The sequence below is a fragment of the Achromobacter veterisilvae genome, from assembly GCF_037619525.1.
Lineage (GTDB): Bacteria > Pseudomonadota > Gammaproteobacteria > Burkholderiales > Burkholderiaceae_B > Achromobacter > Achromobacter veterisilvae.
In genome coordinates, this window is sequence record NZ_CP148753.1 from 5,987,268 (window position 1) to 6,209,642 (window position 222,375).

Here is a 222,375-nt window from a genome sequence, read left to right on the forward strand (position 1 = left end):
CACGCGCTGATCGGACAGGGCGCGCGCGACCTTACCGTGGTCAGCAACAACGCGGGCAACCGGGAAACCGGCCTGGCCGCGCTGATCAAGGCCGGGCGCGTGCGCAAGGTGATCTGCTCGTTTCCCAAGGCCTCGCATTCCTGGGTCTTCGACGATCTCTACCGCCAGGGCCGCATCGAACTCGAATGCGTACCGCAAGGCACCATCGCCGAACGCCTGCGGGCGGCCGGCGCCGGGCTGGGCGGCTTCTTCACGCCCACCGCCTACGGCACCGAACTCGCGCGCGGCAAGGAAACGCGCATGATCGACGGCCGCGGCCATGTCTTCGAACAGCCCCTGCACGGCGACTTCGCGCTGGTGAAGGCCGAGCTGGGCGACCGCTGGGGCAACCTCACCTACAACAAGAGCGCCCGCAATTTCGGACCCGTCATGTGCATGGCGGCCAAGACCGCCATCGCGCAGGTGCGCGCCAAGGCCGCGCTGGGCGAACTCTCGCCCGAGGCCGTGGTCACGCCCGGCATTTTCGTGCAACGCGTCACCCAGGTGGCCGACGCCGCCTTCTCCAGTTGAAGGAGTCCGCATGTTCCAGCCCCTGACCCGCGAGGCCATGGCGCGCCGCCTGGCCCGGGACATCCCCGACGGCAGCTACGTGAACCTGGGCATCGGCATGCCCGTGCTGGTGGCCGCGCACCTGCCGCCGGACCGCGAGATCGTGCTGCACAGCGAAAACGGCATCCTGGGCATGGGTCCGCCCCCGGCGGAGGCCGACGCCGACCTCGACCTGATCAACGCCGGCAAGCAGCCGGTGACCCTGCTGGAAGGCGGCGCGTACTTCCACCACGCGGATTCGTTCGCCATGATGCGCGGCGGCCACCTGGACATCTGCGTCATGGGCGGCATGCAGGTGGCCGCCAACGGCGACCTGGCCAACTGGTCGCTCGGCCGGCCGGGCGAGGCGCCCGCCGTGGGCGGCGCGATGGACCTGGCGGTGGGCGCGCGCAGCGTCTATATCATGATGGAGCACAACGCCAGGAACGGCGATCCCAAGATCGTCGAGCGCTGCGCCTATCCGCTGACCGGCGCGGGCGTGGTGGACCGCATCTATACCGACCTGGCCGTCATCGACGTGACGCCGGACGGGCTGCGGGTTCGGGATATGATCGACGGCATGACCCTGAAAGAACTGCAAGGCCGCACCGGCGCGCCCCTGCGCGCGGACTGATGCGGCCCAGCCTTCCCCCTCCCGGCTACGCCGCGCCGCCGGCGGCGGAAGACCATCCCGACCAGTTGCGGGGCGACCCGGACTACATGCTGACGCTCGCCCGCGGCCTGCACGTGATCCGCGCCTTCGGCACCCGCCGCCAGCCGCAGACCGCCGCCGAACTCAGCCGCCGCGCCGGCCTGCCCCGCGCCGTCGTGCAGCGCTGCCTGCACACGCTGATCCTGCTGGGCATGGCCGAACAGCATGGCAGGCTCTACGTGCTGACGCCCCGCATCCTGGGCCTGGGCTATGCGTACTTCTCATCGACGCCCTTCGTGTCGCTGGCCCAGCCCGTGCTGGAGGAACTGAGCGCCACGGTGAACGAAACCTGCGCGCTGGCCATCATGGAAGGCCACGAAATGCTGTACCTGGCGCGCTCGGAAGTGAACCGCCTGCTGGCCACCTCGATGGGACTGGGCAGCCGGCTGCCGGCCTATTGCACGTCCATCGGGCGCGTGCTGCTGGCGCAATTGCCGGAGCCCGCCCTCGCCCGCTACTTCGCCGCGACCGAGCTGCAGCCCTATACCGAATTCACCCTGACCACCGAGGACAGGCTGCGCGCCGAACTCGCGCGCATCCGCGAGCAGGATTACGCGGTCGCCGACCAGGAACTGGAACTGAACGTGCGCGCCATCTCGGTCGCGGTGCGCTCAGCCAGCGGCAAGGCCTGCGGCGCGGTCAACGTCAGCGTGAAGGCCGCCAGGGTGCCCTTGAACCGGCTGACGGACGAGTTCCTGCCGCCCTTGCGGCAAGCAGTGGAACGGATAGGGGAATTCCTGGCAGCGTGACCGGTAGGATGGGTGGAGCGCGAGATCCTCTCCACAAGAACGCTGCCCTTCAGCGCGCGAAACCCATGCTGTTGTGAGCAGACTGTTTTCAGGCCGCTGCCAGCCACCGTCTGCCCACAACAGCATGGGTTTCGCGCGTTGGAGGACGGAGTTCTAGCTTAAGAACTCTCGCGCTCCACCCATCCTACAAATCCGTCGTGTCCAGCGTGAAGGCCGCGGCGGCGCGGCCGATGCGGTCGTTGACCGCGTGCCACGCATCGGTGGCGGGAGGCGCCTGCACGATGATGCGCGCATAGCCCTGCTTGTCCAGATCGCGCAGCAGGCCATACAGCGCCTGCGCGTAGCGCGCCGGATCGGCGGGCACGGGTTGCCATTGCACCCGGGGATCGAGCACGGCCGGCGCCGGGCCGTAGGCCACGGCCACCACCCGGCCTTCGGGCAGGCCGCCGCCACGCGCCACGTCGCTCATGCGCGCGTCGGACGCCAGTTCCAGCGCGGTGCGCGGGGCGTAGTGCGCCTTCAGCGTGCCCGAGGCGCGCGGCGCGGCGGCGTCCGGCGCGAACACCTGCACGCCCAGCACGGCTTCGATCTGCGCGGCGCTGATGTGGCCGGGACGCAGCAGCACCGGGCCGGCGCCGCGGTCCAGGCGCGACAGGTCGAGGATGGTGGATTCGATGCCCACTTCCGACGCTCCGCCTTCCAGCACCGGCATGCCGGCGGCGACCTCTTCGGGGAATTCGCCGCGGACGTGTTCGGCCCGCGTGGGCGACACCTGGCCGAATTTGTTGGCCGACGGCGCGGCCACGCCGCCCTGCCCGTTCGGCTTGCCCGCGGCGAAGGCCGCCAGCAGCGCCTGCGCTACGGGATGCGACGGGCAGCGGATGCCGATGCTGTCCTGCCCGCCGCTCACCGTATCGGCGATGCGCGGGGCGCGCTTGAGGATCAGGGTCAAGGGGCCGGGCCAGAACGCGTCGATCAGCAGGCGCGCCTCCGGCGGCACTTCCGCCGCCCAGTATGACACGTCGCCTTGCGGCGCGATGTGCACGATGACGGGATGATTCGAAGGCCGGCCCTTGGCCGCGTAGATCCTGGCCACCGCCTGCGGGTTTTCGGCGTCCGCGCCCAGGCCGTAGACGGTCTCGGTGGGAAACGCGGCCAATTCGCCGTCCAGCAGGCGCTGGGCGGCCTGGGCGATCTCCGCGGCGCTGGCGGAACCTGGGGTGGACAAGGCGTTCATCCGGCGCGCTTACTCGGGAGCCTGCATGCCCAGCGCCGCCGCCACGCGGGCGGCGTCGTCGCGGGCCTGCTGCACGGTGGGCGCCACGATGGTGATGTGGCCCATCTTGCGGCCGCGGCGCGCTTCGCGCTTGCCGTACAGATGGAGCTTGGCCGTGGGCACCGCCAGCGCGGCCGGCCAGTCGGGCTCGCGCTGCGCCGTCGCGGTGGCCGACGGATACCAGATGTCGCCCAGGAGGTTCAGCATGACCGCGGGGGCCAGCAGGTCGGTGCCGCCCAGCGGCAGGCCGGCCATGGCGCGCGCCTGCTGCTCGAACTGGCTGGTGAGGCACGCGTCCATCGTGTAGTGGCCGCTATTGTGCGGACGCGGCGCGATTTCGTTGACGATCAGGCTGCCGTCCTTGAGCACGAAGAATTCCACGCACAGCACGCCGTGGTAGCCCAGGCCCTGCGCAATGGATTGCGCCGCCCGCGTCGCGCGGGCCTGGCGTTCGGCATGGGCCGCGTCCTGCTGGACCGGCTCGGCGGTGGAGACCGCCAGGATGCCGTCGCGGTGCACGTTGCGCGCCACGGGGAACACCACGCTGGCGCCGTCGAAGCCGCGCGCGAGCACCACCGAGATCTCGTAGTCCAGGGGCATCAGCGCTTCCAGCACGCAGGCCACGCCGCCGAATTCGGCGAAGGCGGCCAGCGCTTCCTCGCGCGTGCCGATGCGGGCCTGGCCCTTGCCGTCGTAGCCCAGGCGGGCCACTTTCAGGATGCCGGGGAACAGGCTGTCCGGCGCGGCGCGCAGGTCGGCTTCGCTGCGGATGGCCGCATGCGGCGCCACGGGAATGCCCTGCGATGCGATGAAGGTCTTTTCGGCGATGCGGTCCTGCACGATGGCCACGGCGTCCCCGGCGGGGCTCACGCGGCAGCGGGTGGCAAGGGTGCGCAGGCTGTCGGCGGGCACGTTCTCGAATTCGGTCGTCACGGCCTGACAGGTCTGGGCGAGGCGGGCCAGGCCGTCCTCGTCGTCGTAGGTGGCCTGGATGTGCAGGTCGGCCACCATGCCGGCCGGGCATTCCGCCGCCGGATCCAGCACGGCGACCTTGTAGCCCAGGCTTTGCGCCGCATGGCAGAACATGCGGCCCAACTGGCCGCCCCCCAGCAAGCCCAGCCAGCCGCCGGGCGCGATCGTGAAAGCAGTGGATTGAGTCATTCTGGTCAGGCCTCGGGCGGAACCTTCATGTCGCGCGCGGCCTGCGTCTGGCGGGCGCGGAACGCCACCAGCTTCTTGTGCAGGCCGGCGTCGGTGCCCGCCAGCGTGGCGATCACGTGCAGCGCCGCGTTGGCGGCCCCGGCCTCGCCGATGGCGAAGGTGGCCACCGGCACGCCCTTGGGCATCTGCACGATCGACAGCAGCGAGTCCTCGCCGCGCAGGTACTTGGACGGCACCGGCACGCCGAACACCGGCACTTCGGTCAGTGCCGCCATCATGCCCGGCAGATGCGCCGCGCCGCCGGCGCCGGCGATGATGCCGCGCAGGCCGCGCCCATGCGCGGCGGCGCCGTAGTCGGCCATGTCCTGCGGCATGCGGTGCGCGGAAATCACGCGCGCCTCGCAAGGCACGCCGAAGTCCTCCAGCATGGTGACCGCGTGCTTCATGACCTCCCAATCGCTGGAAGAACCCATAATCACGCCCACCACTGGGGTGGCCTCTGCCGCTGCGGAAGTCTTGGCTGTCATAACCGGTGTCTGAATGTTGAGCCCGCGGCGCCGGGCCGCGGAAAGTCGGAGGACCGCGGAACCAGGCCGCGAAACCGGGTATTTTAACCGGGAGGGCGAACGGCTATCGCGATGCGCCGGAATCCAGCCACAGATAGGTGGTGGGATCGTCCGGGCAAGGCCCGAAGCCGCACTCCAGCGTCGTGCTGCCGACGTTGCCCAGCGTCACGATGAGAAAAAGGACCATGACCAGGACGCCCAGGGCCGACACCGGCTTTTTCAGCATGCTGTCGCCCCACTTGCGGTCGGCCGACAGCATCACGGCGCAGAACGCGATGATGGCCGCGAAAGCGATGAATGCCCAGGTGTAGAAGTGCAGCCCCAACAGCGGCGCGCCGTAGCCGGGATCGCCCGGCGCGATGTGCAGGAGCACCTGCCGGCCCGAGACCAGCATGCCGCCCAGCGCGGCCGCGATGCTCATCGCGTAGTGCATCGGAGACGGGCCCAGCCGCAGGTTCAGCAGGAACCCCACGCCGGCCAGGATCAGGGCGACGCGCTGCAGCAGGCACAACGGGCACGGCAGTTCGTCGTAGACGAACTGCCAGAAGAACGCCATGCCCAGGACGGCGGTGACGCCCAGCAGCGCCAGGCCGTTCAGAATGCGGGAGCCGCGCGCGGGATTGCGGGAAAAGATCATCGTCCGACCCTTAGAACGACAGCGCCAGCGGGCTGGTCATGTGGTATTGGCACCAGGCGGCGAAGATCGCCAGGGTGAGCAGCCAGAAGGTCACGCAGGGGCGGCGCTTTCCAAGCATCCCGAACCACACGGCGACCAGGCCGGTCAGGAAAGGCAACATCATTACCATGCGTAGCGCTCCTTTCTGGGACGTCCCGATACAAGCAGCGGAAAAGTATACCGTAACAATCAGCAATAAATCCTATCGAATACCCGGGGCGTGTCCGCGCGCCCGCCGCGGACGAAAAAAAACCGCTCGGCGGCGAGCGGCTTTCTTCTGCCTGGAAAGGCGGCCCGGTCAGGCGACCAGGCGGTCCAGGGCTTCGCGGTACTTGGCGGCCGTCTTTTCCAGCACGTCCTTGGGCAGGCGCGGCGCGGGCGGCGTCTTGTCCCAGGGCTGGGTTTCCAGCCAGTCGCGCACGAACTGCTTGTCGAACGACGGGGGGCTGATGCCCACGCGGTAGCCGTCGGCCGGCCAGAAGCGCGAGGAATCGGGCGTCAGCACTTCGTCCATCAGGTACAGCGTGCCGTCGTCGTCCAGGCCGAATTCGAACTTGGTGTCGGCGATGATGATGCCCTTGGTGGCCGCGAACTTCGCCGCCTCGGCGTACAGCTTGAGCGTCACGTCGCGGATGCGTTCCGCCATTTCCTGGCCGACTTCCTTGACCACGTGGGCGAAGTCCACGTTTTCGTCGTGCATGCCGAATTCGGCCTTGGCCGCCGGCGTGAAAATGGGTTCGGGCAACTGGCTGGCCTGCTGCAGGCCGGCCGGCAGTTGGATGCCGCAGACCGATCCCGTGGCCTGGTAGTCCTTCCAGCCCGAGCCGATCAGGTAGCCGCGGGCGACCGCTTCCACCAGGATGGGCTTCAGGCGCTTGACCACGACGGCCCGGCCGCGCACCTGCTCCACTTCGTCCGGCGCCACCACGTCTTCGGGCTTCACGCCGGTGGAGTGGTTCGGCAGGATGTGGGCCAGCTTCTGCAGCCAGAATTCGGTCAGCTCGGTCAGCACCTGCCCCTTGCCGGGGATGGGGTCGTCGAGGATCACGTCGAAGGCGGAGATGCGATCCGACGCGACGATCAGCAACTTGTCGTCGCCCACCGCGTACATATCGCGCACCTTACCGCGGCCCAGCAGCGGCAAGGACTTGATGCTGGATTGATGCAAAGCAGAAGTCACGGGAAATGGCCTATGGCAATAATGAAGATTCCCGCCTCGGGCAGACGCCAGGGCGGGAAGTAGAACGGGATCCGGGAACCGCGGGGCAAGGCCGGCGCGGGGCGCGGGTCCTGCAAAGCGCATAGGTTACTGCAAATGGGCCCGCTTTGCCGGACGCCCGGAAGGGTCTGGCAGCCCGGCGGCCCCTCGACGCCGCCGGGCGCGCGGGTTAGGCTGTGGTCTCCCACTATGCGCGCCGACCGCCGCTGGCGTTACGGCGCTGACCCTAGGGCCCGTTCACCCCAAGCCCGGAGACAAAGCCGTATGCAGGACGCTATCCTCAAACGCACCGCCCGCGCCGACGCGCAGGTGCATCTCACCGGCGGCTGTCAGTGCGGAGCCATCCGCTACGCCGTCACCGACGAGCCGATCTCGGCCGCCACCTGTCATTGCCGGGACTGCCAGTATTCCAGCGGCGGCGCCCCGGCCCATGCGCTGATCTTCCCCGCCGGCTCCGTCACACTCCTGCGCGGCCGCGCCAAGGAACACCGCTACCGGGGCGATTCGGGCCACACCGTCATGCGCAGCTTCTGCGCGGACTGCGGCACGCCGCTGTTCGGCGGGTCCGAGGGCATGGGATACGAAGTCGTGCGGGCCGGCTCGCTGGACGACCCCGAGGCCTTCCACGCCCAGGTCAGCCTTTGGACCGACTCCGCCCCGTCCTGGCACCACGTGGACCGCGGCGTGCCGCACTTCCCCCGCAACTCCCCGCCGGCCTAGCAAGAACGGTTGCAAAAAAAAGGGGCGGGTCCGCAAGGACCCACCCCTTTTTACCCTGGACGGGTGCTTACTGGACGACCTGGGCCAGCTTGCCCGAGGCGTACTGCGCGGCGATGTCGGTCAGCGGCAGCGCCTTGATCTTGCTGGCGTTGCCAGCGGTGCCGAATTCCGTGTAGCGGGCGACACAGATGGCCTTGGCGGCGGCGCGGGCCGGCTTCAGGTATTCGCGCGGGTCGAACTTTTCCGGGTTTTCGGCGAAGAAGCGGCGGATCGCGCCGGTCATGGCCAGGCGGATATCGGTGTCGATATTGATCTTGCGCACGCCGTACTTGATGGCTTCCTGGATTTCCTCGACGGGAACGCCGTAGGTTTCCTTCATGTTGCCGCCGAATTCGCGGATCTCGGCCAGCAGTTCCTGCGGCACGCTGGAGCTGCCGTGCATCACCAGGTGGGTGTTGGGCAGGCGGGCGTGGATTTCCTTGATGCGGGAGATCGACAGGATGTCGCCGGTGGGCTTGCGCGTGAACTTGTAGGCGCCGTGGCTGGTGCCGATGGCGATGGCCAGCGCGTCCAGTTGGGTCTTGCGCACGAAATCGGCCGCCTGTTCGGGATCGGTCAGCAACTGGTCCATGGTCAGCTTGCCGTCGGCGCCGTGGCCGTCTTCCTTGTCGCCCTGCATGGTTTCCAGCGAACCCAGGCAGCCCAGTTCGCCTTCGACCGTCACGCCCAGCTTGTGCGCGATGTCCACGACCTTCTTGGTCACGTCCACGTTGTAGTCGTAGTCGGCGATGGTCTTGCCGTCTTCCTTGAGCGAGCCGTCCATCATGACGCTGGAGAAGCCCAGGTCGATGGCGCCCTGGCAGACCTTGGGCGACTGGCCGTGGTCCTGGTGCATGACCACGGGGATGTGCGGATAGGATTCCACGGCGGCCTGGATCAGGTACTTCAGGAAGCCTTCGCCCGCGTACTTGCGCGCGCCGGCCGAGGCCTGCATGATCACCGGGCTGTCGGTCTCCGCAGCGGCTTCCATGATGGCCTGGACCTGCTCCAGGTTGTTGACGTTGAAAGCAGGGATGCCGTAGCCGTGCTCGGCGGCGTGGTCGAGCAACTGGCGCATGGAGACTAGGGCCATGAGTGGTCCTCCTTAGGTACTGTCTATTGAAAGATGGTTGAAGTCCTGCTGAATGGTGTGATTTTACGGGGGATTCGACGAAAGGTCTTGCAACCGCCGGTATCCAGGCCATTCGGCTTGCGCCGAAGGATGCAAACCGCCCCGGCGCCTCCGTCCGGACGGGGGATGGCGCGGCGGGGCGGGCGAATTCCGGCTACGGCCTGCCGGCGTGCGGCACGTCCACCCGCGTCATCAGGATCCGCGCCTCGGGCCTGGCCCTGCGGTTGGCCTCGATGAAGTCCGGGGCCGCCGCCATGAACAGGCTGCGGCCGTCCGGGCCGCCCAGGGCGGCCGCGAAGATGCCGAATTCGCCGGTGTCGATCTGCTCAAGTATCCTGCCGCCGCGCGCCACGCGCACGATGCGCTTGCCGATGGCGTCGGCCACCCACAGCGCCCCTTCCGCGTCCAGCGCGCCGCCGTCGGGTCCGATGGCCGACGCGGCGATCAGGACGCCCAGGTCGTCGCTGTCCGGCAGCGCGCCGAAGTCCGCCCAGTCGCGGCGCGGCCCCAGTCCCCCGTCGGGCAGGATGTCGAATTCGGAAATGCGGTTGCCGAAGGTTTCGTTGACGATCATGGTCTTGCCGTCCGGCGTGATGAAGGAGCCGTTGGGGAAACACAGCCCGTCGGCCACCACCCGCGCGGCGCCGTCGGGATCCACCCGCACGATCGTCGTATTGCGCACGGGCGCGCCGCCCATCAGGTCGAAGCCGAAATTGCCCACATAGGCCCGGCCCTGCGCGTCCACCACCATGTCGTTGATATGTCCCCCCGTCAGCGCGGACAGGTCGGCGTGCACGGCGAGCGAGCCGTCCGGTTCCCGGCGCAGGAGCTTGCGGTCCTTCATGGAGGCGATGAGCAGGCGGCCGTCCGGCAGCCAGCCCAGCCCGGACGGCTGCTGCGGCACCTGGCAGATCCGTTCGACCTTGCCGTCCAGGTCCACGGCGATGACCTGCTCGGTATAGAAGTCCGACGCCCACAGGCGGTCCTCGTGCCAGCGCAGCCCCTCCAGGTAGGTGTAACCGGACGCCAGCACGGACAGTTCGCGTTTCAGCATTGCCTAGTCTCCTTTTTTTGTCACCGGACGGCCCATTCTGGCATGGCGGCGGACGATCGCGCCGCGGTTCCAAATTGATACAAATCCGGGGCCGGCGCGCCTGCCGGGCGTCCGCGGGGCGCGCCGGCGCCGGCCCTGGCATTGCTGACAACTGGCTGTCAGGTTTGCGGCGTTAACATCGCGCCCCAAGGGTAAACCCGTAGCCGCGGGGGACGCCCCGGCATGTCTGTCATTGGACCCGCAAGCCCGCCCCATGCCGGCGGACCCGGCCCCCCCGCGGGGCCAGGCATGGGGCCGCCGTTTTCCGTTTTGATCATGAACACTAAGAAGCTGACGCGTTACATCGGCATCGCCATGGTGCTGGGCATCGTGGTGGGCTACTTCTGCAACAACCACGCGCAGAACCCGCAAGAGGCCGCGCAGATCGCCTCGTATTTCAGCCTCGTCACCGACATTTTCCTGCGCATGATCAAGATGATCATCGCCCCGCTGGTGTTCGCCACCCTGGTGACCGGCCTGGCCAGCATGAGCGACGCCAGCGCCGTGGGCCGCATCGGCATGCGCGCGATGATCTGGTTCATCGCCGCCTCGGCCATTTCGCTGCTGCTGGGGCTGGCGCTGGTCAACCTGTTCCAGCCGGGCGCGCACCTGAACATGGCGCTGCCGGACGCCGGCGCCACCTCCGGCCTGAAGACGGGCGATTTCACGCTCAAGGCCTTCATCGCCCACGTGTTCCCCCGCAGCATCGCCGAGGCGATGGCCACCAACGAAATCCTGCAGATCCTGGTGTTCTCGCTGTTCTTCGGCGCGGCGCTGTCGTTCATCCGCGGCAAGGGCCACGACACCCTCTACAACATGATCGACGAGCTTGCGAAGATCATGTTCCGGGTCACCGACTACGTCATGCGCTTCGCGCCGCTGGGCGTGTTCGCGGCCATGGCCGCCGCCATCACGACCGAAGGGCTGGGCGTGCTGGTCAGCTACGGCAAGCTGATAGGCGAGTTCTACCTGGGCCTGGCGCTGCTGTGGGCGGTTCTTTTCTCGGTCGGCTACCTGTTCCTGGGCAAGTCCGCCATCCGGCTGGGCGGCCTGATCAAGGAACCCACGCTGCTGGCCTTCTCGACGGCCAGCAGCGAATCGGCCTATCCCAAGACCATCGAGGCGCTCACGCGCTTCGGCGTGCCCAAGCGCATTTCGGGCTTCGTCCTGCCGCTGGGCTATTCCTTCAACCTGGACGGCTCGATGATGTACCAGTCCTTCGCGGTGCTGTTCATCGCGCAGGCCTACAACATCGAGATGAGCTTCACGCAGCAACTGACGCTGCTGCTGGTGCTGATGGTGACCAGCAAGGGCATGGCCGGCGTGGCGCGCGCGTCGCTGGTCGTCGTCGCCGCGACGCTGCCGATGTTCCATCTTCCGGAAGCCGGCCTGCTGCTGATCATGGGCATCGACCAGTTCTTCGACATGGGCCGCACGGCCACCAACGTGGTGGGCAACAGCCTGGCCACCGCCGTCATCTCCAAGCTGGAAGGCAAGCAGGAAGCGCCCGGCGCGCAAGCCGCGTCCATCGCGCCCGACGAGCCCCCCGCCGTCCAGCCCGCGAGCCAGCGGGCGTAGGCAGGAAGCGGGCCGCAAGGCCCGATTTCCTGGGGCCGGCCCGGCTTGACCGGCACCACCGCCGGGAGCAACATATAAGCCCTTTGCCCGACATACCGGCGCGGCGCGCGATCGCCCCGCGCCCTTCGCAAGCCATGATCTCCACACGCCTGCGCTGCACCCTGGCGGCCCTCGCGCTGATGGCCGCCGCACCCGCCTCGCATGCCTGGACGCGCATATCCTGCGACCTGGGCGGCACCGTGGCCAACCTGCCGGAACAAATGCGCCAGTACCGCGTCGACGGCACGGAGATCACGCAACTGATGTTCAGGCTGAAGGTCAGCAGCGCGGACATTCCCGAAGGCGCCCGCGCCGATACCGATTGCACCGAATTCCTCGACCGGGAGATCGACGTGGTGCTGGAGAACGCCGGCGCCCGCGCCGTGCGCAAGGGCAAGCCCCTGAAGCTGCGGTACCGCTACGACGATTCGCTGGGCCAGGCCCAGGCGACGCGGTTCGAGCTGGTCCGCTAGGGCCTGCCGGACGGCGTCAGTCGTTCACCGAGCAGGAGACCGGCGCGCCGTCCTCGAATTCGACGTCGTACGTGTGCACTGGATCCCAAGGCAGCGTGAACCACAGTTCGTAGCCGTCGCCGTCCTCGTCGAACAGCCACAAGGCCCGCAGCACGGCCTTTTCCGCCATGGCCTCGGCGGTTTCCTCCGGCAGCAACTGGCTGTCTTCCAGCCCGAGCTTCTTGTAGTGTTCGTAGGAATAGTTGTCGAGCAGGAAATCGGCGGCGGCGACGATTTGCTCGTCGAGGTTGTCGATGATGGCCTTGACCACCTTGGAAGCGCCGCTCGAGGGTTCCTCGCCATCGGTCTGGATCATGACGTGGATAGGCGGACGCCCCTCGCCCACGGCGACGTTTTCGGCCGCCCACAGATCGGGTTCTTCGGGATCCTGGGTGAAATTGAATCGTGCCATCGAGCGCTCCGGAAAATGGGGTCGCCGTCCGCGGGAAATGCGGCAGCGTTCTTGCCGCCATTTAACCAGATGCGCGGCGCCGCGTCCGTCTCCGTCCGAGATGTTTCAGACACGCTCCAGCGGCAGATGCGGCAAGGCGGGCAGCGCGACACGGATGGAATCGCCCGCGCGCACCTCGCCGCCCTCGATCACAATGCCCATCACGCCCGCCCGGCGCATCAGGCTGCCGTCGGGATGGCGGCCCAGCACGGCGGCGGTCAGGCCCTTCTGGTAGTTGTCCAATTGCGCGCAGGGATTGCGCAGACCGGTGATCTCCACGACCGCGCCCTCGCCGATATGCAGCCTGGCGCCCCGCGGCAGGCCCAGCAGGTCGATGCCGCGGGTGGTGATGTTCTCGCCCATCGTGCCTTCCGCCACGTTGAAGCCGGCAAGCTGAAGCTCGTCGTGCAGCTCGCCGTGGATCAGGTGCACCTGCCGCAGATTGGGCTGCGTCGGATCGGCCTTGACGCGGGAGCGGTGCCTGACGGTAACGCCGAGATGGGCGTCGCCCTCCACGCCCAGCCCCTTCAGCAGCACGATGGCCGGCACGACCGGCTTGCTGAACGAATGCGCCGCGCTGCGCGCCACGGCGGTCACGATGGAACTCATCGCATCTCTCCAGGAGCGGCCTCAGGCCGCCAGGCCTTGCGGCTCGGCCAGCCGGGGCTCGCTCGCGCGCATGGGCGGATAGTGCGTCGAGAATACCAGCCGGCCGGCCGACCAGGTATGGCTGACCAGGGGCTGCCCGCCCACTTGCGCCACCGCCACCAGGTCGGCGCGCAGGCCGGGCGCGATGCGGCCGCGGTCCGACAGGCCGCAGGCCTGCGCCGGATTCAGGGTGACCAGCGCGGCCGCCTGCGGCAGCGTCAGGTCGGTCTGCGCCGCCACCGCGAAGGCCGCGGCGATCAGCGCGGAAGGCTGGTAGTCCGAGCACAGGCAGCTCGCCACGCCCGCGCGGACGGCGTCGATGGCGCGCATGGAGCCGCTCTGGCTCTGCCCGCGCAGCACGTTGGGCGCGCCCAGGATGGTGGGCAGCCCGCAAGACACTGCGGCGCGCGCGGTATCCAGCGTGATGGGGAACTCGCTCATCGCCACGCCCAGGTTGCGCATGGTGGCGATCCGGTGGATCGAGTCGTCGTCATGGCTGGCGGTGGGGATGCCCAGCGCCCGGGCGTGAGACAGCAGCGCCTCCACCCGCGCCACCGCGCCGTCCCGGGCGTGGGTCTTGGCCTGCGCGGCCTCTTCGGCCTGCTCGCGGCTCATGGCGTGGTTGCCCATCATGTACTGCAAGTAGGACTCCAGGGTCTTGAACTGCCCCTGGCCCGGCGAATGGTCCATCACCGACAGCAGGTCCACCGCGCCCTCGTCCATCAGGGCGCGCAGCACGTCCACCGAGGTGGCGTCGGTGACTTCGTAGCGGCAATGCACGCGGTTGTCGACCAGGCTGTGCCGGCGGAAGGCGCGCACCGTGCGCACCACTTCCGCCGCCGTCTGGTTGTTGCGCACGCCCCATTCGCTATTGGCGAACGACAGTGCGTGATACGGCGTGGTGATGCCCGCGGCGGCATTGCGGCGGTCCACCTGGGCCACCGCGAAGTCCAGCGGGAAGAGCACGCGCGAACGCGGCTCGGCCTCTTTTTCGATCGCGTCGCAATGCAGGTCGACCAGCCCCGGCAGCAGGGTCTGGCCGCCCAGGTCGATCTCGCGGCCGGCGCGCGCGCCGGCCGGCTCGATGGCGACGATGCGGCCGTCGTCGATCAGCACGGCGCTGTCCTCCAGGACGCGGTCGGGCATCACTACGCGGGCATGGGTGAGGTAGGTGCTTTGCATGCTCATTGCTCCAGTTCGGCCGCGGCCGCCAGCGCGGGGCGCAGTTCCAGGGTCTGGGTGGCGACGGCGTCGCGGACCTCGGCGTCGTGGAAGATGCCCAGCAAGCAGCGGCCCTCGGCGCGGGCCTCGCGGATCAGCTCGATCACCACCTGGCGGTTGTCGGCGTCCAGCGACGCGGTGGGTTCGTCCAGCAGCAGGATGGGATGGCGGGCGATGAAGCCGCGCGCGATGTTCACCCGCTGCTGTTCGCCGCCGGAAAAAGTGGCCGGGGCCAGCCCCCACAGCCGGGCGGGCACGTTCAGGCGCTGCAGCAGCGCGGCGGCCCGGCCGCGGGCCGCTTCCGGGTCCACGCCGGCCGCGCGCAGCGGCTCGGCCACCACGTCCAGCGCGGCCACCCGCGGAATCACCCGCAGGAACTGGCTGACGTAGCCGATCGTGTCCCGGCGCAAGGCCAGGATGCGCTGCTCGGGAGCGCCCACCAGTTCGACCCACTGGTCCCCGGACCGCACGCGGATGCTGCCTTCGGTGGCGAGGTAGTTGCCGTAGAGGCAGCGCAGCAGCGTGCTCTTGCCGGTGCCCGACGGCCCGGCGAGCACGAGGCAGTCGCCGGCCGAGGCGTCGAAGTCGACCGCGTCGAGCACCGGCAGGCGCATGCCGCCCTGGTTATGCAGGGTGAACATCTTTCCGAGGCTCCGCACCTCGATCATGGGTATCGTTGCGCTCATCGTCAGCTCTGCAAAATGGAGGACACCAGCAATTGGGTGTAGGGATGCTGCGGGTCGTCGAGGATCTGGTCGGTCAGCCCGCTTTCCACGACCTCGCCGCCGCGCATGACCAGGGTGCGGTGCGCCAGCAGGCGCGCGACGGCCAGGTCATGCGTCACGACGATGGCGGCCAGGCCCAGGTCGGTCACCAGTTGGCGCAGCAGGTCCAGCAGGCGCGCCTGCACCGACACGTCGAGCGACGCGGTGGGCTCGTCCATGAACACCAGGCGGGGATGCGTCACCAGGTTGCGGGCGATCTGCAGGCGCTGCTGCATGCCGCCGGAAAACGACACGGGCGTGTCGTCCAGCCGGCCCGCGTCGATCTCCATCTTGTGCAGCCAGTTGCCCGCCACCCGGCGCAGTTCGCCGTAGTGCCGGTCGCCGACGGCCATCAGGCGTTCCGCGATGTTGGCGCCCGCGCTGACCTGCATGCGCAGGCCGTCGCGGGCGTTCTGCCGCACGAAGCCCCAATCAGTGCGCGACAGCAGGCGCAGGCGCGCGCCCGGCAGCGCGGCCAGGTCGGTGAAGCCCTGGTCGCGGGTGTCGTACCAGACGCTGCCCGCGTCCGGCCGGGTCTGGTACGAGACCGCCGACAGCAGCGTGCTCTTGCCCGAGCCGGACTCGCCGACCACGCACAGCACTTCGCCGGGATAAAGGTCGAAACTGACGTCGCGGCAGCCGTGCACGCCGTCCCAGGTGCGCGTCATGTTCCGCACGGAAAGCAAAGGTTGGGCGTTCATGCGGCGGCCTCGTCCAGGGAGCGGTCCGGGCGCCGCGGCGCCTGGCGGTTGTTGCAGTATTCGGTGTCCGAGCAGACGTAGCGGCGCGTGCCCGCGTCGTCCAGGATGATCTCGTCCAGGTAGCTGTCGCGCGAACCGCAAAGGTCGCAGCACTGGGTCCAGGTCTCCACCCGGAAGGGGTGGTCTTCGAAGTCCAGGCTCTTCACGCGGGTGTATGGCGGCACCGCGTAGACCCGCTTTTCGCGGCCCGCGCCGAACAGCATCAGCGCGGGGCTGCCGTCCAGCTTGGGGTTGTCGAACTTGGGGATCGGCGAGGGCCGCATCATGTAGCGGTCGTTCACGATGACGGGGTAGTCGTAGGTGGTGGCGATGTGGCCGTGCTGCGCGATGTCTTCGTACAGCTTGACGTGCATGCCGCCGTATTCGGCCAGCGCGTGCATGGTGCGCGTCTCGGTCTCGCTGGGTTCGAGCCAGCGCAGCGGCTCGGGGATCGGCACCTGGAACACCATGATCTGTCCCGCCGCCAGGGGCGTCTCGGGGATGCGGTGGCGCGTCTGCACGATGGTGGCCGCCCGCGTGGATTCCGTCGTGGCCACGCCCGTGACGCGGCCGAAGAAGCGCCGGATGTTGATGGCGTTGGTGGTGTCGTCCGAGCCCTGGTCGATCACCTTGAGCACGTCGCCGCCGCCGATGATGGCGGCGGTGACCTGGATGCCGCCCGTGCCCCAGCCGTAGGGCAGCGGCATTTCGCGGCTGCCGAACGGCACCTGGTAGCCGGGAATGGCGACGGCCTTGAGCAAGGCGCGGCGCAGCATGCGCTTGGTGGATTCGTCCAGGTAGGCGAAGTTGTAGTGGTCGTCGCGTTCGACCGTTGCGTGTTGCGTCGTCATGGGGAAACCGCCTCGTCCATCAGTTCGTTGTGCGCGGCCTCGGGCGCGGCCCGCTCGGCGCGCATCCGGCGCAGCAATTCCAGGTTGGCCTGGAAGTCCACGTAGTGCGGCAGCTTCAAGTGCTGCACGAAGCCCGACGCCTCGACGTTGTCGCTGTGGTACAGCACGAATTCATGGTCGTTGGCCGGGGAATCGGCGCGTTCGCCCAGTTCGCCCGCCTTCAGGGCGCGGTCCACCAGCGCCATCGACATGGACTTGCGCTCGCCGTAGCCGAACGTCAGCCCGTAGCCCCGGGTGAACTTCGGGCCTTCCTCGGCGTTGCCCGCGAACTGGCTGACCATCTGGCATTCGGTGACCTCGATCTCGCCCACGGTGACGGCGAAGCCGAGTTCCTCGATGTGCATTTCCACTTCCAGCGCGCCGTAGCGGATCTCGGCCGCGAAGGGGTGGGTGTTGCCGTAGCCGCGCTGCGTGGAATAGCCCATCAACAGCAGGAAGCCTTCGTCGGCGCGCGCCAGGTTCTGCAGGCGCGCGGCGCGCGACGCCGGAAAGTCCAGCGGCTGCCGCGTGAGGTCGAAGGGTTCGGGATCGCCTTCCGGCACCGGCTCGGCGTCGATCAGGTCGTCTTGCGCCAGCAGGTCGGTCACGCGCGGCATGGCGCTGTCCAGGGCCTCCTCGCCCGGAGGCAGGGCGTCGGCCTCGCGCTGCGCCAGCAGCGAAAAGTCCAGCAGGCGCTGGGTGTAGTCGTAGGTCGGGCCCAGGATCTGGCCGCCGGGCACGTCCTTGAAGGTGGACGAGATCCGGCGCCGCAGGCGCATGCGGCCCGTGTCGATCGGCTGCGTGTACCCATAGCGCGACAGGGTCGTGCGATAGGCGCGCAGCAGGAACACGGCCTCGATCACGTCGCCGGCCGCCTGCTTGAGCGCCAGCGCCGCCAGTTGCGGATCGTAGAGCGAGCCTTCGGCCATGACGCGGGACACGGCCAGCGGCATTTGTTCGCGGATCTGGTCCAGCTCCAGCTCGGGCACCTCGCGGTCGCCTCGGCGGTAGTCGTCCAGCATGCGGTAGGAATTGAGGATGGCGCGTTCGCCCCCTTTCACGGCTACGTACATGTCAGTTCTCCAGGCGCGTGCTGCGCGGCAGCCCGCAAATCCGCCGGCCCTGCGTCAGGAACACGTCGACGCCCAGCGGAAACCGTTGATGGTTGATGCGCCATTCGCGCCAGAACCCCTCCGGCAGGCCGGCGGCGGCCAAGGTCTGCCGCGTCTGGATGCCCGGACCGCTCAGGACGGCTTGCGGCCCCGCGTCCAGCGATTCGACCTCGATCAGCAAGGTGGTCGATTGATCGGGATAGGCGGGGTCGCCCTGATGGCAGGACGACAGCGCGGGCGCGGCGAAGCCGGCCGGCACCGCGGCGAAGCGGGCCAGGGACGGCGACGGCACAATGGGGCAGGCGCAATGGAAGCGCAGGAAGGCGAGCGTTTCGGCGCTGGCGGATTCGGGCAGCCACAGCGGCGTGTCCACGTCCACCAGCGTCAGCAGCAAGGCGGCCATGGCGGGCGACAGGCCCTCCGGCACGCCGCTGCCGGCCAGGATTTCGCAGATGCGGCCCGGATGGGCCAGCGCGTCCAGCGCGGCGCGGAATGTGGCCTGCGCATCGCCGACCGGATCCTCGAAGCCGGGAAGCAGCGTCCGGCCCGAGGCCGCGGCGGCCAGTGTCTGTCGTTCCATGTCAGTCCTCGCCTCGCACCATCGTGAAGAATTCCACCTTGGTCTGCGCCGCCACGCGGGCCTGGCGCTCGACCTTTTCGGCATGCAGGCGCGCCAGCGGCGCGATGAGCCGCTCCTGCACCGTCTCGCGCCACTCGGGCATCTGCAGCAGGGCGTCGGCCACCGCGGCCTGTTCCGCGTGGCGCAGCGAACGGCCTTGCACGTAGGCCACGCCGACCACGCCCTCGCCCATCGTCACCGCGCAACGTGTCACGGTCATTTCGCCCAGGTTGAAGCGGGCGCCCGTGCCGCCGCTGCGGGCGCGCACCATGGCCATGCCGGTCTGGGCCGGCCGCAGCGTCCGGTGCCCGGGCACGCCGGACAATGCGCCGAAGGCGCCGTCCAGCGCGCCGGGGTCCGCCAGCGCCAACACGCGCATCCAGGCCGCGCGCCGGGCGCTGGCCGCATCCTGTCCTGCCTGTGGGTGATCCATTTTTTCCTCTAAACGTCTAGACGACCGGATGGAGTATGATCGCTTCGAAAGGCAAGTTCAACAGCCTGGCGTGAATTTTTGATGACAGCGGCGGCATGCGCGCGACGCCTTTGCGGCGCCCGCGGCATCGGGCACAATCGGGGCCATTCTTGACGAGCGGATATGACAGCACGAGCGCACCCTATGGTTGAAAGAGGTTCCGGCATCGCCGTCTGGCGGCAAATCGGCGAATCGCTTGCGGACGACATCCGCAACAAACTCTATGCGGCGGGGGAACAGCTTCCCTCCGAACCCGAGCTGGCCGCCAGGTTCTCGGTCAACCGCCACACCATCCGGCGCGCCATGGGCGAGCTTGAGCAAAGCGGGCTGGTCAGGATCGAACAGGGCCGCGGCACCTTCGTCCAGGAACATGCCATCGACTACGCCATCGGCAAGCGCACGCGCTTTTCCGAGAACCTGCGCAGCCAGGGCATGCTGGGCCACCAGGAGGTGCTGGGCAGCCAGTCGCTGCGCGCGGCCGATATCGCCAAGCACCTGGGGCTTGCCCGCAGCGCGCCGCTATTGCGCGTGCAGATCGTGGGCAAGGCCGAGAACCGCCCCATCAGCACCTCGGAACACTACTTCGACGAAAAGCGTTTCCCCGATTTCGCGCAGCGGCTGGCGGCGCTGCGCTCCATCTCCAAGGTCTATGCCCACTACGGCATCGGCGACTACACCCGGAAGTGGTCGCGCATCACCGCCGTCCTGCCCTCGCCCGAAACCGCCCGGCTGCTGGGCCAGCCCAAGACCCGCCCCATCCTCCAGATCGAAGCCTTGAACGTGGACCAGGAGGGCGCTCCGCTGCAATACAGCATCGCCCGTTTCGTGGGCGACCTGGTGCAACTGATGGTGGCGGACGACGGCTGAGGCCGGCGCAGGAGCCCGGCCGCCCGCCGCCATGGCGCGGCGGCCTTTCGCAATCGCCGCAATCCGTCGAACTCATCTAGACATCTGGTTGTAATGCAACCCCGCTAAGGTCGCATCATGAATACACGCACACACGCCCCCTCGCCCCTGGCCGGTGTCACAGGCCAGCGCATTCTGACGCCGCGCGGCGTCCAACACGCCAGCCTGCGCTTCCATGGCGGCCTGATCGACGACTCGGCCGCTCCCGCCGCGCGGGGCGCCTCCTGGTTCGACGCCGGAGACCTGCTGGTGCTTCCGGGCATCGTGGACCTGCATGGCGACGCCTTCGAGCGGGCCATCATGCCGCGGCCCAGCGTGACCTTCCCCTACGAAGGCGCGCTGTCCGACGTGGACCGCCAGTTGCTGGCCAACGGCATCACCACCGAATTCCACGGCGTCACGCTGTCCTGGGAAGGCGGATTGCGCGGCGAGAGCTACGCCCAGCGCATGTTCGACGCCCTGGAAAGCATGCGCCCCCTCATGGGCGCGCGGCACTACGTGCACCTGCGTTTCGAGACGCATCACGTGGGCGGGCTGGACGTCGCGCGGCAATGGATACGCGACGGCCGCGTGCGCTTCCTGGCGCTGAACGACCACCTGCCCAGCATGGCGCGGCGCCTGGGCGACGAGCGCAAGCTCATGCAGTACGCCAACCGCGCGGAATGCGACCTCGACGTCTTCCAGGACCGCATCCGGGCCGCGATGGCGGCGGCGGACTGCGTGGCCGACGCCATGCGCGAACTGACCGCCTGCGCGCGGGAAGCCGGCCTGAGGGTGGCGTCGCACGACGACCCCGACGCCGCCACGCGCCGCTACTACCATCAACTGGGTTGCGGCGTGGCGGAATTTCCGCTGACCCGCGATGCCGCCGGCGTCGCGCGCGACCTGGGGAATTCCGTGGTCTTCGGCGCGCCCAACGTGGTGCGCGGCGGCAGCCACACCGGCGCGCCCAGCGCCGCCGAAATGGTCCGCGCGGGCCTGTGCGACGTGCTGACCTCCGACTACTACTACCCCGCCCCGCTCGCCGCCGCCCTGAAGCTGGCCGCCGACGGCGTGCTGCCGCTGGCGCGGGCCTGGGACCTGGTGTCGCTGAATCCGGCGCGCGCCGCCGGCCTCCAGGACCGCGGCGCGCTGGCGCCGGGCCTGATCGCCGACGCGATCGTGGTGGACGACCAGGTGCCGGGGCTGCCCCGCGTCTGCGCGGCGATCGTCGGCGGTGAACTGCGCTACGCCAGCCGCGCCTTCGGCGACGGCCGCGACCAGCGCATGGCGGCCTGAGGGGTGACCATGGCCCTTGCCCACCGCTACGCCCTGTACCTCGCCCCCACCGGCCCCTGGCGCGAACACGGCAGCCGCTGGCTGGGCCGCTGCGCCGACACCGGCGAGGCGCTGCCGCCGCTGCCGGGGCAGGCCGAATGCTCGCACGAATGGACGCGGGCCCCGCGCCACTACGGCCTGCATGCGACCCTGAAGCCGCCCTTCCGCCTGCGCGAGGGCGCGAGCCCCCTGGAAGTGGACGCGGCCGCGCGCCGGCTGGCCGAAGGCGGCAGCCCGTTCGCGCTGGAACTGGAATGCGAACCGCTGCGCGGCTTCCTGGCTTGGCGCATCGCCGACGCGGACGAACCGGGCCGGGCCCGCATCCAGGCCCTGGCCGACGCGGCCGTGCGCGACCTGGATCCCTTGCGCGCCCCGCCCACGCCCGAGGAAACCGCGCGCCGCCGGCCGCAGTCGCTCACGCCCGCGCAGCAGGCCATGCTGGCGCGCTGGGGCTATCCCTATGTGTTCGACACCTACACCTTCCACATCACGCTGACGGGCAAGCTGGAAGGCGACGCGCTGGCGCAAGCGCGGGCAGGCATCGCGGCCTTCGCCGACCCGCTGCGCGGGCAGGCCATGGCCGTGCCCGGCGTCAGCGTCTACGTGCAGGCCGCGCCGGGCGCGGATTTCGTCGCGGCGCGGCACTACCATTTCGACGGCGCCTGCGTGGACGCCGCGGGCGCCGCCTACCTGCAAGGGCCGGCGGCGGCATGAACGCCCCCGCCCCCGCCGACGGCGCGCGCCTGATCTACCTGATGGGCGCCTCGGGCAGCGGCAAGGACACGCTCCTGCGCCTGTTGCGCGCCTGCCTGCGCGGCGGCGAACCCGTGCTGGTGGCGCACCGCTACATCACGCGCGACAGCGGCGACAGCGAAGACGCGCTGCGCCTGACGGACGAAGAGTTCCTCCGCCGCGCCGCGCTGGGCTGCTTCGCGCTGCGCTGGCGCAGCCATGGCCTGCACTACGGCATCGGCATCGAAATCGACGCCTGGCTTTCCCGCGGCGCGGCCGTCATCGTCAACGGCTCGCGCGCGCACCTGGAACAGGCCCATGCGCGCTATCCGGCGTTGACGGCGGTGGAGGTCGCGGTCGATCCCGCGGTGCTCGCCCGCCGGCTGGCTGGCCGCGGACGCGAAAGCGCGGAACAGATCGCGCAGCGGCTGTCGCGCGCCACGCAGGCGTTCCCGGTGCCGCCGGGGTGCCGGCCGTTGCGGATCGACAACGACGGCGCCCCGGAAACCGCGGCCGCCGCGCTGCTGGACATCGCGCGCGCGAAGCTCAGGCCGGTCGTCGCCTGGCGCGAACAGGCTTGAGCGGCGCGGTTCAGCCCGGACCGGCCGCGTCGCCGCACAAGCCCAGCAGGATGTCGGAAAAATGCGCCTCGGCCGCCAGCGGCTGCTCGCGCCTGCGCCGGATCAGGTTGATGGGCGGCAGCTCCCAGCCGAAGTCCCAGGGCACCATCCCCAGCTTGCCGCGCTGGCACAGTTCGCGCGCGATCTCTTCGGGCACCACGGAAACGAAGGTTTCGTTCATGGTCAGCATGCCTTCGATCACGTCCGTCGAGTAGGCCTCCAGCACGGGAGACGGCGGACTCAGTTCCTCGCGGATGAAGTGCTCCACGATCAGTTGCCGCGTGGGCGTGTTGGCCGCGGGCAGCACCCAGTCCATCGCCGCCACGGCCGCCCAGTCCGGCCGACGCCGCGCCAGCCGCTGGGCCAGCCGGCCATGCGCGATCAACCGCGGCCGCTGGCGGTACAGCGCGCGGTGGATCAGGTCGTCGTGCGCCACCGTCGACGTGGCGCGGCTGATGATGCAATCCAGTTCGTGCTGGCGCAGCATGGGAACGAGGTGGTCGGTCGTGGCGCGGTGCAGGCTCAGCGTCACCCCGTGGCGCTGGTGCAGGCGGCTGATCGCCGCCGTCAGCAGGGCGCTGGACACGTAGGGCACCACGCCCACGTGCAGATGCGCCGAACGGCCGGCATGCAGGGCCTCGACTTCGCGCCCCCACAGATCGAGGTCGCTGAGCATGTGGCGCGCGCGCACCAGGGCCAGGCTGCCCAGGGAAGTGGGCTGCAGGCCGCGCCCGGTGCGCACGAATAGCGGCGCCCCGAAGATGTCCTCGAGTTCCGCCAGCGCCTTGGTGACCGCCGGCTGGCTGATGCCGGCCGCCGCCGCCACGCGCGTGAGCGACCCGTGCCTGGCGATGTCGATCAGCAACGCCAGATGGCGGTGCTTCAGGCGGTTGGCGAGACGGGCCGCATCCCAGTTCACGATCTTTCCCTATAACCAGTTGGTTATTCAATTATGCCAACAAACATGAATCCAGTTATTTCACGATCCTATACTGCAAGCATCCCGTTGCCTGGAACTCTCCCATGAGCGCCTCGTTCACCACCCGCCCCGAAATATGCGGCACCTTCGGCGTGGTTTCGTCCACCCACTGGCTCGCCACGCAAGTGGCCATGGGCGTGCTGGAGCGCGGCGGCAACGCCTACGACGCCGCCGTGGCGGGCGGTTTCACCCTGCAGATCGTGGAACCGCACCTGAACGGGCCCGGCGGCGAGGTGCCCATCCTGTTCTGGAGCGAACGTGAACAGCGCATGCGCGCCCTGTGCGGCCAGGGCCCCGCGCCGGCGCTCGCCACGCCGGCCTATTTCCGGAACCTGGGCCTGGACCTGGTGCCCGGCATCGGCCTGCTGCCGGCCACGGTGCCCGGCGCATTCGGCGCCTGGCTGACCTTGCTGCGCGACTACGGCACCTGGGAACTGGCCGACGTGCTGCGCCCGGCCATCGACTATGCGCGCAACGGCTTTCCGCTGGTGCCGCGCATCTCCCAGGCCATCCTGGCGGTGCAGGCGCTGTTCCGCCAGGAATGGACCAGCTCGCGCGACGTCTGGCTGCCCGGCGGCCAGGTGCCGGCCCCGGGCGCGCTGTTCCGCACGCCCGCCATCGCGGCCACCTATACCCGTATCCTGGACGAGGCGCATGCCGCCGGCGCCGACCGCCGCGGCCGCATCGACGCGGCGCTGGACGTCTGGTACCGGGGCTTCGTGGCCGACGGCATCGACGCCTTCTACAGCCGGGAAGCGGTGCGCGACACGACCGGCCAGCGCAACCGCGGCCTGCTGCGCAAGTCCGACCTGGCCGACTGGCGCGCCACCTACGACGATCCCCTCACCGTGGATTACGGGCGCTACACCGTGGCCAAATGCGGCGTGTGGTCGCAGGGCCCGGTCCACCTGCAGCAACTGGCCATGCTGCGCCACCTCGGCATGGACGGCCTGGACCCGCAGTCGCCCGCCTTCGTGCACCGCATCGCCGAAGCGGCCAAGCTGGCGTTCGCCGACCGCTGCGCCTGGTACGGGGATCCGGACTTCGTGCAGGTGCCGCTGGCGGACCTGCTGAGCGACGCCTACGCGCGCTCGCGCGCGGCCGGCATCGGCGAACTCGCGTCCCGCGTGCTGCAGCCCGGCAGCCCCGGCGGCCTCGCGCCCCGGCTGCCGGACCTGGACGCCGCCGTCCGCACCCTGGCCGCTTCCGACACCCGCTTCGGCGTGGGCGAACCCACCTTCGCGGCGCTGCCGCCGGTCTCGGAGTGGGCCGCGCGCGAACTGTTCGTGGGGGACACCTGCCAGATCGACGTCATCGACCGCGACGGCAACATGGTGGCGGCCACGCCGTCGGGCGGCTGGCTGTCGTCCAGCCCCGTCGTGCCCGGTCTCGGTTTCCCGCTGACCACCCGCCTGCAGATGACCTGGCTGGACGACGGCGTGCCCGGGCAGTTGCAGCCCGGCAAGCGTCCCTGCACCACCCTGTCGCCGGGCCTGGCATTGCGCGACGGCCAGCCCTACATGGCCTTCGGCACGCCCGGCGGCGACCAGCAGGACCAGTGGACGGTGGCGTTCTTCCTGCGCCATGCCATGGGCATGAACCTGCAGGAGGCCATCGACGCGCCCTCCTGGCACATCGACCATTTCCCGGGATCGTTCTGGCCCCGCTCGCAGACGCTGAACCGGCTGACGGTGGAGTCCCGCATGCCCGCCGCCACGCGGGACGCGCTGCGCGCCGCCGGCCACGACGTCAAGGCGGGCCCGGACTGGTCGGAAGGCCGCATCAGCGCCTGCACCCGGGAGCCCGCCGCCGGCGGCGGCCTGCTGCTGCGCGCGGGCGCCAATCCGCGCGGCATGCAAGGGTATGCCGCCGGGCGATGATGAATCCATTTCGTTCCAGCCGGCGCACAGACCGGCACTTGCACAAGGGGTACCAACCATGACTTTGCGATTCAAACGACTGCTGCGTGCCTGCGCGCTGGGCCTGGCGCTGGCCGCGCCCGCCGCTTCCCAGGCCGCCTGGCCCGAAAAGCCCATCACCCTGATCGTGCCCTGGGCGGCGGGCGGCTCCACCGACATCCTGGCGCGCGTGCTGTCCGAAGGGCTGACCCAGTCCCTCGGGCAGTCCGTCATCGTGGAAAACCGGTCGGGCGCGTCCGGCAATATCGGCACGACCTTCGTCGCCCGCGCCAAGCCCGACGGCTACACGCTGCTCGTGGGCTCCATGAGCACGCACACGATGAACCAGGCGCTCTATTCCAGCATGCCGTTCGATGGCGTGAAGGACTTCACGCCCATCGCGGAACTCGCGCTGGTCACCAACACCATGGTGGTGCACCCGTCCGTGCCGGCCGCCAACCTGAAGGAATTCATCGCCTACCTGAAGGCGCATCCGGACACCGTGACCTACGCTTCGGCGGGCCAGGGCTCCACCAACCATCTCAGCGCCGCGCTGTTCGAAAAAGCCGCCGGCGTGAAGATGACGCACATTCCCTACCGCGGCGGCGCGCCGGCGGTGATGGACACGGTGGCCGGCCGCACGCAGGTGCTGTTCAGCGCCGGCACACAGACGCTGCCGCACGTGCAGAGCGGCAAGCTCAAGTTGCTGGCCGTCACCGAGGAAGCGCGCTCGCCCTTGCTGCCGGACGTGCCCACGGTCGCGGAAACGCTGCCCGGCTATGAATTGTCAGTCTGGTACGGCGCCTTCGGCCCGGCCGGCATGCCGCCCGAACTGACCGCCAGGCTGAACCGCGAGATCAACCTGATCCTCAAGCGCCCCGACGTCATCAAGAAGATGGCCGACATGGGCGTGCTGCTGACCGAGACCACGCCCGAACAGTTCGGCCAGATCCTGGCGCGCGACGCCGACAAATACGGCAAGCTGATCAAAGAACTGGGAATCACGGCCGAATGACCGCAGCATCGTCCCCGACCCCGGCGCTGGCCGGGGTGCAGGCCATCGCCCAGGCCTACGCCGCCGCCGACGCGGCGGCGGCCTTCCTGGCCATCGACGCCTACGCGCACGCCACCTTGGCGCACGCCCTGTGCACCATCAACCGGTACGACGCCGGCGCCATGCGCGTCCTGCGGCTGTACAGCTCGAATCCCGTCGCCTACCCGCCCGGCGGCAGCAAGGACAAGGCCGGCACCGCCTGGGGCCGCCACGTCCTGCAGGAGCGGCGCGTCTTCGTGGGCGAAGGCGAGGACGCCATCCGCGAATTCTTCGACGACCACGGCGCCATCCGCGAACTGGGGCTGCGGTCCGTCATCAACGTGCCGGTGGTGTACGGCGGGGCCTGTCTGGGCACCGTGAATTTCCTGATGCCCCGCCCCGCGGTGTCGGACGCCGACGTGCATGCCGCGCGCCTGGCCGGCCTGCTGGCGCTGCCGGCGTTCCAGGCGCTGGACAGGCCCTAGATCAGCGCGCTGCGGATCCGCGAGGACACCATGTCGATCGCCACGACGAAGGCGACGATGATGATCATGACCGCGCAGGTTTCCGCGTAGCGGAAGCTGCGGATGATCTCCCACAGCACGGTCCCGATGCCGCCGGCGCCCACGATCCCCACCACGGACGCCGAGCGCACGTTCGACTCGAAGCGGTACAGCGAATACGAGATCCACAGGGGAAGCACCTGCGGGATCACGCCGTAGACGATTTCTTCCAGCGCGTTGGCGCCGGTGGCGCGCACCCCTTCGACCGGGCGCGGATCGATCGCCTCGACGGCTTCCGAGAACAGCTTGGCGAGCACGCCGGTGGTGTGCACCCACAGCGCCAGCACGCCGGCGAACGGGCCCAGGCCCACCGCCACGATGAACAGCATGGCGAACACCATCTCGTTGATGGCGCGGCAGGCGTCCATCAGCCGCCGCATGGGCTGGTAGACCCAGGCCGGCACCATGTTCGACGAACACAGCAACCCCAGGGGCACCGCCACCACGATGGCCAGGAACGTGCCCCAGACCGCGATCTGCACGGTCACGATCATTTCATCGAGGTACATGCGCCAGTCGCGGAAGTTCGGCGGGAAGAAGTCCGCCGCGAACTGGGCCATGTTGCCCGAATCGCGCAGCAGGTCCAGGGGCCGCATGTCCGCCCCTGTCCACGACATGACGAGCAACGCCAGCACGACGGCCCAGACGAGTAGGACCGGCAGCGACGAGCGCGGTGCGGAAGGAAGACGGGAGGTCTGCATGGCTGGGTTCATGGGAACTGGCGATCGGCGTAGGGATTTTCGGTTGCGCGGACGCCGGCGCGCCAGACGGCGCGCCGGCGTCCGGGCGGCGTTTACTGCTTGGCGGCCGGCTGGCCCAGGCTGGCCAGCTTGCCGTCCAGCTCGGCCAACTGCTTCTGCTTTTCGGCCTGGCCCAGGGTCGAATCGGCTTCGACCTTGGCCTTCTCGCGCGCCAGCTCGATCTGGCGGATGGGAACCAGTTGCTGGTTGTCCGAGGCGCGGAAGCCCTGGTAGGTCAGCGCTTTCAGGTTGGCCAGTTCGCGTTCGGCGTCCTTGCCCTTGCCGTAGTTGATGAAGAAGTCGCGGATTCGGACCTTCAGGTCGGCCGGCAGGTCGGTGCGCATGACCAGCGGGTCCGCCGGGATCAGCGGCGACTTCCACAGCACGCGCACGCTGTCGTTGGCGTCCTTGCCCGTGTTCAGGCGGTAGCGCTCCAGCGCCTCGGTGTTGTTGACGGCCACGTCCACCTGCTTGTTGATGACCGACAGCAGGTTGGCTTCGTGGTTGCTGGCGCGCACCGTCTTGAAGAAGGTCTTGGGCTCGATCTTGTTGGCGGCCCACAGGTAGTAGCCCGGCACGGCGGTGCCCGACGTGGAGTTGGGATCGCCGGCGCCGTAGCTCAGCTTGCCGCCGTTCTTCAGAACGTCGTCCAGCGTCTTCAGGTTGCTGTCCTTGTTGACGATCAGCAGCGACCAGTAGCCGGGGTTGCCGTCCTTGTCGATGACGGAGGCGAACACTTCGCCCTGGGCGCGGTCCACGGCTTCGATGGCCGACTTGTTGCCGAACCAGCCCAGTTGCACCTTGTTGAAGCGCATGCCTTCGATGATGCCGGCGTAGTCCGACGCGAAGAAGGGCTTGACCGGCGCGCCGATGGCGCGGCTCAGGTCGTCGATGACGGGTTGCCAGACCGACTTCAGGTTGCTCGACGATTCCGTCGAGATGATGCCGAAGTTCAGCGTCTTGGCGTCCTGGGCGTGAACCTGCGAGGACAGGGCGGCGGCGGCGATCAGGGTGAAAAAGGTTCTGCGTAGCATGGACGGCTCCGGGAAGGAAAGGGGCAAGGAATCAGGCGGCGCGCGCCAGCCGGGACAGCGGCGCGACGGCCGGCGCCTGCGGCGCGTATTCGGGAAGGAGTTCGCCCAGGTCGGCGCCATACAGCTCGCGCAGCATGGACGGGGTCAGGGCCGCCGAGGGGCCGTCATAGACCACTTTTCCCTGGCGCAGGGCTACCACGCGGGGGCAGTAGCGCAGGGCGACGTCGACCTGGTGCAAGGACACCACCACCGCCACCTTGCGGCTGCGGTTGATCTGGGCCAGCGTGTCCATCACGCGGCGCGACGACTCGGGGTCCAGCGACGCGATCGGCTCGTCGGCCAGGATGACGCGGGCGTTCTGCACCAGGGTGCGGGCGATGGCCGCGCGCTGCTGCTGGCCGCCGGACAATGTGGAGGCGCGCTGAAATGCGTAGTCGTCTATACCAACCTGGGCAAGCGCGTCCAGGCCCTGGCGCACTTCGGCGCGCAGGAACCAGCGGGCCAGGCTGCGCCACAGCGGCACGCGCGGGAGCAGGCCGGTGAGGACGTTGGTGATGACGGGCAGGCGGCCCACCAGGTTGAACTGCTGGAACACGAAGCCGATGCCGGCCCGCGCGCCGCGCACGTTGCGGCTCAGGCGGCCGTTGCGCTGGATCGCCTGGCCGTTGACGGCCACGCTGCCCGCGTCGCCGGCGACGAAGCCCGCCAGATGGCGCAGCAGCGTGGACTTGCCCGAGCCGGAGGCGCCCAGCAGGGCGACCATCTCGCCGTCGGCCACCAGCAGGTCCACGCCGTCCAGCGCCTTGGCGCCCGGGTGGAAGCTTTTGCTCAGCCCTTGTACTTCGATGGCGTACGTCATCGTGGGATCCCCTTGGGTTTGGTCATTGCCGCATTCTGTTTTGGCGGCATGACAGCACGATGACCTGGGGATCGAATGATTTGACGGAAATTAGGGACGCCGCAATGCGCTGAAAGACCTTCGTCATAAATGCGGGCGCCTCGCCGGCTCGCCGGCGGGTATATTGAGGCTATTCCCCACCAGACAGGCGTTCATCATGATCAAAGGTTCCTGCCTGTGCGGCCGCATTGCGTACGAAATCGCCGGCCCGCTCACCAACGCCCTCAACTGCCATTGCACGATGTGCCGAAAGTCGCATGGCGCCGCGTTCCGCAGCCGGGCCACTGTCCAGTCCAAGGACTTCGCCTGGACGCGGGGAGAAAACCACGTCACCTGGTACAGCTCGTCGCCGGGCAGCTACCGCGGCTTCTGCGAAGCCTGCGGCACGCCCCTGCTGAGCCGCTTCGACCAGACCCCCGACGTCTACGGCCTGCCGCTGGGCGCGCTGGACGACGACCCGGGCGTGAAGCCGGCCGCGCATTGCCACGTGGCCAACAAGGCGCCCTGGTTCGACATCACCGACACGCTGCCGCAGCACGCCGGGGCGTTCGAGGAAACGCCCGAGCACAGTTCGCGGGCCATAGCCTGAATTCCCGCCCCCCGATACCGGGGCCGGATTCCGCGGCCCCGGAGTCGTTCCGTAGCAACTATCACGGCGCAACGGCAGATAAATACTGGCTAATCATTGCGCTTTGCAGTAACATAAGTCCGTGATTTCTCCGCGAAAACCGGGCTTCGGTCACTCTGAGTCGCCAACCTGTACCGCCTCTGGGCAATACCGCGAGGCCCGCACAGGACGCGTCCGGCATTTCAGGACGGAACCCTTCGCCGCCAGAGGCGCCGCCGCATCAAGTGCGGCGCCATCCGGCACTGCAACAACCGCTCCACCCCGCTTCTTCCGGCGACGCGCGCATAGCAATGGCACGCCGCCGCGACCGAGCCGCGCATCGCGCGCACATTGCCCTCGCGGCGCGAGTATCCGTCATTTCAGACATCCGCTTGGGATGCCGTGGCCCTCACCCGCGCCTGCCCGGACGTTTTACGTTCAAACCGCTGGACCTGGTTATTTGAGTCCAACGCGCTTGCCGCCCGCGCGGCGAGCCATGCCGCCGGCATGGCTGCGCGTATTGATAGGAGTAGAAAATGGCTAAAGAAGAACTCATCGAATTGGATGGCATCGTTGACGAAGTGCTGCCCGATAGCCGCTACCGCGTAAAGCTGGACAACGGCATCGAAGTCGGCGCCTACGCCTCCGGCCGCATCCGCAAGCACCGCATCCGCATCCTGGCGGGCGATCGCGTCACCCTGGAAATGTCGCCGTACGACCTGACCAAGGGCCGCATCAACTTCCGCCACAAGGACGAACGCGCCCCCGCCGCGCATCGCCCCCAGCAGTACCGCCGCTGAGCCTGGGCTTCAGGGCCGGCGCGCGCCGGCTCCCCAGCCCTGCTCGCGAGCCTTAAGCCCGCGCGGCGGCGTGCCGTAATGCGTGGAACGCCTGTTCATGGACGAATGGCGATCCCCGCCAGGCGCGACACCCGGCGGGACGCGCAAGATGCAAGATGGATCTGACAGAAGAGTTGCAAGCGGCCGCTGACGAGCTTGCCCTGGCGCGAAGGCGATTCGTGAAGGGCGAGGAAGGCCTGCGCCTGCTCCACCAGTCGCGCGAGGCGTTCATCAACAGCCTGCGCAATACCGGCCTGACGTACGCCGAGGCCAAGACCAAGTACGACAACTGCCTGGACGACCAGGAAGCCCAGCACCTCCGCGTGCGCCAGCAGATGGACTATGCCGAGCGCATGCACCAGCACGTGCTGCGCCGGATCGCGCTGCAGGCCGCGCCCGCGTAGGGCGCGATCCCGCGCCGGATTCAGGGCTTGAATGCCCCGATGAAGATGGCCGGGTCGACGCGGGCGTCGTTCAGGCTGACGTTCCAGTGCAGATGCGGGCCGGTCGCCCGCCCCGTGGCGCCCACCTTCCCCACCACGCCGCCGCGCGGCACCTCGTCGCCGACCTTCACGTCGATGGCCGACATGTGGCAGAACATGCTGACGAAACCCTGGCCATGGTCCAGGAACACCGTCTTGCCATTGAAGAAATAATCCCCCACCAGCACGACCGTGCCGGCCGCCGGCGCCTTGATGGGCGTGCCCGCCGGCACGGCGAAGTCCAGCCCCGAATGCGGATTGCGTTCCTGTCCGTTGAAAAAGCGCCGCAGCCCGAATGGGCTGGACAGGCGGCCGCCGTCGACCGGGCGGTCCAGCAGCAGGTTGCTGGGGATGACCCCGGCGCGGTAGCCGCGGTTGGCCGCGCTTTGCTCGGCCATTTCGCGTTCGATGCGCTTCATGTCGTCCGGATTCGGCTCGACCTGGCGCTGGTTCTTCAGCGTGATGCGCTGGGCCGCGTATTCCTTGGCCCCGACCCTGAAGGACAGCTTGCGCCGGCCCTGCCCATCGCCGACCGATACCTGCTGTTCGCCCGGCTTCGCGCTCAGCGGAATGCCGACCACGGCGATCCACTGCCTGCCCTCTTCGCGCACGACCAGCACGCGCCGCCCCTGGAACGTCACTTCCGGGGCGCGTTCCGCGTCGCCCAGGCCCAGGACCGCGACGCCGCCGGGAACGGGAAAATTGAGCTTGCGGGTGAGGTAGCCTTCCTGCTGGGCTCGGACGGGCAGCCCCAGGCCGGCGGCGGCCGCGGCCAGGCCCAGCCGCAGTACGTCGCGGCGGCGGAACATGGCGCTTACAGGCACAGGTTCGCGGGCTCGATGATGCTTTGGTCGCGGCGGGCGATGCGCGTGGACAGGCGCGTTTCCGTCTTGCCCTTCCAGTGGGTGGTCGTCAGCACGGCCTCCACGCCCAGGCTGTCCGACTGGATGAGTTCAAAGCCGTTGCGCACGGCCTTCCGCTCGAACCGGACGCCCATGTTCTTCCAGGATTCCGCCACGCAATTCGTGTAGTCCTCGGCCGAGCGCTGGGTCGACCCGTAGAAGACGGGGTCGCGGTCGCGCACGTCTTTGACGCTGGCGCAGGCCGTCAGGGCGGCCAAAACGGTGAGGGACAGGGCGGTACGGACCTTCATGGCGATGGAACTCTCGAACGGGTGGAAATTGAGGAAAGCGCGGCCAACTATAGCGCAGCGCCGGGGCGTGCCGGCGCTACTGCCGGCGGGCCGACTTCGGGCGGAAAGCCGCGATGACTTCCGGGCGGGTCTCGGCGTAGGGGCCGCCGATCAGGTCGATGCAGTAGGGAATGGCGGCGAAAATGCCCGGCACCAGGACGGCTCCGTCCTCTCCTTTCAGCCCTTCCAACGTTTCGCGGATGGATTTCGGCTGGCCGGGCAGGTTCACGATGAGCGCGGCGTGGTCCGCGGTTTCGCGGATGACGGCCACCTGGCGGGACAGAATGGCCGTGGGCACGAAGCGCAGGCTGATCTGGCGCATCTGTTCGCCGAAGCCGGGCATTTCCTTGGTGCCGACGGCCAGGGTCGCCTCCGGCGTGACGTCGCGCCGCGCGGGGCCGGTGCCGCCGGTGGTCAGGACCAGGTCGCAGCCGCAGCCGTCCACCAGTTCGATCAGCGTCTCGGAGATGCGGGCGGGCTCGTCGGGAATCAGGCGGTCGACCGCCAGCCACGGCGATGCCAGCGCGCCGCCCAGCCATTCCCGCAGCGCGGGCAGGCCCTGGTCCTGGTAGGCGCCGGCCGAGGCGCGGTCGGAAACGGACACCAGGCCCACGATCAATTCATCGGGGTGGCTGCGGGCGATACGGGTAACGGCGGTCATGGGCGGCAATCGTTGAATGGGACGGGCTGGCGCCGCGAAGGCGGCTCGTGGCGCGGTCAATCATGGAAATCCAGAAGAACCCCGCGGCAACCATGCTATCGCATTCTTCCCCCGGGGGAAGGACGGCGGCTTCCGCCATCCGGGCGATCCCGCCCTGTGGCGAAAAAGCGAATCGGCCATGGCCCCGCTTTCCCGTGCTTGTTCCGGCAAAGGCCGCTCGTTAACATCCGCTAACAATCCAATTCCGTATTCGAGACGCCGCGCTTTCGGTTTCCCTCCATGATCACACGCACTCTCCGGCAGCACGCGCTGGCGGCGGCGCTGGCCCTGGCCGCCGCCGCGGCCGCCGGATGGGGCGCCCTGCACGCGCTGGCCCTGAAGACGGAACCCGTCCCGGCCGCGGCGCCCGGCATCTACCTCCCCAACCTGGGCAATACGCTGCAGGAGCAGACCCGCAACCTGTCGCGCCTGAGCCAGGCCTTGCGCACGGGGGACCGCCTGGTCATCCTGGGCTCGTCGGAACTGACCAGCAACGATCTGCGCTTCGTGCCCTACCGCTACCTGGCCGACGAACTCCAGATGCCGGTGCTGGCCTACGGCCATTCCGGTTTCCAGTCGCTGGGGATGCAACTGGTGCTGGCGGCGCTGGCCGACGACCTCTCCGCGGCCTCCCGCGTGGTCGTCATGCTGTCGCCCGGCTGGTTCGATGGCGAGGGCGGACTGGGCCCGGACGAATTCAAGGAGCACGCCAATCCGCTGCTGTCCCGGCTGCTGGGGCAGCCCGAGGGCCGGGCCGAGGTGCTGCGCTGGCTGGAGGCCAAGGGCGACGTGGGCGTCGCCTGGTCGATGATGGCCGAGCAGGCCTATGTTTTCCGCCAGCGCCTGGTCGACCTGTGGACCCCGGCCCATGCCGCTCCCGCCCCGGAGCCGGAACGCGAAGGGCCGCCCGCCGCCGCCCGCGTGGTCGACTGGGATGCCCTGGCCAGCCAGGCCCAGGGCGCCGAACAGGCCTTGATGGCGGGCAACCGGTACGCGGTGCGCGACGATTTCTTCGACAAATACCTGCGGGCCGTTCCCGAGGGCGGCAAGACGGCCTACCTGCCGCAGCCGCTGACCGGCCGCGACGAACTGCGCGAACTGGACGCCCTGATGGCGCTGCTGCGCCGGCACGGCGTGGACGCGCTGTTCGTCATGCAGCCGCTGCATCCCATGGTGTTCCGGGACCTGGACCGCTTCGAGCCGGTGCAGCGGGAAGTCGCGGCGCAGTGCCGGCGCTACGCCATGCGCTGCATGGACATGTACGGAGCGCCCTTCGAAGTGGGCACGCTGCGCGACGTCCAGCATCTTGGGGAATTGGGCTGGCTGCGCGTCAACCAGAAAATCGCCGAGGTATTTCGGCCATGAGGCACCGGATCCCATGAAAAGAACCTTGTGGCTTTGCCTGCTATACCTCGGCCTGCTGGGCGTCGCGCTGATCCAGGCCGATACCTCGGCCAATCTGGGCAAACCGATGGAGATCGAGTTCCAGTATTCGAAGTTCTAGGGGGTGCGGGGGGGTGTCAGACACCCACGGGCGCCCAGGGCAGGCGGCCGCTGTCTCCTCGGGTGTCTGACACCTGGGCGAACGGTTTGTGTCCGACATCAACGAATCCCCCTTTTGGTAGCCGTACGCAACCAGGGACAGGTCACAAATCTGCAATAATCGGGCCTCCCGCCGGAACCTCCCCCGCCTCCATGTTCGACCTCTTCCACGGCCTAGACCCTTGGGTAGGCCTCAGTCTTGTCTTGGCCCTGACATTCGTCCTGGCCTTTGAATTCATCAACGGATTCCACGACACGGCAAACGCCGTGGCAACGGTCATTTACACCAAGGCCATGCCGCCGCACCTGGCGGTCATGCTTTCCGGCATTTTCAATTTCCTGGGCGTGCTGCTCGGCGGCGTGGGCGTGGCCTATGCCATCGTCCACCTGCTGCCGGTCGAACTGCTGATCAACGTGGACACCGGCCGCGGGCTGGCCATGGTGTTCGCCATGCTGGCGGCGGCCATCGCCTGGAACCTGGGCACCTGGTACTTCGGCATTCCGGCCTCCAGCTCGCATACGCTGATCGGCTCGATCCTGGGCGTGGGCCTGGCCAACGCGCTGATCACCGAACTGCCGCTGGCCGATGGCGTCAACTGGGGCAAGGCCATCGACATCGGCCTGTCCCTGGTGGTGTCGCCGGTAGCCGGCTTCGTGGTGGCGGGCGGCCTGCTCCTCGCGCTCAAGCGCTGGCTGCCGCTGTCGAAGATGCACAAGACGCCGGAGCAGCGGCGCGCCATCGACAACAAGAAGCATCCGCCGTTCTGGAACCGCCTGGTCCTGGTGCTGTCCGCGATGGGCGTGAGCTTCGTCCACGGCTCCAACGACGGCCAGAAAGGCATCGGCCTGATCATGCTCGTGCTGATCGGCATCGTGCCCGCCAACTTCGTGCTGGACACCAACAGCACCACCTACCAGATCGAACGCACGCGCGACGCCGCCAATCACCTGAACGTGTTCTACCAGCGCAACGAAGCGATGCTGGGCGACTACCTGGCGCTCAAGCGCTACGACGCGACCACCGAGCTGCCGCGCAATTTCCGCTGCGATCCCGAACTGACGATGCCGACCATCGCCGCCTTGCAGGCCGATCTGCACGGCGTGTCCAACTACGCCGACCTGCCGCCCGAGAAACGCGTTGCCGTGCGCCGCTATCTGCTGTGCCTGGACGACACCGCCAAGAAGGTGGCGCGCATCGAAGGGCTGCCCGCCCGCGAACGCGCGGACCTGCAACGGCTGCGCGCCGACCTGACGGCCACCACCGAATACGCGCCCTTCTGGGTGATCGTGGCGGTCGCCCTGGCGCTGGGCGCGGGCACCATGGTCGGCTGGCGCCGCGTGGTCCTCACGGTGGGCGAAAAAATCGGCAAGCAGGGCATGACGTATGCGCAGGGCATGTCCGCGCAGTTGACCGCGATGGGCGCCATCGGGCTGGCCAACGTGTTCAGCCTGCCGGTGTCCACCACCCACGTCCTGTCCTCGGGCGTGGCGGGGACGATGGTCGCCAACAAGACCGGCCTGCACAGCAGCACGGTGCGCAACATCCTGATGGCCTGGGTGCTGACCCTGCCCGCCTCGATGCTGCTGGCCGCCGGCCTGTTCTGGATCGGCGTGCAGATCGCCGGCTGACGTTCCGCGGTCCCGCGGCGATCCGCGGGACCGGCGCAACACACTGGTTACCGCAATGGGCTTACCCCGGAAGCGGCCCGCGTCTACCATGGCGCCATGACTGCTTCCAATCCCACCCTGCATTACATTTTCGATCCGCTTTGCGGCTGGTGCTACGCCGCCGCGCCGCTGGTGGAGGCCGCCCGCGCCCTCCCCGGCCTGGGCATCGCGCTCCATGGCGGCGGCATGATGACCGGCGGCAACCGCCAGCCCGTGACCGACGCGCTGCGCCGCTATGTGATGCCGCACGACGAGCGCATCGCCAGCCTGACGGGCCAGCCCTTCGGCGAGGACTATTTCAACGGACTGCTGCGCGACAACGGCGCGGTGTTCGATTCCGAGCCGCCCACCACGGCCATCCTGGCCGCGCAGGCGCTGGGCGGCCGCGGGCTGGACCTGCTCCAGCGCATCCAGCGCGCTCACTACGTGCAAGGGCTGCGCGTCGCGGACCCCGCCGTGCTGGCGGCCCTGGCGGCCGATATCGGGCTGGACCCGGCGGCTTTCGGCGCCGCCTTCGCGGCGGCCCAGGGCGCCGAAACCGCCTCGCACATCGCCGCCAGCCGGCAATTGCTGGCCCGGCTGGGCGGCTCGGGCTTCCCCACCCTGGCGCTGGAACGCGGCGGCGCCTGCACCCTGCTGGAGCCTTCCCGCTACCTGGGCCGCCCGGCGCAGTGGCAGGCCGACCTGCGCGCGCGCATCGGCTAGCCGGCCAGGGCCAGCAGCACCCCGTATCCGGCCATGCCCAACAGCACGGCGACGCCCGTATTGCTGACCAGCCGCGCCGCCACCGCGGTCACGACCAGGCCGCCCACGTAGGGCCCGATGCGGGCCGCCTGGTCGCCGGCCTCGATCAGGTCGGGCACGATGACCGCCGCGGCGATCCCCGCCAGCAGGGACGGCCCCAGCGCGGCCAGCGCCGAGCCTTCGCGCGACAGGTGGCGCAGCAGGCGGCTGCGTTCGGACAGCATGAAAGGCAGGGCGCGGGTCAGATAGGTGATCGCCGCCATCGCGGCCACCGCGCCCCAGAATCCCAATCCATCGGTATTCATGCGGGCCTCCGCAGGCGGTACGCGACGCAGCCGATGACGGCGCCGGCCAGAATGGCCGCGCTGGTGTGCCCCAGGGCGGCCACGGCGCCGGCGCCCGCCACCGCCGCCACGATGGGCAGCCCCAGGCCGCGCCTGGCGCTTTGGCATACCAGCGCCATGAACAGCGCCGGCAGCGCGAAACGCATCACCTGCGACAGCATGGGGTAATGGCGTTCCAGCCCGTCGCCGGCATAGACGCCGACGGCGGTGCCGGCAATCCAGGTCAGCCAGGCGCCCAGTCCCAGCGCGGTCATCCAGCCCTGGCGGCTGGCGGGATCCACGGCCTGCAGGCGGTTGAAGGCCGTGGCGAACACCTCGTCGGTCAGCAGGAAGGCGACCTTCAGCCGGCCGCGCAGCGCGGCGGGCAGAAAGCGGGACAGCAGCGGGCCGTACAGCAGGTGGCGGGCGTTGAGCAGCGAGCACAGCGCCACCACCCACAGCCACGGCGTGCCCGCCTTGATGGAGGCGAGCAGCAGGAACTGGCTGGCGCCGGCATAGATCAGCACGGAAATCAGGATGACTTGCGCGGGCGTCAGGCCCGCCGCCATGCCGGCGATGCCGAAGGTCACGGCCACCGGAAAGTAGCCGATCATGACGGGCAGGCAGGATTTCAGGCCGTCGATGCGGGCGCTGCCCGCGAGGCCGGGCGCCGGGGCGGATGAGGTCTGCAAGGTTTCTTCGCTTGTTCGGTGTTGCGGCAAGCGCCTAGTTTACCCATCCGCCGGGTATCGCCCGCGGCGACGCTAGGTGTCGTCGGCGCCCAGCACGCGCAGTTGCGCCTTCAGGCGGCGGACCTCCTGGCTCAGGTCCAGGATTAGCGCCACCGCGTCCAGGCTGGCGTCGAAATCCCGCTCCAGGCGCCGGGCGTCCAGCGCGCGCTGCAGGTCCATGCTGTAGAAGCGCCATTCCGCGGGCCGGCGCCCGCTGGCGTTGACGATGCCGACTTCGACGAGCCGGGCGATCCATTCCACTTCCTGGCCGCAGGCGCGGGCCAGGTCGTCGGCGCTCAAGGGTTGTGTTTTGCCCACGACGGTGGCGCTGGTGATGACGAGCTTCTTCATGGTCAGACCCCCATGTGGCGCCGCGGGTTGAAAGGCAGGTCCTGCTGCAGCTTGCGGTAGGCCGCCTTGGCCGCCTCGCTGTCGGCCGGCGGCAGCACCAGGTCCAGCACCAAGTACAGGTCTCCGGGCGGGTCGCCCGGAATGCCGCGCCCGCGCAGCCGCAGCTTGCGGCCGTTGCCCGATCCCGGCGGGACCGAGACTTCGACGGTGCCGCCCGGAGTGGGCGTCTTCACACTGGCGCCCAGCGCAGCCTCCCAGGGCGCCACGGGCAGCGCCATGTAGAGATCGCGGCCGTCGGCGCGGTACTGCGGGTGCGGCTTGAACCGGATTTCCAGGTAGAGGTCGCCGTTCTCGCCGCCGCCGTACCCGGGCATGCCCTGGCCCGCCAGCCGGATGAACTGGCCTTCCCGCACGCCGGCGGGAATCTTCACGCTGAGCGTGCGGGTCTGCATCTGGGGGCGCCCTTCGTCGTCGATCTTCATCGAGCGCAGGCTGATGTCGCGCGTGGCGCCCTTGAGCGCGTCTTCGAGATCCACCTCGATCGCGGCGTGATGGTCTTCGCCGCGCGCGCGGAATTCCTGTTGCTGCGCCCCGCCCCGGTGGCCGCGCCCGCGGCCGCCGAACAGCGACGAGAAGAATTCGCTGAACTGCGCTTCTTCGCCGGGCGCCGCGCCGCGATGGAACTCGAATCCTTCGTCCCAGCCCGGCGGCGGCTGGAAGCCGCCATCGGGCGACACGCCCGCGGCCAGGTTGTCGTAGGCCAGGCGCTTTTCCTGGTCGCGCAGCACGTCGTAGGCTTCGTTGACGTCGCGCATGCGCGTCTCCGCGTCCTTTTCCTTGCTGACGTCGGGATGATATTTGCGGGCGAGCTTGCGGTAGGCGCGCCGGATCTCGTCTTCGGAAGCGCCCCGCTCTACCCCTAGAATGCCGTAGTAGTCCTTGAACTCCATGTTCCGCCCTTTGCAAGGGGTTGCGGCCGCTCCCGGATCGCGCCGCGATCGGCCTTGAATATCAAGAAGATAGGGGCTGTAGCCCGTTTTTTCAATGCGCCTTGCCAAGCCGGGCGCATCGCGCATAATGTCCGGTTCCGCGGCGCCCGCGCGCGCCGGAACCGACAGGCCCGTCCGCGCCCTTCCCGGGAACGGGCGGAAGCAGACAGGAACGATCATGCTGGAAATCATCGACGTCGACTTCGACAACCCCGAACACGGCCGCCAGGTGCTGGCCATGCTGGACGAATACGCCAGCGGCCCCATGGGCGGCAATGCCCCGCTGTCCGACCACGCGCGCCGGCACCTCATCGCCGAACTGGCCCGCCGCCCCGCCGCGCACGCCCTGCTGGCCCGCGTCGACGGCGAGGCCGCCGGCGTGGCGATCTATCTCGAAGGCTTCTCCACCTTCGCCTGCCGTCCGCTGGTCAACCTGCACGACCTGGGCGTGTCGCCCCGGTTCCAGGGCCTGGGCGTGGGCAAGGCCCTGCTGTCCGCGCTGGAAGACCGGGCGCGCCGGCTGGGCTGCTGCAAGATCACGCTGGAAGTGCTGGAAGGCAACGCGGTGGCCCAGGGGCTGTACCGCAAGCTCGGCTTCGAGGGCTATGCGCTGGACGAAACCACGGGCCGCGCCCTGTTCTGGCAGAAAAAGCTGGCCGCCTGAGTAGCGTAGTATTTGTATTTTGCCGGGCGAAGCCGCCCGGGCCACGATGCAGGATCGACCATGAAAATGAGCAACATCCCCTTCGGCACCACCGACTGGTCCGAAGTGGAACGCACCGAACACGCCGGCGAGACCGGCATGGCCTATTGGCGGACCCGGCAGTTCGGCGAGCTGCGGGTGCGCATGGTGGAATACACCGCGGGCTACCTGGCCGACCACTGGTGCAGCAAGGGCCACATCCTCTTCTGCCTGGAAGGCGAACTCCACACCGAACTCGAGGACGGCCGGACGTTCGTGCTGACGCCCGGCATGAGCTACCAGGTCGCCGACCAGGCCGAGCCTCACCGTTCCTCCACGGCCACGGGCGCCAGGCTTTTCATCGTGGATTGACGCGTCCGCGCGACACGCGGGCGGCAGTTGCGTTACGCTTTTTCGATACAACCGGAGACCCCACTTGAGCGCCCCGCTTACGCTATTCGTCGACTCCCTGTTCCTCAGTCCCTATGCCATGTCGGCCTATGTGGCGCTGACCGAAAAGCAGTTGCCGTTCGAGGTGCGCCCGATCGATCTGGAAGCGGGCGAACAGCGCATGCAGCCCTACCAGGCCCGCGCGCTGACCTCCCGGGTGCCCGCGCTGACGCACGAGGACTTCCACCTGACCGAATCCAGCGCCATCGCCGAATACCTGGACGAGGCCTTCCCCGCGCCCGCGCATGCCGCCCTCTATCCCCGCGACGTCCGCGCGCGCGCCCGCGCCCGCCAGTTGCAGGCCTGGCTGCGCAGCGACCTGGCCGCCCTGCGCCAGGAACGCCCCACCGAAACCGTGTTCCACGGCGCCGCCGGCCAGCCGCTGTCCGACGCCGCGCACGCCGCCGCGGCCAAGCTCATCCACGTGGCCGGCAGCCTGCTGGGCGCGGGCCAGGCCTGTCTGTTCGACGGCTGGTGCATCGCCGACACCGACCTGGCGGTGATGCTCAAGCGGCTGTCCCAGGACGACCTGCCGGCCCCGCTTGCCGCCTATGCCGACGGCCAATGGCAGCGGCCCTCCGTCCAGAAATGGCTGGCGCACAACGCCGCCGCGCGGCCCTGATTCCGGTTCGCGTCCGCGGAGAGCCCCGATGCAACTGCTGGACCACGTTTCCATCACCGTCCCCGGCCTGGACGCCGCCCGGCCCTTCTACGATGCCGTCATGCGGGCGCTGGGTGCGGACAAGGTCTACGACCGCCCCGACGCGCTCGGCTACGGCGAACGCTGCCGGCCGGGCAGCGGCCAGCACAGCTATCTGTCCGTATTCGCCGCCGGCGCGGCCGTGGATGCCGCCGCCGGCGCCCGGCGCCACTGGTGCTTCAAGGCGCCCAGCCGCGCCGCCGTCGACGCGTTCCATGCCGCCGGGCTGGCGCATGGCGGGCGCGACGAGGGCGCGCCGGGCCTGCGCGAACACTACCACCCGCATTACTACGCCGCCTTCCTGCTGGACCCCGCCGGCAACCGCATCGAGGCCGTCTGCCACGATCCGGCCTGATCCCGGGGGCTCGGGCGGAGCCGGAACGCAAAAAGGGACAGTTAAATCCGGCCGGTTTGACGGCGGTCAGCCCCACTGATGTTGCAGCGCAACATCAGTTGCGGTGTAATGGAGAGGTCAACCCGGCCGGTTCCACTGGACCGGCCTGGCGGCTACCGCCGCCGGAAGCTACTACAAGGAGATCGCCATGGCCGGATCCGGCAACGATCGCGCCCCCACCCCGTCCTTCAACCCCTGGACGGCCGCCTACGAGTACGCAGTGGACGCCTGGCAGCGCGGCGTGCTTTACGCAGACGTGATGCGCCAGCGCGGCAATCAATATCACGAACACATGGCCAAGCGCGCCCCGAACGTGCTGAGCATGGAATTCGAACTGGTGCTGGACGGCCGCGGCCTGCCGCGCCCCGTCAACTACGGCCTGCTGCGCATCAAGCCGCCGGCCGGCGTGGAAACGGATCCGATCAAGCGCCCCTTCCTGGTCGTGGACCCGCGCGCCGGGCACGGCCCGGGCATCGGCGGATTCAAGCCCGAAAGCGAGATCGGCGTGGCCGTGCGCGCGGGGCATCCCTGCTATTTCGCGACCTTCCTGCCGCAGCCCATGCCCGCCCAGACCGTCGAAGACGTGATGATGGCCGAGGCGCGGTTCCTGGAAGAGATCATCGCGCTGCACCCCAACGCCGAAGGCAAGCCGGTCGTGGTCGCCAATTGCCAGGCGGGCTGGCAGATCATGATGACCGCCGCGGTCCGGCCGGAACTGTTCGGCCCCATCATCGTCGCCGGCGCCCCGCTGTCGTACTGGTCCGGCTGGCGCGGCATGAACCCCATGCGCTATGCCGGCGGCCTGCTGGGCGGCAGTTGGCTCACCGCGCTGACCAGCGACCTGGGCGACGGCAAGTTCGACGGCGCCTGGCTGGTGCAGAACTTCGAGAACCTGAATCCGGCGAACACGCTGTGGTCCAAGCAGTACAACCTGTACTCCAATGTGGACACCGAGGCGTCGCGCTACCTGAGCTTCGAGAAATGGTGGGGCGGCCACGTCTTCCTGAACGGCCCCGAAATCCAGTACATCGTCGACAACCTGTTCGTGGGCAACCGCCTGGCCACGGCGGGCCTGGTGACCTCCGACGGCATCCGCATCGACCTGCGCAACATCCGGTCGCCCATCGTAGTGTTCTGCTCCAAGGGCGACAACATCACGCCCCCGCCGCAGGCGCTGGGCTGGATTCCCGACCTGTACCAGAACGAGGCCGAGGTGCTGGCCCACGGCCAGACCATCGTCTACGCCGTGCATGAAAGCATCGGCCACCTCGGCATCTTCGTGTCCGGCAGCGTGGCCCGCAAGGAACACCAGGAATTCACGTCCAACATCGACATGATCGACGTGCTGCCGCCGGGCATCTACCAGGCCGAAATCGCCGACAAGACGCCCGACACGCCGAACGCGGACCTGGCCTATGGCAACTACGTGCTGTCGTTCGAACAGCGCAGCCTGGACGACGTGCGCGCCATCGTGGACCGCAAGGAAGACGACGACCGGCGATTCGCCGCCGTCGCCCGGATCTCCGACATCAACCTGGGCATGTACCGCAGCTTCATGCAGCCCTGGGTGCGCGCCATGGTGACGCCGCAATCCGCGGAATGGGGGCAGCGCCTGCATCCGCTGCGCCTGCCCTACGAGCTGATTTCTGACCGCAACCCGGCGATCGCGCCGATCGCCCAGATCGCGGAACAGGTGCGCGAGCACCGCCGGCCGGCCTCGCCCTCCAACCCCTTCCTGGTGGCGCAGGAGATGTTCTCGAACCTGGTCGAGACCAGCCTGGACATCTGGCAGGAACTGCGCGATTCGGCCGATGAGCGCACCTTCATGAGCGTGTACGGATCGCCCCTGGTGCAGGACCTGGCCGGCCTGGGCGCGCGTTCCGGCCCGCCGCGCAAGCACCCGGGCGTGTCGCCCGAACACCGCCGCTTCATGGAAGAACGCGCGGGCGAACTGCGTTCGCTGCTGCAGGAAGGCGGCCTGCGCGTCGCCGCCATCCGGATGCTGCTGTACGTAGCGGGCTCCGAGGGCGGCCTGGACGAGCGCAGCTTCGCGCTGATCCGCAAGATGCGCGCGGAATCCGACACCGCGCTGACCCTGCCGGAATTCAAGGGCGTCATCCGCGACCAGGCCCTGATGATGACGCTGGATTCGGCCGCCGCCGTCCAGGCCATGCCGCGCCTGCTCGAAAATTCGCCGGCCGCCGCGATCCGCGAAGCGCTCAACACCATGAAGCACGTGCTGGAGGCCGCCGAACCGCTGAGCGAGGCGGCGCGCGCGAGCCTGGGCGAGATGGAACGGATCTTCGAGTCCGCCGAGCGCCGCGCGCAGAAGCGCGAACAGGCCCTGGCGCCCGCTCCGGCCAAAGCGGCTGCGCGCCCGGCGCGCGCGGCCGCCGCCAGGAGCGAGCCGCCGGCCACGGCCGCCAAGCCGGTGAAGGCGGCTCCGGCCGCCCGCGCCGGGCGCGTCGCCGCCAAGACTCCCGCGCGCGCCGCGCGCAAATCCACCAAGGCGACTTCCGAATGACCCTGCCCGCGTCCACGCACTACGACAAGCTCATCGCCCGCGCGCAGACGCTGGCGCCCGCCGTATGCGCCATCGCTCATCCCTGCGACGAGCCTTCGCTGTCCGCCGCGCTGCAGGCGCGGGACCTCGGCCTGCTGCAACCGATCCTGGTGGGCCCCGAACTCAAGATCCGCGCGACGGCCGCGCAGTACGGGCTGGACCTGGGCAACGCCCGCATCGTCGACGCGCCGCACAGCCACGCCGCGGCCGAGGCCGCGGTCGCGCTGGTGCGCAGCGGCGAGGCGACGCTCCTGATGAAGGGCAGCCTGCACACCGACGAACTGATGCACGAAGTGGTGGCGCGCAACACCGGGCTGCGCAGCGGCCGGCGCATCAGCCACGTGTTCATCATGGAGGTTCCCACCTACGCGGAGCCGCTCTTCATCACCGATGCCGCCATCAACATCTTTCCGGACCTGGAAACCAAGGCCGACATCATCCGCAACGTGATCGACCTGCACCGCGGCCTGGGCCTGGGCGAACCGCGCGTGGCCATCCTGTCGGCCGTGGAACAGGTCACGCCCAGCATACCCAGCACCATCGAAGCCGCGGCGCTGTGCAAGATGGCCGACCGCGGCCAGATCGCCGGCGGCCTGCTGGACGGCCCGCTGGCGCTGGACAACGCCATCAACCCCGACGCCGCCCGCATCAAGGGCATCCGTTCCCCGGTCGCCGGGGTCGCCCAGGTGCTGGTGGTGCCGGACCTGGAAGCGGGCAATATGCTGGCCAAGAACCTGACCTTCCTGGCCAATGCGGAAGCGGCCGGCATCGTGCTGGGCGCGCGCGTGCCCATCATCCTGACCAGCCGCGCCGACAGCCCGCGCTCGCGCCTGGCCTCGTGCGCGGTGGCGGCGATCTACGCGCACCACCTGAGCGAGCAACAGGCCCGTCCGCTCGCCTGATGTAGGGGACCCACCCCTACCCACTTACGCGACTTGTCCCAACCCGGAATCACAGCGCCATGAGCGACACCATTCTCGTCATCAACGCCGGCAGTTCCAGCATCAAGTTCTACCTGTACGACATCGACGGCGAACAAGAGCTGGCTCCCCGCCTGGGCGGCCAGCTCGAAGGCATCGGCACCCTGCACCCCAGGCTGCGGGTGCGCGACGCGGCGGGCCAGACGCTGGTGGAGCGCGAGGTCGCGCCCAGCCACGCGCCCGACGTGCCCAATGCGCAGGAAGTGGTCGGCACCTGGCTGAGCGGCCACCTGGGCGGCGCGCCGCTGGCGGTGGGGCACCGGGTGGTGCACGGCGGCCCCACCCTGTCGGAGCCGGTTCTCATCGACGACGACATCCTTGCGAGGCTGGATGCCTTCACGCCGCTGGCGCCGCTGCATCAGCCGAACAACCTGGCGCCCATCCGCGTGATCCGCGAGCGCCGCCCCTGGATCCCGCAGGTGGCGTGCTTCGACACCGCCTTCCACCGCAGCCACTCCGACGTGGCCGACCGCTACGCGCTGCCCGAGCGCCTGTACCAGGAAGGCGTGCGCCGCTACGGTTTCCACGGCCTGTCCTACGAATACATCGCGCAGCGCCTGCGCCAGGCGCTGCCGGACGTCGCCATGGGCAAGATCATCGCCGCGCACCTGGGCTCGGGGGTTTCCGCCTGCGCCATGCACCACGGCAAGAGCGTGGACAGCACGATGGGCTTCACGGCGCTGGAAGGCCTGCCCATGGGCACGCGCCCCGGCCGCCTGGATCCGGGCATCGTGCTGTGGATGATGGAACGCGGCATGACCCACGACGAAATCGAGCACATGCTGTACTACGACTGCGGCATGAAGGGCCTGTCGGGCATCAGCAACGACATGCGCGAGCTGCTGGCCAGCGACGCGCCGTCCGCGAAGCTGGCGCTGCAATACTTCGCGTGGCGCGTGGCCGAGGGCATGATCGGGCTGGCCTGCGCCATGAATGGCGTGGACGCCATCGTCTTCACCGCCGGCGTCGGCGAGAACTCGGCCGAGATCCGCCAGGCGATCAGCGACCATTGGGGCTGGCTGGGCATCAGGCTCGACCACGAACGCAACATCCGCCACGGGCCGCGCATCTCCAGCGACGACAGCCGCATCGGCGTCTACGTCGTGCGCACCAATGAAGAACTGATCATCGCCCAGCACACGCTGGCGCTGGTGCGGCAGCGATAAGCGCGGCTGCCGCAACGTCGGTTAGCCCAGCGTGGGGGGCGCCGCCTGGCGCCAGCGTTCGATGGCGTCGACGGCCTGTTCGGGACTGCCGAAGATCTTGTCGCGCCCGATTTTCTTCACCAGGCCGGAACGCTCCAGCGCCATGCGGAACTGGCCATGGCCGCCCGCGACCAGCAGGGTCATGCCGCGCTCGTCCAGTTCGCGCTTGAGTTCGTACAGCGCCTCGACCGCGTCGGCGTCGGCCTGCGTCATGGCCTCGGCATCCAGCACGAACCACTGCGCGCCGCCCGCCTGGTCCATCACTTCGCGCGCGCGGCGGCGGAACGCGTCGGCGTTGAAGAACCACACGGAGGACTCGAACAGCCAGACCACCGTGCCCGGCACCGGCTGCGCGTCGGGGTTCAGGTGCAGCTTGCCCAGCACCGATTCGCCGGGCAGCCGGCCCAGCAGGGCGTCGCGGGGATTGCCCGACACGTACATGGCGTACAGCAGCGTCGCGCCCACGGAAACCGCCACGCCCTGCAGCACGCCGAAGCCGATCACGCCCACGGCCGCCAGGACGCCGAACGCCAGTTCGATGCGCGAAATACGGGCCAGGCGCAGGAAGGCGTGGCCGTCGAACAGGCTGGCCGCGGCCAGCAGCAGGATGGCCGACAGCACGGCCTGCGGCAGCCAGTACAGCGGCGCGCTCAGCAGGCCCACCACGATCGCCAGCGCGGCGGCCGCGCTGACGCTGACCAGCGGCGAGGAGCCGCCGGCCACCAGCCCCACCGCGGTGCGCGAGTCGGCGCCGGTCACGACGAAACCCTGGAACAGCCCGGCCGCCACGTTGGCCGCGCCGAAGCCCACCAGTTCGCGGTTGGGATCGACGTGTTCGCCCGTGCGCGCGGCGAAGCTGCGCGCGGTGACGATGCCGCTGGAAAAGCTCACGACCAGCACCCCGGCCGCGCCCATCAGGATGCCGTCCAGCCCCTCCAGCCGCACCGGCAGGCTCAGCGACGGCAGGCCCGCGGGCACTTCGCCCACGACCGCGATGCCCAGGCCGGGAAAGTCGAAGATCCACGACAGCAGGCAGGATCCCGCCACCAGCAGGATGGGGCCGGGCCAATTCGGCCGCCAGCGCTTGAACGCCATCAGCAGCAGGCAGGACGCCACGCCGAGCAAGAGCGTGGGGATCCGGATTTCGGGCAGCCGGCGCGACAGTTCCAGGAAGGGGTGCACCAGGCCGCTGTTGCGCAACCCAACCCCCGTCAGGCCGCTCAACTGCGAGATCGCCAGCGTGATGGCCACGCCCGCCATATAGCCGATCAGGACGGGCCGGGACAGCAGGTTGGCCAGCACGCCCAGGCGCAGGACGCGCGCGATCAGGCAGCCCACGCCCACGGTCAGGGCGATGCCCGTCGCGGCCAGCAGACGGTCTTCCGGCGTGCTGAGCGCCATTCCGGTCAGCGTGGCCGCGATCAGGGTGCAGGTTGCCGTGTCGGGCCCGACGATCAGCGTGCGCGAGGAGCCGAACACGGCATAACCCAGCATCCCGGCGATGGCCGCCCACAGGCCCGCGACGGGCGGGACGCCCATCATGGCCGCGTAGGCCAGGCCCACGGGCAGCGCCACCGCCGCCACGCTCAGCCCGGCCATGACGTCGCGCCGCGCCGATTCCCGCGTGATGCCGCGGAAGTTATTCAGGCCAGGGAACAGGCGTAGGTTCATGATGCGGCGAGCAAATCGGACGGGGAGATTCCGCGGCGCGCGCGGAGCGTGCGCCAAGCCTACACCAAGCCCGAGGTTTGCAGATGCGCCGGATCAAGCCGCGGCGACTTATATTCCTTGAGTGAATGAATACCTGAGGTATTTATCCCTTTTCGGAACTGGCGATCGTGCAGCGTGCGTTGCGTGGGGAAGGGGAAGGGGAAGGTGTCTGACACCCGTACGAGACGCCGGCACGGATTGCCCGGATGCCGCCGGGTGTCAGACACCCGCGGCTCACGGCGGGTGTCTGACACCCAAGCCGGGTGGCTTCAAGCCTGAAGCGCCTTGCCTTGGGGTGTCAGACACCTGCGGAAGCGCCCTGCCTTGAGGGAAGGTGTCTGACACCCGTACGAGACGCCGGCACGGATTGCCCGGATGCCGCCGGGTGTCAGACACCTGCGGACCCGCGAAGCACCCTACCCTGCCTAGCTCGCGCGGGCTTCCAGCACGGCCACGGCGGGCAGGGTCTTGCCTTCCAGGAATTCCAGGAATGCGCCGCCGCCGGTCGAGATGTAGCCGACCTTGTCGCCGATGCCGTACTTGGCGATGGCGGCCAGCGTGTCGCCGCCGCCGGCGATCGAGAAGCCTTCCGATTCCGCGACGGCGCGGGCCACGACTTCGGTGCCGTTGGCGAACTGGTCGAACTCGAACACGCCCACGGGGCCGTTCCAGACGATGGTGCCCGCCTGCTTCAGGATCTCGGCCAGTTGCGCCGCGGTCCGCGGACCGATGTCGAGGATCATGTCGTCGTCGGCCACGTCCGCCGCCGCCTTCACCGTCGCTTCGGCGTCCGCGCCGAAGGACTTGGCGCACACCACGTCCACCGGAATCGGCACGGCCGCGCCGCGCCGCTTCATGATGTCGATCACGGCGCGCGCCTGGTCGACCTGGTCGGGTTCGGCCAGCGACTTGCCGATGGACAGGCCGGCGGCCAGCATGAAGGTGTTGGCGATGCCGCCGCCCACGACCAGTTGGTCGACCTTGTCGGCCAGCGATTGCAGGATGGACAGCTTGGTCGACACCTTGGAGCCGCCGACGATGGCGACCAGCGGGCGCTTGGGTTCGTGCAGCGCGCGGCCCAGGGCCTCCAGCTCGGCCGCCAGCAGCGGGCCCGCGCAGGCGACGGGCGCGAAGCGCGCCATGCCGTGGGTGGTGGCTTCGGCGCGGTGCGCCGTGCCGAAGGCGTCGTTGACGTAGACGTCGCACAGCGCGGCCATCTTCTTGGCGAGCGCCTCGTCGTCCTTCTTTTCGCCCACGTTCACGCGGCAGTTTTCCAGCAGCACGACCTGGCCGTGGTCGACCTGGACGCCGTCCACCCAGTCGCGCACCAGTTGCACGGGCATGCCCAGCAGTTCGGACAGGCGCTGGCCGACCTTGGCCAGCGAATCGGCGTCGGTCAGCACGCCTTCCTTGGGACGGCCCAGGTGGGACGTGACCATGACGGCCGCGCCGGCGTCCAGCGCCAGGCGGATCCCGGGCACGGAGGCGCGGATGCGGGTGTCTTCGCTGATGCGGCCGGCGTCGTCGAACGGCACGTTCAGATCGGCGCGGATGAACACGCGCTTGCCGGACAGGGCGCCGGACTTGGCCAGCGCGGACAGGGTATTGACCTTGGGCATGAGTATGGATTCCTACGGTTGGCGAACAAAGGGGACGAACCCATTTTCCGCGACAGCGGAAAACAAATCCGTCCCCTTTGGCCTGACAGCGTTGCTTACTTGGCGGACATCAGCGCGACGGTGGTGTCGAGCATGCGGTTCGAGAAGCCCCACTCGTTGTCGTACCAGGACGAGACCTTGACCAGGCGGCCCGAAACCTTGGTCAGCGACGCGTCGACGGTGCTGGAGGCCGGGTTGTGGTTGTAGTCCACCGAGACCAGGGGTTCGGTGTTGTAGTCCAGGATGCCCTTGAGTTCGCCTTCGGAGGCGGCCTTCAGGATGCCGTTCACTTCCTCGACGGTCGTGTCGCGCTTGGCGATGAACGACAGGTCGACGATCGACACGTTGATGGTCGGGACGCGGATGGCGTAGCCGTCCAGCTTGCCGTTCAGTTCCGGCAGGACCAGGCCCACGGCGGCGGCGGCGCCGGTCTTCGTGGGGATCATGCTCATGGTGGCCGAACGCGCGCGGCGCAGGTCTTCGTGGTAGACGTCGGTCAGGACCTGGTCGTTGGTGTAGGCGTGGACGGTGGTCATCAGGCCGTTTTCCAGGCCCAGCTTGTCGTTCAGCGGCTTGACCAGCGGGGCCAGGCAGTTGGTGGTGCACGACGCGTTCGAGATGACGGTGTCGGTGGCCTTGAGCACGCCGTGGTTCACGCCGTACACGATGGTGGCGTCGACGTCCTTGCCGCCGGGCGCCGAGATGATGACCTTCTTGGCGCCGCCCTTGATGTGCGCGCCGGCCTTTTCCTTGGTCGTGAAAAAGCCCGTGCATTCCAGCACCACGTCGACCTTCAGGTCGCCCCAGGGCAGTTCGGCCGGGTTGCGGTTGGCCAGCACGCGGATCTTGTCGCCGTTGACGACCATGAAGTCGCCGTCGACTTCGACGGTGCCCGGGAACTTGCCGTGGGCGGTGTCGTAGCGCGTCAGGTGCGCGTTCGTCTTGGGATCGCCCAGGTCATTGATGGCGACGATTTCGATGTCGTGCTTCTTGCCACCTTCGTAGTGGGCACGAAGGATGTTGCGGCCGATGCGGCCGTAACCGTTGATGGCGACGCGAATGGTCATGACTAAGCTCCTTTTTACAAAACTTGGCGGACGGTCTCGGCCACCTTGTCGGCGGTCAGCCCGAAGAACTTGAACAGTGCGCCGGCCGGCGCGGATTCGCCGTAGCGGTCGATGCCGACGACGGCGCCTTCCAGGCCCACGTACTTGTGCCAGAAGGCGGTCACGCCGGCCTCGACGGCCACGCGCGGCAGACCCTTGGGCAGCACGGATTGCTTCCAGGCGGCGTCCTGGCGGTCGAACACGTCGGTGCTGGGCATGGAGACCACGCGCACGGCGACGCCTTCCTTGGCCAACTGGGCCTGCGCGTCCAGCGCGATGGCGACTTCCGAGCCGGTGGCGATGATGACGGCGCGGGCGCCTTCGGCGTCGCGCAGCACATAGCCGCCGCGGGCGATGGCGTCGACGGTGGCGGCGTCGCGCTGCACGAACGGCAGGTTCTGGCGCGACAGCAACAGGGCCGTCGGGCCGCCGTCGTGCACGTCCATGCCGATGCTGGCCGGGCGCGTCACGGCGGCGTTCCAGGCCACGGCGGTTTCGGCCGTATCGCAAGGACGCCACAGCGACAGGTTGGGGATCAGGCGCAGGCTGGAGGCGTGCTCGATGGACTGGTGGGTCGGGCCGTCTTCGCCCAGGCCGATCGAGTCGTGGGTGAACACGTGCACCACGCGCTGCTTCATCAGCGCGGCCATGCGGATGGCGTTGCGCGAGTAGTCGGAGAACGTCAGGAACGTGCCGCCGAACGGCAGGTAGCCGCCGTGCAGGGCCACGCCGTTCATGATGGCGGCCATGCCGAATTCGCGCACGCCGTAGTTGATGTGGCGGCCGAACTGGATGCCCTGTTCGCCCGCGCGGACGGCGGCGACGCCCTTCCAGTCGGTGAAGTTGGAGCCGGTCAGGTCGGCCGAGCCGCCCAGCATTTCCGGCAGGGCCGCGGCCAGCGCCGCGATCGCGAACTGCGAAGCCTTGCGGGTGGCGACGGTCTCGGCCTTTTCCAGCGTGGCGTCCAGGAACGCCTGGAACTGCTCGGCGTAGCCGGCGGGCAGCTCGCCCTTCATGCGGCGCGTGAATTCGGCGGCCTCGGCGGGGAATTCGGCGGCGTAGGCGTCGAAGGCGGATTGCCATTCGGCCTGGGCCGAGGCGCCCTTCTGGCGGCCGTCCCAGCCGTCGTAGACGGCCTGCGGGATCTGGAACGGTTCCGAGGACCAGCCCAGCGCGGCGCGGGTGGCGGCGATCTCGTCCTTGCCCAGCGGCGCGCCGTGCACGTTGTGCGTGCCGGCCATGTTGGGCGAACCCTTGCCGATGACGGTGCGGCAGACGATCAGCGTGGGCTTTTCCGATTGCGAGCGCGCGGCCTTGATGGCGGCGTCCACCGCGGCCACGTCGTGGCCGTCCACGCCGCGGATCACGTTCCAGCCGTAGCCTTCGAAGCGCTTGGCGGTGTCGTCGGCGAACCAGTGCTCGACGTGGCCGTCGATGGAGATGCCGTTGTCGTCGTACAGCACGACCAGCTTGCCCAGCTTCAGCGTGCCGGCCAGCGAGCACACTTCGTGCGAGACGCCTTCCATCAGGCAGCCGTCGCCGGTGAAGGCGTAGGTGTGGTGATCGACGAGGGTATGGCCGGGCTTGTTGAATTCAGCGGCCAGCAGCGCTTCGGCCAGCGCCATGCCCACGGCGTTGCCCAGGCCCTGGCCCAGGGGGCCGGTGGTCGTTTCCACGCCCGGGGTGATGCCCACTTCGGGGTGGCCCGGCGTCTTGGAATGCAGTTGGCGGAAGTTCTTCAGTTCCTCGATCGGCAGATCGTAGCCCGTCAGGTGCAGCAAGGCATAGATCAGCATCGAGCCGTGGCCGTTGGACAGCACGAAGCGGTCGCGGTTGGCCCAGGCGGGATCCTTGGGGTTGTGACGCAGGTTGCCGGCCCACAGGGCCTGGGCGATTTCCGCCATGCCCATGGGAGCACCCGGATGCCCGGAGTTCGCTTGTTGCACGGCGTCCATCGCGAGGGCGCGGATGGCATCCGCCAAGGCAAGTTTAGGGGCGGTCGGATTGCTCATTCGGAAGGCTCTTTGAAGCTGGCATGCCTAGAAAAAATAGGGCCAGTTAAGTAGGTTGCGAAGCATGGGATTTTAGCATCCAGGGGTTTCCCCCACGCCATCGGCCATAAGCGGGGCCTGGCGGGCATAATGGAGCCCCCGCGGCGCGCCCGCCGCGCGCGCTTGCCATCCCATTTTTGCGTGTCCGCAACACCATGTCCGCCCCCCGCTTCTTCTGCGACATCCCCCTCGCCTCCGGCGTCCGCGCCGCCCTGCCGGACGCCCTGGCGCATCACGCGCTGCGGGTGCTGCGCCTGCGCGACGGCGAGCCCGTCACGCTGTTCAACGGCCAGGGCGGCGAGTATCCCGCCGTGCTCGAAGTGGAAGGCAAGGCCGGTTTTGCCCGGCTGGGCGAGTTCTCCGCGCGCGAGGCCGAGCTGGCCGGACGCGTCACCCTGGTCCAGGGCCTGCCGTCCGGGGACAAGATGGACTGGGTGGTGGAAAAAGCCGTGGAACTGGGCGCCGCGCGGGTCTGCCCCATCGCGGCGCAGCGCAGCGTGCTGCAGTTGTCGGGGCCGCGCCTGGAAAAGCGCGTGGCGCATTGGCAGCGCATCGCCCAATCCGCGAGCGAGCAATGCGGGCGCAACCGGCTGATGGCCGTGGACGCGCCCCGGACGCTGGCCGAGTGGCTCGCGCAGCCCGCCGAGGGCCTGCGCCTGATGTGCCATCCGGAAGCGTCGGACGACCTTGCCGCCCGGCTGCGGTCCGCGCCCGGCCTGCGGGCGCTGACCCTGCTGGTCGGCCCCGAAGGCGGATGGTCGGACAAGGAATTGGCGCAGGCCCGCGAAGCCGGCGTCGAGGCCGTGCGCTTCGGCCCCCGGGTGCTGCGCACCGAGACGGCCGGGCTGGCGCTGCTATCGGCCGCCGGCGCGCTGCTGGGCTGGTAGGCCGGTCAGTGGGCCTCGCCGTAGGGCGCGGCCGCCACCCCGGGTTCGGGGTCGGGATGCTTGCCGGCGTGTTCGATGACGTAGGCGAAGACGCGGCCGTTCTCGCGGGCGAAATCCGAGGCGTCGGAGCAGACGGTTTCGATGAGGGCGGAGTCTTCCTCGAGCGCCGGATCGCCCGAATGCAGCTTGTACAGCCAGAGCACCACGCCGGTCTTGTGGTCCAGCACCGTGTCGCACAGGCAGTCGTACAGCGCGTCGAGATTGCCGCCGAAGTACTCGGGGAAGTCCACCGCCTTGACGATGGCGCGCAACACCGCCGAACGGCTGCGGGCGGGATCGCAATTGGCGACGAACAAGGCCAGGCCGAGCTCATGAGCGGCGTCCACCACGGCCTTCTTGTCCAGCCCTTCATGGGCCAGCGCACCGCCGCGCAGGAGCTGCCGCTGCAAAGTAGATTGGCCATTGCGCGTCATGCCTGAGCCTCCTTGAAAAAGGCGATCACTTCGTCGTTACGCTGCATCGTATCGGCATAACCCAGTTCAATCAATCGCTTGGTGTAGCTGGATTCGAACAGGAGGTAGGACATCAGCGACCCGCCTCCCGGACGGCCTGGATCGGACGATACACCGAGTACGCGAAAAAGGGCACGGGCCTGGGCCGGCATGTCCTGCAAGTGCTCCAGCGCCATCAGGTCCAGCGACTGGCTGGGCGTGATCGTCAGGACCTCGATCCGGCGCGCGGCGCCCTTGGAACCGTCCTCGCCGGCCAGTTCCATCAGGGCATTCATCCGCTGCAGGCGCTCGACGTCGACCGACAGGCCGTCCAGGAAGATGCTGGCCAGCGCGTGCCCGCCCACCTGCGCCAGGGACGGATACGGCGGCGAGTCCTCGCGGTTCTCCGGGTGCGTGTCGTCCCGGAAGCCGGTGCCGATCACCAGCACGCGATGCGCCCCCAGGTGGATGGCCGGGCTGATCGGCGCCAACTGGCGCATCGAGCCGTCGCCGCACCATTCGCCCTTGCCGTGCACCTGCACCTGCCGGGCCGGAAAGACGAAGGGGATGGCCGACGACGCCATCAGGTGGTCGATGCCGATCGGGGTGGGGATCGCCAGTCGCAGGTAGCGGTGCCAGGGCTCGATGGGCGTGTGCGCCTGGTAGAAAGTCAGGTGTTCGCCGCTGGTGTAGCCCGAGGCCGTGATCGCCAGCGCCGACAAGGCCCCGCTCTCCAGGTTGGACCGCAGGTGCTGGAAATCCAGCACCCGGCTCAGCAGGGCCTGCATGGGGCTGTTGTCCAGCAGGGACGTGGGCCGCTTGCGCGTCAGGCCCGAATACATCCATCCCAGCGACAGCAGGCCCAGCCAGCGGACCCCGGTGCGGATCAGGCCGGGCGCGTCGGCCCGGTAGATCATGTCGGTATTCAGCGACGACCACAGGCGCCGGATGCGCCGCACGCCCAGGTGCGGCCGGTCGGCCCGGCACGCCAGCGCCGCGGCGTTGATGGCGCCGGCCGACGTGCCGCAGATGATGTGAAAGGGATTCCGGAAACGGGAATGCCAGTCCGGATCCAGCAATTCCATGATGGCGCTGAGCACGCCCACCTGATAGGCGGCGCGGGCGCCGCCTCCGGTCAGGACCAGGCCGGTCGGCGTGCGCGGGCACGCCGGGCCGGGAGGCCTGACTTCAACGCGGTGTATTGACATCGACGACCGTCATCGCGGTCATGTTGACGATGCGGCGCACGGTGGAGCTGGACGTCAGGATGTGCACCGGCGCGTTCGCGCCCAGCAGGAACGGACCCACCGCCACGTTGCCGCCCGCGGCCGTCTTCAGCAGGTTGTAGGCGATGTTGCCGGAGTCCACGTTCGGGCACACCAGCAGGTTGGCCACGCCCTTGAGCGACGACGACGGCAGGATGCGCATGCGCAGCGCCTCGTCCAGCGCGCAGTCGCCGTGCATCTCGCCGTCGATCTCCAGATCCGGCGCGATCTCTCGCACCAGCTCCAGCGCGCGGCGCATCTTCGCCCCCGACGCCGAACTGCCCGAACCGAAGTTCGACCGCGACAGCAGCGCGATCTTGGGCGCCAGGTACATGCGGCGCATCTCGTTGGCGGCGGCGATGGTGAACTCGGCGATCTGCTCGGCCGAGGGCTCGTCGTTGACGTGCGTATCGACCAGCACCACCGTGCGCTCGTTGAGCAACAGGATGTTCATCGCCGCGTACACGTTGTGCCCGGGACGGCGGCCGATGACCTCGTCCACGAAGCGCAGGTGGTCGTGGTAGGCGCCCACCGAACCGCAGACCATGCCGTCGGCGTCGCCCAGGCGCACCATCATGGCGCCGATCAAGGTCATGCGGCGGCGCATTTCCACGCGCGCCATTTCCTTGGTGATGCCGCGGCGGCACATCAGCTCCCAGTACGTGGTCCAGTACTGGTGGAAGCGCTCGTCGTATTCCGGGTTGGTGACCTCGACGTCCTCGCCCAGGCGCAGACGCAGGCCGAGTTTTTCGATGCGGGCCAGCAGCACGGACGGACGGCCCACCAGGATGGGGCGGGCCAGGCCTTCGTCCACCACCACCTGCACGGCGCGCAGCACGCGTTCGTCCTCGCCTTCCGCGAACACGATGCGCGACTTGCCGCCTTCGCGCACCAGGCGCTTGGCCGCCGAGAACAGCGGCTTCATGAACGCGCCCGAGTGGTACACGAACTGCTGCAACTGCTCTTCGTAGGCTTCCAGGTCCGCCAGCGGACGCGTCGCCACGCCGCCGTCCATCGCCGCCTTGGCCACCGCCGGCGCGATGCGCACGATCAGGCGCGGATCGAACGGCTTGGGAATCAGGTAGTCGGGGCCGAACGAGATGTCGTAGGTGCCATAGGCCGCCGCCACCACTTCGTTCTGCTCTTCCTCGGCCAGTTGCGCAATCGCGTAGACCGCCGCCTTCTCCATCTCGCGGGTGATCGTCGTGGCCCCCACGTCCAGCGCCCCGCGGAAAATGTACGGAAAGCACAGCACGTTATTCACCTGGTTCGGATAGTCCGAACGGCCCGTGGCCATCACCACGTCGTCGCGCACCCCGTGCGCCACTTCCGGCAGGATCTCCGGCGTCGGATTGGCCAGCGCCAGGATCAGCGGGCGCGGACCCATCGCCGCCACCATCTCCGGCTTGAGCACGCCGCCGGCCGACAGCCCCAGGAACACGTCCGCGCCCTGGATCACCTCGGCCAGCTTGCGGGCGCCGGTCTTCTGCGCGAAGCGCGCCTTGTCCGGATCCATCAGCGCCGTGCGCCCTTCGTAGACCACGCCCTCGATGTCCGTGACCCAGATGTTTTCCAGCGGCAGGCCCAGGTCCACCATCAGGTCCAGGCAGGCCAGCGCCGCCGCCCCCGCCCCGGACGTCACCACCTTGACCTGCTTGATGTCCTTGCCCACCACCTTCAGCCCGTTGATGAAGGCCGCCGACACGCAGATCGCGGTGCCGTGCTGGTCGTCGTGGAAAACCGGGATCTTCATGCGCTCGCGCAGCTTGCGCTCGACGATGAAGCACTCCGGCGCCTTGATGTCCTCGAGGTTGATGCCCCCGAAGGTGGCCTCCAGCCCCGCGATGATCTCGACCAGCTTGTCCGGGTCGGTCTCGTTGATTTCGATGTCGAACACGTCCAGCCCGGCGAACTTCTTGAACAGCACCGCCTTGCCTTCCATCACCGGCTTGGAGGCCAGCGCGCCGATGTTGCCCAGCCCCAGCACCGCCGTGCCGTTGGTGATCACCCCCACCAGGTTGCCGCGCGCCGTGTAACGGTACACATTGGACGGGTCGGCCACGATCTCTTCACAGGCCGCCGCCACGCCGGGGGAATACGCCAGCGCCAGGTCGCGCTGGGTGGTGAGCTGTTTGGTCGGCATGACCGAGATTTTGCCGGGGCGGCCGTGCTCGTGGTATTCAAGGGCGGCTTTGCGAAGGTTGGCATCCATATGGGCGGCTACTTGCTAGAGAGTGGGACACGGAAAGGGGGGAATTCTATTCCGATGGCGGACGCCGCGATACCTCCGCGATGCGCCCCGCCCCCCTGGCCGGCATGTACTCGCCATCTTAGCGCTTGCTTACAAATTGTCGCTATTGTGCGGCGCGCAATGACGGAAACCGGCCGTCCGGATCGAACAGCGCCTTCACGCGCGAATCCAGCCTTGTCGTGGCCAGCCCCGGCGGCTCGGCCGCGGGCGCCGGCTGCGCCGCGGGGGGAACGTCGGCCAGGGTGACGCCCTGCACCCAGGCCAGCGTGCCGCCATGGCCCAGCAGCAGGTGCGCCAGGTTCACCGTGGCGGGCGCTTCGGGTTTCAGGGCGTCCAGCCGGTAGCGCCCCAGCCAGCGCTCCCCGTCCCGGGTGGCGAAGGCGTCGCCGCCCGACGCCAACTGGAACAGCGCCGGCACCAGGCGCTGCACGGTGACGGAACGCAAGGGCTGGACGTCCGCTTCGCCGAACGGGCCCAGCGTTTCCTCCACGCCGTCCGCCAGCATCGCGTCCACCGTCAGCACGCCCGAGTCCGCGCACCGCCCGGCCGCCCAGCGGGCGGGAGCGGCCAGCCATTCGGCCAGCGTCATGGCGCCGGGCAGGCCTGCGAACTGCCGCAGGCCGGCCTGGGCCAGCGCCGCCAGCGGCACCCCCGGCTGGGCGCGCCAGCGCGGCATGCCGCCGGACAGGCGGGCCAGGCCCGCCATCGCGGACGGATCCACCCGCAGGACGGGTCCGTGGGAGGTATCGAACGGCCCCTCGGCCCCGTCCAGCGCCAACACCACGCGATGCTCGGCGCACAGGGCCCGCGCGTGCGCCACGTCCGCGTCGCGCGCCGGGACCAGCAGGGCCCGGGGCCCCGCCCCGGCGTCCTCGCCCAGGTCGCGGACGGCCCCCTGGCAGAGCAGGCCCAGGCGCTGCAGGAACGCCGCCCAGGGACTCTGGGCCGGCCGACGGCCGAGGAGGAAAGCGCGCCGGGATGGCTGCATGACTACAATTCCTTTTTCGCTACAAGACGCCTTCGAGAATCCAATGCCCCGCCTTGCCACTCGCACCAACGATTTCCTGACTTTCCAGGTAATGGAGCTTTTCAAGCAGGCGCAAGCGCTGCAGGCGGCGGGCAAGGACATTATCAGCCTGGGCATCGGCGAACCGGACTTTACCGCGCCGCCCCAGGTCGTGGAAGCGCTCGAGCGCGCCGCCCGCGCCGGATTGAGCGGCTACAGCCCGTCGGCCGGCCTGACGGCGCTGCGCGAGGCCATCGCCCGCTTCTACCACGAACAGTTCGGCGCCGACATCGATCCGTCCCGCGTCATCGTCACCGCGGGCGCCTCCGGCGCCCTGACGCTGGCCTGCGCGGCGCTGGTCAACAGCGGCGGCGAGGTGCTGATGCCCGACCCATCCTACCCCGCCAACAGCAACTTCGTGCTGGCGGCGGGCGGCGTGCCCCGGCTGATCCCGAGCACGGCGGAAAAGCGCTTCCAATTGTCGGCCCAGGACGTGGCCCGGCACTGGAGGCCCGCCACCCAGGGCGTGCTGGTCGCCTCGCCCAGCAATCCCACCGGCACCTCCATCGCCCATGGCGAACTGGCCGAACTGCTGGCGCAGGTCCGCGCCCGCGACGGCTTCGCCATCGTCGACGAAATCTACCTGGGCCTCTCCTACGAAGGCCAGCCGCGCTCGGCGCTGACCCTGGACGACGACGTCATCGTCATCAACAGCTTCTCTAAGTACTTCCACATGACGGGCTGGCGCCTGGGGTGGATGATCGTGCCCCAGGACATGGTGGCCCCGGTGGAGAAGATCGCCGCCAGCTTGGCGATCTGCGCGCCGACGCTGGCCCAGCATGCCGCGCTGGCCTGCTTCACGCCCGCCGCGATGAAAACCTTCGAGCACCGCCGCGAAGCGTTCAAGCAGCGCCGCGACTACCTGCTGCCGGAATTCGAACGCCTGGGGATCCAGGTGCCGGTCAAGCCGGACGGCGCGTTCTATATCTATGCCGACATCGCCAGCCTGGGCATGGACAGCGCCGCGTTCTCGCAGCGCCTGCTGCTGGAGGCCGGCGTGGCCGCCGTGCCGGGCCTGGACTTCGGCCCGGCCCACGGCCGGCACACCATGCGCTTTTCCTACGCGACGGGGCTGGACCGGCTGGAAGAAGCCGTGGCCCGCATGGGGCGGCTGCTGCAAGGCTGAAGCCCGGGAAAGCAAAAGGCGCGCCCCGGGGCGCGCCTTTCGTCGGGGCCGCGGGGGATCAGTCGCGGGCCAGCGCGATCCCCGAGGCCAGCGCCAGGCGGCGGCGTTCCGCCTGCACCTTGGCGCCGTAGCCATTGTCGTCCGGCCCGGTGGAACCGACGTAACAGGCCAGGCCGCCCTCCACGGAACCGCGGCGGTTGATGCAATCGCGCAGGATCGTGGTGCCGACCCCGATATTGGTGGCGGGATCCAGCGCGGTCTTGCCGACCGCGTCGAACTTGTCCTGGTGCACGCTGGTCATCACCTGCATCAGGCCCTGCGCGCCCACGTGGCTTTCCGCCAGGGGGTTGTAGCGGGATTCGATGGCGATCACGGCCAGGACCAGCAGCGGATCCAGTTGCTTGTCGCGACTGACCTTGTATACCGTGTTCAAGAGCGGGCCGGTCGCGTCATAGGCGACCTTGTACTTGCGCGAGATATAGTTGCGCAAGGCTTCCGCCTGGGGGCCGGTCGCCAAGGCGGCAACGGGTTTCCTGGGCGGCGGCGCGACGCGGGCGGGCCCCAGCATGCCGGTGGCGTTGCTGGCTGGAGCTTCGGGAATGGCCATGGCAATGGCCGACGACATGTCGGCACCCAGATCGGAACCCGTATCGAAATCGGTACCGGCTTGCATGGACGAAGGCGCGAGGGCGGTCAACAAGGCTTTGTGCACTTGCAATGCCTGGTCGCGCAAACCAGGCAGGGCGAATCCCATGCTTACCGTCACAATGACCGCAATGCCCAGATAGACGGAGCAGATGCGCAGGGACTCGGCAAGATATTGGTGCACTCCTTGGGCCATGCTTCTGAATAGGCTGGCCACTGACGCATCGGGCATAAAACCTCCTGCGTAAAAAAGAGGGAGTCAATGTTAACCTCTCTTTCTCCCCAAAATGTAACCAAATCGCCGGGATCTGTAGTGAAATACCGCGACCTTAGAGACTTCCTCGCCCAACTCGAACGCATGGGCGACCTCAAACGCATCGCCGTGCCGGTGTCCACCCGGCTGGAAATGACCGAGATCTCCGACCGCGTGCTGCGGGCGGAAGGCCCCGCGCTGCTGTTCGAAAACGCCCGGCACGACGGCCAGCCGGCGCAGATGCCGGTGCTGACCAACCTGTTCGGCACCCCCGCCCGCGTGGCCCGCGGCATGGGCGCCGACAACGTCAGCGCGCTGCGCGACATCGGCGAATTGCTCGCATCGCTGCGCGAACCCGAGGCCCCCCGCGGCCTGCGCGACGCGCTGGCCAAGGTGTCGATGCTGAAGGCGGCGCTGTGGGACATGAGCCCGAAGAACGTCAAGAGCCCCGCCTGCCAGGAGATCGTCTGGGAGGGCAAGGACGTGGACCTGACGCGCCTGCCGATCCAGACCTGCTGGCCGGGCGACGTGGCGCCGCTCCTGACCTGGGGCCTGGTGATCACGCGCGGCCCCAACGCCCGCCGCCAGAACCTGGGCATCTACCGCCAGCAACTGCTGGGCCCCAACAAGCTGATCATGCGCTGGCTGTCGCACCGCGGCGGCGCGCTGGATTTCCGCGACCACGCGCTGGCCCATCCCGGCACGCCCTTCCCCGTCGCCGTCGCCCTGGGCGCGGACCCGGCCACCACGCTGGGCGCGGTCACGCCCGTGCCCGACAGCCTGTCCGAATACCAGTTCGCCGGCCTGCTGCGCGGTTCGCGCACCGAGGTCGCGCAGGCGCTGGGCAGCAACCTGTCCGTGCCCGCCTGGGCCGAAATCGTGCTGGAAGGCCACCTGCTGCCGTCCTCGGACCCGCGCGCCGTCGCGCCCGTCGTGCCCGAGGGCGTCAACCCGCCGCCCGACTCCGGCTACGAGATGGCGCTGGAAGGCCCCTACGGCGACCATACCGGCTACTACAACGAACAGGACTGGTTCCCCGTCTTTACGGTGGAGCGGATCACGATGCGGCGCAATCCCATCTACCACTCCACGTACACGGGCAAGCCGCCCGACGAACCGGCCGTGCTCGGCGTGGCGTTGAACGAGGTCTTCGTTCCCCTGCTGCGCCGCCAGTTGCCCGAGATCGTGGACTTCTACCTGCCGCCCGAAGGCTGCAGCTACCGCCTGGCCGTCGTGTCCATCCGCAAGCAGTACGCCGGACACGCCAAGCGCGTCATGTTCGGCCTGTGGAGCATCCTGCGGCAGTTCATGTACACCAAGTTCATCGTGGTGGTGGACGAGGACATCGACCCGCGCGACTGGAAGGAAGTGGTGTGGGCGATGACCACCCGCATGGACCCGGTGCGCGACACCCTGCTGGTGGAGAACACCCCCATCGACTACCTGGATTTCGCCTCGCCGGTGTCCGGCCTGGGCGGCAAGATGGGCATGGACGCCACCAACAAATGGCCGGGCGAAACGAACCGCGAATGGGGCACCCCCATCGCGATGGACGCCGACGTCAAGCAGCGCGTGGACGCGCTGTGGGGGCAACTGGGCCTGTAGCGGCACGGGCGAACAGCCGGTGCCGGCACCCGGGAAAGCCTGCCGCGGGCAGGGCCGGCACCCCGAGGGTGCCGGACACCTCGGCTTTTCAGCGGTCGCCGGCGTCCGGGGCGCTGTCCTGGCGGGCGCCCTGCCAGGCCTTGAACAACTGCCAGCCGACGAACGCGCCGCCGGCGATCTTCAAGAGCTTGGACCGCTTGCCGCCGCGCATGAGCATGGCGGACAGGGACGAGCTGACGATGGGGTAGCGCCGCGCCAGGCTGATCGCCTGCAAGGCCCAGCGGGATGCGTTGCCCGACGCGAAGCCGGGCAGCAGGCCCTTGATGAGCGATGCCGGCTCCAGCCGGCGTCCCGCGGACGCGATGCCTTGCGCCAGCGATTCGCGCTCGATGGCGGCGCGGGCGCGCAGCAGTTCGATGCGCACGGCCCGGTCGACGGTGGGAGACCTTTTCGCCATGCTTCAGCCCTCCTCGCGCCGGCGCGCCGGCGCCTCGTCTTCGCTTTGCGCGTCGCGGACCCGGTCCAGCAGTTCCGCGTCGCGCGCCAGTTCCTCGAGGGTGGCGGAAAACGGCGGCGCGCCGTAGACCAGGCCATGCCGGACCACCAGCAGCAATACCACGCCGACGATGCCGTAGAAGGCCGCCAGCAGGCTCAGCGCCAGATAGCGGTCTTCGGTGGGCCAGAAGGCCACCGCCACGGTGATGGTGAAGACCAGCACGGCCAGCGTCAGGAAGAGCAAGGCGGCAAACGCCATGCCCAGGAGTTTGAGCAAGCGCGCCTTTTCATCCGCGGCTTCGAGGGCCAGGAGTTCCAGGCGCGTGCGCAGCAGCCCGACCAGGCTGGACGCGACGCCGAATACAGATTTGCGTAGACCCATGGCGCAATGGACGCCGGGCGGAAGACGGCTTGCGTCGTCCGCCCGCCCGTCCTGCCCAGTCAGCGGCGGCTGATCAGCAAGCCGAGCAGCAGGCCGGTCACGCCTGCGATACCGATGGCTTGCCAGGGATTGTCATGCACGTAGTCGTCGGTCGCGCGGGCGGCCTTGCGGCCGCGCTCCAGCACGGCGTCCTGCGCTTCGTACAGGGCCTCGCGTGTGCGCTTCAGGGAAGTCAGGGCGCGGTCGCGCAGTTCGTTGGCCTTGTCGCCGGTGCTGCTGGCGGCTTCGCGCAGCAGGCTTTCGGCGTCGTTCAGGCTGGTCTTGACACTGTCGATGAGTTTTTCTTTTGCGACGTCTTCGGATTTTCTCGTGGCCATTTCTTGAGCTCCTGTTGTGTGTCCATGACGGAATCATCATACCAGCCGCCATTCTCGCGGCGCGGCGCGCTTGCTACCGGGTGCTACTTGATTTGCGTAATCTCAACGGCGGACTTGACGCCGCCCTGGTCGATGTCCTGCTTCATCACCAGATTGACCCCCGGACAGTACCAGTCGGTCACGGTAGTGTTCATGCCGGGAATGGGAAGGGTCAGGCCCTGGAACGTGGCCATGGTGGGATCGGAATTGCGCGTGTAGGTGATCGGATGGCAGGACTGCTTGCCCAGGGCGGTGTCCAGCGAGGCCTTCTGCCCCACCGTCTTTTCGCCGATGCGCACCGTCGTGCTCGGCTGCCCGCCCACCGGCGCCTCTTTGCCGATCTTCAGGCGGAACGACGAACCGGGCAGTTTCTGCCCGCTATTGAGTTTGCCGTCGTAGGCGAAGAGGCCCAGCATGCGCAGGTCGAACTGGCCCTCGGACGGCCGCGGCGCCTCGCCCGCGCTGGCGTAGCGCAGGAAAGAGGCCTGGCCGCTCTTGACGGTCATCAGGTAATCGAGTTTGGACTTGCCCGGCGGAAGGCCCGCGTAGCTGAACTTGGCGACGCCCTGGACGCGCGCGCGGCAATTGTCACCATTCGTCTTGGTCACCTCGGCGAAGGTCAGGTCCGCGCCCAGCGCCAGGTTGCCGGAGCCGGTCAGTTGCACCGCGCCGCCGTCGTGCATGAACTGGGCGTCGCACACGCCGGCCTGCGCCGCCGAGGCCGCGCCCAGCGCGCCCGCCGCCAAAACAAAAGATGCCATTTTTCGCATCGTCACAAGCCACTCCATGAATCCAGAAAAAACCGCCCGCTCCTGGCGGACGGCGGATGGTGGCTTGATACTACACCGGTTGGCGCCCCTGGCGTATGTCGGAACGTGTCGGCCCCGGCCCTGCCGGCGGACCCGCAAGACAGGGCCGGTTTAATAATTTATGGATATATGGAATAAAGAAATCAAAAGTTGTGGGGATGAAAGCCCGTCCCTATGATCGAACGACACTTTGCCGGGTACGCCCGAGGCTGGCACTCAATGAAGCTTTTCCCGATTTTTGCCGATCTGAAAGACCGGCTCGTCCTGGTGGTGGGCGGCGGCGCGGTCGCCGAGCGCAAGACGCTGGCGCTGCTGGAAGCCTCCGCCGACGTGGTCGTGGGCGCGCCGGAACTCACGCCGGCCCTGGCCGCCCTGGCCGCCGAAGGCCGCATCCGCCACCGTCCGGGCCGGTTCGATCCCGCCTGGCTGGACGAGGCCTGGCTGGCCGTGGCGGCCACCGACGACCGCGGCACCAACGCCGCGGTGTCCGAGGCCGCCCGCGCCCGTCGCATTTTCAGCAACGTGGTGGACGATCCCGAACTCTCGTCCTTCCAGGTGCCGTCCATCGTCGACCGCTCGCCGGTCATCGTCGCCATTTCGTCCTCGGGCGTCGCCCCCGTGCTGGCGCGGCGCGTCCGGGAGCGCATCGAATCCCTGTTCGACCACACCCTGGGCCAGTTGGCGGGGCTGGCCGCCCGCTACCGCAAGCCCATCCGGGCCAGCCACCCCGACCTGGGCGCGCGCCGCCGCTTCTACGACTGGCTGCTGGACGGGCCGGTGGCCGGTTTCCTGCGCCAGCAGCGGCCGGCCCAGGCCGAGGCGGCGCTGGCCGCCGCCCTGGCGGATCCGCTCGCGCCGGCCGCGGGCAGCGTGGTGCTGGTGGGCGCGGGCCCCGGCGACCCCGGGCTGCTGACGCTGAAGGCATTGCGCGCGCTGAACGAGGCCGACGTCATCCTGCATGACCGCCTGGTGAGCGACGAGGTCATGTCGCTGGCGCGCCGCGACGCCGAGCGCGTGCCGGTCGGCAAGCTGCCCGGCGAAAACCACCACGCCACCCAGGCGCGCATCCACGCGCTGCTGGTGGAGCACGCGCGCGCCGGCCGCCGAGTGGTGCGGCTCAAGGGCGGCGACGCCTTCATTTTCGGCCGGGGCGGCGAAGAACTGGAATACCTGCGCGAGCACGGCGTGCGCTATGAGGTGATCCCCGGCATTACCGCCGCGCTGGCCTGTGCGGCCTACGCCGGCATCCCGCTGACGCACCGGGAACACGCCCAGTCCGTGCGCCTGATCACCGCGCACTGCCGCGAGGACGAAGACAATCTGGACTGGCCCGCCCTGGCGCGCGAAAAACAGACCCTGGCGTTCTATATGGGCGTGGGGCAGCTAGACCTGCTGACCCAGCGCCTGCTGCGCCACGGCCGCTCGCCGGGCACGCCTTTCGCGCTGGTCGAAAACGGCAGCCGGCCCGAACAGCGCGTGCTGTCCGGCACGCTGGAACGACTGCCGGCCCTGGCCGCCGGGCACGCCATCCGCTCCCCCGCCCTGCTGATCGTGGGCGAGGTCGCCGGGCTGGCGCCGCAACTGCGGTGGTTCGGCCAGCACATCGACGGGCTGGCGGAGAAAGTGGCGGCTTGACCGGCCGGGCCGGCGTTACTCGGTCTTCTGCGTCGTGCCGAAGATGCGGTCGCCGGCGTCGCCCAGGCCGGGCATGATGTAGCCGTGTTCGTTCAGGCCGTCGTCGATGGACGCGGTATAGATATGCACGTCCGGGTGCTTGGCCAGCACGGCGTCGATGCCGACCGGGGCGGCCACCAGCACCAGCGCCCGGACTTCCTTGCAGCCGGCCCGCTTGAGCAGGTCGATCGCGGCCACCATCGAACCGCCGGTGGCCAGCATGGGGTCGACGATCAGCGCCAGGCGCTGGTCCAGTTCGCCCACCAGGCGCTCCAGGTAGGTGTGCGCCTCCAGCGTTTCTTCGTTGCGGGCCACGCCCACCACGCTGACCTTGGCGCCGGGAATCAGGCTGAGCACGCCGTCCAGCATGCCGATGCCCGCGCGCAGGATCGGCACCACGGTGACTTTCTTGCCGGCGATCTTCTCGACCTCCACGGGGCCGCACCAGCCTTCGACGGTGGCGGGCGCCAGCGGCAGGTCCTTGGAGGCCTCATAGGTAAGCAGCGCGCCGACTTCCTGCGACAGTTCGCGGAAGCTCTTGGTGCTGAGGTCGGCGCGGCGCATGATCCCGAGCTTGTGGCGGATCAGCGGATGGCGGATTTCGTGCACGGGCATGTGCGTAACACTCCAGAATAGTGATGGACAGGGTTTTCGCCTCTGGCGGAACCGCAACGGCGCGGCGCATCCGCGCCGCCCGCCGTCGAGCCGTACCTGAGGATCGTAAACGGGTTTAAAGGGGAATGGGCGTTTCTTCTATTGTTCGGCGAGCCAGGCGATGAGCGCGTCGTCGAAGGCCCGGACGGCGCCGGCCTGTTCGTGGTTCACGATGCTGACCACCACGTAGCGCTTGCCGCTGGCGCCCAGCACGTATCCGGCGATCGAGCGCACGTCGCGCAGCGATCCGGTCTTCAGGTGGGCCATGCCCACGGTGCCGTTGCCCTTGAGGCGGCGGCGCACCGTGCCGTCCACCCCGGCGATCGCGAAGGACGAAATGTACTCCGGCATGACCGGAGAATTCCAGGCCAGGGTCAGCATCGAAGCCAGGCTATCGGCGGAGACCCGGGCGTCGCGCGACAGGCCGGCGCCGTTGTCGATGACCAGCTCGGGCATGTCCAGGCCTTGCTTGGCCAGCAGATCCTTGGCGACGGCCTCGCTGCTGGAGACCGTGGCCGGCCGCCGGCCGCGTTCGGCGCCCAGGGTCAAGAGCAGGGTCCGGGCCATGACGTTGTTGCTGCGCTTGTTGATCTGGCGGATCGCCTCGGCCAGGGTGGGCGAGTCGTGGGACGCCAGCGCCACCGCGTCGGGCGGCACCATGCCGGACCGGACCTGCCCCTTGAACGTGCCGCCCAGTTCCTTCCAGAGCATGCGGAACACTTCGGTGGCGTAGTCGGGCTGCGACAGCGCCAGGCGGTACAGGCTGAACTCGCCGCAGGATCCGGCCACCTTGCCGTTCACGCGGATGGTCACGCCCTGCTGGGTGATCACGGGGTCGGTCGTCACCACCGGCGGGCCGGGGCAACGGACGTCGCTCCATTCGACCTGGCCTTCGATCTTCAGGCCAGGCAGCGGCGGATCGATCAGCGGCACCCATTTATTGGCGACGGGATCCGGCGTGAACAGCAGGCGCAGGGCGCCGAAACCCACCATCAGGGCGTCCGGGCTGGCGTTGTACGCGCGGTCCGGCGCGCCGTCGAAGGCGCCGGGGTCGGTCGCCACCTGGCCGAAGATACTGCGGTCGATGATCAGGTCGTTGATCTGCTTGACGCCCTTCAGGCGCAGTTCGCGCAGCAGCGCCCAGAGGTCCTGCAACAGGAACTGGGGGTCGCCGCCGGCCCTCAGGTACAGCGGGCCGGCCAGCACGCCCCTGGCGTCGGGCCGAGCGCCCGGCGCCGTCATGAATTCGGTGCGCCAGACGTAATTGGGCCCCAGCTCGGAAAGCGCGGCCCAGGTCGTCACCAGCTTCATGACCGAGGCGGGGTTGCGGGACTCCTTGGCGTTCAGCGTCGCCAGGCGCGGCCCGCCCACTTCCTGCACCACGAGGGACAAGGCGCTGTCGGGCAGTTTGGTGGCCTTCCAGGCGTTCACCACGCCGGGCGGCAGGCCGGGCACCTGGGCGCAGGCGGCCCCCGCGGCCAGGGCCAGCAGCCCGCCCGCCAGCCACCGCTTCAGCCCGCCCCTACGCTCGTTCGCTTGTCCCGTCATGCCACGCCCACCCGGTTGCTCGTCCAGCAAAACCGAGAGCATACAAAACCTGGAACATTTGCGGGCGCGGCGCGGGGGGGCCCGCCCCACCGCCGGGCCGCCCCCGCCGGGAGGTTCAGCCTCTACTATTGCTGGAGTTTCCATTTGCCGGACGCCACGGTCGCCATCACCAGCGCGCGTTCGTCCAGCCCGTTGTGGTCGGTGGGGCTCATCGTGACCACGCCGGTCGCCGTGGGCAGGTTCTTGACGCTTTCCAGCGCGTCGCGCAGCGCCGCCCTGAATTCGGGCGTTCCGGGCTTGGCCTTCTTCAGCGCGGCCGGAATCGCCTGCTGCAACAGCAGCCCGACGTCCCAGGTATAGGCCGCGAACAGGGACACGCTGCCGGGACCGTTGGCGGCCTCGTACTTCTTGGCGAAGGCCTGGGCCGTGGCCTTGACGGGGTTGTCGTCGGGCAGCAGGTCCGCCACCATCACCGGCCCCACCGGCACCCAGGCGCCGTCGCAGGCGGCGCCGCAGACGCGCAGGAAGTCGTTGTTGGCCACGCCGTGGTTGAAGTAGATCCTGCCCTGGTAGCCGCGCTCGCGCAGCGCCCGGGCCGGCATGGCGGCGGGCGTGCCCGAGGCCCCGACCACCACCGCGTCCGGCGACGCGCCCACGAGCTTCAGGGTCTGGGCCACGGCCGAGGTATCCGTGGGCGCGAAGCTCTCCTTGCCCACCACCTCGATGCCGTGCTTCTTGGCCGCCTTCTCGATTTCCACCCAGAAAGTTTCGCCCAGCGCGTTGTTGAAGCCGATGAAGGCCAGTTTCTTCACGCCGTTGGCCGCCGCGTGGCGCGCGATGCCCTCGGCCATCAGCGAATCGGAGTGCGGGGTCTTGAAGACCCAGCGCCGCTTGTCGTCCACCGGATCGATCAGCCGGGCCGACGAGGCCAGCGTGATCACCGGCGTGGCGCCCGTGGCCACCGTATCCAGCATGGCCATGGTGTTGGGCGTGGTGGTGGACCCGACGATCAGGTCCACCTGGTTCTCCGAGATCAGCTTGTGGGAATTGCTGACGGCCCGGGTGGTGTCGGACGCGTCGTCCAGCACCACGTATTCGACCTTGACGCCCCCGATCTCGGTGGGCAGCAGGCTGATGGTGTTGCGTTCGGGAATGCCCAGGGACGCCTGGGGGCCGGTCGTGGACAGGGTGGCGCCTATCTTCACTTGGGCCAGCGCGGGCGAGGCGCCCGCGGCCAGCAAAGCCGCCAGCGCGGCGGCGGTCAGGGTGCGGCGAGGGGTCATGCGCGGTCTCCTTTGGTGGGCGGATATCGTTATGCGTTGCGCCGATCCGCCACGGCGTGGAATTCCGGTACTCAGTTATTTATACGGCGGGAACGCCTCCGCGGGCCACGCCCGACAGCGGCACCGCCTGCTCCATCAGGCGCTGCATGGAATCCAGCACCAGGTCCTGCGGCATGAGCCCGAAGTTGTGCAGGCTCATGACGTGGTCCAGGCCCATGGCGGCCAGCCGCTCCAGCTTGCCGGCCACCGTGCGGGGCGATCCGAACAGCGACAGGCCGCTGGCGATGATGTCGTCGTACACCTGCTTGCGGGCGTACAGGCGGGTGTCCACGTATAGGTCGAAGGCATGCGCGGCGCGCTCGCGGGCTGCTTCGTCGGTGGGGGCCACGTGCGTGTGCAGGGCCACCGCGGCCATGCCGGCGGCGTCCTCGATGCCCGCTTCGGCCAGCCCGCGGCGGTAGTCCTGCATCATCTGCCCGATTTCCTCGAAATCGTCCACCGCCGCATAGGGCACGAACAGCATGCGGCGGCCCTGGCGGCCGACGTGGTAGGCGGCCTCGCGGCGCAGGATGGCGACGTACAGGGGCACCGGATCCTGCACCGGCTGCACGTTCAGGCGCACTCCGCGGATCGTGTTGAACCTGCCCTCGTGCGTGACCCGTTCGCCTCGCAGCAGGCGTTCGACCAGCATCAGGTTTTCATCGAAGCGCTCGCGCTTGGCGGCGGGATCCACGCCATAGCCGTCGAATTCGTGCTTCAGGTAGCCGGACCCGACGCCCAGCGCCAGCCTGCCTTGTGAAAGCTGGTCCACCAGGGCATAGTTTTCCGCCACCGTCAGGGGATTGTGGAAAGTCAGGATGGAGATGGCGGTGCCCAGCCGCAGCCGGCTCGTCTGCTGCGACAGCGCCGCCAGGAAGACCGCCGGATTGGGCACCGCGCCGTATTCGTGGAAATGGTGCTCGGCCACCCAGAAGGTGTCGTAGCCCAGTTGCTCGGCCCGGCGCGCCTGCTCAAGCACCTGGCTGTAAAGCTGACCCAGCGTGCGCGGCTGGGACGGGTAGTGGTCCTGGACCGAGAAGATGGACATCTTCATGGCTTGTCTCCGGATTTGTCCGCGGCCCGCGGCTGATGTATTTTTTAGTGATACACGTATTCTAATAAGAGACGAATCGATGTCAACAAACAGCAGCACCGGAATCCAGTCCGCCGAAATCGCCCTGGACGTGCTGACGCGGCTGGCCGAGCTGGGCGGCGCCCTGTCCGTGTCCGAACTGGGGCGCAGCCTGGACATGCCGCGCGCCAAGGTGCACCGCTATCTGGTGTCGCTGGAACGGCGCGGCTATGTCGAGCAGGATGCCGCCAGCGCCCGCTACCGGCTGGGCCCGCAGGCGCTCCACACCGGGCTGGCGGCCCTGGCCGACGTGGATTTCGTGAAGCTGGCGGCAGGCTGCCTGGACGGCCTGAGCGCCGCCATCGGCCAGACTGTGTTCATCTCGGTCTGGGGCCAGCACGGCCCCACCATCGTGCAGTGGCGCGACGCGCGGCTGCCGGTGACCGTCAACGTGCGGGTGGGTTCGGTGCTGCCGCTGCTCAACAGCGCCACCGGCCGGGTCTACGCCGCCTGGCTGCCCGAGGCCGTGGCCCTGCCGCGGGCGCTGTCCGAATGGGGCGCGCTGCTGGGCCAGGACCCCGACGCGGCCCGGCGCCAGGACGCGGCGCGCGCGCTGGATGCGGCCGAACCGCCCGGCGACCCGGCCGCCGCGCTGCGCCGGCAATGGCAGGCCACCCGCCAGCGCGGCTACGCCAGCGTCAGCGGCCATCTGCTGCACGGCATCGATTCGGCCGCGGTGCCCGTGCTGGACGCCCAGGGCCAGTTGGCGGGCGCCATCACCGGCCTGGGGCTGCACGGCGGTTTCGACCTGGCGCCCGAGGGCGAACCGGTGCGGGCGCTGATCGCGGCGGCGGCCGGCTGCTCCCGCCGGCTGGGGTGGAAACCGGCGCCTTGATCGGAAGGCGCCGGGCCGGCCGTTCTACAATAATGGGTTGTCCCGGGTCCGCCCGGCTCGCCTGTGCCATCTTTTGCCGCCCTTTTCCGGACGGATATCCGCGTGACCCCATCCCTCACCGTTGCCGATTTCAACTACGACCTGCCGCCCGAGCTCATCGCCCAGGCGCCCGCCGCCGAACGCACGGGCAGCCGCCTGCTGCACCTGGACCGGGCCGGCCAACTGCATGACCGGCAGTTCGCCGACCTGGCCGCGCTGCTGCGCCCGCACGACCTGCTGGTCTTCAACGACACCCGCGTCATCAAGGCGCGCCTGAACGGCCACAAGATCACCGGCGGCAAGGTCGAGGTGCTGGTCGAACGCATCACCGAACCCGACCGCGTCCTGGCCCACGTGCGCGCCAGCAAGTCGCCCGGGCCGGGCATGGTGCTGCGCCTGGCCGACGCGTTCGAGGCCACGGTGCTGGGCCGCGAAGGCGAACTCTTCGACATCCGCTTTCCCGGCCCGGTGCTGGATCTGCTGGACGCCCATGGCGCGACGCCGCTGCCGCCCTACATCACGCACCAGGCCGACGCCGGCGACGATGAGCGCTACCAGACGGTCTACGCCCGCGAGCCCGGCGCCGTGGCGGCCCCCACCGCGGGCCTGCACTTCGACCAGCCCACCCTGGACCGCCTGGACGCGCTCGGCGTGGCGCGCGCCTTCGTCACGCTGCACGTGGGCGCGGGCACCTTCCAGCCCGTGCGCGTGGACAACCTGGCCGACCACGTCATGCACGCCGAATGGTTCACCGTGCCCCAGGCCGCGGTGGACGCGATCGCCGCCGCCCGCGGCCGCGGCGGCCGGGTCGTCGCCGTCGGCACGACCAGCGTGCGCGCCCTGGAATCCGCCGCCGCCCAGACCGAAGAGCTCGCCGCCCCCGGCCTGCCGCTGGCGGCCGCCCAGGGCGACACGCGCCTGTTCATCACCCCCGGCTACCGCTACCGCGTCATCGACGCCCTGGTAACCAACTTCCACCTGCCCCAGTCGACCCTGCTGATGCTGGTGTCGGCGCTGGCCGGCGTCGAACCGATACGCCGCGCCTACGCCCACGCCGTCGCCGAGCGCTACCGCTTCTTCAGCTATGGCGACGCCATGTTTATCGAGTCCCCCGCCCCATGACCGGACTGAACTTCGAACTGCTCGCCACCGACGGCGGCGCCCGCCGCGGCCGCATCACGCTGAACCACGGCGTGGTCGAGACGCCCATCTTCATGCCCGTGGGCACCTACGGCAGCGTGAAGGCCATGCTGCCGCACGAACTGAAGGAAATCGGCTCGCAGATCGTGCTGGGCAACACCTTCCACCTGTGGCTGCGCCCGGGCACGGAAATCATGGAAAAGCATGGCGGCCTGCACGGCTTCATGCAATGGGACAAGCCCATCCTGACCGACTCCGGCGGCTTCCAGGTGTTCAGCTTGCAAGGCATGCGCAAGATCACCGAGGAGGGCGTGAAGTTCGCCTCCCCGATCGACGGCGCGCGCCTGTTCCTGACGCCGGAAGAATCCATGCGCATCCAGCGCTCGCTGAATTCCGACATCGTCATGGTGTTCGACGAATGCACGCCCTATGAAATCGACGGGCGGCCCGCCACCGTCGAGGAAGCCGCCCGCTCGATGCGCATGTCGCTGCGCTGGGCGCGCCGCTCGCGCGAGGAATTCGACCGCCTGGGCAATCCGAACGCCCTCTTCGGCATCGTCCAGGGCGGCATGTACGAATCGCTGCGCGACGAATCCCTGGCCGGGCTGCAGGACATCGGCTTCCACGGCTACGCCATCGGCGGCCTGTCGGTCGGCGAACCCAAGGAAGACATGATGCGCATCCTGGCGCACGTGACGCCCAGGCTGCCGGCGCAGGCGCCGCGCTACCTGATGGGCGTGGGCACGCCGGAAGACCTGGTCGAAGGCGTCGCCCGCGGCGTGGACATGTTCGACTGCGTCATGCCGACCCGCAACGCCCGCAACGGCTGGCTGTTCACCCGGTTTGGCGACGTCAAGATCCGCAACGCCAAGTACCGCGACGACACCCGCCCGCTGGACCCGGGCTGCGGCTGCCACACCTGCGCGAATTTCTCGCGGGCGTACCTGCACCATTTGCAGCGCGCCAACGAAATCACCGGCGCGCGCCTGAACACCCTGCACAACCTGCATTTCTACCTGACCATCATGAAGGAAATGCGGGAAGCCATCGCCGAAGGCCGCTTCGACGCCTGGCGCGCGCAGTTCGCGGCCGACCGCAAGCGAGGGGTGGATTAGGCTGGCTCCGCGCTAACGGGGCGGGCCGATCTCGAAACGCCGCAGTTCCTCTTCCATGGCCCGCGCCAATTCCGCCCCACGGCTGCGCGGCATACGATGGGCCGGGGCCACTATCCCCAGGGCCGCGGTGCCGATGGTGCCCACCGCGAACGCCAGTCCCACTCCCCCGGCGCCCTGGCCGCTCACCTGCGCATAGCCCTGCGCGCGCGCCTGCCGGATCCAGCGCAGGAGCTTCGGCAAGGAAAGGCCGCGCGCCTCGTACTGGCGCTGGTGCCGTGCGAAGTGACCGCCGATCCGCTCGTCGTCCCACTGCGCCAGCAAGGCGAAACTGGGAATTCCCAGCCCCAGCAAGCGGGTGCCGCCCACATGGTCCGCGTAGGATCGTATCGGGCGCGGCCCCTCCTCCAGATGCAGGCAATGGCTGTAGTCGCCGCAGCGCGCCACCAGGAATACATGCTCGTCCGAGCGGCGCGCCAGCGCCTTCATGAGGGGCACGCAGACTTGCGTCAGCGGCGACTGGGCGAGCGCCGCCAGCCCCAATCCCATCGCCTCCAATCCCAACCGGTAAGTCCCGCCGGCCAGATCGCGGTGGGCGAACCCCTCGGACACCAGCGTCGCGAGCATCCGGTACGCGGTCGTGCGGTCCAACCCGGATTGCGCCACCAGTTCGCGCAATTCCACGCCGGATTCCCGCTCCACGCCCAATAGGCGCAATAGGCCCAGCGCCCGGCCGATGCTCTGCCCTCCGCGCACGGGCCGTCGCGCGGAAACAGGCGAAGAAGGTCGTGGCACAGCGACGCGCAGCGGCATGGTCGGCACTCCTCGATCAACCGGGAAGGCCCGGTCGTAGTCCGATTGGCGGAAGGTTTGTGTACATGGTGCACAGCCGGGCAGATAGTCGTTGCGACGGAAGTGTCCCTGGCCTGGAATGTGCCTGCAACCGCCAGCGGCCGCAAGAACCCATGACAACATTCCAGCCATGACCCCCTACGAATCCCGCATCGCCACCGGCTCGGCCGGCTTCATCGAGCAACGCGCCGGCATGCTGGCCCTGATTGCCGAAATGCGTAGCCTGGAAGAGCGCGCCGCGCACGCTTCGGCCGGCGCGGCCGCGACATTCGCGAGCCGCGGCGCCTTGTTGCCGCGCGAACGCGTCGACCGCCTGCTCGATCCGGGCCAGCCCTTCCTGCCCTTGGCCACGCTGGCCGGCTATGGCCTGGACGACTCCAATCTGGACACCTGCATCCCCGGGGGCTCGCAGATCGCCGGCATCGGCCATGTCAGCGGCGTCCGGTGCATGGTGGTGGCTACCGATTCCGCCATCGAGGCCGGCGCGCTCACCGAAGCCGGCAACCTGAAGCTGATGCGGTGCCAGGAAATCGCCCTGGAGAACAGGCTGCCGTTCGTGCACCTCGTGGAATCCGCCGGCGCCAACCTGCGCAAGTATCGGGTCGACAAGTTCATCCGGGGCGGCGGCATGTTCTACAACCTGGCCCGGCTTTCCGCCGCCGGGGTGCCCGTCATCACCATCGTCCACGGCTCGTCGACCGCGGGAGGCGCGTACATGCCCGGCCTGTCCGACTACGTCATCATGGTGCGCGGGCAAGCCAGGGCCTTTCTTGCCGGCCCCCCGCTGCTCAAGGCCGCGACGGGCGAAATCGCCACTGCCGAAGAACTGGGCGGCACGGACATGCACGCCCGAATCAGCGGCCTGGCCGAATACGTGGCCGATGACGACGCCCACGCGATCGCCATCGCCCGCGCCGTGGTCGGCGCCCTGCCCTGGCCAAGGGCGGAAGCCCCCGCGCGCGCCGCGCCGCCGCGATCGGACCCCGACGAACTGGCCGGCGCGATGGTGCTGGAACACCGCCGCCCCGTCGACATGCGCGAGATCGTCGCCAGGATCGTGGACGGCTCGCTATGGCTGGACTTCAAGCCCGACTACGGCGAGCACACGGTTTGCGGCCACGCCAGGATCGACGGACACGCCGTGGGGGTCATCACCAACAACGGGCCGATCGATCCCGCGGGAGCCACCAAGGCCGCCCAGTTCATTCATCTGTGCAACCAGTCGGGCACGCCCATCCTGTTCCTGCAGAACACCACCGGATTCATCGTCGGCCGCGCCTCCGAAGAGGCCGGAATGATCAAGCACGGGTCCAAGATGATCCAGGCCCTGTCCAACTCCCAGGTGCCCCAGATCACGATCCACTGCGGCGCTTCGTTCGGCGCGGGCAACTACGGCATGTGCGGCCGCGCCTTCCGGCCGCGCTTCTGCTTCTCGTGGCCCAATGCGCGCACCGCGGTCATGGGCGGCGAACAGGCCGCGGCCACCCTGGAGATCGTCGCGCGCCAACAGGCCGAGCGCACCGGCCGCCCTCTGGACGAAGCCCGGCTGGCCGCGCAAAAGGCCGACATCATCGCGAGCTTCGACCGCCAGGCCGGCGCGTTCTACACCAGCGGCCATTTGCTCGACGACGGCGTCATCGACCCGCGCGACACGCGCCCGGTGCTGGCCTTCGTGCTGGCCATCATCGCGCAGGCGCAATCGCATCCGTCGCGCCCCATACAGTTCGGGGTGCCCCGCTTCTGAATCCCCAGTGCCGGCCAAGCCCCTGCAAACAAGGAGAAGACATGCTTTACACGCAGCAGCACCGCGATCTGATGGACAGCCTGAGACGCTTCATCTCCGCCGAAATCGATCCCCACGTGGACGAATGGGAGGCTGCCGAGATCTTTCCCGCGCACGAACTGTTCAAGAAAATGGGCGCGCTGGGATTTCTGGGCATCACCAAACCCGAAGCCTATGGCGGCCTGGGGCTGGACTTTTCCTACGCCATGGCGGCATCCGAAGCCCTGGGATACGTCCGCGCGCAAGGCGTGGGAATGGGTATCGGCGTGCAGACCAACATGGCCACTCCCGCCTTGGCCGCTTTCGGCTCCGATGCGCTGCGCCGTGAATTTCTGGCCCCGGCCATCGCCGGCGACATGGTCGCGTCCATCGGCGTATCCGAACAAGGCGCCGGATCGGACGTCGCGTCCCTCAAGACCCGGGCCAGGCGCGACGGCGACGACTACGTCATCAGCGGCTCCAAGATGTGGATCACCAATGGCACCCAGGCGGACTGGATCTGCCTTCTGTGCAACACGTCCGATGGCAGTCCGCACAAGAACAAATCGCTCATCGTGGTGCCCTTGCGCGAAAACGGCAAACGCGTCCGGGGCGTGGAAATCCAGAAAATCCGCAAGTTCGGCATGTGGAGTTCAGACACCGCCCAAATATTCCTGGACGAGGTACGCGTACCGGCGCGCAACCGCATCGGGGAGGAAGGCATGGGCTTCATCTACCAGATGAAGCAATTCCAGGAGGAACGCCTGGACGGCGCCGCGCGCCGCCTTGCCGCCATCATGTGGATCCAGGAAACGGCGGACTATCTCGGGCAGCGCCAGGCCTTCGGCCGGCCGTTGCTGGACAATCAATACATACAGTTCAAGCTGGCCGAACTGAAAACCGAATTGGAGGCCTTGCGCGGGCTGATCTACCTCGCCACGCAAACCTATATCGAAGGCGGCGACGTAGTTGAACTGGCGTCCATGGCCAAGCTGAAAGCGGGCCGGCTGTCTCGCGAAATCGCAGAATGGTGCATGCAGTTCCAGGGCGGCATGGGCTACACCTGGGACAACCCCGTGTCCCGCGCCTACCGCGACTACCGGCTGTGCTCCATCGGCGGCGGCGCCGACGAGGTCATGCTGATGGTGATCGCCCGCCATATGGGCCTGATGGCCAGGCGCGGCTGAGGCAGCCATGGACAACGCCTACCGGCACCTCATCGTCGCCGATCGCCGCGGCCTGCGCTTCATCACGCTCAACCGCCCCGAAACCCGCAATGCGCTCGGCGCGGAGATGGTCGCCGAACTGGACCGCGCCATTACCGTCGAACCCGGCGAACCGCCGCCGCGGGCGCTGATCGTGCGCGGCAGTAACGGCTTTTTCTGTGCCGGCGGCAATGTCGGCGGCTTTGCCGCCAATCTGGCCGGCCCCGGGCGCCAGGACGAAGCCGCCGCGGCGCGCAATCTCGGATTCGGCCGTTTCATGGCGCGCCTGGCAACCCTGCCCATGCCCGTGCTCGCGGCGGTGGAAGGGGCGGCGATGGGCGGCGGCATGGGGCTGGCCTGCGCGGCCGACATCGTGCTGGCCACGGACGACGCTCGATTCGCCCTGAGCGAGACCAGGCTGGGACTGGTCCCCGCGCAGATCGCCCCATTCGTCGTTGCGCGCCTGGGACTGCGCCTGGCGCGCCGGCTGGGCATCAGCGGCGAACACGTACGCGGCGCCGAAGCCGTGCGGCTGGGCATCGCGGACCAGCTTGCGCCGGACCGCAGCTCGCTCGACGGGCTGCTGGCGCACTGGCTGACGCTCATCTGCGCCTGCGCACCGCGGGCCAACGCCCTGATCAAGCCTCTGTTGGCCGAATGCGCCGCCGCGCCGCAGCCGGCGGGCGCCGAACCGGACCGCGCGGCCGCGCTGTTCGCGCGCTGCCTGCGCGATGAAGGCGTGGAAGGCATCGCCGCATTCCGCGAGCGCCGCCCCCCCAACTGGACCGAGACCATCACCGCCGACGACGTACGCCTGGCTTGCGGCGCCGCCTCTGCCTGAGACCTTCCATGACCGACAGAAAACTCGTCCGACCCTTCCACACCTTGTTGATCGCCAATCGCGGCGAGATCGCGCGCCGCATCGCGCGCAGCGCCCGGCGCCTGGGCTACCGCAGCGTCGCGGTGTACTCCGATGCGGACGCCGACGGCCTGCACGTGCGCGAGGCGGACCTCGCCGTGCGCATCGGCGGGCCGGCCGCCGGAGACTCGTATCTGAACATCGCGGCCATCCTGGAGGCCGCGCGCAGCGCCGGCGCGGACGCGGTGCATCCCGGCTATGGGTTCCTGGCGGAAAATGCGGAATTTGCCGCCGCAGTCGAACAAGCCGGCCTGGTCTTCGTCGGCCCGCCGGAGGCGGCTATCCGGATGATGGGCAACAAGGCCCGGGCCAAGGTGGCGATGGCCGAGGCGGACGTGCCTTGCATCCCCGGCTACCAGGACGGCGATCAGAGCGCCGAGGCCTATGCCCAGGCGGCGGGGCGCATCGGTTACCCGGTCATGATCAAGGCCGCGGCAGGAGGTGGCGGACGAGGCATGAGACAAGTCCGGAACCCGGAAGAACTGCCGCCGGCGCTGGCGTCCGCAGCGTCCGAAGCCGCGGCCGCATTCGGTTCGAACGAACTGATCCTCGAGAAAGCCATCGAGCGCGCGCGCCACATCGAAATCCAGGTGCTGGCGGATAGCCATGGCAATGTCATTCACCTGGGAGAGCGCGACTGCTCCATCCAGCGGCGCCACCAGAAGATCATCGAGGAAGCGCCGTCGCCGGCCGTGGACGATACGCTGCGCGCGCGCATGGGCCAGGCCGCGCTGCGCAGCGCGCGCGCCATCGGCTACCAGGGCGTGGGCACCATGGAGTTCCTGCTCGCCCCCGACGGCAATTTCTACTTCATGGAGATGAATACCCGCCTGCAGGTCGAACATGCAGTGACCGAAGCAATTACCGGGCTGGATCTGGTCGAATGGCAGTTGCGCGTCGCCGCGGGCGAACCGCTGGACTTGGAGCAGGATGCGCTGCAATTCCGGGGACACGCCATCGAGGTGCGCTTGACGGCCGAGGACGTGCCGGCGGGCTTCCTTCCGCAGACGGGAACGCTGCGGCGCTGGCGGCCGCCGCAGGAAACGCGCGCCCTGCGCATCGACCACGGCCTCGCCGAAGGCGGTGCGATCTCGCCCTATTACGATTCCATGATCGCCAAGCTGATCGCCCATGGCCGCACCCGCGAAGAGGCGCGCCGCAAGCTGCGGCAAGCCCTGGAGCAATGCGTCGTGCTGGGCGTGCCCACCAACCAGTGGTTTCTGGCCGCCTGCCTGGAGGATCCGGTGTTCGCCGCGGGATCCGGAGTACACACGGGCTTCGTCGAGGAACGTTTCGGCGCAAGCCTGAAAGCCCGCCCCGCCGCGCCCCCGCTGACAGTGGCGTGGGCCGCCTTCGCCGCCTATGCCTGCGCCATGGATGCACCGGGTCCGGACATCGCGCCGCCGCGTCCCGCCGCCCGCCCGTGGCGCGCCAATCTGATGCAGGAAAACACCTCCTGGGACATCTGCGTGACGCCCGATGGGCAAGGCTGGCGCATCGAGGCGAATCTGTCCGAATCCACGATCGACACCGGGCCGCATCGGTTCGAACTGCGCAATGCCCGATGGCAGTCGCCCGATCGCAGCGTTCTGGAGGCCGAGTTCGATGGCGCCCGCGAAAGCGTCTGCCTTGCTGCCGGCGAAGCCGGGCTTAGTCTGTTCCATCGCGGCCGCGCCTGGGAATTCCTGCAAGTCCCGGCTCACAAGCCGCGTAATGCCGCCATGGCGGACGGCACGGTCACGGCTCCTTTCACCGGCCGCATCCTGCTGGTTGCCGTGCAAGCCGACGATCAGGTCGGCGCTGGGGATCCCTTGCTCACCATGGAGGCGATGAAGATGGAACACACTCTGTATGCCCCCGTCGCGGGCCGTATCGTGGAACTCGCGGCCCAGGCCGGCGGCCAGGCCTCCAAGGACAGGCCCTTGCTGCGCATCGAGCCGCCGGCATCCCGGGAGGCCGCATCATGAGCCCCGTCCGGATCGGCGGCGCCAGCGGCTTCTGGGGAGATTCCGCCACGGCCACCCCGCAACTGCTGGCGGTGCCGGGCCTGCAATACCTGGTTTACGACTACCTGGCCGAGACCACCATGTCGATACTGGCTCGCGCCCGCAGCAAGGACCCGTCGCTGGGATACGCCACGGACTTCATCCATGCCGCGATGGAGCCGCAACTGCGCCAGATCGTCGAGCGCGGCATACGCGTAGTGGCGAATGCCGGCGGCCTGAATCCCCAGGCCTGCCGCGACGCCCTCGCGCAGGCCGCGGCGCGCCAGGGCGTCGCGCCGCGCATCGCGATCGTCGTCGGCGACGACGTCCTGCCCCTGCTCCCCCGCTTGCGCGCGAAGGGTGTCGAAGGCCTGCCGGAAGCGCCCTATTCGGCCAATGCCTATACAGGCGCGCGCGGCATCGCGCTGGCGCTCGGCCAGGGCGCGCAGATCGTCATTACGGGCCGCTGCGTCGACAGCGCCGCCGTGCTGGGGATCCTGGCGCATGAGCATGGGTGGCGCTGGGACGACTGGGACCGGCTGGCCGCCGGCACCCTGGCCGGGCACCTCATCGAATGCGGCGCGCAAGCGACCGGCGGCCTGTATACCGATTGGCAATCGGTGCCCGGCTGGGACAACATGGGCTATCCCGTCCTCGATTGTGCCGAGGATGGCAGCCTCGTGCTGTCCAAGCCCGCCGGCACCGGCGGCCTGATCGCAGCGGGCTGCGTCGCCGAGCAGGTGCTGTATGAGATCGGCGACCCGGCAAGCTATCTGATGCCGGACGTCATCTGCGATTTCCGGCATGTCGGCGTGACGCAGTTGGACGCGGACCGCGTCGCGGTGCGCGGCGCCCGAGGACGTCCGCCCACCGACAGTTACAAGGCCAACGCAACCTGGCGGGACGGCTACCAACTGGCAACGCTGTTGGCCATCCGCGGGCCGCAGGCGCAAGCCAAGGCCGAAAAGACCGCCGCCGCGCTGCTGGACCGCAGCCGCCGCATGATGCGCGAGCACGGCCTTGCGGATTACCGCGACACGCTGGTCGAAATGCTGGGCTGCGAGGCGCTGTACGGTCCGCAGGCTCGGCACCTCCCCACCCGCGAGGTCATCCTCCGCATCGCGGTCCGCCATGACCAGCCCCAGGCGCTGGGCTTCCTGCAACGCGAATGCGCCTCGGCAGGCACGTCCATGGGGCCGGGCACCCGCTCGTCGTTCTATGGCAGGGCCGACATCCAGCCCGTGATACGCGTCCAATCCTTCCTGCTGCCGAAGTCATGGGTAACGGAATACGTGCTGATCGACGAATCCCGCCACGCCGTTCCAGCGCCCGCCGCCGGCCCGGACACCGTTCCGCCGGCACCGGCGGACAGCGAGCCCGCCGCCGTCCGGCCAGGGGACAGCCCCGAGCGACTGCTCATCGTCCCCTTGCAGGCCGTGGCCTGGGCCCGCAGCGGCGACAAGGGCGACATCGAAAACATCGGCGTCATCGCGCGCCGCCCCGAATTCCTTCCCTGGATACGCGGCCAACTGGGCCCGGACCAGGTGCGCGCGTATTTCTCGCACCTGGTCAAGGGCCGGGTCGAGCGATACGACGTGCCGGGACTGCATGCCATGAACTTCCTGCTGCACGAAGCCCTGGGCGGCGGCGGCATGGCCAGCATGCGTTCGGACCCGCTGGGCAAATCCTACGCCCAGATGCTGTTGGACCACCCCCTGCAGGTGCCCGCCAGTTGGCTGGCGCAGGGCTGGATCGCCTTGCCGGAGACCTGACCCCGCCATCGACCCAGCCCGACCGCCATCCGCTGCGCGAATTTGCCGCTCCCGAGGAACGCCGTTTCCTGGGGTTGCCAAGACTAAAAGGAGACAACGACATGATGCGAACCATCACCAAAGGCATTGCCGCCCTGGCCGTTGCGGGCGTTCTTTCTTGCGCGGGCGCCGCCCGCGCCGAGTATCCGGAAAAACCGCTGCACATCGTCGTGCCCTACACCACGGGCGGCGTTTCCGACGCCGTGACGCGGCTGATCGCCCGCAGGCTCAGCGACGAAGTCGGCCAGCCGATCGTGATCGAAAACCAGGGCGGAGCCAACGGCCAGATCGGCTCTTCGACGGTGGCGCGGTCGGCCCCCGACGGCTATACCTTCGTCGTCGTGGTGATGGCGCACGCAATCAATCCCAGCCTGTACAAGCGCATGGCCTACGATCCCCTGCGCGACCTGCGGGGGATCAGCCTGTTCGGCCGCATTCCCATGCTGCTGGTGTCCAGCGGCAAACTGCCGCCGCGCAGCCTGGCCGAGTTCATCGCCTGGGCCAGGGCCAATCCCGACCGCGCCACCTTTGCTTCGAGCGGCGCGGGGTCGGGAGCGCAACTCACGGCAGAGAAGTTCGCCCAGGAAAACGGGTTGCGCATCACGCACGTGCCATACAAGGGCGTGGCGCCGGCCATGGGGGATCTCCTGTCCGGGCAGGTCGCCGCGATCTTCGATTCGGTGCAGACCATGATGCCCCAGGTCAAGGCGGGCAAGCTGCGCGCCCTGGCCATTACCAGTGCTGAACGCTGGCCGGCCGCTCCCGAGGTGCCGACCATGGAAGAAGCGGGCGTGCCGGGTTTCGCCCTGGGCAGTTGGATAGGGATGCTCGCGCCCTCGGGGGTGCCCGATGCCCTCGCTGCCCGCATGTCCACGGCCGTCCAGCGGGTCCTGGACCAGCCCGACCTGCGGGCGCAACTGATCGAGTACGGCGTGGATCCGGTCGGCGGCAAACCGGAGGAATTCGACCGCTTCATCGCCAGCGAGGCGCAGCGCTGGGCCAAGGTCATCGCCGAAGCCGGCATCCGCCTGGAGTAAACCATGTCTCCCCGCATCCTCGAAGGGGTCAAGGTCCTGGACCTGACCCGCGTGATCGCCGGTCCGCTGTGCACGCAGATCCTGGCCGACATGGGCGCCATCGTCTACAAGATAGAACGACCCGGCGAAGGCGACGACACCCGGCGCATGGGGCCTTTCCTGCCCGACGCCCATGGAGACGACAGCAACGACTCCGCCCTCTACCTGGCCTACAACCGAGGCAAGCGTTCCGTCACCATAGACATCTCCACGCCCGAAGGAGCCGCGTTGGCGCGCGACCTGGCCATGCGCTGCGACATCGTCATGGAAAACTACAAAGTCGGCACCCTGGCCAAGTATGGGCTGGACTACGCCACGTTGGCCGAACGCAAGCCCGGCCTGGTCTATTGCTCGCTGACCGGCTTCGGCCAGAACGGCCCCTACGCGCAGCGCGCGGCCTACGACTTCATCCTGCAAGGGCTGGCGGGGGTCATGAGCACCTGCGGCCACGCGGACGACGCCCCCGGCGGCGGTCCCATGCGCACGGCGATCCCCATCACGGATGTCGTCACCGGCCTGTATGCGGCCATCGCCATCCTGGGCGCCCTGCTGCACCAGCGCCGCACCGGCACGGGCCAGTACGTGGATACCTCCATGCTGGACGCCTCGGTCGCGCTGAGCGGCCATCTGGCGGTGGGCTATCTCATGACCGGACGGCTGCCGGCCAGGCAGGGCAACACCAATCCCATCGCGGCGCCGTCCGAAGTCTTCGCCTGTGTCGACGGCCGCATGATCCTGGCTGCCGGAAACAACGCGCAGTTCCACGCCCTGTGCGAAGTGCTGGACCGGCAGGATCTGGCAGCCGACCCGCGCTTCGCCAGCAATGCCTCTCGGGTCGCCCACCGGACCGAGCTGCGCGACCTGCTGGCGCCGCTTCTGGCCGCGCGCCGGCGCGCCGATCTGTTTCCCCTGTTCGACCGGGCCGGCGTGCCCGCGGGGCCGATCAACGACCTGGCCCAGGTGTTCGAGGACCCACAGGCGCGGCATCGGCGGCTCGCCCTGTCCGTGCCCCACGGCCGCGGCTGCGGCACCCCCACTCTGCGCAGCCCCCTGGACTTTTCGGCCACCCCGGTGCGCTACGGCCCGGCCCCCATGCTGAGCCAGCACAGCACCGAAGTCCTCCGTGACGAACTGGGCCTGGAGCCGGCCCGCCTGGAGGAATTGCGCGCCCGCGCTATCATTTGAGCACTGAAGCCGAAAGCCGGGGCTCCATCCCCGGTAGCGGCCCCCGGCGCCGCCATGCAACAATCCACCGGTTTCCCTCCCCCGCCGCCCCAGGCGGCGCGAGCGTTGGCCGGCGCGCTTCCGGGGTTTCTTGCGTCGAGCATAACCTCGCTACAATAGTCGGCTTGCCCTATCCATGGCTCGCGCGGGGATGGGCGCATAAAAACATAGACATAAACACCCAAACAGACTAACCGCAGGAGAATTCAATGTCCGTTATCGATACCGCCAGCCTCGTCGTGGCCCAGGCCGCCCCTGAAGGCAACGCGCTGATGGGCATGCTGCCCATCATCCTGATGTTCGTGATCCTCTATTTCCTGATGATCCGTCCCCAGATGAAGCGCCAGAAGGAACACCGCAATCTGATCGCCGCCCTGGCCAAGGGCGACGAAGTGGTCACCGCCGGCGGCATGCTCGGCAAGGTCACCAAGGTCAACGACAGCTACGTCACCGTCGAAGTCTCCGAACTGGCCGACAAGCCCGTCGAAGTGATCATGCAGAAGTCCTCGGTCTCGACCGTGCTGCCCAAGGGAACCATCAAGGCCCTGTAAGCGTCCCACAGGAGCCCTATCGGGCTCTTCGTTCCTTTAGCGGGAACAGGCCCCAGGCACCTCCCGCCGCCCGCCGCGCTTGCCGCCCGGGCGGCCCTTTCATCACTCTCACATGAAGTAGCCGGCAATGAACCGCTATCCTCTCTGGAAGTACATTACGGTCCTGATCGCGGTCATCATTGGCCTGCTGTACACGCTTCCCAATTTCTACGGCGAATCCCCCGCCGTCCAGGTTTCCAGCGCCAAGGCCACCGTCAAGGTCGACAACGCCATGCTGGGCCGGGTCGACCAGGTCCTGGCGGACGCCAAGATCCCCAACGAGGGGGTCTACTACGAACAGAACGGCACGCTCGGCACCGTCCGCGTGCGCTTCGCGTCGACCGACCTGCAATTGCAGGCCCGCGACCTCATCGACAAATCCCTCAACACCGTCGCCGGCGACCCGCACTACACGGTCGCGCTGAACCTGCTGCCCGCTTCGCCCGCCTGGATGCGCGCGCTGGGCTGGTTCGCGCCCAAGCCCATGTACCTGGGCCTGGACCTGCGCGGCGGCGTGCACTTCCTGCTGCAGGTGGACATGCAGGGCGCCCTGACCGCCCGCTACGACTCCCTGGCCGCCGACGTGCGCTCGGTGCTGCGCGACCAGAAGATCAACGTGGCCGGCGTCGAACGCTCGGGCCTGGGCGTCGCCGCCACCTTCGCCAACACGGCCGACCGCGACCGCGCCATCTCGACCCTGCGCAGCCGCCTGCCCGACCTGGAGTTCACCGAACGCGAGGAAAACAGCAAGCCCGTGCTGATCGGCGCCCTGAACCCGGCCGCCGTCACCCGCGTGCAGGATTCCGCGCTGAAGCAGAACATCAATACGCTGCACAACCGCATCAACGAACTGGGCGTGGCCGAACCGGTCATCCAGCAGCAAGGCGGCGACCGCATCGTGGTCCAGTTGCCCGGCGTGCAGGACGTGGCCAAGGCCAAGGAACTGCTGGGCCGCACCGCCACACTGGAAATCCGCATGGTCGACGACACCCCCGCCGCGCAGGCCGCGCTGCTGGGCGGCACCGTGCCCTTCGGCCTCGAACGCTACAACGACCGCGACGGCCGTCCGATCCTGGTGCGCCGCCAGGTCGTCCTGACCGGCGAAAACCTGCAGGACGCCCAGCCCGGCCGCGACTCGCAGACCCAGCAGGCCGCCGTCCACCTGACGCTGGACTCCAAGGGCGCGCGCATCTTCCGCGACGTGACCCGCGACAACATCGGCAAGCGCATGGCCATCCTGCTGTTCGAAAACGGCAAGGGCGAAGTGGTCACGGCCCCGGTCATCCGCAGCGAAATCGCGGGCGGGCAGGTGCAGATCTCCGGCAGCATGGGCCCCGAGGAAGCCGCCGACACCGCGCTGCTGCTGCGCGCGGGCGCGCTGGCCGCGCCGATGTCCATCATCGAAGAACGCACCATCGGCCCGAGCCTGGGCGCCGACAACATCTCGAAGGGCTTCCATTCGACGCTGTACGGCTTCCTCGCCATCGCCGTGTTCATCATTCTGTACTACCACCTGTTCGGCGTGTTCTCGACCATCGGCCTGACGCTCAACGTGCTGCTGCTGCTGGCGCTGCTGTCCATGCTGCAGGCCACGCTGACGCTGCCGGGCATCGCGGCCATCGCGCTGACGCTGGGCATGGCCATCGACTCGAACGTGCTGATCAACGAGCGCATCCGGGAAGAACTGCGCGCGGGGGCCTCGCCGCAGCAGGCCATCCACCATGGCTTCGAGCGCGCCTGGGGCACGATCCTGGACTCGAACCTGACGACGCTGATCGTGGGCCTGGCGCTGCTGGCCTTCGGCTCGGGCCCGATCCGGGGCTTCGCCGTGGTGCACTGCCTGGGCATCCTGACCTCGATGTTCTCGTCGGTGGTGGGCGTGCGCGCGCTGGCCAACCTGTACTACGGCCGCAAGAAGAAGCTCACGACTATCTCCATCGGTGAAGTCTGGAAGCCGAAGACCAACTGAACATCCGCGCGGGCGGCATGGCCGCCCGCCACCGATAAAGCCGAAGGCGAAAAATGGAATTTTTCCGTATTCACCGCACCATCCCGTTCATGCGCCACGCGCTGGTGCTGAACATCATCAGCCTCGTCACCTTCGTGGCGGCGGTCTTCTTCATCCTCACGCGCGGCTTCCACCTGTCGATCGAATTCACCGGCGGCACGGTCATGGAAGTCAACTACGCCCAGACGGCGCAGCTTGAAAACGTGCGCGGCGTCGTCTCGAAGCTGGGCTACACCGACTTCCAGGTGCAGAACTTCGGCACCTCGCACGACGTCATGATCCGCCTGCCCCTGCAGGAAGGCCAGACCTCGGCCACCCAGAGCGAAACCGTCATGGCCGCGCTCAAGGCCGCCGATTCCGGCGTCGAACTGCGCCGCGTGGAGTTCGTGGGCCCGCAGGTGGGCCAGGAACTGCTGCACAACGGCCTGATGGCGCTGCTCGTCGTGGTCATCGGCATCATGGTGTACCTGGGCTTCCGCTTCGAATGGAAGTTCGCCGTCGCCGGCGTGATCGCCAACCTGCACGACGTGGTGATCATCCTGGGCTTCTTCGCCTTCTTCCAGTGGGAGTTCTCGCTGTCGGTGCTGGCGGGGGTGCTGGCCGTGCTGGGCTACTCCGTGAACGAATCCGTGGTCATCATGGATCGTATCCGCGAAAACTTCCGCAAGTACCGCAAGGCGGACGTGCAGGAAGTCATCAACAGCGCCATCACGCAGACGATCTCGCGGACCATCATCACCCACGGCTCGACCCAGATGATGGTGCTGGCCATGCTGTTCTTCGGCGGCCCCACCCTGCATTACTTCGCCATGGCCCTGACCATCGGCATCTGGTTCGGCATCTATTCGTCGGTGTTCGTCGCCGCGGCGCTGGCCATGTGGATGGGCGTCAAGCGCGAAGACCTGGTCAAGCCCGTCAAGAAGGAAGGCGAGGAAGGCGAAGCCGCCTGACCCTGCTTCCGCCCCCCTCGAACCCGCCGCGAAAACGGCGGGTTTTTTCATGCGCGGCCGCGGCGCGGGGCGATGCCGCTTGCCTGACACATAAGCATGCGCTAATGTATCGGCATGATCGAAAACGACATCTTCAAGGCGCTGGCCGACCCGACCCGCCGCGCAATCTTCGAGAAGCTGGCCGCCGGCAGCATGAACGCCAGCGCCTTGCGCGCGGGCATGGAAATCAGCCAGCCGGCCATGTCCCAGCACCTTGCGGTGCTGCGCAAGGCCAGGCTGGTGCGGGAAACCCGGCAGGGCCGCTACGTCAACTACCAGGTCGATCCGGACGGCCTGGCGCTCATCGCCGGATGGCTGGCGAAGTACCGCGCCTACTGGCCCGCCCGTATCGACGCCCTGGCCGCCCTGCTCAAGGACATGGACCAATGAACGACACCGCCCCCGAAGGCCAGCCGCAAGACATCGTGCTCGAATACGAACTGGACGCGCCTCCCGACAAAGTCTGGCGCGCCATCAGCATTCCCGAGTTCCGCGAACAGTGGCTGCCCGCCCGGGCGCTGGCCTGCGCCGACCCCGTGGACGCGACGCCCGCCCAGGAAGTCCGCTACCGCATGCGGGACGACGAGCCGCCCTTTCTCGAAAGCCTGGTGACGTTCCAGCTCCGGCCCGCCGAGGGCGGCGGCACCGTGCTCCGGATCATCCATGCGCTGGACGACGCGCGGCTGGAACGCCGCGGACGCGCCGCCGCGAACGACGCCGGCCCCTTCCTCATGCGCGCGGCCTGACCCGGGCCCCGCGCGAAGCATCCGCAACACAGGAGATCGTCCATGCAGGACGTCATGCAATACGTGCCGATGGTGGTCGAGCAGTCGGGCCGGGGAGAACGGTCCTTCGACATCTATTCGCGGCTGCTGCGCGACCGCATCATTTTCCTCAACGGCGAAGTCAACGACGCCGTGTCGGCGCTGGTCTGCGCGCAGCTCCTGTTCCTGGAGTCCGAAAACCCCACCAAGCCGATCTATCTGTACATCAACTCGCCCGGCGGCGTCATCACCAGCGGCCTGGCGATGTACGACACCATGCAGTACATCACGTGTCCGGTGCACACACTGTGCATGGGAACCGCCCGCTCCATGGGCTCGTTCCTGCTGATGGCGGGCGAACCCGGCGAGCGGTGCGCGCTGGCGAACGCCAGCCTGCACGTCCACCAGCCGCTGGGCGGCTTCCAGGGCCAGGCGTCGGACATCCTCATCCACGCCGAGGAAATGCAGCGGACCAAGGACCGGGTGATCCGGGTCTACGCGCAGCACTGCGGGCGCAGCTACGAGGAGGTCGAGCGCACGCTGGACCGCGACCGCTACATGACCGCGGAAGAAGCGCTGGAATGGGGGCTGATAGACCGGGTCCTGAAACGGCGCGATCTCGATGGCTGAGGCGGCCCGCTGGGCTACCATAGCCACACCATGAAACTCGTCATCGATCACCTCGTCATCGCCGCCGCCGACCTCGACAGCGGCACCGACTACGTCGCCGGGCTCCTCGGCATCGCGCCCGCCGGCGGCGGCGCCCATCCGCGCATGGGCACCCACAACCGGGTGCTGGGCCTGGCCGGCGGCATCTACCTGGAAGTCATCGCCATCGACCCGGACGCCGACGCGCCCGAGCGGCCGCGCTGGTTCGGGCTGGACCAGGGCGACGTGCGCGCCCGGCTGGAACAGGGCCCCTACCTGGCCCACTGGGCCGCCCGCGTGGAAGCGCCGCTGGACCTGACGCGCATGCAGGCCGAGCATCCGCAACGCCTTCCCCCCGCCATCCCCATGTCGCGCGGCGCGCTGCGCTGGCGGCTGACGGTGCCGGACGACGGCAGCCTGCCCGCCTGGCGCGAGGCCGGCCACGCCGCCGGCGACGGCCTGCTGCCCACGCTGATCCAGTGGGACGTGCCGGACTACCCCGGGGTAAGCCTGCCGCGCCAGAACCTGACGCTCAGGGAGCTGTCCGGCAGCCATCCCCAGGCGGGGCTGCTGCGCCAGGGCCTGGCCTGGCTGGGCGCCGACCACCTGATCCGCCTGGAACAGGCCGACGGCCCGCCGCGCCTCGGCGCGCAGATAGAAACGGCGCAGGGCGTGAAGATCCTGGCCTGAACGGCCCGGTCCTTTCCCCGCCCCCCAACGATCCGGAGACCCATCCATGCCCGCCCCCCGCAAGCGATTCGACGAAGACCCCTATCTGGACCGGTGCGACGCCACCGTGGTGGCCGTGGGCCCCGAAGGCATCGAACTGGACGAAACCGTCTGCTACGCGCGCAGCGGCGGACAGGCGGGCGACAGCGGCACGCTGACGCTGGCCGACGGACGCGTGCTGCCCCTGGCGGACACGCGGTACGCCGACGACCGCCAGCGCATCCTGCACGTGCCGGACGGCGACGCGCTACCCCAGGTGGGCGAGCGCGTGTCGGTGGCCATCGACTGGCCGCGGCGCCATCGGCTCATGCGCCTGCACACCTGTCTGCACTTGCTGGGTTCGCTGGTGCCCGCGCCCGTGACCGGCTGCAATATCTCGCCCGACTCCGCGCGCATCGACTTCGACCTGCCCGAATCCACGCTGGACAAGGCCGACCTGACCGAACGCCTGAACGCGCTGATCGGCGCCAGCATCGGCGTCAGCGTCGACTGCATCACGCCCGAGCAACTGGCGGCGCAGCCCGACCTGGTGCGCACGGTGGGCGCCACGCCGCCGGCCGGCACCGCCAGCATCCGCATCGTCGAGATCCCGGGCGTGGACCGCCAGCCCTGCGGCGGCACGGGGAACCCAACCTTCCGCGTGTCTGACACCCGAGGAGATGGACGCCGCCGTACTCGGGCGCTGGCGGGTGTCTGACACCGGCCGTATCTGTATCTGGACGGCCGTTCAAAGTCAGCCGGTGTCAGACACCCGGGAAGACTGTTTCGTGGTCGAAAGATCGTCTCATACGGGTGTCAGACACGCGGAAGGTTGGGTTTACTCCACCACCTCCAAGGCGCCCGCAACGGCCACTGGTACTTGCCGTCCAGCACCCTCGGCGCCAGCACGTGGCCGACCAGCACCGCGATGCCGGCGGCCGTCATCACGTCGGACAGGTAGTGGTCCAGGTTGACCAGCCGGCTGACGGCCACCAGCGCCGCCAGCAGCAGGAACACCCAGCGCCAGCGCGGCGCCAGGATGCCCAGCACCACCGCCACGGCGAATGCCGCGTAAGTATGGCTGGACGGGAAGGAATTGAAGAGCTGGGAACGCGAAAACGATTCGCCCAGCCCGTAGATGCCTTTTTCGAAGAAGAGCTCGGGCCGCGCCCGCGCCACCGAGCGCTTGAGCACCAGCACGATGAGCCCGCCCACCGCCATGGTGGCAAGCATCAGCAGGCTGCCCCGCGCCATGCTGGCATAGCTCATGCGCACGGGGTTGCGCCAGCCGCGCGCCAGTCCGACCAGCCCGATGACATAGAAGGCCAGCGCCATGAAGATATAGTGGCCGCTTTCGCCCATTTCGCCGACCCATTCGAACGAGGCGTCCACGGGCTCCGTCACCGACCGCTGGATCCAGACGGCCAGCGGCAGGTCTATCCACAGCGCGCAGGCGCCGGCGGCCAGCGCCAGCGCGCAGCCCAGCAGCAGCCAGACCAGCGGCGAAAACGGGTTGCGGAAGCGCTCGGCGGCGGGCGCGCCCGGGGCGGCATCGACCGCGGGAGCGGCTACCGGAGGCGTCAAGGGGTTGGATGTCATCGGTGCCGCTTTCTGGGAAATGAGAAATATTACTGGAGTCTGATATCGGTGCGCCCGCTATCGTAACGGCCGCGGGGCGCCAGACCAAGAAACAAATTCCACGCAAGGGTTAAAATTCGGCCTTTCCCATCTTTCTGCCCCCGGGATCTACACCCGTCACGGCGACCATCATGCAAGAAATCTCCCTCAAGCGCGCGGACGCTCCGCGCGACGGCGCGAACGCCGCCCCCCCGGCCGCCGGCACCGGCTCCCCCCGCAAGCTGTACATCCGCACCTTCGGGTGCCAGATGAACGAGTACGACTCGGACAAGATGGCCGACGTGCTGCGCGGCGACCAGGGGCTGGAACTGACCAACGACCCCGAAGAGGCCGACGTCATCCTGTTCAACACCTGTTCGGTGCGCGAGAAGGCGCAGGAAAAAGTCTTCTCCGACCTGGGCCGGGTACAGCACCTGAAGAAAACCAATCCCAACCTGGTGATCGGCGTGGGCGGCTGCGTGGCCAGCCAGGAAGGCGAGGCGATCGTCAAGCGCGCGCCCTACGTGGACGTGGTATTCGGCCCGCAGACGCTGCACCGCCTGCCCGAGCTGATCCAGCGCCGCCGCGAAGAAGGCCGCTCGCAGGTGGACATCAGCTTCCCCGAGATCGAAAAATTCGACAACATGCCGCCCCCGCGCGTGGACGGCGCCACGGCCTTCGTCTCGATCATGGAAGGCTGCAGCAAGTACTGTAGCTTCTGTGTGGTGCCCTACACCCGCGGCGAGGAAGTCTCGCGCCCCTTCGACGACGTGCTGGTCGAAGTGGCCGACCTGGCCGACCAGGGCGTGAAGGAAGTGACGCTGCTGGGCCAGAACGTGAACGCCTACCGCGGCCGCATGAGCGACACGGACGAGATCGCCGACTTCGCCATGCTGCTGGAATACGTGCACGAAATCCCCGGCATCGAACGCATCCGCTACACCACCTCGCACCCCAAGGAAATGACCCAGCGCATGGTGGACGCCTACGCCCGCCTGCCCAAGCTGGTGTCGTTCCTGCACCTGCCGGTGCAGGCCGGCAGCGACCGGGTGCTGGCCGCCATGAAGCGCGGCTACACCACGCTGGAGTTCAAGTCCGTCGTGCGGCGCCTGCGCGCCGCCCGCCCCGACCTGACCCTGTCGTCCGATTTCATCGTCGGCTTCCCCGGCGAAACCGAGGAAGATTTCGAGAAAACGATGAAGCTGATCGAGGACGTCGGTTTCGACACCTCGTTCTCGTTCGTGTATTCGCGCCGTCCGGGCACGCCCGCGGCCGACCTGCACGACGACACGCCGCAGGACGTGAAGCTGCGCCGCCTGCAGCGCCTGCAGGCGCTGATCAACGAGCAGGCGGCCGCCATCGCCCGCAACATGATCGGCACGCGCCAGCGCCTGCTGGTCGAAGGCCCCTCGCGCCGCGACCCGAACGAACTGATGGGTCGCACCGAGAACAACCGCATCGTGAACTTCGCCGCGCCCGCGCGGCTCATCGGACAAATGGTCGACGTCATCATCACCGAAGCGCACACCAATTCGCTGCGCGCGCGGGTGGCCGGCGTGGACCGCGTTTCCCCAGAGGCCGAATGACCACATCCCGCTCCCGCGCCCGCCGCAGCATGCCCGCCATCGTCGTCCTGGACGGCGACAACACCCACCTGTCCAACCTCTGCGGCCCGCTGGACGAAAACCTGCGCCAGTTGGCCGACGGCATGAACGTCAAGCTGTCGCGACGCGGCAGCCGGGTCACCATCGAAGGCGAACTGGCCGAACTGGCCGCCCGGGTGCTGCGCCGCTTCCACGAACAGGCCGTGCACCGCGCCCTGTCGGTCGACGACATCCAGTTGGGGCTCGTCGAGATCGGCGTCGGCCGGCAGGAAGAGACACTGAAGGAAGAGCAGGCCCAGGAGATGGACCCGCTGCCGGCCCTGGACGACGAAAGCGACGGCATCGCCCTGCGCACCAAGCGCAGCGACCTGCGTCCGCGCACGCCCCGCCAGCGCGACTACCTGAACAACATCCTCAAGCACGACATCACGTTCGGCGTCGGCCCCGCCGGCACCGGCAAGACCTGGCTGGCCGTGGCCTGCGCCATCGACGCGATGGAGCGCGACACCGTGCAGCGCCTGGTGCTGACCCGTCCGGCGGTCGAGGCCGGCGAGCGCCTGGGCTTTTTGCCCGGCGACCTGGCGCAGAAGGTGGATCCGTATCTGCGGCCGCTGTACGACGCGCTGTACGACCTGATGGGCTTCGAGAAAGTGCAGCGCCTGTTCGAAAAACAGACGATCGAGATCGCGCCGCTGGCCTACATGCGCGGCCGCACGCTGAACCACGCCTTCGTCATCCTCGACGAAGCGCAGAACACCACCCCGGAACAGATGAAAATGTTCCTGACCCGGATCGGCTTCGGCAGCAAAGCCGTCATCACCGGCGACCCGTCCCAGGTGGACCTGCCGCGCGGCCAGGACAGCGGCCTGGCGCATGCGGTGAAGGTGCTGCACGACGTGCAGGGCATCGCCACCACCCGATTCACCAGCCGCGACGTGGTGCGCCATCCCCTGGTCGCCCGGATCGTCGACGCCTACGACCGCGCCGCCGAAGAATGAAGCCTGACCTGTCCCTGTCCGTCCAGTACGGGGTGGAAGAAGCCCGCCTGCCCCGCTGGCGCCTGCGCCGGTGGGCGGAACGCGCCCTGGCCGCGGCGGCGGAAGACGGCCTGGTCGGCTTCTCGGCCGCCGAACTCAGCCTGCGCCTGGTCGGCGCGGCCGAAGGCCGGCGCCTGAACCGCGATTTCCGCGGCCGCGACTACGCCACCAACGTGCTGACGTTCGAATACGGCGTGGACCCGCTGGGCGTGGCGCGCGGCGACATCGTGATGTGCGTGCCGGTGCTGGTGCGCGAGGCGCGCGAACAGCGCAAGGCGCTGCTGGACCATGCCGCGCACCTGACCATCCACGGCGTGCTGCACTCGCTGGGCTACGACCACATCAAGGCCCGCGACGCCCGCCGCATGGAAACGCTGGAGACCGCGACGCTCGCCGCCATGGGCATCGCGGACCCCTACGTGGCGCCCTGACAGCCCCTGCGCGGGGCGCTTTTGCCCTTGGCGTGGCCCGCCGGCAAAAAAGCCGAAAATTGACGCCCAGCAAGGCGCAGATAGCGGTAGTTTCCCTCATTTTGGCCCCTGCCGTTACAAACTGGAAGCCACTTTCGGTTATGCTGGCTCTTCCACAACTTGTCCTCCCGGACGATGTCTGACCCTTATCCCGCTCCCGAAGCGACGCCTGCTCGCTCGTCCAAACCCGCCACCAAATCCCTTCTAGACCGCCTGCTTTCCCTCGTGCGCCGCGAGCCCGAGGACCGCGAAGGCATCAAGGCCGTCCTGGAAGCCGCGCACGACCGCCATCTGCTCGACGCGGAGTCCTACAAAATGATCAAGGGCGCGCTCGCCGTGTCCGAGGGCACCGTGGGCGACATCATGGTGCCGCGCTCGCGCATGGACCTGCTGGACGTCACGCAGCCCATTCCGTATCTCGTGGCCTCGGTTATCGAGACCGCGCATTCGCGCTTCCCCGTCTACGAAGGCGACCGCGACAACATCATCGGCATCCTGCTGGCCAAGGATCTGCTGCGCTGCATGCTGGAACCCGGCATCGAGTTGCGCACGCTGGTCCGCCCGGCCGTGTTCATCCCCGAATCCAAGCGCCTGAACGTGCTGCTGCACGAGTTCCGCGCCAGCCGCAACCACCAGGCCATCGTCATCGATGAACACGGCGGCATTTCGGGCCTGGTCACGATGGAAGACGTGCTGGAGCAGATCGTCGGCGACATCGAAGACGAATTCGACGAAACCGAGGAAGACTCGATCTTCCCCGAAGGCGAAAACCAGTGGCGCGTCCTGGCGGCCACCGATATCTCGCACTTCAACGACGTCTTCGGCTGCCAGTTGCCCGACGACGAATACGACAGCGTCGGCGGCTGGATGGGCGGCCAGTTGGGCCGCATCCCGCGCCGCGGCGACACCGCCGAGTTCGACGGCCTGCGCCTCGAAGTGGCCCGCGGCGACGCGCGCCGCGCCATCTGGCTGCGCGTCAAGCGCAACGCCTCGCCCCGCGCCTCCCAGTCCTCCGCCGACGCATGACGAGTTCTCCGCGCGGCCGTCTCCTGCGCGGCGCCGCCGGCCTGCTGCTGGCGGGCGCCGCGCACGCCCTGACCTTCTCGCCCGGCCCCTTGCCCGACTGGGCGCTGGCGGCAACCCAGGTCCTGATGCTGGCCATCGCCGCCCGCGCGACGCTGTACGCGCCCTCCGCCAGGCAGGCGTGGGCGCGCGGCTGGCTGTTCGGCTTCGCCACCTATGCGCTGGGCCTGTACTGGATCTTCATCAGCCTGCACCGCTACGGCGACCTGTCCGCGCCGCTGTCGGCCGCCGCCGTGCTGGCCCTGTCCGCGTTCCTGGCCCTGTTCCCGGCCACCGCGGCCGCGCTGGCGCGCCGCTATGCGCCGCTTTCGCCCGACTCTCCGCCTTCCCGCATCCTGTCGGGCACCCTGGCCTGGGCCGCGATGTGGGCCGCGTTCGAATGGCTGCGCGCCGTGCTGCTGACGGGATTCCCGTGGCTCAACATCGGCTATGCGCAGGTCGACGGCCCGATCGCGGGCTGGGCGCCGCTGCTGGGCGTGCACGGCATGGCGTTCCTGTCCGCCTTCGTCGCCGCCGCGGCCGCCAGCCTGTGGCAACCCTCGAAAAAGGCGGGGCCCGGCCCGCGCCACGCGCTGGCCGCCGGCATCGCGCTGGCGCTGGCCGCCGCCGGCTGGCCGCTGTCGCGCATCGACTGGTCCGCGCCCGCCGGCGATCCGCTGAACGTCCGGCTGGTCCAGGGCAACATCGAACAGTCCCAGAAATTCGACCCCGCCCTGCTCGAACAGAGCCTGATCCGGCACCTGGACCTGACGGCCATGCCGCCGGCGCCCGGCGTGCCCGCGCCGCAACTGATCATCCTGCCGGAAACCGTGCTGCCCCTCTTCCAGGACCAGCTCGATCCGCGCATCTGGAACACCTGGCGCGGCGTGGCCGCGCAGCGCAATACCGTCATCGCGATGGGCGTGCCGCTGCATGACCGCGTGGACGGGCGCGACCGCTACACCAACAGCGTCATGGGCTTCGACGGCGACACCCCGCTCGAACAGCTCCTGGCCGGCAACACCGCGATGCGCTACGACAAGCGCCACCTGGTGCCCTGGGGCGAATACGTGCCGCCGGGCTTCCACTGGTTCGTCGACATGCTGAACATTCCGCTGGGCGACTTCGACCGCGGCGCGCCGCGCCAGACGCCGTTCGCGGTGGGCGGCCAGCACCTCGCGTTCAACATCTGCTACGAAGACCTGTTCGGGCCGGACCTGCTGCCCGCGCTGCAACCGGGCCCCAATGGCGAACCGGGCGCGACGATTCTGGTGAACGTCAGCAACCTGGGCTGGTTCGGCGACTCCTGGGCCCTGCGCCAGCACCTGCAGATCGGCCGCTTGCGCACCATCGAAACCGCGCGGCCCATGCTGACCTCGACCAACACCGGCATCACCGCCGCCATCGACGCCCGCGGCCGCGTGGCGGCGCAGCTCGCGCCGCTGCAGGCCGGCGTGCTGCCGGTGGCCGTGCAGGGCATGACGGGCCTGACGCCCTATGCGCGCTTCGGCGACAAGACGGCCCTGGCCCTGATCGGCCTGGCGCTGATCGCGGCGGTCGGCAGCGGCCGCAAGACCCGCCGCCGCTGACGCCCTCAGGCGAACAGATTGGCCGGCAGCGCGCCGTTCTCTTCGGGTGGACGCAACGGCCCCGTTCCCGCGCCCGTCCGCTCGATCGCCGCGGCGATGGCGTCCATGTCCTCGCCGTCCAGTTCCAGCGCCGCGGCGCCGAGCAGCCCGTTCACCTGGGCCGCGCTGCGCGCGCCCACGATGGCTCCGGTCACGCCGGACCATGCCAGCGTCCAGCCCGCCGCCACCGCGGCGACGGTCGTGCCGTGGCGCTCGGCGACCGGCTTGAAGGCCTCGGCCAGCGCCAGGTTGCGTTCCAGGTTCGGCGATGCGAATTCCGCGTTGCGCGCCCGCCAATCGTCCTTGGGCAAGGCGCGCGCGCGGTCCACGCTGAAGCGGCCGGTCAACAGGCCGGACTGCATCGGGCTGTAGACGATGACGCCCGTGCCGTTGCGGGCGCACCAGGGGATCAGGTCGCCGCCGGCCGCGCGCTGGACCGCCGAGAACGGCGGCTGCAGCGTATCCACGTGGCCCAGGGCTTCGGCGTCCTGCAACTGCGCCAGATTGTGGTTCGACAGGCCCACGGCCCTGACCTTGCCTTCGCGCTTCAGGTCCAGCAGTACCTGCCAGTAGGTTTCCAGCGGCGTGCCGTCGCCGGCGGGCCAGTGCATCTGGTAGAGGTCGATGCGTTCCACTCCCAGGCGCCGCAGCGAGCCGTCGATTTCCCGGCGGATGCTGGCCGGCGCGCCCGTGCGCCGGGGCATTGCGCCCGGCTGTTCGGCGGACCAGGTCAGGCCGCATTTGGTGAAGACGTAGGGCCGCTCGTCCAGCGGCATCTGCGCCAGCGCGCGGCGCACGATCTCCTCGGAATGCCCCAGCCCGTAGACGGCCGCGGTGTCTATCCAGTTGATGCCGCGCTCCACCGCCCGGCGGATCGCCTCGATGGAGTCGGTGTCGTCCTGGGGGCCCCAGCCCACCGCCCAGCCGTTGCCGCCGATGGCCCAGGCGCCCAGGCCGATGCGGGTGATCGCCATGCCGGTGCGGCCCAGCGGGCGCGTGGGGAAAGAGGTGTTGCTGCTCATTGCGCTACGTCCATGTCTTGATGTCCGCCGCCGTCAGCCCCGCGGCGGGCTTCGCGGGCGCGCCACGCCGTCTTGGGACAACATCGCCGGACGCGGCGGATTTTTTTTGGATCACGATAGCATTCTCGCAAATCCTTGATTTTCCTGGGCTTGGCGCCGGCAAGGGTTTTCCGCCCTGCGCAAGAAACGCGCAAAACCGGGCTTGCGGGCATTCCCTGGCCCCTTTTTTTCGCAACTTTTTTGTTTTTTGCCGCAAAGCGACTTGCACACCCTATTTAGTTCGTGCATAATCTCGTTTCTTCGCCAACGGCACTAAACAAAACCGGCAACGACAGACGAAAATTTCGTGAAAACCTCTCGAAAAGTTCGTAAAAACGTTGAACGGAATTGATTAGAGAAACGGGGGTATAGCTCAGCTGGGAGAGCGCTTGCATGGCATGCAAGAGGTCAGCGGTTCGATCCCGCTTACCTCCACCAGTCCAAAGCGAAGAATGCAGTACGAGTTTTGCAGGTCCAGGTCCCCTTCGTCTAGAGGCCTAGGACATCACCCTTTCACGGTGAGTACAGGGGTTCGAATCCCCTAGGGGACGCCAGTTCGCTGGCAGCAGTAAGCAAGTAGTTTGATGCAGTACCTAGATGCAGTTGAAGTGACCAAGTAGTTGAGTAAGCCGCTGCGGAGCGGTAGTTCAGTTGGTTAGAATACCGGCCTGTCACGCCGGGGGTCGCGGGTTCGAGCCCCGTCCGCTCCGCCAAAAGCTCTCTCGCCCAGGGTCTTTCAAGAGCTCCGTATTCGGGGCTTTTTGCTTTTTAGGGTGTAAGGCCTGGTTGCCGGCAGTCTGTGGCAACGAGGATTCCTGGGGGGTATAGCTCAGCTGGGAGAGCGCTTGCATGGCATGCAAGAGGTCAGCGGTTCGATCCCGCTTACCTCCACCAGTAAGCAGTACGGTAGTAAAGTTGTTTGTTCAGGTCCCCTTCGTCTAGAGGCCTAGGACATCACCCTTTCACGGTGAGTACAGGGGTTCGAATCCCCTAGGGGACGCCAGTTCGCTGGCTTGCGGTACCCGCTGCCTTGACACCGCAGCGTAGTGAAGAAGTCAGAGTACACCGCTGCGGAGCGGTAGTTCAGTTGGTTAGAATACCGGCCTGTCACGCCGGGGGTCGCGGGTTCGAGTCCCGTCCGCTCCGCCAAGCAGCTTGCGCCGCTCGCAGGTTCCGCTTCAGCAGCATCCATCGAAGGCTCCGGTTTCCGGAGCTTTTTGCATTTCCGCTCCCGCGCTTTCGCGCAGCCTCCCCCTCCCGTCTCCTCCCGTACGCTCAGACTCGTCCGTTTCGCCATCTGGACAGCAGGACCGCGCGCCTTCATCCTTTGCGTTCATGCCCTGCGAAATGAAGAGGACTACGTGACCGCAAATGCCGCCGCCCCCCATGCGCACCGCCAGCATCTGCAGAGCATCATCGCTGGATTGAACGAAGGCATCATCCTGCTGGAAGCCAACGGCGCCATCGCCTGGGCCAATGCCAGCGCGCTGAGCCTGCATGGCGCCGACAAGCTCGAAGACCTGGGGGGCACCCCTTCCGGCTACCGCAAGCGCTACACCCTCACCTACCGCAATCGCCGCCGGGTGGCCGCCCGCCAGTATCCGCTGGACCGCCTGGCGGCGGCCGAACCGTTCGAAGACCTGCTGCTGAACCTGGGGCGCAAGGACGACGAGGAATTCCTGCGCAACGTGCGCGCGCGCGGGCTGAACCTGGAAAGCGGTGATGGCGCGGACTACCGCGTGCTGATCCTGCACGACCAGACCGGCCAGATCAACGCCGAGGAACGCTTCGAGCGGACCTTCGGCGCCAACCCCGCCCCCGCCCTGATCTGCCGGCTGTCCGACCTGCGCTACGTGAAAGTGAACCAGGGCTTCCTGGAAATGACGGGCTACGCGCGCGACGCCGTGCTGGGCAAATCGGCCTACGAACTGGACGTGCTGGACGGCGGCGACGACAAGGAAGACGCGGTCGCCCGGCTCAACGAAGGGCAGACCATCCCGCAGCGCGAAGGCGTGGTGAAACTGGCGGACGGCGGCGAGAGATTCGTGATCGTCGCCGGACAGCCCATCGACATGCACGGCGAACCCTGCATGCTGTTGACCTTCATCGACCTGGAGGCCCGCAAGCGCACCGAACTGGCCTTGCGCGAAAGCGAAGAACGGTTCTCGAAGGCCTTCCGCCTGGCGCCCGTGCCCATGGCCCTGTGCGAAGGCGACAACCTGGGCGTGCTGGACGTCAACGACGCGTTCGCGGCGGCCATCGGCGCCGACGCGGAAAACTGCATCGGGCAGACCCTCAGCGGGCTGGGCCTGCAACCCTACGAGGGCATGGCCGCGGGCCTGAAGCGCGGAGAAAGCGCCCGCAACCGGGAGGCCGCGCTGGCCACGCCGGACGGCGGGCAACTGGACTGCCTGGTGTCGGCCGAACCCGTCATGATCGGCGGGCAGCGGCGCGCGCTGGTCGTGATGCAGGACATCACCGAACGCAAGCGCTCCGAGACCGAGCTGCTGACCGCCATCGAGGCCGTCATGCAGGACACCTCCTGGTTCAGCCGCGGCATCATCGAAAAGCTGGCGCAACTGCGCCAGCCCGCGCCCGCCACGCGCGACGTGGCGGAACTGGCGCAGCTCACCTCGCGCGAACGCGAGGTGCTGGGCCTGATGTGCCAGGGCCACGACGACGACGGCATCGCCAGGAGCCTGAAACTGTCGCGCAACACGGTGCGCAATCACGTGGCCACGATCTACAGCAAGATCGGCGTGCACCGCCGCAGCGCGGCCATCGTCTGGGCCCGCGACCGCGGCATCACCGGCCACGAGCCCGCCCGCAGGACGGGCAAGCGGCAGAAGGACTGAGCACGCCGTTATTTTACAATTTGATTCAAAATAACCCGGCCCGCCGCGTCGCCGAAGATGAGGACGACTTAGCGTCCGGGGACAGCCAAAATCCCCCATTTCCGTCAAAACAACCTTCTACCACCCTTCAATTCCAGCAATACCGCCTGCATTGCGCAAACCCTGCACAGCTTCTTACGATCCGCCGATCCCGCCCTTGCCCGGCAAGCGGCGCGATTCCGCAAGACCGACAGGAGCCCGACCATGCAGACCGCCTACATCCCCATCCCGACGGCCGCCAAGCCCAAGGCCGCGCCCGCCTGGAGCGCCGCCGGCATCATGGCGCTCTACGAGCTGCCGTTCATGGACCTGGTTTTCCGCGCCCAGCAGACGCACCGCGCCCACTTCGACCCGAACGCCATCCAGTTGTCCAGCCTGCTGTCGATCAAGACCGGCGGCTGTCCCGAGGACTGCGCCTATTGCCCGCAGTCTTCGCACTACGACACCGGCCTGGACGCCGACAAGCTGATGCCGCTGGAAGACGTGGTGGCGGCGGCCCGCGCCGCGCAGGCCGGCGGCGCGCAGCGCTTCTGCATGGGCGCCGCCTGGCGCAGCCCCAAGCCCCACCACCTGGACGCGGTGGCCGAGATGGTCGGCGCCGTCAAGGCGCTGGGGCTGGAAACCTGCGTCACCCTGGGCATGCTGCGCGACGGGCAGGCCGAACAGCTCAAGCAGGCCGGCCTGGACTACTACAACCACAACCTGGACACCTCGCCCGAGTTCTACGGCAAGATCATTTCCACTCGCACCTACCAGGACCGCCTGGACACCCTGGACCGCGTGCGCGACGCCGGCATCAGCGTGTGCTGCGGCGGCATCGTGGGCATGGGCGAATCGCGGCGCGAGCGCGCCGGCCTGATCGCCCAGTTGGCCAGCATGGAGCCCTACCCCGAATCCGTGCCGATCAACAACCTCGTCCAGGTGGAAGGCACGCCGCTGGCCGGCGTGGAGCCGCTGGATCCGTTCGAATTCGTCCGCACCATCGCGGTGGCCCGCATCGCCATGCCGCGCGCCGCGGTGCGGCTGTCGGCCGGCCGCGAAGCCATGGACGACGCGCTGCAGGCGCTGTGCTTCATGGCCGGCGCCAATTCCATGTTCTACGGCGACGCGCTGCTGACCACCGCCAACCCCCAGATGGAAGCCGACCAGCGCCTGCTGGCGCGCCTGGGCATGCGGATCGACGCCGCGCAGCACACCTCGGAAGCGCTGGCGTGCCGCTGACCCCGGGCCTGCTCTACCTGCTGGCCAGCGTCGCGTGCAGCGTGACCGTGGCCGTGCTGCTGAAGCTGGCCAGGCGCTGGCAGGTGGACGTGCGGCAGGCCATCGCCATGAACTACCTCGTGGCCGCCCTGCTCTGCTGGGCCGTGCTGCGGCCCGATCCCGCCGGCGTGCTCACGCCGCGGACGCCCTGGCTGGTGCTGGCCGCGCTGGGCGTGCTGCTGCCCAGCGTGTTCCTGGCGATGGCGGCGGCCGTGCGCCATGCCGGCATCGTGCGCAGCGACGCGGCGCAGCGCCTGTCGCTGTTCATTCCGCTGCTGGCGGCGTTCCTGCTGTTCGGCGAGCCGCCCAGCGGCCGCAAGCTGGCGGCGGCGCTGCTGGCCGCCGGCGCGCTGTACTGCCTGCTGCGCCGCGCCGCCCCCGCGCAGGCGCCCGCGGACGGCGGGCCCGGCGGCGGCCGCGCGGCGTGGCTGTGGCCGCTGGCCGTCTGGCTGGGCTACGGCGTCATCGACATCCTGTTCAAGCAGATGGCGCGCGCGGGCACCGCCTTCGCGGGCGGCCTGCTCCTGGCCTTCGTCATCGCCGGGCTGCTGATGCTGGCGTACCTGCTGCTGCGCCGGGTGCGCTGCCGGCCCAGGCACCTGGCCGCGGGCGTGGCGCTGGGGCTGGCGAACTTCGGCAACATCCTGACCTATATCCGCGCGCACCAGTCGCTGCCGGAACATCCCGCGCTGGTGTTCGCGTCGATGAACATGGGCGTTATCACGCTGGGCACGCTGGTCGGCGCGCTGGCCTTCCGCGAGCCGCTGTCGCGGCTGAATATCGCGGGCGTCGCCCTGGCCCTGGCCGCCATCGTGCTGATGGCGCCCTGGTGAGAGCGCCGTCCCGGGGTCAGGTGCCGGTGCGGGCCTCGCGCCCGCCGTCGGCTTCGTCCTCGGCCGGGTCCGCCGGCGCGGGCCCGGCCGCCGGGGCGATGCCCGCCGGATCGGGCTGCGCCATTTCCATGGCGATATCGTTCTCGGGATCCACGCGCGGATCCAGCACCGCCGCGGCGGGCGAACTCTGCAGGGTGTCGGGCATCGGCACGAAGTGCGTCGGCGCCTCTTCCACCTGGTGCGCGCCGGTGACGCGCGTGGGGCGGACGTGCCAGACCAGGATCAGCGCGCAGGCCGACGTGAACACGTAGTACATGCTGGGGCCGGCCAGGGACATCATCACCCCCGCGATCATGGGGCCCACGCAGGCCCCCACGCCGTAGGTCATGAGCAGGACGGCCGACAGGCTGACGCGGCGCTCGGACTCGACGTGGTCGTTGGCGAACGCCGCGCCCAGCGGATACAAGGTGAACTGCAACACGCCGAACACACAGGACATGGCGACCAGCGCCCAGTACGGCAGCGCCAGCCAGCCCCACATGACGGCGGGCAGCAGCACCAGCAGCAAGGCATTGAAGCGGATCATGCCGGCCCGGTTGATGCGGTCGGACAGCCAGCCCATGGGCCATTGCGACAGCAGGCCCGCGGTCACCGCGGCGGCCACGAAGATGGCCGCCTGCGACGTGGACAGGCCGTGCTTGGCCGCGTAGACCGCCGCCAGGCCGTAGAAAGCGCCGGAAAGATTGCCCGCCACGAACAGCACCGTCATCGACAGCGGCACGCGCCGCATGAAGAAACGGATGTCCAGCGGCGCCGGCAGCGGCGTCGGCGGGTGGGAGCGCGCCGTGACGGCGATGGGCACCAGGCACAGCACCAGGCACATCGCCACCAGGGTCAGCGGCCGCAGGTCCAGCGTGGCGTAGGCGGTCAGGGCCAGTTGCCCCAGCACCGTGCCCAGGCCGGACACGACCATGTAGACGGAGAAGACGCGGCCGCGCTGGTGGTTTTCGGTCTGCTCGTTGAGCCAGCTCTCGATCACCATGAATTCGGTCACCATCACGATGCCCGAAATGACGCGGAACACCAGCCACAGCGGCATGGAGTCGACCAGCGTCTGGGCCAGGATCATGCTGGTGGCGATGGCGGCGCAGGCGACGAACGCTCGGATGTGGCCCACGCGGATGATCAGCCGATGGCCCAGCCGCGCCCCGCACACCAGGCCCAGGTAGTAGCCGGCGATCAGGGCGCCGATCCACACTTCGCTGACGGACTGCGCCGTCAGCCGCAGGCCCATGTAGGTGTTGAACAGACCCGTGCCGATCAGCATCAGCAAGGTCGCGAAATACAGCGACGAGAATGAGGAGAGGGTGGCAAGCATGGCGTCGGCAACCGCCGCTGGCGGCAGCGCCGCGGGCCGCCGGGGCGGCTCGCGGCGTTAAGCGGTAAAACGGGAACTGCGTTGGGTCAGACTTGCGACAGCATCGTGGCGGCGTCGCTGACTTCGAACTTGCCAGGCGCCTCGACGTTCAGTTGCTTGACCACGCCGTCGACGATCAGCGCCGAGTAGCGCTGCGAACGCACGCCCATGCCGCGCGGGACCAGGTCCAGCTCCAGGCCCAGTTCCTTGGTCCACAGGGCGGAACCGTCGGCCAGCATGCGGACCTTGCCGTCCGTCTTCTGTTCGCGGCCCCAGGCGCCCATGACGAACGCGTCGTTGACGGACACGCACCAGATTTCATCGACGCCCTTGGCCTTCAGGGCGGCGGCCTGCTCCACGTAGCCCGGCAGATGCTTGGCCGAGCAGGTGAGCGTGAACGCGCCCGGCACGGCGAACAGCGCGATGGTCTTGCCACGGGCCAGGTCGGCGACCTGGAACGCGTTGGGGCCCAGCGAGCAGCCGGCGGTTTCGGTTTCGATGAATTCGGTCAGGGTGCCGTCCGGCACGCGGTCGCCGACTTTGATCGTCATGTGGATCTCCATGGGGAAAAAGGGGCAATGCATTGGGGCGGGATCGCTCCACAGGCTCCATCATAGTTCTTGCGCGGCCGCCCTGCTGGACGGCGGGCCGCGAGAAAAGAAGATGAACAGTCTGAAACGACTCCACACCGCGGCATCATGGCCTCGAAACGGCTGATTGCCATAATGCCGCAATGGAAATCCTTGCCGGCGGACGCCTTCAACCGGCGCGCGGGCAGCAAGCGGAGATTCACCGATACGCAAGATCTTGACCGGCCTGGCCTGGGTGCTGGGCGCAGTTTCTCCCGCCTGGGCGGCCCCGGACGCCAGCGAACAGGCCCAGTACGACTCCTTCGTCATGGCCGCCGGCGCGTCCAACGGCGCCGCCCGCGCCTGCGGCGCCTCCGAGCCCGACCTGGCCCAGCATCAGGCCACCGCCCGCAAGAACCTGCTCCAGTACGCCCAGGAGTACGGATTTTCCGCGGGCGGCTACGACGCGCTGTTCCAGAAGGGGCAGGCCGAGGGCAAGACGATGATGGACGAAATGAAGCGTTCGGGCGTGGACGGCTGCCGGGGCGTGCTGGGCGGGTTCCAGAGCGAGCGGGTCATGGAGTACGAGGAGATGAAGAATGCGTTGGCCGAGGTCAACGATGGGTTGCCGGGGGAGGATGCGAAGTAGAGGTGTGGGGCGGGTATTAGTGGTAGTGTCTGACACCCGTACGAGCTGGTCTATGGTCTGCACTGGCGCAGCCGGGTGTCTGACACCCCCGAGGGAAGAGAGTGTTGCCGCGATTGGTGTCAGACACCTGCACATACCTGCAGGCCAGTGTCAGACACCCCTACGGCAAGGCCTATCAAGCCTGAAGCAACGCCTCACGGGTGTCTGACACCAACGAATCCACGAGCCCCTCAAAGCCCGTTCTGCTTGAACCAGTCCAGCATCCGGGTCCAGGCCTGCTCCGCTTCCGCCTTCCGGTAAGACGGCCGGTAATCCGCGTGGAACGCGTGCGGCGCATCCGGATAGACGTCGATCCGGGACGCCTTGGCCGCCGCCGGCCCCTGGGCCAGCGCGACCCGCATGCGGTCCACGTCGGCCTGCGGAATCCCCGCGTCCTTGCCGCCATAGGCCCCCAGCACCGGCGCCTTCAGCTCGTTCACCAGGCTGATCACGGACTTCGGCTTCAGTTCGCTCGGTTCGCCCGCCAATTGGCCGTACCAGGCCGCGCCGGCCTTCAGCTTGGGATTGTGCGCGGCGTACAGCCAGACCTGGCGGCCGCCCCAGCAGAAGCCCAGGATGCCCAGCTTGTCCGTATCGCCGCCGTTGGCGGCGGCCCAGGCGGCGGTGGCGTCCAGGTCGCCCTGCACCTGGGCGTCCGGCACCTTGCCGATCACCTCCGCCTGCAGCTTGGGGATCTCGGTGTACTTGGAAGGATCGCCCTGCCGGGCGAACAGTTCGGGCGCGACGGCCAGGTAGCCCTGGTGGGCCAGCCGGCGGCATACGTCCTGGATGTATTCGTGCACCCCGAATATCTCCGACACCACGATCAGCGTGGGCAGGCCCTTCTTGCCCTGCGGCGCCGCGCGGTAGGCGGGAATCTTGCCGTCGGGGGCCGGGATGTCGACCTTGCCCGCCGTGAGGCCGTCGGCATTCGTGGATATGGCGGTCTGCGCCACGGCCTGGCCGGCGGCCAGCGAAAATCCGGCCGCCACCGACGTGGCGATGAATCCCCGCCGGTCCAGCCTCAGCGGCGGAAGCAGGCTATCGAACTGCGCGTCCTGGTCTTTCATCGAGCATCTCCTGACAAAGGCCGGCCCGGGGCGCCCCGCGCCCCCCGGCGGCCAGCCGGGTTCACTTCAGGGAGAAGTCCACGCGCGAGGGCTGCCCCTCGTCCTTGATGCCATCGGCGTCCAGTTGCGGCGCAACGATGAACACCCGTTCCGCGAGTCCTTCCTGGGCTTGCAGCTTCTCATAAACCGCCTGCGCGCGGGCATCCGCCAATTGCCGCAGTTGCTCTTCGCCGACGGGCGCCACGCCGCGCAACATCTGTTCCATCTGCTCCGCCGGCACGGACTTCGCCATGCCGATGAAGTTGCGCGGCTTGTCCTTGATGTCCGTATCGTCGTAGACCTCTTCGAGGTACTTGGCGCGCTCGGCGGCCGATACCTGGACGCCGGCCGGATTCGGCTTCTTGCCGCGCGGCGCGGTGTCGGCGGCCTTGGCGGCGCGGATCTGGCCATCGACCCAGGCCTCGCGCAGGCCGTCCATGTCGGTCTTGGGATCGGCCCGGCCGCTGATGTCCATCTTCAGCGCGGGACGGTCCAGGAGAGCCTTGGTCAGCGTGTCGATGCGCTGCACGCTGTCCTCCGTCAGCGCCGCGCTGCCGGGCGCGAATTCCACGTAGGACAGTTCCTCGCCGCCGCCGAACGCGGAAGCCAGCAGACTGAAGGGGGACGTCACCGCCTTGACCACCAGGTTCATCAGCACGCGGACCACGATGCCGCCGACCGAGAACTCGGGATCGTCCAGCGATCCGGAAATCGGCAGGTTGATGTCGATGTTGCCGCGCGAGTCCTTCAACAGGGCCACAGCCAGCAGCACGGGCAGCTTGGTCGCGTCGGGGCTGTTGGTCTTGTCGCCGAAGGTCAACTGGTTGAGCACCACGTGGTTGGAGGCCTGCAGCGCGCGGTCCTTGATCTTGTATTCCAGGTCGACCGAAAGCTTGCCGCGCTTGATGGGATAACCCACGTACTTGGCGGAATAGGTGTTGAAACGCGGCAGGTCCACGCCCTTGGCCGAGGCCTTCAGGTCCAGCGACAGGTATTTGGCGAACGGCTGCACGATGCCGCTGATGGACAGGGGCGCAGTCGTGTAGACGCGGCCGGTGACCTTCACCTTGGCGGGCTGGGGATTGGTGGACGACACCGCCGTGATGGAACCTTCGATGCTGGAGAGTTCCGCCACGTAGTTGGGCTTCACGAAGCGGTCCGTGAAGGTCATGCGGCCTCGGTTCAGGGTGACGCTGTTGACCGAGATATCCGGCATGGCGCTGGCGCCGCCGCCCTTGGCGGCCGCCGCCGGCGGCGGCGCGGCGCTGCGGCCCGGCGTCTGGGTGTCCTGCGTGATGGATCCGCCGGCCTGGCCGGGCGCGGCCACCAGGTCCATGACGTTCAGGCGCCCCTGCGCATTGAGCAGCACGCGGCCGTAGAAGTCTTCGAGCGCGATGTCGCCCAGCCTGGCGCCGATCTTGTCGCCCGCCACCGAGATGTCCATGCCCGAGAAGCCCAGCCGCTTCCAGTTCAGGAAGTCGTCGTTGTTGACCCGGTCCTGGAGGTCCACGCCCGTGATTTCGACGCCGCCCTTCCAGCCGGCCTTCATGGGCGCGCCGCCGGCCGCGGCCGCGAATTCCGCGTTGCCCTTGGCGCCCAGCGTGATGGCGCGCACGGTGGCGTTCAGGCTCGAGGCCGCGTACGGCGCGAAGGACGCGACGTTCAGCTCCGACAGGTCCACGCTCGTCTTCGCGGTCAGCGGCTGAAGCGTGAAAGCCCCCGCCAGGCCCAGCTTGCCGTTGCCCTGGATGCCGTCGGCGGCCAGCGTGAAGTTGCTCTCGCCCGGCCCCATGGCCACGCGGTCGGCGGTCACGCGCAGGCTTTGCAGGGCGATGTCCAGCGCGGGCTTGAGGGATTCGTCGCGCGCCTTGAACTGGGTGAGGTCGGCCTGCACGGCGGTGGCGGACGCGTCGACGGCGCCGTTGCGCTCGCGCACGTGCACCTGGGCCGCCGCGCCCAGCCGGCCGTCGAGCAGCGAAACCGGCGCCGCGCTGCGCACGGCCGGCGCCAGGGGGGCCAGCGCGACGTTGCCCAGGCGCACGCCCAGTTCCAGCGACAGCGGTTTCAGGACCAGCGGCCCCTTGGCGCGCAGCCAGCCGCCGTCGGTGCTGTTGTCCATGGTCAGCCACAGGTCGATGGGCTCGTCCTTCACCTGGGGCAGCGCCACGCCCTCGACCGTGGCGGCCAGGCCGGTCATGACGTAGTCCAGCTTGCTGATGGCGTCGGTGACGTACACCTCGCCTTCATGCAGGTTGAAGGCGTCCAGCGCCACCTTCCACTCGCCGGGCGCCGCGGCGGGCGCGGGCTGGGGTTCGGACGCCGCGGGCGCGGCCCCATCGGCGGAGACCGCCGCCGGCGCGGGCGCCGCGGCGTGGGCCGCGGGCGGCGGCGCGTCGGCCGGGGCGGCCTGTTCCGCTGCGTCGCCCGACGGCTTCAGTCCGCTGGCTTTCCTGAGCTTGTCGGCCACCGGCGTGGCGGTCGGCTCGACGCCGCCAAGCTGCTTCAACTGGGCGATCACGTCCTGCCAGTTCAGGTGCTCGTTGGCGTAGCGCCGCACGTGGACCTGCGGGGCCCAGAGCCCCACCTCGCCCACGTAGACGCGGCGGGCTATCGGTTCCAGTTCCAGGCGGCTGACGGTCAGCGCGCTCCAGGCCGCCAGGCCCTGGCCCTCGGTATCGCGCAGGTCGAGCCTGCGCAGGCCGAGGTCGCCCACGACGCGGATCTTGGGCGGCGCGTCCTTGGGCTGCTCGAAGACGACCTGCAGGTTGGAGTCCAGCAGCGCGCTCTCGACCTTGAACGGCAGGGGCATGGGCCAGACGTCCGCCCACTTTTCCAGTTGCAGCCCGCTGAAGGCCACGCGCAGGGTGGACGAAGGCACCACGTCGAACGGACGGGCCACGCCGGTCAGGTCGAAGGGGCTGCCGTTGATGCGCAGGTGCAGGCGGGGCTGGACGTCGATGTCGGTGGCATAGCCGAAGGTGGAAATGAACGGCACGCCCACGCCCAGCTCGTCCACGACCTGCTTGCGGCCGGTGACCTTGTCGTCCAGCGTGACCGAGCCGTTCTCGATGACCATGTTGTTCAGCGAGAAACGGGGCGGCCCTTCGTCCGGCTTGGGCGGTTCTTCGGGCTTGGCGGCTGCCAATTCGGCCACCCGTTGCTGAATATCAGAGAAATTGAACCGGGCGACGTCCTCGCGGACGATGGCGATGTTAGGCTCGCGCAGCGTCAAGCGGTCGACGACGGGCGCGAACCAGAACAGCGAGGTCCAGGCGGCGCTGGCGTCCAGTTCGGCCAGCGTCAGCAACGGCGTCGGCGAGCCGGGCTGGGCCACGGCGAGGTCGCGCGCGCGGACGGTCAGCGTGAAGGGATTGAAGGTGATTTTGCCGACGGAAACGTCGCGGCCGATCATCTTGGAGACGTCCTGCGTCAGGACGTTGCCCAGGACCTTGGGGACCTGCCAGGCGGCGACGCCGAAGAGGATCAGTATGAATGCCGCGATGCCCAGAAGAATCTTGCCGACCCGGCGTGTCAACCGAAGCTTTGGCATCCGCAAGGGCATTGCGCGTCTCCTGATACGAATTGAAGGCCGTGCGATCCCGTCCTTCTAATGACTACAGGCGCGATTATCGCGCCCCCTGCACCGCTCGTCTATCATAGGCGTATCAGCGGCCTTGCCCGGCCAGCCGGGGCCGCCCTTTTCAATCATTAACAATTCTCGCTCCCGATTCCCATGACCACGTCCACCCCTACCTTGAGCCACCTGGATGAAGCCGGCCAGGTCCGCATGGTCGACGTCATCGCCAAGACGGACACCGAGCGCGTGGCCATCGCCGCCGCCAGCGTGCGCATGAACGCCGTGGCCTACGGCCTGCTGACCCAGCCGGGCCAGGGCAAAGGCGAGGTCCTCAACACCGCCCGCGTGGCCGCCATATTGGCCGCCAAGCGCTGCGCCGAGCTGATCCCGCTGTGCCACAGCCTGCCGCTGTCCTTCGTCGGCGTCGAGTTCGCGCTGGACGACGCCGCGCATCGCATCGACATCCTGGCCACCTGCCGCACCAGCTACAAGACGGGCGTGGAAATGGAGGCCATGACGGCCTGCAGCGTGGCCGCGCTGACCATCTACGATATGTGCAAGGCCGCCGACAAGGGCATCGTGATCGAGCAAGTTCGCCTCAAGTACAAGGCGGGAGGAAAAAGCGGTGAATGGCGCAACGATTAATCTTCTCTATTTCGCGCGCGTGGCCGAACTGGTCGGCAAGCGCTCCGAGGCCTGGCCCCTGGAAGCGGATTCCACCGGCGCGCAACTGCTTGCCGCCCTGGGCGAACGCTATCCCCAGCTTGCTCCCGCCGCGCGCCTGAAACTGGCCATCAACCAGACCCACGCCAAGCCCTCCGCCCCCATCCGCGCGGGCGACGAGGTCGCGGTATTCGAACCCGTCACCGGAGGGTGAACGCCATGATCAGCGTCCAGGAAGCCGATTTCGACGGCGCCGCGCTCACGGCCGCGCTGCGCGAACGCGCGGGGCCGGGCGTGGGCGGCATCGTCACCTTCGTGGGCTATGTGCGCGACTACGCGCCGGATACGCCCACCGACACGCTCTTTCTCGAACACTATCCCGGCATGTGCGAACGCGAGCTCGAGGAAATCGCCGCGACCGCCCGCGACCGCTGGAACCTGGACGGCACCGTCATCGTGCACCGGGTGGGCGCGCTGCCGCGCAACGCCCAGATCGTCTTCGTGGCGGCGGCCAGCGCCCACCGCGGCGACGCTTTCCGCGGCTGCGAATACATCATCGACGCGCTCAAGACCCGCGCGCCCTTCTGGAAGCGCGAGACCCTCGCGGGCGGCGGCAGCTTCTGGGTGGAACAACGCCAATCCGACCAGGACCGCACGCAGTCCTGGGATGAAAAGGCCCCCACGCCGCACGCTACGCGCTTGCAGCCCCCCGAGGGGGCCGTTTTTGCCTCGGGGCGGCCCAGCGGCAAAAAATCCTCAACGACAAAGAAGGAGCATCCATGAGCGACGAAAGCCCCGTTTCCCTGGCCTGCGCCGTGCTGACGGTCAGCGACACCCGCAGCGCGGGCGACGACACGTCCGGCAACCTGCTTGCCCAGAACCTGGCGCGCGCGGGCCACCAGTGCGTGCGCCGGGACATCGTCAAGGACAACGTCTACCAGATCCGCCGCATCCTGAGCGACTGGATCGCCGACCCGGAAGTCCAGGTCATCCTGACGACCGGCGGCACCGGCTTCTCGCACCGCGACTACACGCCCGCGGCCGTGCTGCCCCTGTTGGACCGCGAGATTCCCGGCTTCGGCGAGCTTTTCCGCCAGATCTCCCATACCGAGATCGGCAGCTCCACCATCCAGTCCCGGGCCTTCGCCGGCTCCGCGAACCAGACGCTGATCTTCTGCCTGCCGGGTTCCAACAACGCCTGCGAAACCGCCTGGGAACAGATCCTCCGCGAACAGCTCGACAGCCGCCACCGCCCGTGCAATTTCGCCACGCACTTCAAGAACCGCGAAGAAGACAACTGACCCATGCTGGATTTCGACCAAGCCCAGACCCTGCTGGCCAACGCCGCGGGCCCGCTGCCGCGCAGCGAGGAAATCAATCTTGCCGACGCCGCCGGCCGCGTGCTGGCCGCCGATCTCGACGCGACCGTGGACATCCCCCCGGCCGACAATAGCGCCATGGACGGCTACGCCCTGCGCGTGGCCGACTGGGGCGCCGGCGTGCGCCTGCCCATCCAGCAGCGCTGCTACGCCGGCGACGTGCCCGAACCGCTCAAGCCCGGCCACGCCATCCGCCTGTTCACGGGCAGCCTGATTCCCGCCGGCGCGGATACCGTCGTCATGCAGGAAGACACGGCGGAAGCCGACGGCCACGTGGAAATCTCGCGCCCGCCCAAACCCGGCCAGCACATCCGCCGCCGCGGCGAAGACACCCTGGCCGGCTCGCCGCTGCTGGCCGCGGGCACGCTGCTGGAAGCCGCCCACGTGGCGCTGATGGCCTCGCAGGGGCTGGCCCGCGTGCGGGTCTTCGGCCAATTGCGCGTGGGCATCCTGACCACCGGCGACGAACTGGTCCCGCCCGGCCAGCCGCGCGCGACCGAACAGATCTACAACTCCAACGGGCCCATGCTGGCCGCGCTTGCGCGCGGCATGGGCGCCCTGCCGGTGCACGTGCTGCACGCCCGCGATACCGAGGAAGACCTGCTGGCGGCGTTCAAGACGCTGCTGGCCGATTGCGATCTGGTGCTGAGCGTGGGCGGCGTGTCGGTCGGCGAACGCGACCTGGTCAAGCCCGCGCTGGCCGCCCTGGGCGGCGAGTTGTCGCTATGGAAGGTGCGCATGAAGCCCGGCAAGCCGGTGGCGCTGGCCAATATCGGCGGCAAGCCCGTGGTCAGCCTGCCGGGCAATCCCGTCTCGGCCTACGCGGTGTTCGCCATGCTGGTCACGCCGCTGATGCGCCGCATGCAAGGCCGCGAAACGCTCTTCCCGCCGATCAGCCAGTTGCCCTTGCGCACGGACCATCCGCGCCAGGACGCCCGCGAGGAATTCCTGCGCGTGCAGCGCCGCCTGGCGGACGACGGCAGCGCCGAACTGGTGCCTTACGGCCACCAGGGTTCCGGCGTGATCAGTTCGCTGCCGTGGTCGACCGGCCTGGCCCGCCTGGCGGCGGACGTGCTGGTGCGGGACGGAGACCGGGTCGCCTACTACGACCTGCGTCACTGGCTGGCGTAGCGTTCCGCCGCCGCCAGTTCCTCCGGCGTATTGAGGTTCACGAAGGCCTCGGGCGCGTCGTCGAAACGGGCTTCGACGCCGCCCATCCGGGACTGCCACAGGCCCACCTTGCGGTCTCCTGCCCTCAAGTACCCGAGCAGGGCGGGCAACAGCGACGTGCGCAGCGCCATGCAGGCCGAATGCCGCTGGCCGCCGGACACGGCATAGGCCAGGGGCGCCTGCCCGGCCTGCGCCGCGCCTATCAGCCGGGCGGCCAGGTCGAACGGCAGGAACGGGGTGTCGCAAGGCGCCACCACCAGCCACGTTTCTCCGCGGGCCGCGGCCAGTCCCGCCGCGATGCCCAGGAGCGGCCCCTGCCAGGCGCCCAGTTCCGGTTCGCCGTCGCGCACCACTTCGCCGTACCGCGCATAGCGGTCCGCGTGCCGGTTGGCGCTGATGACGAGCCGCCCCACCTGCGGCGCCAGGCGGCGCGCGACGTGCGCCACCATGGGTTCGCCGAGCAGCGGCACCAGGCCCTTGTCCTGCCCGTCCATGCGGGCGCCCTGCCCACCGGCGAGGATCAGGCCGGCGATATCGGCCCGCGCGGGCGCCATTGGGGATTCAGCCACCGATATAACTCATTTCGATCTTGCGCGACGGGTCGGCCATGTTGCGCCCGCGCTGTTCCGAATAGTTGTCGCCGCGCGCGGCCCAGATGCCCGCCAGGATGCGCGCCAGTTCGTCGTCGCTGGCGCCATCGCGCAGCGGCGCCCGCAGGTCGTGGCCTTCATGCGCGAACAGGCACAGGAAAAGCTTGCCCTCGGGCGACAGGCGCGCGCGCGTACAGCCGCCGCAGAACGCGTGCGTGACGCTGGAAATGACGCCGATTTCGCCGCCGCCGTCCAGGTAGCGCCAGCGTTCGGCCACGCGCCCCATCTCGCCGTCGGCGACGGGTTCGATCGGATGGACCGCCGCGATGCGGTCCAGCACTTCCCGGCTGGGCACCACTTCGGCGAGGTTCCAGCCGTTGGTGTTGCCGACGTCCATGTACTCGATGAAGCGCAGGACGTGGCCGGTGTTGCGGAAGCGCTCGGCCATGGGCAGGATCTGGCCGTCGTTCAGGCCGCGCCGCACCACCATGTTCACCTTCACCGGCGCCAGCCCGGCCTCGGCCGCGGCGTCGATGCCGCGCAGCACGTCGTCCGGCGTGAAGCCGCTGTCGCTCATGTCCTGGAACATGGCGGGATCCAGCGCATCCAGGCTGACCGTGACGCGCGTGAGGCCGGCGTGCTTGAGTTCGGCGGCCTTGCGGGCCAGCATGCTGCCGTTGGTGGTCAGGGTCAGGTCCAGCGGGCGGCCTTGCGGCGTGCGCAATCCGGCCAGCATGCCGACCAGGTTCTCGATGTGCTTGCGCAGCAGCGGTTCGCCGCCGGTCAGGCGGATCTTTTCCACGCCCAGCCGCGTGAAGATGCCCGCCAGGCGGCTGATTTCTTCGAAGGAGAGCAACGCCGAATGCGGCATGAAGGTATAGCTGCCGTCGAAGACCTCGCGCGGCATGCAGTACGTGCAGCGGAAGTTGCAGCGGTCCGTGACCGATATCCGGAGATCGCGCAGGGGACGCGCGCGCAGGTCGAGCGCGGGCTGGCCGTCCGGCGGCAATTCCCCTGCCGCGGCCCGGGCCGGGCGGCCGCCGCGGCGATCGGCGAGGAGTATCACTTTGCTCATGGGAGCATCATATCCCGGCGCGCGGCGCCCGGCGGTCATGGGAAAGCCTCTTCCAGGGTTTGCAGCCGCCCGGTTTCGCTGGCGTCGTAGCCCACAAGCTGGCCGACATAGCCGACATAGTCGGGGCTGCGCATGATGGATAGAAGATCGCGCATGGCCGGCGTCTCCAGCGCCGACTTGCGGATGGCGAAGAAATAGCGTTCGCGCACCAGCGGAATGAAATCCAGCCCGAAACGGCAGGCGGCGGTCTCCACGCCCACGCCCGTGTCCGCCATGCCGCTGGCGATGTGCGCGGCGATCGCCATATGGGTGAATTCATTGGTCTCATAGCCCTGGACCTCGCCGATCGAGACCCCCGCGCGCTGCAGCATCAGCCCCACCAGGTAGCGGGTGCTGGAACCGATCTGGCGGTTGACGAAGCGCACGTCGGAGCGCGCCAGGTCGGCCATGCCGCGTATGCCCTTGGGATTGCCGGCCGTGACGAACAGGCCGGCGTTGCGCACCGCCAGGTGGATGAGCACGTATTCGTCCGCGTGCAGCCACTGCGCGTAGCGTTCCATGATGGGCGCCTCGAAGTCGCCCAGCGGCACCTGGAAGCCCGCCAGGTCGCATTCGTGGCGCTCCAGCGAGGCCAGCGCCTCGATGGCGGTGCGGTAGCGCAATTCCAGGCCGGGCTTGAGGTTGCCCATGTGCTGCATCAGCGATTCCACCGCGAAGCCGTGGCTGGCGTGCAGCCGCAAGTGCGGGCCGCTCTCGGGCAGCAGGCGCTCCAGTTCCTCCTGCAGCTCCGAAGCCATGCTCTCCAGCGTGGGCATCAGGCGCGCGTCGATGCGCCGGTTGGCCCACAGCAGGCGCTGCGCGAACGGCGACAACTGGGTGCCCTGGCGGCGGTTGGTGATGAGCAACTGGGTTCCGAAGATTTCCTCGAAGCGCCGCAGCACGCCCCAGGCGTGCCGGTACGACAGCCCGCAGGCCCGGCAGGCGCCGGCGATGTTGCCGGTGGCGTCGATGGCCGCCAGCAGCGCGAGCATGTCCTGCAAGGGCACGGGCGCCGACTCGCCGTCGCCGCCCAGCATCCATTGCGGCCGCAGACCGATACGGAACTTATATGTCATTTATTTCTTATTGAAGACGTTTGCGTACCTGGATAGAGTACACAAATAACGCAGCGGACGGGTAATTAATATGTTTTTAAAAGCATATTAATCTGGAAAAATCCCGCCCCATACAACAGCAATCAGGAGGAGACCGACGTGCAACAGCGCGAGGCAACATCCGATCTGGCGTCCAGCGGCGGCGCCCGGGGCGGCCAGATGGCCCTGGACGCGGCCCAGGCGTCCCCCACTCCGGCCATCGCGGCCACCGCCCGCATCCTTGCCCGGCTGAAAGACCAGCCGGGTCCGCTGCTTCCCGTGCTGCACGCGGTCCAGCACGAACTGGGCTGTATCCCGGCCTCGGCGGTGCAGACCATCGCCGAGGCCCTGAACCTGTCGCGCGCCGAAGTCCACGGCGTCATCACCTTCTATCCGCATTTCCGCAGCGAACCCCCGGCGCGCCACAAGCTGGAAGTCTGCCGCGCCGAGTCCTGCCAGGCCATGGGCGGCGACCGCCTGGCCGACCACGCGCGCGAAGCGCTGGGCTGCGATTTCCATGGCCGCACGCCCGACGGCAATTTCTCGCTGGAACCGGTGTATTGCCTGGGCCTGTGCGCCCAGTCGCCGGCCGTCATGATCGACGGCCGTCCGCAAGCCCGCGTCACGCCCGAGAAACTGGACCGCCTCATCGCCCGCACGCTGGAGGCCACGCCATGAGCGCTCCCATCGTCATCTACGTGCCGCGCGACGCCGCGGCCCTGGCCATGGACGCCGACGCGGTGGCCAGCGGCATCGAACGCATCGCCGACCAGCGCGGCCTGTCCGTGCAGGTCGTGCGCAACGGGTCGCGCGGCCTGCTCTGGCTGGAACCCCTGGTCGAGATCGCCACGCCGCAAGGGCGCGTCGCCTACGGTCCCGTCCAGCCCGAAGACGTCGCCGGGCTGTTCGACGCCGGCTGGCTGGCGGGCGGCGACCACGCGCTGCGCCTGGGCCTGACCGAAGAGATTCCCTACCTCAAGCACCAGGAACGCCTGACCTTCGCGCGGGTCGGCGTGACCGATCCGCTGTCGCTGCAGGACTACGCCGCGCACGGCGGCCTGCAAGGGCTGAAACGCGCGCTGGCCATGGAGCCCGCGCAGATCGTCGACGAAATGGTGGCGTCGGGCCTGCGCGGCCGGGGCGGCGCGGCGTTTCCGACCGGCATCAAGTGGAAGACCGTGGCCGCGGCCGCCGCCAGCCAGAAGTACATCGTCTGCAACGCCGACGAGGGCGACTCCGGCACCTTCGCCGACCGCCTGCTGATGGAAGGCGACCCCTACGTGCTGATCGAGGGCATGACCATCGCCGGCCTGGCGGTGGGCGCGACCTACGGCTACATCTACGTGCGCTCGGAATACCCGCAGGCCATCGACGCCCTGGAAGCCGCGATCGCGCGGGCCCGCGGCGTGGGCTGGCTGGGCGACGACGTGCACGGCAGCGGACGCCGGTTCGACCTGGAAGTGCGCGTGGGCGCGGGCGCGTACATCTGCGGCGAGGAAACGTCCCTGCTCGAAAGCATCGAGGGCAAGCGCGGCGTGGTGCGCGCCAAGCCGCCGCTGCCCGCCGTCTCGGGCCTGTTCGGCAAGCCCACCGTGATCAACAACGTGATCTCCCTGGCTACCGTGCCGATCATCCTGGCCAAGGGCGCGGCGTACTACCGCGACTACGGCGTGGGCCGTTCGCACGGCACGCTGCCCTTCCAACTGGCGGGCAACCTCAAACACGGCGGGCTGGTGGAAAAGGCGTTCGGCCTGACCCTGCGCGACCTGCTGTACGGCTTCGGCGGCGGCAGCGCCTCCGGGCGCCCGCTGCGCGCGGTGCAGGTGGGCGGGCCGCTGGGCGCCTACCTGCCGGAATCGCAATGGGACGTGCCGCTGGACTACGAGGCATATATCCAGATCTCGGCCATGATCGGCCACGGCGGGCTGGTGGCCTTCGACGACACGGTCGACATGGCGCGCATGGCGCGCTACGCCATGGAGTTCTGCGCCATCGAATCCTGCGGCAAGTGCACGCCCTGCCGCATCGGCTCCACCCGCGGCATGGAAACGATCGACAAGATCGCGGCCGGCGGGCCCGACCGCGAGCAGCAGGTGCATCTGCTGCGCGACCTGTGCGACACGATGTTGGGCGGTTCGCTCTGCGCATTGGGGGGCATGGCGCCCTACCCCGTGCTGTCGGCGCTGAACCACTTCCCGCAGGACTTCGGCATCGAGTCCTCCCAGCCTGCCGCGCACGCGGCCTGAACCCGAGACCGCCATGCTAGAAACCGTCATCAAGCGCGATCGCGACATGGGCACGCCGGCGCGCGAGTCCGTCGAAACCGTCACCCTGACCATCGACGGCCAGGCCATCACGGTGCCCGCCGGCACCTCGCTGATGCGCGCGGCCGCGGAGGCCGGCGTCAACATTCCCAAGCTGTGCGCGACCGACAGCCTGGAACCTTTCGGCTCGTGCCGGCTTTGCCTGGTGCAGATCGAAGGCCGGCGGGGCTACCCCGCTTCGTGCACGACCCCGGCCGAAGACGGCATGGTGGTCTACACCGAAACGCCGAAGCTGCATGAACTGCGCCGCGGCGTCATGGAACTCTACATCTCCGACCACCCGCTGGACTGCCTGACCTGTCCGGCCAACGGCGACTGCGAACTGCAGGACATGGCCGGCGTGGTGGGACTGCGCAACGTGCGCTACGGCTACGACGGCGCCAACCACCTCAAGAGCCCGCTGGACGAATCCAACCCGTACTTCACCTACGACGCGTCCAAGTGCATCGTCTGCAACCGCTGCGTGCGCGCCTGCGAGGAAACCCAGGGCACGTTCGCGCTGACGATCTCCGGCAAGGGCTTCGAATCGCGCGTGTCGCCGGGCCAGGACCAGCCCTTCCTGGACAGCGAGTGCGTGTCCTGCGGCGCCTGCGTGCAGGCCTGTCCGACGTCGACCTTGCAGGAAAAGACCGTCATCATGATGGGCCAGGCCGAGCACTCGGTCGTGACCACCTGCGCCTACTGCGGCGTGGGCTGCGGCTTCAAGGCCGAAATGAAGGGCCAGGAAGTGGTGCGCATGGTGCCCTGGAAGGACGGCCAGGCCAACCGCGGCCATTCCTGCGTGAAGGGCCGCTTCGCCTGGGGCTACACCACGCACAAAGAGCGCGTGCTCAAGCCGATGATCCGCAAGCGCATCACCGACTCCTGGAAGGAAGTGTCCTGGGACGAGGCGATCAACTACGCGGCCTCCGAGTTCCGCCGCATCCAGGGCCAGTACGGCCGCGACGCGGTCGGCGGCATCACCTCGTCGCGCTGCACCAACGAAGAAACCTGGCTGGTGCAGAAACTGGTGCGCGCGGCGTTCGGCACGAACAACGTCGACACCTGCGCGCGGGTCTGCCATTCGCCCACCGGCTACGGCCTGAAGCAGACGCTGGGCGAATCCGCCGGCACGCAGACGTTCGATTCGGTCATGCACACCGACGTGGTGATCGTCATGGGCGCCAACCCCAGCAGCGGCCACCCGGTGTTCGCCTCGCGCCTGAAGCGCCGCCTGCGCCAGGGCGCCCGCCTGATCGTGATCGACCCGCGCCGTATCGAACTCGTCAGTTCGCCGCACATCAAGGCCGACTTCCACCTGCAGGTGCGGCCGGGCACCAACACGGCGCTGCTGTCTTCGCTGGCGCACGTGATCGCCACCGAACGGCTGATCGACGAGGCCTTCGTGGCCGAACGCTGCGAAGCCAAGTCCTTCAAGGAATGGCGCGACTTCGTGTCGCTGCCCGAGAACTCGCCGGAAGCGATGGAGGAAATCACCGGCGTGCCCGCCCAGGCCGTGCGCGGCGCAGCGCGCCTGTACGCCACCGGCGGCAACGGCTCGATCTACTACGGCCTGGGCGTGACCGAGCACAGCCAGGGCTCCACCACCGTCATGGCGATCGCCAACCTGGCCATGGCCACCGGCAACGTCGGCCGCGAGGGCGTGGGCGTGAACCCGCTGCGCGGGCAGAACAACGTGCAGGGCTCGTGCGACATGGGCTCGTTCCCGCACGAACTGCCGGGCTACCGCCATATTTCCGACGACACAGTGCGTTCGCAGTTCGAGCGGGACTGGGGCGTGACCCTGCAGCCCGAACCCGGCCTGCGCATCCCGAATATGTTCGAGGCCGCGCTCGCCGGGTCGTTCAAGGGCCTGTACTGCCAGGGCGAGGACATCGTGCAGTCCGATCCCAACACGCAGCACGTGGCGGCCTCGCTGGCGGCCATGGAATGCATCGTGGTGCAGGACCTGTTCCTGAACGAAACCGCCAAGTACGCGCACGTTTTCCTGCCAGGCTCGTCGTTCCTGGAAAAGGACGGCACCTTCACCAACGCGGAGCGCCGCATCTCGCGGGTGCGCAAAGTGATGGAGCCCAAGAACGGCAAGTCCGACTGGGAAGTCACCGTGGCGCTGTCCAACGCGCTGGGCTATCCCATGGACTACCGCCACCCCAGCGAGATCATGGACGAGATCGCCCGCCTGACGCCGACGTTCGCCGGCGTCAGCTACGACAAGCTGGACCGGATGGGCAGCCTGCAATGGCCGTGCAACGACGACGCGCCGGACGGCACGCCCATCATGCACATCGACGAATTCGTGCGCGGCAAGGGCAGGTTCATGATCACCAAGTACGTGCCCACCGACGAGCGCAGCACGCGCCGCTTCCCGCTGCTGCTGACCACGGGCCGCATCCTGTCGCAATACAACGTGGGCGCGCAGACGCGGCGCACGCCCAATGTAGTGTGGCATGGCGAGGACCTGCTGGAGCTGCATCCGCAGGACGCCGAGGACCGGGGCGTGCGCGACGGCGACTGGGTGGGCGTGCAGAGCCGGGCGGGCGAGACCGTGCTGCGCGCCACGCTGACCGACAGGGTGCAGCCGGGCGTGGTATACACCACGTTCCACTTTCCCGAGTCGGGCGCCAACGTCGTCACGACCGACAGTTCCGACTGGGCGACCAACTGCCCCGAGTACAAGGTCACCGCCGTGCAGGTCACGCGCGTTTCCCAGCCCTCGGAATGGCAGCGCCAATGGTCGCGCTTTGCGGACATCCAGCAGAAACTCCTGCGCGAACGGGCGCGAGAGAGCGAAGCGGCGCTGACCGGGAAGTAACCGCCAGCCAGAACCGCCAGGACGCCTTCATGCCCACGCCACCGCCCCTCTCCCGCCCCGACTGCGCGCAGGTCCAGGTCTCCCGCCTGCGCGCGGGCGTCCTCGGCGCCGACGCCGACTGCGTGGCCGAGGAAACGCCGGTGGCGCTCGAGTTCAACGGCATCAGCCACGCCACCATGCTGGCCACCCCGGCCGACCTGGAGGATTTCGCCGTGGGCTTCTCGCTGTCGGAGGGCATCATCGACGGGATCGGCGACGTGCGCGGCATCGACCTGCTGCGGCAATGCGACGGCATCGTGGTCCAGGTGGAGATTTCCACCGCCTGTGAAGTGCGGCTGAAATCCCGCCGGCGCGCCATGGCCGGCCGCACGGGCTGCGGCCTGTGCGGCGTGGAAACGCTGCCCGAGGTATTGCGGCCCGTGGCGCCCGTCGCCGGCGGCGCGCCCGTGCGCGTCCAGGCGGTGCTAGCCGCCATGCGCGGCATGCGCGAGCGCCAGGCGCTGCACGACCTCACCGGGGCCACCCACGCGGCCGGCTGGGCCGGCGCCGACGGCGCCGTGGCGCTGGTGCGCGAGGACGTGGGCCGCCACAACGCGCTCGACAAGCTCGTCGGCGCGCTGGCGCGCCAGGACATGCGCGCCGGCGGCGGCATCGTCACCGTGTCCAGCCGCGCCAGTTTCGAGATGGTGCAGAAAACGGCGGCGGCCGGCGTCGGGGTGCTCGCGGCCGTGTCCGCCCCCACTTCGCTGGCCATTCGCCTGGCCGACGACGCCAACGTGGCCCTGCTGGGCTTCCTGCGCGGCGACGACGCCACGGTGTATTCCCACCCTGAACGCATCACTACCTGAACCGGACCTCACGCAAGCATGGAAATCGGCAACCTCATCCGCATGGCCAATCGCATCGGCCAGTTTTTCGAAGCGATGCCCGACCGGCAGGAAGCGCTGGAGGGCGTGGCCAACCACATCCACAAGTTCTGGGAGCCGCGCATGCGCAATGAACTCCTGGGCTTCCTGGAGCAGAGTCCCGACGGCGACGCCGGCGAGGAACGCCTGCACCCCCTGGTACTGGAAGCGGTCACGCAGAACCGCCAACGCCTTACGCCGCTCGTCCGCGCGCAGTAGCGGCGGCGGCCGGCAATTCGGCAACTGGAGTTTCAAACAAGAAAGCGGCGGCCGGATCGTTGCAATCCGATCCGAGCACGCCATAGAGCACCACCTGAGGAGACAATATGGAAAGCACCGCCACGCTGGACCTGCCCGGTTCAAAACCGGGTTTTTTCGACAAGGAACGCACGATCGCCGGACCGGGCTTCTCCCGCTGGCTGGTTCCCCCGGCCGCGCTGGCCATCCACCTGTGCATCGGCATGGCCTACGGGTTCTCGGTGTTCTGGCTGCCGCTATCCAAGGCGGTCGGCGGCGCCAAGCCGCTGGCGTGTCCGCCCGACATGAGCCTGGCCGCGGAGCTGTTCGCCACCGGCTGCGACTGGAAGATTTCGACCATGGGGTGGATGTACACCCTGTTCTTCGTGCTGCTGGGCTGCTCGGCCGCCCTGTGGGGCGGCTGGCTGGAGCGCGCCGGCCCCCGCAAGGCCGGCGTGGTCTCGGCCCTGTGCTGGTGCGGCGGCCTGGTCATTTCCGCCTTCGGCGTGTATCTGCACCAGATGTGGATGCTGTGGCTGGGGTCCGGCGTGATCGGCGGCATCGGGCTGGGGCTGGGCTATATCTCCCCCGTCAGCACCCTGATCAAGTGGTTTCCCGACCGCCGCGGCATGGCCACGGGCATGGCCATCATGGGTTTCGGCGGCGGCGCCATGATCGGCGCGCCGCTGGCCGACCTGCTGATGCGCCACTTCGCCACCCCCGAATCGCCCGGGGTCTGGCAGACCTTCCTGACCATGGCGGCGGTGTACTTCATCTTCATGATGTCCGGCGCGCTGGGCTACCGCGTGCCGCCCACCGGCTGGAAGCCCGCGGGCTGGACCGCGCCCGCCAAGCATGCCGGCAACGCCATGATCACCAAGGGCCACGTGCACGTGCAGCGCGTCTGGGGCGTGCCGCAGTTCTGGCTGGTGTGGTGGGCGCTGTGCCTGAACGTCACGGCGGGCATCGGCATCCTGGGCATGGCTTCGCCGCTGCTGCAGGAAGTGTTCGGCGGCGGCCTGCTCGGCAAGCCCGAGCTGGGCTACGCGCAACTGGACAAGGAACAGATGGCCGCCATCGCCGCCATCGCGGCGGGCTTCACCGGCCTGCTCAGCCTGTTCAATATCGGCGGCCGCTTCTTCTGGGCCAGCCTGTCGGACAAGCTGGGCCGCAAGATGACCTACTTCATCTTCTTCGTGCTGGGCTTCGTGCTGTACGCGGCGGTTCCCTGGACCGCGCACATGGGCGCGCTGGCCCTGTTCGTGGCCGCCTTCTGCATCATCCTGTCCATGTACGGCGGCGGCTTCTCCACGGTTCCGGCGTATCTGGCCGACCTGTTCGGCACACAGATGGTGGGCGCCATCCACGGCCGCCTGCTCACCGCCTGGTCCGCGGCCGGCATTTTCGGGCCGGTGCTGGTGAACTACATCCGCGAGTACCAGTTGTCCATCGGGGTGCCGCGCGCGCAGGTGTACGACATCACCATGTACATCCTGGCGGGCATGCTGGTGCTGGGTTTCCTGTGCAACCTGGCCATCCGGCCGGTGAACCCCAAGTACTTCATGAACGACGAGGAACTGGCCCGCGAAAAGGCGCTGGCCCACGAGCGCGCGGCCGCGTCTGAAACGCACGGCGTCGGCGCCTCGGCGTTCCGCACCCCCATGGCCCTGGTGCTGTTCGCCTGGGGCTGCGTGGGCATCCCGCTGGCCTGGGGGATCTGGATCACGCTGCAGAAGGCGGTCGTGCTGTTCCACTGAGGCGCGGCGCGAGAGGCGGCGCGGCGGGGCGCGAAGCTGCTACATTGGCAGCCCGCGCCCCTTTTCTTTTGCTTCCCCCATGATTCCCCTGCCCCGCGCGCCCCAACCTGCTGGAGCGACACGTTGACCCTTCCTGAAATCCGCTGGGAAGAAAACCAGACCCCGCGCGCCGCGCGCTGGCGCTCCGAAAGCGGCGCCGCGCCGCCCAGGCGCGTCGTGCTCGCGGACGACACCCTGACCGCGGACCTGGCCTACCGCCAGGCCTGCGAGGGCGTCGGCCTGTTGTGGCGCGGCGACTTCCAGAATGCGCGGCAGTTACTGCAGGCCATGACGCGGCGCGTCGACAAGCGCCCCCGCAAGCCCGTGGACACGCTGCTGGACGCCTTCAACCAGCACCGCCAGATCCAGTCGCAGCGCGCCCGCATCCTGGGCATGCTGCTGATCCCGTTCGACGCCGGCCACGGCATTCCCCTGCGGCGCGCGCCCGACGCGCGGCAGGCCTGCGAAGCCGCCCACGGCCCCGCCGCCGAACCCTACGTGGCGTCGCTGCGGGAACTGCTGGGGCTGATCGGCGCCTTCGAATGGCGCAAGAAAGGCGTGGAGATCCCCGCGCTGGGCGCCCGCATCCATCCCCACTACGGCGTGTTCTCGCCGCTGCGCGGCGAATACGTGGACCTGGTGGCGAGCGCGCCGCTGCCGCCCGGGGACACCGCCTTCGACATCGGCACGGGCACCGGCGTGCTGGCGGCCGTGCTGGCGCGCCGCGGCGTCAAGCGCGTCGTCGGCACGGACCAGGATCCGCGGGCGCTGGCCTGCGCCCGCGACAACCTGCAACGGCTCGGCCTGGAGAACCGGGTGGAACTGGCGCAGGCCGACCTGTACCCCGAAGGCCGGGCGTCGCTGGTCGTCTGCAATCCGCCCTGGCTGCCGGCGCGCCCCAGTTCGCCGGTGGAACACGCCGTGTACGACCCCGACAGCCGCATGCTGCGCGGCTTCCTGGACGGCCTGGCCGCGCACCTGGCGCCCGCCGGCGAGGGCTGGCTGATCCTGTCGGACCTGGCCGAACACCTGGGCCTGCGCAGCCGCGAGCAGTTGCTGGACATGATCCGGCAGGCGGGCCTGCGCGTGGAGGACCGGACGGACACCCGGCCCACGCACGGGCGCGCGAAGGACGCGTCCGACCCGCTGCACGCGGCGCGGTCGAAGGAAGTCACGTCGCTCTGGCGCCTGGCCGCGGCCTGAACCGCGCCGCGGACGCGGGCGCAAGCCCGCGGCCCGCGCCCGGCTACACCCGCCCCGCCGCCACGTTCACGCTGATGGCGATGATGAACACATTGAAGAAAAACGCGATGACGCTGTGCGTCAGGGCGGTGCGGCGCAGCCGCCGGTTCACGATCTGCACGTCCGACACCTGGAACGTCATGCCCAGCACCAGCGCGAAATAGGCGAAATCCCAGTAGTCGGGCTCTTCCGTGCCGGGGAAGTCCAGCCCCTTGTGCATGGCGTTGCGGTGGCCGTAGTAGCCATGCGCGTAATGCAGCGCGAAGATCATGTTCATGTAGAGCCACGACAGGATGATGGTCGCGGCGGCGGCCAGCATGGCGATCGCGCTGCTCGCGCCGGCCTCGGCCCTCAGCTCCACCCACAATGCCATCATCACCATGCAGGACAGCGCCACGCTGCTCCACAGCACGCCGGTGCGCCCGACGTCCTGTTCCTGAGCATGCCGGCGCATGGCCGCGGCGCTGGTCCGCCCGAATACGCGCGCCGTCATCACCAGGAAGACCAGCGCCCCGAGGTCGAACCCCAGCAGCAGCGCCAGCATCGCCGGCACGCCCGCGGCGTACAGGCCGCCGGCCGCCGCCAGCAGCAGGCCCGCGCACAGCACCAGGCGGAGGTGCGCATGGAAGAACGGCAGGCTGGCGACGGGCGAAACGTCGGTCTCGGGCTCGAAGTCCTTGATCGGCGGCATGGCGGGCTCCTGGGCGCGCAGCGCGGTAGGCCCTACCCTAACCGATGCCGAGCAAACCGGCCAGCGCGCCGCCGAACAGCAGCCACAGGGGATGGATGCGGGTGACGCTGCCCAGCAGCGCCACCGCGGCGGTGATGGCGCCCAGCAGCCAGGTATGCGCCGACGCCTCGGTGATGAGCGCGGCGCTGGCGGCCACCAGCCCGACCGTCATCGGGAAGATGCCCGCCTGGATGACGCCGCGCCAGGGGCGGTCCTTGAAGCGTTCCCACAGGCCCAGGGCAAGGACCGTGATCACCGAGGACGGGCCGAACTTGGCGATGGTGGTGACCAGCACGCCCAGGCCGCCCGCCACGTGCCAGCCGACCAGCGTGACCACCATCAGGTTGGGGCCCGGGGCGGCCTGCCCCAGGGCGAACAGCGCGGAGAAGTCGGCCGCCGTCATCCAGCCGTGCACTTCCACCACCTGGCGCTGCATCTCGGGCAGGATGGTATTGCCGCCGCCGAACGCCAGCACCGACAGCTCGGAAAAAATCAGGGCCAGCGCGATCAGGGTATGGATCATCGGCGTTGCCTCCAGACCATCAGGATGCTCAGCGGCGTCAGCACCGCCATGGTGGGCAGGAGCGGAATGCGCAGCACGGCGATGGCGACGAAACAGGCCGTGGCCACCAGGCCGGCCAGCCAGTCCCGGCGCTTGAGCACCGGCGCGCCGACCTTCACCGCCATCGAGATCAGCAGCCCCGCCGCGGCGGCCGCCAGCCCGGCGAACAGGTGCTGGATGTGCGGATCGTTCTGGAAGCGGTCGTACACCATGCCCAGCATGACCACGATGGCCGACGGCGCCAGGATCAGCCCCATCAGCGCCGCGAAGGCCCCGCGCGGCCCGCGGAACTTCATGCCCAGCGCGACCGACAGGTTGATGATGTTGCCGCCGGGCAGGAACTGGCACAGCCCCAGCAGATCGGTGAATTCGGAGCCGCTGAGCCAGCGGTGCTTCTCGACGACCATGCGGCGCGCCAGCGGCAGGGCGCCGCCGAAGGCGGTCAGGCCCAGCATGAGGAATCCATAGAACAATTGCCCGCAAGTGGGCGGAGGCCGCAGCGCGGCCTCGGGTGCGGAAGGTGCTGCGTTCATCGTTGTTGTGGCCGTGCCGTCCCGGGGCGCGCCCGCTGTCCGGGAAGCGGCGCGGGCGTCTTGTGCCGCCGGCGGGGCCGGCGCGTGGGAAACGGACACTGGAGGTGCTCGGGGGGTGGATAAAGAAATTGCAGCCTACTCCTCCCCTTGGATAATGTCTAATATATGACCAACTCATGAATCATATTGGTTGAATATGGCATCCGTCGATTTGCGCCTGCTGCGCTACTTCGTGGCCGTGGCCGAGGAATCCCACCTGACCAAGGCCGCGGCGCGGCTGGGCATCCGCCAGCCGCCGCTGTCCCAGCAGATCCGCGTGCTGGAACAGGAGCTGGGGGTGACGCTGTTCCACCGCCTGCCCCGGGGCATGGAACTGACCGAAAGCGGCCGCGCGCTGCTGGACGACGCGCGCAACATCATCGCGCTGACGGAACAGGCGGTGGAAGGCGTGCGCCGCGTGTCGCTGGGCGAGGCCGGGCGCCTGACCGTCGGTTTCACCGGGTCGGCCGCGTTCCACCCCTTCGTGCCCTCCGTCATCCGGCGCTTCCGGGAAGTCGCGCCGAACGTGCGGCTGGTGCTCGAGGAAAGCAGCACCGGCGAACTGATGGAGGACGTCATCGAGGGCCGCGTGGACGTGGCCTTCATCCGCGGGGCCTACGGCCCCGACCGCGGCGTGGCGATGGAGACTGTGCTGGAGGAAACCATGCTGGCGGCGTTTCCCGCCGACCATCCGGCCGTCAAGGGGCGCGCGCGCAAGCGCATCGCGCTGTCCGAACTGGCGGACGAATCCCTGATCCTGTACCGCCGCCACAGCGGCCCCGGCCTGTACGACGCCATCATCGCCGCGTGCAGCGCCGCCGGGTTCAGCCCGCGCGTCGCGCAGGAGGCGCCGCGCATGCTGTCCACGCTGAGCCTGGTGGCGGCCGGGCTGGGCGTGTCGCTGGTGCCCGCCTCGCTGCGCCGCGTGAACATCGAAGGCGTGGTCTACGTCAGCGTGAGCCAGCCCACGGAACTGCGCGCGCCGCTGAACCTGATCTGGCGCGACGCCCCGCTGTCCGGGGCCGCCCGCAGGCTGATCGAGGAAGCCCGCCAGCACCGCAAGGAATCGCTGGCCCAGGGGTGAGGGGCGCGCTGGCGCTACACTGCCGGACACCCGCAATCCGCATTGCTTCCATGTTTTCCGAATCTCCCATCGGCATCTACGACTCCGGCGTCGGCGGACTGAGCGTGCTGCGCGCCATCCGCGATGCCCTGCCCCACGAATCCCTGCTCTACGTGGCCGATTCCGCCCACGTGCCCTATGGCGAAAAGACGCGCGAATACGTGGAGCGCCGGGCCGGCGCGCTGGCCGACTATTTCGTGTCGCGCCAGGCCAAGGCCATGGTGGTGGCCTGCAACACCGCCACCGCGGCGGCCATCGCGCCGCTGCGCCAGCGCCATCCCGGGCTGCTCATCATCGGGGTGGAACCCGCCATCAAGCCCGCCGCGCACCTGACCCACAGCGGCGTGGTGGGCGTGTTCGCCACCACCGGCACCCTGGCCAGCCCCAAGTTCGCCGCGCTGATCCAGCGCGAGGCGCCGGAGGTCCGCATCCTGTTCAGGCCCTGCCCCGAATGGGTGCGGCTGGTGGAGCGGGGCGTGCTCCATGGCCCCGAGGCCGAGGCCGCCGTGCGCGCCCCCGTCGCGGAACTGCGCGAGGCCGGGGCCGACGTGCTGGTGCTGGGCTGCACGCATTTCCCCTTCCTGCGCGACGCGATCCAGGCGGCCGCCGGCCCCGGCGTGCCGCTGCTGGAAACCGGCGCCCCCGTGGCGCGCCGGCTGCGCCACCAGTTGCAGGAACGCGGCCTGCTGCGCGCCGGCGGGCCGGGCGCGCTGCGGCTGGAGACCAGCGGCGCCGCCGGCTCCCTGGGCGGGCTGGCCAGCCGCCTGCTCGGACAGGCGCTGGCCGCGGACACCCTGCCCGAGCGCTGGCGCTGACCGGGCGCGGCTTGACGCCGCGCATTCCCCGCCGGCGGGATTCGGCGAATAATTGGGATACAGTGGACAGCGCCGCCGACCGCGGCGCGCACAAGGAGACGCTCATGAAACGCATCCTGATCCCCGTGGACGGCTCGCAACAGTCCACCCACGCCGTCCAGGCCCTGCTGGACGCCCGCCGCTACGATCCGGTCGAGCGCGTGGAACTCCTCACCGTCCAGGTTCCCCTGCAGGCGGGCAAGATCGGCCGCGGCCTGTCCCAGGCCGAGATCGACGCCTACCACCAGGAAGAAGGCCAGGCCGCCCTGCAGGCCGCCAGCGCCCTGCTGAGCGAGGCGGGCGTGCCCTTCCAGGCGCGCGTCGAAGTGGGCGCGGCGGCCGACACCATCGTCCGCGTCGCCGACGAATCCGACGCCGACGAGATCTACATGGGCTCGCGCGGCCTGGGCTCCGTCTCGTCCTGGTTCCTGGGTTCGGTCGCGACCCGCGTCCTGCACCTGACGGACTTGCCCGTCACGCTGGTCAAGTAACGCATCGAGGAGCATCCATGTCCATGCTGAACATCCTGGTCCCCGTCGACGGCTCCGACAATGCCGACCGCGCCGTCCTGTACGCCCGCCAGCTTGCCCAGGGCGCCGGATCCGCGCGCATCCACCTCCTGAACGTCCAGACGCCGGTGCAGGGCCGGGCCGGCCTGTCGCGGCTGATCACGCAGGAAATGATCGACGACTTCTACGTCCGCGAAGGCCAGGAAGCCATGGAGGAAGCGCGCAAGCTGCTCGACGTGACCGGCACCGCCCACGCCAGCCACGTCGCGTTCGGCCACGTGGCGACCGAGATCGCCGGCTACGCGCGCGACCACGACTGCGCGCGCATCGTGATGGGCACGCGCGGCAACGGCTCGCTGGCGAACATCCTGATCGGGTCGGTCGCCAATCAGGTGCTGCAACTGGCCGACGTGCCGGTCACGCTGGTGAAGTAACGCCGGGACGCCTTCGGCCCGCGAACCCGGCGCGGCGTCACGCGGCCGGCAGCCACAGCGACACCCGGAGCCCGCCCAGCGGAGAACGCGCCGCGCGCACCTCGCCGCCGTACGTGCCGGCCAGGTCGCGCACGATGTCCAGCCCCAGCCCCGAACCCGGGCGCTGTTCGTCCATGCGCACGCCGCGCAGGAAGATCCGCTCGCGCTCGTGGTCCTCGATGCCCGGCCCGTCGTCATCGACGTGGATCAGCAGGCGCCCCGGCCCGTCCCGCTCCGCCGCGACCCGCACCTGGCCGGCGGCCCATTTGCAGGCGTTGTCCAGCAGGTTGCCCAGCATTTCCTGGAGGTCCTGCTGTTCGCCGCGGAACACCAGGTCCGGCGCGACTTCCGCGCCGTCGATGCGCAGATGGCGCTCGGCGTACAGGCGCCTGAGCGCGCGCAGCAGGCCCTGGGCCGTTTCCGCAAGCGGCGTGCGCCCGTCGGCCGCGCCCGAGGACGCGGCGGCCCGCGCGCGCGCCAGGTGGTAGTCGATCTGGCGGTTCGCCGCGCCGACCTGCTCGCGCACCAGGCCCGCCAGCGCGCCGTCGTCGCGCGCGGCCGCGTTGGCCAGGATGGCCAGCGGCGTCTTCACGGCGTGCGCAAGATTGCCGGCTTGCGTCCGCGCGCGCTGCACGATCTCGGCATTCATCGCCAGCACCTTGTTGAAGTCGTCGACCAGCGGCTGGATTTCGCTGGGAAAACGGCCCTCGATGCGGCTGCTGCCGCCGGCGTTCTGCGCCGCCAGTTGCCGCCGCAGACGGGCCAGCGGCCGCAGGCCGACCACGACCTGCACGACCGCGGCCAGGGTCAGCCCGGCGGCCAGCGCGCCCAGCGCGATCGCCAGCATGTGGTTGAAGCGCCCCATGGGTTCGGACAGCACGGCCCGGTCCGCGGCCACCAGCAGGCGCAGCGGAGCCGCGTCCTCCTCGGCCGGTTTCAGGACGCGCGCCAGCACGGCCAGCTTGCGCCCGTCCGGCCCGGCAATATCGTGGACCTGGTCCCCCGTGCCTTCCGCCGCAAATGGCGCCCGCAGCGTCTGGTCCCACAGCGAACGCGAGCGCGCCACGCCGGCCGCCGCCGGCCGGCCGCCCTCGGCCAGCCGGTCGATCTGCCAGTACAGGCCGGACAGCGGCTGCTCCAGCCGCGGGTCGCTCAGCGGCGGGGCGACCACGGGCCGCCCGTCCGCGCCGATATTGACGGCGGCCGTGAGCTGGTTCAGGTGCAGCGTCAGTTCCGCCTGCAATTGCTGGGTGATGTGCTGCCGGAACAGACTGGCCAGGCCCCAGCCCGCCAGCGCCACGGACAGGAGGATCCAGGCCAGCGTGCCGGCCAGCAGCCGCAGCCGCAGCGAACCCGCCGGGCGCCGCTCGGCCGTCATGCGCGGGCCGCCAGGCGGTAGCCCAGCCCGCGCACGGTCTCGATGGTGTCGGGCGGCAGTTTCTTGCGCAGGCGGCCGATGAAGACTTCGATCGTATTGGAATCGCGGTCGAAATCCTGCGCATAGACGTGCTCGGTCAGCTCGCTGCGCGACACGACCTCGCCAGCTCGCTGCATGAGCACCGACAGCACCTTGAACTCGTGGCTGGTCAGCGTCAGCGCGCGGCCGTCGACGCTGGCCCTGGCCTGGCGCGTATCCAGCACCAGGGGGCCGCAGCGCCACTGGGCGCTGGCGTGCGCCGTACTGCGGCGCAACAGCGCGCGCACGCGCGCCAGCAGTTCTTCCATGTGGAAAGGCTTGGTCAGGTAATCGTCCGCGCCGGCGTCGATGCCGGCCACCTTTTCGTGCCAGTTGTCCCGAGCGGTGAGGATCAGCACCGGCATGTTGCGCCCGCCGGCGCGCCAGCCCTTCAGGACGGTCAAGCCGTCCAGCACGGGCAGGCCCAGGTCCAGCACCACCGCGTCGAACGCCTCCACGTCGCCCAGGTAGCGCGCCGATTCGCCGTCGGCGGCCGCGTCCACCGTATAGCCCGCGCCGCGCAGCGCCTCGGCGAGCTGGCCGGCCAGCGTGGGTTCGTCTTCGACCACGAGTATGCGCATCAGGGCTTGCCCTTGAACTTGATGTCGCGGCCCTTGACGCTCAGCAGCGTGCCGTCGCGCGCGTCGATCTTCAGCTTGAGGATGCCGCCGCCGCTTTGCAGCACCCGGATTTCGTAGATGAATTCGTCGTCGTCCTCTTCGAACTCGACCTTGACCACCTGCCCCGGGAAATCGCGCTCGACGATGTCCAGCACCGCGCCCAGCGGCAGCACCTTGCCGGCCTCCAGGGCCTGGCGCGCGCGCTCGTGGTCGCTCTCATCGGCCAGCCCGGCCACGGGCCCCGCGGCCAGCGCGAACGCCAGCGCGCAGGCCGGCAGGGCCAGGCCGCCGCGCCTACGCCGGATCATGCTGTCTTCCACGGTCGCGCAAGGCCGGGCCTCTCTTGAAACGGGGATGGATCAAGCGTCTTTTATACCGCGCAATGGATGAACCCCGCATGAACGGCGGCTTCAGAATGGGTTCATGCGCCGGCCCCAATAATGGCCGCATGGCCGTGGAGACGGCCTTGTCCACCCTGTCAAACCCAAGGAGATATCCATGATGACGCGCATTCAGAAAACCCTGGCGGCCCTGGCGATCGGCGGCTCGGCCCTGGCCGCCGGCGCCCCGGCCTTCGCGCAGGCGGCCGCGCCGCAAGCCCCCGCCGCGGCCGCCGCTCCCGCCCCGATGCTGACGATCCGCCAGGTCTACGACAAGATGGAAGCCGCCGGCTACCGCAACATCTCCGAGATCGAACGTTCCAGCAAGCACGGCTACGAGGTCAAGGCCTACGACCCGCAGGGCCAGCGCGTCAAACTGCGCGTCGATCCGCAATCCGGGGCCGTCACGCGCAGCCGGTTCGACGATTGAACCCATGCGGGCGCGGGCCCGCCTGAGTATGATGGGACATCGTCCAGGAGTCGCATCATGCAGATCCTACGCATTATGGCCGCGGCCGGCCTCGCGCTGGCCACGCTCAGCGCCTGCGGCGAAATGGCCACGCTGCCCGTCGAGGCGGGCATGGGGCCGGCGCCCGAGCTTCCCGCCCCCAACCCCACGCTGATCCCCACCGTCAAGACCGCCCGCGCGGTCGGCTGGCCGGCGGGCGCGCACCCGGTGGCCGCGGCAGGCCTGGAGGTGACCGCGTTCGCGGGCGGCCTGGACCATCCGCGCTGGCTGTACGTGCTGCCCAACGGCGACGTGCTGGTGGCCGAAACAAACGCGCCGCCCAAGCCGGAATCGGCCTCGGGCGGGCTGAAGGCCTGGGTGGCTGGGCTGGCGATGAAACGGGCGGGCGCCAGGACCGCCAGCGCCAACCGCATCGCCCTGCTGCGCGACGCCGACGGCGATGGTGTCGCGGAAACGCGCAGCGTGCTGCTGGAAGGCCTGAATTCGCCGTTCGGCATGGCCCTCGTCGGCCGCTGGCTGTACGTGGCCAATGCGGACGCCGTGATGCGCTTCCCCTATGAAACCGGGCAGACCCGCATCGACTCGCCCGGCGAGAAAGTCACCGACCTGCCGGCCGGCATCAACCACCACTGGACCAAGAACCTGCTTGCCAGTCCCGACGGCGGCAGGCTGTACGTATCCGTGGGGTCCAACAGCAATGTGGCCGAGAACGGCATGGACGCCGAGGAAGGCCGCGCGGCCATCTGGGAGATCGACGTGGCCAGCGGCGCCAAGCGCCTGTACGCCACGGGGCTGCGCAACCCGGTGGGCATGGCCTGGGGGCCGGACGGCAAGACGCTGTGGACCGCCGTGAACGAACGCGACGAACTGGGCAGCGACCTGGTCCCCGACTACATGACCTCGGTGCGCGACGGCGGTTTCTACGGCTGGCCCTACAGCTACTTCGGCCAGCACGTCGACACCCGCGTCGCGCCGCAGCGGCCGGACCTGGTGGCCCGCGCCATCGTCCCCGACTATGCGCTGGGGCCGCACACCGCCTCGCTGGGCCTGGCCTGGTCCGGCGGCGCGAGGCTGTCCGGGCGCTACGCCGACGGCATGTTCGTGGGCCAGCACGGTTCCTGGAACCGCGATCCGCGCAGCGGCTACAAGGTCATCTTCGTGCCCTTCGCCCAGGGCAGGCCCGACGGGCCGGCGGTCGACGTGCTGACGGGCTTCCTGAACGAAAGCGGCGAGGCGCAGGGCCGGCCGGTGGGCGTGGCCGTCGACCGCCAGGGCGGCCTGCTGGTGGCCGACGACGTGGGCAATACGGTCTGGCGCGTCGGCGCCCCGCGCTGAGCTTTCCGCCCGCGCCGGCCCCTACAATGGCCATCCCGAGCATTCCACACAGGAGCGAGCATGAGCACGGAAAAAGTGGCGATCGTTACCGCTGGCGGCAGCGGCATGGGTGCGGCGGCGGCGCGCAAGCTGGCGGCCGACGGCTGGCGCGTGGCCATATTGTCTTCCTCCGGCAAGGGCGAGGCCCTGGCGCGGGAATTGGACGGGCTGGGCGTCACGGGCTCGAACCGGTCGCCCGAAGACCTGTCCCGGCTGGTCGACGCCACCCTGCGGAAATGGGGCCGCGTCGACGCGGTGGTCAACAGCGCCGGCCACGGCCCCAAGGGCCCGCTGCTCGAGATCAGCGACGACGACTGGCACCTGGGCATGGAGTTCTATCTGCTGAACGTCGTGCGCATCGCGCGCCTGGTCGCGCCGGTCATGAAGCGGCAGAAATCCGGCGCCATCGTCAATATCTCCACCTACGCCACCTTCGAGCCCGAAGCGCTGTTCCCGACCTCGGGTGTGTTCCGCGCCGGACTGGCCGCCTTCACCAAGGTATTCGCGGACGAGTACGCCGAACACAACGTGCGGATGAACAACGTGCTGCCGGGCTTCATCGACAGCCTGCCCGAAAAGGAAGACCGCCGCGTCCGCATCCCGATGGGCCGCTACGGCACGGCCGAGGAAGTCGCGGACCTGATCGCCTTCCTGGCGTCCGACGCCTCGTCCTACATCACGGGCCAGAACATCCGCATCGACGGCGGCATCACCCGGTCGGTGTGAGCCTCCCGCTTTTGGACTAATCCCTCATCCGAATGACGGTATTGAAGCCCGCCCGGGGCTTCGGTACCGTAGGTTTTCGCATTCGACGAGGTGCCTGCGCATGTCCGCTACGCCGTCAGCGGCTGCGCCGCAGTCCGCCGCCCCCCCGCTCTCCCGCCCCACGCCCGGCCAGGCCTCGCGCTTCCTGGCCCAGGCCACCTTCGGCCCCACGCCCGCCGACATCGACGCCGTGGTGCGCGACGGCTACGCGGCCTGGCTGGACGCGCAACTGGCGCTGCCGCCGTCGCAGACGCATTTCGACTGGCTGCTGCAACAGGGGAAGAACACCGAGGCGTTCAAGGGCAACGGCATCAACGCGCCGCTGGAATCCACGCTGTGGCGCAAATTCATTACCGCCCCCGACCAGGTCCGCGCGCGGGTGGCGTTCTCGCTGTCGGAGATCTTCGTCGTCGGCGTGTCGTCCATCACCGCGTCCTGGCCGCTGTTCGGCGCGGCCGGCTTCATGGACCTGCTGGCCGAGCACGCCCTGGGCGACTACCGGGAACTGCTGACCGCCGTCAGCCGGAACCTGTCGATGGGCTGCATGCTGACCTACCGCGGCAACCGCAAGGAAGATCCCAGGACCGGCCGCCATCCCGACGAAAACTACGCCCGCGAGATCATGCAGCTCTTCAGTATCGGCCTGCTGGAACTGGAACCCGACGGCTCGGTCAGGATGGTCGATGGCGCGCCCGTGGAAACCTATGCCAACGCGGACGTGCAGGGACTGGCCAAGGTTTTCACCGGCTGGGACATCGACGGCCCGGAAACCGACGTGGAATTCCACCGCCGGCCGATGGCGCTGAACAATGCGCTGCACTCGATGGCCGAAAAGCGCTTCCTGGGCGCCGTCATCCCGCCCGGCACCGATGGGCGCCTGTCGCTCAAGCGCGCCATGGAAGTCATCAGCGCCCACCCGAACGTGGGCCCCTTCATCGGCACGCAACTGATCCAGAGACTGGTCACCAGCAACCCCAGCCGCGCCTACGTACGCCGCGTGTCGGCCGCGTTCGACGACGACGGCGCCGGCGCGCGCGGCAACCTGAAAGCCGTGGTGCGCGCCATCCTGCTGGACCCCGAGGCGCGCAACCCGGACCTGGGCGCGCCCGACTGGGGCAAGGTGCGCGAACCCATCCTGCGCTTTTCGGGGTGGGCCCGCGCCTTCGAGGCGAAATCCACCAACGGCGCGTGGGCCATGCCCGACACCACCGACAACACGATACGGCTGGCCCAGAGCCCCATGCGCTCGGCCAGCGTCTTCAACTTCTTCCGCCCCCGCTACGTGCCGCCGGTCACCGAACTGGCGCGCCGGCACCTGGTGGCGCCCGAATTGCAGATCACCGATGAAACCAGCGTCGCCGGCTACCTGAACTTCCTGGCCATCTACGTCGACCGAGGCTGGGAAGACCTGCAAACCCCGTACACCGCCGAGATCGCGCTGGCGCGCGACCCCGCGGCGCTGGTGGCGCGGGTGACGCTGTTGCTGGCCGGAGACGCCTTCTCCGCGCAAACCGCCGCGGCCATCGCCCGGGCCGTGTCCACGATCCCGCCGGAACGGCCCCGCGACCGGGTGCGCGCCGCGATCACGCTGGTGGCGGCCAGCCCCGAATACCTGGTGCAAAAATGAAAGGAAAAGGCCCCCACGCCGCGCTCGCTACGCGAGCTTGCTGCCCCCCGGGGGGGCGCTTTCATCTCGGGGCGGCCCAGCGATGAAAGGCACCCGCCGCGAATTCCTGCTGCGCGCCTGCGCGCTGGGCGCATCGGGCGCCGCCGCTCCGCTGGCGCTGAACCTGGCGGCGCTGGGCGCGGCGGCGGCGCAATCCGCGCCGGCGTCCTACAAGGCGCTGGTCTGCGTCTTCCTGTACGGCGGCAACGACCCCTACAACTCCGTGGTTCCCTACGACGCGGCCGCGTACCGGGCCTATGCCCAGGCACGCGGCGACATCGCGCTGCCTCGCGACCCCTTGCAGGCGACCGCGCTGCGCGGCACGGAACCCGCGCCCGGCGGCGCGCAATTCGCGCTGGCGCCGTCGCTGGCGCCGCTCAAGCCGCTCTATGAGCGCGGCGACATGGCCGTGCTGCTGAACATCGGCCCCCTGGTCGTGCCGACGACGAAGGCCGAATACATCGGCGCGCGCGTGCCCTTGCCCCCGAAGCTGTTCTCGCACAACGACCAGCAATCGTACTGGCAGGCGCTGGCCCCCGAAGGCGCGTCCTCGGGCTGGGCCGGCAGGCTCACGGACCTGTACGCCGACGCCAACGCGCAGCGCACGTTCACGGGCATCACCGCGGGCGGCAGCACCGTGCTGCTTGCCGGCCGCCGGGTCGCGGGGTATCGCGTCGGCATCCACGGATCGACGCGCATGGACCTGCTGACCCGCGACCTGTACGGATCCAGCGACTGCACGGCGCTGTTGCGGCAATTGATCACCCAGCCGCGCGAGCACCTGATGGAACGCGAACTGTCGCGCATCGCCGCCCAGTCCATCGACGCCGACACGCAGTTGCGCGCCGCGCTGGCGGACGTGGCGGTGCCCGGAGATTTCGAGTCGCCCCTGGCCCAGCAACTGAAGATCGTCGCCCGCATCATCGGCGCGCGGCAGGCGCTCGGGGCGCGGCGCCAGGTCTTTTTCGTCTCGCAGAACGGCTACGACAACCACGCCGGCCTGAACGACGCCCACCCGGCCCTGCTGCGGGAACTGGGCCAGGCGCTGGCCGCCTTCCAGCAGGCGCTGTCGGCCATGGGCGTGGCCGACCAGGTCACGACCTTCACCGCGTCCGAGTTCGGCCGCACCCTGGGATCCAACGGCAACGGATCCGACCACGGCTGGGGCTCGCACCATTTCGTGCTCGGCGGCGCCGTCAGGGGCGGACGCTATTACGGCCAGCATCCCGAGATCGCGCGGGACGGCCCCGGCTTCGTCGACAACGGCCGCCTGCTGCCCACCCTGGCGGTGGACCAGCTTGGCGCCTCGCTGGGCGGATGGTTCGGCGCCAGCCCCGACGACCTGCGGCTGGTGTTCCCGAACCTGCGGCGCTTCGACGCGAACGCGCTGGCGTTGTTCGAAGCATGAGGGGGGAGTTCTTTGTATTTGGGTGGGGCGTAGGATGGGTGGAGCGCGAGAGTTCTTAAGCAAGAAAACCGCCCTCCAGCGCGCGTAACCCATGCGGCCATGGGCAGACAGTGCCCGGCATCGGCCCAAAAAAACAATCTGCCCACGGCCGCATGGGTTGCGCGCGCTGGAGAGCCGGGTTTTTCTTCCGAGGATCTCGCGCTCCACCCATCCTACGCCCCGCGGTCATCCGCAGTAGATCGATTCGTCACAGCCTGCGCCGCCGGTCCGCTGGAAAGCCTATGCTGGCCTGGATGACTTCCTATAGACGCCTTTACCTGCCGGGCGGCACTTACTTTTTTACCGTGGCCGCGCGCCAACGCGGGACACGGCGCCTCGTCGAACGCGCCGAGCTGCTGAAAGCCTGCATCCGCGCGGAGCAGCGGCTCGCGCCGTTCTCCATTCTGGCCGCCGTCATCATGCCGGACCACCTTCACATGGTCTGGCGGCTACCGGAAGGCGACTGCGACTACCCGAACCGCTGGCGGCGGATCAAGGCCCGGTTCTCGCGCGCGCTGCCGCCGCATCCACCCATCGTGACGCGGCGGGGCCGCGGCGAGCGCGAGATCTGGCAAAGACGGTACTGGGAACATGCCGTCCGCGATGAAGCGGAATTGGCCGCTTGCATCGGCTATGTCCACTCCAACCCGATCAAGCATGGCTATGCGGAACGGCCGGAGGAATGGCCGCATTCCACGTATCTCGCCTGGAGAGAACGCCAACGGCGATGAAGGATCTCTTGGCGAGAGCGGCCCGGCAGTTCTATAAACTGGATTACCGGGCCGGATCCGGCCGGCCCCCTCCACCGCCAACGCCCCCATGACTTCCCCCGCCCTGACGCTACGGCCCGCCACCGACGACGACCTGCCTTTCCTGCTTGCCCTGCGCAAGGCCACCATGACGGAGCACCTGCGGCGCGCGGGCGCGCCGGACGATGACGAGCACCATCTGGCCCGCATCCGCCATCGCTTCGACGATGCCCGGATCGTCTGGGCCGCGGACCAGCCCGCCGGCCTGTTCAAGACCTCCCGCGACGCCGATGCCTGGCGCGTGGTGCAGATCCAGATCGCCCCCGCCTTCCAGGGCCAGGGGCTCGGGCGGCGCCTGCTGGTCGACCTGCTGGAGCAGGCGGACGCCCAGGGCGCAGCCGTCACCCTGAGCGTACTGCGGGGCAATCCCGCCCGCCGGCTCTACGAGTCGCTGGGCTTCACCCCTGTCGAGGAGAAAGGACCTGAAACTGAAATGCGATACGACCCCGGCGCAGTCCGGCCGGCCCGCTGACCCTTTGCAGGTTATTTCGGCCCGCCGGGAATAAACCCGAAGCGGCCGGCGTCTGTAGAGGGCAGTCCCCCACTTCCCCTATCTACGAGGCACACCATGCGCAACCACACCGCCGCAGCCCTGGCCCTTGCCGCCGCCGCCCTGTTCTCGGCCGGCGCCCAAGCACAGGCCGTCAAGACCCAGGACGGCATCCTGGTCAACAGCGCCGGCATGACGCTCTATACCTTCGACAAGGACGCGGGCGGCAAGAGCGCCTGCAATGACCAGTGCGCCAAGATCTGGCCGCCCGTCATGGCCGGCGCCGACGCCAAGCCCATGGGCGACATGACCGTCATCACCCGCGACGACGGCACCAAGCAATGGGCCAGCAAGGGCAAACCGCTGTACACGTACGCCAAGGACGCCAAGGCCGGGGACAAGGCCGGCGACAACTTCAAGGAAGTCTGGCACGTGGCCAAGCCCTGAACCGGCGCAGCACCCGCCGCCGCAAGCCATGCGCGCCGACGACGAAGCCCTGATCCTGGCCTGCATCCCCAGCCTGCGGCGCTATGCCCGCGGGCTGACGGGCGACCCCCACCGGGCCGACGACCTGGTCCAGGACACGCTCGAGCGCGCATGGAGCCGCTATTCGCGCTGGCAGCGGCGCGGAGAACTGCGCGCCTGGATGTTCGGCATCATGCACAACCATTTCATCGACGGAGTGCGCGCCAGCAGCCGGCGGGCGGACCAGACCGCCCCGGGCGAACTGCCCGACGCGCCGGTGCGCGCCACCCAGACCGACCGCCTGGAGGTGCGCGACCTGGACCGCTGCCTGCAAGCCCTGCCCGCCGAGCAGCGGGAAGTCCTGCTGCTGGTGTGCGTGGAGGACCTGTCCTATCAGGAAACCGCCCAGATACTGGACGTGCCGATGGGCACGGTCATGTCGCGCCTGTCGCGCGCCCGCGAAAAGCTGGGCGCGCTGATGCAGGGGCGCGACGCCGTCAACCGGCTCCACCGCGTGAAATGACATGAACGACAAACGCCTCCACCCGGTGCCCGGCGCGGGCACCCCCATTACCGAAGCCGACCTGCATGCCTACGCGGACGGCCAGTTGCCGCCTGCGCGCCACGCCGAGGTCGAGGCCTTTCTCGCCGCGCACCCGCAGGACCAGACCCGGGTGGACGACTGGAAGGAACAGCGGCGCGCGCTGCACGCTTTGCTGGATCCCGTGCTGGACGAGCCGCTGCCGCTGCGCCTGCCCCTGGCGCCGCCCGCGCGCCGCTGGCCCTGGCGCGCGCTGGCCGCCGGCGTGGCGGTCGCCGCCGTCAGCGCCGGCGCGGCCTGGACCGTGCGCGGCGCGATGGACGCCCGCCACTTGCAGACGGTGCTGGCCACCGCCGCCCCGGACCGCGCCGCGGGCGGCTATGCGCAGCGCGCCGCCATCGCGCACGCTGTCTATGCGCCCGACATGGGGCGTCCCGTGGAGGTCGGTGTCGACAACGAGAAAGGCCTGGTGACGTGGCTGACCAAGCGCATGGGCGCGCCCGTGCGCGCGCCGTCGCTGTCGCAGGCCGGCTATGAACTCATGGGCGGACGCCTGCTGCCCGGCGGCGCCGGGCCGGTCGCGCTCTTCATGTACGGCGCGGGTGACGGGCAGCGGCTGACGCTGTACGTCACCCGCGAGGGGACGGGCGAACAGACGGCGTTCCAGTTCACGCAGGAAGGGCCGGTGCGGGTGTTCTACTGGGTCGAAGGGCAATTCGGCTACGCGCTGTCGGGCGCGGTCAGCCGGGAGGAACTGCAACGCGTGTCGCAGGAGGTTTATCGGCAGTTGCAGGGATGAGTCCGCGAACTGCCGCTGTGCAAGTCAGTGTCTGACACCCGTACGAGATGCTGGCCCAGGCGAAGATGGTCTTGCCGGGTGTCAGACACTGGGTTGTGGGTGTCTGACACCCGGGAAGCACCGGGGCAGGATGGAGCGCGTCTCATACGGGTGTCAGACACCTGGCGTATGGGAGCGGCCGGCTGCATAAGTGTCTGACACCCGTACGGAATGCACTGCGTATGACGCTGGCGCCTCGCGGGGTGTCTGACACCCGGCAAGTGTCGGGGCAGGATGGAGCGCATCTCGTACGGGTGTCAGACACCTGGCGTATGGGAGCGGGCCGGCTGCACAAGTGTCTGACACCCGTACGGAATGCACTGCGTATGACGCTGGTGCCTCGCGGGGTGTCTGACACCCGGGAAGCGCCGGGGCAGGATGAAGCCCATCTCGTAGGGGTGTCAGACACCTGGGCCGCCCTTCTCCCGCGCCTCGTGCAGCATGTGCAGCGTGATCCTGCGGACCTCGGCCTTGCTCATTCCGATGTGCGAACGCAGCAGGCGCGCCGCTTCGTCGGCGCGCCGCGCCAGCACCGCGCGCAGGATGGCCGCGTGTTCTTCGTAGGTGGCGTCCACGCGGAAATCCTTGGTGAAGTCCAGGCGCCGCACGATGCGGATCTTCTCGGTCACGTCGCCATGGATCTGCGCCATCTCGGGGTTGCCGGCGGCGGCGACGAGCGAGCAATGAAAAGCCTCGTCCAGCCGCGCCACCAGGCGGCCGTCCAGGATGCGCTGCGCGGGCGGCGCCAGCCACACGTCCGTGAGCGCGCCCAGGATGCCCGCCTCGTCCATGCGCTCGCGGGCGCACAGCTTTTCCACGGCCGCCTGTTCCAGCACCACGCGCACGTCGTACAGCGCCTCGAAACGCTCGAAGTCGAACGGCCGCACCTGCCAGCCGCTGCGCGGCTGCGCCAGCACGAAGCCTTCGCGTTCCAGCCGCGCCAGGCCCAGGCGCACCGGCGTGCGGCTGACGCCCAGCCGCGCCGCCAGGTCGGCTTCGGTGAAGCGTTCGCCCGGCAGCATGCGGAAGTCGAACAGGTCGTCCTTGATGCGCAGATAGACCTGCTCGGCCAGCGAACCGGCCAGGGCCGGCGCCTGCCGGATGCCCGGACCGATCTGCACGGATTCCAGCCGCATCATCCGGCCACCGCGCACGCCGCGTCCTCGGCCAGCACGATCAGGGGATCGCCCGCGTTCACGGGCTTGCCCGGCGTGCAGCGGATGGCGGTGACGGTTCCGGACGCGGGCGCGATGACCGACAGCTCCATTTTCATGGCCTCGACCACCACCAGCGTATCGCCGGCCGAGACGCTCTGCCCCACCTGCACCGGGATCTTCCAGACGTTGCCGCACATGTCGGCGCTGACCAGGCTTTCGCCCTCCCGCAGGGCCGCGGCGGCCTCGGGTTCCGGGGCCGGCGGTTCCGCCGGGGCTTCCTCGGTCTTCCACAGCGCGACCTCGGCGTCGAAAGCGGCCTTCTGGCGCGTCTGGAACGCGGCGATGCTGTCGGCCTGCTCCGCCAGGAAGCGCCGGTGCTCGGCGAAGTCGAACATCTCTTCTTCGATCCGCACGGTGGCTCGGCCTTCGCGGAAGTCCTCGCGCAGCCGGTCCAGCTCGGCCTCGGTGACGGGATAGAAACGCACCTGGTCGAAAAAGCGCAGCAGCCAGGGCTTGCCATCCCGGAACACCGGGTTCTTCAGGAACTTGTTCCAGATCGGCAGCGTGCGTCCGACCAGTTGGTATCCGCCGGGCGAGTCCATGCCGTAGATACACATATAAACGCCGCCGATGCCCACCGTGCCCTCCGCCGTGTGGGTGCGCGCCGGGTTGTACTTGGAGGTCAGCAGACGATGGCGCGGGTCTATCGGCACCGCGCAGGGCGCGCCCAGGTACACGTCGCCCAGGCCCATGATGAGATAGCTGGCGTCGAACACGATGCGGCGGACGTCGCCGCGGCTCGCCAGGCCGTTGATGCGCCGGATGAAATCCACGTTGTTCGGCAGCCACGGCGCGCTGGCGCGCACGGTCTCCTGATAGCGTTGCACCGCGTCCAGCGTGGCCGAGTCCTCGAATGCCATCGGCAGGTAAACGACGCGCGTGGGCACTTTCAGCGTGCTCACGTCGGCCAGGCCCGCCTCTATCTCCAGCAGGCGGGCAATGAGGGCGCCTTGCGCGACGACGCCGCTGTCATAGCGGATCTGCAGCGAGCGCACGCCCGGCGACAGCTCCAGCACGCCCGCGACGGGATCGGCATGCAGCGCCTCCATCAACAAGTGGATGCGCATGCGCAGCGCCAGGTCCAGCACGTTGTCGCCATACTCCAGCAGCAGGTAGCCGTCGCCCGCCTGGCGGTAGGACACCGACGGGCGCGCGCCCTCGGCCGGCAACGCGGCCACGATGGCCTCGGAAGCGGTGGCCGGCGCCGGGGACGGCCCGGTCGCCGCGGGCGCGGCGGCCGCCAGTTCCGCCACGCTGCGGTCCTGCGCCTGCTCCAGCGCCACGGCGCGCGCATAGTCGATGCGCACGAAGCGGATGCGGTCGCCGGGCTTGACCTGGCCGACCTTCCACAGCTCGGCCCGCGCGATGGTCGCCGGGCAGACGAAGCCGCCCAGGCTGGGGCCGTCGCGCGTCAGGATGACGGGGCTGTCGCCCGTGAAATTGATGCTGCCGATGGCGTATTCGCAATCGTGGATATTGGAGGGATGCAAACCCGCCTCGCCGCCGTCCTCGCGCGCCCAGGCGGGCTTGGGGCCGATCAGGCGCACGCCCAGCCGGTTGGAGTTGTAGTGCACTTCCCAGTCGGCGGCGAAGAAGGTCTCCATCGCCTCGGGCCGGAAGAAGTCGGGCGCGCCATGCGGGCCGTACAGCACGCCGATTTCCCAGGTGTTGCCATAGGCGGGAATCAGCTCGGCCGGCGCGGCCCGCGGCGGCGCGACGGCCGGGGCCGCCTCCGCGCCCGGCAGTTCGGGGCGCACCACGGGCAGCATATCGCCCACGCGCAGCGTGCGGCCGGCGTGGCCGCCGAACTGGCCCAACGCGAACGTCGAGCGGCTGCCCAGGTAGACGGGCACGTCCAGTCCGTTGCGCACGGCCAGATAGCTGCGGCAGCCCGACAGCGCGCGGCCGGTGGACAGCACCTGGCCGGACCGCACCGGCACCGGCTGCCACATCGGCATGGGCTCGCCGTCCAGGGTCGCGGCGCAGGCCGCGCCGGTCAACGCCACGATGGCGTCGCCATGGAAGCGCAGGGTGGGCCCCACCAGCGTGGCCTCGATCCCCGCCGCGCTTTCCGCGTTGCCGACGATGCGGTTGGCCAGGCGGAAGGCGTAGTCGTCCATCGGGCCGGACGGCGGCACGCCGATATCCCAGTAGCCGACGCGCCCCGGGTAGTCCTGCACGCTGGTGTAGGTGCCCGCCTCCAGCACCTCGATCGCGGCGGGCCGGTAGGCGAAGCCTTCCAGGAAGCGCGTGGACACCTCGCCGGCGCGGAAACGCGCGTCGGCCACGATCTGCCGCAGATAGTCCAGGTTGGTGGCGATGCCGTGCAGGCGCGTCTTGGCCAGGGCGTCGGACAGCTTGTCGAGCGCGGCCTCGCGCGTATCCGCTCGCACGATCAGCTTGGCCAGCAGAGGATCGTAGAAGGCCGGCACCTCGGTGCCCGTCTCGACCCAGCCGTCCACGCGCACGCCGTCCGGGAACGACACTTCGGTCAGCACGCCCGGCGACGGCTGGAACTGGCGCAGCGGGTCCTCGGCGTACAGGCGCACCTCGATCGACGCGCCCCGCGGCGCGCGCGACAGGGCGGCGACGTCCAGCGGCTCGCCCGCCGCCACCCGCAGCATGCACTCGACCAGGTCCAGGCCGGTGACTTCCTCCGTCACCGGATGCTCGACCTGAAGCCGCGTGTTCACTTCCAGAAAGTAAAAGCTGTCGCGCGCCGGGTCGTAGATGAACTCCACCGTTCCGGCCGAGCGGTAGTTCACCGATGCCCCCAACTGCACGGCCGCCGCGTGCAGCGCCGCGCGCGTGGCGGCGGGCAGCAGCGGCGCTGGGGTTTCCTCGATGACCTTCTGGTTGCGCCGCTGCACCGAGCAGTCGCGCTCGCCCAGCGCCAGGACGCGGCCGGCGCCATCGCCGAAGATCTGCACCTCGACGTGGCGGGCATTGTCCACATAGCGTTCGAGGAACGCGCCGCCGTCGCGGAAGAAATGCTCGCCCATTCGCTGCACGCTATCGAAGGCCACGGTCAGTTCGGCCTCGTTGTCGCAGCGCGACAGGCCGATGCCGCCGCCGCCCGCGGTGCTCTTGAGCATCACCGGATAGCCGATGCGCTCGGCCTGCGACAGGGCTTCGCCCAGGCTGGCCAGCAGGCCGGTGCCGGGCGTCATCGGCACGCCGGCCTGGGCGGCCAGTTCGCGCGAGCGGTGCTTCAGGCCGAATTCGCGGATCTGCAGGGGCGTGGGCCCCACGAACGCGATGCCCGCCGCTTCGCAGGCCTGCGCGAAGTCCGCGCTCTCGGACAAAAAGCCGTAGCCGGGGTAGATCGCCTGCGCGCCGTGCTCGCGCGCGGCGGCCAGCAGCAGGTCCATGCGCAGATAGCTGTCGGCTGCTTTCTCGCCGCCCAGCGCCACGGCCACGTCGGCCTCGCGCACGTGCGCCGCGTTGCGGTCGGGATCGGAATAAACGGCCACGCTGCGGATGCCCAGCCGCTTGAGGCTGCGGATGGCGCGGACGGCGATTTCGCCGCGGTTGGCAATCAGTACGGTATCGAACACGATTCGGCTCCCTGGTGTCTGGGGGTTAGGCGGAGAGGCTGGCCAGATAGGCGCGCCAGCCGCCGAACGCGGTGATGTCGCGCGCGCCGTCCAGGCCGCGCGGCTCGCAGATGAATCCCTTGACCTCGCGGCCGTCCTCCAGCTCCAGCGTGCCGATGCCCAGCGGCGCGGGGATTTCCGCCACGAAGGCGCCGAAGGCCGACAGCGGCACGTCCCAGAGTTCGACCTCGATGGGCGCGCCGGTCCCGGACTTCACCAGGCCGGGCTTGGGCGGCGTGGTGTTGGCCAGCGCGTACAGCCGGTAATCGCCCGCGGTCCGCGTCTTCTCCACGAACACGGCGCGGCGCGAGGTCAACTGGTGGTTCAGCGGCATGCCGGAAAGATGCGCGCCCACGACCGACACGCGCACGGTGTCCCCGGCCGCCTTGGGCGCGGCCCCGGCCGCGGGCAAGGGCGCGCCGGTGGCGCCCAACGGCAGGCCGCGCCGGGCCTGCCATTGGCGACCGAACGCCGCCAGCGCCGCGTCCTGCCACGCCAGGCCGATCAGCGTGATGCCGGAGGGCAGGCCGTCTTCGCGCATGCCGGCCGGCACGGCCAGCGCCGACAGGTCCGCCAGGTTGGCGAAATTGGTATAGATGCCCAGCCGCGAATTCAATTCGACCGGGTCGGCCTGCAATTCGGCGATGGTGTAGATCGACGGCGCGGTCGGCACGACCAGCGCGTCGAAGCCGTCCAGCGACCGGTGGATCCGCCGCGACAACTCCGCGCGGCGGTACTCCGCCTTGAACGCGTCCAGCGCGCTGTAGCGGGCGGCCTGCTCGACGATGCCGCGCACCACCGGGTGCAGGGCGCCGGGCGCCTTGTTCCACAGGGCTTCCACGGCGGCGAAACGCTCGGCCACCCAGGGGCCCGAATAGAGCAAGGCGGCCAGTTCGCCGAAAGGCGCGAAGTCGATCGTCTCCACGCGCGCGCCGTCTTCCCTCAAGGCGCGGACCGCGTCGTCGAAGGCGGCCGCCGCTTGCGCATCGCCGAAGAATTCCAGTTGCGCGGGAATCGCCAGCCGGGGGGCCTCGGGCCAGGGCTGCGCGCCTTCCGCCGGCCGCGCGCGCGAATAGGGATCGCGCTCGTCGTAGCCGCCCGCGATGCCGGCCACGAGTTCGGCGTCGTCCACCGTCAGCGCGAACACCGACACGCAATCCAGCGTGCGGCACGCGGGCACCACGCCGGCCGTGCTGAGCCAGCCCCGGGTCGGCTTCAGGCCGACGATATTGTTGAAGCCCGCCGGCACGCGGCCCGAGCCCGCGGTGTCCGTGCCCAGCGAGAACGCCGCCAGGCCGCGCGCCACCACGGACGCGGAACCGGAACTGGATCCGCCGCTGACGTACTCCGGCCTGAAGGCGTTGGCCACGGCGCCGTGCGGCGAACGCGTGCCCACCAGCCCGGTGGCGAATTGGTCCAGGTTGGTCTTGCCCACCAGGATGGCACCGGCCTCGCGCAGGCGGCGGACGACGGTGGCGTCTTCGTCGGGCACATAGGCGAATTCGGGGCAGGCGGCCGTGGTGGGCCAGCCGGCCGCGTCGATGTTGTCCTTGACGGCGAACGGCACGCCATACAGCGGCAGGCGCGCCAGATCGCCGTCCGCGGCCGCAAGCAGCCCGCTCAGTTCGTCGAGCTGACTGGCCAGCATCGCGCCGTCCACTCGCTTGATCCACGCATTGTCCGGCGGGCCGCCGCGCGCGGCCCACGCGGCCAGCAGCACTTCGGGGGTGGCCCCTTCATCGCGGTAGGCGGCCTGCCACTGCGCAATCGTCCAACCTTCGGGACCCTTCTGCGTTGCTACGGCGTTCATGCTGGAATCCTTTCTTGTATACAAGTACGGATTCCCAAGCAATCGGCGTGCCATGTCGGCCGCGCCCCCGCGTCTCCCTCTCATCGTGCCGCGGCGCGCCGCGCAGGCCCGCGCGCCCGCGCCGCCGGCCGCACCGCTAGCGAGCGGAACGCGCACTCATCTTGTGCATCGGGCACCAGCTTGAACCCGCCGCGCCGCGCTCGCCGGGCGGCCGCGGACCCGCTGCCTATCCCCCTCTCCATATGGCGGACCGTCACCGAACCGCGGTTGGCACGCGTTTTGCTTTGGAGTCCCGGGTTGTCGGGTGTTGTTCAGATCGTTCCCGCCGGTTTCCGGCGCATTCCATTCAGGAGTCATCATGAAACGCAGACTAGCCCTCAAGCAACTGACCGCCGTGAGCCTGCTGGCCATGTCCGGCTGGATGCCGCAGGTGTACGCCGCCGGCGACACCATCAAGGTCGGCATCCTGCATTCCCTGTCGGGCACGATGGCCATTTCGGAAACGTCGCTGAAGGACGTTGCCCTGATGGCCATCGACGAAATCAACGCCAACGGCGGCGTGCTGGGCAAGAAGCTCGAAGCCGTGGTGGTGGACCCCGCGTCGAACTGGCCGCTGTTCGCCGAGAAGTCGCGCCAACTGCTGTCCCAGGACAAAGTGGCCGTTGTCTTCGGCTGCTGGACCTCGGTGTCGCGCAAGTCCGTGCTGCCGGTGTTCAAGGAATTGAACGGCCTGCTCTTCTATCCCGTGCAGTACGAAGGCGAGGAGCTGGAGAAGAACGTGTTCTACACGGGCGCCGCGCCCAACCAGCAGGCCATCCCCGCCGTGGAATACCTGATGAGCGAAGACGGCGGCGGCGCGAAGCGCTTCGTGCTGCTGGGCACCGACTACGTCTACCCGCGCACCACCAACAAGATCCTGCGCGCCTTCCTGCACTCCAAGGGCGTGAAGGACAGCGACATCGACGAGGTCTACACGCCTTTCGGCCATTCCGACTACCAGACCATCGTGGCCAACATCAAGAAGTTCGCCACGGGCGGCAAGACGGCCGTCGTCTCCACCATCAACGGCGACTCCAACGTGCCCTTCTACAAGGAGCTGGGCAATGCCGGCCTGAAGGCCACCGACGTGCCGGTGGTCGCGTTCTCGGTGGGCGAAGAGGAACTGCGCGGCGTGGACACCAAGCCGCTGGTGGGGCACCTGGCCGCGTGGAACTACTTCGAATCGATCAAGAACCCGGTCAACGAGGAGTTCATCAAGAAGTGGAAAGCCTACGCCAAGGCCAAGAACCTGCCCAACGCCGGCACGGTCGTGACCAATGACCCGATGGAAGCCACCTACATCGGCATCCAGATGTGGAAGCAGGCGGTCGAGCAGGCCAAGACCACGGACGTGGACAAAGTGATCGCCAGCATGGGCGGCCAGCAATTCAACGCGCCCGACGGCTACACCATCGAAATGGACAAGACCAACCACCACCTGCACAAACCGGTCTATATCGGCGAGATCAAGGCGGACGGCCAGTTCAACGTGGTGTGGAAGAGCAAGGGCCCGATCCGCGCCCAGCCCTGGAGCCCGTACATCGCGGGCAATGAAAGCAAGCAAGGCCTCTAGTCGGAAACCGCCATGCGCATCGCGGCAATCGCACACTTCCTGCGTCGTATCCTTCTCGCGTGGCTGCTGTCCATGCCGCTGCTGGCCGCCCAGGCGCCAGCGGCCGGCGTGGATCCGGCGCTGCTTGCGCCGCTGGCCGGCGACGATACGGACGCCAAGCTGCGGGCGATTGCCGCGCTGGGCCAACTGCCCGATCCCGGCGCGGCGGCGGTGCTGCAGGCGCTGGGCGACGACCGGCTCTACGCGGCGGCCGACGGCCGCGTGCTGATCGGCGAAGGCGGCGCGCGCGCCACCGATCCCGCGACCGGCGCCGCCGCCGAGCTGCCCGCGGGCGCGGGCACCATCGGCATCAACAACCGCCTGCGCCGCGCCATCGAGGCCGCGCTGGCCGGTTCGCGCCTGTTCTCCGAGCGCCCCAATGAACGCCTGGACGCGGCCCGGCGGCTGCAGCAGACGGGCGACCCCGCCCGCCTGCCGATGCTGGAAAAAGCGCTGGCGGCCGAAAAGAACGAGGCCGTGCGCGACGCGTTGCTCATCGCGCAGGCCAACCTGGAATTGAAAAGCGCCGACCCCGCCAAGCGGCGCCACGCGGTCGAACTGCTGGGCGGCACCCGCAACGCCGCCTTCCGACCCACCCTGGCCGCGCTGACGCAGGAACGCGATGGCGTCCACGCCGAGCCGGACGCCGGCGTGCGCGAGGCCGCGGCCCACGCGCTCACGCAGATCGACCGCCACCTGGCGACGATCGAATGGGCCGGCAATCTTTTCTACGGCATCAGCCTGGGCAGCGTGCTGCTGCTGGCGGCCCTGGGCCTGGCCATCACCTTCGGCCTGATGGGCGTCATCAACATGGCGCACGGCGAACTGCTGATGATCGGCGCCTACGTGACCTACGTGACGCAGTCGCTGTTCCGCGCCTGGCTGCCGGGCTGGATGGACTGGTACGTGCTGGCCGCGCTGCCGCTGGCCTTCGTGGTGACGGCGCTGGTGGGCATGGCGCTGGAGCGCACCGTCATCCGCTGGCTCTATGGCCGGCCGCTGGAAACGCTGCTGGCCACCTGGGGCATCAGCCTGATGCTGATGCAGGGCGTGCGCACGCTGTTCGGCGCGCAGAACGTGGAGGTCGGCAACCCCAGTTGGATGTCCGGCGGCATCACCGTGCTGGACGGCCTGGTGCTGACCTACAACCGCCTCGCGATCATCGGCTTCGCCTTCTTCGTCGTCTTCCTCGTCTGGGCGCTGCTGAACCACACCCGCCTGGGCCTGTTCGTGCGCGCCATCACGCAGAACCGCCGCATGGCCGATTGCGTGGGCGTGCCCACCGGCCGCGTCGACATGCTGGCGTTCGGGCTGGGGTCCGGCATCGCCGGGCTGGCGGGCGTGGCGCTGTCCCAGCTAGGCAACGTCGGGCCGGACCTGGGCCGCGCCTACATCGTGGATTCGTTCATGGTGGTGGTGCTGGGCGGCGTGGGCCAACTGGCCGGCACCGTCATCGCCGCGCTGGGCCTGGGTGGCGTCAACAAATTCCTCGAACCCTACGCCGGAGCCGTCATGGCCAAGATCACCATCCTGGCGCTCATCGTGCTGTTCGTCCAAAAGCGGCCGCAAGGCCTGTTCGCCCCCCGCGGCCGGAGCGCCGAATGAAACAGACCGCGCTGACCGATCCCTCCCTCCTGGCGCGCCGCCCGCTGTTCTCGGGCCGAGCGTGGGCGGCGCTGGCCGCGGCGGCGGCCGCGCTGGCCCTGCTGCCGCTGCTCAACCTGGCGTTCCCGCCGGGCCACGCGCTGCACGTGTCCGCCTACGCCGTCGCCCTGCTGGGCAAGTTCATGTGCTACGCCATGGCCGCGCTGGCGCTGGACCTGGTCTGGGGCTATGCCGGCATCCTGTCGCTGGGCCACGGCCTGTTCTTCGCGCTGGGCGGCTATGCGCACGGCATGTACCTGATGCGCGCCATCGGCCGCGACGGCGTCTACCAGAGCGACCTGCCCGACTTCATGGTGTTCCTGGACTGGAAGTCCTACCCCTGGTACTGGTCCTTCACCGAACACTTCTGGTACGCCATGCTGCTGGTCGTGCTGGTGCCGGGCGCGCTGGCTTTCGTGTTCGGCTACTTCGCCTTCCGTTCGCGCATCAAGGGCGTCTACTTCTCCATCATCACGCAGGCGCTGACCTTCGCCGCGATGCTGCTGTTCTTCCGCAACGACACCGGCTTCGGCGGCAACAACGGCTTCACCGATTTCAAGCGCATCCTGGGTTTCGACATCACCGCGCCCGGCACGCGCGCGGCGCTGTACTGGATCACGCTGGCCGCGCTGGCGGGCGCGCTGGTGCTGGCGCGCGCGGTCACGCAGAGCAAACTGGGCCGGGTCCTGACCGCCGTGCGCGACGCCGAGAGCCGCGTGCGCTTCATCGGCTACGACCCGCTGGGCTTCAAGCTGTTCGTCTGGACGCTGTCGGCCGTCCTGTGCGGCATCGCGGGCGCGCTCTACGTGCCGCAGGTCGGCATCATCAACCCCAGCGAGATGTCCACCGAAACCTCCATCGAAATGGTGATCTGGGTCGCCACCGGCGGGCGCGGCACGCTGGTCGGCCCCATCATCGGCGCGGGCGCCGTGAACGGCCTGAAGACCTGGTTCACCAGCGTGCTGCCGGAATTCTGGCTGTACGCGCTGGGCCTCATCTTCGTGCTGGTGACGCTGTTCCTGCCCGCCGGCATCGTCGGCCTGGCCCGCCGGCTGGCCGCCCGATACCAGGAGAGCAAGGCATGACGAGCACGCACATCGAATCGGCCGCGCTGGACGGCGGCCCCAGCGGCGAAGCCGGCTACGGCCGCGTCAGCCCCGGCGGGCTGGACACCAGCCACGGCGCCATCCTCTACCTGGAAAGCATCACGGTCAGCTTCGACGGTTTCAAGGCCCTGAACGACCTGACGCTGGACATAGGCGTGGGCGAACTGCGCTGCATCATCGGCCCCAACGGCGCGGGCAAGACCACGATGATGGACGTGATCACGGGCAAGACGCGCCCCACTTCGGGCACCGCCTACTTCGGGCAGAGCATCGACCTGACCTTGCTGAACGAAGCGCAGATCGCGCATGCCGGCATCGGCCGGAAGTTCCAGCGCCCCACGGTGTTCGAGCAGCACACCGTCTTCGAGAACCTGGAGCTTGCGATGAAAACGGACAAGCGCGTGCGCCCCACCCTGTTTGCGCGCCTGACCGGCGAGCAGGCGGACCGGATAGGCGAAACGCTGGACCTGATCCGGCTGCGGCCCGCGGCGGCGCTGCCGGCCGGGCTGCTGTCGCATGGCCAGAAGCAGTGGCTGGAGATCGGCATGCTGCTGATGCAGGAGCCGCGGCTGTTGCTGCTGGACGAACCGGTAGCCGGCATGACCGACGCCGAGACCGAACGCACCGGCGAACTGCTGAACGAACTGCGCGGGCGCCATTCGCTGATGGTGGTGGAGCACGACATGGACTTCGTGAACCAGATCGCGGGCGACGGCAAGGTCACCGTGCTGCACGAAGGCTCGGTGCTGGCCGAGGGGCCGATGAGCAAGGTCCAGGCCGATCCGCGCGTCATCGAAGTCTATCTGGGGCGCTGACATGCTGGAAGTGAACGCGATCGACCAATACTACGGCGGCAGCCATACCCTGCGCGGCGTATCGCTGTCGCTGCGCCAGGGCGAATGCCTGGCGCTGCTGGGCCGCAACGGCGTGGGCAAGACCACGCTGCTCAAGTGCCTGATGGGCGTGCTGCCGGTGGCGCGCGGCCGCGTAGCCTTCGACGGCGAGGACATCACGCGGCTGGCGCCGCACCAGCGCGCCGCCCGCGGCATGGCCTACGTGCCGCAGGGCCGCGACATCTTCGCCCGCCTGACGGTGGAAGAGAACATCCTGATGGGCATGGCCTCCAAGCCCGCGGCCCGCGCGCGCCGCATCAAGGCGGAGGTCTTCGAACTATTCCCCGTGCTTGCGGACATGCTGCCGCGCCGCGGCGGCGACCTGTCCGGCGGGCAGCAGCAGCAATTGGCGATCGCCCGCGCGCTGGTGGCCGAACCGCGGCTCATCATCCTGGACGAACCCACCGAAGGCATCCAGCCGTCCATCATCAAGGACATCGCCCGCGTCATCCACATGCTGCGGCAGCGCGGCGACATCGCCATCCTGCTGTGCGAGCAATACTTCGACTTCGCCCGCGAACTCGCGGACCAGTTCGTGGTGCTGTCGCGGGGCGAGGTGGCGGCCAGCGGCGGCCGCGCGGAGATCGACGGGGAAGACGTGCGCCGGCACCTGTCGGTATAGGGGTCCCGGCGGGCCTGCTCCGATATAATCGGCAGCCATGCGCACCGCCTCGTTCCTGACCCGCCCGGCCCTCTGGCTCGCGTTCGCCGCGATCCTGTGGGCGTCGCTCGCGCCCTCGCTGGCGCACGCGCTGGGCATGGGCCAGCAAGACCGGGCCGGCCAGCGCATCAGCGTCGAGTATTGCGCCGCGGACGGCGCATCGTCGGTGCCGCTGGACCTGAGCGGCGACGACCGCGGCGCGGACCATGGCGGCGCGCACGGCGACGGCCAGCACTGCCCGTTCTGTCGCAACCCGCAGGCCGACGCCGCCATCCTGCCCGCGCCCGTCCCGGTGCTGCCGGCCCCGGCGGCCCGCGCCGTCGGCTATCCGCCGCTGTTTTTCCTGGCGGCGCATCCCCTTCATGCCTGGAGCGCGGCGCAGCCGCGCGCACCGCCGGCGGCCTGAGCCGGCGCGGCCCGCGGCCTGACGGCCGCCCGCCGCTGCCCCGCTGCGTCCCGATCGCCAGGCGGTTCCGCGCCTGGCGCGATCCGACAGCCTGTCGCGCCCCCGGCTCCGCGCCGGACGAACCGGGGCGCGCATGCCGGTCCGCCACCGAGATTTCCATGAGCGCCATCTTTTCCCGATCCTCCCCGCGGCGGCCCGCCGGCCCGCCGCTGTCCGCCCGGGCCAAGCGCTGGCTCTACCTTACGCACCGATGGGCGGGCATCGTGCTGTGCCTGTTCTTCGCCATGTGGTTCCTGTCCGGCATGGTGATGATGTACGTGGGCTACCCCAAGCTTGCGCAGCAGGAACGGCTGGCCCACCTGGCGCCGCTGGACGCCGCCCTTTCCGTGACGCCGGCCCAGGCCCTGGCGGCCGCGGGCGCCGGCGATGCCCCCGGCCTGAGCCTGGCCGCCGCGCGCGGCGGCGCGCCCGTCTACGTGGTTCCCGGCGGCAGGCGCGAGGCCCCCAAGGTGGTGGACGCCGCCACCGGCGCCCTCCTGCCCCGGGCCGATGCCGAGGTGGCGCGGGCGACGGCCGCGGCCTGGTTCGGCGGCCGGTACGCGGCGCATTACGGCGGCACGGTGGACGAGGACGTCTACACGCACTCCCGCGCGCTGGACGCGGACCGCCCGCTGCATCGGGTGGACATGGAAGACCCCGAGCGCACGCGCCTGTACATTTCGTCCGCGACCGGCATGGTGGTGCTGGACGCCACGCGCGCCGAACGCCTGTGGAACTATGCCGGCGCCTGGATCCACTGGCTGTATCCGCTGCGCGGCAGCGCGCTGGACCCCTGGTGGCACGACATCGTGGTCTGGCTGTCGGTGGCCGGCGTGCTGGTCGCGCTGACGGGCACGGTCGTCGGCGTGCTGCGCTGGCGATTTTCGCGGCCGTACGCCAGCGGCAGCCGCTCGCCCTACCGCGAATCCATGATGCGCTGGCATCACCTCAGCGGCCTGCTGTTCGCCGCCATCACCATCACCTGGATTTTCAGCGGGCTGATGTCGATGAATCCGTGGAAGCTCTTCACCGGCGACGCGGCGCCGCTCGCCCTGGCCGCGTACGCCGGCGAACCCGAGGCCGGGCGGCCGCTGGCCTCGCCCGGCGCGCTGATCGCGGCCCTGCCCGCCCCGCCCCGCGAACTCGTCTGGACCCGCGTCGACGGCCGCGACCTGGCGCTGGCGCGCAGCGGGCCGGGCGCGCCGCAAGTGCTGTCCGCCCGCGGCGCGGCACCCTATGCCTTCGACACAACGGCGCTGCGCGCCGCGGCCGCCCGGCTGCTGCCCGGCGCGCCGCTGCGCGGCATCGAAGTGCTGGACGCCCATGACTTCTACTACTACGCGCGCGATGCGCATGCGATGCTGGGCCATATCGAAAAGCCGCTGCCGGCCTGGCGGCTGGTCTTCGGCGATCCGCAAGCCACCTGGGTCTACCTGGATCCGCGCACGGGCCAGGTGCTGGGGCGGCAGGACCGCGGCGCCCGCGCCAGCCGCTGGCTGTTCGCGTTCATGCACAGTTGGGACTGGAACGGCCTGCTGGACCGCCGCCCGCTCTGGGACGCCGTGCTGATCTTCCTGAGTCTGGGCGGCGCGGCGCTCAGCCTGACCGGCGTCGTCGTCGGCTGGCGGCGCCTGGGGAAAAAGCTGCGCGCCTGAAGCGCGGGCGCGGATGCACTATGCTCATTGCCTCGCATGACGATTCACCGGAAAGAGGAGCCCCCATGTCCGACGTAACCATCTATCACAACCCCAAGTGCGGCACCTCCCGCAATACCCTGGCCATGATCCGCAACGCAGGCATCGAGCCCGCCGTCGTGCTGTACCTGGAAACGCCGCCGTCGCGCGCGACGCTGAAGGCGCTGTTCAAGCAGGCCGGCATCGGCGTGCGCGACGCCTTGCGCGAAAAAGGGACGCCCTACCAGGAACTGGGCCTGGACGACACGTCCCTCTCGGACGAAGCGCTGCTGGACGCCATCGAACAGCACCCCATCCTGTTGAACCGCCCCTTCGTCTCGACGCCGCTGGGCGCCCGCCTGTGCCGCCCGTCGGAACTGGTGCTGGACATCCTGCCGGCCCCGCAGCAGGGCGCCTTCTCCAAGGAAGACGGCGAGGCCGTGATCGACGCGCAGGGCAAACGCATCCAGAAGTAAAACCACGGGATTCGGCGCATTTTGTAAGCGGACTGACGGGAAACCTCATTACCATCGCGGCTATTGGATTGTTACGCCGCGATGACTTGTCATGAATTTCCTGGAAAGCCTGAACCAGTCCCTTTTCCTTCTGCTCAACGCCGACCCCGCCACGCCGGTATGGCGGATCCACGCCGCCATGCTGGCGGCCAACAAGCTGATCCTGCTGGTGCCGGGCGCGCTGGCCGCCGCCTGGCTGTGGGGCGGCGAAGCCCAGCGCAACCTGGCGCTGAAGGCGCTGGCCAGCATCGCGCTGGGGCTGTTCGCCAGCTATCTGTGCGGCGCGCTGTGGCCGCATCCCCGCCCCTTCGCCATCGGGCTAGGGCATGCCTTCTTCGCGCACGCGGCGACCTCGTCTTTCCCCAGCAACCACACCATCATCATCGCCACGCTGGCCTGCACGCTGATCTTCGACCGGCGCTGGGCCGGCCTGGGCTGGGCCGCGCTGGCGCTGGCGGCGCTGGTGGGCGCATCGCGCGTCTACCTTGGCGTGCACTTCCCGCTGGACATCCTGGGCGGATTGGCGCTGGCGCCGCTGGCCGCGGGCGCCGCCGTGCCGGTATGGAACCGCGCGGGCGCGCCGCTGACCGCGGCCGCCCAGGGCCTGTACCGCAAGGTGCTGGCCCTGCCCATCGCGCGCGGCTGGATCCGAGCGTAGGGCATCCGAGCGTAGGGCTTCCGCGCGCAGTCCTCAGTTGATGGCGACCTTGGCTTCCTTGACCAGCTTGGCGTAGTTCTCGGTGTCCGCGCCGATGCGGGCCTTCATTTCGGCCGGGCTGTCGCCGATGGGCACCGCGCCGATCTCCGCCATCCGGCGCGAGAAATCCGGCGAACGGATGATCTTCACCATCTCCGCGTTCAACCGCTCGACCACGTCCGCGGGCGCGGCGGCCGGCGCCAGCACGCCGAACCACGTGCCCATGTCGAACGGCTTCAGGCCCGCCTCTTCCATCGTGGGCACGTCGGGCAGCGCCGCCGAGCGCTTGTTCGTGGTCACGGCCAGCGCGCGCAGCTTGCCGCTCTGGATGTGCGCAAGCACCGGCGTGACCGTATCGAACGACATGTCGATCTGGCCGCCCAGCAGGTCGGTGGTCAGCGGCCCGCTGCCCTTGTAGGGCACGTGCAGCAATTTCACCTGGCCTTCCTTTTCGAACTGCGCCCCGATCAGGTGCTGGCCGGTGCCCATGCCGTTCGATCCGTAGGTCAGCTTGCCCGGCGCGGCCCGCGCCATGGTCAGCAGGCCCTGCACGTTCTTGGCGTCCAGCTTGGGATTGACCACCAGCACGTTGGGCACCAGGGCGACGGTCGTGACCGGCGCGAAGTCTTTCTGGAAGTCGTAGTGCAGGCTCTTGTAGACGCTGGTGGCGATCGTATGGTGCACCGCCCCCATCAGCAGCGTATAGCCGTCGGGCGCCGCCTTGGCCACGTAGTCCGCGCCCAGCGTGGAACCCGCTCCGGGCTTGTTCTCCACCACCACCGGCTGGCCCAGGCTCTTGGCCAGTTCCTGCCCCAGCGCGCGGGCCAGCACATCCGTGGTTCCGCCCGCCGGAAACGGCACGATCAGGCTGATCGGCCGGGCGGGATAGGACTGCGCCGACGCCCCGCCCGCGAAGGACAGGCCCAACAGGCAGGCGAACGCCAAGGCGCGCGCGGTAACGGCTTTCTGATGCATGGTTGTCTCCTGGCTACGAATAGGGATTTCGCTTCTTCTTTTTGCCGCAAGGCGGCGCGGGCGGGGCTCTGCGTCCCCGTCCCGCCTTGCCGCTAGGCGGCCCGGGCCGGCGCCAACTCGGCCAGCTTCGCGCAGACCGCCTCCGTGACCTGCTCGGTGGTCGCGCTGCCGCCGAGGTCGCCGGTGTGCAGCGAGGGATCGGCGGTGACGCTTTCTATCGCCTGCATGAGCCGGGCGGCGGCCTGCGTTTCGCCCAGGTGCTCCAGCAGCATGACCACCGACCAGAAGGTGCCCACCGGATTCGCCAGCCCCTTGCCCATGATGTCGAAAGCGGAACCGTGGATAGGTTCGAACATGGACGGGTAGCGGCGCTCGGGATCGATGTTGCCGGTGGGCGCGATGCCCAGGCTGCCGGCCAGCGCCGCGGCCAGGTCGCTGAGAATGTCGGCATGCAGGTTGGTGGCGACGATGGTGTCCAGCGAGGCCGGGCGGTTCACCATGCGCGCTGTGGCGGCGTCGACCAGTTCCTTGTCCCAGGCCACGTCGGGGAATTCGCGGCTGACCTGCAGCGCGATCTCGTCCCACATCACCATGGCGTGGCGCTGGGCGTTGGACTTCGTGATCACCGTCAGCAGCTTGCGAGGACGCGATTGCGCCAATTTGAACGCGAAGCGCAGGATGCGCTCGACGCCGGCGCGGGTCATGATGGACACGTCCGTCGCGGCTTCGATGGGGTGGCCCTGGTGCACCCGGCCGCCCACGCCCGAGTACTCGCCTTCGGAGTTCTCGCGCACGATGACCCAGTTGAGCTGCTCCGGCGTGCAGCGCTTGAGCGGCGCGTCGATGCCGGGCAGGATGCGCGTGGGGCGCACGTTGGCGTACTGGTCGAAGCCCTGGCAGATCTTCAGCCTCAGGCCCCACAGGGTGACGTGGTCGGCGATGTGCGGGTCGCCGGCGGAGCCGAACAGGATCGCGTCCTTGTCGCGCAGGGCGTCCAGCCCGTCGGCGGGCATCATCGCGCCGTGCTTGCGGTAGTAGTCGCCGCCCCAGTCGAAATCCTGGAACTCGAACCGCAGGCCGCCTTGCCGGGCCAGTTCCTGCATGATCCGGCGCCCGGCCGGAATCACTTCCTTGCCGATGCCGTCGCCGGGGATGGTTGCGATGCGATAGGTCTTCATGTGCGGGCGGTTCCTTGCCGATGAGTCTTGCAGGCACTGTACCGACCGCCGGCGCGCGGGACGGCGCCGAAACTCAAAACATCTTTAACCTGGAGTTGAAGGTCGGGCCGGGCGCGCGCAATGGCGGGCTTCGTGTTCCAGCAGCCAGCGCTTGCGGTGCAGCCCGCCGCCGTAGCCCGTCAGGGACGCGTTGGCGCCGATCACCCGGTGGCATGGAATCACGATGCCCACCGGGTTGGCGCCGTTGGCCAGGCCCACCGCGCGCACCGCGGTCGGCCGTTCAATGCGGTGGGCCAGCGCCCCATAGCTGACCGTCTGCCCGCCCGCGATGCCGCGCAGCGCCTGCCAGACCTGGCGCTGGAACACCGTGCCTCCGAACGCCACCGGAAAGCCGTCGATGGCGGCAAGCTCGCCGTCGAAGTAGGCCTCCAGCGCGCGGCGCGCCCGCGAGGGCTGGCCGGCGCCATCCAGCCGCACGGCGTCCGTGCCGTACTGGCGGCGCAGCAAGGTATGCATGCGCGTTTCGTGGTCTTCCCAATCGACCGCGCGCAGCCGCTGCTGCTCGTCGGTCAGCACGAGCATCTGGCCCAGCGGCGTGGCGACGCGTTCCAGGGCGAAGGTTAGGGCCGGCATGATGCGTCTCCTGATGAGTCCGATGGCGTCATTATGGAACCGCCGCGGCGATCGGACTGGCGGTTTCCGGACATGAGTGACAAACACAACCCTGTCCGAAAACCGCTAGATCATGGTCCGGCGGCGGCGGTAGTATCGGCGCATGGACCTGAACCACGACGCCTGCTACAGCGCGATCCAAGTGCGCGACGCCCGCTACGACGGCCGCTTCTTCACCGCCGTCAAGACCACGGGCATCTATTGCCGCCCGGTCTGCCCGGCGCGCACGCCGCTCTCGAAGAACGTCACGTTCTATGCGACCGCGGCGGCGGCGCAGGAGGCGGGCTACCACCCCTGCCTGCGCTGCCGGCCCGAGACGGCGCCCGAGCTGGGGCCGGGGCACGAACTGCCCGACAGCGTGTCGCGGGCGCTGCAATTGATCGAGCTGGGCGCGCTGGACGAGGAAGGCATGGACGCGCTGGCCCGGCGCCTGGGCGTGGGCGAACGCCAGCTTCGGCGCCAGTTCCGCCAGCACCTGGGCGCCTCGCCCGTGGCCGTCGCCCAGACGCGGCGCGTGCTGCTGGCCAAACAGCTAATCCACGAAACCCGCCTGCCGATGGCCGAGGTCGCCTTCGCGTCGGGCTTCGGCAGCATCCGCCGCTTCAACGAGATATTCCATCGCCTGTTCGGGCGGGCGCCGGGCGAACTCCGCCGCTCCGAAAAGCCCGAAGTCCCGGCCGGCCGCGAAGGCGAGATCGAACTGCTGCTGCGCTATCGGCCGCCCTACGACTGGGAGGCCATGCTGGGCTTCCTGCGCCTGCGCGCCATTCCCGGCGTCGAGCGGGTCACGGACGACGCCTACGCGCGCACCCTCTGCCTCGATGGGCACCAGGGCACGGTGACGCTGCGGCCCGGCCCGGGCAATGCGCTGCGGGCCGTCGTGCGCTTCCCCAGGCTGCAGGCGCTGCCCGCCATCATCGCCCGCCTGCGCCGCGTCTTCGACCTGGCCAGCGATCCCGTCGCCATCGCCGCGCAGTTCTCGCGGGACCCGGTCATGACGGCGCTGATCCAGGCCCGTCCCGGGCTGCGCGTGCCCGGCGCCTGGGACGGATCCGAGCTGTCCATGCGCGCCGTGCTGGGCCAGCAGATCACGGTCGCCGCGGCCGTCCGCCTGGCCGGCAGGCTGGTCGCCGCGCATGGCGAGCCGATGGCCCGGCCCGACGGGGAACTGACCCACGTGTTCCCCCGGCCCGAGGCGGTCGCGGCCGCCGAGCTGGCGTCCCTGGGCATGCCCCGCAGCCGCGCGGCGACGCTGTCCGCCGTGGCCGCCGCGGCGGTGGCGGACAGGCACTTGTTCGACGCCGGCAACGGGCTGGCGGAATCCGTCCAGCGCCTGCGCGCCATCCGCGGCGTGGGGGAATGGACGGCGCAGTACATCGCGCTGCGCCAACTGCGCGAACCCGACGCCTTCCCGTCCGCCGACATCGGCCTGATCCGCGCGCTGGAACGCCTGGAATCGCGCGCCTACACGCCCGCGCAGTTGCTGGCCCGGGCCGAGGCCTGGCGCCCGTGGCGCGCCTACGCGGCGCAGCACCTGTGGACGGCTTGAGCCGGGCGGCGGCTCACCACTGGCTGTCTTCGCCCTTCTGGAAGTACGCCACCAGGAAGTCCACGAACACCCGCACCTTCGTGGACAGGTGGTGCCTTTCGGGGAACACGGCGTAGATGTCGGCCTGCGGCAAGGCGTAGTCTTCCAGCACACGCACCAGCCGGCCGCTGCGCAGGTAACGGGCCAGGTCCCATTCGGCGCGCTGCAGGATGCCCAGGCCCGCCAGGCCCCAGGTCAGCGTGACTTCGCCGTCGTTGCTGCTCAGGCCGCCGCGCACCTTCACGGTTTCGCTGCGGCGACCCTTGGTGAAGCGCCACAGTCCGTAGGCGGCCTCGTTCTGGCGCAGCACAATGCACTGGTGGCGCGCCAGGTCGTGCGGCGTGGCCGGCACGCCGTGGATCTTGAGATAGCCGGGCGATGCGCAGACCAGGCGGCGGTTGGGCGCGATCCTGCGGGCGATGAGGCGCGTGTCGGGCAGGTCGCCGAAACGCACCGCCACGTCGAAGGCGTCCTGCACGAAGTCCGCCGGACTGTCGGTCAACTGCAATTGCAGCGACACCTCGGGATATTTCCGCGCGAATTCCGCGATCGCGGGCGCGATGTAGCTGCGGCCGAAGCCCAGCGGCGCGTTGACCTTCAAGAGGCCGCGCGGACTGGCCTGGCGGCTGGCGATCAATTCATCCAGGTCTTCGATTTCGCCCAGGATGCGCCGGGCGTTTTCCAGATAGACCTCGCCTTCGGCCGTCAGGCTCAGGCGCCGCGTGCTGCGGTTGACCAGCCGCACGCCCAGCCGCGCCTCGATCTGGGCCAGCCGCTTGCTGACGGCGGCGGGCGTGACGCCCAGTTCCCGCGCCGCCGCGGACATGCCGCCGGCGCGCGCCAGTTCGACGATAAGCTGGAGTTCAGAAGAATGCGCCATGGGCCGTTTCGAAGAAGCCTTGTCGGGGGAAGGTGTCTGACACTCGTTCCAGGTGTCAGACACCCATACGAAATGGCCTTCGCGGTGCCAGGGCGCCGCATGGGTGTCTGACACCCGGCGAGCGCAGCGACGGTCTCACGGGCATCTCGTACGGGTGTCAGACACCTGAACCTATAAGGGTGTCAGACACCTGAGCCATAGACATCAATCGCGAAAGTTCTCGAACTGCAAGGGCAGGTCGACGTCGGTCTTTTTCAGCAGCGCGATGGCGGTTTGCAGGTCGTCGCGCTTCTTGCCGCTGATGCGCAGCTTGTCGCCGTTGATCTGCGATTCCACTTTGAGCTTGGCGTTCTTGATGGCGGCGATGAGCTTCTTGGCCACGGGCTGCTCGATGCCCTGCTTGATGGTGATCTTCTGGCGCGCGCCGCCCAGGTTCTCGAGCGGATCGGCGACGTCCAGGCAGCGCACGTCGATGCCGCGCGCCGAAAGGCGTCCGCGCAGGATGTCCAGCATCTGCTTGAGCTGGAACGCGCTGGAGGCGACCTGGGTCACGACGAAGCCTTCCAGTTCGAATTTGGCATCGCTGCCCTTGAAATCGAAGCGGGTGGCGAGTTCGCGATTGGCCTGGTCGACGGCGTTGGAGAGTTCGTGTTTGTCGACTTCGGAGACGACGTCAAAAGTAGGCATGACACGGGGTCCTGTGCAATGGTGGGTGAAGAATGCGTTCCCGCCATTTTACCGGCGCCGCGCCCCGCGTCACCCCATGACCACCAGCAGGCGCCCCGCCTGCAGCGGATGCGCGATGACCTGCGCGTGGATTCCATAGGCCAGGTACAGGTTGCCCGGCGTCAGCACCTCGGCGGGCGTGCCCGCGGCGATGGCGCGGCCCGCGCATAGCAGCAGCAGGCGGTCGCACCAGCGCGCGGCCAGGTTCATATCGTGCAGGATCACCAGTACGCCGGTATCTCCCGCGTGCGCCAGGTCCGCCGCCACCCGCAGCAGGTCGCCCTGGTGCTTGGGGTCCAGGCTGGCGGTGGGCTCGTCCAGCAGCAGGTAGCGGGGCTCGCCCTGGACGCGCGCCGCGTTGCACTGCACCAGCACGCGGGCGAACTGCACCCGCTGCTGCTCGCCGCCCGACAGCTCGGGATAGCGCCGGGCGTGCAAATGCGCCACGTCGGCCCACCCCAGCGCCCGGTCCACCAGGGCGTCCACGCCGGCCGGGGACAGTTCCGGAAACGGATAAGCGCCCATCGCCACCACTTCGCGCACGTCCAGGTCGAAGCTCAGCCCGGGCTTCTGCGGCAGCACGGCGCGCTGGCGGGCCTGCTGCCGGTGCGGCAGCCGCGCCAGGTCGGCGCCGCCCAGCCGCACGCGGCCGGCGTCGGGCGCCAGTTCGGACGACAGCGCGGCCAGCAGCGTGGATTTGCCCGCGCCGTTGGCGCCCAGCAGGCCCACGACCTCGCCGGGCCGCAGCGCCAGCGACACCTGGTCCAGGATGCGGTTGCCGCCGCGCGCCAATGTCAGGTTCTCGGCCGCCAGCATCATCCGTGCCTCCGGCCGCGCGCCAGCAGCCACAGGAAGAACGGCCCGCCCACCAGGCTGGTGACCAGCCCGATCGGCAGTTCGGCCGGAACCACCGCGACGCGCGACAGCCAGTCGGCCAGCGCCAGGGCGAGCGCGCCGCCCAGCACGCAGGCGGGCAGCAGCCAGCGGTGGTTGGCGCCCAGCGTCATGCGCACCAGATGCGGCACCACCAGGCCCACGAACGCGATGCCGCCCGTGGCCGCCACCAGCGGGCCGACGATGAGGGCGCAGGCCAGGACCAGCCGGGCCCGCACGCGCTTGAGCGCGTAGCCCAGGTGCTGGGCCTCGCGCTCGCCCAGCAGCAGGGCGTTCATGACGCGCCACTGGCTCATGAGCCACAGCGACACCAGCAGCACCCATGGGCCCAGGAACGCCAGCAGCTTCCAGTTCGCACCCGCCAGGCTGCCCATGCTCCAGAAGGTCAGGTCGCGCAGTTGCGCGTCGTTGGCGACGAACGTGAACAGGCCGATCACGGCCCCGGCCACCGCGTTGATCGCGATGCCGGCCAGCAGCAGCCCCGCCACGCCGGGCACCCGGCGGCCCAGGGCGTAGGCACAGAAGGTGGCGAGCAGGCTGCCCGCGAAGGCCGAGGGCGCCAGGATCCAGAATCCGCCCGAGGTCAGGACGATGGCCCCGACCGCCCCCAGCGCGCCGCCGGCCGAAATGCCGATCAGACCGGGTTCCGCCAGGGGGTTGCGGAACAGCGCCTGCATGGAGGCGCCGGAAATGGCCAGCGCCGCGCCGGCGACCAGCGCGAACAGCACCCGCGGCAGGCGGATGTCGATCAGCACGTTGCGCCACAGTTCGCTGCCGGGCGCGGGGTCGCCCCACAGCAGGGACGGCAGTTCGCGCAGCGGGATCCGGACCGCGCCGCTGCTGCTGGCGGCCAGCGCCACCGCGACGACGGCCACGGCCAGCAGCAGCAGGGCCAGCGGCGGCCTGGCGCGCCCGGCGCTAGCGCGCCATCGCACCGGCGGCCTCCCGCTTGAGCTCGGTCAGCGCCAGCGGCAGCCGCGGACCCATGCCCAGGAGCAGCAGGTCGTCCATGACGATCACGCGCCGGCGCGCGGCGGCGGGCGTGGAGGCGATGCCCGGCATGGCCAGCAGCTTCTCCGGCCCGCCGGTGGCTTCGAGCGAAGTCTTCGTTACCACGATCAGGTCCGGCGCCAGCGCGCCGACCGCTTCGGCGGAAACCGGCTTGTAGCCCTGCTGGTCCTTCAGCACGTTGACCAGGCCCGCCATCGCCATGACTTCGTTGGCGGCGGTGCCGCGCCCGGCCCCTTGCAGGGTGCCGGTGCGGTTGATCAGCAGGACGGCGCGCGCCTGCGTGACGGGGATCGCTTCGACCTCCTTGAGTTCGCGCCCGATGCGCTCCACCAGGCGCTCGCCCTCGGGGGCCACGTCCAGCGCCTCGGCGATGTTGCGGATGCGCGCCTTGAGCGAATCGACCGAGGGCGAATCCGGCACGGTCACCACGCGCACGCCGACCTCGCCCAGGCGCTTGAGCGCGTCGGGCGGACCGGCCTGTTCGGACGCCAGCACCAGGTCGGGCTGCAGCGCCAGCACCCCTTCCACCGGCACCGAGCGGTAATAGCCGACGCGCGGCAGCCTGGTCGCCGCCTCGGGATACAGGCTGGAGAGGTCGTCCCCCACCAGCCGCCCGCCCTGCCCCAACTGGTAGACGATCTCGGTCACGCTGCCGCCCAGCGTCACCACCCGCCCGGGCGGCGCCGCGTGCGCGGCCGCGGCCAGCATCCACCCGATTGCCACTGCCAACCATGTCTTCATCGCATCGTCCTCAGGCGGCCAGCGGCACGCTGCACAGGCTGGCCATCAGTTCGCGCCATGGGGCCAGTTCCGGCTTGCCCGGCTTGCGTTCGCCGAAGAACTGCGCGATCAGGTCGCCCGTGGCGGAATACAGTTCCAGCGAGGTGACCCAGCCGTCGGAGGTCGGCTTGTTCACCACCCAGGCCGACGCGATGGCAGTCGTGTCCAGGTGCAGGTTGAACTTCGGATCCAGCACGTTGTACCAGGGGCCGGTGCGGCGCAGTTGCCGCACCGGGCCGGTGTGGATCTGGATCATGCCGCGGTTGCCCACGAAGCACATGATGGACAGGCCCGACTGCGCCGCGGATTCCAGCATGCGTTCGACGGAATCCGCGGGCACGGGCTGCGCCAGGTCCTCGCCCGCCGCGGCCAGCGCCGCCAGGCGCGACACCTTGAACTTGCGCAGCAGCGGAAAGAACTCGTGCGTGTCCTGCATGGCCAGCCAGGCCTCGCGCCATTGCGCGCTGTCCTCGACGCGGTCCGCGTCGGCGGCGGGCGCATAGGGCGCGGCCTCGGGCCATTGCGCCTCGCCCGCGAACTTCGCGACCAGCGCGTCGTAGGCCGCGGCGTCGGTCGCCTCGGTGCGGTAGACCTTGTGCACCGCCACGCCCGCGCCGTCGAAGAACTGCAGGCTGTGGCGGCCGTCCTGTTCGACCGCCCAGGCCGACTTCCAGGCGGTGAAGAACACGCGCAGGTCGATGTCCGGTCCCAGCACCAAGCCCACCGGACCTTCGGCCTGGATGTCTTCATACACGCCGTGGCGCTCGTGCACACACCAGTCGTTGCGCGTCAGCGCCATGACTTCGCCCAGCGTGCCGAGTTCCCGGAAGATTTCCTGGGGCGTGCCGCGCAGGGCGGTGGCTTGCACGCCGCCGCAGCCCGCCGCCACCCACTCGGCTTCGGACACGCCCAGCGCCTGGGCGAGGTTGCGGGCGCGCAGCCCGGGCTGGGAGGCGGCCAGGGCCTCGTTGCGGGCGCGCAGCGCCTGCGCGCGGGACGTGAAATCGGTGTTGCTGCTCATAGTGGGCCCTCCGGCCGTTGAATCGGGTTGCGAAAGCCGCCGCCGGCTGGCGGCGGCTCGGAATCAATACTGGTATGTCAATGAGACGCGGACGCTGCGCCCCGGTTCCGTGTACCAATCGACCGGACGCGGAATCGCGGTGGCGCCGGCGGTCGGCACATTGATGGCCTCCCAGTACTTCTTGTCGAACAGGTTGAAAACGCCCGCCTGCACCTGCAGCCCCTTCACGGCCGCGGGGCGCCAATAGCCCATCAAGTCCACCACGCCATAGCCGGGCGCCTTGAAATCGGGGTTGGGCGCGTCGGCCGCGGCGTCGGGATACTCGACCTTGTTGCGTTGCAGCGCGGTCGTCAGCATCGCGTCCACGCCCCACACGTCGCGGCCGTAGCCCACCCCCAGCACCGCTTTCAGCGGCGCCACGGAGTTCAGGTACTGCCCCGTGCCCTCGTCCTTGCCCACGGCCCACGCCAGCGAGCCCCAGGTGCGCCATCCCGGCGAGAATTTCCAGTGCGCGCTGGCCTCGGCGCCGTAGATGCGCACCTTGGCGCGGTTCACGTTCCCGCTCACCCCCAAAGGATACTGGCCATCCCAGCCCGGCTGCCACTGCGGCGAACTCGCATTCAGGGGCACGTCGCCGTCGATGAAGTTCTGATAACGGTTGTCGAAGAACGATAGCGCGCCGCCCAGATCGTCGGATCCCATCTTGGCCCCCAGCTCCCAGCCCTTGCTGGTCTCGGGTTTCAGGTAGGGATTGCCCACGCGCAGATAGGTGCCCGGGCCGCCGTAGTTGGTGTAGAGCTGCGTCGGGCTGGGCGCCTTGAAGCCGTAGGCGTACTGGGCGTAGAAGCTCAGGTCGTCCCGGGCCTTCCAGGTGGCCAGCAGCTTGGGCGAAAAGCGGCTGCCGCTGTTGGACGGCGGCAGCGCGCCGGCATTCGGATTGCTGCCGTAGCTGGCGGTGGACCGCGGCTTCTGTTCGTAGTGGTCGTAGCGCAGGGCCGGCATGACCGTGTAGCGGCCGTCGGCGAAGCTGAACTCGTCCTGCACCCACAGGGCCCACTGGCTGCCCTTGGACTGCGGCACGTCGGCCTGGTTGGTGTGCAGCATGTCGCAGGAGCGCGGGCCCATCGGCGCCGGCAGGCCCGGGGGGATGGCCGGGCAATTGTCGTAGCCGCTGGAGTTCTGCTCGGTCTTGTTGCCGTACCACTCGCCGCCGACCGTCCACAGTTGCGACACCGATGCGCCGGCCAGCCGCTTGGTCAATTCGCCGTTCATGCCGAACAGCGTCTGCTGGATGGAATTGCTGCGGCCGTAGGCGCCGCTGGGAAAGCCGTAGCGGAAGGGGTCGCCGGGGATGGCGGAGGCCCGCGAATCGACGCTGCGCACGCCGTCCAGCGAGTTGTCCAGCCTCAGTCGCTGCCAGTAGACGACGGCCGAGGCCGTATCGATGATGCCGCCGTCGCCGGGCGCCTTGTAGGAATAATCGAACGACACGCGCTCGCGCTCGGTTTCCTTGCGGGTGCTATTCTCGCCGTAGAGATAACTGGTGCCGGCGCCCTGCTCGAACATGCTGTCGATGTCGGCGTTGCGCTTGAAGTATTCGCCCGTCAGGCCGAAACGGTGCCCGCCTTCGACGCGCTGCTGCAGCTTCAGCAGGAAGCTGCGCTGGTCGTAGTCCTCGGGGCTGGGCTGGCTGCGCTTGGCGCCGTAGCCGCCCACGTCGCCGCGGTTGTCCAGCGCGTGGCCGTTGCGCACGCCCGCCTGCACCAGCCAGAACGTGTTGTTGTGGACCTGGCCCGCCAGCGCCGCGTTGGCGCCCCAGCTACTGTCGGCGGAATCGTAGTCCGTCTTGGCCAGCGCGCCGAAGGTCTTGCCGTCGCCGAGCAGGTCCAACGGATCCAGCGTGTACAGGTCGGCGATGCCGGATATGGCGCCGGAACCGCCGCCGCTCGCGTCCGCGCCGCGCACGATGTCCAGCCGCGACAGGCTGTTGAAATCCACCGCTTCCAGGCCGCCTTTCACGCCGCGCGCGCCGTCGTCCAGCCACGGCAGGCGGATGCCGTCCACGCGCGTCAGCACGCGGTCCTGGTCCAGGCCGCGGATGTTGATGCTGTTGTTCTGCCGGTTGAAGCTCACACCGGGTTCGGCGCGCTTGCCCAGGTCGCTCCAGTTCCTGATCTGCAGATCGTCCATGCGCTTGCGGTCGGTGCTGGTCTGCCAGGCGGGCGCCGCCACGGCGCCCTCGCCTTCCACCTTGACCGGCGCCAGTTGCGTCACGCCGGCCGGCGCCTGCGCCTCCAGGACGTAGACCCGGGCGCTGCGTTCCCGCACGCCCAGGCCGCTGCCCGCCAGCAATCGCGAAAAGCCTTCACTCACCGAATAGACTCCGTCGAGTCCGGCCGTGCGGCGCTGCCCCACGAGCGCGGCGTCGAACAGCACCGTCACGCCCGCGCTGTCGGCAAAGCGCGGCAGCGCCTCGGCCAGCGGCCCCGCGGGAATGCGGTAGCCGCGGGCCTGCGCCTGCTCCGATGCCTGGGCCCATGCGCCGGCCGCCGGCAGCAAGGCGCCGGACAGCGCGGTGAGGGCAAGCGCCGCATGCACTGCGGCGGCAAGATGGGTCAGTCGGCATTGCGCGCCTCGGGCGGGTCGGGAGCCGCTTGCGCGGCCGGCGGGAAGATGAGCCATGGTCGTCCTTTCGATCCAAAAGGTGTCGGCATTCGTTTGCCTATACAGACCATGACCCGCGTGAATTCCAAATCGGACAGCTTTTCCTAAAAGATTTTCGTTGCGGCCGTCGCCGGCCTCAGGCATCGGCCGCGCGCGGCCCGATGGTCACCCAGTACGGCGTGCGGTAGCGCACCTGCACCGGCAGGGTCGCCGGCAGGGCGGCCAGCACCGCGTCGGTGTCGCGCAACTGGAAAGCGCCCGAGATCCGCAGGTGCGCCACCTCGGGGTCGCAGCGCAGGATGCCCGGCCGGTACCGGTCCAGTTCCGCGGCAAAGGCATCCAGGCGCATCCGGCTGGCATACAGCACGCCCCGCAGCCAGTCGCTGGCGTGGGGATCCGCGGGCGACGGCGGCGACACGCCCGCATCCGTCAGGCTGCCCTGCTCCCCCGCCGACAGGCTGACGGGAGCGCCCGGCTGCGCCGCGCTGCTGACCCGGACCCGCCCCTCCTGCACGCTGACTCGGCAAAAAGCCCCTTCCTGCCGCACGCAGAAGCGCGAGGCCTGCGCCTCGATGTCGCCCAGGCGGGTGCGCACCACGAACGGCCTGGGGCGCACCGCGGTGTCGGCCACCGCGTGCACGGCGATCTCGCCGGAACGCAGCCGCAGCAGGCGGGCCGTGGCGCTGAACATCACGTCCACGGCGCTGCCCGTATTCAGGTGCAGCATGGAGCCGTCGGCCAGTTGCACGTCGCGCCGCTCCCCGGCCGCGCTGCGGTAGTCGGCGCTCCAGTCCAGGGGATCCGCGCGCCACGCGGCCCAGGCGGCCGGGCCGGCCGCCACCAGCGCCGCCAGCGTCTTGAGCGCGGCGCGGCGGTTCTTGAGCGCCGGCCGGTTCAGGGTGGCCATGCCCAGGGCCGACGGGATCAGGCCGAAGCGCTCGTTCACGCGCTGCGCGCGCTGCCAGGCGTACTCGTGCTCGGCCTTGCTGGCGCGCCACTGGTCGCAGGCCCGCCGCTCGGCTTCCGTGGCCCGGCCCGAACTCAGCCGCATCAGCCAGCGCGCGGCTTCGCGCGCCACGCTGCGCTCCACCGCGGGCAGTTCCGCGCCCGCCTCTGGCAGCGCGGTCAAATCGCCGCCATGATGCATTGTTCGAATCCCTTGGCGATGTAACGGTGCACGGACCGCAGCGACACGTTGAGCCTGGCCGCGATCTCGCCGTGGCTCAGGCCCTCCAGTTGCGCCATCAGGAAGGCCTGGCGCGCGGGCAGCGACAGGCCCGCCAGCATCTCGTCGATTTCCTGCAGCGCTTCCAGGACGATCAGGCGCTGTTCGGCCGAGGGCGCCAGTTGCTCGGGCATCAGGGCCAGGGCTTCGAGGTAGGCCTGCTCCACCGACCGGCGCCGGTGGTGGTTCATCAGCAGGCGCTTGGCGATCGTGGTGAGATAGGCGCGCGGCTCGCGCAGCGCGTCCAGCTCATGGCGGTGCCGCAGCACCCGGACGAACGTGTCCTGCGCCAGGTCGGCCGCGTCGAAAGTGTTCCCGAGCTTGGCGCGCAGCCAGCCATGCAGCCAGCCATGATGCGCGCGATACAAAAGGTGGACGGCGTCGCTCGAAGCGAGCACGGGGTTCGGCACGTCAGGCTCCCTGGACTCTTTACTACAAATAGAAATCAATCTCATTCTAAATGCAAAACCATGATCCAGGTCAAGTCCGCGCGCCGGGCATTGACGGGGATATGATGGGGACAGATTTCGCCGCCCCCGGCGGCCCTTCCCACGAGGCGGATTCCCCCCATGCTCTACAGCGCGCTCAAGTTCGTCCACGTCATGGCCGTGATCCTCTGGGTCGGAGGCATGCTGTTCGCCCACTGTTTCCTGCGCCCCGCCGCGGCCCGGCTGGAACCGCCGGTCCGCCTGCGGCTCATGGCCTCGGTGCTGGGCCCGTTCCTGAACGCCGTGCTGGCGGCCGTCGTGCTCATCCTGCTGTCGGGCATCGCGATGATCGGGCAGGAAGCCGCGCAGGCGGCGCAGACGGGCGGCGCCTTCTTCATGCCGCGCAGTTGGACCGCGATGGCCGCGGGCGGCCTCGTGATGATGGCCATCTACGCCAACATCCGGTTTGCCCTCTACCCGCGGCTGGGCGCGGCGGTCGCCCGGTCCGACTGGCCCGCGGGCGGGCTGGCCATGGGCGGCATCCGCCGCTGGGTGGGCGTGAACCTGCTGCTGGGCATCGCCATCGTCGCCATCGTCTTTCTGGGGTAGGCGGATATCGGCCGGCCTCCGCCTCCCATCGGACTTGCGGCGGCTGGCATCGGGATTCTTTTGCTTGGTGCAATACGCGGTACATCCGCGGCGGCCACACTGCGGATGACCCTCGCGGGCCTCCACGACAAAAGGAATCACCATGATCAAGCGCGTCTTCCAACTGGCCGCCCTCGGCCTGTTCGCCTCTTCGTTCGCCGCGCGCGCCGCGGCGCCCATCGACAACAGCGCGCTGGACCAGCCGGGGTTCCGCGAGCACAAGGCCACCTACGGCGTGGTGTACCGGCTGCCCCAGGAGGTCAACGCCGTCCTGGACGCCAAGGTCAACGGCGCGCTCAAGGCCGATCTGGTCCGGCTCGGTCTGAAGGCCGAGGCCGAAACGCCCAACATGCCGCACGTAACGGTGGTGCACATCCACAGCGCCGATCCCGGCACGCCCGCCCGCATGCTGAAGGCGCTGCCCAAGCCGCCGGCCCCGCTGCAGGTCACGCTGAAGAGCTTCTACCCCACCGAGGCCGCCAAAGGCGCGGGCCATCCGTGGTGGCTGGACCTGGGCGTGGTCAAGAGCGGCCAGGGCTTCGAGGACATGATGCGCTACAACACCGTCGCCACCGCCGCCCTGGCGCCCCTGCGCGACGGCCCGCTGCCGCGCGTCACGGGCCCCGTCTATGCCAAGATGGGCGACGCCGGCCGCGACCTGGTCCGCACGCTGGGCGTGAGCGGCGTGAACATCTTGCAGGACGGCAAGGAAGTGCGCGCGCACAACCCGCACACCACGCTGGTCTACAGCATGACGCCGTACGACGCGCGCCTGCAGGACGCGATGAAGCAGGAAGCGGACAAGTTCAACGCCGTGCTGCCCGAAGGCATCGCCACGACGTTCAAGGACGTGTCCATCGTCGAAATCGGCTTCGCCGGCAACGTGGTGCGCGAGATCTACCGCATCAGCCTGGAAGACGGCGCGGTCCTCGACGTGGCGAGCGGCGGGAAGGCCGGCTCCTGATCCGGGGCCTGCCGGGTGGAAGCGCCCCGGATGCTGCCGTTTCATGGCAGCATTACGCGATCCGCCATCCGCCCGCCCCGCCCCATGTCCCGCGCCGAAAGACTCCTGGGTCTGCTCCAGACCCTGCGCTGCCACCGCCGTCCCGTCAGCGGGCGCCGGCTGGCCGCCGACCTGGGCGTCAGCATCCGCACGCTGTACCGCGACATCGCCACCCTGCAATCGCAGGGGGCCGAGATCGAGGGCGAGCCGGGCGTGGGCTACGTGCTGCGGCCCGGCTTCATGCTGCCGCCCCTGATGTTCAGCACCGAGGAAATCGAGGCGCTGGTGCTGGGCACGCGCTGGGTGGCGGACCGATCCGACCCCCGGCTGGGGCAGGCCGCGCGCAACGCGCTGGCCAAGATCGGCGCCGTGCTGCCCGCGGAACTGCGCGACGAGCTGGACGCCATTCCCCTGCTGGTCGGCCCCAGTTCGATGGCCGTGGTCGACCGCGTCGACCTGTCGCTCATCCGCCAGGCGATCCGCAACGAACAGAAGCTCGACATCACCTACCGCGACGACAAGGGCGCCGATTCCGCCCGCGCGATCTGGCCCTTCGCGCTGGGGTTTTTCGACAGCGTGCGCATCGTCATGGCCTGGTGCGAACTGCGCCAGGACTTCCGCCATTTCCGCACCGACCGCATCGCCACGCTGGCGCCCGGGCCGCGCTATCCCAGGCGCCGGCATGCGCTGCTCAAGGAGTGGCGCGCGATCCATCGCGAAGCCGGGCATTCCGGCTGAAGGCTACTGCCAAAAACTGACAGCACCCCTGTCTAAGATGAGCGCGTCTACTTCCCTGGAGCGCATCATGTCCGACACCAATTTCGTCATTTTCTACGTGGACAAGCCGGCCGCCAGCGCCGCGTTCTACAGCGCGCTGCTGCAGCGTCCGCCGGTCGAAAGCTCGCCCACCTTCGCGCTGTTCGCGCTGGATTCCGGCCTGATGCTGGGCCTGTGGTCGCGCCACACCGTGGAGCCCGCCGCGGCCGGCCGCGGCGGCGCGTCCGAACTCGCGTTCACCGTCGCCGACGCCGACGCGCTGAACCGCCGCCACGTGGACTGGAGCCTGCGCGGCCTGCCCATCCTGCAGGCGCCCACCGACATGGACTTCGGCCGCACCTTCGTGGCGCTGGACCCCGACGGCCACCGGCTGCGGGTCTTCGCGCCCGCGCCACAGGAGCCCGCCGCCGCCGCGCAGCGCGCCTCCAGCCTGGCCAGCGCCTGAATCGCCCTGGCGCCGCCGGTCAGGTCACGGCGGCGCGCTGCCTGAACTCCGGCTTGTCCCAGGCTCGGCTGTCCAGCACGTCCTTCAGGATGTCGACGGCGTCCCAGACGTCGGCGTAGCCGAAGTACAGCGGCGTCAGGCCGAAGCGCAGCACTTCGGGTTCTCGGTAGTCGCCGATCACGCCGCGCGCGATCAGCGCCTGCATCACCTCGAAGCCGTTCGGATGGCGGAAGCTGACGTGGCTGCCCCGCTGCGCGTGCTCGCGCGGCGTCACCAGCGTCAGGGGATGGTCCGCGCAGCGCTGCTCGACCAGCGCAATGAACAGGTCGCCCAGCGCCAGCGACTTCCTGCGCACCTCGGCCATGTCGGCGGCGTGGGCCACGTCCAGGCCGCACTCCACCAGCGACAGCGACACGATGGGCTGGGTACCGCACAGATAGCGGCGGATGCCGCCCGCGGGCTCGTAGGCCACGGCCATGTCGAAGGGCCGCGTGTGGCCCCACCAGCCGGACAGCGGCTGCCGGAAGTCCTGGGTGTGGCGCGGCGCCACCCAGATGAAGGCCGGCGAGCCGGGGCCGCCGTTCAGGTACTTATAGGTGCAGCCGACGGCGAAGTCCGCGTCGGCGCCGTTCAGGTCCACCGGCACCGCGCCCGCGGCATGCGCCAGGTCCCAGATGGCCAGCGCGCCGCGCCGGTGCGCCAGCGCGGTCACGGCGGCCATGTCGTGCATCTGGCCGCTGCGGTAGTTCACGTGCGACAGCAACATCACCGCCACGGAATCGTCCAGCGCGTCTTCCAGCGGCAGGGCGTCGTCGACCAGGCGCATTTCGTAGCCCTGCCGCAGCAGGTCGATCATGCCCTGGATCATGTAGAGATCGGTGGGGAAGTTGTCGCGCTCGGACAGGATGACGCGGCGCGCGGGCTGCTTCTGCTGCTGGATGCGCAGCGCGGCGGCCAGCGCCTTGAAGATGTTCAGCGAGGTCGTATCGGTGACCACCAGTTCGCCCTCGCGCGCGCCCAGCAGGCGGGCCAGCTTGTCGCCCAGGCGGGCGGGCAGCTCGAACCATCCCGCGGTGTTCCAGCTACGGATCAGGCCCGCGCCCCATTCCTGGCCGATGACGGCGGCGGCGCGGGCGGCGGCGGCCTTGGGCAGCACGCCCAGGGAATTGCCGTCCATGTACAGGACGCCGGGCGGCAGGTCGAACCGGTCTTTCAGGGGCGCCAGGGGATCCTGGCGGTCGGCGTTCACGCAGTCGTCGCGGGTCTTCATCGCAGCTCCATCGGGCAATTTTCCTGATAAATACTATCAGCGCGGGCAGGCTGATATATTGCAAATCCGGGCGCGGATTACCCTAGGTTTCCGCATTGAATTGCACCTGATCGGATTTTTTGGAATTGGATTGCGCCATGCAGATCGACGCCATAGACCAGCGGATTCTCTGCCGCCTGCAAGAGAACGGCCATCTCAGCAACCAGGACCTGGCGGAGCAGGTGGCGCTGTCGCCGTCGGCCTGCCTCAGGCGCGTGCGCGCCCTGGAGGAAGCGGGGCTGATCCGCGGCTATCGCGCCGTGCTGGACGCCGAAAAACTCGGCTTCGAACTGGAGGCGGTCGTCCATGTTTCGCTGGACCAGTCGCGTCCGGGATGGCACGAGGAATTCCTGGCCGGCATCGCGCTGCACGACGAAATCACGGAGGCCAGCATCGTGACGGGCGCGTCCAACTACATCCTGACGGTGCGCACCCGCAACCTCGCGGCGTTCTCCCAATTCGTCGAGGACAAGCTCAGCAAGATCCCGGGCGTGCGCGACCTGTGCTCGCACATCGTCATGCGCAAAGTGAAAAGCCGCGGCGGCATGCTGCCGCTGGCCGGCTGGCGCTAGGGAGCTAGCGCAGGAAGCCGAACACCGTCACGAAATGGCAGGCCGTGCCGCCCATCACGAACAGGTGCCAGATGCCGTGCGCGTGCCGCCAGCGTTTATCGTTCACGTAGAACAGCGTGCCCGCCGTATAGACGGCCGCGCCCGCCAGCAGCCAGGCCAGCCCAGCCGACGACAGGGCGCCCGCGATCGGCGCGGCGAACATCACGCCCAGCCACCCCATGCCCAGATATAGCGGCAAGGCCGGCGCCGCGCCGCGCGCCCACCACAGTTCGCGGCCGATGCCGACCGCGGCCAGCAGCCAGATCGCCACGCCCATGGCCGCGCCCCAGCCGTGCCGCACCGGCCCGAACGCCAGCGGCGTATAGGTGCCCGCGATCAGCAGATAGATCGCGCAATGGTCGGCCTTCGCCCACAGCGCCTTGCGGCGGCCGCGCGAGCAGTGGAACAGGACCGACGAGGCATAGACGGCGATCATCGACGCGGCGAACACGGCGCAGCCGGCGATCTGCCGCGCGTCCACGTCCAGTTCGGCCGCGCGGGAGATCAGCGCCCCCGACGCGGTCACCGCCAGCGCCAGCCCGGCCAGATGCGTCGCGCCGTTGAACCGTTCGCCTTCGTACATGCGTCCCTCCGCCCGCCGGCCATGCGCCGGCGGCTCCCATCATGGACGCGTACTGTGACAGCGCCGGGTCAGCGGCGCGGCGAAGGGCATCAGGCGATGAAGTCCACCGCGGCCGGATAGCCTTCCAGCGCACGCGCCGACAGGATAGCGCGCTGCACCGCGATCGCCATGGCCTCGGCCGCCATCACGCCCAGCAGCATGACGTTGGCGGCCTTGCCGGACGCGCCCGTGCCCAGCGCGAAGATGGTGTCGCCGTCGAGCATGGTGTGGATCGGATTGATCGTGCGGGCCAGGCCGTCGTGCGCCATGCCCGCGATCTTCTGCGCCTGCGCCTTGGTCAGCAGGGCATCGGTGGCGACAGCGCCGATGGTGGTGGCGGTGCCTTCGCGCATAGCCCTGGGCAGGTCGCCGGCCAGGATGGCGGCGCGGGTGTCCAGCAGCATCTTGCCGTCGGCCGTGCGCGCGCCGGCCAGGATGCGGCCGGTGGACGGGTCCAGCACGTCGCCCACCGCGTTGACCGCCACGATGGCGCCCACGGTCACGCCCGCCACCCTCAGCGACGCGGTGCCGATGCCGCCTTTCATGGCGCGGTTCGATCCGTACAGCTTGCCCACCGTCGCGCCCGTCCCCGCGCCGACGTTGCCCTCCTGCGGCGCCTCGGCGGTGGCCGACTTGCAGGCCTGGTAGCCCGCGTCGGCATCGGGCCGGATCGACGCGTCGCCCACGCCCAGGTCGAACAGGACGGCCGCGGGCACGATGGGCACGTGCGCCACGCCCACGTCGAAGCCGATCTTCCTGTCTTCCAGGTAGCGCATGACGCCGGATGCCGCATCCAGTCCGAACGCGCTGCCGCCGGCCAGCAGGACGGCGTGCACTTTGTCGACCAGGTTCGCGGGATTGAGCAGGTCGGTTTCGCGGGTGCCGGGCGCCGCGCCGCGCACGTCGACCCCGCCCGTCGCCCCGGCCTCGGCGATGATGACCGTGCAGCCCGTCGGGCGGCGCGTATCGGTGTAGTGGCCCACGCGCAGGCCCGCCACGTCCGTGATGCTGCCTCCGCCCGGCATCGACTGCAAGCCGTTCGCGCCCTGGGCCGGCATCGCGCCGGCCGCCGCCGCCGCGCCCGCGGCAGCCACCATGAAAGTCCGTCTGTTCCATCGCTGTTCCACACCGATCTCCATCAAGGTCCCGCATGAATGAGCCCCGGCCGGACCGCGCCGGGGCGGGGATATCTACATATGACTTGCCGCTATATTTTTACTATTCCTTATGCTTTGTGGAAAAATAGGCGCGTTGTTAGAGTGCGGCTACGCCGGAGGGCATCGCAGGCCCACATGCTCTCCACAGTGATCCCTGCCATCCGTGGAGCATCGCCATGAAACTCTTTCGCACACTATTTGCCGCCGGCCTCATCCAGGTCGCCGCGCTGTCCGCCGCCCACGCCCAATCCGGCCTGGACCAAATCAAATCCGCGGGCGTATTCAAAATCGGCACCGAAGGCACCTACGCCCCCTTCACCTTCCACGACGCATCCGGCCAGCTTACCGGTTTTGACGTGGACATCGGCCGCGCCATCGCCGAACGCCTGGGCGTGAAGGCCCAGTTCGTCGAAGGCAAATGGGACGGACTGATCGCCGGGCTGGACGCCAAGCGCTACGACGCCGTGATCAACCAGGTGGGCATCACCGAGGCGCGCCGCGCCAAGTACGATTTTTCCGATCCGTACATTTCCTCGGCCGCCGTGCTCATCGTGCGCGAAGACAACACCAGCATCAAGTCCTTCGACGACCTGAAGGGCAAGAAGTCCGCCAACACGCTCACCAGCAACTTCGGCAAGCTGGCGCAGAGCCACGGCGCGGAAGTCGTCGCCGTGCAGGGCTTCAACGAGGCCATCGACCTGCTCACCTCGGGCCGGGTCGAAGCCACCGTGAACGACAACCTGTCGTTCCTCGATTTCAAGAAGCAGAAGCCCAACGCCCGCGTGAAGATCGCCGCCACCGACAAGACGGCCGAATTCAGCAACTCGGGCGTGCTGATCCGCAAGGGCAATCCCGAGCTGCAGGCCGCCATCAACAAGGCGCTGGCCGACATCAAGGCGGACGGCACCTACAAGACCATCTCGGTCAAGTACTTCGGCACGGACCTGTCGACGCAGTAAGCGGCTGGAGCCCCCATGACGCCACCCTCCTGGCTGCAAGCCTTCCTGCCCGACTGGCTGCTGGCGCAAGCCGGCGGGTGGGCGGTGCCGCCCTGGGCGCAACTGATGGCGGACTCGTTCTGGCCCCTGCTCAAGGCGGGGCTGATGTTCACGGTTCCCCTGACGCTGATGTCCTTCGCGCTGGGCCTGGCGCTGGCCTTCGTCGTGGCGCTGATACGGCTGTTCGGCCCCGCGCCGCTGGTGGCCGTGGCGCGCTTCTACGTGTGGCTGATCCGCGGCACGCCGCTGCTGGTCCAGTTGTTCGTGATCTTCTACGGGCTGCCCAGCGCGGGCATCGTCCTGGATCCGCTGCCCGCCGCGCTGATCGGCTTCACCCTCAACGTGGGCGCCTACAACTCGGAGGTCATCCGCGGCGCCATCGAATCCATCGGCAAGGGCCAATGGGAGGCCGCCTATTCACTGAGCATGACGCGCGCGCAGGCGCTGCGTCGCACCGTGCTGCCGCAGGCGGCCCGCGTCGCCGTGCCGCCCCTGTCGAACTCGTTCATCGCGCTGGTAAAGGACACCTCGCTGGCCGCGGTCCTGACCGTGCCCGAGATTTTCCAGGCCGCCCAGCGCATCGCCGCCGTCACCTACGAACCCCTCATCCTCTACACCGAGGCCGCGCTGATCTACCTGGCCTTCAGCTCCGTCCTGTCCGCCGCCCAGGTCCGCCTGGAACGGCGCTTCGGCCAGCATGCCGTGTTTTCCGAGAAAAACCGATGATCCGCCTGGAAAAAATAGAAAAGGCGTTCGGCGGCAACCCCGTGCTCAAGCAAGTGGACGTGAGCATCGCCGAAGGCAGCGTCACCGCCCTGATCGGCCCGTCCGGCAGCGGCAAGAGCACCCTGCTGCGCTGCGTGAACCTGCTGGAAGTGCCCGACCGCGGCCGGCTGGTCATCGGCCCGGAAACCGTGGAATTCGAGCCCGGCCGCAAGCTCGTCCGCGACCAGGTGCAGCGCGTGCGCATGCAGACCGGCATGGTGTTCCAGAATTTCCAGCTATTCCCGCACCAGACCGTGATCGGCAACGTCATGGAAGGCCTGCTGACGGTGCAGAAGTGGCCCGCCGACCGTGCCCGGGCCCGCGCCGAGGAATTGCTGCGCAAGGTCGGCATGCTGGAAAAGGCGGATGCCTGGCCCGCCAACCTGTCGGGCGGCCAGCAGCAGCGCGTGGCCATCGCCCGCGCGCTGGCGCCCGCGCCCCGCGTGCTGCTGTGCGACGAGCCGACCTCGGCGCTGGACCCCGGCCTGGCGGCCGAAGTCGTGGACGTGCTGCGCCAGTTGGCGGCGGAAGGCATGACCATGCTGATGGCCACGCACGATCTGCGCCTGGCGGCCAGCGTATCGCGCGAAGTGGTGTTCCTGCTGGACGGCACCGTGGTCGAATCCGGAGATTCCCGGACGCTGTTCACCCGGCCCGCGGACCCGCGCACCGCGTCGTTCATTTCGACCCTGACGCAGGAAGCGGCGCTGTAGGACGGGCCGCAACCCCGCGGAAGGATCGCGCCGGGCCGGCCTCAGTGTTCCGCCAGGATGAAGTCGAACAGCGATTCGGGCTCGGCCGCGATGACCCGCCGCGCGATCTGGCGCCGCAGTTCCGCGTGGGCGCGCTGCGCGTCCGCCGCGGGATTCCCCAATAAATCGAAGAATTCCGGCGGCAGCACGCCCGCGCGCAGCACGCCCTGGACGCTCCGCGCGCCGCGGCGCAGATGAAAGCTGTAGGACTTGTCCGCGGCGCGGCTGTAGCGCGCCTCGGCCAGGGTCCGATCCACCGTGTAGCAGCCGCGCGTGACGGCGCGCGTCACGAACTCGAACGCGTCGCGCACGCCGGGGCCGGGATGTCCGCTGACGACGGACAATTCCTCGCGCGGCACGGGCGCGCCCTCTTTTTCCAGGCGCGGCAGCGCGCCGCGCAGGCCCTGGAACGTCAGCGCCAGCATGGCAAGCGCGCCATGGCCGTGGTAGGCCTGGACAGCGTCGAAACAGATGGGCAGCGGACCTTCTTCCGCCATCACGGTCAGCGTGGAAGCCTGTTGTTCGGGGGTAATCATGGAGTATCTCCGCGTTGTGCGCGGCAACGGGCCGCCGCCGTGGCGGCCCGCCTTCGCGTGGGTGGTAAAGGGGTGGAGGACGCGGCCAGCCGCGTCGCGGCGGACGGGCGCGTTCAGAACCGCGTGCGCACCGTCAGGCTGAAGCTGCGGCCGGGTTCCAGCAGCGGGTTCAGGTCGGTCATGGCGTAGGCCACGTTGGAAGACGTCGCCGCGGTGCGGTAGGCGCGGTCGAACAGGTTGTTCACGCCCAGCACCAGTTGCGTATTGCCCAATTGCGGCAGCCCCAGGCGGTCCAACTGCAACTGCGCATACAGGTTCACGACCCCGAAGCCCCCGGCCGGATACTCGGCGCGCTCCGCATAACGGCTTTGTCCCTTGGCCCATTGCAGTTCGCCGCTCAGCGCATAGGCTTCATTGGGGCCCAGGTATTGCAGGCCGACCAGGCCGCTGAGCGGCGCGATCGACTGCAGCGGCGTGTCCGTCGTGCGGTTGGTGGCGTGCAGATAGCTGGCGTTGCCGTACAGATTGACGGCCCGGCTCAACTGCCAGCGCCAATCCAGCTCCAGGCCCTGGATCCGGGCTTTGCCCACGTTGCGGCGCTGCGTGGCGGGCAGGCCCTCATACGAAGTGGTCACGTTCTCCAGGAAGTCGCTGTAGTTGCTGCGGAACGCGGTCAGGCCGACGGTGGCCTGCTCGAAGTGCAGCCGGGTGCCGGCTTCCAGGTTCACGCCGCGCTCCGGCTTCAGGCCCGGATTGGGAATGGTGTAGCTGGTTCCCGTGTAGCCGCTGCTGAACATCTCCGAGGTCCACGGCATGCGGAACGACGTGCCCACGCTGCCCAGCAGTTCGATGACCTCGGTGGCCCGGTATGCCAGCCCCAGACTGCCCGTGGTGGCGGTTTCCGTGGTGTTCTGCGCGGCGCGGAACGCGGGCAGCAGATTGGGCGACGGCAAGGGTTCCAGGCCGACGTCGGAGTTGAACCAGTCGAACCGGCCGCCCGCCGTGACGGTCCATTTCGGCGCGGGCTTCCATTCCGTCGTCAGGAACGCGCCGACGTTCGTCTGGTACTGATCGGGCCCGGTCATGGCATAGGGGGTGCTGGTCGTCACGGTGCTGCCGTCGGGGCGGCGCACCGTGACGTCGCTGCGCGATTCCGATCCGGGCCGGCGCTCGTGCATGAAGTCCAGGCCGAAGGTCGTGTTGGTATCGGCCCACGGTATCGTCGCCGCGACGCTGCCGCCCCACACGACGGGACCGATCACGTTGCTGCGCGAGTCGACCACGCGCGCCGGATTGGTTTCGTTGTGCGTGGCCATGATGGTGCCGAACTCGTTCACGTAGACGCTGGCCTTGAGCGAACTGATGGTCCCGTCGAATTCGCCGGTGTAGGCCAGCCTGCCCTGCTTCACCTTCAGCGGATCGCGGCGGCTGTAGCTCAAGGGGTATTCAGGCACCGTGCCGGCCGCGCCGTCCTTGACATAGGCCACGCGCGCGCTGGCTTCGATGCGCTGGCGGGCGTCGGGCATGTAGCCCAGCACGATGCCGCCGCCCGCGCCCCGGAAGTCGCTGTTGGGCACTTCGCCCGCCGCGCTGTCGTAGTTGCTGGCGCGGCGCCCCGTGGCGTAAACGCGCAGATCGAAGCCATCGCCGGCGCCTTCCAGCGCCACGTTGCTTTGCACGCCGTCGCCATTGGTGCTGTACGTGACCGAGGCTTCGCCGCCGTTCAGGCCGAACGGCTGGCTCAGGTTGCCGTGCGCCCGCTTGGTGACGAAATTGACCAGGCCGCCCAGGCCGTCGCTGCCGAAACGCGACGAGTTCGGGCCGCGTATCACTTCGACCTGTTCGATCTCGGTCGGGCTGATCAGCATGAACTGCAAGGTGTTCCGGCCGCGGAAGCGGTCGCCGTCGATGAACATCGGCACCCGCATGTCGTTGGTGTTGAGTCCGCGCAGGAACAGGGTGCCGGCGATGCCGCCGCTGCGGCTGACCGTGGCGTTGGGCACGCGGCTCAACAGGTCCAGCGTGCTCATCGTGTTCAGGCGGTCGATGTCCTGGCTGTCGACCACGCTGACCGATTGCGTGACGTTGTGGTCGATCGTGGCGGGCGGCGGCGTCGCTCCAATGGGGCGCAGGCGGCCGTCATCGGCCGCGCCGTCGGCGGTGACCTGGATCGACGGCAACTGGGGAACGTCCGCCGCCACGGACGGCGTGGAGAGGGAGGCGGTCAGCAGTCCAGCGCCGACCAGGGGGGCATACAGATAGAAGCGTTGCATACATGCACACATTTGAGGGGGGCAAAAGCGGGATCGACGCGAGCGCCCGCGCCGTGTCAGGCGCAGGCCATGTCCTGGTCGATGACGGGGGTGGAATCCTTCAGCCAAGGGAGGAATCCGCGCAGGAACCGGCTGGACGCGGGCATGAAATGGCTGCCGTGGTGATACATCGGGTCCAGCGACGTCACGATCAGGCGGCCCGGCGTGCTGTGCCTGTCTTCGTACAGCACCGACCCGGCGCCGGCCTTGTCGATCAGCGACTGCGCGCCCGGCGGCGGCTCGAAAGAACCGTGCTGGTGCCAGGTGGCGTCGGCCAGCGTCAGGTAACTGAACAGCGGATGCGCGGGAGCCGCCAGGCGCAGGCCGGAATCGGCGCCGGGCTCCTTCCACCACCAGAAATTCACCTCCGACGGCGTCCACCGCACACTGTCCAGCCAGCGCTCGGAATGGGTTTCTCCCATGGCGACCAGGGTTTTTCCGGCGGCCAGAAAGCGGGCGAAAAGGTCCCGGTGCGGCACCAGCAGATCCGGATTGCTGCGGCACGACACGATCAGCGCGTCGCAGCCGCGCAGCGCCTCGCCGTCCAGGTCGCGGATGTAGATCTTGCGGTCGATGCAGGGCGCCAGCTCCGGCGTGCGGAACGTGCGGTGGTGGTAGTACGTGCCGGCGTCCAGCGCCGCGATCACGGGGATGCGTCTTGCAGTCATGCCGTGTCTCCATGCAGCCAGTCGAACAGTTGCGGGACGATGCGGCCGGCGCTGTCGGCGCTGCCCGCGTACATCCACAGGTCGTTGCCGGAATGCGTCAGCAGGCGCCCGCCGCCCGGCAGGGCCAGGACCCAGTCGATGGGCTGAGCGTCCGGCCCCAGCGTATTGAGCACCCGCGCGCCGGCCGGCGGCGGGTTGCTGCCGCGCGCGTAGAAGCCCGCCACGCCCCGCCGGAACGTCAGGTGTTCGGGATCCACGCCGTCGAAGACCGGATGGGGCGCCGCGCGATTCACCCGCAGGCCCGCGACGCCCGCGGCCGATCCCGGCACGAAGGGCGCCAGCCAGCGCAGAAAGGGATACGCGACATGGCCGTTGAAGACCACCGTGCCGCCCGACTCCAGATACGCTTCCAGCCGGGCGCGCTGTTCCAGCAGATAGCGCTGGTCCGCGTGCGCCGGGACCAGCAGCGCGCGATAGTCGGCAAGCGGCAACTCGTGCAGCCCATACAGGGGCACGCAGGCGGCGCGGGGCGCGGCGCCGCCGGTCAGCGCGGCGGGGCCGTCGCCGGTCCAGTGGTTCAGATAGGCAATCGTGTTTTTCATGATTCAACGGAAGACGGGGATCACGCCCCGGATGTCGCCGGACTCGCCCGGCAGCGTGGCCACGCGCACCGGCAGGCCGTACAGCCGGCTCAGGCGCTCTTCCACGCACATGCTCGCGGTGGGGCCGACTTCGCAGCCGTCGGCATGCATCAGCAAGGTCTGGTCGGCAATATGCTGCGCGTGCTGCGGCTGGTGCGTGGTAAAGGCCACGGCCAGCCCCTGCTCCCTCGCCAGCCGGCGCAGCAGCGACAGGACGAGGTCCTGGTTGCGCAGGTCGAGCGCCGCCGCGGGTTCGTCCAGGACGATGATCGGGCTGGCGCTGGCCATGGCGCGCGCAATGCAGGCCAGTTGCTGCTCGCCGCCGCTGAGCGCATGGAACGGACGATCCGCCAGGTGCGCCAGCCCGACCGCCTTCAGGCAGTCGCGGGCAATGCTCCAATCGCGCGCGCCCGGCGCCGCGTACCAGCGCAGATGGCGCGCCCGGCCCATGCTGACCATGGTCAGCACGTCGTAGGCGAACAGCGTGTCGCTGCGCTGCGGGACATAAGCGGCGTGGCCTTGCAGGCGCACGGCGCCCGCGGCCCGGGCTTGCAGCCCCAGGATCGTGCGCAGCAGCGTGGTCTTGCCGCGGCCGTTCGGCCCCAGCACCGCCAGGATCTGGCCCGCGGGCAGGCGCAGCGAAAGATCGCTCAGCAAGCGGCGCCCGCCGGCCTGCACGGCCAATTGCTTCAGTTCAAGCATGGTGCGCTCCCCGGCGCTGGGCCCGGCGCAGCAGCCACGCGAACAGCGGCGCGCCGATCAGCGCCGTAATCACGCCCAGCGGAATCTCGGCGCTGGTCGCGCTGCGGGCCACAGTATCGACCCCCACCATGTAGGCGCCGCCGATCAGCGCGCTGGCGGGCAGCAGCACCCGGTGGTCGGGCCCGACCAGCATGCGCGCGATGTGCGGCACCACCAGTCCCACCCAGCCCACGGTGCCGGATACGGCCACGCTGGCCGACACCACCAGCGTCGCGCATCCCAGCAGTACCCAGCGCAGCGGTTCGACGGCGACGCCCATCGCGCTGGCCTGCTCGTCGCCCAGCGACAGCACGTTGATGCGGAAGCGCAGCGCATACAGCAGCCCCATGCCCGCCACGATCGGCGGCACGGCGGCGGCCAGCTTGGTATAGGTGGCAGTGGCGAAGCTGCCCATCAGCCAGAACACGATGGCGGGCAGGCTGTCATTCGGATCCGCGAAATAAGTGGTCAGCGAAATCAGCGCGGAAAAGAACGCGCTGGTCACCACGCCCGCCAATACCAGCATCAGAATGGTCGTGCGGCCGTTCGAGCGGCCCAGCATATAAACGATGGCCACCGCCAGCAGCCCCCCGGCGAACGCCAGTCCCAGCGTCATCCACAGCGACGAGAACAGCAGGATCGCCGCGCAGCCGCCAAAGGCGGCGCCCGACGAAATGCCCAGGATCTGCGGGCCGACCAGCGGATTGCGGAAAGCGCCCTGCAACGCCGCGCCGCACATCGCCAGGCTGGAGCCGGCCAGCACCGCCAGCAGCACCCGCGGCAACCGCACTTGCGCGACGACGCGATACTCCGTGGCGCCGACCGGAGGCAGCCATGCCGCCAGCCCATCGGGGAGCGCCAGCCGGGCCAACGCGCTGGACACCTGCGACAGCGCCAGCGGATACCGGCCGACGCACAGCGCCGCCAGCACGGCCGCGGGCAGCGCCAGCGCCATCAGCAGCCAGGGCCACGACCAGGCTCCCCTGCGCGCATGCATCGCCTGGCCCGGCGCGCGCGCCGATTCAACGGAAGCGTTCATAGCCCGCGGCCCCCTCGTTCAGCTTCATGCGCAGCACGGCGTCGATCTCGTCCGCGCCGGGACGGCGGCCATAGAGTTCGCCGTAGGCCTCGGCGATGTTGTCCCGCAACGGCCAGGCGAACTTGTCCGGATGCAGCAGCAGGCTCAGCCACTGCCAATACAAGGGCGACTCCTGGTTGGGCGGATCCCACAGATAGCCGCCCAGCGGCACCTTGTAGACGCGGCGCTCGCGCACGGCGGGAATGTCGGCGAACAGCGGATCGCGATACAGGGTGTCGGGCGTCAGCCCGGGCTCGAAGTTGTTCAGCAGGATCACGTCGGGCGCCCAGGCCATGATCTGCTCGATGTTCACGGTCTGCCCGCTGGAGATGGACGCGGATACGTTGCGCCCGCCCGCCAGCGCGATGTCGTCCTCGAAGCTGGTATTGCCGCCGGGCGCGCGCAGTTGCGGCGCATAGCGCGACAGGTACAGCACCGCCGGCCGCCGGTCGGCGGGAATGCCGTCGGTGACGGCCCGGATCCCGGCGCGCACCCGGTCGCGCCATTGCAACTGGGCCGTGGCGCGAGCCTCCTGGCCCAGCGACAGCCCGATCAGGCGTATCCATTCGCGGGTGCGGTCTTCGGTGCCGTACACCAGCGCGGCGGTCGGCAGTCCGGCATTGCGCAGCGGCGCGATCAGGTCGTCGCCCATATGCCCCCACTGCCACACCAGGTCAGGCTGGATCTGCAGCAGCGTTTCGACGTTGGGCACGAAACCGGAACGGGTGATGTCCGTGCGCACGGCCCCCGTGGCCGGAAAGATCCGCGCCAGCAGCCCGTCCTTCATGAGTTCGTAGGCGTTGGGGTGCATGCCGGCCAGGTGCTCCGCGCCTCCGTCCAGAGAAATCAGCAGCGATCCGGCGGGCATCGGCAAAGTCACCGCGCGCTGCGTCGGCGCCGGCAGGCTGACGGGATTGCCCAGCATGTCGTTGAACATGATGGGCGCCGCGCAAACGGCGGACGACAAGAGGACCCCCGCGGCCAAAGCGGCGCGGGAACACAGGAAAATGGACATGAGGGAGCTGGTTTTGCCTGCGAGGCCAGCCGGGCGTGGCGGCCTCCGTAGTGGTACGATCACAAATAAGAATCAGTCGCATTCATTCTATTTGCACAGGCGGCCAGATCAAATGACTATTGTCAACTCACTTTCCGCGCCCTTGATATCGGCGCTGCGCGGGCATCCGTGGTTCGACGGCGTGGACGACGGCGCCCTGCTCGCCCTCGCGAGCCGCAGCCGCTGGCTGGAGTTCGGCGCGGGCGACACGGTTTTCTCCGAAGGCCAGACGGCCACGTCCTGCCTCCTGGTGTGCGCGGGGTCGCTTCAAGGCCTGCGATACACGGCGGATGGCGACGACAAGGTATTCGGCCATGTCGGCCCCGGCGGCTGGCTGTCGGTGTCCACGCTGTTCGAAACCCGGCCGCGGCACCTGCACAGTGTGCGCGCGCGCACCGACGGCAGCGGCTGCCTGCTCAACGGCGAAGCCTTCCGCCAGCTTTGCCTGAACGACGCGCGCTTTGCCTGCCGCGTCATGGCGCACAGCGCGAACCTGATCCGCCACCACACGGACCAGATCGATTGGCTGACCTCCAGCTCGGCCGAGGAGCGCGTGGCCGAATACATCCTGCGCGCGGGCAAGCCGCAGGGCAATCAGCCCGTGGTGCTGCCGCTGAGCCATTCGCAGATCGCGGTCAAGCTGGGCATGCGCGCGGAGACGCTGAGCCGGATCTTCGCCAAATGGCGGCGCCAGGGCTATATCTCGGACCGGCGGGGCGAACTATGCATCCTGAAGCTGGATTCGCTGAAGGAACTGGTGCACATCTGAGCGCGGGTGCGCGCGGCATCGCCGCGGATCGGCAGCGCGCCTTTTATTTCGGCGGCAGCGATCCCGCCGGATCGACGGCCTGGCCGTCGTAGCGCAGCTCGAAATACAGGCCCACCTGCTTGCTGTCGCTGTTGCCCATTTCGGCGATCTTCTGGCCCTGGCTCACGCGCTGCCCTTCCTTGACCAGCAGTTTGCTGTTGTGGGCGTAGATGCTCAGGAAGCTGGCGTTGTGCTTCACGATGACCAGATGGCCGTAGCCGCGCAGGCCGCTGCCGGAGTAGGCCACCGTGCCCGGCGCCGCGGCCACCACCGGCGTGCCGGAAGCGTTGCTGATGACGATGCCGTTGGAGCCCGATCCGTCGTAGCCGCGCGTGACCTTGCCCTGGGCGGGCCACACCAGCGAGATCGCGCCCGGCGGAGCCGTGCGCCGCCGCGCCGTGGACGAGGCCGCCGGCTTGGACGAAGCCTGCGAGCGGCTCTTGGCCTTGCTGGGCGCGGACGCGCGCGCCTGGCCCGCGGGCGGATCGACCCGCAGCACCTGCCCGACCTCGATGGCATTGGCGTTCGACAGTTGGTTCCAGCGCACCAGGTCGCTCACGCTGGCGCCCTGCTTGCGCGCGATCTGGGTCAGCGTGTCGCCCGACTGGACGCGGTAGTAGCCCGGCTGGACCTTGGTGGTGCCGCAGGCGGACAGCAGGAACAGCAGCACGGTTCCCAGGATGGCCAGGCACAGGCGGAAGGACGGCATCGCCCGGCTGGCGGCGGCTCGCGAGGCGAAGGACGGGACGGGAGCGGACGAGGAAAGCACTGAAACCTGGGACACTGAATTCGGATGTCGGGACGGAGTGCGTTCAAGGGTACCAAGATTTTCGCGCTCCCGCGCCGGATGCCGCGGCGGAACCGCCCTACAGGTAGAATGCCTGGCATGCCTGCCCTGCCTGACCGGATCCGCCTCCAGCACCTCGGAAGCGCCGCGCGCGCCCGGGCCGTGCTGTGGCTGGCGCTTCTGGCGCTGGCGCTGCGCGCGCTGGTTCCGGCGGGCTACATGCCCGATGCCCGCGCGCTGCACGACGGGCGCCTGGAAGTCACGTTCTGCTCGGCCGCCGGCGATATGCCGCCATTCGCGCTGGCTCTGTCCGCAAGCGGCAAGGACAAGGCCGGGCACGATACCGCCGGGTCGGGCGCGCAGTGCCCCTTCGGCCTGCTGGCGCACGCCACGCCCGCGCCCGCCTCCGCGCCCGCGCCCCTCGTGCTCGCGGCCGGCCGGCACATGCCGCCCAAGCCGGCCCTGGGCGTCCCGCCTTCCCGAGGCGCCCAAGGCCCCCCGCTGGGTTCCCGCGCCCCGCCCGCCCTCGCCTGACTCCGCCTGACCGCGCGGCCCCGCCGCGCGCCTTGACGACACGTCAACCGACGAGGTTTCTATGCATTCCCCCTTCCCGCGCGCGCCCGCCGGCGCGCCGGCGCACGCGCCCGATCCGCGGCGCCGCCTGCTGCTGTCTTCCCTTGCCCTGCTGGCCCTGGCGGGCTGCGGCCCCGACGCCCCGACCCTGCACGGCATGGACCTGTCGGGCATGCCCGACGGCGACTTCCAGCTCCAAGACACCGAAGGCCGGGAACGCCGGCTGGCCGATTACCGCGGCCACCCGGTGATGCTGTTCTTCGGCTTCACGCAATGCCCCGACATCTGCCCCACCGCGCTGACCCGCGCCGTCGAAATCAAGGGGCTGCTGGGCGCGGACGCCGCCAAACTGCGCATCCTGTTCATCACCGTCGACCCGGAGCGCGACACGCCCGAGATCCTGCGCGCCTATACCCAGGCCTTCGATCCCGGGTTCGTCGGCCTGCGCGGCGACGCGCAACAGACGCGCGCCGCCGCCCAATCGTTCAAGGTCTTCTACCAGAGGGTCCCCACGGGTTCGTCCTACACCATGGACCACACCGCGCTGACCTACGTCATCGACGCCCAGGGCAAGCTGCGCATCGCCCTGCGCCACCAGCAGACCGCGCAGGAATGCGCGGACGACCTGCGCACCGTGCTCTGACGCCATCTTCACCGAAAAGGAATCCGCCATGAAAACAACCGCGATCAAATCCCTGGCCGCCATCGCCCTGTGCGCGCTGGCCGGCGCAATCCCTTCCGCGTTCGCCCAGGACGCCTCCCTGTCGGTGGAGGATCCCTGGGTCCGCGCCACCGTTCCCAGCCAGCACGCCACCGGCGTCTTCATGCGCCTGACCTCCGCCGAGCCGGGCCGGCTCGTCGCCGTGGAATCGCAGGCCGCCAAGCACGTGGAGATCCACGAAATGGCCATGCAGGACAACGTGATGAAGATGCGGCAGGTGCCGGGCCTGGACCTGCCGGCCGGCCAGGCGGTGGAACTGAAGCCGGGCGGCTACCACGTGATGCTGATCGACCTGGCCCGCCAGATCGAGCCGGGCGAGCACGTCGCGCTGACGCTGGTGGTCGAGGACGCCCAGCGCCGCCAGCGGCGCGTCCCGGTGGACGCGGTGGCGCGGCCCCTGAACGCGGCGGCCGCGCCCGCGGCGGGCCACGGCCACTGAGGCGCGGCGAAAGCCGTCCCCATGAAAGCGGAATGACACCTGTGCTGCACGGCTGAAACACCTTCCGTGCAACAGGCGGCTCCGGCGCGCAACGCCGCGCCGGGCGCCGGGTCGAATCAGAAAAGGCCCGGCGCGCGCCGGGCTGGCATTGCGCATCCCGGAAATCGTCCGCGCGCAGCATCGCGGACGACGGCGCGGCCGGCTTCGGCCGCATGCTTTGATTACCAGGAGCATTTCATGAAAGCCTCTACCGCAACCTTAGTGCTGTGCGCCGGCCTGGCCGCCGCCGGGGCCGCCCAGGCCCAGCCCGCGCAATACACGCGCGACCTCTACGGCGACTGGCGCGCCACCTACGCCGCTCCCGCCCCCAAGACCGCCTCCCAGGTCAGCGCCGAGCTGGCCCAGGCGAAAGCCAGCGGCCTGTATACGTTCGGCCAGGAAGACTACCCGCCCGCGATCGCCTCCACCCGGCCGGAAAGCCGCGCCCAGGTGCAACAGGAACTCCAGCAGGCGCAGACCCAGGGCGAGATGGCCTCCGACCAGGAAGACTATCCCCCTCCCGCGATGGCCCACAGCGGCACTTCCGCCATCCACTGACGCAGGCGGCCGCGCCGGCGGCTGAATATTAGGGACGGCCTGCGCCGCCGCTCGCCGGCGCCTCCCCCCGATTCGCCATACAATGCCACCACATCCGCAGCCGGCGCCCCCTGGAGCGCGCCGGCAGCCGGCGCCCGCCGCGCCGCGCCCCGGATGCCAGCGTACCGCGCAGCCGGGCGCTTGACCCGCCGGCTGACAGGCCGGCACCTCTGTGTCTGGATATGCCCGGTAGTTCCGCCTTTTCATTCCTGCGTACCCTCTGCAGCCTGCGCTGGCTCGCCATCGCGGGCCAGGCCGCCACCATTTTGCTGGCCAGCGGCGCGCTGGGCCTCGCCCTGCCGCTGGAGCCGCTGTGGCTGGGCGTGGGCGCGCTGATCGGGTTCAACGTCTATGCCAGCCTGCGCCTGCGCCACCGCCGCGACCTGTCCCACGCGACCGCGTTCGGCCATCTGTTCGTGGACATGGCCGTGCTCGCCTGGATGGTGGGCTGGAGCGGAGGCATCAACAACCCGTTCGGCATGATGTTCCTGATCCTGACCGCGCTGGCGGCGCTGGCGCTGCCGCGCAACTGGGCGCTGGCGGCGGCCGTGGCGGGGATTTCCGGATACGCGGCGGCGGCGATCTTCGGCCAGCCGCTGCGCGGCGACGTGGACACCCACACCCTGCTGCTGTGGGGCATGGGCGCCAACTTCCTGATCTCCGTGGTGGTGGTGCTGGTGTTCTCGACCCGGCTGGCCTCGGACCTGCGCGCCCGCGAGCGCGAACTGGCCAGGCTGCGCGAACGCTTCACCCGCAACGAAGGCATCGTCGCGCTGGCCACCCACGCGGCGGCGATGGCGCATGAACTGAACACCCCGCTGGCCACCATGACGCTGCTGGCCGACGAGATCGCCGCCGAAGTCAAGGACGAAGACCTGCGCGCGGACGTCTCCACCCTCAGCCAGTTGCTGGCCCTGTGCCGGGAACGGATCCGCAATCTGGCGGTCCCAACCGCCGTGGACCTGGTCCGCGTGGTGGGACAATGGCGCCTGATCCGGCCGACCATCGACCTGCAGCGCTCGGGCGCCCTGCCCAGCAGCCTGCGGGTCGATCCGGCCATCGCCCACTTGCTGCAGGCGCTGCTGAACAACGCGGCGGACGCCGGCGAAACCGCCAACGCGCCCCGCGTGGACCTGCACCTGGAGTACGGCTATGGCGCCTTGCGGGGCGAAGTCCGGGACTACGGGCGGGGTTTCGACCCCGACCAGACCCTGCTGCCGGCCACCAGCCTGTTCAACAGCGGCAAGCCGGGAGGGCTGGGCGTGGGCCTGGCGCTGTCGCACGCCACGGTCGAGCAGCTCGGCGGCGAAATGACGATGACCCCGGCGGACGGGGGCGGCACCCGCATCCGCTTTTATCTCCCCCTCGGGACCTGACATGCTGAATCCAACCGACCTGGGCCTGCTGATCGACGACGACGAGCTGTACGTGCGCACCCTCCAGCGCAGCCTGTCGCGCCGCGGCCTGGAAACCCGCACCGCCACCGGCATCGCCGAGGCCCTGCGCGTGGCCGAGGAAATCCGGCCCGCCTTCGCCCTGGTGGACCTGCGGCTGGGCGAAGACTCCGGCCTGACCCTGATCCGCCCGCTGCGCGCCCTGCGCGCGGACATGCGCATCCTGCTGGTCACCGGCTACGCCAGCGTGGCCACCGCCGTCGAGGCCATCAAGCGCGGCGCGGACGATTACCTGCCCAAGCCGGCCACCGCGCCGATGATCCTGCGCACGCTGGGCCTGGTGAAGCCGGAATCCGTTACGATCGAAACCACCATGACGCCCCTGCACCGCCTAGAATGGGAGCACATCCACCAGGCCCTGCACGAAACCGGCGGCAACGTCTCGGCCGCCGCCCGCCTCCTGGGCATGCACCGGCGCTCCTTGCAGCGCAAGCTGGCCAAGAAACCGGGGCCGGAACGCGAAGTACTCGTGGACTGATTTGTGCGGATGCGACATAAGGTCGCACCCCTGGCTTGTGCGGGTGCGACATATCGTCGCACCTTGGAACCCGCTCCCGGGGCCCTGCCCCCCTAGGAAAACCCTGAACCTGCTCCGCTCGAAGCAGAATCTCCCCAGGGAATGCGACCATTCGTCGCAGGCTTGACCCAAATCAAACCGATAGGATGGACGTTGCTGCCTAGCAGCATTCCAGTCTGCTGCTCCGCAGCATTTTCCACCTTCCATCCAAGGCTGTACGTGAAACACCCCCTCCTTGCGACCCTTACGCGCATTATTGGCGTCGGCGCGGTCATGCTGCTTGGCGGCTGCAACATGGAAATCCTCTCCCCCAAGGGAGACATAGGCGCCCAAGAACGGACTTTGCTGTTCACGACGACGGGGCTCATGCTCATCGTCGTGATCCCGGTCCTCGTCATGATCGTGACCTTTGCCTGGAAATACCGCGCATCCAACACCCAGGCCGACTACCAGCCCAAATGGGCCCATTCCACGGCGATCGAAGTCGTGGTCTGGAGCGTCCCTTGTATCATCGTGGCGATTCTCGCCGTGATCACCTGGCGCTCGACGCATGCGCTGGATCCCTACAAGCCGCTCGTCTCCGAACACAAGCCGGTGACCATCGAGGTGGTTTCGCTGGATTGGAAGTGGCTGTTCATCTACCCCGAGTACGACATCGCCACGGTCAACGAGATCGCCTTCCCCGTGGACGTGCCGGTCAACTTCCGGATCACCTCGGCCTCGGTCATGAACTCGTTCTTCATCCCCCAGCTCGGTAGCCAGATCTACTCGATGGCGGGCATGGAAACCAAACTGCACCTGAACGCGCGCGAAGCCGGCACCTATGCGGGCATCTCGGCCAACTACAGCGGCGCCGGCTTCTCCGGCATGCGCTTCAAGGCCATCGCCATGCCGCAGGAAGGGTTCGACAACTGGATCAAGGAAGCCAAGGCCGCGCCGGCCACGCTGACCCCCGAGGTCTACGCGGAACTGACCAAGCGCAGCGAACACAATCCGGTAGTCAAGTATTCATCGGCGCCGCCCGCCATGTTCGATTTCATCCTGGGCAGCACGATGACCAAGATGGCCGGCGTGGACTCCGCCACGTGCACCCCCACGTCGAATAATCTGATCGCAGGAATCAACTAACAATGCTCGGGAAACTCACCCTCGAGGCCATTCCGTACCATGAACCCATCGTCATGGTTACGCTGGCCGCCGTGTGCCTGGGAGGCCTAGCGGTCTTCGGCGCCATCACCTACTTCGGCAAGTGGAAGTACCTCTGGACCGAATGGCTGACTTCGGTCGACCACAAGCGCATCGGCGTGATGTACATCATCGTCGCGCTGATCATGCTGCTGCGCGGCTTCGCCGACGCCATCATGATGCGCACCCAGTTGGCGGTCGCCTCCGCCGACTCCGCCGGCTTCCTGCCGCCCCACCACTACGACCAGATCTTCACCGCCCACGGCGTCATCATGATTTTCTTCATGGCGATGCCCTTCATCACCGGGCTGATGAACATCGTGGTGCCGCTGCAGATCGGCGCCCGCGACGTGGCCTACCCGTTCCTGAACTCGCTGAGCTTCTGGCTGTTCGGCGCCGGCGTCGTGCTGATGATGGTCTCGCTGTTCGTCGGTGAATTCGCCGCGACCGGCTGGCTCGCCTATCCGCCGCTGTCCGGGCTGGACTACAGTCCGAGCGTGGGGGTGGATTACTACATCTGGGCGCTCCAGATATCAGGGCTGGGGACCACGCTTTCGGGCATCAACTTCATCGTGACCATCCTGCGCATGCGCGCGCCGGGCATGAGCCTGATGAAGATGCCGATCTTCACCTGGACCTCGCTGGTCACCAACGTGCTGATCGTCGCCGCCTTCCCCGTGCTGGCCGCCACGCTCGCGCTGCTGACCATGGACCGCTACCTGGGCACGCACTTCTTCACGAACGACATGGGCGGCAACGTCATGATGTACGTGAACCTGATCTGGATCTGGGGCCACCCCGAGGTCTACATCCTGGTGCTGCCGGCGTTCGGCGTGTATTCGGAAGTGGTCGCCACTTTCGCCCGCAAGACCCTGTTCGGCTACAAGTCCATGGTCTACGCCACGGCCGCCATCGGCGTGCTGTCGTTCCTGGTCTGGCTGCACCACTTCTTCACCATGGGCGCGGGCGCCAACGTCAATGCCTTCTTCGGCATAGCGACAATGATCATCTCGATCCCGACCGGGGCCAAGATTTTCAACTGGCTGTTCACCATCTACCGCGGCCGCCTGCGCATCACGACGCCCGTGCTGTGGACGCTGGGCTTCATGATCGTGTTCGTCATCGGCGGCATGACCGGCGTGATGCTGGCCATCCCCGGCGTGTCGTTCGTGCTGCACAACAGCCTGTTCCTGATCGCCCACTTCCACAACACCATCATCGGCGGCGTGGTCTTCGGCTGCATCGCGGGCATGACCTACTGGTTCCCCAAGGCCTTCGGCTTCACGCTGAACGAGCGCCTGGGCCGCTATTCGTTCTACTGCTGGTTCGTCGGTTTCTTCATGGCCTTCATGCCCCTGTACATCCTGGGCTTCAAGGGCATGACGCGCCGCCTGAACCACTACGACAACCCCGAATGGCAGCCGTACCTGCTGGTCGCCCTGGCCGGCGCCGCGCTGATCATGCTGGGTATCTGGTTCCTGCTGCAGCAAGTGTTCGTGTCGGTCCGCCAGCGCAAGCAGAACCAGGACGTCACCGGCGATCCCTGGGACGGCCGCACCCTGGAATGGTCGATTTCCTCGCCCGCGCCCTTCTACAACTTCGCCCACGTTCCTCACGTCGATGAACTGGACCAGTTCTGGGAAGACAAGCAGAACGGCAAGGCCTACAAGCGTCCCGTCAAGTACGAAGACATCCACATGCCGCGCAACACCTCCGCCGGCGTATTCATCGGCGCCTTCGGCCTGGTCATGTGCTTTGCCCTGATCTGGCACATCTGGTGGCTGTCCATCGTCGGTTTCGTCGGCATGATCGGTTCGTTCATCGTCCGCGCCTATGACCGCGACGTCGACTACTGGGTCCCGGCCGCGGAAGTCGAACGCATCGAAAACGCTCACTTTGACAAAATGCAGAAGGCCGCCTGAGCCATGATTCAAGCCGTAGCCACCCACCCCCACGCGGGTCACGACGATCACGCGCATCACGACGATGGATCCAAGACCGTTTTCGGTTTCTGGGTCTATCTGATGAGCGACTTGCTGATCTTCTCGGTCCTGTTCGCCACGTTCGCGGTGTTGTCCAACGCCACCGCGGGCGGCCCCACGGGCAAGGAACTGTTCGACCTGAAGTTCGTCCTGGTCGAAACGCTGTTGCTGCTGTTCTCCAGCTTCACCTTCGGCATGGCCAACCTGAACGTGCACGCCAACAACAAGTCCCGCGCGATGGGCTGGTTGATGGTGACGTTCCTGTTCGGCGCGGGCTTCATCGCGATGGAAGTCTATGAATTCCATCACCTGATCGTCGAAGGCGCCGGCCCCGGCCGCAGCGCGTACCTGTCGGCGTTCTTCACGCTGATCGGCACGCACGGCCTGCACGTCTCCTTCGGCCTGATCTGGATCGTCGTCCTGCTGGACATGATCCGCCGCCATGGCCTGGACTCGATCAACAAGCGCCGCCTGGCGTGCCTGAGCCTGTTCTGGCACTTCCTGGACATCGTCTGGATCTGCGTCTTCACCTTCGTCTATCTCTTGGGAGCCATCTGATGTCGCACTCCGCTGCGGCCGCACACGGCCACGACGACCACGCCGCCGACCACGGCAGCCTGAAGTCCTACATCATCGGTTTCGTGCTCTCGCTGCTTCTCACCTTCGGCTCCTTCGGCCTGGTGATGAACGGCGCGCTATCCCACACCGCCACGATCGTCGGCGTGGTGGCGCTGTGCGTGCTCCAGTTGCTGGTGCAACTGGTGTACTTCCTGCACATGGGCGCATCGAAGTCGGCCCGCGACAACCTGGCCACGTTCGTCTTCACCGTGCTGATCATCGCCATCATCGTCGGCGGTTCGGCATGGGTGCTGTACAACATGAACGTCAACATGGGCCACGCCATGTAATGGCGGCCAGCCGTTGAAGCACAAACGCAGGCGCCTTCGGGCGCCTGTTTTTTTGGGCGAGGCGCCCAAAGGCGGTCCTGCGGCCGGGTTTGCGCGAGGCCAAGGCGGCGCTGGATATTTCGTTATATATTCAATTACATAACGATCCCATAATGCCGAACCGCCCCGCCGCGAGCCCGCCATGCACGCCCTTCCCACCGCCCGCCCCGACGCCCCGTCCGATGGCTCCGGCACCGCCCGGCAACTTGCCCGCGCGCTGCTGCGCTACGCGCCGCCGGGCCATCCCGACGCGGGTTTCTTCGCCACGGTGCTGGGCAAGAGCCTGGCGCATGGGGACCTGGGCCGCAGCGGCCTGACGCCCCGGGAACTGGACGCCCTGCTGGCGCGGCTGTTCCCCGGCGCGCCGGCCGCCCACGACGCCTCTCTGGCCGCGCTGCGCGAACAGGGCGCCGCCTACGCCGCGCCCGGCCTGGACGGCGCGCACGCGGAATTCACGCGGCTGCTGCGCGCGCTGCTGGACGCCTGGAGTTCGCCGGACCTGGACACCACGGCCTGGGTCACCGGCGTGCTGGCGCGGGCCTGTCTGCGGCCCGACCACTTGTGGCGCGACCTGGGCCTGTCGGGCCGCGAAGACGTGACCGCCTTGCTGACGCGCCACTATCCCGGCCTGGTGGCGCGCAACGTGCGCAACCTGCGGTGGAAGCAGTTCCTGGCCTACTCCGCCCGCGAACATGCCGGCCAGCCGCCCTCGGAGGCGCCGGGCTGTCCGGCCTGCGAGGACTACGGCGTCTGCTATCGGCCGGCGCCGGCTGAACCCCCGCGTCAGTAGCGGTAGGTCGCCCCGACGCCCGCGCCCAGGCTGCGCCCCGGGGCCGGTTCGTAGTAGCGGCCGTTGGCCTCGTTGACGATCACCGAACCCGCGTAGCGGCGGTCGAACAGATTGTCCACGCGGGCATAGGCGTTCAACTCCCAGGCGCCCAGCTTTTTCACGTAGCCCGCGCTCAGCGCCGCCACGAAGTAGCCGGGCGCGTCGCCGTCGTTGGCGTCGTCCACATAGATCTTGCTCAGCAGCCGCCCCTCCACCGACGCCTGCCATCCTTCGGGCGGCGCCCAGGCCAGCGACGCGTACGCCGCCTGGCGGGCGATGCCGGGGATGCGGTTGCCGGCGCGGATATCGCCCGGCCCGTCGTCGGCATAGCGCGCGTTCAGCCAGGTATAGGCGAACTGCGCGCGGCCGTGCCGCGCGAACTCGCCGGACCAGCCCAGTTCCACGCCGTCGCGCCGCGTGCGCCCGGCGTTCCGGTAGCTGGTCCTTCCGCCCGAACTGCCCGCCGCCACGATCTCGTCGTCGGTGCCCGCGTGGAACACCGCCGCCGTCAGGAGGCCGCCCGCCAGGCCCGCCTTCACGCCCGCCTCCAGATTGGTGCTGAGCGCGGGCGCCAGCCCGAAGTTCAAGCCGGGCTCGCCGCCCGGCCGGTACGAGAGTTCGTTGAGCGTCGGCGTCTCGAAACCGCGGCCGTATGAAGCGTAGAGGCTCAGGCCGGGATCCGGGGCATAGCGGACCGCCGCCACCGGCAAGGCCTTGCGGTAGCGCGCCGCGCCGCTGTCGTCGGCGTTGCCGGGCACGGCGTAATGGTCGTCGGAGTCGAAGCTCACCGTGCTGTAGCGCAGGCCGGCATCCAGCGTCCACCGCTCCGAGACTTTCCAGGACGCCTGCACGTAGGGATCTGCGTTGTAGACGGTATTGGTTTCGTCGCGCCTGAGCGCGCCCCGCACGCCCAGTTGGCGGCCGGCGCCCTCGCCGGTGAAGTTCTGGTAGCCCTTGCGGTCTTCGCGCATGGAGTCGTAGGAAAAGCCGCCCACCAGGGTCAGCGGCCGGCCCCCGGCCGCCAGTTCCGAGGTCCAGCGCAGGTCCGCGCCGCCGTACTGGCGCTTCAGGTCGATGACCCCGCCCGCCTGGGACGGTGCCATCTGCGCGGCCGGCGGAATCGACTGGTACTGCGTGGTGTCGCGCTGGCCGTAATAGACCATCAGGCGCAGGGCGTTGCGGCCGTCCACCTGGCGCTCGTAGACGGCTCCTCCCTGCGTCTGCCTCACTGTCTTGCGCGTGTCGTACTGCTCGGCCAGCGGCGCGGCGCGCGGGTCGTCCTGGAATTGCCGGTAGGTCAGGCCCAGGGGATCCTGCGCCTTCAGGTCCACGCTGTTGGCCACCAGGGTCAGCCGGCTGGCGTCGTCCAGCCGCAGGCCCAGCCTGGCGTTGCCCAGGTTCTTGCGGGCGGCGCTGTGGTCGCGATAGCTGCCGGTGGTGAATCGCGTCAGGTCCAGCACGTAGTCCAGGGCGCCGGGGCCCGTGCCGGTGGCGCCGTTGGCGCGCAGGCCGTAGCGCCAGGTGCGGTCGCTGCCGCCCCAGCCGCTGGCGGACAGCGACGGCGGCTGGACGCCGTCCTCGGTGGACACCAGGATCACGCCGCCCGAAGAATTGCCATAGAGCGCGGAGAACGGCCCGCGCAGCACCTCGACCTGCCCGATGGAGCCGATGTCGATGTTCGAAGTCTGCCCCTGCCCGTCCGGCATGGTGGCCGGTATGCCGTCCACGTACAGGCGCACGCCGCGCACGCCGAACGTGGAGCGCGCCCCGAAGCCGCGGCTGGATATCTGTAGATCCTGCGCATAGTTCTGCCGGTTCTGGATCTGCAGCCCCGGCACGCCGGCCAGCCCTTCGGACAGATTGATCCCCGGCTGGCCGCGGCGCATCGCCGCGCCTTCCACCACGTCCACCGACGCGGGAGTCTCCATCACGGACGCGCCCACGCGCGTTCCCGTCACGACGATCGAGGGCAGCTCGGGCGCGGCCGGCTGCGCCCAGGCGGCCGCCGGCGCCGACGCCAGCGCCCCCCGCAACGCCCAGCGGCCGGCGCCCGAACGCCACCACGCTTGCTCAGCCAAACCGGTCTCCTCCGGGAATCGGTTCTAATGACCCCCATGGATAACTCGCAAGACATCGAACGCCGCCTGCTGGAGCTGGAGGTCAAGGCCAGCTTCGCCGACGACCTGCTGGAACAGCTCAACCAGATCATCGTCCGCCAGCAACAGCAGATAGACCGGCTATTGCGCGAAGTGGCCGACCTGCGCCAGCAGGCGCCCGAAGGCGCCGCGCCCTTCCGCAGCCTGCGCGACGAACTGCCTCCGCACTACTGAGGCGCCGCCCGGCGCCGCGTCCCCGCCCTGTTGCCGATCGCCTGGAACGAAACCGTTTCCAGGCGGAATCCCGTGGGCGGCGCCTTTTCGATCGATTCCATTAATGGAAACTATATCCGAATAAGAAGCCAATCTTTCCATTAATGGAAATATCTTTTACCGATATACGGGTTTATCCCTACTTCGATTCAGCGCACTATTGAGCCATCGGGAAACAGCAACGAAGCACGACGGATAGGCCGCCGGATTCGCTCCCAAGCTCTTGAAATCGGAGAATTACCATGAAGACCCTTGCTACCGCTTTGATGATGTCCCTGGCCGCGCTGAGCGCCGGCGCCTATGCTGCTTCGCCCAATATCGAACCCAACAACGTCCCGTTCCAGGGCGTCTACGGCACGCCGTACGAAGGCCCGACCCGCGCCCAGGTGCAGGCCGAACTGGCCGCCGCCAAGGCCGCCGGCCAAGTCAGCGACGTCGAACCGAACAACGTGCCTTTCCAAGGCGTGTACGGCACTCCCCACACGGGCAAGACCCGCGCCGAAGTGCGCGCCGAACTGGCCGCCGCCAAGGCCGCCGGCCTGGTGTCGGACGTCGAGCCCAATGACATGCCGTTCGCGGGCGTCTACCACGCCAACTAAGCCCGCGCAGATTTACCCCTCCCCTTGTTGTACCTTGGCCGCCAGCCGTCTGGCGGCCTTTTTTGCGCCCGCCGAACGAAGCGATCGCCAGCGCCCTCAGCGTGATCCGCAATGTATCGCTGCCCTTCGGCATCGCCGACGGTCAGTTCAAGGCACAGCCGGGCCGTTCACGTTCCTCGGGCTGTGAACCCGCGCCCGGCCTGACGCCGCGTGTCGCGCTGCGGTACTATCGGCGCAAGATCCGGCATCGCACAACGACTCTACAAACCAGGGAGCCCATCTTGAAAACTACCCGCGTTCTTGCCTCTTTGATCATGGCATGCGGCGTCTCGGCCGCGGCGGTCGCCGCGCCGCCGGTGATGCTGAACAATGCCATCATCACCCAGATACCCAAGGCCGACCGCGACTCGTTCCACGAGGCCGTGGCGCAGGCGCTGAACAGCTCCGCCGACGGCCAGCGCACCCAGTGGACCAGCACGCACCAGCGCAAGAATGCCCCGCCGATCGCGGTGCAGTTGACGCCCACCCAGACGAGCAAGGTCAAGAACGACCAGACCTGCCGCTTCCTGGTCGGCGATTTCTCCCGCGCCGCCACCACGGAAAAGTGGCAGTTCTGGTTCTGCAAGCAGCCGGACGGCACCTGGAAGGCCAGCAGCAACTGAGCGGCCCGACGCGCAAGACAATGCGCGCTGCCCCCTCCAAGGAGGGAAGCAGCGCGCATTTTTTTTGACGAACGGGCAGGCCCGCCGCCGCGGGCTCAGGCCTGGGCGTCGACCCGGTTGGCGTCCAGCACCGTCATCGCCGCCATGTTGATGATGCGGCGCACGGTGGAGCTCGAGGTCAGGATGTGCACCGGCGCGTTCGCGCCCAGCAGGAACGGACCCACCGCCACGTTGCTGCCCGCGGCCGTCTTCAGCAGGTTGTAGGCGATGTTGCCGGAGTCCACGTTCGGGCACACCAGCAGGTTGGCTTCGCCCTTGAGCGACGACGACGGCAGGATGCGCGTGCGCAGCGCCTCGTCCAGCGCGCAGTCGCCGTGCATCTCGCCGTCGATCTCCAGATCCGGCGCGATCTCTCGCACCAGCTCCAGCGCGCGGCGCATCTTCGCCCCCGACGCCGAACTGCCCGAACCGAAGTTCGACCGCGACAGCAGCGCCACCTTGGGCGCCAGGTTCATGCGCGCCATTTCCTGAGCCGCCATCACCGTGAACTCGGCGATCTGCTCGGCCGAGGGCTCGTCGTTGACGTGCGTGTCGACCAGCACCACCGTGCGCTCGTTGAGCAACAGGATGTTCATCGCCGCGTACACGTTGTGCTCGGGACGGCGGCCGATGACCTCGTCCACGAAGCGCAGGTGGTCGTGGTAGGCGCCCACCGTGCCGCAGACCATGCCGTCGGCATCGCCCAGGCGCACCATCATCGCGCCGATCAGGGTCAGGCGGCGGCGCATTTCCACGCGCGCCATTTCCTTGGTGATGCCGCGGCGGCACATCAGTTCCCAGTACGTGGTCCAGTACTGATGGAAGCGCTCGTCGTATTCGGGGTTGGTGACCTCGACGTCCTCGCCCAGGCGCAGGCGCAGGCCGAACTTCTCGATGCGCGACAACAGGACTGCGGGCCGGCCGACCAGGATGGGACGGGCCAGGCCTTCGTCCACCACCACCTGCACGGCGCGCAGCACGCGTTCGTCCTCGCCTTCCGTGAACACGATGCGCGACTTGCCGCCTTCGCGCACCAGGCGCTTGGCCGCCGAGAACAGCGGCTTCATGAACGCGCCCGAGTGGTACACGAACTGCTGCAACTGCTCTTCGTAGGCTTCCAGGTCCACCAGCGGACGCGTCGCCACGCCCCCGTCCATCGCCGCCTTGGCCACCGCCGGCGCGATGCGCACGATCAGGCGCGGATCGAACGGCTTGGGAATCAGGTAGTCCGGGCCGAACGAGATGTCGTAGGTGCCGTAGGCCGCCGCCACCACTTCGTTCTGCTCTTCCTCGGCCAGTTGCGCGATCGCGTAGACCGCCGCCTTCTCCATCTCGCGGGTGATCGTCGTGGCCCCCACGTCCAGCGCCCCGCGGAAAATGTACGGGAAGCACAGCACGTTGTTCACCTGGTTCGGATAGTCCGAACGGCCCGTGGCCATCACCACGTCGTCGCGCACCCCGTGCGCCACTTCCGGCAGGATCTCCGGCGTGGGGTTGGCCAGCGCCAGGATCAGCGGGCGCGGCCCCATCGCCGCCACCATCTCCGGCTTGAGCACGCCGCCGGCCGACAGCCCCAGGAACACGTCCGCGCCCTGGATCACCTCGGCCAGCTTGCGAGCCTCGGTCTTCTGCGCAAAGCGCGCCTTGTCCGGATCCATCAGCACCGTGCGGCCTTCGTAGACCACGCCTTCGATGTCGGTGACCCAGATGTTCTCCAGCGGCAGGCCCAGGTCCACCATCAGGTCCAGGCAGGCCAGCGCCGCCGCCCCCGCCCCGGACGTCACCACCTTGACCTGCTTGATGTCCTTGCCCACGACCTTCAGCCCGTTGATGAAGGCCGCCGACACGCAGATCGCGGTGCCGTGCTGGTCGTCGTGGAAGACGGGGATCTTCATGCGCTCGCGCAGCTTGCGCTCGACGATGAAGCACTCCGGCGCCTTGATGTCCTCGAGGTTGATGCCCCCGAAGGTGGCCTCCAGCCCCGCGATGATCTCGACCAGCTTGTCCGGGTCGGTCTCGTTGATTTCGATGTCGAACACGTCCAGCCCCGCGAACTTCTTGAACAGCACCGCCTTGCCTTCCATCACCGGCTTGGAGGCCAGCGCGCCGATGTTGCCCAGCCCCAGCACCGCCGTGCCGTTGGTGATCACCCCCACCAGATTGCCGCGCGCCGTGTAGCGGTACACATTGGACGGGTCGGCCACGATCTCTTCACAGGCCGCCGCCACGCCGGGGGAATACGCCAGCGCCAGGTCGCGCTGGTTGACCAGCGGCTTGGACGCCACGACCGAGATCTTTCCCGGGGTGGGGTATCCGTGATAATCCAATGCCGCCTGGCGGTCCGACTGGTTGTTCATGGGGCAAAGCCTCCTTGTCTTGATGTTGGAAAAATTCTAGGCTTCAAGACATAAGAAGATCATTCGGATTTAATATTGTTCCATCACCTTTACATTATGTATTCCCCATGACCGCCTTCGATCCGGACCTCGTCATCCGGAAATTGACCTCGCGGCTGAAGATGCGCCACCTGATGCTGCTGCTGCAGATCGAGCAGCACGGCTCCCTGACCCGGGTGGCCGAACACATGGCCACCAGCCAGCCCGCCGTCACCAACGCCCTGGCCGAACTGGAAAGCACGTTCGGCGTGTCCCTGTTCGACCGCTCGGTCCGGGGCATGACGCCCACGCCCCTGGGCGCCGTGGTGCTGGCCCGGGCCCGCAGCCTGGTCCACGACCTGGAACATCTGGTGCAGGAAATGGAGGCGGTGGCGGCCGGCCACGCGGCCCACCTGCACATCGGCGTCATCCCGTTCGTCTCGGGCCAGATGCTGTCGTCCGCGATCGGCCGCACGCGGCCGGCGGGCAGCCAGATCACCGCCACCATCCACGAGGGCCAGGGCCCCGCCCTGCTGCGCCAACTGCGCGACCACACCCTGGACCTGGTGGTGGGCTGGGCCACGCCGTCCGTGGACATGACGAACATCTCCTTCGAGGTGCTGTATCGCCAGCAGCCGCGGCTGATCGCCAGCCGCCGGCTGGCCGCCCGGCTGGGCCGGTCGCGGCTGGAATGGAACCGGCTGGCCGACCTGGACTGGATCCTCGGCACGCCCGGCAGCCCGATCCGCGAACAGGTGGCCGACATCTTCCTGCGCGCCGGGCTGGCGCCCCCGCCGCCCTCGGTGCAAAGCGACTCGTCCAAGCTGATCGGCGAAATGATCGTCGCCAGCGAGCGGGCGGTCACCATCCTGCCCGCCGACATCGCCGACGAACTGGTGCGCATCGCCGGCGCGGCCATCGTGCCGTATTCGTTCGACTGGACGCTGCCGCCGATCTCGCTGTTCACCCGCTCCGACGGACTGCGCCGCAACGTGGACGCGCAGTTCGCCGCCGCGCTGCGCGAGGTCTACACCAACGGGGCGCGCCCGCCCGCTTAGGGCCGGCCGGCACCCGGGACCGCCCCGCGCGGGGCCCGCGCCGCGGCCGGAATTGCCAACAAATGCAAATCCGCTGTCTGCGCGGCCGCGCGCGCTCCTATACTTGCCGCGCCAAGTATCACGCAGGAGGCAAGCAGCTTGTCGTTCCCATTCCCGCCTATCGCCGCGGCCCGCGGCGCGATCGTCCTGGCCGCTCTGGCGGCGCTGTCCGGCTGCAATTCGCTGCTGAACGAGGGCACGGGCGCCGCCGCCGGTATCGCCGGCACGGCCATCGCCAACCAGGTCACGGACAACGCCACGGTGGCCACCGGCATCGGCCTGGGCGTGCAGGCCGGCGCGAAGGCCGCGCTGGCCTATGCGCAGCGCAAGACCCGCGGCGAGGAACAGGATGCGATCGCCATGGCCGCCGGCCCGCTGGCGGTCGGGAAAGTCGCCGGCTGGCAGGTCAGGCACCAGCTTCCCATCGAAAGCGACGCGCAGGGCCAGGTCACGGTCAGCCGGCTGATCGGCGGCGTGGACCTGGAATGCAAGGAAGTGGTCTTCTCGATCGACACCCCCGCCGACCAGGCCGGCGCTCCGCCCGCGCGCGAGTTCTACGTCACCACCGTCTGCCGGGACGGCGAGCACTGGCGCTGGGCCAGCGCGGAACCGGCGACCGCGCGCTGGGGTTCCCTGCAGTGATGCGCGCAGCCTGCCTGCTGGCGGCAGCCGCCAGCCTGGGACTGGCCGGATGCCAGAGCTCCTCCATCGGCGGCGCGACGGGCGCCGTGGTGGGCACCGTCAGCGGCGCCGCCACCGCCAACCCGGTGGCGGGCTACGCCATCGGCGTCACGGTGCAGGCCGCGGTGGACGCCACCGTGAAATACGTGCTGCGGGAGTGGAAGAACGACCAGCAGAACGTCATGGCCAACGCGGCCGGCGAACTGCCCATCGGCCAGGTCCGGCAATGGCAGATCCGCCACGCGCTGCCGGTGGGCAACGAACGCGGCGGCATCCAGGTGGTGCGCGACATCGACACGCCGCTGACCCGCTGCCGCGAAGTGCTGTTCACGGTGGAGCAGGACGAAGCGCCCGCGCCCGCCTACGCCAGCCTGATCTGCCGCCAGCCCGGCGGGCAGTGGAAGTGGGCCGCGGCGGAGCCCTCGGTGGCCCGCTGGAACGGGCTGCAATAGCTTGATCGCGCCGGGCCCGGCGGGCGATACTGCCCGCAAGTCCTTGCGCACCCTTTCCCCATGAACCCAGGCCAGTTCGTCATGCTCCGCAGCGCGCTCGCCGGCGTGCAGGCCGTGGCCGCGCACAGCCGGCACGCGTTCGCGCGGCACACGCACGAACAGTTCGGCATCGGCGTCATGCGCCTGGGCGCGCAGGTGTCCCACAGCGGCCGCGGCCAGGTCCAGGCCGGCCCGGGGCACGTCATTACGGTGAATCCCGGCGAAGTGCACGACGGCGCCCCGATAGGCGGCGCGCGCGCCTGGCAGATGCTGTACCTGGACCCAAGCGTGGTGGCCCGGGCCGCGGCCGACCTCCGCGCCGACGGGCGCGGCTACGAATTCGAACACCCCGCGCAGGATTGTCCCGCGCTGGCCCGGGACGTGCTCGCGCTCTATGCGCAGGCGACGGCCGGCGCCGCGCCGCTGGCCTGCGATGCCCTGCTGCTGCGCATCCTCGCGCGGGCGGGCGTCCCTGCCGCCGGCGCCCGCCGCCGGGAACCGCGCGCCGTCCCCGAAGCCATCCGCCACGCGCGCGGCCTGATCGACGACGACCCCGCCGCGGCGCTGTCGCTGGCCGACCTGGCCGCGGCCAGCGGCCTCAGCCGCTACCAGGTGCTGCGGGCGTTCGCGCGCGCCACCGGGCTGACGCCCCACGCCTACCAGATGCAGCGCCGGCTGCTGCTGGCGCGCGGCCTGATCCGGCAGGGAACGGCCCTGGCCGACGCCGCGGCGGCGGGCGGCTTCGCCGACCAGAGCCACATGACCCGCCTGTTCGTGCGCGCCTACGGCGTCTCCCCGGGACGCTACGCGCTGGCCGCCGGCTGAGCCGCGCAATTTCGTTCAAGACCGGGCCGCGGCCCGCCGCCTACGCTGCGTCTTTTCCCCGGAAAGGCGCGGACAAAACCATGAACAGCCGGATACAGGGCTATTGCTGCCTGGCCGCCGCCATGGTGCTGGTGGGCAGCACCGTGGTCGCCAGCAAGATCATCGGAACGGGCCTGCCGCCCTTCACCGCGACGGCCCTGCGCTTCGCCGTCGCCCTGCCCTGCTTCGGCGCGCTGATGGCGCTGACCGGCGCGCGGCTGCCGCGGCTGGGCCGGCGCGACTGGCTGCTGCTGGCGGCGCAGGCGATTGCCGGCAGCGTGGGCTACACCGCGCTGCTGATCGCCGGCCTGCAACGCGCCTCGGCGGTCGATGGCGGCATCATCCTGGGCACCCTGCCCCTGGTGGCGGCCGCGATCGCCATCGCGCTGCTGGGCGAACGCCCGGGCAAGTCCACCCTGGCCGCCATCGCCGCGGCCGGCTTCGGCGTCTGGCTCATGACGCGCCATTCCGCCGCCGGCGCGGACGGCGGATCTTCGCTCGCGGGCAACGCGCTGGTCCTGGGCGCGGTGCTGTGCGAAGGCCTGTTCATCCTGCTCAACAAACGGCTGCGCGTGCCGGTGGCGCCGCTGGCGCTGTCGACCGTCATGGCGGCCTTCGGCCTGGCGTTCTCGGCGCTCGCCTGCGTGGCCGAAGCGCCCTGGACCCTGCCCCTGCCGGCCGCCGCCCTGGCGGCCGTGGGCTACTACGCGCTGGTGCCCACGGTGGGCGGGTTCCTGCTCTGGTATGCGGGCGCCGCCCGCGTGAAGGGCGCGGAAGCCGCGCTCTTCACGGCCCTGGCGCCGGTGTCCGCGGTGGCGCTTGCCGCCGGCCTGCTGGGCGAACCCCTGGCCGGCGGGCAGCTTGCGGGCATGGCCTGCGTGCTGGCCGGGGTCGCGATCCTCGGAATGGCCCGGGCCGGGGCGGGGCACTAGCCGCGGCTGAACGCCAACGCGAATTCCTCGGAAAAAATATCGGCCAGCGAACGCCGCAGCGCGGCCGCGCGCTCGGCGCCGTAGGCCGCCTCGAAACGGCGCTGCGCCTCTTTCCACAGGCGCCTGGATTCGGTCAGCTTGGCGCGCCCCGCTTCGGTCAGCTCCACGCGGCGGCTGCGGCCGTCCAGGGGATCGCGCGAGGTCTGCACGTAGCCGTCGCGCTCCAGCGGCTTGAGATTGTGGGCCAGCGCGGACCGGTCCAGCACCATGGCCCGCGCCAGGTCCGTCATCGACGGCGAGCCCGCGCGCGCGATGTGCACCAGGATCGAATACTGCGACACCTTCAGGCCGCAGGGCGCCAGCACCGCGTCATAGAGCTGCGACACGCGCCGGGTCGCCTTGCGCAGCGCCGCGCCGTTGCAGACCAGCGGATCGGGGGCATTGAACGGGACGGGCGCGGGAGACGGGTGGTCGGACATGGCGGGGGCGGGAAGAGGAACGGGGAACGGCACGGGCTCAACGCTACCGCCGGGGAGCGTCCGCGTCCAGGCCTTGCGCATTTCCGCGCAGACGGGGCCCGGCCGATTCTTGACATTTATTGGCATATGCACGTAAATACCGCATACGCCACCATCGGCCTGCCTCCATGTCCGTCCCGCCGACACCCCGCCCCGCCAACGCACGCCTGCAGGCCATGCTCCACGCGCCGATCGCCCCCACGCTCGCGCGCCTGGCGTGGCCCAATATCCTGATGATGCTGGCGCAGTCCTCCACCGGCCTGATCGAAACCTGGTTCCTGGCGCGGCTGGGCACGCCCGTGCTGGCCGGCATCGCCCTGGTGGTGCCCGTGCTGATGCTGATGCAGAACATGTCGCAGGGCGCGATGGGCGGCGGCATTTCGGCGGCGGTGGCCCGGGCGCTGGGCGGGGGCAGGCAGCGCGAAGCGGACCAGCTCGTGCTCCACGCCGTCGCGCTGAACGCGCTGCTGGGGCTGGTGTTCTGCGCGCTCCTGCTGGCCTTCGGCCCGCTCCTGTACCGCGCCCTCGGTGCCGAAGGCGCCGCACTGGAGGCGGCCCTGGCCTACTCCGACGTCGTGTTCGGCGGCATCGTGCTGATGTGGCTGATGAACGCGTTCGCCAGCGCCATCCGCGGCACCGGCAATATGCTGGTGCCCGGCGCCGTGATCTGCGGCGGCGCCCTGCTGCTGGTCCCGCTGTCGCCCTGCCTGATCTTCGGATGGGGCCCGTTTCCCGCGCTGGGCGTGGCGGGCGGCGGCTGGGCGCTGGTGATCTACTACGGGCTGGGCGCGCTGATCCTGGGCGCGTACTGCGCCAGCGGCCGCAATGCCGCCCGCCTGGTCCCCAGCCGGCTGTACCTGGGGCTGATGCGCAATATCCTCAGCGTGGGCGCGCTCGCCACGATCAATCCGCTGCTGACCAACGCCCTGGTGGCCCTGACGGCCGCGCTGGTCGGCGCCTACGCGGGCACGGAAGCGGTGGCGGGCTACGGCATCGCCGTGCGGCTGGAATACCTGCTGATGCCCATCGCCTTCGGGCTGGGCGCGCCCATGGTCGCCATGGTGGGTTCCAACATCGGCGCGGGCCAGCCCGAACGCGCGCTGCGCATCGCGCTGACCGGCGGCGCGATGGCCTTCGCCCTGGCCGAGTGCATCGGCCTTGCGGCCGCCTTCTACCCCGAGGCCTGGCTGCGGCTGTTCGGCGCGCAGGACCACATGCTGCAGGCCGGGGCCGGCTACCTGCGCACCGTCGGCCCCGTCTATGGCTTCTTCGCCCTGGGTTTCTCGATGTACTTCGCCTCGCAAGGCGCCGGCCGCCTGAAGTGGCCGCTGGTCGCCGGCTTTCTGCGCCTGCTGCTCGGCATCGGCGCGGGCGGCGCCGCGCTGCACCTGACCGGATCGCTGACCGTGTTCTACGCGGTCGCGGCCAGCGCGATGTTCGTCTACGGCATGGTCATCCTGGGCGCCGTCGCCTCGGGCTCCTGGTTCGGCCAGGGGCATCTCCGGAAACGCGGGCTGTTTGCGCGTCCCTAGGCGCGTCCCTAGGCGCGCCGCGCAAGGCGTATTCCACCAGCTCGGCCGCATAGGCCGGGAGTGTCTCGCGCACGCACAACACCAGGTCGCGCGCGGCCCAGTCGTCGGCCAGGGCCACGCGCCGCACGCCGGCCGCGCGGCCATAGCGCGCCGCCGCCACGCGGGGAACGATGCCGATGCCCACGCCCTGCCCGACCATGCGGCACACGGCGTCGAAGCTGCGCAGCCGCACGCGGTAGGACAGGACCCTGCCGCCGCGCCGCGCGTGGTGCGCGATGTGCTCCTGCAAGGCGCTGCCCTCGACCAGCCCCACGAACTCCTGGTCCGCCACGTCCGCCAGCATGACCGACTCGCGCCCGTCCAGCGGATGGCCCGCCGGCACGATGAGCGCCAGGGGATCGTGCCGGAACGTGAGCGTGCGCAAGCCGTGCAGGTCGGCGGAATCCGCCAGCACGCCGATATCGCAGGCGCCGGCGCGCAGCGCATCGGCGATCTCGTGGCTCAGGCGTTCCTCCAGGTCGACGGACACGCGGGGATGGTCCTTGAGGAACGCGCCCAGGACGGGCGGCAGGTATTCGCTCAGCGCCGTGGTGTTGCACAGCACCCGCACGTGCCCCTTCAGCCCCTGCCCGTAATGGTCCAGTTCGCCCCGCATGCGGTCCATCTGAGCCAGCACCACGCGCGCGTGGTGCGCCAGCGTGCGGCCCGCCGGCGTGGGCTCGACGCCCCGCGGACCGCGCAGCAGCAACGGCACGCCCAGTGCGTCCTCCATGCCGCGGACGCGCTCGCTGGCCGAAGCCAGCGTCATGTGGGAGCGCCGGGCGCCGGCCGTGATGGAGCCCGTTTCCTGCACGTTGAGGAAGAGGCGCAGGTCGGTGAGGTCGAATCGCATGGAAAAAGCGTAGCACGCCAGCCTCAGGCAGTGCCATAGGCTTGCTACGCGAGATCCCGATGCGCGTTTCGGTCGTTGGGGACGACAATGAAGTCCGATCCAACCCTACCGCGGGAAAAAACCATGGAAACCCTGAAGACATGTCGCGCCGCGGCGCGATGGCCCGGGCTGGCCCTGATTGCCTGGTCTCTGCACGCCTCAGGCATGGCCGAAGCCGGCAGCGGCCTGGGCCCGCCGATCTCGCCCGCGCAGCAGTATGCGCTGGCGCTGGAAGCCCAGACCCTGGGCAACTATGCCGCCATGGCGCAATGGCTGCGCGCCGCCGCCGGCGGCGGCCATGCGCCGGCGCAGCGCATGCTGGGCGTGGCGCTGCTCGGCGGCCCCGCGCTCTACGGCCCCGCCCTGTCCGCCGACCTGTGCGAAGGGCGGCAGTGGCTGCTGCGGGCCGCGCGCCAGGAACCCACGGGAACGGCGGACATGGCCTATGCCCTGTTCGGCCGCCCCCGCGGCGATGCGTTGACCGCCCCCTGCGAGGCGCCATGAATCCGTTCGAACCGCTGCCCGGCGGCACGCCCGCGCTGTTCGCCGCCATCGTGTCGGTGTTCGTCCTGGCCGGGGTGGTGAAGGGCGTGGTGGGCCTGGGCCTGCCCACCATCTCCATGGCCATGCTGGCGCTGGTCATGGCGCCGGCCCAGGCCGCCGCCCTGCTGATCGTGCCATCGCTCGTCACCAACCTGTGGCAGGCCCGTCCGTGGCCCGCGCTGCCGGCGGTCCTGCGCCGCATCGCCGGCATGCAGGCGGGCATCTGCGCCGGCACCATCGGCGGCGCGCTGTGGCTGGGCGCGCCCTCCGGCCAATGGGCGGGGGTCTGCCTGGGGCTGGCGCTGGTGGCCTATGCCGCCTGGGGCCTGTTCGGATCGCCGCCCAGGGCGCCGGCCCGGCACGAAGGCTGGCTGGGCGCCGCGGTCGGCGCCGTCACGGGCCTGATCACGGCGGCCACCGGCGTGTTCGTGATCCCCGCCGTGCCCTACCTGCAGGCCCTGGGCCTGGGCAAGGACGGCCTGATACAGGCCATGGGGATCTCGTTCACGGTATCCACCGTGGCGCTGGCCGCGGGGCTGTGGCTCAATGGCGGCTACACGCCCGAGGCGGCGGGGGCGTCCGTCCTGATGCTCCTGCCCGCGCTGGCCGGCATGGCCCTGGGCCAATGGCTGCGCGCCAGGCTTTCGGCCCGGACATTCAAGCTGTGCTTCATGGTCAGCCTGGCGCTCCTGGGCGCGTATCAGGTCGCGCGGGGCCTGGCCCCCTAGGAACCCCCGTCACGCGGCCAGCCGCCTTTCGTCCACGAACCCGATGGACACGGACATCTCGCGCCAGCGCGCCAGTTCCTGCTGCACCGACTGGATCTTGGCGCGCGCCTGGTCGAAGGCGTCGCGGCCCAGGAACAGATGCAGCGGAGCGTACTGCGCCTGCGCCGCATTGATCAGCGCCTGCGCCATCTTCGCGGGATCGCCGCCCGCATCGCGCCCCCGCGCATGGTCCGCCGAACGCATCGCGCCGGGATACACGAGCGACACGCGGATGCCATGGGGCGCGGCCTCGGCCGCCAGGGCCTCGGTCAAGCCGCTGACGGCGAACTTGGTGGCGCTGTAGGCGCCCCAGTCCGCGCAGCCGCCGTCGAAGCCCAGGATCGACGAGATGTTGAAGACGTGCCCGCCGCGCTGCGCGCGCAGGCGCGGCAGCACCGCGCGGATCACGTTCAATACCCCGAATACGTTGACGTCGAAATTGCCGCGCAGGTCCGCGTCCGACAGGCTGTGCAGCTCGCCCTGCAAGCCATAGCCCGCGTTGTTGACCACCACGTCCAGCCCGCCGAACGCGGCGGCCGCGGCGTCCACGGCCCGCCGCACTTGGCGCTCGTCCGCCAGGTCCACCGTCAGCGGCAGGAAGCTTCCTTCCAGCTTGGCGCCCACGGCGTCCAGCAGCGCGTCGCCGTCGCGGGACGTCGCGGCCACCTTGTGGCCCTGCTCCAGCAGCATCTTTACCAGGTTCAGGCCCAGCCCCGCCGACGCGCCCGTCACCAACCAGATTTTCTCGGTATTCATGCGATTCCCTTCCCTTGCTTGCCATGCCGGCCGCATGCCGGACACGTGTAGGGATGGTAAGAATCGCGAACCCGCGCGTACAGGCTCGTTCTTGCGTGAAATCTGCCTATTCCTGCTTCGATGCGGTCCGGCGCCGTCAGCCCGAGGCGCCGCGGGAGCGGCCGGGCCGGGAATGAAGGATAATCCGCCTGTATTCAGCCGCGACGCGGTTTTTTTTTCGGAGTTAGCCATGTATCGCGGCATTCAGGCGATCGAACAATTCATGGAATCCATCGGCCTGACCTGGAGCCCCGGCTCGACCGAACGCGCCGAGCTGAAAGTCAGCTACCGCATCGGCAATACCCGGCCCCTGGGCATCGACCGCACGCTGGTGGAATTCCACTGCGACCCCAAGCGCGCCAAAGTCTGGGTGCCGGAGTTCTCGCGCACCAGCTTCCACCAGTGGTTCGAAGTGCCCTACCAGGAATTCGAGTTCACGCCCGGCGGCTCGATGCTGAAGATCAAGGCCCCCGCGCGCGGCAACGCCCCTCCGTACAGCGTGGGCATCAAGCCCCTGGCCTGACCAACTGTTTGTACATGATCGTCGTCGCGTCCAGCTTGCCCGCGTCGCGCGGGTCGCGGCTGAACCCGGGAATCGTGCCGACGGTCCGGTAGCCCATCGACGCATACAGCGGTTCCGCGCTGTCGCCCGTGCGCGTGTCCAGCGTGATCAGGCTGCGGCCCCGCCGGCCCGCCATGGCCTCGGCCTCGGCCAGCAAGGCGCGCGCGATGCCGCGGCGGCGGAAATCCGGATGCACCAGCAGCTTGCGCACCTCGGCGCGGTGCGGCTGGTTGGGCGGCGTATCGCAATCCAGTTGCACCGATCCCGCCACCCGCCCGTCCTGCCGGGCCACCCACAAAGCCAGCGCGCCGCCGGCCACGCCCGGCAGCACCTTCGCGCGCCAGTAAGCCTGCGCGTCCTCTGGCGTGTACGGCAGGACGAAGCTGACGCTGGCGCCGCCTTGCACGCAGGCGTGCAGCAGGCCGGCCAGTTCCGCCAGCAGGGCGTCGGCGTCATCCGCCGACAGGAGCGTCACTTCATAAGGGGTTTGGGACATGGTGGACTCAGACGATGAAGAGCAGGTATCGGGCGCCGGTGTGCGGCGGGGTGGAAAATTCGCTGGCGCCGAACAACTGATAGCGCAGGCAATCGCCGGGGGCCAGGCGGTAGGCCTGGCCGTCGACGGTAATGGACAGCTCGCCTTCCAGCATCAGCAGATGGTGTTCCAGGCCCGCCCGCGGCGAGCGTTCATAGGCGATGCGCGCGCCGGCCGCCAGTTCGCAGGCCAGCACCTCGCCCGCCAGTTGCTGCGCGGGCGGTGAAACCGAGCGGCGGCGGAAACCCGCGCTGTCGTCCACCCACACGGCCTGGGCCTGCTGCGGCACCAGCGGCGCGAATTCGTCCTCGACCATCAGCATCAGGCGCGACATGGTCAGGCCGTAGGCCGCGCACAGCTTGCCCAGCACGCTGGCCGTGGCGCTGACCTCGGCGTTCTCCAGCCGCGACAGCGTGGCGCGGCTGACCCCGGCGCGGCGGGCGAGTTCGTCCAGCGGCCAGCCGCGTTCCTGGCGCAGCGCCTTGAGCCGGCCGGCGATGCGCCGGTCCAGGCCGGCGTCGGAAGGTATCGTGTTTTCCATATAAGAGAATTTCTCTCAAATACGGAACGCCGTCAAGCCCCGGCTACAGCCCTCAGGGCGATTTCGGCACAATATGGGTCATGCACCTGGCCACCCCCCTCATCATGACCTCCCTCTGCCTGAGCTTTCTGAGCGGCTGCAGCCTGCCCTCCCTGGACAAGCGCAGCGAGTCCCGCGCGCTGACTCCCGAGGCAGCGCAACACACACCGCTGGGCCAGGCCATCGCGCCCATGGCGGCCGCGCATCCCGGCAAGTCCGGCATCCATCCCCTGCCCGACGCGTACGACGCTTTCGCCGCGCGCATGCTGCTGGCGCGGGCGGCCGAGCGCAGCCTGGACGTGCAGTACTACATCTGGCACAACGACATGACCGGCACCATGCTGCTGGAGGCCCTGCACGAGGCGGCCGACCGCGGCGTGCGGGTGCGGCTGCTGCTCGACGACAACGGCACGGCCGGGCTGGACGACGAACTGTCCGCGCTGGACGCGCACCCGAACATCGAGGTGCGGCTGTACAACCCCTTCGTGCTGCGCTGGCCCAAGACGCTGGGCTACCTGACGGACTTCAGCCGCCTGAACCGCCGCATGCACAACAAGTCCTTCACGGCGGACAACCAGGCCACCATCATCGGCGGGCGCAATGTCGGCGACGAATATTTCGGGGCGGCCAGCGGGGTGCTCTTCACCGACCTCGACGTGCTGGCCATCGGCGCCGCGGTCAATGACGTATCCATGGATTTCGACCGGTACTGGGCCAGCGAATCGGCCTACCCGGTGGACCGCCTGCTCAAGCAGCCCGAGCCCGGCGGGCTGGACGAACTGGAGCAGGCCGCCACGCAGGTCGAACGCTCGCCGGAAGCCGCCGCCTATGCCGAGGCCATGCGCAAGCTGCCGTTCATCAAGCAACTGCTGCATGGCGAGCTGGCGCTGGAATGGGCCGACACGCGCATGGTCAGCGACGATCCGCGCAAGACCCTGGGCACCGCGCCGCCCGAAGCGATGCTGCCGCATCAACTGCACGAGATCGTCGGCACGCCCACGACGGACCTGGAGCTGGTGTCGCCCTATTTCGTGCCCACGGCCACCGGCACCCAGGCCTTCGCGCAGATGGCGCGGCGCGGCATCAAGGTCAAGGTGCTGACCAACGCGCTGGAAGCGACGGACGTGGCGGTGGTGCATTCCGGCTATGCCAAGCGCCGCAAGGATCTGCTGGCCAGCGGCGTGGAGCTGTTCGAGATGAAGCGCATGTCCGCCGACGTCGAGCACAACAAGAGCATGGGGCCTTTCGGGAGTTCCGGTTCCAGCCTGCACGCCAAGACCTTCGCCGTCGACGGCCGCAGGATCTTCGTGGGGTCGTTCAATTTCGATCCCCGCTCGGCCAAGCTGAACACCGAACTGGGGTTCGTCATCGACAGTCCCACGCTGGCGGGCCGCATCGCCGAGGCCTTCGAACGCGAAATCCCCCTGGCCGCCTATCGCGTCTGCCTGGACGACAAGGGCGAACTCTACTGGCTGGAACAGCGCGGCGGCGACACCATCCGCCACGACACCGAACCAGGCACCACCGTGTGGCAGCGCATGTCGCTGTGGTTCGTGTCGCTGCTGCCGCTGGAACCGCTGCTGTAGGCGTCCGGACATGGCTTCGAACCTGGAGCTTTTCGGCGACGGCGCCCCCGCGCAAGGCGGGTGCGTGGCGCTGGGCCCGCAGTCCGTCGTGCTGCGCGGCTACGCCCTGCCGATGGTCGACGCCCTGCTCGCGGGCGTCGACGCGGTCACGGCGCGGGCGCCCTTCCGCCACATGGAGACGCCGGGCGGCTACACCATGTCGGTGGCGCTGACCAACTGCGGAACCCTGGGCTGGACCAGCGATGCCCGCGGCTACCGCTACACCCGCCAGGACCCGCTGTCGGGCCAGCCCTGGCCCGCCATGCCCGAAGCCTTCGTCCAGTTGGCGCGGGCCGCGGCGGCCGATGCCGGTTTCCCCGGCTTCGCGCCGGACGCCTGCCTGGTAAACCGGTACGAACCGGGCTCGCGGCTGTCGCTGCACCAGGACAGGAACGAACGCGACTACGGCGCGCCCATCGTGTCGGTGTCGCTGGGCATGCCCGCCGTCTTCCTGTTCGGCGGCGACGCGCGCGCGGACAAGGCCTCGCGCACGCCGCTGTTCCATGGCGACGTGGTCGTCTGGGGCGGCGCGGACCGGCTGCGCTACCACGGCGTCATGCCCATGAAGGACCTGCCGCATCCCCGGCTCGGCAGCCTGCGCATCAATTTCACCATCCGCAAGGCGGGCTGACGGCCCGCCCCGCATGAGGGTTCTCCACCTCTGGCCGGCCGGCCGCGGCGGCTCTACCATTGCGCACCTTCCCGCCCCGCGTTCCGGAACCCCATGCGTACACGATCCGCCCTGGCCTTGCTGTGCACCCTGATCGCGGCGTCCGCCCGGTCCGCCGAGCCGCCCCCGGCCCTGATCGAAAACTCGCTGGGCATGGCCTTCGTGCGCATACCCGCCGGCACCTTCCTGATGGGCAGCGACGAAACGCCCGAGTCGCTGGCGCGCGCCTATCCCCAGTATCCGCCGGCGCGGTACGCCCAGTTGTCCGACGAGGCGCCGGCGCATACCGTGCGCATCACGCGCCCGTTCTATCTCGAACGGACGGAAGTCACCGTGGGGCAGTTCCGCCGCTTCATCGAGGCATCCGGCTACGTTCCCGAATCCGAGGCCGACGGGACCGGCGGCTACGGCTACAACCCCTCGTACGATCCCGACAAGTCCGAAAGCGGCGACGCCTTCGAAGGCCGCGACCGCCGCTACTCCTGGCGCAACCCGGGCTTCGCGCAGGGCGACGACCATCCGGTCGTGAACATAAGCTGGAACGACGCCACGGCGCTGGCGCGCTGGCTGACCCTGCGGGAAGGCAAGGTCTACCGCCTGCCCACCGAAGCCGAATGGGAATACGCCTGCCGCGCCGGCACGCGCACCCGCTACCAGAACGGCGACGATCCCGAGGCCATGCCCGACGTCGGCAACGGTTTCGACGCGCAAGCCGGGCCGTTCTGGCCCAAATGGGCGGCCTTTGCGTCGGCCCGCGGGGACGGCCATGCCTTCACCGCCCCCGTCGCCAGCTATGCGCCCAACGCCTTCGGCCTGTACGACATGCACGGCAATGCCTGGGAATGGGTCGCGGACTGGTACGGCGAGGACTACTACGCGCATTCGCCCGCGGACGACCCGCAGGGCCCGGCCAGCGGCAATGTGCGCGTCAGGCGGGGAGGCTCCTGGCATACGTGGGCGCTGTACACGCGGGCCTCGTTCCGCAACTGGAATACGCAGGAAACGCGCTATCCGCTGGTGGGCCTGCGCCTGCTGCGGGAGGCCGAATGACGGAGCCGGCCCCCCGTACGGGTTAGCATAGCCGCACGCTCAACCTCAGAGAGAATCCTGACATGCATTCACTGGGCCGTCTCGTCCTGCTCGTGAACGACTACGAAACCGCCATCGCCTTCTACCGCGACAAGCTGGAAATGGAGGTCTATGCGGACCTGCCCGTGGGCCCGCAACGCTATGTGCACCTGCGGCTGCCGGAACAGCCTTCGGTGGGCGTATGGCTGCTGCAGGCCCTGACCCAGGCGCAGCGCGACCGCGTCGGCGACCAGACCGGCGGCCAGCCGGTAGGCGTCTTCTATACCGACGACGTCGCGCGCGACCATGCCCGCTTCGCCGCCCGGGGCGTGCGCTTCACCAAGGAACCGGTGCACGAAGCCGCCGCCGTGTATGCCCATTTCATCGACCTGTACGGCAACGAATTCGTGCTGGTACAGGCGAAGCCATAGCCTGAAAGCCGGCCCCGGCCGGCCCGCCATTCCGACCAGGAGAACCCCATGTCCAGAGTCATGCTCGTCACCGGCGGCAGCCGCGGCATCGGAGCCGCCGTCGCCAGGCTGGCCGCCCGGCGCGGCTATGCCGTGGCCGTCAACTACCACGCGCGCGCCGACGCCGCCCAGGCGGTCGTGGAAGAGATACGCGGCGCCGGCGGGCGCGCCGTCGCCTTGCAGGCCGACGTCTCGCAGGAGGCGCAGGTGGTGCGCATGTTCCGCGCCGTGGACGAGGAACTGGGCCGCATCGACGCGCTGGTGAACAACGCGGGCATCCTGGAGACGCAGATGCGCGTGGACAGCATGAGCGCCGAGCGCCTGCTGCGGGTGCTGTCCACCAACGTCGTGGGCGCGTTTCTGTGCGCGCGCGAGGCCGTGCGCAGAATGTCGACGCGCCACGGCGGCCAGGGCGGCGCCATCGTCAACGTGTCCTCCGCCGCCGCCCGCCTGGGCTCGCCCAACGAATACGTGGACTACGCCGCGTCCAAGGGCGCGATGGACACGATGACCATCGGCCTGTCCAAGGAAGTGGCCCCGGAAGGCATACGCGTCAATGGCGTGCGCCCGGGCACCATCTACACCGAGATGCATGCCAGCGGCGGCGAGCCGGGCCGCGTGGACCGCCTGAAAAGCGCGATACCGCTGCGCCGCGGCGGCACCGTGGAAGAAGTGGCGGGCGCCGTGATGTGGCTGTTCTCGGACGAGGCCGGCTACACCAGCGGTTCGTTCATCGACGTGTCCGGCGGCACCTGACGCCGCCGCCCGCGGGCTACTTGGGACCCGCGGAGATGACCCGGTTTTCCTGGCGGGAAGCGATGCGCGCCTCGACGCGGCGCAGCACCGCCAGCACGAACAGGGCCATCAGCGTGCTGACCACGGCGGTGGCTTCGCGCCCCATGCCGGCGGCCACGCCGATGGCAGCCGTCATCCAGATGCTGGCCGACGTCGTCAGCCCGTGGATTTCACGTTCATTGCCCAGCTTGATGATGGCGCCCGCGCCCAGGAAGCCGATGCCGGCGATCACGCCTTGCAGCACCCGGCTCAGGTCGCCGACCTGCATGCCGCCCTGCAGCGGCACCAGCACGAAGATGGCCGCCCCCAGCGCGACCAGCATGTGGGTGCGCAGGCCGGCCGCCTTGCCGCTGCGCTCGCGCTCGTAGCCCAGCAGGCCGCCCAGGATCACGGCCATGCCCAGGCGCAGCACGATGCGCGTCGCCTCGCCCGCATCGGGGATGTCGGCGAATTCGCTGCGCAGGGTGGACCAGATTTCCAGCCAGATTTCCGACATCGCCGCCTCCTCGGAGGAAATGGTGAAAGCAGCATAGCAGGCGGCGCGCGCGGGCCGCCACGCCTCGCATGCACTGGCACATATGGG

Annotated in this window: 225 protein-coding genes, 6 tRNA genes and 1 pseudogene (1 of these 232 cut by a window edge); 137 read left to right on the forward strand and 95 right to left on the reverse strand. The window is 69.1% G+C overall.

The features are described from left to right. The 3 genes in view from WHX56_RS27815 to WHX56_RS27825 are tightly spaced (at most 10 nt apart) and all read left to right on the forward strand, a layout consistent with a single transcriptional unit that may run on beyond the window. Positions 1-570: the 3' portion of a 3-oxoacid CoA-transferase subunit A gene (locus WHX56_RS27815; protein ID WP_129245852.1), read on the forward strand. The gene continues 111 nt to the left of window position 1, outside the view; the window shows 570 of its 681 coding nt (coding positions 112-681); its start codon lies beyond the left edge, outside the window; it ends in the stop codon at positions 568-570. Positions 571-580: 10 nt separating this feature from the next. Continuing rightward, on the forward strand, positions 581-1,222 hold the full coding sequence (locus WHX56_RS27820; protein WP_287754002.1) for a 3-oxoacid CoA-transferase subunit B: 642 nt from the start codon (positions 581-583) through the stop codon (positions 1,220-1,222). After that, positions 1,222-2,049: an IclR family transcriptional regulator domain-containing protein gene (locus WHX56_RS27825; RefSeq protein ID WP_338879556.1), complete on the forward strand. Its 828-nt coding sequence runs from the start codon at positions 1,222-1,224 to the stop codon at positions 2,047-2,049. The genes WHX56_RS27820 and WHX56_RS27825 overlap by 1 nt, the downstream gene beginning before the upstream one ends. Before the next feature lie 184 nt (positions 2,050-2,233). Here the strand turns inward: WHX56_RS27825 and WHX56_RS27830 are convergent, their stop codons facing one another. The 6 genes from WHX56_RS27830 to WHX56_RS27855 form a co-directional block, all read right to left on the reverse strand. Continuing rightward, entirely contained in the window at positions 2,234-3,286 is a 1,053-nt protein-coding gene (locus WHX56_RS27830; RefSeq protein WP_338879558.1) for an L-threonylcarbamoyladenylate synthase, read from the reverse strand. Between the two features lie 9 nt (positions 3,287-3,295). Beyond that, positions 3,296-4,486, reverse strand: coding sequence for a 5-(carboxyamino)imidazole ribonucleotide synthase (locus tag WHX56_RS27835; RefSeq protein WP_338879559.1), 1,191 nt, complete (start codon positions 4,484-4,486; stop codon positions 3,296-3,298). A 5-nt stretch (positions 4,487-4,491) separates the two neighbouring features. Beyond that, positions 4,492-5,013 (reverse strand): 5-(carboxyamino)imidazole ribonucleotide mutase, encoded by a 522-nt coding sequence (purE, locus tag WHX56_RS27840; RefSeq protein WP_165360339.1) that lies wholly within the window; start codon positions 5,011-5,013, stop codon positions 4,492-4,494. Positions 5,014-5,116: 103 nt separating this feature from the next. Next, positions 5,117-5,689 (reverse strand): disulfide bond formation protein B, encoded by a 573-nt coding sequence (locus tag WHX56_RS27845; protein ID WP_338879560.1) that lies wholly within the window; start codon positions 5,687-5,689, stop codon positions 5,117-5,119. A gap of 10 nt (positions 5,690-5,699) precedes the next feature. Continuing rightward, the gene (locus tag WHX56_RS27850; protein WP_043545931.1) at positions 5,700-5,858 is read right to left on the reverse strand and encodes a DUF5993 family protein; all 159 of its coding nucleotides are present in this window, start codon (positions 5,856-5,858) and stop codon (positions 5,700-5,702) included. Between the two features lie 168 nt (positions 5,859-6,026). Further along, complete coding sequence (locus WHX56_RS27855; protein WP_129246171.1) at positions 6,027-6,908, reverse strand: phosphoribosylaminoimidazolesuccinocarboxamide synthase; 882 nt, start codon at positions 6,906-6,908, stop codon at positions 6,027-6,029. Positions 6,909-7,211: 303 nt separating this feature from the next. Between WHX56_RS27855 and WHX56_RS27860 the strand changes: the two genes are divergently transcribed. Then, positions 7,212-7,667: a GFA family protein gene (locus WHX56_RS27860; protein WP_129246170.1), complete on the forward strand. Its 456-nt coding sequence runs from the start codon at positions 7,212-7,214 to the stop codon at positions 7,665-7,667. Between the two features lie 67 nt (positions 7,668-7,734). On the opposite strand, the gene fba is transcribed toward WHX56_RS27860, so the two are convergent. After that, complete coding sequence (gene fba, locus WHX56_RS27865; protein ID WP_129246169.1) at positions 7,735-8,799, reverse strand: class II fructose-bisphosphate aldolase; 1,065 nt, start codon at positions 8,797-8,799, stop codon at positions 7,735-7,737. A 193-nt stretch (positions 8,800-8,992) separates the two neighbouring features. Beyond that, on the reverse strand, positions 8,993-9,892 hold the full coding sequence (locus WHX56_RS27870) for an SMP-30/gluconolactonase/LRE family protein (RefSeq protein ID WP_338879561.1): 900 nt from the start codon (positions 9,890-9,892) through the stop codon (positions 8,993-8,995). Between the two features lie 315 nt (positions 9,893-10,207). On the opposite strand from WHX56_RS27870, the gene WHX56_RS27875 reads away from it, so the two are divergent. Continuing rightward, complete coding sequence (locus WHX56_RS27875; protein ID WP_338879562.1) at positions 10,208-11,509, forward strand: dicarboxylate/amino acid:cation symporter; 1,302 nt, start codon at positions 10,208-10,210, stop codon at positions 11,507-11,509. A 134-nt stretch (positions 11,510-11,643) separates the two neighbouring features. Then, positions 11,644-12,021: a hypothetical protein gene (locus tag WHX56_RS27880; RefSeq protein ID WP_129246167.1), complete on the forward strand. Its 378-nt coding sequence runs from the start codon at positions 11,644-11,646 to the stop codon at positions 12,019-12,021. A gap of 16 nt (positions 12,022-12,037) precedes the next feature. Here WHX56_RS27880 and WHX56_RS27885 read toward each other — a convergent pair whose 3' ends face one another. From WHX56_RS27885 to phnG, 9 genes are all read right to left on the reverse strand, one after another. Beyond that, positions 12,038-12,472: a hypothetical protein gene (locus WHX56_RS27885; RefSeq protein WP_129246166.1), complete on the reverse strand. Its 435-nt coding sequence runs from the start codon at positions 12,470-12,472 to the stop codon at positions 12,038-12,040. Between the two features lie 105 nt (positions 12,473-12,577). After that, entirely contained in the window at positions 12,578-13,120 is a 543-nt protein-coding gene (locus tag WHX56_RS27890; RefSeq protein ID WP_129246165.1) for an MOSC domain-containing protein, read from the reverse strand. A 21-nt stretch (positions 13,121-13,141) separates the two neighbouring features. Then, entirely contained in the window at positions 13,142-14,341 is a 1,200-nt protein-coding gene (locus tag WHX56_RS27895) for an alpha-D-ribose 1-methylphosphonate 5-triphosphate diphosphatase (RefSeq protein ID WP_338879563.1), read from the reverse strand. A gap of 2 nt (positions 14,342-14,343) precedes the next feature. After that, positions 14,344-15,066, reverse strand: coding sequence for a phosphonate C-P lyase system protein PhnL (phnL, locus tag WHX56_RS27900; protein WP_338879564.1), 723 nt, complete (start codon positions 15,064-15,066; stop codon positions 14,344-14,346). 2 nt (positions 15,067-15,068) lie between these two features. Further along, the gene (gene phnK, locus WHX56_RS27905) at positions 15,069-15,845 is read right to left on the reverse strand and encodes a phosphonate C-P lyase system protein PhnK (RefSeq protein ID WP_129246162.1); all 777 of its coding nucleotides are present in this window, start codon (positions 15,843-15,845) and stop codon (positions 15,069-15,071) included. After that, the gene (locus tag WHX56_RS27910) at positions 15,842-16,735 is read right to left on the reverse strand and encodes an alpha-D-ribose 1-methylphosphonate 5-phosphate C-P-lyase PhnJ (protein WP_338879565.1); all 894 of its coding nucleotides are present in this window, start codon (positions 16,733-16,735) and stop codon (positions 15,842-15,844) included. The genes phnK and WHX56_RS27910 overlap by 4 nt, the downstream gene beginning before the upstream one ends. Further along, complete coding sequence (locus WHX56_RS27915) at positions 16,732-17,847, reverse strand: carbon-phosphorus lyase complex subunit PhnI (protein ID WP_338879566.1); 1,116 nt, start codon at positions 17,845-17,847, stop codon at positions 16,732-16,734. The genes WHX56_RS27910 and WHX56_RS27915 overlap by 4 nt, the downstream gene beginning before the upstream one ends. Before the next feature lies 1 nt (position 17,848). Beyond that, positions 17,849-18,466 carry a phosphonate C-P lyase system protein PhnH gene (gene phnH / locus WHX56_RS27920; protein WP_287753390.1) on the reverse strand — a complete coding sequence of 206 codons (618 nt, stop codon included), beginning with the start codon at positions 18,464-18,466 and terminating at the stop codon, positions 17,849-17,851. 1 nt (position 18,467) lies between these two features. Next, positions 18,468-18,938: a phosphonate C-P lyase system protein PhnG gene (phnG, locus tag WHX56_RS27925; RefSeq protein WP_287753392.1), complete on the reverse strand. Its 471-nt coding sequence runs from the start codon at positions 18,936-18,938 to the stop codon at positions 18,468-18,470. A 183-nt stretch (positions 18,939-19,121) separates the two neighbouring features. Between phnG and phnF the strand changes: the two genes are divergently transcribed. From phnF to phnN, 4 genes are all read left to right on the forward strand, one after another. Further along, entirely contained in the window at positions 19,122-19,844 is a 723-nt protein-coding gene (gene phnF / locus WHX56_RS27930) for a phosphonate metabolism transcriptional regulator PhnF (RefSeq protein ID WP_287753393.1), read from the forward strand. A gap of 117 nt (positions 19,845-19,961) precedes the next feature. Beyond that, positions 19,962-21,161 carry an alpha-D-ribose 1-methylphosphonate 5-triphosphate diphosphatase gene (locus WHX56_RS27935; RefSeq protein ID WP_129246149.1) on the forward strand — a complete coding sequence of 400 codons (1,200 nt, stop codon included), beginning with the start codon at positions 19,962-19,964 and terminating at the stop codon, positions 21,159-21,161. A 9-nt stretch (positions 21,162-21,170) separates the two neighbouring features. Next, positions 21,171-21,914 (forward strand): DUF1045 domain-containing protein, encoded by a 744-nt coding sequence (locus WHX56_RS27940; RefSeq protein WP_338879567.1) that lies wholly within the window; start codon positions 21,171-21,173, stop codon positions 21,912-21,914. Next, entirely contained in the window at positions 21,911-22,513 is a 603-nt protein-coding gene (phnN, locus tag WHX56_RS27945) for a phosphonate metabolism protein/1,5-bisphosphokinase (PRPP-forming) PhnN (protein ID WP_129246145.1), read from the forward strand. Before WHX56_RS27940 ends, phnN begins: the two co-directional genes overlap by 4 nt. A gap of 10 nt (positions 22,514-22,523) precedes the next feature. On the opposite strand, the gene WHX56_RS27950 is transcribed toward phnN, so the two are convergent. Further along, positions 22,524-23,471, reverse strand: a complete 948-nt coding sequence (locus tag WHX56_RS27950) for a LysR family transcriptional regulator (protein ID WP_338879568.1) — start codon at positions 23,469-23,471, stop codon at positions 22,524-22,526. Positions 23,472-23,575: 104 nt separating this feature from the next. On the opposite strand from WHX56_RS27950, the gene WHX56_RS27955 reads away from it, so the two are divergent. The 3 genes from WHX56_RS27955 to WHX56_RS27965 are packed head-to-tail and all read left to right on the forward strand — an operon-like array spanning position 23,576 to position 26,947. Continuing rightward, the gene (locus WHX56_RS27955; protein WP_338879569.1) at positions 23,576-25,411 is read left to right on the forward strand and encodes a gamma-glutamyltransferase family protein; all 1,836 of its coding nucleotides are present in this window, start codon (positions 23,576-23,578) and stop codon (positions 25,409-25,411) included. A 58-nt stretch (positions 25,412-25,469) separates the two neighbouring features. Further along, a complete protein-coding gene (locus WHX56_RS27960) occupies positions 25,470-26,444 on the forward strand; it encodes a Bug family tripartite tricarboxylate transporter substrate binding protein (RefSeq protein ID WP_129246138.1) in 975 nt (324 codons plus the stop codon). Next, positions 26,441-26,947: a GAF domain-containing protein gene (locus WHX56_RS27965; protein ID WP_338879570.1), complete on the forward strand. Its 507-nt coding sequence runs from the start codon at positions 26,441-26,443 to the stop codon at positions 26,945-26,947. Before WHX56_RS27960 ends, WHX56_RS27965 begins: the two co-directional genes overlap by 4 nt. Here WHX56_RS27965 and phnE read toward each other — a convergent pair. The 3 genes from phnE to phnC form a co-directional block, all read right to left on the reverse strand. Continuing rightward, positions 26,944-27,738, reverse strand: coding sequence for a phosphonate ABC transporter, permease protein PhnE (phnE, locus tag WHX56_RS27970; protein ID WP_338879571.1), 795 nt, complete (start codon positions 27,736-27,738; stop codon positions 26,944-26,946). The two genes, WHX56_RS27965 and phnE, sit on opposite strands and share 4 nt — an antisense overlap. Before the next feature lie 80 nt (positions 27,739-27,818). Further along, on the reverse strand, positions 27,819-28,799 hold the full coding sequence (gene phnD / locus WHX56_RS27975; protein ID WP_129246132.1) for a phosphonate ABC transporter substrate-binding protein: 981 nt from the start codon (positions 28,797-28,799) through the stop codon (positions 27,819-27,821). Between the two features lie 31 nt (positions 28,800-28,830). Beyond that, the gene (gene phnC, locus WHX56_RS27980) at positions 28,831-29,658 is read right to left on the reverse strand and encodes a phosphonate ABC transporter ATP-binding protein (RefSeq protein WP_338879572.1); all 828 of its coding nucleotides are present in this window, start codon (positions 29,656-29,658) and stop codon (positions 28,831-28,833) included. 196 nt (positions 29,659-29,854) lie between these two features. Between phnC and WHX56_RS27985 the strand changes: the two genes are divergently transcribed. From WHX56_RS27985 to WHX56_RS27995, 3 genes are all read left to right on the forward strand, one after another. Next, a complete protein-coding gene (locus WHX56_RS27985; protein ID WP_129246128.1) occupies positions 29,855-30,286 on the forward strand; it encodes a GFA family protein in 432 nt (143 codons plus the stop codon). A 554-nt stretch (positions 30,287-30,840) separates the two neighbouring features. After that, positions 30,841-31,104 carry a translation initiation factor IF-1 gene (gene infA / locus WHX56_RS27990; protein ID WP_062683195.1) on the forward strand — a complete coding sequence of 88 codons (264 nt, stop codon included), beginning with the start codon at positions 30,841-30,843 and terminating at the stop codon, positions 31,102-31,104. A 155-nt stretch (positions 31,105-31,259) separates the two neighbouring features. After that, positions 31,260-31,547, forward strand: coding sequence for a hypothetical protein (locus WHX56_RS27995; protein WP_338879574.1), 288 nt, complete (start codon positions 31,260-31,262; stop codon positions 31,545-31,547). A 20-nt stretch (positions 31,548-31,567) separates the two neighbouring features. Here WHX56_RS27995 and WHX56_RS28000 read toward each other — a convergent pair whose 3' ends face one another. The 3 genes from WHX56_RS28000 to mog all read right to left on the reverse strand — a co-directional run bounded on the left by WHX56_RS28000 (position 31,568) and on the right by mog (position 33,478). Then, a complete protein-coding gene (locus tag WHX56_RS28000) occupies positions 31,568-32,449 on the reverse strand; it encodes a peptidoglycan DD-metalloendopeptidase family protein (RefSeq protein ID WP_422393627.1) in 882 nt (293 codons plus the stop codon). Beyond that, positions 32,440-32,778: a hypothetical protein gene (locus tag WHX56_RS28005; protein ID WP_129246122.1), complete on the reverse strand. Its 339-nt coding sequence runs from the start codon at positions 32,776-32,778 to the stop codon at positions 32,440-32,442. Before WHX56_RS28005 ends, WHX56_RS28000 begins: the two co-directional genes overlap by 10 nt. Before the next feature lie 76 nt (positions 32,779-32,854). Further along, a complete protein-coding gene (gene mog, locus WHX56_RS28010) occupies positions 32,855-33,478 on the reverse strand; it encodes a molybdopterin adenylyltransferase (RefSeq protein ID WP_338879576.1) in 624 nt (207 codons plus the stop codon). Between the two features lie 279 nt (positions 33,479-33,757). Here mog and WHX56_RS28015 point away from each other — a divergent pair, with 279 nt between their 5' ends. The 4 genes from WHX56_RS28015 (at position 33,758) to WHX56_RS28030 (ending at position 37,432) form a co-directional block, all read left to right on the forward strand. Beyond that, positions 33,758-34,882, forward strand: coding sequence for a D-alanyl-lipoteichoic acid biosynthesis protein DltD (locus WHX56_RS28015; RefSeq protein ID WP_338879577.1), 1,125 nt, complete (start codon positions 33,758-33,760; stop codon positions 34,880-34,882). Between the two features lie 13 nt (positions 34,883-34,895). After that, complete coding sequence (locus WHX56_RS28020) at positions 34,896-35,021, forward strand: hypothetical protein (protein WP_279636214.1); 126 nt, start codon at positions 34,896-34,898, stop codon at positions 35,019-35,021. 191 nt (positions 35,022-35,212) lie between these two features. Beyond that, positions 35,213-36,688: an inorganic phosphate transporter gene (locus WHX56_RS28025; protein ID WP_129246116.1), complete on the forward strand. Its 1,476-nt coding sequence runs from the start codon at positions 35,213-35,215 to the stop codon at positions 36,686-36,688. Between the two features lie 96 nt (positions 36,689-36,784). Beyond that, on the forward strand, positions 36,785-37,432 hold the full coding sequence (locus WHX56_RS28030) for a DsbA family protein (protein ID WP_338879578.1): 648 nt from the start codon (positions 36,785-36,787) through the stop codon (positions 37,430-37,432). Here the strand turns inward: WHX56_RS28030 and WHX56_RS28035 are convergent. The 4 genes from WHX56_RS28035 to WHX56_RS28050 all read right to left on the reverse strand — a co-directional run bounded on the left by WHX56_RS28035 (position 37,429) and on the right by WHX56_RS28050 (position 39,826). Next, the gene (locus WHX56_RS28035) at positions 37,429-37,776 is read right to left on the reverse strand and encodes an AzlD domain-containing protein (RefSeq protein WP_129246112.1); all 348 of its coding nucleotides are present in this window, start codon (positions 37,774-37,776) and stop codon (positions 37,429-37,431) included. The genes WHX56_RS28030 and WHX56_RS28035 overlap by 4 nt on opposite strands. Beyond that, a complete protein-coding gene (locus WHX56_RS28040; protein WP_338879579.1) occupies positions 37,773-38,486 on the reverse strand; it encodes an AzlC family ABC transporter permease in 714 nt (237 codons plus the stop codon). The genes WHX56_RS28035 and WHX56_RS28040 overlap by 4 nt, the downstream gene beginning before the upstream one ends. Positions 38,487-38,558: 72 nt before the next feature. Further along, entirely contained in the window at positions 38,559-38,876 is a 318-nt protein-coding gene (locus WHX56_RS28045; protein ID WP_129246108.1) for a chaperone modulator CbpM, read from the reverse strand. A 2-nt stretch (positions 38,877-38,878) separates the two neighbouring features. After that, entirely contained in the window at positions 38,879-39,826 is a 948-nt protein-coding gene (locus WHX56_RS28050) for a DnaJ C-terminal domain-containing protein (protein ID WP_129246106.1), read from the reverse strand. A gap of 217 nt (positions 39,827-40,043) precedes the next feature. On the opposite strand from WHX56_RS28050, the gene WHX56_RS28055 reads away from it, so the two are divergent. The 7 genes from WHX56_RS28055 to WHX56_RS28085 all read left to right on the forward strand — a co-directional run bounded on the left by WHX56_RS28055 (position 40,044) and on the right by WHX56_RS28085 (position 46,800). Then, complete coding sequence (locus WHX56_RS28055) at positions 40,044-40,529, forward strand: GNAT family N-acetyltransferase (RefSeq protein ID WP_129246104.1); 486 nt, start codon at positions 40,044-40,046, stop codon at positions 40,527-40,529. A 60-nt stretch (positions 40,530-40,589) separates the two neighbouring features. Next, positions 40,590-40,919: a DHCW motif cupin fold protein gene (locus tag WHX56_RS28060; RefSeq protein WP_129246102.1), complete on the forward strand. Its 330-nt coding sequence runs from the start codon at positions 40,590-40,592 to the stop codon at positions 40,917-40,919. A gap of 64 nt (positions 40,920-40,983) precedes the next feature. Next, a complete protein-coding gene (gene yfcF / locus WHX56_RS28065; protein WP_338879580.1) occupies positions 40,984-41,619 on the forward strand; it encodes a glutathione transferase in 636 nt (211 codons plus the stop codon). 28 nt (positions 41,620-41,647) lie between these two features. After that, positions 41,648-42,052, forward strand: coding sequence for a VOC family protein (locus tag WHX56_RS28070; RefSeq protein ID WP_129246097.1), 405 nt, complete (start codon positions 41,648-41,650; stop codon positions 42,050-42,052). 187 nt (positions 42,053-42,239) lie between these two features. Continuing rightward, positions 42,240-44,615 carry a DUF3141 domain-containing protein gene (locus WHX56_RS28075; RefSeq protein ID WP_338879581.1) on the forward strand — a complete coding sequence of 792 codons (2,376 nt, stop codon included), beginning with the start codon at positions 42,240-42,242 and terminating at the stop codon, positions 44,613-44,615. Further along, positions 44,612-45,556, forward strand: coding sequence for a phosphate acetyltransferase (locus WHX56_RS28080; protein WP_338879582.1), 945 nt, complete (start codon positions 44,612-44,614; stop codon positions 45,554-45,556). The genes WHX56_RS28075 and WHX56_RS28080 overlap by 4 nt, the downstream gene beginning before the upstream one ends. A gap of 59 nt (positions 45,557-45,615) precedes the next feature. Beyond that, entirely contained in the window at positions 45,616-46,800 is a 1,185-nt protein-coding gene (locus WHX56_RS28085) for an acetate kinase (RefSeq protein ID WP_338879583.1), read from the forward strand. Between the two features lie 21 nt (positions 46,801-46,821). Here the strand turns inward: WHX56_RS28085 and WHX56_RS28090 are convergent, their stop codons facing one another. From WHX56_RS28090 to tkt, 4 genes are all read right to left on the reverse strand, one after another. Beyond that, positions 46,822-48,510 carry a SulP family inorganic anion transporter gene (locus WHX56_RS28090; RefSeq protein ID WP_338879584.1) on the reverse strand — a complete coding sequence of 563 codons (1,689 nt, stop codon included), beginning with the start codon at positions 48,508-48,510 and terminating at the stop codon, positions 46,822-46,824. A 464-nt stretch (positions 48,511-48,974) separates the two neighbouring features. Next, positions 48,975-50,168: a phosphoglycerate kinase gene (locus WHX56_RS28095; protein ID WP_338879585.1), complete on the reverse strand. Its 1,194-nt coding sequence runs from the start codon at positions 50,166-50,168 to the stop codon at positions 48,975-48,977. A gap of 95 nt (positions 50,169-50,263) precedes the next feature. Then, positions 50,264-51,274: a type I glyceraldehyde-3-phosphate dehydrogenase gene (gap, locus tag WHX56_RS28100; RefSeq protein ID WP_129247222.1), complete on the reverse strand. Its 1,011-nt coding sequence runs from the start codon at positions 51,272-51,274 to the stop codon at positions 50,264-50,266. A 14-nt stretch (positions 51,275-51,288) separates the two neighbouring features. Continuing rightward, the gene (gene tkt, locus WHX56_RS28105; protein ID WP_338879586.1) at positions 51,289-53,325 is read right to left on the reverse strand and encodes a transketolase; all 2,037 of its coding nucleotides are present in this window, start codon (positions 53,323-53,325) and stop codon (positions 51,289-51,291) included. Positions 53,326-53,519: 194 nt separating this feature from the next. On the opposite strand from tkt, the gene WHX56_RS28110 reads away from it, so the two are divergent. Then, on the forward strand, positions 53,520-54,251 hold the full coding sequence (locus WHX56_RS28110; protein ID WP_338879587.1) for a 16S rRNA (uracil(1498)-N(3))-methyltransferase: 732 nt from the start codon (positions 53,520-53,522) through the stop codon (positions 54,249-54,251). Positions 54,252-54,256: 5 nt separating this feature from the next. Here WHX56_RS28110 and WHX56_RS28115 read toward each other — a convergent pair whose 3' ends face one another. From WHX56_RS28115 to WHX56_RS28130, 4 genes are all read right to left on the reverse strand, one after another. After that, positions 54,257-54,724 (reverse strand): barstar family protein, encoded by a 468-nt coding sequence (locus tag WHX56_RS28115; protein WP_129247216.1) that lies wholly within the window; start codon positions 54,722-54,724, stop codon positions 54,257-54,259. After that, positions 54,721-55,950: a patatin-like phospholipase family protein gene (locus tag WHX56_RS28120; RefSeq protein WP_287754099.1), complete on the reverse strand. Its 1,230-nt coding sequence runs from the start codon at positions 55,948-55,950 to the stop codon at positions 54,721-54,723. The genes WHX56_RS28115 and WHX56_RS28120 overlap by 4 nt, the downstream gene beginning before the upstream one ends. Further along, positions 55,931-58,219 (reverse strand): NADP-dependent malic enzyme, encoded by a 2,289-nt coding sequence (locus tag WHX56_RS28125; RefSeq protein ID WP_338879588.1) that lies wholly within the window; start codon positions 58,217-58,219, stop codon positions 55,931-55,933. The genes WHX56_RS28120 and WHX56_RS28125 overlap by 20 nt, the downstream gene beginning before the upstream one ends. Positions 58,220-58,361: 142 nt before the next feature. Then, positions 58,362-59,246 (reverse strand): FAD-binding protein, encoded by an 885-nt coding sequence (locus WHX56_RS28130; protein WP_338879589.1) that lies wholly within the window; start codon positions 59,244-59,246, stop codon positions 58,362-58,364. A 43-nt stretch (positions 59,247-59,289) separates the two neighbouring features. Here WHX56_RS28130 and WHX56_RS28135 point away from each other — a divergent pair, with 43 nt between their 5' ends. Next, a complete protein-coding gene (locus tag WHX56_RS28135) occupies positions 59,290-60,450 on the forward strand; it encodes a pyridoxal phosphate-dependent aminotransferase (protein ID WP_338879590.1) in 1,161 nt (386 codons plus the stop codon). A 58-nt stretch (positions 60,451-60,508) separates the two neighbouring features. On the opposite strand, the gene WHX56_RS28140 is transcribed toward WHX56_RS28135, so the two are convergent. After that, positions 60,509-61,327: a lytic transglycosylase domain-containing protein gene (locus tag WHX56_RS28140; RefSeq protein ID WP_129246089.1), complete on the reverse strand. Its 819-nt coding sequence runs from the start codon at positions 61,325-61,327 to the stop codon at positions 60,509-60,511. Between the two features lie 81 nt (positions 61,328-61,408). On the opposite strand from WHX56_RS28140, the gene ubiD reads away from it, so the two are divergent. After that, positions 61,409-62,953, forward strand: coding sequence for a 4-hydroxy-3-polyprenylbenzoate decarboxylase (gene ubiD / locus WHX56_RS28145; protein ID WP_129246087.1), 1,545 nt, complete (start codon positions 61,409-61,411; stop codon positions 62,951-62,953). An 88-nt stretch (positions 62,954-63,041) separates the two neighbouring features. Here ubiD and WHX56_RS28150 read toward each other — a convergent pair whose 3' ends face one another. From WHX56_RS28150 to WHX56_RS28165, 4 genes are all read right to left on the reverse strand, one after another. Further along, positions 63,042-63,410: a hypothetical protein gene (locus tag WHX56_RS28150; RefSeq protein WP_338879591.1), complete on the reverse strand. Its 369-nt coding sequence runs from the start codon at positions 63,408-63,410 to the stop codon at positions 63,042-63,044. Positions 63,411-63,413: 3 nt separating this feature from the next. After that, complete coding sequence (locus WHX56_RS28155) at positions 63,414-63,830, reverse strand: phage holin family protein (protein ID WP_338879592.1); 417 nt, start codon at positions 63,828-63,830, stop codon at positions 63,414-63,416. A gap of 59 nt (positions 63,831-63,889) precedes the next feature. Beyond that, positions 63,890-64,207, reverse strand: a complete 318-nt coding sequence (locus tag WHX56_RS28160; protein ID WP_088148496.1) for a DUF883 family protein — start codon at positions 64,205-64,207, stop codon at positions 63,890-63,892. Between the two features lie 83 nt (positions 64,208-64,290). After that, positions 64,291-65,016, reverse strand: a complete 726-nt coding sequence (locus tag WHX56_RS28165; protein ID WP_422393677.1) for a hypothetical protein — start codon at positions 65,014-65,016, stop codon at positions 64,291-64,293. Positions 65,017-65,274: 258 nt separating this feature from the next. On the opposite strand from WHX56_RS28165, the gene cysG reads away from it, so the two are divergent. Next, on the forward strand, positions 65,275-66,690 hold the full coding sequence (gene cysG / locus WHX56_RS28170; RefSeq protein ID WP_338879594.1) for a siroheme synthase CysG: 1,416 nt from the start codon (positions 65,275-65,277) through the stop codon (positions 66,688-66,690). Between the two features lie 15 nt (positions 66,691-66,705). Here cysG and upp read toward each other — a convergent pair whose 3' ends face one another. From upp to WHX56_RS28190, 4 genes are all read right to left on the reverse strand, one after another. Further along, on the reverse strand, positions 66,706-67,344 hold the full coding sequence (gene upp / locus WHX56_RS28175; RefSeq protein ID WP_129246077.1) for a uracil phosphoribosyltransferase: 639 nt from the start codon (positions 67,342-67,344) through the stop codon (positions 66,706-66,708). Positions 67,345-67,482: 138 nt separating this feature from the next. After that, positions 67,483-68,931 carry a D-alanyl-D-alanine carboxypeptidase/D-alanyl-D-alanine endopeptidase gene (gene dacB, locus WHX56_RS28180; protein ID WP_338879595.1) on the reverse strand — a complete coding sequence of 483 codons (1,449 nt, stop codon included), beginning with the start codon at positions 68,929-68,931 and terminating at the stop codon, positions 67,483-67,485. 125 nt (positions 68,932-69,056) lie between these two features. Beyond that, the gene (locus tag WHX56_RS28185; RefSeq protein ID WP_129246073.1) at positions 69,057-70,214 is read right to left on the reverse strand and encodes an ABC transporter substrate-binding protein; all 1,158 of its coding nucleotides are present in this window, start codon (positions 70,212-70,214) and stop codon (positions 69,057-69,059) included. A 79-nt stretch (positions 70,215-70,293) separates the two neighbouring features. Then, positions 70,294-71,307: an LLM class flavin-dependent oxidoreductase gene (locus tag WHX56_RS28190; RefSeq protein WP_338879596.1), complete on the reverse strand. Its 1,014-nt coding sequence runs from the start codon at positions 71,305-71,307 to the stop codon at positions 70,294-70,296. Between the two features lie 79 nt (positions 71,308-71,386). On the opposite strand from WHX56_RS28190, the gene WHX56_RS28195 reads away from it, so the two are divergent. The 3 genes from WHX56_RS28195 to tgt all read left to right on the forward strand — a co-directional run bounded on the left by WHX56_RS28195 (position 71,387) and on the right by tgt (position 74,514). After that, positions 71,387-72,220 carry an IclR family transcriptional regulator gene (locus tag WHX56_RS28195; RefSeq protein ID WP_287752709.1) on the forward strand — a complete coding sequence of 278 codons (834 nt, stop codon included), beginning with the start codon at positions 71,387-71,389 and terminating at the stop codon, positions 72,218-72,220. A 102-nt stretch (positions 72,221-72,322) separates the two neighbouring features. Then, on the forward strand, positions 72,323-73,381 hold the full coding sequence (gene queA / locus WHX56_RS28200; protein ID WP_338879597.1) for a tRNA preQ1(34) S-adenosylmethionine ribosyltransferase-isomerase QueA: 1,059 nt from the start codon (positions 72,323-72,325) through the stop codon (positions 73,379-73,381). Further along, complete coding sequence (gene tgt / locus WHX56_RS28205) at positions 73,378-74,514, forward strand: tRNA guanosine(34) transglycosylase Tgt (RefSeq protein WP_338879598.1); 1,137 nt, start codon at positions 73,378-73,380, stop codon at positions 74,512-74,514. The genes queA and tgt overlap by 4 nt, the downstream gene beginning before the upstream one ends. Before the next feature lie 12 nt (positions 74,515-74,526). Here the strand turns inward: tgt and WHX56_RS28210 are convergent, their stop codons facing one another. Further along, complete coding sequence (locus WHX56_RS28210; RefSeq protein ID WP_338879599.1) at positions 74,527-75,267, reverse strand: IclR family transcriptional regulator; 741 nt, start codon at positions 75,265-75,267, stop codon at positions 74,527-74,529. Positions 75,268-75,493: 226 nt separating this feature from the next. Between WHX56_RS28210 and WHX56_RS28215 the strand changes: the two genes are divergently transcribed. From WHX56_RS28215 to WHX56_RS28285, 15 genes are all read left to right on the forward strand, one after another. Then, entirely contained in the window at positions 75,494-77,107 is a 1,614-nt protein-coding gene (locus WHX56_RS28215; protein ID WP_338879600.1) for an acyl-CoA carboxylase subunit beta, read from the forward strand. A 41-nt stretch (positions 77,108-77,148) separates the two neighbouring features. Then, positions 77,149-78,312: an acyl-CoA dehydrogenase family protein gene (locus tag WHX56_RS28220; RefSeq protein ID WP_338879601.1), complete on the forward strand. Its 1,164-nt coding sequence runs from the start codon at positions 77,149-77,151 to the stop codon at positions 78,310-78,312. A gap of 7 nt (positions 78,313-78,319) precedes the next feature. Next, positions 78,320-79,171: an enoyl-CoA hydratase/isomerase family protein gene (locus tag WHX56_RS28225; RefSeq protein ID WP_338879602.1), complete on the forward strand. Its 852-nt coding sequence runs from the start codon at positions 78,320-78,322 to the stop codon at positions 79,169-79,171. An 8-nt stretch (positions 79,172-79,179) separates the two neighbouring features. Then, positions 79,180-81,216: an acetyl/propionyl/methylcrotonyl-CoA carboxylase subunit alpha gene (locus tag WHX56_RS28230; protein WP_338879603.1), complete on the forward strand. Its 2,037-nt coding sequence runs from the start codon at positions 79,180-79,182 to the stop codon at positions 81,214-81,216. After that, positions 81,213-83,006, forward strand: coding sequence for an acyclic terpene utilization AtuA family protein (locus WHX56_RS28235; RefSeq protein ID WP_338879604.1), 1,794 nt, complete (start codon positions 81,213-81,215; stop codon positions 83,004-83,006). Before WHX56_RS28230 ends, WHX56_RS28235 begins: the two co-directional genes overlap by 4 nt. Before the next feature lie 101 nt (positions 83,007-83,107). Continuing rightward, a complete protein-coding gene (locus WHX56_RS28240) occupies positions 83,108-84,082 on the forward strand; it encodes a tripartite tricarboxylate transporter substrate binding protein (RefSeq protein ID WP_338879605.1) in 975 nt (324 codons plus the stop codon). Positions 84,083-84,085: 3 nt separating this feature from the next. Next, the gene (locus WHX56_RS28245) at positions 84,086-85,306 is read left to right on the forward strand and encodes a CaiB/BaiF CoA transferase family protein (RefSeq protein ID WP_129246050.1); all 1,221 of its coding nucleotides are present in this window, start codon (positions 84,086-84,088) and stop codon (positions 85,304-85,306) included. Positions 85,307-85,554: 248 nt separating this feature from the next. Continuing rightward, entirely contained in the window at positions 85,555-85,896 is a 342-nt protein-coding gene (gene yajC, locus WHX56_RS28250) for a preprotein translocase subunit YajC (protein WP_013395762.1), read from the forward strand. A gap of 127 nt (positions 85,897-86,023) precedes the next feature. After that, a complete protein-coding gene (gene secD, locus WHX56_RS28255; RefSeq protein ID WP_129246048.1) occupies positions 86,024-87,904 on the forward strand; it encodes a protein translocase subunit SecD in 1,881 nt (626 codons plus the stop codon). A 53-nt stretch (positions 87,905-87,957) separates the two neighbouring features. Next, positions 87,958-88,893: a protein translocase subunit SecF gene (gene secF, locus WHX56_RS28260; protein ID WP_129246046.1), complete on the forward strand. Its 936-nt coding sequence runs from the start codon at positions 87,958-87,960 to the stop codon at positions 88,891-88,893. Positions 88,894-89,007: 114 nt separating this feature from the next. Then, the gene (locus WHX56_RS28265; RefSeq protein WP_338879606.1) at positions 89,008-89,322 is read left to right on the forward strand and encodes a metalloregulator ArsR/SmtB family transcription factor; all 315 of its coding nucleotides are present in this window, start codon (positions 89,008-89,010) and stop codon (positions 89,320-89,322) included. Further along, positions 89,319-89,678 carry an SRPBCC family protein gene (locus WHX56_RS28270; RefSeq protein ID WP_287752716.1) on the forward strand — a complete coding sequence of 120 codons (360 nt, stop codon included), beginning with the start codon at positions 89,319-89,321 and terminating at the stop codon, positions 89,676-89,678. The genes WHX56_RS28265 and WHX56_RS28270 overlap by 4 nt, the downstream gene beginning before the upstream one ends. Positions 89,679-89,720: 42 nt before the next feature. Then, positions 89,721-90,326: an ATP-dependent Clp protease proteolytic subunit gene (locus tag WHX56_RS28275; RefSeq protein ID WP_129246040.1), complete on the forward strand. Its 606-nt coding sequence runs from the start codon at positions 89,721-89,723 to the stop codon at positions 90,324-90,326. Positions 90,327-90,356: 30 nt separating this feature from the next. Continuing rightward, positions 90,357-91,034, forward strand: coding sequence for a VOC family protein (locus WHX56_RS28280; protein ID WP_287752717.1), 678 nt, complete (start codon positions 90,357-90,359; stop codon positions 91,032-91,034). Positions 91,035-91,080: 46 nt separating this feature from the next. After that, positions 91,081-91,770, forward strand: a complete 690-nt coding sequence (locus tag WHX56_RS28285; protein ID WP_338879607.1) for an alanyl-tRNA editing protein — start codon at positions 91,081-91,083, stop codon at positions 91,768-91,770. A gap of 98 nt (positions 91,771-91,868) precedes the next feature. Here WHX56_RS28285 and WHX56_RS28290 read toward each other — a convergent pair whose 3' ends face one another. Then, complete coding sequence (locus WHX56_RS28290) at positions 91,869-92,651, reverse strand: phosphatase PAP2 family protein (protein WP_338879608.1); 783 nt, start codon at positions 92,649-92,651, stop codon at positions 91,869-91,871. Positions 92,652-92,821: 170 nt separating this feature from the next. Here WHX56_RS28290 and miaB point away from each other — a divergent pair, with 170 nt between their 5' ends. The 5 genes from miaB (at position 92,822) to lnt (ending at position 98,431) form a co-directional block, all read left to right on the forward strand. Next, positions 92,822-94,255, forward strand: coding sequence for a tRNA (N6-isopentenyl adenosine(37)-C2)-methylthiotransferase MiaB (gene miaB, locus WHX56_RS28295; protein ID WP_338879609.1), 1,434 nt, complete (start codon positions 92,822-92,824; stop codon positions 94,253-94,255). Further along, complete coding sequence (locus tag WHX56_RS28300) at positions 94,252-95,271, forward strand: PhoH family protein (protein WP_129246030.1); 1,020 nt, start codon at positions 94,252-94,254, stop codon at positions 95,269-95,271. The genes miaB and WHX56_RS28300 overlap by 4 nt, the downstream gene beginning before the upstream one ends. Continuing rightward, positions 95,268-95,741 carry an rRNA maturation RNase YbeY gene (gene ybeY, locus WHX56_RS28305; RefSeq protein ID WP_129246028.1) on the forward strand — a complete coding sequence of 158 codons (474 nt, stop codon included), beginning with the start codon at positions 95,268-95,270 and terminating at the stop codon, positions 95,739-95,741. The genes WHX56_RS28300 and ybeY overlap by 4 nt, the downstream gene beginning before the upstream one ends. 174 nt (positions 95,742-95,915) lie before the next feature. Continuing rightward, positions 95,916-96,806 carry an HlyC/CorC family transporter gene (locus WHX56_RS28310; protein WP_129246026.1) on the forward strand — a complete coding sequence of 297 codons (891 nt, stop codon included), beginning with the start codon at positions 95,916-95,918 and terminating at the stop codon, positions 96,804-96,806. Next, complete coding sequence (gene lnt / locus WHX56_RS28315; RefSeq protein ID WP_338879610.1) at positions 96,803-98,431, forward strand: apolipoprotein N-acyltransferase; 1,629 nt, start codon at positions 96,803-96,805, stop codon at positions 98,429-98,431. Before WHX56_RS28310 ends, lnt begins: the two co-directional genes overlap by 4 nt. Before the next feature lie 5 nt (positions 98,432-98,436). Here lnt and WHX56_RS28320 read toward each other — a convergent pair whose 3' ends face one another. Then, complete coding sequence (locus WHX56_RS28320) at positions 98,437-99,492, reverse strand: aldo/keto reductase (protein ID WP_287752580.1); 1,056 nt, start codon at positions 99,490-99,492, stop codon at positions 98,437-98,439. 401 nt (positions 99,493-99,893) lie between these two features. Here WHX56_RS28320 and WHX56_RS28325 point away from each other — a divergent pair. From WHX56_RS28325 to WHX56_RS28365, 9 genes are all read left to right on the forward strand, one after another. After that, positions 99,894-99,969, forward strand: a tRNA-Ala gene (locus WHX56_RS28325). A gap of 40 nt (positions 99,970-100,009) precedes the next feature. Then, positions 100,010-100,085 (forward strand) — tRNA-Glu (locus WHX56_RS28330). 82 nt (positions 100,086-100,167) lie between these two features. Then, positions 100,168-100,244, forward strand: a tRNA-Asp gene (locus WHX56_RS28335). A gap of 105 nt (positions 100,245-100,349) precedes the next feature. Beyond that, positions 100,350-100,425, forward strand: a tRNA-Ala gene (locus tag WHX56_RS28340). Between the two features lie 33 nt (positions 100,426-100,458). Continuing rightward, positions 100,459-100,534, forward strand: a tRNA-Glu gene (locus WHX56_RS28345). 69 nt (positions 100,535-100,603) lie between these two features. Continuing rightward, positions 100,604-100,680 (forward strand) — tRNA-Asp (locus WHX56_RS28350). Between the two features lie 212 nt (positions 100,681-100,892). Next, positions 100,893-102,386 (forward strand): PAS domain S-box protein, encoded by a 1,494-nt coding sequence (locus WHX56_RS28355; RefSeq protein ID WP_129247275.1) that lies wholly within the window; start codon positions 100,893-100,895, stop codon positions 102,384-102,386. Between the two features lie 243 nt (positions 102,387-102,629). Beyond that, positions 102,630-103,646, forward strand: coding sequence for a biotin synthase BioB (gene bioB / locus WHX56_RS28360; RefSeq protein ID WP_129247273.1), 1,017 nt, complete (start codon positions 102,630-102,632; stop codon positions 103,644-103,646). After that, positions 103,643-104,518: an EamA family transporter gene (locus tag WHX56_RS28365; protein ID WP_338881847.1), complete on the forward strand. Its 876-nt coding sequence runs from the start codon at positions 103,643-103,645 to the stop codon at positions 104,516-104,518. Before bioB ends, WHX56_RS28365 begins: the two co-directional genes overlap by 4 nt. 16 nt (positions 104,519-104,534) lie before the next feature. Here the strand turns inward: WHX56_RS28365 and WHX56_RS28370 are convergent, their stop codons facing one another. Then, complete coding sequence (locus WHX56_RS28370; protein WP_338879611.1) at positions 104,535-105,896, reverse strand: MFS transporter; 1,362 nt, start codon at positions 105,894-105,896, stop codon at positions 104,535-104,537. Positions 105,897-105,982: 86 nt separating this feature from the next. Next, positions 105,983-106,486, reverse strand: coding sequence for a peroxiredoxin (locus WHX56_RS28375; RefSeq protein ID WP_338879612.1), 504 nt, complete (start codon positions 106,484-106,486; stop codon positions 105,983-105,985). A 244-nt stretch (positions 106,487-106,730) separates the two neighbouring features. On the opposite strand from WHX56_RS28375, the gene WHX56_RS28380 reads away from it, so the two are divergent. Further along, positions 106,731-107,153, forward strand: coding sequence for a hypothetical protein (locus WHX56_RS28380; protein WP_129246504.1), 423 nt, complete (start codon positions 106,731-106,733; stop codon positions 107,151-107,153). A gap of 230 nt (positions 107,154-107,383) precedes the next feature. Here WHX56_RS28380 and WHX56_RS28385 read toward each other — a convergent pair whose 3' ends face one another. Both WHX56_RS28385 and WHX56_RS28390 read right to left on the reverse strand, forming a co-directional pair. Next, positions 107,384-108,262: a dienelactone hydrolase family protein gene (locus tag WHX56_RS28385; protein WP_338879613.1), complete on the reverse strand. Its 879-nt coding sequence runs from the start codon at positions 108,260-108,262 to the stop codon at positions 107,384-107,386. 61 nt (positions 108,263-108,323) lie between these two features. After that, the gene (locus WHX56_RS28390; protein WP_338879614.1) at positions 108,324-111,863 is read right to left on the reverse strand and encodes a DUF748 domain-containing protein; all 3,540 of its coding nucleotides are present in this window, start codon (positions 111,861-111,863) and stop codon (positions 108,324-108,326) included. Between the two features lie 171 nt (positions 111,864-112,034). On the opposite strand from WHX56_RS28390, the gene moaC reads away from it, so the two are divergent. The 5 genes and pseudogenes from moaC (at position 112,035) to glp (ending at position 115,051) form a co-directional block, all read left to right on the forward strand. Continuing rightward, positions 112,035-112,523, forward strand: coding sequence for a cyclic pyranopterin monophosphate synthase MoaC (moaC, locus tag WHX56_RS28395; protein ID WP_129246510.1), 489 nt, complete (start codon positions 112,035-112,037; stop codon positions 112,521-112,523). Beyond that, positions 112,504-112,755: a MoaD/ThiS family protein gene (locus WHX56_RS28400; protein WP_129246512.1), complete on the forward strand. Its 252-nt coding sequence runs from the start codon at positions 112,504-112,506 to the stop codon at positions 112,753-112,755. The genes moaC and WHX56_RS28400 overlap by 20 nt, the downstream gene beginning before the upstream one ends. A 5-nt stretch (positions 112,756-112,760) precedes the next feature. After that, positions 112,761-113,213, forward strand: a pseudogene (locus WHX56_RS28405) (molybdenum cofactor biosynthesis protein MoaE); the annotation flags it as partial. A 107-nt stretch (positions 113,214-113,320) separates the two neighbouring features. Continuing rightward, on the forward strand, positions 113,321-113,842 hold the full coding sequence (gene moaB, locus WHX56_RS28410; RefSeq protein ID WP_129246514.1) for a molybdenum cofactor biosynthesis protein B: 522 nt from the start codon (positions 113,321-113,323) through the stop codon (positions 113,840-113,842). 3 nt (positions 113,843-113,845) lie between these two features. After that, entirely contained in the window at positions 113,846-115,051 is a 1,206-nt protein-coding gene (gene glp, locus WHX56_RS28415) for a gephyrin-like molybdotransferase Glp (RefSeq protein ID WP_129246517.1), read from the forward strand. Here glp and mobA read toward each other — a convergent pair. The 3 genes from mobA to WHX56_RS28430 are packed head-to-tail and all read right to left on the reverse strand — an operon-like array spanning position 115,036 to position 117,870. Further along, positions 115,036-115,644, reverse strand: coding sequence for a molybdenum cofactor guanylyltransferase MobA (mobA, locus tag WHX56_RS28420; RefSeq protein ID WP_129246545.1), 609 nt, complete (start codon positions 115,642-115,644; stop codon positions 115,036-115,038). The genes glp and mobA overlap by 16 nt on opposite strands. Before the next feature lie 7 nt (positions 115,645-115,651). After that, on the reverse strand, positions 115,652-116,755 hold the full coding sequence (gene moaA / locus WHX56_RS28425; protein WP_129246519.1) for a GTP 3',8-cyclase MoaA: 1,104 nt from the start codon (positions 116,753-116,755) through the stop codon (positions 115,652-115,654). A 35-nt stretch (positions 116,756-116,790) separates the two neighbouring features. Further along, positions 116,791-117,870 carry a substrate-binding domain-containing protein gene (locus WHX56_RS28430; protein WP_129246521.1) on the reverse strand — a complete coding sequence of 360 codons (1,080 nt, stop codon included), beginning with the start codon at positions 117,868-117,870 and terminating at the stop codon, positions 116,791-116,793. A 138-nt stretch (positions 117,871-118,008) separates the two neighbouring features. Here WHX56_RS28430 and WHX56_RS28435 point away from each other — a divergent pair, with 138 nt between their 5' ends. The 7 genes from WHX56_RS28435 (at position 118,009) to WHX56_RS28465 (ending at position 127,165) form a co-directional block, all read left to right on the forward strand. Continuing rightward, positions 118,009-118,566 (forward strand): formate dehydrogenase subunit gamma, encoded by a 558-nt coding sequence (locus WHX56_RS28435; protein WP_338879615.1) that lies wholly within the window; start codon positions 118,009-118,011, stop codon positions 118,564-118,566. Further along, positions 118,563-120,134 (forward strand): formate dehydrogenase beta subunit, encoded by a 1,572-nt coding sequence (locus WHX56_RS28440; protein ID WP_129246523.1) that lies wholly within the window; start codon positions 118,563-118,565, stop codon positions 120,132-120,134. The genes WHX56_RS28435 and WHX56_RS28440 overlap by 4 nt, the downstream gene beginning before the upstream one ends. 13 nt (positions 120,135-120,147) lie before the next feature. After that, positions 120,148-123,024 (forward strand): formate dehydrogenase subunit alpha, encoded by a 2,877-nt coding sequence (gene fdhF / locus WHX56_RS28445; protein WP_338879616.1) that lies wholly within the window; start codon positions 120,148-120,150, stop codon positions 123,022-123,024. Between the two features lie 29 nt (positions 123,025-123,053). Then, positions 123,054-123,872 (forward strand): formate dehydrogenase accessory sulfurtransferase FdhD, encoded by an 819-nt coding sequence (fdhD, locus tag WHX56_RS28450; RefSeq protein WP_338879617.1) that lies wholly within the window; start codon positions 123,054-123,056, stop codon positions 123,870-123,872. Positions 123,873-123,890: 18 nt separating this feature from the next. Further along, positions 123,891-124,148 carry a formate dehydrogenase subunit delta gene (locus WHX56_RS28455; RefSeq protein ID WP_129246529.1) on the forward strand — a complete coding sequence of 86 codons (258 nt, stop codon included), beginning with the start codon at positions 123,891-123,893 and terminating at the stop codon, positions 124,146-124,148. Positions 124,149-124,255: 107 nt separating this feature from the next. Then, positions 124,256-125,923 (forward strand): OFA family MFS transporter, encoded by a 1,668-nt coding sequence (locus WHX56_RS28460; protein WP_129246531.1) that lies wholly within the window; start codon positions 124,256-124,258, stop codon positions 125,921-125,923. Positions 125,924-126,046: 123 nt separating this feature from the next. Next, the gene (locus WHX56_RS28465; RefSeq protein WP_338879618.1) at positions 126,047-127,165 is read left to right on the forward strand and encodes a class I SAM-dependent methyltransferase; all 1,119 of its coding nucleotides are present in this window, start codon (positions 126,047-126,049) and stop codon (positions 127,163-127,165) included. A gap of 43 nt (positions 127,166-127,208) precedes the next feature. Here WHX56_RS28465 and WHX56_RS28470 read toward each other — a convergent pair whose 3' ends face one another. From WHX56_RS28470 to WHX56_RS28480, 3 genes are read right to left on the reverse strand one after another with little or no spacing between them, the layout of a single operon-like run. After that, a complete protein-coding gene (locus tag WHX56_RS28470; protein WP_129246535.1) occupies positions 127,209-127,895 on the reverse strand; it encodes a DUF1345 domain-containing protein in 687 nt (228 codons plus the stop codon). A 37-nt stretch (positions 127,896-127,932) separates the two neighbouring features. Beyond that, positions 127,933-128,457, reverse strand: coding sequence for a chromate transporter (locus WHX56_RS28475; RefSeq protein WP_129246537.1), 525 nt, complete (start codon positions 128,455-128,457; stop codon positions 127,933-127,935). Beyond that, positions 128,454-129,029 carry a chromate transporter gene (locus WHX56_RS28480; RefSeq protein ID WP_129246539.1) on the reverse strand — a complete coding sequence of 192 codons (576 nt, stop codon included), beginning with the start codon at positions 129,027-129,029 and terminating at the stop codon, positions 128,454-128,456. The genes WHX56_RS28475 and WHX56_RS28480 overlap by 4 nt, the downstream gene beginning before the upstream one ends. Before the next feature lie 196 nt (positions 129,030-129,225). On the opposite strand from WHX56_RS28480, the gene WHX56_RS28485 reads away from it, so the two are divergent. From WHX56_RS28485 to WHX56_RS28500, 4 genes are all read left to right on the forward strand, one after another. After that, the gene (locus tag WHX56_RS28485) at positions 129,226-130,152 is read left to right on the forward strand and encodes a LysR substrate-binding domain-containing protein (RefSeq protein WP_338879619.1); all 927 of its coding nucleotides are present in this window, start codon (positions 129,226-129,228) and stop codon (positions 130,150-130,152) included. Between the two features lie 50 nt (positions 130,153-130,202). After that, positions 130,203-131,006 (forward strand): glutamate racemase, encoded by an 804-nt coding sequence (gene murI, locus WHX56_RS28490; protein ID WP_338879620.1) that lies wholly within the window; start codon positions 130,203-130,205, stop codon positions 131,004-131,006. Between the two features lie 104 nt (positions 131,007-131,110). Continuing rightward, complete coding sequence (locus tag WHX56_RS28495; RefSeq protein WP_338879621.1) at positions 131,111-131,536, forward strand: universal stress protein; 426 nt, start codon at positions 131,111-131,113, stop codon at positions 131,534-131,536. Positions 131,537-131,559: 23 nt separating this feature from the next. Then, complete coding sequence (locus WHX56_RS28500; protein ID WP_338881848.1) at positions 131,560-131,988, forward strand: universal stress protein; 429 nt, start codon at positions 131,560-131,562, stop codon at positions 131,986-131,988. Between the two features lie 37 nt (positions 131,989-132,025). Here WHX56_RS28500 and WHX56_RS28505 read toward each other — a convergent pair whose 3' ends face one another. From WHX56_RS28505 to WHX56_RS28515, 3 genes are read right to left on the reverse strand one after another with little or no spacing between them, the layout of a single operon-like run. Beyond that, complete coding sequence (locus WHX56_RS28505) at positions 132,026-133,405, reverse strand: sensor histidine kinase (protein WP_129247128.1); 1,380 nt, start codon at positions 133,403-133,405, stop codon at positions 132,026-132,028. Beyond that, positions 133,402-134,064 carry a response regulator transcription factor gene (locus WHX56_RS28510; RefSeq protein WP_129247130.1) on the reverse strand — a complete coding sequence of 221 codons (663 nt, stop codon included), beginning with the start codon at positions 134,062-134,064 and terminating at the stop codon, positions 133,402-133,404. The genes WHX56_RS28505 and WHX56_RS28510 overlap by 4 nt, the downstream gene beginning before the upstream one ends. Next, on the reverse strand, positions 134,064-134,411 hold the full coding sequence (locus WHX56_RS28515) for a PepSY domain-containing protein (protein ID WP_338879622.1): 348 nt from the start codon (positions 134,409-134,411) through the stop codon (positions 134,064-134,066). Before WHX56_RS28515 ends, WHX56_RS28510 begins: the two co-directional genes overlap by 1 nt. Before the next feature lie 193 nt (positions 134,412-134,604). On the opposite strand from WHX56_RS28515, the gene WHX56_RS28520 reads away from it, so the two are divergent. The 10 genes from WHX56_RS28520 to WHX56_RS28565 all read left to right on the forward strand — a co-directional run bounded on the left by WHX56_RS28520 (position 134,605) and on the right by WHX56_RS28565 (position 143,308). Beyond that, positions 134,605-134,913, forward strand: coding sequence for a PepSY domain-containing protein (locus WHX56_RS28520; RefSeq protein WP_208742482.1), 309 nt, complete (start codon positions 134,605-134,607; stop codon positions 134,911-134,913). A gap of 57 nt (positions 134,914-134,970) precedes the next feature. Continuing rightward, positions 134,971-136,287, forward strand: a complete 1,317-nt coding sequence (locus WHX56_RS28525) for a sorbosone dehydrogenase family protein (RefSeq protein WP_338879623.1) — start codon at positions 134,971-134,973, stop codon at positions 136,285-136,287. Positions 136,288-136,347: 60 nt separating this feature from the next. Further along, positions 136,348-137,052: an SDR family oxidoreductase gene (locus WHX56_RS28530; RefSeq protein ID WP_287754680.1), complete on the forward strand. Its 705-nt coding sequence runs from the start codon at positions 136,348-136,350 to the stop codon at positions 137,050-137,052. Between the two features lie 100 nt (positions 137,053-137,152). After that, positions 137,153-138,718 carry a DUF1800 domain-containing protein gene (locus WHX56_RS28535; protein WP_338879624.1) on the forward strand — a complete coding sequence of 522 codons (1,566 nt, stop codon included), beginning with the start codon at positions 137,153-137,155 and terminating at the stop codon, positions 138,716-138,718. Positions 138,719-138,800: 82 nt separating this feature from the next. Beyond that, positions 138,801-140,165, forward strand: coding sequence for a DUF1501 domain-containing protein (locus WHX56_RS28540; RefSeq protein WP_338879625.1), 1,365 nt, complete (start codon positions 138,801-138,803; stop codon positions 140,163-140,165). 281 nt (positions 140,166-140,446) lie between these two features. Further along, entirely contained in the window at positions 140,447-140,935 is a 489-nt protein-coding gene (locus WHX56_RS28545) for an REP-associated tyrosine transposase (protein ID WP_338879626.1), read from the forward strand. Between the two features lie 88 nt (positions 140,936-141,023). Further along, a complete protein-coding gene (locus WHX56_RS28550) occupies positions 141,024-141,485 on the forward strand; it encodes a GNAT family N-acetyltransferase (RefSeq protein WP_287752556.1) in 462 nt (153 codons plus the stop codon). Positions 141,486-141,581: 96 nt separating this feature from the next. Beyond that, positions 141,582-141,950 carry a hypothetical protein gene (locus WHX56_RS28555; protein ID WP_338879627.1) on the forward strand — a complete coding sequence of 123 codons (369 nt, stop codon included), beginning with the start codon at positions 141,582-141,584 and terminating at the stop codon, positions 141,948-141,950. 28 nt (positions 141,951-141,978) lie between these two features. Further along, positions 141,979-142,491, forward strand: coding sequence for an RNA polymerase sigma factor (locus WHX56_RS28560; protein WP_338879628.1), 513 nt, complete (start codon positions 141,979-141,981; stop codon positions 142,489-142,491). A gap of 1 nt (position 142,492) precedes the next feature. Further along, positions 142,493-143,308, forward strand: a complete 816-nt coding sequence (locus tag WHX56_RS28565) for an anti-sigma factor (RefSeq protein WP_338879629.1) — start codon at positions 142,493-142,495, stop codon at positions 143,306-143,308. 440 nt (positions 143,309-143,748) lie between these two features. Here the strand turns inward: WHX56_RS28565 and WHX56_RS28570 are convergent, their stop codons facing one another. From WHX56_RS28570 to atzF, 3 genes are read right to left on the reverse strand one after another with little or no spacing between them, the layout of a single operon-like run. Then, complete coding sequence (locus WHX56_RS28570) at positions 143,749-144,486, reverse strand: GntR family transcriptional regulator (protein ID WP_287753435.1); 738 nt, start codon at positions 144,484-144,486, stop codon at positions 143,749-143,751. Then, complete coding sequence (gene uca, locus WHX56_RS28575) at positions 144,483-148,121, reverse strand: urea carboxylase (RefSeq protein ID WP_338879630.1); 3,639 nt, start codon at positions 148,119-148,121, stop codon at positions 144,483-144,485. The genes WHX56_RS28570 and uca overlap by 4 nt, the downstream gene beginning before the upstream one ends. A gap of 25 nt (positions 148,122-148,146) precedes the next feature. Beyond that, positions 148,147-149,970, reverse strand: a complete 1,824-nt coding sequence (atzF, locus tag WHX56_RS28580; RefSeq protein WP_338879631.1) for an allophanate hydrolase — start codon at positions 149,968-149,970, stop codon at positions 148,147-148,149. A gap of 358 nt (positions 149,971-150,328) precedes the next feature. Here atzF and urtA point away from each other — a divergent pair, with 358 nt between their 5' ends. The 9 genes from urtA (at position 150,329) to WHX56_RS28625 (ending at position 159,216) form a co-directional block, all read left to right on the forward strand. Continuing rightward, on the forward strand, positions 150,329-151,582 hold the full coding sequence (gene urtA, locus WHX56_RS28585; RefSeq protein WP_129247066.1) for an urea ABC transporter substrate-binding protein: 1,254 nt from the start codon (positions 150,329-150,331) through the stop codon (positions 151,580-151,582). Positions 151,583-151,594: 12 nt separating this feature from the next. Then, a complete protein-coding gene (urtB, locus tag WHX56_RS28590; RefSeq protein WP_338879632.1) occupies positions 151,595-153,226 on the forward strand; it encodes an urea ABC transporter permease subunit UrtB in 1,632 nt (543 codons plus the stop codon). Continuing rightward, positions 153,223-154,350, forward strand: a complete 1,128-nt coding sequence (gene urtC / locus WHX56_RS28595) for an urea ABC transporter permease subunit UrtC (RefSeq protein ID WP_129247070.1) — start codon at positions 153,223-153,225, stop codon at positions 154,348-154,350. The genes urtB and urtC overlap by 4 nt, the downstream gene beginning before the upstream one ends. Continuing rightward, the gene (urtD, locus tag WHX56_RS28600) at positions 154,347-155,186 is read left to right on the forward strand and encodes an urea ABC transporter ATP-binding protein UrtD (protein WP_129247072.1); all 840 of its coding nucleotides are present in this window, start codon (positions 154,347-154,349) and stop codon (positions 155,184-155,186) included. Before urtC ends, urtD begins: the two co-directional genes overlap by 4 nt. Position 155,187: 1 nt before the next feature. After that, positions 155,188-155,886 (forward strand): urea ABC transporter ATP-binding subunit UrtE, encoded by a 699-nt coding sequence (urtE, locus tag WHX56_RS28605; protein ID WP_129247073.1) that lies wholly within the window; start codon positions 155,188-155,190, stop codon positions 155,884-155,886. A 37-nt stretch (positions 155,887-155,923) separates the two neighbouring features. Continuing rightward, complete coding sequence (locus WHX56_RS28610) at positions 155,924-156,331, forward strand: DUF2946 family protein (protein ID WP_338879633.1); 408 nt, start codon at positions 155,924-155,926, stop codon at positions 156,329-156,331. Positions 156,332-156,489: 158 nt separating this feature from the next. After that, positions 156,490-158,025, forward strand: coding sequence for a PepSY domain-containing protein (locus tag WHX56_RS28615; protein WP_287752144.1), 1,536 nt, complete (start codon positions 156,490-156,492; stop codon positions 158,023-158,025). Positions 158,026-158,090: 65 nt separating this feature from the next. Beyond that, a complete protein-coding gene (arsC, locus tag WHX56_RS28620) occupies positions 158,091-158,519 on the forward strand; it encodes an arsenate reductase (glutaredoxin) (protein ID WP_287752145.1) in 429 nt (142 codons plus the stop codon). Positions 158,520-158,610: 91 nt separating this feature from the next. Continuing rightward, entirely contained in the window at positions 158,611-159,216 is a 606-nt protein-coding gene (locus WHX56_RS28625) for a phosphatase PAP2 family protein (protein WP_338879634.1), read from the forward strand. A gap of 33 nt (positions 159,217-159,249) precedes the next feature. Here the strand turns inward: WHX56_RS28625 and WHX56_RS28630 are convergent, their stop codons facing one another. From WHX56_RS28630 to ogt, 3 genes are all read right to left on the reverse strand, one after another. Then, complete coding sequence (locus WHX56_RS28630; protein ID WP_287752666.1) at positions 159,250-160,230, reverse strand: Bug family tripartite tricarboxylate transporter substrate binding protein; 981 nt, start codon at positions 160,228-160,230, stop codon at positions 159,250-159,252. Between the two features lie 92 nt (positions 160,231-160,322). Next, the gene (locus tag WHX56_RS28635) at positions 160,323-161,408 is read right to left on the reverse strand and encodes a tartrate dehydrogenase (RefSeq protein ID WP_338879635.1); all 1,086 of its coding nucleotides are present in this window, start codon (positions 161,406-161,408) and stop codon (positions 160,323-160,325) included. Positions 161,409-161,492: 84 nt separating this feature from the next. After that, positions 161,493-162,041 carry a methylated-DNA--[protein]-cysteine S-methyltransferase gene (ogt, locus tag WHX56_RS28640; protein WP_338879636.1) on the reverse strand — a complete coding sequence of 183 codons (549 nt, stop codon included), beginning with the start codon at positions 162,039-162,041 and terminating at the stop codon, positions 161,493-161,495. A 142-nt stretch (positions 162,042-162,183) separates the two neighbouring features. On the opposite strand from ogt, the gene WHX56_RS28645 reads away from it, so the two are divergent. Beyond that, positions 162,184-163,629 carry an AlkA N-terminal domain-containing protein gene (locus WHX56_RS28645; protein ID WP_338879637.1) on the forward strand — a complete coding sequence of 482 codons (1,446 nt, stop codon included), beginning with the start codon at positions 162,184-162,186 and terminating at the stop codon, positions 163,627-163,629. A gap of 13 nt (positions 163,630-163,642) precedes the next feature. Here the strand turns inward: WHX56_RS28645 and WHX56_RS28650 are convergent, their stop codons facing one another. The 9 genes from WHX56_RS28650 to WHX56_RS28690 all read right to left on the reverse strand — a co-directional run bounded on the left by WHX56_RS28650 (position 163,643) and on the right by WHX56_RS28690 (position 173,279). Then, a complete protein-coding gene (locus tag WHX56_RS28650) occupies positions 163,643-164,548 on the reverse strand; it encodes a LysR family transcriptional regulator (RefSeq protein ID WP_129245671.1) in 906 nt (301 codons plus the stop codon). Between the two features lie 204 nt (positions 164,549-164,752). Then, positions 164,753-165,235, reverse strand: coding sequence for a YajQ family cyclic di-GMP-binding protein (locus WHX56_RS28655; protein ID WP_042794875.1), 483 nt, complete (start codon positions 165,233-165,235; stop codon positions 164,753-164,755). A 69-nt stretch (positions 165,236-165,304) separates the two neighbouring features. Further along, positions 165,305-166,093, reverse strand: a complete 789-nt coding sequence (locus tag WHX56_RS28660) for a heme ABC transporter ATP-binding protein (protein ID WP_338879638.1) — start codon at positions 166,091-166,093, stop codon at positions 165,305-165,307. Beyond that, positions 166,090-167,064: a FecCD family ABC transporter permease gene (locus tag WHX56_RS28665; RefSeq protein ID WP_244235170.1), complete on the reverse strand. Its 975-nt coding sequence runs from the start codon at positions 167,062-167,064 to the stop codon at positions 166,090-166,092. Before WHX56_RS28665 ends, WHX56_RS28660 begins: the two co-directional genes overlap by 4 nt. A gap of 22 nt (positions 167,065-167,086) precedes the next feature. Further along, positions 167,087-167,920, reverse strand: a complete 834-nt coding sequence (locus WHX56_RS28670) for a hemin ABC transporter substrate-binding protein (RefSeq protein WP_338879639.1) — start codon at positions 167,918-167,920, stop codon at positions 167,087-167,089. A 10-nt stretch (positions 167,921-167,930) separates the two neighbouring features. Then, positions 167,931-168,980 carry a hemin-degrading factor gene (locus WHX56_RS28675; protein ID WP_129245666.1) on the reverse strand — a complete coding sequence of 350 codons (1,050 nt, stop codon included), beginning with the start codon at positions 168,978-168,980 and terminating at the stop codon, positions 167,931-167,933. Between the two features lie 63 nt (positions 168,981-169,043). Beyond that, entirely contained in the window at positions 169,044-171,662 is a 2,619-nt protein-coding gene (locus WHX56_RS28680) for a TonB-dependent receptor (RefSeq protein ID WP_338879640.1), read from the reverse strand. A 118-nt stretch (positions 171,663-171,780) separates the two neighbouring features. Further along, complete coding sequence (locus WHX56_RS28685; protein WP_338879641.1) at positions 171,781-172,791, reverse strand: FecR domain-containing protein; 1,011 nt, start codon at positions 172,789-172,791, stop codon at positions 171,781-171,783. Further along, positions 172,770-173,279 carry a sigma-70 family RNA polymerase sigma factor gene (locus WHX56_RS28690; RefSeq protein WP_129245661.1) on the reverse strand — a complete coding sequence of 170 codons (510 nt, stop codon included), beginning with the start codon at positions 173,277-173,279 and terminating at the stop codon, positions 172,770-172,772. Before WHX56_RS28690 ends, WHX56_RS28685 begins: the two co-directional genes overlap by 22 nt. Before the next feature lie 159 nt (positions 173,280-173,438). On the opposite strand from WHX56_RS28690, the gene WHX56_RS28695 reads away from it, so the two are divergent. The 4 genes from WHX56_RS28695 to WHX56_RS28710 all read left to right on the forward strand — a co-directional run bounded on the left by WHX56_RS28695 (position 173,439) and on the right by WHX56_RS28710 (position 176,170). Then, a complete protein-coding gene (locus WHX56_RS28695) occupies positions 173,439-173,906 on the forward strand; it encodes a CopD family protein (protein WP_338879642.1) in 468 nt (155 codons plus the stop codon). Positions 173,907-174,048: 142 nt separating this feature from the next. Beyond that, positions 174,049-174,909, forward strand: a complete 861-nt coding sequence (locus tag WHX56_RS28700) for a hypothetical protein (protein ID WP_338879643.1) — start codon at positions 174,049-174,051, stop codon at positions 174,907-174,909. An 84-nt stretch (positions 174,910-174,993) separates the two neighbouring features. Next, positions 174,994-175,686: a helix-turn-helix transcriptional regulator gene (locus WHX56_RS28705; protein WP_129245654.1), complete on the forward strand. Its 693-nt coding sequence runs from the start codon at positions 174,994-174,996 to the stop codon at positions 175,684-175,686. A gap of 67 nt (positions 175,687-175,753) precedes the next feature. Then, positions 175,754-176,170: a VOC family protein gene (locus WHX56_RS28710; RefSeq protein ID WP_338879644.1), complete on the forward strand. Its 417-nt coding sequence runs from the start codon at positions 175,754-175,756 to the stop codon at positions 176,168-176,170. Positions 176,171-176,189: 19 nt separating this feature from the next. Here the strand turns inward: WHX56_RS28710 and kynU are convergent, their stop codons facing one another. Next, positions 176,190-177,440 carry a kynureninase gene (gene kynU / locus WHX56_RS28715; protein WP_338879645.1) on the reverse strand — a complete coding sequence of 417 codons (1,251 nt, stop codon included), beginning with the start codon at positions 177,438-177,440 and terminating at the stop codon, positions 176,190-176,192. A 137-nt stretch (positions 177,441-177,577) separates the two neighbouring features. On the opposite strand from kynU, the gene WHX56_RS28720 reads away from it, so the two are divergent. Beyond that, positions 177,578-178,051, forward strand: coding sequence for an Lrp/AsnC family transcriptional regulator (locus WHX56_RS28720; RefSeq protein WP_129245649.1), 474 nt, complete (start codon positions 177,578-177,580; stop codon positions 178,049-178,051). A gap of 4 nt (positions 178,052-178,055) precedes the next feature. Here WHX56_RS28720 and trhA read toward each other — a convergent pair whose 3' ends face one another. Beyond that, positions 178,056-178,673: a PAQR family membrane homeostasis protein TrhA gene (trhA, locus tag WHX56_RS28725; RefSeq protein WP_129245647.1), complete on the reverse strand. Its 618-nt coding sequence runs from the start codon at positions 178,671-178,673 to the stop codon at positions 178,056-178,058. A gap of 89 nt (positions 178,674-178,762) precedes the next feature. Then, positions 178,763-179,851: a P1 family peptidase gene (locus WHX56_RS28730; RefSeq protein WP_338881849.1), complete on the reverse strand. Its 1,089-nt coding sequence runs from the start codon at positions 179,849-179,851 to the stop codon at positions 178,763-178,765. Between the two features lie 194 nt (positions 179,852-180,045). Between WHX56_RS28730 and WHX56_RS28735 the strand changes: the two genes are divergently transcribed. The 3 genes from WHX56_RS28735 to WHX56_RS28745 all read left to right on the forward strand — a co-directional run bounded on the left by WHX56_RS28735 (position 180,046) and on the right by WHX56_RS28745 (position 182,345). Beyond that, positions 180,046-180,828 (forward strand): amino acid ABC transporter substrate-binding protein, encoded by a 783-nt coding sequence (locus WHX56_RS28735; RefSeq protein ID WP_338879646.1) that lies wholly within the window; start codon positions 180,046-180,048, stop codon positions 180,826-180,828. A gap of 84 nt (positions 180,829-180,912) precedes the next feature. Continuing rightward, positions 180,913-181,593 (forward strand): amino acid ABC transporter permease, encoded by a 681-nt coding sequence (locus tag WHX56_RS28740; RefSeq protein ID WP_129245696.1) that lies wholly within the window; start codon positions 180,913-180,915, stop codon positions 181,591-181,593. Beyond that, positions 181,590-182,345: an amino acid ABC transporter ATP-binding protein gene (locus tag WHX56_RS28745; RefSeq protein ID WP_129245641.1), complete on the forward strand. Its 756-nt coding sequence runs from the start codon at positions 181,590-181,592 to the stop codon at positions 182,343-182,345. Before WHX56_RS28740 ends, WHX56_RS28745 begins: the two co-directional genes overlap by 4 nt. A 41-nt stretch (positions 182,346-182,386) precedes the next feature. Here the strand turns inward: WHX56_RS28745 and WHX56_RS28750 are convergent, their stop codons facing one another. From WHX56_RS28750 to WHX56_RS28780, 7 genes are all read right to left on the reverse strand, one after another. Further along, positions 182,387-182,920, reverse strand: a complete 534-nt coding sequence (locus tag WHX56_RS28750) for a hypothetical protein (protein ID WP_338879647.1) — start codon at positions 182,918-182,920, stop codon at positions 182,387-182,389. Between the two features lie 113 nt (positions 182,921-183,033). Beyond that, a complete protein-coding gene (locus WHX56_RS28755; protein WP_338879648.1) occupies positions 183,034-185,193 on the reverse strand; it encodes a TonB-dependent receptor in 2,160 nt (719 codons plus the stop codon). 56 nt (positions 185,194-185,249) lie between these two features. Further along, positions 185,250-185,900: a hypothetical protein gene (locus WHX56_RS28760; RefSeq protein WP_129245635.1), complete on the reverse strand. Its 651-nt coding sequence runs from the start codon at positions 185,898-185,900 to the stop codon at positions 185,250-185,252. After that, positions 185,897-186,502 carry a hypothetical protein gene (locus WHX56_RS28765; protein ID WP_338879649.1) on the reverse strand — a complete coding sequence of 202 codons (606 nt, stop codon included), beginning with the start codon at positions 186,500-186,502 and terminating at the stop codon, positions 185,897-185,899. The genes WHX56_RS28760 and WHX56_RS28765 overlap by 4 nt, the downstream gene beginning before the upstream one ends. 3 nt (positions 186,503-186,505) lie before the next feature. Then, a complete protein-coding gene (locus tag WHX56_RS28770) occupies positions 186,506-187,243 on the reverse strand; it encodes an ABC transporter ATP-binding protein (RefSeq protein ID WP_338879650.1) in 738 nt (245 codons plus the stop codon). Further along, a complete protein-coding gene (locus WHX56_RS28775; protein WP_338879651.1) occupies positions 187,236-188,321 on the reverse strand; it encodes an iron ABC transporter permease in 1,086 nt (361 codons plus the stop codon). Before WHX56_RS28775 ends, WHX56_RS28770 begins: the two co-directional genes overlap by 8 nt. Continuing rightward, complete coding sequence (locus WHX56_RS28780; protein WP_338879652.1) at positions 188,305-189,297, reverse strand: ABC transporter substrate-binding protein; 993 nt, start codon at positions 189,295-189,297, stop codon at positions 188,305-188,307. Before WHX56_RS28780 ends, WHX56_RS28775 begins: the two co-directional genes overlap by 17 nt. A 190-nt stretch (positions 189,298-189,487) precedes the next feature. On the opposite strand from WHX56_RS28780, the gene WHX56_RS28785 reads away from it, so the two are divergent. Then, the gene (locus WHX56_RS28785) at positions 189,488-190,183 is read left to right on the forward strand and encodes a Crp/Fnr family transcriptional regulator (protein WP_165360320.1); all 696 of its coding nucleotides are present in this window, start codon (positions 189,488-189,490) and stop codon (positions 190,181-190,183) included. Between the two features lie 43 nt (positions 190,184-190,226). On the opposite strand, the gene WHX56_RS28790 is transcribed toward WHX56_RS28785, so the two are convergent. Beyond that, positions 190,227-190,931: a M23 family metallopeptidase gene (locus WHX56_RS28790; protein WP_129245690.1), complete on the reverse strand. Its 705-nt coding sequence runs from the start codon at positions 190,929-190,931 to the stop codon at positions 190,227-190,229. A gap of 177 nt (positions 190,932-191,108) precedes the next feature. Between WHX56_RS28790 and WHX56_RS28795 the strand changes: the two genes are divergently transcribed. The 11 genes from WHX56_RS28795 to WHX56_RS28845 all read left to right on the forward strand — a co-directional run bounded on the left by WHX56_RS28795 (position 191,109) and on the right by WHX56_RS28845 (position 200,253). Further along, entirely contained in the window at positions 191,109-191,543 is a 435-nt protein-coding gene (locus WHX56_RS28795; RefSeq protein WP_338879653.1) for a DUF2946 family protein, read from the forward strand. 61 nt (positions 191,544-191,604) lie between these two features. Continuing rightward, positions 191,605-192,225, forward strand: coding sequence for an SCO family protein (locus WHX56_RS28800; protein WP_129245625.1), 621 nt, complete (start codon positions 191,605-191,607; stop codon positions 192,223-192,225). 28 nt (positions 192,226-192,253) lie between these two features. Continuing rightward, entirely contained in the window at positions 192,254-192,742 is a 489-nt protein-coding gene (locus WHX56_RS28805; protein ID WP_338879654.1) for a copper chaperone PCu(A)C, read from the forward strand. Positions 192,743-192,979: 237 nt separating this feature from the next. Beyond that, on the forward strand, positions 192,980-193,339 hold the full coding sequence (locus tag WHX56_RS28810; protein ID WP_129245621.1) for a DUF4148 domain-containing protein: 360 nt from the start codon (positions 192,980-192,982) through the stop codon (positions 193,337-193,339). A 221-nt stretch (positions 193,340-193,560) separates the two neighbouring features. Beyond that, on the forward strand, positions 193,561-194,754 hold the full coding sequence (locus tag WHX56_RS28815; RefSeq protein WP_129245619.1) for an ATP-binding protein: 1,194 nt from the start codon (positions 193,561-193,563) through the stop codon (positions 194,752-194,754). Position 194,755: 1 nt separating this feature from the next. Continuing rightward, a complete protein-coding gene (locus tag WHX56_RS28820) occupies positions 194,756-195,310 on the forward strand; it encodes a response regulator transcription factor (RefSeq protein ID WP_422393628.1) in 555 nt (184 codons plus the stop codon). A gap of 258 nt (positions 195,311-195,568) precedes the next feature. Further along, positions 195,569-196,477, forward strand: a complete 909-nt coding sequence (gene cyoA, locus WHX56_RS28825; protein WP_338879655.1) for a ubiquinol oxidase subunit II — start codon at positions 195,569-195,571, stop codon at positions 196,475-196,477. A 2-nt stretch (positions 196,478-196,479) separates the two neighbouring features. Next, positions 196,480-198,456: a cytochrome o ubiquinol oxidase subunit I gene (gene cyoB, locus WHX56_RS28830; protein ID WP_338879656.1), complete on the forward strand. Its 1,977-nt coding sequence runs from the start codon at positions 196,480-196,482 to the stop codon at positions 198,454-198,456. A gap of 3 nt (positions 198,457-198,459) precedes the next feature. Further along, positions 198,460-199,074 carry a cytochrome o ubiquinol oxidase subunit III gene (cyoC, locus tag WHX56_RS28835; protein ID WP_129245613.1) on the forward strand — a complete coding sequence of 205 codons (615 nt, stop codon included), beginning with the start codon at positions 198,460-198,462 and terminating at the stop codon, positions 199,072-199,074. Then, entirely contained in the window at positions 199,074-199,424 is a 351-nt protein-coding gene (gene cyoD, locus WHX56_RS28840) for a cytochrome o ubiquinol oxidase subunit IV (RefSeq protein ID WP_129245611.1), read from the forward strand. The genes cyoC and cyoD overlap by 1 nt, the downstream gene beginning before the upstream one ends. A gap of 181 nt (positions 199,425-199,605) precedes the next feature. Then, a complete protein-coding gene (locus WHX56_RS28845) occupies positions 199,606-200,253 on the forward strand; it encodes a nitrogen fixation protein NifQ (RefSeq protein ID WP_338879657.1) in 648 nt (215 codons plus the stop codon). On the opposite strand, the gene WHX56_RS28850 is transcribed toward WHX56_RS28845, so the two are convergent. Further along, entirely contained in the window at positions 200,247-202,370 is a 2,124-nt protein-coding gene (locus tag WHX56_RS28850) for a TonB-dependent receptor domain-containing protein (RefSeq protein ID WP_422393629.1), read from the reverse strand. The two genes, WHX56_RS28845 and WHX56_RS28850, sit on opposite strands and share 7 nt — an antisense overlap. Before the next feature lie 36 nt (positions 202,371-202,406). On the opposite strand from WHX56_RS28850, the gene WHX56_RS28855 reads away from it, so the two are divergent. From WHX56_RS28855 to WHX56_RS28865, 3 genes are all read left to right on the forward strand, one after another. Further along, a complete protein-coding gene (locus WHX56_RS28855) occupies positions 202,407-202,622 on the forward strand; it encodes a SlyX family protein (protein ID WP_129529996.1) in 216 nt (71 codons plus the stop codon). A gap of 281 nt (positions 202,623-202,903) precedes the next feature. Next, complete coding sequence (locus tag WHX56_RS28860) at positions 202,904-203,260, forward strand: DUF4148 domain-containing protein (protein WP_129529984.1); 357 nt, start codon at positions 202,904-202,906, stop codon at positions 203,258-203,260. Positions 203,261-203,541: 281 nt separating this feature from the next. After that, positions 203,542-203,922 carry a hypothetical protein gene (locus WHX56_RS28865; RefSeq protein WP_129245602.1) on the forward strand — a complete coding sequence of 127 codons (381 nt, stop codon included), beginning with the start codon at positions 203,542-203,544 and terminating at the stop codon, positions 203,920-203,922. 95 nt (positions 203,923-204,017) lie between these two features. On the opposite strand, the gene WHX56_RS28870 is transcribed toward WHX56_RS28865, so the two are convergent. Then, positions 204,018-206,318 carry an NADP-dependent malic enzyme gene (locus tag WHX56_RS28870; RefSeq protein WP_338879658.1) on the reverse strand — a complete coding sequence of 767 codons (2,301 nt, stop codon included), beginning with the start codon at positions 206,316-206,318 and terminating at the stop codon, positions 204,018-204,020. A gap of 107 nt (positions 206,319-206,425) precedes the next feature. On the opposite strand from WHX56_RS28870, the gene WHX56_RS28875 reads away from it, so the two are divergent. The 5 genes from WHX56_RS28875 (at position 206,426) to WHX56_RS28895 (ending at position 210,401) form a co-directional block, all read left to right on the forward strand. After that, positions 206,426-207,394, forward strand: coding sequence for a LysR substrate-binding domain-containing protein (locus WHX56_RS28875; protein WP_129243151.1), 969 nt, complete (start codon positions 206,426-206,428; stop codon positions 207,392-207,394). 138 nt (positions 207,395-207,532) lie between these two features. Beyond that, on the forward strand, positions 207,533-208,075 hold the full coding sequence (locus WHX56_RS28880) for a hypothetical protein (RefSeq protein ID WP_129243148.1): 543 nt from the start codon (positions 207,533-207,535) through the stop codon (positions 208,073-208,075). Then, on the forward strand, positions 208,075-208,566 hold the full coding sequence (locus WHX56_RS28885) for a hypothetical protein (protein ID WP_129243164.1): 492 nt from the start codon (positions 208,075-208,077) through the stop codon (positions 208,564-208,566). Before WHX56_RS28880 ends, WHX56_RS28885 begins: the two co-directional genes overlap by 1 nt. Positions 208,567-208,626: 60 nt before the next feature. Beyond that, positions 208,627-209,430, forward strand: a complete 804-nt coding sequence (locus WHX56_RS28890) for an AraC family transcriptional regulator (protein ID WP_338879659.1) — start codon at positions 208,627-208,629, stop codon at positions 209,428-209,430. Between the two features lie 80 nt (positions 209,431-209,510). Continuing rightward, positions 209,511-210,401: a DMT family transporter gene (locus WHX56_RS28895; RefSeq protein WP_338879660.1), complete on the forward strand. Its 891-nt coding sequence runs from the start codon at positions 209,511-209,513 to the stop codon at positions 210,399-210,401. On the opposite strand, the gene WHX56_RS28900 is transcribed toward WHX56_RS28895, so the two are convergent. Then, entirely contained in the window at positions 210,398-210,880 is a 483-nt protein-coding gene (locus WHX56_RS28900; RefSeq protein WP_287753974.1) for a MarR family winged helix-turn-helix transcriptional regulator, read from the reverse strand. The genes WHX56_RS28895 and WHX56_RS28900 overlap by 4 nt on opposite strands. Positions 210,881-211,047: 167 nt before the next feature. On the opposite strand from WHX56_RS28900, the gene WHX56_RS28905 reads away from it, so the two are divergent. Further along, positions 211,048-212,451, forward strand: a complete 1,404-nt coding sequence (locus WHX56_RS28905; protein ID WP_287753973.1) for an MATE family efflux transporter — start codon at positions 211,048-211,050, stop codon at positions 212,449-212,451. Here the strand turns inward: WHX56_RS28905 and WHX56_RS28910 are convergent. After that, entirely contained in the window at positions 212,372-213,343 is a 972-nt protein-coding gene (locus tag WHX56_RS28910) for a LysR substrate-binding domain-containing protein (RefSeq protein ID WP_338879661.1), read from the reverse strand. The two genes, WHX56_RS28905 and WHX56_RS28910, sit on opposite strands and share 80 nt — an antisense overlap. A 204-nt stretch (positions 213,344-213,547) precedes the next feature. Here WHX56_RS28910 and WHX56_RS28915 point away from each other — a divergent pair, with 204 nt between their 5' ends. Both WHX56_RS28915 and WHX56_RS28920 read left to right on the forward strand, forming a co-directional pair. Beyond that, on the forward strand, positions 213,548-213,886 hold the full coding sequence (locus tag WHX56_RS28915; protein WP_338879662.1) for a sel1 repeat family protein: 339 nt from the start codon (positions 213,548-213,550) through the stop codon (positions 213,884-213,886). Continuing rightward, positions 213,883-214,653, forward strand: a complete 771-nt coding sequence (locus tag WHX56_RS28920) for a sulfite exporter TauE/SafE family protein (protein ID WP_338879663.1) — start codon at positions 213,883-213,885, stop codon at positions 214,651-214,653. The genes WHX56_RS28915 and WHX56_RS28920 overlap by 4 nt, the downstream gene beginning before the upstream one ends. 9 nt (positions 214,654-214,662) lie before the next feature. Here the strand turns inward: WHX56_RS28920 and WHX56_RS28925 are convergent, their stop codons facing one another. Further along, positions 214,663-215,448, reverse strand: coding sequence for an SDR family NAD(P)-dependent oxidoreductase (locus tag WHX56_RS28925; protein ID WP_338879664.1), 786 nt, complete (start codon positions 215,446-215,448; stop codon positions 214,663-214,665). Positions 215,449-215,677: 229 nt separating this feature from the next. On the opposite strand from WHX56_RS28925, the gene WHX56_RS28930 reads away from it, so the two are divergent. After that, positions 215,678-216,010 carry a hypothetical protein gene (locus tag WHX56_RS28930; RefSeq protein ID WP_129243134.1) on the forward strand — a complete coding sequence of 111 codons (333 nt, stop codon included), beginning with the start codon at positions 215,678-215,680 and terminating at the stop codon, positions 216,008-216,010. Here the strand turns inward: WHX56_RS28930 and WHX56_RS28935 are convergent. Continuing rightward, positions 215,994-216,545 carry a GNAT family N-acetyltransferase gene (locus WHX56_RS28935; RefSeq protein ID WP_129243132.1) on the reverse strand — a complete coding sequence of 184 codons (552 nt, stop codon included), beginning with the start codon at positions 216,543-216,545 and terminating at the stop codon, positions 215,994-215,996. The genes WHX56_RS28930 and WHX56_RS28935 overlap by 17 nt on opposite strands. Positions 216,546-216,552: 7 nt before the next feature. Beyond that, positions 216,553-217,125: a helix-turn-helix domain-containing protein gene (locus tag WHX56_RS28940; protein ID WP_129243129.1), complete on the reverse strand. Its 573-nt coding sequence runs from the start codon at positions 217,123-217,125 to the stop codon at positions 216,553-216,555. 80 nt (positions 217,126-217,205) lie between these two features. Between WHX56_RS28940 and WHX56_RS28945 the strand changes: the two genes are divergently transcribed. The 5 genes from WHX56_RS28945 to WHX56_RS28965 all read left to right on the forward strand — a co-directional run bounded on the left by WHX56_RS28945 (position 217,206) and on the right by WHX56_RS28965 (position 221,753). Then, positions 217,206-218,750 carry a phospholipase D family protein gene (locus WHX56_RS28945; protein WP_338879665.1) on the forward strand — a complete coding sequence of 515 codons (1,545 nt, stop codon included), beginning with the start codon at positions 217,206-217,208 and terminating at the stop codon, positions 218,748-218,750. A gap of 10 nt (positions 218,751-218,760) precedes the next feature. Further along, complete coding sequence (gene alkB / locus WHX56_RS28950; protein ID WP_338879666.1) at positions 218,761-219,420, forward strand: DNA oxidative demethylase AlkB; 660 nt, start codon at positions 218,761-218,763, stop codon at positions 219,418-219,420. A gap of 93 nt (positions 219,421-219,513) precedes the next feature. Next, on the forward strand, positions 219,514-220,509 hold the full coding sequence (locus WHX56_RS28955; RefSeq protein WP_129243123.1) for a formylglycine-generating enzyme family protein: 996 nt from the start codon (positions 219,514-219,516) through the stop codon (positions 220,507-220,509). 62 nt (positions 220,510-220,571) lie between these two features. Continuing rightward, on the forward strand, positions 220,572-220,958 hold the full coding sequence (locus WHX56_RS28960) for a VOC family protein (RefSeq protein WP_129243121.1): 387 nt from the start codon (positions 220,572-220,574) through the stop codon (positions 220,956-220,958). A 48-nt stretch (positions 220,959-221,006) separates the two neighbouring features. Then, entirely contained in the window at positions 221,007-221,753 is a 747-nt protein-coding gene (locus WHX56_RS28965; protein ID WP_129243119.1) for an SDR family oxidoreductase, read from the forward strand. A 16-nt stretch (positions 221,754-221,769) separates the two neighbouring features. On the opposite strand, the gene WHX56_RS28970 is transcribed toward WHX56_RS28965, so the two are convergent. Further along, positions 221,770-222,288, reverse strand: a complete 519-nt coding sequence (locus WHX56_RS28970; protein WP_129243116.1) for an MgtC/SapB family protein — start codon at positions 222,286-222,288, stop codon at positions 221,770-221,772. Positions 222,289-222,375 lie beyond the last annotated feature (87 nt).

Coding starts and splice junctions, on each gene's coding strand:
- fba (WP_129246169.1), bottom strand. CDS start 8,799: ATGGCCCTAGTCTCCATGCGCCAGTTGCTCGACCACGCCGCCGAGCAC.
- miaB (WP_338879609.1), top strand. CDS start 92,822: ATGCAAGAAATCTCCCTCAAGCGCGCGGACGCTCCGCGCGACGGCGCG.
- WHX56_RS28130 (WP_338879589.1), bottom strand. CDS start 59,246: ATGCAGCCATCCCGGCGCGCTTTCCTCCTCGGCCGTCGGCCGGCCCAG.
- WHX56_RS28370 (WP_338879611.1), bottom strand. CDS start 105,896: ATGCTTGCCACCCTCTCCTCATTCTCGTCGCTGTATTTCGCGACCTTG.
- WHX56_RS28615 (WP_287752144.1), top strand. CDS start 156,490: ATGAGCGCCATCTTTTCCCGATCCTCCCCGCGGCGGCCCGCCGGCCCG.
- murI (WP_338879620.1), top strand. CDS start 130,203: ATGTTTTCCGAATCTCCCATCGGCATCTACGACTCCGGCGTCGGCGGA.
- WHX56_RS28390 (WP_338879614.1), bottom strand. CDS start 111,863: ATGCCCTTGCGGATGCCAAAGCTTCGGTTGACACGCCGGGTCGGCAAG.
- WHX56_RS27960 (WP_129246138.1), top strand. CDS start 25,470: ATGACTTTGCGATTCAAACGACTGCTGCGTGCCTGCGCGCTGGGCCTG.
- WHX56_RS28070 (WP_129246097.1), top strand. CDS start 41,648: ATGCAACTGCTGGACCACGTTTCCATCACCGTCCCCGGCCTGGACGCC.
- WHX56_RS28870 (WP_338879658.1), bottom strand. CDS start 206,318: ATGAACAACCAGTCGGACCGCCAGGCGGCATTGGATTATCACGGATAC.
- moaC (WP_129246510.1), top strand. CDS start 112,035: ATGACCACGTCCACCCCTACCTTGAGCCACCTGGATGAAGCCGGCCAG.
- urtD (WP_129247072.1), top strand. CDS start 154,347: ATGACGAGCACGCACATCGAATCGGCCGCGCTGGACGGCGGCCCCAGC.
- WHX56_RS28150 (WP_338879591.1), bottom strand. CDS start 63,410: ATGGCGAAAAGGTCTCCCACCGTCGACCGGGCCGTGCGCATCGAACTG.
- WHX56_RS28220 (WP_338879601.1), top strand. CDS start 77,149: ATGCTTTACACGCAGCAGCACCGCGATCTGATGGACAGCCTGAGACGC.
- WHX56_RS28280 (WP_287752717.1), top strand. CDS start 90,357: ATGAAACTCGTCATCGATCACCTCGTCATCGCCGCCGCCGACCTCGAC.
- WHX56_RS28165 (WP_422393677.1), bottom strand. CDS start 65,016: ATGCGAAAAATGGCATCTTTTGTTTTGGCGGCGGGCGCGCTGGGCGCG.
- WHX56_RS28375 (WP_338879612.1), bottom strand. CDS start 106,486: ATGACGATCAAAGTCGGCGACCGCGTGCCGGACGGCACCCTGACCGAA.
- ybeY (WP_129246028.1), top strand. CDS start 95,268: ATGAAGCCTGACCTGTCCCTGTCCGTCCAGTACGGGGTGGAAGAAGCC.
- dacB (WP_338879595.1), bottom strand. CDS start 68,931: ATGACGGGACAAGCGAACGAGCGTAGGGGCGGGCTGAAGCGGTGGCTG.
- WHX56_RS28790 (WP_129245690.1), bottom strand. CDS start 190,931: ATGCCGTCCTTCCGCCTGTGCCTGGCCATCCTGGGAACCGTGCTGCTG.
- WHX56_RS28630 (WP_287752666.1), bottom strand. CDS start 160,230: ATGCATCAGAAAGCCGTTACCGCGCGCGCCTTGGCGTTCGCCTGCCTG.
- WHX56_RS28755 (WP_338879648.1), bottom strand. CDS start 185,193: ATGCAACGCTTCTATCTGTATGCCCCCCTGGTCGGCGCTGGACTGCTG.
- WHX56_RS28815 (WP_129245619.1), top strand. CDS start 193,561: ATGCCCGGTAGTTCCGCCTTTTCATTCCTGCGTACCCTCTGCAGCCTG.
- WHX56_RS28915 (WP_338879662.1), top strand. CDS start 213,548: ATGGCCGAAGCCGGCAGCGGCCTGGGCCCGCCGATCTCGCCCGCGCAG.
- WHX56_RS28270 (WP_287752716.1), top strand. CDS start 89,319: ATGAACGACACCGCCCCCGAAGGCCAGCCGCAAGACATCGTGCTCGAA.
- WHX56_RS28500 (WP_338881848.1), top strand. CDS start 131,560: ATGCTGAACATCCTGGTCCCCGTCGACGGCTCCGACAATGCCGACCGC.
- WHX56_RS28660 (WP_338879638.1), bottom strand. CDS start 166,093: ATGATGCTGGCGGCCGAGAACCTGACATTGGCGCGCGGCGGCAACCGC.
- WHX56_RS28300 (WP_129246030.1), top strand. CDS start 94,252: ATGACCACATCCCGCTCCCGCGCCCGCCGCAGCATGCCCGCCATCGTC.
- WHX56_RS27940 (WP_338879567.1), top strand. CDS start 21,171: ATGGCCCTTGCCCACCGCTACGCCCTGTACCTCGCCCCCACCGGCCCC.
- WHX56_RS28060 (WP_129246102.1), top strand. CDS start 40,590: ATGAAAATGAGCAACATCCCCTTCGGCACCACCGACTGGTCCGAAGTG.
- WHX56_RS28310 (WP_129246026.1), top strand. CDS start 95,916: ATGTCTGACCCTTATCCCGCTCCCGAAGCGACGCCTGCTCGCTCGTCC.
- WHX56_RS28135 (WP_338879590.1), top strand. CDS start 59,290: ATGCCCCGCCTTGCCACTCGCACCAACGATTTCCTGACTTTCCAGGTA.
- urtE (WP_129247073.1), top strand. CDS start 155,188: ATGCTGGAAGTGAACGCGATCGACCAATACTACGGCGGCAGCCATACC.
- WHX56_RS28925 (WP_338879664.1), bottom strand. CDS start 215,448: ATGAATACCGAGAAAATCTGGTTGGTGACGGGCGCGTCGGCGGGGCTG.
- WHX56_RS27985 (WP_129246128.1), top strand. CDS start 29,855: ATGATCAAAGGTTCCTGCCTGTGCGGCCGCATTGCGTACGAAATCGCC.
- WHX56_RS28670 (WP_338879639.1), bottom strand. CDS start 167,920: ATGAAGACATGGTTGGCAGTGGCAATCGGGTGGATGCTGGCCGCGGCC.
- arsC (WP_287752145.1), top strand. CDS start 158,091: ATGTCCGACGTAACCATCTATCACAACCCCAAGTGCGGCACCTCCCGC.
- WHX56_RS28045 (WP_129246108.1), bottom strand. CDS start 38,876: ATGAAGAAGCTCGTCATCACCAGCGCCACCGTCGTGGGCAAAACACAA.
- phnF (WP_287753393.1), top strand. CDS start 19,122: ATGGTTGAAAGAGGTTCCGGCATCGCCGTCTGGCGGCAAATCGGCGAA.
- WHX56_RS28245 (WP_129246050.1), top strand. CDS start 84,086: ATGTCTCCCCGCATCCTCGAAGGGGTCAAGGTCCTGGACCTGACCCGC.
- WHX56_RS28460 (WP_129246531.1), top strand. CDS start 124,256: ATGGAAAGCACCGCCACGCTGGACCTGCCCGGTTCAAAACCGGGTTTT.
- WHX56_RS28970 (WP_129243116.1), bottom strand. CDS start 222,288: ATGTCGGAAATCTGGCTGGAAATCTGGTCCACCCTGCGCAGCGAATTC.
- WHX56_RS28720 (WP_129245649.1), top strand. CDS start 177,578: ATGCAGATCGACGCCATAGACCAGCGGATTCTCTGCCGCCTGCAAGAG.
- WHX56_RS27820 (WP_287754002.1), top strand. CDS start 581: ATGTTCCAGCCCCTGACCCGCGAGGCCATGGCGCGCCGCCTGGCCCGG.
- WHX56_RS28240 (WP_338879605.1), top strand. CDS start 83,108: ATGATGCGAACCATCACCAAAGGCATTGCCGCCCTGGCCGTTGCGGGC.
- WHX56_RS28505 (WP_129247128.1), bottom strand. CDS start 133,405: ATGACGGCCGAGCGGCGCCCGGCGGGTTCGCTGCGGCTGCGGCTGCTG.
- WHX56_RS27860 (WP_129246170.1), top strand. CDS start 7,212: ATGCAGGACGCTATCCTCAAACGCACCGCCCGCGCCGACGCGCAGGTG.
- WHX56_RS28845 (WP_338879657.1), top strand. CDS start 199,606: ATGCACGCCCTTCCCACCGCCCGCCCCGACGCCCCGTCCGATGGCTCC.
- WHX56_RS28120 (WP_287754099.1), bottom strand. CDS start 55,950: ATGTCAATACACCGCGTTGAAGTCAGGCCTCCCGGCCCGGCGTGCCCG.
- WHX56_RS28005 (WP_129246122.1), bottom strand. CDS start 32,778: ATGAAGGTCCGTACCGCCCTGTCCCTCACCGTTTTGGCCGCCCTGACG.
- infA (WP_062683195.1), top strand. CDS start 30,841: ATGGCTAAAGAAGAACTCATCGAATTGGATGGCATCGTTGACGAAGTG.
- WHX56_RS28430 (WP_129246521.1), bottom strand. CDS start 117,870: ATGACATATAAGTTCCGTATCGGTCTGCGGCCGCAATGGATGCTGGGC.
- WHX56_RS28125 (WP_338879588.1), bottom strand. CDS start 58,219: ATGGATGCCAACCTTCGCAAAGCCGCCCTTGAATACCACGAGCACGGC.
- WHX56_RS28160 (WP_088148496.1), bottom strand. CDS start 64,207: ATGGCCACGAGAAAATCCGAAGACGTCGCAAAAGAAAAACTCATCGAC.
- WHX56_RS27825 (WP_338879556.1), top strand. CDS start 1,222: ATGCGGCCCAGCCTTCCCCCTCCCGGCTACGCCGCGCCGCCGGCGGCG.
- WHX56_RS28475 (WP_129246537.1), bottom strand. CDS start 128,457: ATGATCCATACCCTGATCGCGCTGGCCCTGATTTTTTCCGAGCTGTCG.
- WHX56_RS28030 (WP_338879578.1), top strand. CDS start 36,785: ATGACTGCTTCCAATCCCACCCTGCATTACATTTTCGATCCGCTTTGC.
- WHX56_RS28945 (WP_338879665.1), top strand. CDS start 217,206: ATGCACCTGGCCACCCCCCTCATCATGACCTCCCTCTGCCTGAGCTTT.
- WHX56_RS28055 (WP_129246104.1), top strand. CDS start 40,044: ATGCTGGAAATCATCGACGTCGACTTCGACAACCCCGAACACGGCCGC.
- WHX56_RS28520 (WP_208742482.1), top strand. CDS start 134,605: ATGACGCGCATTCAGAAAACCCTGGCGGCCCTGGCGATCGGCGGCTCG.
- WHX56_RS28035 (WP_129246112.1), bottom strand. CDS start 37,776: ATGAATACCGATGGATTGGGATTCTGGGGCGCGGTGGCCGCGATGGCG.
- WHX56_RS28265 (WP_338879606.1), top strand. CDS start 89,008: ATGATCGAAAACGACATCTTCAAGGCGCTGGCCGACCCGACCCGCCGC.
- upp (WP_129246077.1), bottom strand. CDS start 67,344: ATGCCCGTGCACGAAATCCGCCATCCGCTGATCCGCCACAAGCTCGGG.
- WHX56_RS28110 (WP_338879587.1), top strand. CDS start 53,520: ATGTCCGCCCCCCGCTTCTTCTGCGACATCCCCCTCGCCTCCGGCGTC.
- cyoC (WP_129245613.1), top strand. CDS start 198,460: ATGATTCAAGCCGTAGCCACCCACCCCCACGCGGGTCACGACGATCAC.
- WHX56_RS27955 (WP_338879569.1), top strand. CDS start 23,576: ATGAGCGCCTCGTTCACCACCCGCCCCGAAATATGCGGCACCTTCGGC.
- WHX56_RS28190 (WP_338879596.1), bottom strand. CDS start 71,307: ATGAAGATGTCCATCTTCTCGGTCCAGGACCACTACCCGTCCCAGCCG.
- purE (WP_165360339.1), bottom strand. CDS start 5,013: ATGACAGCCAAGACTTCCGCAGCGGCAGAGGCCACCCCAGTGGTGGGC.
- WHX56_RS28485 (WP_338879619.1), top strand. CDS start 129,226: ATGGCATCCGTCGATTTGCGCCTGCTGCGCTACTTCGTGGCCGTGGCC.
- WHX56_RS28525 (WP_338879623.1), top strand. CDS start 134,971: ATGCAGATCCTACGCATTATGGCCGCGGCCGGCCTCGCGCTGGCCACG.
- WHX56_RS28020 (WP_279636214.1), top strand. CDS start 34,896: ATGAAAAGAACCTTGTGGCTTTGCCTGCTATACCTCGGCCTGCTGGGC.
- WHX56_RS28320 (WP_287752580.1), bottom strand. CDS start 99,492: ATGAGCAGCAACACCTCTTTCCCCACGCGCCCGCTGGGCCGCACCGGC.
- WHX56_RS28955 (WP_129243123.1), top strand. CDS start 219,514: ATGCGTACACGATCCGCCCTGGCCTTGCTGTGCACCCTGATCGCGGCG.
- WHX56_RS28470 (WP_129246535.1), bottom strand. CDS start 127,895: ATGCCGCCGATCAAGGACTTCGAGCCCGAGACCGACGTTTCGCCCGTC.
- WHX56_RS27850 (WP_043545931.1), bottom strand. CDS start 5,858: ATGGTAATGATGTTGCCTTTCCTGACCGGCCTGGTCGCCGTGTGGTTC.
- kynU (WP_338879645.1), bottom strand. CDS start 177,440: ATGAAGACCCGCGACGACTGCGTGAACGCCGACCGCCAGGATCCCCTG.
- phnE (WP_338879571.1), bottom strand. CDS start 27,738: ATGAACCCAGCCATGCAGACCTCCCGTCTTCCTTCCGCACCGCGCTCG.
- WHX56_RS28800 (WP_129245625.1), top strand. CDS start 191,605: ATGCATTCCCCCTTCCCGCGCGCGCCCGCCGGCGCGCCGGCGCACGCG.
- WHX56_RS28775 (WP_338879651.1), bottom strand. CDS start 188,321: ATGAACGCTTCCGTTGAATCGGCGCGCGCGCCGGGCCAGGCGATGCAT.
- cysG (WP_338879594.1), top strand. CDS start 65,275: ATGAAGCTTTTCCCGATTTTTGCCGATCTGAAAGACCGGCTCGTCCTG.
- WHX56_RS28820 (WP_422393628.1), top strand. CDS start 194,756: ATGCTGAATCCAACCGACCTGGGCCTGCTGATCGACGACGACGAGCTG.
- WHX56_RS28860 (WP_129529984.1), top strand. CDS start 202,904: ATGAAGACCCTTGCTACCGCTTTGATGATGTCCCTGGCCGCGCTGAGC.
- glp (WP_129246517.1), top strand. CDS start 113,846: ATGCTGGATTTCGACCAAGCCCAGACCCTGCTGGCCAACGCCGCGGGC.
- WHX56_RS28550 (WP_287752556.1), top strand. CDS start 141,024: ATGACTTCCCCCGCCCTGACGCTACGGCCCGCCACCGACGACGACCTG.
- WHX56_RS28705 (WP_129245654.1), top strand. CDS start 174,994: ATGTCCCGCGCCGAAAGACTCCTGGGTCTGCTCCAGACCCTGCGCTGC.
- WHX56_RS28940 (WP_129243129.1), bottom strand. CDS start 217,125: ATGGAAAACACGATACCTTCCGACGCCGGCCTGGACCGGCGCATCGCC.
- WHX56_RS28140 (WP_129246089.1), bottom strand. CDS start 61,327: ATGCCCGATGCGTCAGTGGCCAGCCTATTCAGAAGCATGGCCCAAGGA.
- WHX56_RS27845 (WP_338879560.1), bottom strand. CDS start 5,689: ATGATCTTTTCCCGCAATCCCGCGCGCGGCTCCCGCATTCTGAACGGC.
- phnL (WP_338879564.1), bottom strand. CDS start 15,066: ATGAGCGCAACGATACCCATGATCGAGGTGCGGAGCCTCGGAAAGATG.
- WHX56_RS27915 (WP_338879566.1), bottom strand. CDS start 17,847: ATGTACGTAGCCGTGAAAGGGGGCGAACGCGCCATCCTCAATTCCTAC.
- WHX56_RS28090 (WP_338879584.1), bottom strand. CDS start 48,510: ATGAACCTACGCCTGTTCCCTGGCCTGAATAACTTCCGCGGCATCACG.
- WHX56_RS27965 (WP_338879570.1), top strand. CDS start 26,441: ATGACCGCAGCATCGTCCCCGACCCCGGCGCTGGCCGGGGTGCAGGCC.
- WHX56_RS28645 (WP_338879637.1), top strand. CDS start 162,184: ATGGACCTGAACCACGACGCCTGCTACAGCGCGATCCAAGTGCGCGAC.
- WHX56_RS28085 (WP_338879583.1), top strand. CDS start 45,616: ATGAGCGACACCATTCTCGTCATCAACGCCGGCAGTTCCAGCATCAAG.
- WHX56_RS27995 (WP_338879574.1), top strand. CDS start 31,260: ATGGATCTGACAGAAGAGTTGCAAGCGGCCGCTGACGAGCTTGCCCTG.
- urtB (WP_338879632.1), top strand. CDS start 151,595: ATGCGCATCGCGGCAATCGCACACTTCCTGCGTCGTATCCTTCTCGCG.
- WHX56_RS27870 (WP_338879561.1), bottom strand. CDS start 9,892: ATGCTGAAACGCGAACTGTCCGTGCTGGCGTCCGGTTACACCTACCTG.
- WHX56_RS28930 (WP_129243134.1), top strand. CDS start 215,678: ATGTATCGCGGCATTCAGGCGATCGAACAATTCATGGAATCCATCGGC.
- WHX56_RS28855 (WP_129529996.1), top strand. CDS start 202,407: ATGGATAACTCGCAAGACATCGAACGCCGCCTGCTGGAGCTGGAGGTC.
- WHX56_RS28515 (WP_338879622.1), bottom strand. CDS start 134,411: ATGATCCGGCGTAGGCGCGGCGGCCTGGCCCTGCCGGCCTGCGCGCTG.
- WHX56_RS28225 (WP_338879602.1), top strand. CDS start 78,320: ATGGACAACGCCTACCGGCACCTCATCGTCGCCGATCGCCGCGGCCTG.
- phnG (WP_287753392.1), bottom strand. CDS start 18,938: ATGGATCACCCACAGGCAGGACAGGATGCGGCCAGCGCCCGGCGCGCG.
- WHX56_RS28885 (WP_129243164.1), top strand. CDS start 208,075: ATGCGCGCAGCCTGCCTGCTGGCGGCAGCCGCCAGCCTGGGACTGGCC.
- WHX56_RS28770 (WP_338879650.1), bottom strand. CDS start 187,243: ATGCTTGAACTGAAGCAATTGGCCGTGCAGGCCGGCGGGCGCCGCTTG.
- WHX56_RS27890 (WP_129246165.1), bottom strand. CDS start 13,120: ATGAGTTCCATCGTGACCGCCGTGGCGCGCAGCGCGGCGCATTCGTTC.
- WHX56_RS28025 (WP_129246116.1), top strand. CDS start 35,213: ATGTTCGACCTCTTCCACGGCCTAGACCCTTGGGTAGGCCTCAGTCTT.
- WHX56_RS28895 (WP_338879660.1), top strand. CDS start 209,511: ATGAACAGCCGGATACAGGGCTATTGCTGCCTGGCCGCCGCCATGGTG.
- phnN (WP_129246145.1), top strand. CDS start 21,911: ATGAACGCCCCCGCCCCCGCCGACGGCGCGCGCCTGATCTACCTGATG.
- tkt (WP_338879586.1), bottom strand. CDS start 53,325: ATGAGCAATCCGACCGCCCCTAAACTTGCCTTGGCGGATGCCATCCGC.
- secD (WP_129246048.1), top strand. CDS start 86,024: ATGAACCGCTATCCTCTCTGGAAGTACATTACGGTCCTGATCGCGGTC.
- WHX56_RS28675 (WP_129245666.1), bottom strand. CDS start 168,980: ATGAGCAGCAACACCGATTTCACGTCCCGCGCGCAGGCGCTGCGCGCC.
- WHX56_RS28275 (WP_129246040.1), top strand. CDS start 89,721: ATGCAGGACGTCATGCAATACGTGCCGATGGTGGTCGAGCAGTCGGGC.
- urtA (WP_129247066.1), top strand. CDS start 150,329: ATGAAACGCAGACTAGCCCTCAAGCAACTGACCGCCGTGAGCCTGCTG.
- WHX56_RS28875 (WP_129243151.1), top strand. CDS start 206,426: ATGACCGCCTTCGATCCGGACCTCGTCATCCGGAAATTGACCTCGCGG.
- WHX56_RS28745 (WP_129245641.1), top strand. CDS start 181,590: ATGATCCGCCTGGAAAAAATAGAAAAGGCGTTCGGCGGCAACCCCGTG.
- WHX56_RS28650 (WP_129245671.1), bottom strand. CDS start 164,548: ATGGCGCATTCTTCTGAACTCCAGCTTATCGTCGAACTGGCGCGCGCC.
- atzF (WP_338879631.1), bottom strand. CDS start 149,970: ATGAACGCCGTAGCAACGCAGAAGGGTCCCGAAGGTTGGACGATTGCG.
- WHX56_RS27835 (WP_338879559.1), bottom strand. CDS start 4,486: ATGACTCAATCCACTGCTTTCACGATCGCGCCCGGCGGCTGGCTGGGC.
- phnD (WP_129246132.1), bottom strand. CDS start 28,799: ATGCTACGCAGAACCTTTTTCACCCTGATCGCCGCCGCCGCCCTGTCC.
- bioB (WP_129247273.1), top strand. CDS start 102,630: ATGCAGACCGCCTACATCCCCATCCCGACGGCCGCCAAGCCCAAGGCC.
- WHX56_RS28910 (WP_338879661.1), bottom strand. CDS start 213,343: ATGCGATTCGACCTCACCGACCTGCGCCTCTTCCTCAACGTGCAGGAA.
- WHX56_RS28570 (WP_287753435.1), bottom strand. CDS start 144,486: ATGATGCGGCTGGAATCCGTGCAGATCGGTCCGGGCATCCGGCAGGCG.
- WHX56_RS28785 (WP_165360320.1), top strand. CDS start 189,488: ATGACTATTGTCAACTCACTTTCCGCGCCCTTGATATCGGCGCTGCGC.
- phnK (WP_129246162.1), bottom strand. CDS start 15,845: ATGAACGCCCAACCTTTGCTTTCCGTGCGGAACATGACGCGCACCTGG.
- WHX56_RS28905 (WP_287753973.1), top strand. CDS start 211,048: ATGTCCGTCCCGCCGACACCCCGCCCCGCCAACGCACGCCTGCAGGCC.
- WHX56_RS28050 (WP_129246106.1), bottom strand. CDS start 39,826: ATGGAGTTCAAGGACTACTACGGCATTCTAGGGGTAGAGCGGGGCGCT.
- fdhD (WP_338879617.1), top strand. CDS start 123,054: ATGCCCACGCCACCGCCCCTCTCCCGCCCCGACTGCGCGCAGGTCCAG.
- WHX56_RS28080 (WP_338879582.1), top strand. CDS start 44,612: ATGACCCTGCCCGCGTCCACGCACTACGACAAGCTCATCGCCCGCGCG.
- WHX56_RS28700 (WP_338879643.1), top strand. CDS start 174,049: ATGATCAAGCGCGTCTTCCAACTGGCCGCCCTCGGCCTGTTCGCCTCT.
- alkB (WP_338879666.1), top strand. CDS start 218,761: ATGGCTTCGAACCTGGAGCTTTTCGGCGACGGCGCCCCCGCGCAAGGC.
- WHX56_RS28480 (WP_129246539.1), bottom strand. CDS start 129,029: ATGAACGCAGCACCTTCCGCACCCGAGGCCGCGCTGCGGCCTCCGCCC.
- WHX56_RS28075 (WP_338879581.1), top strand. CDS start 42,240: ATGGCCGGATCCGGCAACGATCGCGCCCCCACCCCGTCCTTCAACCCC.
- WHX56_RS28735 (WP_338879646.1), top strand. CDS start 180,046: ATGAAACTCTTTCGCACACTATTTGCCGCCGGCCTCATCCAGGTCGCC.
- WHX56_RS28195 (WP_287752709.1), top strand. CDS start 71,387: ATGTCAACAAACAGCAGCACCGGAATCCAGTCCGCCGAAATCGCCCTG.
- WHX56_RS28540 (WP_338879625.1), top strand. CDS start 138,801: ATGAAAGGCACCCGCCGCGAATTCCTGCTGCGCGCCTGCGCGCTGGGC.
- WHX56_RS28610 (WP_338879633.1), top strand. CDS start 155,924: ATGCGCACCGCCTCGTTCCTGACCCGCCCGGCCCTCTGGCTCGCGTTC.
- ogt (WP_338879636.1), bottom strand. CDS start 162,041: ATGCCGGCCCTAACCTTCGCCCTGGAACGCGTCGCCACGCCGCTGGGC.
- WHX56_RS28730 (WP_338881849.1), bottom strand. CDS start 179,851: ATGGAGATCGGTGTGGAACAGCGATGGAACAGACGGACTTTCATGGTG.
- WHX56_RS28635 (WP_338879635.1), bottom strand. CDS start 161,408: ATGAAGACCTATCGCATCGCAACCATCCCCGGCGACGGCATCGGCAAG.
- WHX56_RS27885 (WP_129246166.1), bottom strand. CDS start 12,472: ATGGCACGATTCAATTTCACCCAGGATCCCGAAGAACCCGATCTGTGG.
- WHX56_RS28555 (WP_338879627.1), top strand. CDS start 141,582: ATGCGCAACCACACCGCCGCAGCCCTGGCCCTTGCCGCCGCCGCCCTG.
- gap (WP_129247222.1), bottom strand. CDS start 51,274: ATGACCATTCGCGTCGCCATCAACGGTTACGGCCGCATCGGCCGCAAC.
- WHX56_RS28560 (WP_338879628.1), top strand. CDS start 141,979: ATGCGCGCCGACGACGAAGCCCTGATCCTGGCCTGCATCCCCAGCCTG.
- WHX56_RS28545 (WP_338879626.1), top strand. CDS start 140,447: ATGCTGGCCTGGATGACTTCCTATAGACGCCTTTACCTGCCGGGCGGC.
- trhA (WP_129245647.1), bottom strand. CDS start 178,673: ATGTACGAAGGCGAACGGTTCAACGGCGCGACGCATCTGGCCGGGCTG.
- moaA (WP_129246519.1), bottom strand. CDS start 116,755: ATGAGCAAAGTGATACTCCTCGCCGATCGCCGCGGCGGCCGCCCGGCC.
- WHX56_RS28900 (WP_287753974.1), bottom strand. CDS start 210,880: ATGTCCGACCACCCGTCTCCCGCGCCCGTCCCGTTCAATGCCCCCGAT.
- cyoD (WP_129245611.1), top strand. CDS start 199,074: ATGTCGCACTCCGCTGCGGCCGCACACGGCCACGACGACCACGCCGCC.
- WHX56_RS28440 (WP_129246523.1), top strand. CDS start 118,563: ATGAGCGCTCCCATCGTCATCTACGTGCCGCGCGACGCCGCGGCCCTG.
- WHX56_RS28780 (WP_338879652.1), bottom strand. CDS start 189,297: ATGTTCAACGACATGCTGGGCAATCCCGTCAGCCTGCCGGCGCCGACG.
- WHX56_RS27910 (WP_338879565.1), bottom strand. CDS start 16,735: ATGACGACGCAACACGCAACGGTCGAACGCGACGACCACTACAACTTC.
- WHX56_RS28215 (WP_338879600.1), top strand. CDS start 75,494: ATGACCCCCTACGAATCCCGCATCGCCACCGGCTCGGCCGGCTTCATC.
- WHX56_RS28695 (WP_338879642.1), top strand. CDS start 173,439: ATGCTCTACAGCGCGCTCAAGTTCGTCCACGTCATGGCCGTGATCCTC.
- WHX56_RS28535 (WP_338879624.1), top strand. CDS start 137,153: ATGTCCGCTACGCCGTCAGCGGCTGCGCCGCAGTCCGCCGCCCCCCCG.
- WHX56_RS28230 (WP_338879603.1), top strand. CDS start 79,180: ATGACCGACAGAAAACTCGTCCGACCCTTCCACACCTTGTTGATCGCC.
- lnt (WP_338879610.1), top strand. CDS start 96,803: ATGACGAGTTCTCCGCGCGGCCGTCTCCTGCGCGGCGCCGCCGGCCTG.
- WHX56_RS28655 (WP_042794875.1), bottom strand. CDS start 165,235: ATGCCTACTTTTGACGTCGTCTCCGAAGTCGACAAACACGAACTCTCC.
- WHX56_RS28760 (WP_129245635.1), bottom strand. CDS start 185,900: ATGACTGCAAGACGCATCCCCGTGATCGCGGCGCTGGACGCCGGCACG.
- WHX56_RS28115 (WP_129247216.1), bottom strand. CDS start 54,724: ATGACGCGCAATGGCCAATCTACTTTGCAGCGGCAGCTCCTGCGCGGC.
- WHX56_RS28455 (WP_129246529.1), top strand. CDS start 123,891: ATGGAAATCGGCAACCTCATCCGCATGGCCAATCGCATCGGCCAGTTT.
- secF (WP_129246046.1), top strand. CDS start 87,958: ATGGAATTTTTCCGTATTCACCGCACCATCCCGTTCATGCGCCACGCG.
- WHX56_RS28685 (WP_338879641.1), bottom strand. CDS start 172,791: ATGCATCATGGCGGCGATTTGACCGCGCTGCCAGAGGCGGGCGCGGAA.
- WHX56_RS28765 (WP_338879649.1), bottom strand. CDS start 186,502: ATGAAAAACACGATTGCCTATCTGAACCACTGGACCGGCGACGGCCCC.
- WHX56_RS27935 (WP_129246149.1), top strand. CDS start 19,962: ATGAATACACGCACACACGCCCCCTCGCCCCTGGCCGGTGTCACAGGC.
- WHX56_RS27875 (WP_338879562.1), top strand. CDS start 10,208: ATGAACACTAAGAAGCTGACGCGTTACATCGGCATCGCCATGGTGCTG.
- WHX56_RS27830 (WP_338879558.1), bottom strand. CDS start 3,286: ATGAACGCCTTGTCCACCCCAGGTTCCGCCAGCGCCGCGGAGATCGCC.
- WHX56_RS28805 (WP_338879654.1), top strand. CDS start 192,254: ATGAAAACAACCGCGATCAAATCCCTGGCCGCCATCGCCCTGTGCGCG.
- WHX56_RS28935 (WP_129243132.1), bottom strand. CDS start 216,545: ATGTCCCAAACCCCTTATGAAGTGACGCTCCTGTCGGCGGATGACGCC.
- phnC (WP_338879572.1), bottom strand. CDS start 29,658: ATGACGTACGCCATCGAAGTACAAGGGCTGAGCAAAAGCTTCCACCCG.
- cyoB (WP_338879656.1), top strand. CDS start 196,480: ATGCTCGGGAAACTCACCCTCGAGGCCATTCCGTACCATGAACCCATC.
- WHX56_RS27895 (WP_338879563.1), bottom strand. CDS start 14,341: ATGCAAAGCACCTACCTCACCCATGCCCGCGTAGTGATGCCCGACCGC.
- WHX56_RS28565 (WP_338879629.1), top strand. CDS start 142,493: ATGAACGACAAACGCCTCCACCCGGTGCCCGGCGCGGGCACCCCCATT.
- WHX56_RS28960 (WP_129243121.1), top strand. CDS start 220,572: ATGCATTCACTGGGCCGTCTCGTCCTGCTCGTGAACGACTACGAAACC.
- WHX56_RS28290 (WP_338879608.1), bottom strand. CDS start 92,651: ATGACATCCAACCCCTTGACGCCTCCGGTAGCCGCTCCCGCGGTCGAT.
- phnH (WP_287753390.1), bottom strand. CDS start 18,466: ATGGAACGACAGACACTGGCCGCCGCGGCCTCGGGCCGGACGCTGCTT.
- WHX56_RS28185 (WP_129246073.1), bottom strand. CDS start 70,214: ATGACCCCTCGCCGCACCCTGACCGCCGCCGCGCTGGCGGCTTTGCTG.
- WHX56_RS28710 (WP_338879644.1), top strand. CDS start 175,754: ATGTCCGACACCAATTTCGTCATTTTCTACGTGGACAAGCCGGCCGCC.
- WHX56_RS28920 (WP_338879663.1), top strand. CDS start 213,883: ATGAATCCGTTCGAACCGCTGCCCGGCGGCACGCCCGCGCTGTTCGCC.
- yajC (WP_013395762.1), top strand. CDS start 85,555: ATGTCCGTTATCGATACCGCCAGCCTCGTCGTGGCCCAGGCCGCCCCT.
- WHX56_RS28015 (WP_338879577.1), top strand. CDS start 33,758: ATGATCACACGCACTCTCCGGCAGCACGCGCTGGCGGCGGCGCTGGCC.
- WHX56_RS28385 (WP_338879613.1), bottom strand. CDS start 108,262: ATGAAAGACCAGGACGCGCAGTTCGATAGCCTGCTTCCGCCGCTGAGG.
- WHX56_RS28965 (WP_129243119.1), top strand. CDS start 221,007: ATGTCCAGAGTCATGCTCGTCACCGGCGGCAGCCGCGGCATCGGAGCC.
- WHX56_RS28285 (WP_338879607.1), top strand. CDS start 91,081: ATGCCCGCCCCCCGCAAGCGATTCGACGAAGACCCCTATCTGGACCGG.
- mog (WP_338879576.1), bottom strand. CDS start 33,478: ATGACCGCCGTTACCCGTATCGCCCGCAGCCACCCCGATGAATTGATC.
- WHX56_RS28530 (WP_287754680.1), top strand. CDS start 136,348: ATGAGCACGGAAAAAGTGGCGATCGTTACCGCTGGCGGCAGCGGCATG.
- WHX56_RS28625 (WP_338879634.1), top strand. CDS start 158,611: ATGAATTTCCTGGAAAGCCTGAACCAGTCCCTTTTCCTTCTGCTCAAC.
- WHX56_RS28495 (WP_338879621.1), top strand. CDS start 131,111: ATGAAACGCATCCTGATCCCCGTGGACGGCTCGCAACAGTCCACCCAC.
- WHX56_RS28810 (WP_129245621.1), top strand. CDS start 192,980: ATGAAAGCCTCTACCGCAACCTTAGTGCTGTGCGCCGGCCTGGCCGCC.
- urtC (WP_129247070.1), top strand. CDS start 153,223: ATGAAACAGACCGCGCTGACCGATCCCTCCCTCCTGGCGCGCCGCCCG.
- WHX56_RS28890 (WP_338879659.1), top strand. CDS start 208,627: ATGAACCCAGGCCAGTTCGTCATGCTCCGCAGCGCGCTCGCCGGCGTG.
- tgt (WP_338879598.1), top strand. CDS start 73,378: ATGACCGGACTGAACTTCGAACTGCTCGCCACCGACGGCGGCGCCCGC.
- WHX56_RS28795 (WP_338879653.1), top strand. CDS start 191,109: ATGCCTGCCCTGCCTGACCGGATCCGCCTCCAGCACCTCGGAAGCGCC.
- WHX56_RS27880 (WP_129246167.1), top strand. CDS start 11,644: ATGATCTCCACACGCCTGCGCTGCACCCTGGCGGCCCTCGCGCTGATG.
- WHX56_RS28155 (WP_338879592.1), bottom strand. CDS start 63,830: ATGGGTCTACGCAAATCTGTATTCGGCGTCGCGTCCAGCCTGGTCGGG.
- WHX56_RS28750 (WP_338879647.1), bottom strand. CDS start 182,920: ATGATTACCCCCGAACAACAGGCTTCCACGCTGACCGTGATGGCGGAA.
- WHX56_RS28095 (WP_338879585.1), bottom strand. CDS start 50,168: ATGCCCAAGGTCAATACCCTGTCCGCGCTGGCCAAGTCCGGCGCCCTG.
- WHX56_RS28680 (WP_338879640.1), bottom strand. CDS start 171,662: ATGGCTCATCTTCCCGCCGGCCGCGCAAGCGGCTCCCGACCCGCCCGA.
- moaB (WP_129246514.1), top strand. CDS start 113,321: ATGAGCGACGAAAGCCCCGTTTCCCTGGCCTGCGCCGTGCTGACGGTC.
- fdhF (WP_338879616.1), top strand. CDS start 120,148: ATGCTAGAAACCGTCATCAAGCGCGATCGCGACATGGGCACGCCGGCG.
- WHX56_RS28235 (WP_338879604.1), top strand. CDS start 81,213: ATGAGCCCCGTCCGGATCGGCGGCGCCAGCGGCTTCTGGGGAGATTCC.
- mobA (WP_129246545.1), bottom strand. CDS start 115,644: ATGGCGCCCGCGCGGGCCGATATCGCCGGCCTGATCCTCGCCGGTGGG.
- WHX56_RS28510 (WP_129247130.1), bottom strand. CDS start 134,064: ATGCGCATACTCGTGGTCGAAGACGAACCCACGCTGGCCGGCCAGCTC.